At 67.4% G+C, this 230,686-nt stretch carries 208 protein-coding genes, 3 tRNA genes, 1 other RNA gene and 1 pseudogene (2 of these 213 running past the window's edge); 153 read left to right on the top strand and 60 right to left on the bottom strand.

All coding sequences use genetic code 11. The features are described 5' to 3' along the window. The 5 genes from metG to JW030_RS08860 all read left to right on the top strand — a co-directional run. Positions 1 to 1,015, top strand: the 3' portion of a protein-coding gene (metG, locus tag JW030_RS08880) for a methionine--tRNA ligase (protein WP_188044181.1). 566 nt of this gene lie to the left of the window's left edge; the window shows 1,015 of its 1,581 coding nt (coding positions 567-1,581); its start codon lies beyond the left edge, outside the window; it ends in the stop codon at positions 1,013 to 1,015. A gap of 2 nt (positions 1,016 to 1,017) precedes the next feature. After that, positions 1,018 to 1,914 (top strand): TatD family hydrolase, encoded by an 897-nt coding sequence (locus JW030_RS08875; protein ID WP_188044180.1) that lies wholly within the window; start codon positions 1,018 to 1,020, stop codon positions 1,912 to 1,914. Then, a complete protein-coding gene (gene rsmA, locus JW030_RS08870; RefSeq protein WP_241095397.1) occupies positions 1,911 to 2,807 on the top strand; it encodes a 16S rRNA (adenine(1518)-N(6)/adenine(1519)-N(6))-dimethyltransferase RsmA in 897 nt (298 codons plus the stop codon). The genes JW030_RS08875 and rsmA overlap by 4 nt, the downstream gene beginning before the upstream one ends. A 72-nt stretch (positions 2,808 to 2,879) precedes the next feature. Next, positions 2,880 to 3,809, top strand: coding sequence for a 4-(cytidine 5'-diphospho)-2-C-methyl-D-erythritol kinase (locus tag JW030_RS08865; protein WP_188044179.1), 930 nt, complete (start codon positions 2,880 to 2,882; stop codon positions 3,807 to 3,809). A 162-nt stretch (positions 3,810 to 3,971) separates the two neighbouring features. Beyond that, positions 3,972 to 4,646, top strand: coding sequence for a DsbA family oxidoreductase (locus JW030_RS08860; RefSeq protein ID WP_188044178.1), 675 nt, complete (start codon positions 3,972 to 3,974; stop codon positions 4,644 to 4,646). Positions 4,647 to 4,994: 348 nt separating this feature from the next. Here the strand turns inward: JW030_RS08860 and JW030_RS08855 are convergent, their stop codons facing one another. Continuing rightward, entirely contained in the window at positions 4,995 to 6,806 is a 1,812-nt protein-coding gene (locus JW030_RS08855) for a lipase family protein (RefSeq protein ID WP_188044177.1), read from the bottom strand. Positions 6,807 to 6,967: 161 nt separating this feature from the next. Here JW030_RS08855 and JW030_RS08850 point away from each other — a divergent pair, with 161 nt between their 5' ends. From JW030_RS08850 to JW030_RS08840, 3 genes are all read left to right on the top strand, one after another. Then, positions 6,968 to 8,824 (top strand): ABC-F family ATP-binding cassette domain-containing protein, encoded by a 1,857-nt coding sequence (locus JW030_RS08850; protein WP_188044176.1) that lies wholly within the window; start codon positions 6,968 to 6,970, stop codon positions 8,822 to 8,824. Between the two features lie 108 nt (positions 8,825 to 8,932). Continuing rightward, positions 8,933 to 10,018, top strand: a complete 1,086-nt coding sequence (locus JW030_RS08845; protein ID WP_188044175.1) for an S-(hydroxymethyl)mycothiol dehydrogenase — start codon at positions 8,933 to 8,935, stop codon at positions 10,016 to 10,018. After that, positions 10,015 to 10,644 carry an MBL fold metallo-hydrolase gene (locus JW030_RS08840; RefSeq protein ID WP_188044174.1) on the top strand — a complete coding sequence of 210 codons (630 nt, stop codon included), beginning with the start codon at positions 10,015 to 10,017 and terminating at the stop codon, positions 10,642 to 10,644. Before JW030_RS08845 ends, JW030_RS08840 begins: the two co-directional genes overlap by 4 nt. On the opposite strand, the gene JW030_RS08835 is transcribed toward JW030_RS08840, so the two are convergent. Continuing rightward, entirely contained in the window at positions 10,641 to 12,257 is a 1,617-nt protein-coding gene (locus JW030_RS08835; protein ID WP_188044173.1) for a CdaR family transcriptional regulator, read from the bottom strand. The two genes, JW030_RS08840 and JW030_RS08835, sit on opposite strands and share 4 nt — an antisense overlap. 87 nt (positions 12,258 to 12,344) lie before the next feature. Here JW030_RS08835 and lysA point away from each other — a divergent pair, with 87 nt between their 5' ends. From lysA to JW030_RS08810, 5 genes are all read left to right on the top strand, one after another. After that, the gene (gene lysA, locus JW030_RS08830) at positions 12,345 to 13,634 is read left to right on the top strand and encodes a diaminopimelate decarboxylase (protein ID WP_188044172.1); all 1,290 of its coding nucleotides are present in this window, start codon (positions 12,345 to 12,347) and stop codon (positions 13,632 to 13,634) included. A 58-nt stretch (positions 13,635 to 13,692) separates the two neighbouring features. Beyond that, on the top strand, positions 13,693 to 14,622 hold the full coding sequence (locus tag JW030_RS08825) for an ABC transporter substrate-binding protein (protein WP_188044171.1): 930 nt from the start codon (positions 13,693 to 13,695) through the stop codon (positions 14,620 to 14,622). Next, positions 14,622 to 15,593: an amino acid ABC transporter permease gene (locus JW030_RS08820; protein ID WP_188044170.1), complete on the top strand. Its 972-nt coding sequence runs from the start codon at positions 14,622 to 14,624 to the stop codon at positions 15,591 to 15,593. Before JW030_RS08825 ends, JW030_RS08820 begins: the two co-directional genes overlap by 1 nt. Next, positions 15,586 to 16,362 (top strand): amino acid ABC transporter ATP-binding protein, encoded by a 777-nt coding sequence (locus JW030_RS08815; protein ID WP_285895458.1) that lies wholly within the window; start codon positions 15,586 to 15,588, stop codon positions 16,360 to 16,362. The genes JW030_RS08820 and JW030_RS08815 overlap by 8 nt, the downstream gene beginning before the upstream one ends. Before the next feature lie 172 nt (positions 16,363 to 16,534). Beyond that, positions 16,535 to 17,464 carry an acetamidase/formamidase family protein gene (locus JW030_RS08810; RefSeq protein ID WP_188044169.1) on the top strand — a complete coding sequence of 310 codons (930 nt, stop codon included), beginning with the start codon at positions 16,535 to 16,537 and terminating at the stop codon, positions 17,462 to 17,464. Here the strand turns inward: JW030_RS08810 and JW030_RS08805 are convergent. Both JW030_RS08805 and JW030_RS08800 read right to left on the bottom strand, forming a co-directional pair. Then, a complete protein-coding gene (locus JW030_RS08805; RefSeq protein ID WP_188044168.1) occupies positions 17,461 to 18,690 on the bottom strand; it encodes an FAD-dependent oxidoreductase in 1,230 nt (409 codons plus the stop codon). The two genes, JW030_RS08810 and JW030_RS08805, sit on opposite strands and share 4 nt — an antisense overlap. Beyond that, the gene (locus tag JW030_RS08800) at positions 18,687 to 19,364 is read right to left on the bottom strand and encodes a TetR/AcrR family transcriptional regulator (RefSeq protein ID WP_241095396.1); all 678 of its coding nucleotides are present in this window, start codon (positions 19,362 to 19,364) and stop codon (positions 18,687 to 18,689) included. The genes JW030_RS08805 and JW030_RS08800 overlap by 4 nt, the downstream gene beginning before the upstream one ends. A 155-nt stretch (positions 19,365 to 19,519) precedes the next feature. On the opposite strand from JW030_RS08800, the gene JW030_RS08795 reads away from it, so the two are divergent. After that, the gene (locus JW030_RS08795; protein WP_188044167.1) at positions 19,520 to 20,746 is read left to right on the top strand and encodes an acyl-CoA dehydrogenase family protein; all 1,227 of its coding nucleotides are present in this window, start codon (positions 19,520 to 19,522) and stop codon (positions 20,744 to 20,746) included. Positions 20,747 to 20,828: 82 nt separating this feature from the next. Here JW030_RS08795 and JW030_RS08790 read toward each other — a convergent pair whose 3' ends face one another. Further along, complete coding sequence (locus JW030_RS08790; RefSeq protein WP_188044166.1) at positions 20,829 to 22,268, bottom strand: amino acid permease; 1,440 nt, start codon at positions 22,266 to 22,268, stop codon at positions 20,829 to 20,831. 61 nt (positions 22,269 to 22,329) lie between these two features. Further along, positions 22,330 to 23,847: an aminotransferase class I/II-fold pyridoxal phosphate-dependent enzyme gene (locus JW030_RS08785; protein WP_188044165.1), complete on the bottom strand. Its 1,518-nt coding sequence runs from the start codon at positions 23,845 to 23,847 to the stop codon at positions 22,330 to 22,332. A gap of 73 nt (positions 23,848 to 23,920) precedes the next feature. Between JW030_RS08785 and JW030_RS08780 the strand changes: the two genes are divergently transcribed. Then, the gene (locus JW030_RS08780; protein WP_188044164.1) at positions 23,921 to 24,817 is read left to right on the top strand and encodes a LysR family transcriptional regulator; all 897 of its coding nucleotides are present in this window, start codon (positions 23,921 to 23,923) and stop codon (positions 24,815 to 24,817) included. Positions 24,818 to 24,836: 19 nt separating this feature from the next. Here the strand turns inward: JW030_RS08780 and JW030_RS08775 are convergent, their stop codons facing one another. Both JW030_RS08775 and JW030_RS08770 read right to left on the bottom strand, forming a co-directional pair. Continuing rightward, positions 24,837 to 26,273: an amino acid permease gene (locus JW030_RS08775; RefSeq protein WP_241095395.1), complete on the bottom strand. Its 1,437-nt coding sequence runs from the start codon at positions 26,271 to 26,273 to the stop codon at positions 24,837 to 24,839. 168 nt (positions 26,274 to 26,441) lie between these two features. Then, a complete protein-coding gene (locus tag JW030_RS08770) occupies positions 26,442 to 27,002 on the bottom strand; it encodes a TetR/AcrR family transcriptional regulator (RefSeq protein WP_188044162.1) in 561 nt (186 codons plus the stop codon). A gap of 131 nt (positions 27,003 to 27,133) precedes the next feature. On the opposite strand from JW030_RS08770, the pseudogene JW030_RS08765 reads away from it, so the two are divergent. Next, positions 27,134 to 28,843, top strand: a pseudogene (locus JW030_RS08765) (amidase); the annotation flags it as partial. Positions 28,844 to 29,173: 330 nt separating this feature from the next. Here the strand turns inward: JW030_RS08765 and JW030_RS08760 are convergent. Then, positions 29,174 to 29,755 carry a MarR family winged helix-turn-helix transcriptional regulator gene (locus tag JW030_RS08760; protein WP_188044160.1) on the bottom strand — a complete coding sequence of 194 codons (582 nt, stop codon included), beginning with the start codon at positions 29,753 to 29,755 and terminating at the stop codon, positions 29,174 to 29,176. Positions 29,756 to 29,860: 105 nt separating this feature from the next. Here JW030_RS08760 and JW030_RS08755 point away from each other — a divergent pair. From JW030_RS08755 to JW030_RS08745, 3 genes are all read left to right on the top strand, one after another. Then, positions 29,861 to 29,932, top strand: a tRNA-Gln gene (locus JW030_RS08755). A 67-nt stretch (positions 29,933 to 29,999) separates the two neighbouring features. Next, positions 30,000 to 31,445 (top strand): bifunctional UDP-N-acetylglucosamine diphosphorylase/glucosamine-1-phosphate N-acetyltransferase GlmU, encoded by a 1,446-nt coding sequence (gene glmU, locus JW030_RS08750; RefSeq protein ID WP_188044159.1) that lies wholly within the window; start codon positions 30,000 to 30,002, stop codon positions 31,443 to 31,445. Continuing rightward, the gene (locus tag JW030_RS08745; RefSeq protein ID WP_188044158.1) at positions 31,442 to 32,419 is read left to right on the top strand and encodes a ribose-phosphate diphosphokinase; all 978 of its coding nucleotides are present in this window, start codon (positions 31,442 to 31,444) and stop codon (positions 32,417 to 32,419) included. The genes glmU and JW030_RS08745 overlap by 4 nt, the downstream gene beginning before the upstream one ends. Before the next feature lie 136 nt (positions 32,420 to 32,555). Here the strand turns inward: JW030_RS08745 and gndA are convergent, their stop codons facing one another. Next, a complete protein-coding gene (gene gndA / locus JW030_RS08740) occupies positions 32,556 to 34,001 on the bottom strand; it encodes an NADP-dependent phosphogluconate dehydrogenase (RefSeq protein WP_188044157.1) in 1,446 nt (481 codons plus the stop codon). Between the two features lie 349 nt (positions 34,002 to 34,350). Between gndA and JW030_RS08735 the strand changes: the two genes are divergently transcribed. The 14 genes from JW030_RS08735 to JW030_RS08670 all read left to right on the top strand — a co-directional run bounded on the left by JW030_RS08735 (position 34,351) and on the right by JW030_RS08670 (position 51,981). Next, positions 34,351 to 34,929 carry a 50S ribosomal protein L25/general stress protein Ctc gene (locus JW030_RS08735; RefSeq protein ID WP_188044156.1) on the top strand — a complete coding sequence of 193 codons (579 nt, stop codon included), beginning with the start codon at positions 34,351 to 34,353 and terminating at the stop codon, positions 34,927 to 34,929. A gap of 154 nt (positions 34,930 to 35,083) precedes the next feature. Further along, positions 35,084 to 35,674 (top strand): aminoacyl-tRNA hydrolase, encoded by a 591-nt coding sequence (gene pth, locus JW030_RS08730; protein ID WP_241095620.1) that lies wholly within the window; start codon positions 35,084 to 35,086, stop codon positions 35,672 to 35,674. Continuing rightward, a complete protein-coding gene (gene mfd, locus JW030_RS08725) occupies positions 35,671 to 39,450 on the top strand; it encodes a transcription-repair coupling factor (protein ID WP_188044154.1) in 3,780 nt (1,259 codons plus the stop codon). The genes pth and mfd overlap by 4 nt, the downstream gene beginning before the upstream one ends. A gap of 276 nt (positions 39,451 to 39,726) precedes the next feature. Continuing rightward, positions 39,727 to 40,659: an endonuclease domain-containing protein gene (locus JW030_RS08720; protein WP_188044153.1), complete on the top strand. Its 933-nt coding sequence runs from the start codon at positions 39,727 to 39,729 to the stop codon at positions 40,657 to 40,659. A 9-nt stretch (positions 40,660 to 40,668) separates the two neighbouring features. Continuing rightward, positions 40,669 to 41,376, top strand: coding sequence for a MazG nucleotide pyrophosphohydrolase domain-containing protein (locus JW030_RS08715; RefSeq protein WP_188044152.1), 708 nt, complete (start codon positions 40,669 to 40,671; stop codon positions 41,374 to 41,376). A gap of 117 nt (positions 41,377 to 41,493) precedes the next feature. Next, the gene (gene hisS / locus JW030_RS08710) at positions 41,494 to 42,786 is read left to right on the top strand and encodes a histidine--tRNA ligase (protein ID WP_188044151.1); all 1,293 of its coding nucleotides are present in this window, start codon (positions 41,494 to 41,496) and stop codon (positions 42,784 to 42,786) included. Positions 42,787 to 42,919: 133 nt separating this feature from the next. Further along, positions 42,920 to 43,339, top strand: a complete 420-nt coding sequence (locus tag JW030_RS08705; protein WP_241095394.1) for a VOC family protein — start codon at positions 42,920 to 42,922, stop codon at positions 43,337 to 43,339. A gap of 103 nt (positions 43,340 to 43,442) precedes the next feature. Further along, positions 43,443 to 44,723, top strand: a complete 1,281-nt coding sequence (gene eno / locus JW030_RS08700; protein WP_188044150.1) for a phosphopyruvate hydratase — start codon at positions 43,443 to 43,445, stop codon at positions 44,721 to 44,723. A 15-nt stretch (positions 44,724 to 44,738) separates the two neighbouring features. Continuing rightward, positions 44,739 to 45,242: a septum formation initiator family protein gene (locus JW030_RS08695; RefSeq protein WP_188044149.1), complete on the top strand. Its 504-nt coding sequence runs from the start codon at positions 44,739 to 44,741 to the stop codon at positions 45,240 to 45,242. Then, a complete protein-coding gene (locus tag JW030_RS08690) occupies positions 45,239 to 45,727 on the top strand; it encodes a DUF501 domain-containing protein (protein ID WP_188044148.1) in 489 nt (162 codons plus the stop codon). The genes JW030_RS08695 and JW030_RS08690 overlap by 4 nt, the downstream gene beginning before the upstream one ends. Before the next feature lie 200 nt (positions 45,728 to 45,927). Then, on the top strand, positions 45,928 to 47,259 hold the full coding sequence (locus JW030_RS08685; RefSeq protein WP_188044147.1) for an NAD(P)/FAD-dependent oxidoreductase: 1,332 nt from the start codon (positions 45,928 to 45,930) through the stop codon (positions 47,257 to 47,259). Positions 47,260 to 47,516: 257 nt separating this feature from the next. After that, complete coding sequence (locus JW030_RS08680; protein ID WP_188044146.1) at positions 47,517 to 48,923, top strand: APC family permease; 1,407 nt, start codon at positions 47,517 to 47,519, stop codon at positions 48,921 to 48,923. Then, positions 48,920 to 50,641, top strand: a complete 1,722-nt coding sequence (locus JW030_RS08675) for an amidohydrolase (RefSeq protein ID WP_188044145.1) — start codon at positions 48,920 to 48,922, stop codon at positions 50,639 to 50,641. Before JW030_RS08680 ends, JW030_RS08675 begins: the two co-directional genes overlap by 4 nt. A 107-nt stretch (positions 50,642 to 50,748) precedes the next feature. Continuing rightward, a complete protein-coding gene (locus tag JW030_RS08670) occupies positions 50,749 to 51,981 on the top strand; it encodes an AraC family transcriptional regulator (protein ID WP_256434446.1) in 1,233 nt (410 codons plus the stop codon). Positions 51,982 to 52,032: 51 nt separating this feature from the next. Here JW030_RS08670 and JW030_RS08665 read toward each other — a convergent pair whose 3' ends face one another. Then, entirely contained in the window at positions 52,033 to 53,502 is a 1,470-nt protein-coding gene (locus tag JW030_RS08665) for a helix-turn-helix transcriptional regulator (RefSeq protein ID WP_188044143.1), read from the bottom strand. Positions 53,503 to 53,621: 119 nt separating this feature from the next. On the opposite strand from JW030_RS08665, the gene JW030_RS08660 reads away from it, so the two are divergent. The 9 genes from JW030_RS08660 (at position 53,622) to JW030_RS08625 (ending at position 62,951) form a co-directional block, all read left to right on the top strand. Next, positions 53,622 to 55,463 carry a phosphoenolpyruvate carboxykinase (GTP) gene (locus JW030_RS08660; protein ID WP_188044142.1) on the top strand — a complete coding sequence of 614 codons (1,842 nt, stop codon included), beginning with the start codon at positions 53,622 to 53,624 and terminating at the stop codon, positions 55,461 to 55,463. A gap of 172 nt (positions 55,464 to 55,635) precedes the next feature. After that, positions 55,636 to 55,713: transfer RNA gene (locus JW030_RS08655), tRNA-Leu, on the top strand. A gap of 40 nt (positions 55,714 to 55,753) precedes the next feature. Next, entirely contained in the window at positions 55,754 to 55,876 is a 123-nt protein-coding gene (locus JW030_RS13595) for a hypothetical protein (RefSeq protein WP_255499010.1), read from the top strand. Positions 55,877 to 55,886: 10 nt separating this feature from the next. After that, positions 55,887 to 57,137, top strand: a complete 1,251-nt coding sequence (locus JW030_RS08650; protein WP_188044141.1) for an alanine racemase — start codon at positions 55,887 to 55,889, stop codon at positions 57,135 to 57,137. Then, positions 57,134 to 58,447, top strand: a complete 1,314-nt coding sequence (locus JW030_RS08645) for a D-arabinono-1,4-lactone oxidase (protein ID WP_370567008.1) — start codon at positions 57,134 to 57,136, stop codon at positions 58,445 to 58,447. The genes JW030_RS08650 and JW030_RS08645 overlap by 4 nt, the downstream gene beginning before the upstream one ends. 57 nt (positions 58,448 to 58,504) lie before the next feature. Next, on the top strand, positions 58,505 to 59,074 hold the full coding sequence (locus JW030_RS08640) for a LemA family protein (RefSeq protein ID WP_188044139.1): 570 nt from the start codon (positions 58,505 to 58,507) through the stop codon (positions 59,072 to 59,074). Between the two features lie 12 nt (positions 59,075 to 59,086). Then, positions 59,087 to 59,962: a M48 family metallopeptidase gene (locus tag JW030_RS08635; protein ID WP_188044138.1), complete on the top strand. Its 876-nt coding sequence runs from the start codon at positions 59,087 to 59,089 to the stop codon at positions 59,960 to 59,962. Positions 59,963 to 60,005: 43 nt separating this feature from the next. Next, on the top strand, positions 60,006 to 61,433 hold the full coding sequence (locus tag JW030_RS08630; RefSeq protein WP_188044137.1) for an MFS transporter: 1,428 nt from the start codon (positions 60,006 to 60,008) through the stop codon (positions 61,431 to 61,433). Between the two features lie 69 nt (positions 61,434 to 61,502). Then, positions 61,503 to 62,951: an aspartate ammonia-lyase gene (locus JW030_RS08625; protein WP_188044405.1), complete on the top strand. Its 1,449-nt coding sequence runs from the start codon at positions 61,503 to 61,505 to the stop codon at positions 62,949 to 62,951. Positions 62,952 to 63,040: 89 nt separating this feature from the next. Here JW030_RS08625 and JW030_RS08620 read toward each other — a convergent pair whose 3' ends face one another. Continuing rightward, complete coding sequence (locus JW030_RS08620) at positions 63,041 to 63,913, bottom strand: fumarylacetoacetate hydrolase family protein (protein ID WP_188044136.1); 873 nt, start codon at positions 63,911 to 63,913, stop codon at positions 63,041 to 63,043. A gap of 78 nt (positions 63,914 to 63,991) precedes the next feature. On the opposite strand from JW030_RS08620, the gene JW030_RS08615 reads away from it, so the two are divergent. The 4 genes from JW030_RS08615 (at position 63,992) to JW030_RS08600 (ending at position 68,597) form a co-directional block, all read left to right on the top strand. Continuing rightward, on the top strand, positions 63,992 to 65,443 hold the full coding sequence (locus JW030_RS08615; protein WP_188044135.1) for an FAD-binding oxidoreductase: 1,452 nt from the start codon (positions 63,992 to 63,994) through the stop codon (positions 65,441 to 65,443). Beyond that, on the top strand, positions 65,443 to 66,552 hold the full coding sequence (locus JW030_RS08610) for a PrsW family intramembrane metalloprotease (RefSeq protein WP_188044134.1): 1,110 nt from the start codon (positions 65,443 to 65,445) through the stop codon (positions 66,550 to 66,552). The genes JW030_RS08615 and JW030_RS08610 overlap by 1 nt, the downstream gene beginning before the upstream one ends. A gap of 67 nt (positions 66,553 to 66,619) precedes the next feature. Further along, positions 66,620 to 66,991, top strand: coding sequence for an FKBP-type peptidyl-prolyl cis-trans isomerase (locus JW030_RS08605; protein ID WP_188044133.1), 372 nt, complete (start codon positions 66,620 to 66,622; stop codon positions 66,989 to 66,991). Between the two features lie 163 nt (positions 66,992 to 67,154). Next, positions 67,155 to 68,597, top strand: coding sequence for an NCS2 family permease (locus tag JW030_RS08600; protein WP_241095393.1), 1,443 nt, complete (start codon positions 67,155 to 67,157; stop codon positions 68,595 to 68,597). Between the two features lie 84 nt (positions 68,598 to 68,681). Here JW030_RS08600 and JW030_RS08595 read toward each other — a convergent pair whose 3' ends face one another. Next, positions 68,682 to 69,884: a PotD/PotF family extracellular solute-binding protein gene (locus JW030_RS08595; RefSeq protein WP_188044131.1), complete on the bottom strand. Its 1,203-nt coding sequence runs from the start codon at positions 69,882 to 69,884 to the stop codon at positions 68,682 to 68,684. A gap of 166 nt (positions 69,885 to 70,050) precedes the next feature. Then, positions 70,051 to 70,875, bottom strand: a complete 825-nt coding sequence (locus JW030_RS08590) for an inositol monophosphatase family protein (protein ID WP_188044130.1) — start codon at positions 70,873 to 70,875, stop codon at positions 70,051 to 70,053. Positions 70,876 to 71,017: 142 nt separating this feature from the next. On the opposite strand from JW030_RS08590, the gene rpsO reads away from it, so the two are divergent. Then, on the top strand, positions 71,018 to 71,287 hold the full coding sequence (rpsO, locus tag JW030_RS08585) for a 30S ribosomal protein S15 (RefSeq protein WP_188044129.1): 270 nt from the start codon (positions 71,018 to 71,020) through the stop codon (positions 71,285 to 71,287). A 305-nt stretch (positions 71,288 to 71,592) separates the two neighbouring features. Further along, positions 71,593 to 72,420, top strand: a complete 828-nt coding sequence (locus JW030_RS08580) for a DUF559 domain-containing protein (protein WP_241095392.1) — start codon at positions 71,593 to 71,595, stop codon at positions 72,418 to 72,420. Positions 72,421 to 72,668: 248 nt separating this feature from the next. Here JW030_RS08580 and JW030_RS08575 read toward each other — a convergent pair whose 3' ends face one another. Together JW030_RS08575 and JW030_RS08570 are read right to left on the bottom strand one after the other, a co-directional pair. After that, on the bottom strand, positions 72,669 to 74,063 hold the full coding sequence (locus JW030_RS08575) for an aspartate aminotransferase family protein (protein WP_188044128.1): 1,395 nt from the start codon (positions 74,061 to 74,063) through the stop codon (positions 72,669 to 72,671). A 2-nt stretch (positions 74,064 to 74,065) separates the two neighbouring features. Further along, entirely contained in the window at positions 74,066 to 74,533 is a 468-nt protein-coding gene (locus JW030_RS08570) for an Lrp/AsnC family transcriptional regulator (protein ID WP_241095391.1), read from the bottom strand. A gap of 123 nt (positions 74,534 to 74,656) precedes the next feature. Here JW030_RS08570 and JW030_RS08565 point away from each other — a divergent pair, with 123 nt between their 5' ends. The 6 genes from JW030_RS08565 to JW030_RS08540 all read left to right on the top strand — a co-directional run bounded on the left by JW030_RS08565 (position 74,657) and on the right by JW030_RS08540 (position 81,925). Continuing rightward, complete coding sequence (locus tag JW030_RS08565) at positions 74,657 to 76,087, top strand: gamma-aminobutyraldehyde dehydrogenase (protein ID WP_188044126.1); 1,431 nt, start codon at positions 74,657 to 74,659, stop codon at positions 76,085 to 76,087. Positions 76,088 to 76,314: 227 nt separating this feature from the next. Further along, a complete protein-coding gene (locus tag JW030_RS08560) occupies positions 76,315 to 77,529 on the top strand; it encodes a PotD/PotF family extracellular solute-binding protein (RefSeq protein WP_188044125.1) in 1,215 nt (404 codons plus the stop codon). A gap of 5 nt (positions 77,530 to 77,534) precedes the next feature. After that, positions 77,535 to 78,707 carry an ABC transporter ATP-binding protein gene (locus JW030_RS08555; RefSeq protein WP_188044124.1) on the top strand — a complete coding sequence of 391 codons (1,173 nt, stop codon included), beginning with the start codon at positions 77,535 to 77,537 and terminating at the stop codon, positions 78,705 to 78,707. 6 nt (positions 78,708 to 78,713) lie between these two features. Continuing rightward, on the top strand, positions 78,714 to 79,571 hold the full coding sequence (locus JW030_RS08550; RefSeq protein ID WP_188044123.1) for an ABC transporter permease: 858 nt from the start codon (positions 78,714 to 78,716) through the stop codon (positions 79,569 to 79,571). Positions 79,572 to 79,624: 53 nt separating this feature from the next. Next, positions 79,625 to 80,371, top strand: a complete 747-nt coding sequence (locus JW030_RS08545) for an ABC transporter permease (protein WP_188044403.1) — start codon at positions 79,625 to 79,627, stop codon at positions 80,369 to 80,371. A 138-nt stretch (positions 80,372 to 80,509) separates the two neighbouring features. Further along, positions 80,510 to 81,925: an APC family permease gene (locus tag JW030_RS08540; RefSeq protein ID WP_241095390.1), complete on the top strand. Its 1,416-nt coding sequence runs from the start codon at positions 80,510 to 80,512 to the stop codon at positions 81,923 to 81,925. A gap of 1 nt (position 81,926) precedes the next feature. On the opposite strand, the gene JW030_RS08535 is transcribed toward JW030_RS08540, so the two are convergent. After that, the gene (locus tag JW030_RS08535) at positions 81,927 to 82,586 is read right to left on the bottom strand and encodes a YitT family protein (RefSeq protein ID WP_188044122.1); all 660 of its coding nucleotides are present in this window, start codon (positions 82,584 to 82,586) and stop codon (positions 81,927 to 81,929) included. A 62-nt stretch (positions 82,587 to 82,648) separates the two neighbouring features. Between JW030_RS08535 and JW030_RS08530 the strand changes: the two genes are divergently transcribed. From JW030_RS08530 to smpB, 5 genes are all read left to right on the top strand, one after another. Continuing rightward, complete coding sequence (locus JW030_RS08530) at positions 82,649 to 84,085, top strand: PLP-dependent aminotransferase family protein (RefSeq protein ID WP_188044121.1); 1,437 nt, start codon at positions 82,649 to 82,651, stop codon at positions 84,083 to 84,085. 33 nt (positions 84,086 to 84,118) lie between these two features. Next, positions 84,119 to 85,225 (top strand): peptide chain release factor 2, encoded by a 1,107-nt coding sequence (prfB, locus tag JW030_RS08525; protein WP_188044120.1) that lies wholly within the window; start codon positions 84,119 to 84,121, stop codon positions 85,223 to 85,225. A gap of 84 nt (positions 85,226 to 85,309) precedes the next feature. Next, positions 85,310 to 86,479, top strand: coding sequence for a cell division ATP-binding protein FtsE (ftsE, locus tag JW030_RS08520; protein WP_188044119.1), 1,170 nt, complete (start codon positions 85,310 to 85,312; stop codon positions 86,477 to 86,479). Continuing rightward, positions 86,476 to 87,390 carry a permease-like cell division protein FtsX gene (gene ftsX / locus JW030_RS08515; protein ID WP_188044118.1) on the top strand — a complete coding sequence of 305 codons (915 nt, stop codon included), beginning with the start codon at positions 86,476 to 86,478 and terminating at the stop codon, positions 87,388 to 87,390. The genes ftsE and ftsX overlap by 4 nt, the downstream gene beginning before the upstream one ends. A 79-nt stretch (positions 87,391 to 87,469) precedes the next feature. Then, a complete protein-coding gene (smpB, locus tag JW030_RS08510; protein WP_188044117.1) occupies positions 87,470 to 87,946 on the top strand; it encodes an SsrA-binding protein SmpB in 477 nt (158 codons plus the stop codon). A gap of 123 nt (positions 87,947 to 88,069) precedes the next feature. Here smpB and JW030_RS08505 read toward each other — a convergent pair whose 3' ends face one another. Next, positions 88,070 to 89,248, bottom strand: a complete 1,179-nt coding sequence (locus JW030_RS08505; RefSeq protein WP_188044116.1) for a serine hydrolase — start codon at positions 89,246 to 89,248, stop codon at positions 88,070 to 88,072. Continuing rightward, positions 89,245 to 90,705: a cytosine permease gene (locus JW030_RS08500; RefSeq protein WP_188044115.1), complete on the bottom strand. Its 1,461-nt coding sequence runs from the start codon at positions 90,703 to 90,705 to the stop codon at positions 89,245 to 89,247. Before JW030_RS08500 ends, JW030_RS08505 begins: the two co-directional genes overlap by 4 nt. Positions 90,706 to 90,821: 116 nt before the next feature. Here JW030_RS08500 and JW030_RS08495 point away from each other — a divergent pair, with 116 nt between their 5' ends. Continuing rightward, positions 90,822 to 91,493 (top strand): TetR/AcrR family transcriptional regulator, encoded by a 672-nt coding sequence (locus JW030_RS08495; protein WP_188044114.1) that lies wholly within the window; start codon positions 90,822 to 90,824, stop codon positions 91,491 to 91,493. Positions 91,494 to 91,577: 84 nt separating this feature from the next. After that, positions 91,578 to 91,949: a transfer-messenger RNA gene (ssrA, locus tag JW030_RS08490) on the top strand. 61 nt (positions 91,950 to 92,010) lie between these two features. Here ssrA and JW030_RS08485 read toward each other — a convergent pair. Continuing rightward, positions 92,011 to 93,684, bottom strand: a complete 1,674-nt coding sequence (locus JW030_RS08485) for an FAD-dependent oxidoreductase (RefSeq protein WP_223159749.1) — start codon at positions 93,682 to 93,684, stop codon at positions 92,011 to 92,013. Between the two features lie 141 nt (positions 93,685 to 93,825). After that, positions 93,826 to 94,272 (bottom strand): DUF3054 domain-containing protein, encoded by a 447-nt coding sequence (locus tag JW030_RS08480; protein WP_241095388.1) that lies wholly within the window; start codon positions 94,270 to 94,272, stop codon positions 93,826 to 93,828. 93 nt (positions 94,273 to 94,365) lie between these two features. On the opposite strand from JW030_RS08480, the gene JW030_RS08475 reads away from it, so the two are divergent. After that, positions 94,366 to 94,851, top strand: coding sequence for a MarR family winged helix-turn-helix transcriptional regulator (locus JW030_RS08475; protein ID WP_241095387.1), 486 nt, complete (start codon positions 94,366 to 94,368; stop codon positions 94,849 to 94,851). 37 nt (positions 94,852 to 94,888) lie between these two features. Here JW030_RS08475 and JW030_RS08470 read toward each other — a convergent pair whose 3' ends face one another. The 5 genes from JW030_RS08470 to JW030_RS08450 all read right to left on the bottom strand — a co-directional run bounded on the left by JW030_RS08470 (position 94,889) and on the right by JW030_RS08450 (position 97,363). Next, positions 94,889 to 95,698, bottom strand: a complete 810-nt coding sequence (locus JW030_RS08470; RefSeq protein ID WP_188044112.1) for an inositol monophosphatase family protein — start codon at positions 95,696 to 95,698, stop codon at positions 94,889 to 94,891. Positions 95,699 to 95,799: 101 nt separating this feature from the next. Further along, positions 95,800 to 96,012 carry a hypothetical protein gene (locus JW030_RS08465; RefSeq protein WP_188044111.1) on the bottom strand — a complete coding sequence of 71 codons (213 nt, stop codon included), beginning with the start codon at positions 96,010 to 96,012 and terminating at the stop codon, positions 95,800 to 95,802. A gap of 76 nt (positions 96,013 to 96,088) precedes the next feature. Next, complete coding sequence (locus JW030_RS08460; protein WP_188044110.1) at positions 96,089 to 96,469, bottom strand: hypothetical protein; 381 nt, start codon at positions 96,467 to 96,469, stop codon at positions 96,089 to 96,091. A 371-nt stretch (positions 96,470 to 96,840) separates the two neighbouring features. After that, a complete protein-coding gene (locus JW030_RS08455) occupies positions 96,841 to 97,038 on the bottom strand; it encodes a hypothetical protein (RefSeq protein ID WP_188044109.1) in 198 nt (65 codons plus the stop codon). Between the two features lie 58 nt (positions 97,039 to 97,096). Next, positions 97,097 to 97,363, bottom strand: a complete 267-nt coding sequence (locus JW030_RS08450; protein WP_188044108.1) for a GlsB/YeaQ/YmgE family stress response membrane protein — start codon at positions 97,361 to 97,363, stop codon at positions 97,097 to 97,099. A gap of 626 nt (positions 97,364 to 97,989) precedes the next feature. Between JW030_RS08450 and JW030_RS08445 the strand changes: the two genes are divergently transcribed. Both JW030_RS08445 and JW030_RS08440 read left to right on the top strand, forming a co-directional pair. Continuing rightward, positions 97,990 to 98,265: a hypothetical protein gene (locus tag JW030_RS08445; protein WP_188044430.1), complete on the top strand. Its 276-nt coding sequence runs from the start codon at positions 97,990 to 97,992 to the stop codon at positions 98,263 to 98,265. Between the two features lie 34 nt (positions 98,266 to 98,299). Beyond that, entirely contained in the window at positions 98,300 to 98,467 is a 168-nt protein-coding gene (locus JW030_RS08440; protein WP_188044107.1) for a hypothetical protein, read from the top strand. A 232-nt stretch (positions 98,468 to 98,699) separates the two neighbouring features. On the opposite strand, the gene JW030_RS08435 is transcribed toward JW030_RS08440, so the two are convergent. The 3 genes from JW030_RS08435 to JW030_RS08425 all read right to left on the bottom strand — a co-directional run bounded on the left by JW030_RS08435 (position 98,700) and on the right by JW030_RS08425 (position 100,567). After that, a tRNA-Lys gene (locus JW030_RS08435) sits at positions 98,700 to 98,772 on the bottom strand. Positions 98,773 to 98,910: 138 nt separating this feature from the next. Continuing rightward, on the bottom strand, positions 98,911 to 100,191 hold the full coding sequence (gene nhaA / locus JW030_RS08430; protein ID WP_188044093.1) for a Na+/H+ antiporter NhaA: 1,281 nt from the start codon (positions 100,189 to 100,191) through the stop codon (positions 98,911 to 98,913). A gap of 160 nt (positions 100,192 to 100,351) precedes the next feature. Next, positions 100,352 to 100,567: a hypothetical protein gene (locus JW030_RS08425; protein ID WP_188044092.1), complete on the bottom strand. Its 216-nt coding sequence runs from the start codon at positions 100,565 to 100,567 to the stop codon at positions 100,352 to 100,354. Between the two features lie 115 nt (positions 100,568 to 100,682). Here JW030_RS08425 and JW030_RS08420 point away from each other — a divergent pair, with 115 nt between their 5' ends. The 5 genes from JW030_RS08420 (at position 100,683) to ilvC (ending at position 106,194) form a co-directional block, all read left to right on the top strand. After that, the gene (locus tag JW030_RS08420; RefSeq protein WP_188044091.1) at positions 100,683 to 100,916 is read left to right on the top strand and encodes a hypothetical protein; all 234 of its coding nucleotides are present in this window, start codon (positions 100,683 to 100,685) and stop codon (positions 100,914 to 100,916) included. A gap of 110 nt (positions 100,917 to 101,026) precedes the next feature. Beyond that, the gene (ilvD, locus tag JW030_RS08415) at positions 101,027 to 102,721 is read left to right on the top strand and encodes a dihydroxy-acid dehydratase (RefSeq protein ID WP_188044090.1); all 1,695 of its coding nucleotides are present in this window, start codon (positions 101,027 to 101,029) and stop codon (positions 102,719 to 102,721) included. A gap of 42 nt (positions 102,722 to 102,763) precedes the next feature. Continuing rightward, positions 102,764 to 104,572 (top strand): acetolactate synthase large subunit, encoded by a 1,809-nt coding sequence (locus JW030_RS08410; protein WP_188044089.1) that lies wholly within the window; start codon positions 102,764 to 102,766, stop codon positions 104,570 to 104,572. 3 nt (positions 104,573 to 104,575) lie between these two features. Then, positions 104,576 to 105,085: an acetolactate synthase small subunit gene (ilvN, locus tag JW030_RS08405; RefSeq protein ID WP_188044088.1), complete on the top strand. Its 510-nt coding sequence runs from the start codon at positions 104,576 to 104,578 to the stop codon at positions 105,083 to 105,085. Positions 105,086 to 105,168: 83 nt separating this feature from the next. Continuing rightward, positions 105,169 to 106,194: a ketol-acid reductoisomerase gene (gene ilvC / locus JW030_RS08400; protein WP_188044087.1), complete on the top strand. Its 1,026-nt coding sequence runs from the start codon at positions 105,169 to 105,171 to the stop codon at positions 106,192 to 106,194. 85 nt (positions 106,195 to 106,279) lie between these two features. Here the strand turns inward: ilvC and hrpB are convergent, their stop codons facing one another. Then, positions 106,280 to 108,925, bottom strand: coding sequence for an ATP-dependent helicase HrpB (hrpB, locus tag JW030_RS08395; RefSeq protein WP_188044086.1), 2,646 nt, complete (start codon positions 108,923 to 108,925; stop codon positions 106,280 to 106,282). A gap of 46 nt (positions 108,926 to 108,971) precedes the next feature. Beyond that, a complete protein-coding gene (locus JW030_RS08390; RefSeq protein ID WP_188044085.1) occupies positions 108,972 to 109,856 on the bottom strand; it encodes a mechanosensitive ion channel family protein in 885 nt (294 codons plus the stop codon). 158 nt (positions 109,857 to 110,014) lie between these two features. On the opposite strand from JW030_RS08390, the gene JW030_RS08385 reads away from it, so the two are divergent. From JW030_RS08385 to JW030_RS08235, 31 genes are all read left to right on the top strand, one after another. Further along, the gene (locus JW030_RS08385) at positions 110,015 to 110,512 is read left to right on the top strand and encodes a hypothetical protein (protein WP_188044084.1); all 498 of its coding nucleotides are present in this window, start codon (positions 110,015 to 110,017) and stop codon (positions 110,510 to 110,512) included. Then, entirely contained in the window at positions 110,509 to 110,841 is a 333-nt protein-coding gene (locus JW030_RS08380; RefSeq protein WP_241095385.1) for a hypothetical protein, read from the top strand. The genes JW030_RS08385 and JW030_RS08380 overlap by 4 nt, the downstream gene beginning before the upstream one ends. A 116-nt stretch (positions 110,842 to 110,957) precedes the next feature. Beyond that, positions 110,958 to 112,550: a phosphoglycerate dehydrogenase gene (gene serA, locus JW030_RS08375; protein WP_188044083.1), complete on the top strand. Its 1,593-nt coding sequence runs from the start codon at positions 110,958 to 110,960 to the stop codon at positions 112,548 to 112,550. A gap of 310 nt (positions 112,551 to 112,860) precedes the next feature. Beyond that, a complete protein-coding gene (locus JW030_RS08370) occupies positions 112,861 to 115,101 on the top strand; it encodes a polyribonucleotide nucleotidyltransferase (RefSeq protein WP_188044082.1) in 2,241 nt (746 codons plus the stop codon). A 284-nt stretch (positions 115,102 to 115,385) separates the two neighbouring features. Beyond that, positions 115,386 to 116,387 carry an aldo/keto reductase gene (locus JW030_RS08365; protein ID WP_241095384.1) on the top strand — a complete coding sequence of 334 codons (1,002 nt, stop codon included), beginning with the start codon at positions 115,386 to 115,388 and terminating at the stop codon, positions 116,385 to 116,387. A 164-nt stretch (positions 116,388 to 116,551) separates the two neighbouring features. Then, the gene (locus JW030_RS08360) at positions 116,552 to 118,036 is read left to right on the top strand and encodes an HNH endonuclease signature motif containing protein (RefSeq protein WP_188044081.1); all 1,485 of its coding nucleotides are present in this window, start codon (positions 116,552 to 116,554) and stop codon (positions 118,034 to 118,036) included. A 9-nt stretch (positions 118,037 to 118,045) separates the two neighbouring features. Continuing rightward, a complete protein-coding gene (locus JW030_RS08355) occupies positions 118,046 to 119,521 on the top strand; it encodes a pitrilysin family protein (RefSeq protein ID WP_188044080.1) in 1,476 nt (491 codons plus the stop codon). Then, positions 119,518 to 121,005, top strand: coding sequence for an NAD(P)/FAD-dependent oxidoreductase (locus JW030_RS08350; protein ID WP_188044079.1), 1,488 nt, complete (start codon positions 119,518 to 119,520; stop codon positions 121,003 to 121,005). The genes JW030_RS08355 and JW030_RS08350 overlap by 4 nt, the downstream gene beginning before the upstream one ends. Before the next feature lie 137 nt (positions 121,006 to 121,142). Further along, positions 121,143 to 121,889, top strand: a complete 747-nt coding sequence (gene dapB, locus JW030_RS08345; RefSeq protein ID WP_188044104.1) for a 4-hydroxy-tetrahydrodipicolinate reductase — start codon at positions 121,143 to 121,145, stop codon at positions 121,887 to 121,889. Continuing rightward, a complete protein-coding gene (locus JW030_RS08340) occupies positions 121,886 to 122,362 on the top strand; it encodes a tetratricopeptide repeat protein (protein ID WP_188044078.1) in 477 nt (158 codons plus the stop codon). The genes dapB and JW030_RS08340 overlap by 4 nt, the downstream gene beginning before the upstream one ends. Before the next feature lie 158 nt (positions 122,363 to 122,520). Further along, positions 122,521 to 124,128, top strand: a complete 1,608-nt coding sequence (locus tag JW030_RS08335) for an APC family permease (RefSeq protein ID WP_188044077.1) — start codon at positions 122,521 to 122,523, stop codon at positions 124,126 to 124,128. Positions 124,129 to 124,226: 98 nt separating this feature from the next. Continuing rightward, positions 124,227 to 125,042 (top strand): thymidylate synthase, encoded by an 816-nt coding sequence (locus tag JW030_RS08330; RefSeq protein ID WP_188044076.1) that lies wholly within the window; start codon positions 124,227 to 124,229, stop codon positions 125,040 to 125,042. A gap of 133 nt (positions 125,043 to 125,175) precedes the next feature. Beyond that, the gene (locus JW030_RS08325) at positions 125,176 to 125,658 is read left to right on the top strand and encodes a dihydrofolate reductase (RefSeq protein WP_188044103.1); all 483 of its coding nucleotides are present in this window, start codon (positions 125,176 to 125,178) and stop codon (positions 125,656 to 125,658) included. Positions 125,659 to 125,693: 35 nt separating this feature from the next. Further along, a complete protein-coding gene (gene dapA, locus JW030_RS08320) occupies positions 125,694 to 126,671 on the top strand; it encodes a 4-hydroxy-tetrahydrodipicolinate synthase (RefSeq protein WP_188044075.1) in 978 nt (325 codons plus the stop codon). Positions 126,672 to 126,691: 20 nt separating this feature from the next. Continuing rightward, positions 126,692 to 128,368, top strand: a complete 1,677-nt coding sequence (locus JW030_RS08315) for a ribonuclease J (RefSeq protein ID WP_188044074.1) — start codon at positions 126,692 to 126,694, stop codon at positions 128,366 to 128,368. A gap of 4 nt (positions 128,369 to 128,372) precedes the next feature. Then, a complete protein-coding gene (locus JW030_RS08310; protein ID WP_188044073.1) occupies positions 128,373 to 129,437 on the top strand; it encodes a peptidoglycan bridge formation glycyltransferase FemA/FemB family protein in 1,065 nt (354 codons plus the stop codon). Positions 129,438 to 129,527: 90 nt separating this feature from the next. Continuing rightward, entirely contained in the window at positions 129,528 to 131,144 is a 1,617-nt protein-coding gene (gene murJ / locus JW030_RS08305; RefSeq protein WP_188044072.1) for a murein biosynthesis integral membrane protein MurJ, read from the top strand. Then, a complete protein-coding gene (locus JW030_RS08300) occupies positions 131,141 to 132,157 on the top strand; it encodes a peptidoglycan bridge formation glycyltransferase FemA/FemB family protein (protein WP_188044071.1) in 1,017 nt (338 codons plus the stop codon). Before murJ ends, JW030_RS08300 begins: the two co-directional genes overlap by 4 nt. Before the next feature lie 77 nt (positions 132,158 to 132,234). Continuing rightward, entirely contained in the window at positions 132,235 to 135,156 is a 2,922-nt protein-coding gene (locus JW030_RS08295; RefSeq protein ID WP_188044070.1) for a DNA translocase FtsK, read from the top strand. Positions 135,157 to 135,158: 2 nt separating this feature from the next. After that, the gene (gene pgsA, locus JW030_RS08290) at positions 135,159 to 135,761 is read left to right on the top strand and encodes a CDP-diacylglycerol--glycerol-3-phosphate 3-phosphatidyltransferase (protein ID WP_188044068.1); all 603 of its coding nucleotides are present in this window, start codon (positions 135,159 to 135,161) and stop codon (positions 135,759 to 135,761) included. After that, positions 135,758 to 136,312, top strand: coding sequence for a CinA family protein (locus JW030_RS08285; RefSeq protein ID WP_188044066.1), 555 nt, complete (start codon positions 135,758 to 135,760; stop codon positions 136,310 to 136,312). Before pgsA ends, JW030_RS08285 begins: the two co-directional genes overlap by 4 nt. 164 nt (positions 136,313 to 136,476) lie before the next feature. After that, positions 136,477 to 136,803, top strand: coding sequence for a helix-turn-helix domain-containing protein (locus JW030_RS08280; RefSeq protein WP_188044064.1), 327 nt, complete (start codon positions 136,477 to 136,479; stop codon positions 136,801 to 136,803). A gap of 3 nt (positions 136,804 to 136,806) precedes the next feature. Next, the gene (locus JW030_RS08275) at positions 136,807 to 137,028 is read left to right on the top strand and encodes a DUF3046 domain-containing protein (protein WP_188044062.1); all 222 of its coding nucleotides are present in this window, start codon (positions 136,807 to 136,809) and stop codon (positions 137,026 to 137,028) included. Positions 137,029 to 137,268: 240 nt separating this feature from the next. Next, positions 137,269 to 138,369: a recombinase RecA gene (gene recA, locus JW030_RS08270; RefSeq protein ID WP_188044060.1), complete on the top strand. Its 1,101-nt coding sequence runs from the start codon at positions 137,269 to 137,271 to the stop codon at positions 138,367 to 138,369. A gap of 6 nt (positions 138,370 to 138,375) precedes the next feature. Further along, positions 138,376 to 139,128, top strand: coding sequence for a regulatory protein RecX (locus JW030_RS08265; protein ID WP_188044059.1), 753 nt, complete (start codon positions 138,376 to 138,378; stop codon positions 139,126 to 139,128). Positions 139,129 to 139,182: 54 nt separating this feature from the next. After that, a complete protein-coding gene (gene miaB, locus JW030_RS08260; RefSeq protein ID WP_188044058.1) occupies positions 139,183 to 140,724 on the top strand; it encodes a tRNA (N6-isopentenyl adenosine(37)-C2)-methylthiotransferase MiaB in 1,542 nt (513 codons plus the stop codon). Further along, positions 140,721 to 141,677 (top strand): tRNA (adenosine(37)-N6)-dimethylallyltransferase MiaA, encoded by a 957-nt coding sequence (miaA, locus tag JW030_RS08255; RefSeq protein WP_188044057.1) that lies wholly within the window; start codon positions 140,721 to 140,723, stop codon positions 141,675 to 141,677. The genes miaB and miaA overlap by 4 nt, the downstream gene beginning before the upstream one ends. A gap of 9 nt (positions 141,678 to 141,686) precedes the next feature. Next, a complete protein-coding gene (dapF, locus tag JW030_RS08250) occupies positions 141,687 to 142,568 on the top strand; it encodes a diaminopimelate epimerase (RefSeq protein ID WP_188044055.1) in 882 nt (293 codons plus the stop codon). Positions 142,569 to 142,673: 105 nt separating this feature from the next. Continuing rightward, a complete protein-coding gene (locus tag JW030_RS08245; RefSeq protein WP_188044053.1) occupies positions 142,674 to 144,131 on the top strand; it encodes a PLP-dependent aminotransferase family protein in 1,458 nt (485 codons plus the stop codon). Between the two features lie 122 nt (positions 144,132 to 144,253). Then, positions 144,254 to 144,916: a pyridoxamine 5'-phosphate oxidase family protein gene (locus tag JW030_RS08240; RefSeq protein WP_241095383.1), complete on the top strand. Its 663-nt coding sequence runs from the start codon at positions 144,254 to 144,256 to the stop codon at positions 144,914 to 144,916. Between the two features lie 60 nt (positions 144,917 to 144,976). Beyond that, complete coding sequence (locus JW030_RS08235) at positions 144,977 to 145,342, top strand: hypothetical protein (RefSeq protein WP_188044052.1); 366 nt, start codon at positions 144,977 to 144,979, stop codon at positions 145,340 to 145,342. 15 nt (positions 145,343 to 145,357) lie between these two features. Here the strand turns inward: JW030_RS08235 and JW030_RS08230 are convergent, their stop codons facing one another. The 5 genes from JW030_RS08230 to JW030_RS08210 form a co-directional block, all read right to left on the bottom strand. Next, entirely contained in the window at positions 145,358 to 146,857 is a 1,500-nt protein-coding gene (locus tag JW030_RS08230) for an MFS transporter (protein ID WP_188044050.1), read from the bottom strand. A 22-nt stretch (positions 146,858 to 146,879) separates the two neighbouring features. Further along, positions 146,880 to 148,232, bottom strand: a complete 1,353-nt coding sequence (locus tag JW030_RS08225) for a M20/M25/M40 family metallo-hydrolase (RefSeq protein WP_188044048.1) — start codon at positions 148,230 to 148,232, stop codon at positions 146,880 to 146,882. Positions 148,233 to 148,296: 64 nt separating this feature from the next. Continuing rightward, positions 148,297 to 149,010: a DNA alkylation repair protein gene (locus JW030_RS08220; RefSeq protein ID WP_188044046.1), complete on the bottom strand. Its 714-nt coding sequence runs from the start codon at positions 149,008 to 149,010 to the stop codon at positions 148,297 to 148,299. Beyond that, positions 149,007 to 149,891 (bottom strand): DMT family transporter, encoded by an 885-nt coding sequence (locus tag JW030_RS08215; protein ID WP_241095382.1) that lies wholly within the window; start codon positions 149,889 to 149,891, stop codon positions 149,007 to 149,009. The genes JW030_RS08220 and JW030_RS08215 overlap by 4 nt, the downstream gene beginning before the upstream one ends. A gap of 6 nt (positions 149,892 to 149,897) precedes the next feature. After that, a complete protein-coding gene (locus tag JW030_RS08210) occupies positions 149,898 to 150,509 on the bottom strand; it encodes a class I SAM-dependent methyltransferase (protein WP_188044044.1) in 612 nt (203 codons plus the stop codon). Between the two features lie 108 nt (positions 150,510 to 150,617). Here JW030_RS08210 and hflX point away from each other — a divergent pair, with 108 nt between their 5' ends. The 4 genes from hflX to JW030_RS08190 all read left to right on the top strand — a co-directional run bounded on the left by hflX (position 150,618) and on the right by JW030_RS08190 (position 156,740). Continuing rightward, positions 150,618 to 152,201 carry a GTPase HflX gene (hflX, locus tag JW030_RS08205; protein WP_188044042.1) on the top strand — a complete coding sequence of 528 codons (1,584 nt, stop codon included), beginning with the start codon at positions 150,618 to 150,620 and terminating at the stop codon, positions 152,199 to 152,201. 169 nt (positions 152,202 to 152,370) lie between these two features. After that, the gene (metE, locus tag JW030_RS08200; protein WP_188044040.1) at positions 152,371 to 154,695 is read left to right on the top strand and encodes a 5-methyltetrahydropteroyltriglutamate--homocysteine S-methyltransferase; all 2,325 of its coding nucleotides are present in this window, start codon (positions 152,371 to 152,373) and stop codon (positions 154,693 to 154,695) included. Between the two features lie 12 nt (positions 154,696 to 154,707). Further along, positions 154,708 to 155,841 carry a hypothetical protein gene (locus JW030_RS08195; RefSeq protein ID WP_241095381.1) on the top strand — a complete coding sequence of 378 codons (1,134 nt, stop codon included), beginning with the start codon at positions 154,708 to 154,710 and terminating at the stop codon, positions 155,839 to 155,841. Continuing rightward, the gene (locus JW030_RS08190; protein WP_188044038.1) at positions 155,838 to 156,740 is read left to right on the top strand and encodes a methylenetetrahydrofolate reductase; all 903 of its coding nucleotides are present in this window, start codon (positions 155,838 to 155,840) and stop codon (positions 156,738 to 156,740) included. Before JW030_RS08195 ends, JW030_RS08190 begins: the two co-directional genes overlap by 4 nt. On the opposite strand, the gene lexA is transcribed toward JW030_RS08190, so the two are convergent. Then, complete coding sequence (lexA, locus tag JW030_RS08185) at positions 156,737 to 157,408, bottom strand: transcriptional repressor LexA (RefSeq protein WP_188044036.1); 672 nt, start codon at positions 157,406 to 157,408, stop codon at positions 156,737 to 156,739. The genes JW030_RS08190 and lexA overlap by 4 nt on opposite strands. Before the next feature lie 252 nt (positions 157,409 to 157,660). Here lexA and JW030_RS08180 point away from each other — a divergent pair, with 252 nt between their 5' ends. The 6 genes from JW030_RS08180 (at position 157,661) to JW030_RS08155 (ending at position 162,149) form a co-directional block, all read left to right on the top strand. Continuing rightward, complete coding sequence (locus JW030_RS08180; RefSeq protein ID WP_188044035.1) at positions 157,661 to 158,065, top strand: LysM peptidoglycan-binding domain-containing protein; 405 nt, start codon at positions 157,661 to 157,663, stop codon at positions 158,063 to 158,065. A 4-nt stretch (positions 158,066 to 158,069) separates the two neighbouring features. Next, the gene (locus tag JW030_RS08175; RefSeq protein ID WP_188044034.1) at positions 158,070 to 159,152 is read left to right on the top strand and encodes a histidinol-phosphate transaminase; all 1,083 of its coding nucleotides are present in this window, start codon (positions 158,070 to 158,072) and stop codon (positions 159,150 to 159,152) included. 31 nt (positions 159,153 to 159,183) lie between these two features. After that, positions 159,184 to 159,792: an imidazoleglycerol-phosphate dehydratase HisB gene (gene hisB, locus JW030_RS08170; RefSeq protein ID WP_188044033.1), complete on the top strand. Its 609-nt coding sequence runs from the start codon at positions 159,184 to 159,186 to the stop codon at positions 159,790 to 159,792. Further along, positions 159,789 to 160,421, top strand: a complete 633-nt coding sequence (gene hisH, locus JW030_RS08165) for an imidazole glycerol phosphate synthase subunit HisH (protein WP_188044032.1) — start codon at positions 159,789 to 159,791, stop codon at positions 160,419 to 160,421. Before hisB ends, hisH begins: the two co-directional genes overlap by 4 nt. A gap of 70 nt (positions 160,422 to 160,491) precedes the next feature. Further along, on the top strand, positions 160,492 to 161,238 hold the full coding sequence (gene priA / locus JW030_RS08160) for a bifunctional 1-(5-phosphoribosyl)-5-((5-phosphoribosylamino)methylideneamino)imidazole-4-carboxamide isomerase/phosphoribosylanthranilate isomerase PriA (protein ID WP_188044031.1): 747 nt from the start codon (positions 160,492 to 160,494) through the stop codon (positions 161,236 to 161,238). 8 nt (positions 161,239 to 161,246) lie between these two features. After that, a complete protein-coding gene (locus JW030_RS08155) occupies positions 161,247 to 162,149 on the top strand; it encodes an SseB family protein (RefSeq protein WP_188044030.1) in 903 nt (300 codons plus the stop codon). 16 nt (positions 162,150 to 162,165) lie between these two features. Here the strand turns inward: JW030_RS08155 and JW030_RS08150 are convergent, their stop codons facing one another. Genes JW030_RS08150 through JW030_RS08140 form a run of 3 tightly spaced genes read right to left on the bottom strand, consistent with a single transcriptional unit; the run spans position 162,166 to position 163,604 of the window. Further along, on the bottom strand, positions 162,166 to 162,498 hold the full coding sequence (locus JW030_RS08150) for a branched-chain amino acid transporter permease (RefSeq protein ID WP_188044029.1): 333 nt from the start codon (positions 162,496 to 162,498) through the stop codon (positions 162,166 to 162,168). Further along, complete coding sequence (locus tag JW030_RS08145) at positions 162,485 to 163,165, bottom strand: AzlC family ABC transporter permease (protein WP_251364108.1); 681 nt, start codon at positions 163,163 to 163,165, stop codon at positions 162,485 to 162,487. The genes JW030_RS08150 and JW030_RS08145 overlap by 14 nt, the downstream gene beginning before the upstream one ends. A gap of 46 nt (positions 163,166 to 163,211) precedes the next feature. Then, positions 163,212 to 163,604 carry a DUF1844 domain-containing protein gene (locus JW030_RS08140; RefSeq protein ID WP_223159727.1) on the bottom strand — a complete coding sequence of 131 codons (393 nt, stop codon included), beginning with the start codon at positions 163,602 to 163,604 and terminating at the stop codon, positions 163,212 to 163,214. A gap of 329 nt (positions 163,605 to 163,933) precedes the next feature. Here JW030_RS08140 and infC point away from each other — a divergent pair, with 329 nt between their 5' ends. The 4 genes from infC to JW030_RS08120 all read left to right on the top strand — a co-directional run bounded on the left by infC (position 163,934) and on the right by JW030_RS08120 (position 166,130). Next, complete coding sequence (gene infC / locus JW030_RS08135) at positions 163,934 to 164,551, top strand: translation initiation factor IF-3 (RefSeq protein ID WP_188044097.1); 618 nt, start codon at positions 163,934 to 163,936, stop codon at positions 164,549 to 164,551. 60 nt (positions 164,552 to 164,611) lie between these two features. Continuing rightward, positions 164,612 to 164,806 carry a 50S ribosomal protein L35 gene (gene rpmI, locus JW030_RS08130; RefSeq protein WP_188044028.1) on the top strand — a complete coding sequence of 65 codons (195 nt, stop codon included), beginning with the start codon at positions 164,612 to 164,614 and terminating at the stop codon, positions 164,804 to 164,806. 34 nt (positions 164,807 to 164,840) lie between these two features. After that, complete coding sequence (rplT, locus tag JW030_RS08125; protein ID WP_188044027.1) at positions 164,841 to 165,224, top strand: 50S ribosomal protein L20; 384 nt, start codon at positions 164,841 to 164,843, stop codon at positions 165,222 to 165,224. Between the two features lie 105 nt (positions 165,225 to 165,329). Further along, complete coding sequence (locus tag JW030_RS08120) at positions 165,330 to 166,130, top strand: RNA methyltransferase (protein WP_188044026.1); 801 nt, start codon at positions 165,330 to 165,332, stop codon at positions 166,128 to 166,130. Here the strand turns inward: JW030_RS08120 and JW030_RS08115 are convergent. The 4 genes from JW030_RS08115 to JW030_RS08100 all read right to left on the bottom strand — a co-directional run bounded on the left by JW030_RS08115 (position 166,127) and on the right by JW030_RS08100 (position 169,438). Then, positions 166,127 to 167,314: a Dyp-type peroxidase gene (locus JW030_RS08115; protein WP_241095379.1), complete on the bottom strand. Its 1,188-nt coding sequence runs from the start codon at positions 167,312 to 167,314 to the stop codon at positions 166,127 to 166,129. The genes JW030_RS08120 and JW030_RS08115 overlap by 4 nt on opposite strands. Continuing rightward, the gene (locus JW030_RS08110) at positions 167,298 to 167,879 is read right to left on the bottom strand and encodes a copper chaperone PCu(A)C (RefSeq protein ID WP_188044024.1); all 582 of its coding nucleotides are present in this window, start codon (positions 167,877 to 167,879) and stop codon (positions 167,298 to 167,300) included. The genes JW030_RS08115 and JW030_RS08110 overlap by 17 nt, the downstream gene beginning before the upstream one ends. Positions 167,880 to 167,957: 78 nt before the next feature. Then, positions 167,958 to 168,674 (bottom strand): copper resistance CopC family protein, encoded by a 717-nt coding sequence (locus tag JW030_RS08105; RefSeq protein ID WP_188044023.1) that lies wholly within the window; start codon positions 168,672 to 168,674, stop codon positions 167,958 to 167,960. Between the two features lie 119 nt (positions 168,675 to 168,793). Continuing rightward, positions 168,794 to 169,438 (bottom strand): hypothetical protein, encoded by a 645-nt coding sequence (locus JW030_RS08100; protein ID WP_188044022.1) that lies wholly within the window; start codon positions 169,436 to 169,438, stop codon positions 168,794 to 168,796. Between the two features lie 89 nt (positions 169,439 to 169,527). Here JW030_RS08100 and pheS point away from each other — a divergent pair, with 89 nt between their 5' ends. From pheS to JW030_RS07990, 22 genes are all read left to right on the top strand, one after another. Then, a complete protein-coding gene (pheS, locus tag JW030_RS08095; RefSeq protein ID WP_188044021.1) occupies positions 169,528 to 170,580 on the top strand; it encodes a phenylalanine--tRNA ligase subunit alpha in 1,053 nt (350 codons plus the stop codon). Continuing rightward, entirely contained in the window at positions 170,580 to 173,117 is a 2,538-nt protein-coding gene (pheT, locus tag JW030_RS08090) for a phenylalanine--tRNA ligase subunit beta (protein ID WP_188044020.1), read from the top strand. The genes pheS and pheT overlap by 1 nt, the downstream gene beginning before the upstream one ends. 19 nt (positions 173,118 to 173,136) lie before the next feature. Beyond that, positions 173,137 to 173,871, top strand: a complete 735-nt coding sequence (locus JW030_RS08085; protein ID WP_188044019.1) for an SDR family oxidoreductase — start codon at positions 173,137 to 173,139, stop codon at positions 173,869 to 173,871. Positions 173,872 to 174,207: 336 nt separating this feature from the next. Continuing rightward, a complete protein-coding gene (locus JW030_RS08080; RefSeq protein WP_188044018.1) occupies positions 174,208 to 175,143 on the top strand; it encodes a VOC family protein in 936 nt (311 codons plus the stop codon). A gap of 83 nt (positions 175,144 to 175,226) precedes the next feature. Further along, positions 175,227 to 176,288, top strand: a complete 1,062-nt coding sequence (gene argC / locus JW030_RS08075) for an N-acetyl-gamma-glutamyl-phosphate reductase (RefSeq protein WP_188044017.1) — start codon at positions 175,227 to 175,229, stop codon at positions 176,286 to 176,288. Then, positions 176,285 to 177,439: a bifunctional glutamate N-acetyltransferase/amino-acid acetyltransferase ArgJ gene (gene argJ / locus JW030_RS08070; RefSeq protein WP_188044016.1), complete on the top strand. Its 1,155-nt coding sequence runs from the start codon at positions 176,285 to 176,287 to the stop codon at positions 177,437 to 177,439. The genes argC and argJ overlap by 4 nt, the downstream gene beginning before the upstream one ends. Further along, positions 177,439 to 178,341: an acetylglutamate kinase gene (gene argB / locus JW030_RS08065; protein ID WP_188044015.1), complete on the top strand. Its 903-nt coding sequence runs from the start codon at positions 177,439 to 177,441 to the stop codon at positions 178,339 to 178,341. The genes argJ and argB overlap by 1 nt, the downstream gene beginning before the upstream one ends. Continuing rightward, the gene (locus JW030_RS08060) at positions 178,338 to 179,555 is read left to right on the top strand and encodes an acetylornithine transaminase (protein ID WP_256434423.1); all 1,218 of its coding nucleotides are present in this window, start codon (positions 178,338 to 178,340) and stop codon (positions 179,553 to 179,555) included. The genes argB and JW030_RS08060 overlap by 4 nt, the downstream gene beginning before the upstream one ends. A gap of 46 nt (positions 179,556 to 179,601) precedes the next feature. Beyond that, entirely contained in the window at positions 179,602 to 181,263 is a 1,662-nt protein-coding gene (locus JW030_RS08055) for a GspE/PulE family protein (RefSeq protein ID WP_188044014.1), read from the top strand. 60 nt (positions 181,264 to 181,323) lie between these two features. Beyond that, entirely contained in the window at positions 181,324 to 182,499 is a 1,176-nt protein-coding gene (locus JW030_RS08050; RefSeq protein ID WP_188044013.1) for a type IV pilus twitching motility protein PilT, read from the top strand. Positions 182,500 to 182,502: 3 nt separating this feature from the next. Next, positions 182,503 to 183,741 carry a type II secretion system F family protein gene (locus JW030_RS08045; RefSeq protein ID WP_188044012.1) on the top strand — a complete coding sequence of 413 codons (1,239 nt, stop codon included), beginning with the start codon at positions 182,503 to 182,505 and terminating at the stop codon, positions 183,739 to 183,741. A gap of 172 nt (positions 183,742 to 183,913) precedes the next feature. Beyond that, positions 183,914 to 184,303: a prepilin-type N-terminal cleavage/methylation domain-containing protein gene (locus tag JW030_RS08040; RefSeq protein WP_188044011.1), complete on the top strand. Its 390-nt coding sequence runs from the start codon at positions 183,914 to 183,916 to the stop codon at positions 184,301 to 184,303. Positions 184,304 to 184,406: 103 nt separating this feature from the next. Continuing rightward, positions 184,407 to 184,814, top strand: coding sequence for a type II secretion system protein (locus JW030_RS08035; protein WP_188044010.1), 408 nt, complete (start codon positions 184,407 to 184,409; stop codon positions 184,812 to 184,814). Next, positions 184,811 to 185,365 carry a type II secretion system protein J gene (locus JW030_RS08030; RefSeq protein WP_188044009.1) on the top strand — a complete coding sequence of 185 codons (555 nt, stop codon included), beginning with the start codon at positions 184,811 to 184,813 and terminating at the stop codon, positions 185,363 to 185,365. The genes JW030_RS08035 and JW030_RS08030 overlap by 4 nt, the downstream gene beginning before the upstream one ends. Positions 185,366 to 185,384: 19 nt before the next feature. After that, positions 185,385 to 186,836: a hypothetical protein gene (locus JW030_RS08025; protein ID WP_188044008.1), complete on the top strand. Its 1,452-nt coding sequence runs from the start codon at positions 185,385 to 185,387 to the stop codon at positions 186,834 to 186,836. Beyond that, on the top strand, positions 186,836 to 187,675 hold the full coding sequence (locus tag JW030_RS08020; protein WP_241095378.1) for an A24 family peptidase: 840 nt from the start codon (positions 186,836 to 186,838) through the stop codon (positions 187,673 to 187,675). The genes JW030_RS08025 and JW030_RS08020 overlap by 1 nt, the downstream gene beginning before the upstream one ends. A 68-nt stretch (positions 187,676 to 187,743) precedes the next feature. Continuing rightward, positions 187,744 to 188,787, top strand: a complete 1,044-nt coding sequence (pilM, locus tag JW030_RS08015) for a type IV pilus assembly protein PilM (protein ID WP_188044007.1) — start codon at positions 187,744 to 187,746, stop codon at positions 188,785 to 188,787. Beyond that, positions 188,787 to 189,491 carry a hypothetical protein gene (locus tag JW030_RS08010; RefSeq protein ID WP_188044006.1) on the top strand — a complete coding sequence of 235 codons (705 nt, stop codon included), beginning with the start codon at positions 188,787 to 188,789 and terminating at the stop codon, positions 189,489 to 189,491. The genes pilM and JW030_RS08010 overlap by 1 nt, the downstream gene beginning before the upstream one ends. Next, positions 189,491 to 190,138, top strand: a complete 648-nt coding sequence (locus JW030_RS08005) for a GspMb/PilO family protein (RefSeq protein ID WP_188044005.1) — start codon at positions 189,491 to 189,493, stop codon at positions 190,136 to 190,138. Before JW030_RS08010 ends, JW030_RS08005 begins: the two co-directional genes overlap by 1 nt. 111 nt (positions 190,139 to 190,249) lie before the next feature. After that, positions 190,250 to 190,570 (top strand): ferredoxin, encoded by a 321-nt coding sequence (fdxA, locus tag JW030_RS08000; RefSeq protein ID WP_188044004.1) that lies wholly within the window; start codon positions 190,250 to 190,252, stop codon positions 190,568 to 190,570. A 2-nt stretch (positions 190,571 to 190,572) separates the two neighbouring features. Then, positions 190,573 to 191,673, top strand: a complete 1,101-nt coding sequence (gene dapC, locus JW030_RS07995; protein WP_188044003.1) for a succinyldiaminopimelate transaminase — start codon at positions 190,573 to 190,575, stop codon at positions 191,671 to 191,673. 289 nt (positions 191,674 to 191,962) lie between these two features. Then, positions 191,963 to 193,270, top strand: coding sequence for a citrate synthase (locus JW030_RS07990; RefSeq protein WP_188044002.1), 1,308 nt, complete (start codon positions 191,963 to 191,965; stop codon positions 193,268 to 193,270). Between the two features lie 113 nt (positions 193,271 to 193,383). On the opposite strand, the gene dapD is transcribed toward JW030_RS07990, so the two are convergent. Continuing rightward, positions 193,384 to 194,343 carry a 2,3,4,5-tetrahydropyridine-2,6-dicarboxylate N-succinyltransferase gene (gene dapD, locus JW030_RS07985; protein ID WP_188044001.1) on the bottom strand — a complete coding sequence of 320 codons (960 nt, stop codon included), beginning with the start codon at positions 194,341 to 194,343 and terminating at the stop codon, positions 193,384 to 193,386. Between the two features lie 39 nt (positions 194,344 to 194,382). Here dapD and dapE point away from each other — a divergent pair, with 39 nt between their 5' ends. Continuing rightward, positions 194,383 to 195,486, top strand: coding sequence for a succinyl-diaminopimelate desuccinylase (dapE, locus tag JW030_RS07980; protein WP_241095377.1), 1,104 nt, complete (start codon positions 194,383 to 194,385; stop codon positions 195,484 to 195,486). A 144-nt stretch (positions 195,487 to 195,630) separates the two neighbouring features. After that, positions 195,631 to 195,798, top strand: a complete 168-nt coding sequence (locus JW030_RS07975) for a DUF3117 domain-containing protein (protein WP_188044000.1) — start codon at positions 195,631 to 195,633, stop codon at positions 195,796 to 195,798. A gap of 108 nt (positions 195,799 to 195,906) precedes the next feature. Here JW030_RS07975 and JW030_RS07970 read toward each other — a convergent pair whose 3' ends face one another. After that, positions 195,907 to 196,491, bottom strand: a complete 585-nt coding sequence (locus JW030_RS07970) for an O-methyltransferase (protein WP_371813456.1) — start codon at positions 196,489 to 196,491, stop codon at positions 195,907 to 195,909. 200 nt (positions 196,492 to 196,691) lie between these two features. Between JW030_RS07970 and JW030_RS13670 the strand changes: the two genes are divergently transcribed. The 3 genes from JW030_RS13670 to JW030_RS07955 all read left to right on the top strand — a co-directional run bounded on the left by JW030_RS13670 (position 196,692) and on the right by JW030_RS07955 (position 200,506). After that, on the top strand, positions 196,692 to 197,183 hold the full coding sequence (locus JW030_RS13670; RefSeq protein WP_188043998.1) for a twin-arginine translocase TatA/TatE family subunit: 492 nt from the start codon (positions 196,692 to 196,694) through the stop codon (positions 197,181 to 197,183). Next, positions 197,180 to 198,877, top strand: a complete 1,698-nt coding sequence (locus JW030_RS07960; RefSeq protein ID WP_188043997.1) for a bifunctional diguanylate cyclase/phosphodiesterase — start codon at positions 197,180 to 197,182, stop codon at positions 198,875 to 198,877. The genes JW030_RS13670 and JW030_RS07960 overlap by 4 nt, the downstream gene beginning before the upstream one ends. A 138-nt stretch (positions 198,878 to 199,015) precedes the next feature. Next, positions 199,016 to 200,506 (top strand): HNH endonuclease signature motif containing protein, encoded by a 1,491-nt coding sequence (locus JW030_RS07955; protein WP_206348541.1) that lies wholly within the window; start codon positions 199,016 to 199,018, stop codon positions 200,504 to 200,506. 110 nt (positions 200,507 to 200,616) lie between these two features. Here the strand turns inward: JW030_RS07955 and JW030_RS07950 are convergent, their stop codons facing one another. Genes JW030_RS07950 through JW030_RS07935 form a run of 4 tightly spaced genes read right to left on the bottom strand, consistent with a single transcriptional unit; the run spans position 200,617 to position 204,393 of the window. Further along, positions 200,617 to 201,423, bottom strand: a complete 807-nt coding sequence (locus JW030_RS07950) for an aspartate dehydrogenase domain-containing protein (protein WP_188046086.1) — start codon at positions 201,421 to 201,423, stop codon at positions 200,617 to 200,619. Beyond that, a complete protein-coding gene (locus JW030_RS07945; RefSeq protein WP_241095376.1) occupies positions 201,420 to 202,595 on the bottom strand; it encodes a P-loop NTPase in 1,176 nt (391 codons plus the stop codon). The genes JW030_RS07950 and JW030_RS07945 overlap by 4 nt, the downstream gene beginning before the upstream one ends. Continuing rightward, positions 202,592 to 203,122 carry a DUF1003 domain-containing protein gene (locus JW030_RS07940; RefSeq protein WP_241095375.1) on the bottom strand — a complete coding sequence of 177 codons (531 nt, stop codon included), beginning with the start codon at positions 203,120 to 203,122 and terminating at the stop codon, positions 202,592 to 202,594. Before JW030_RS07940 ends, JW030_RS07945 begins: the two co-directional genes overlap by 4 nt. After that, positions 203,119 to 204,393, bottom strand: coding sequence for a magnesium transporter MgtE N-terminal domain-containing protein (locus JW030_RS07935; protein ID WP_188046087.1), 1,275 nt, complete (start codon positions 204,391 to 204,393; stop codon positions 203,119 to 203,121). Before JW030_RS07935 ends, JW030_RS07940 begins: the two co-directional genes overlap by 4 nt. A gap of 48 nt (positions 204,394 to 204,441) precedes the next feature. Between JW030_RS07935 and JW030_RS07930 the strand changes: the two genes are divergently transcribed. Then, positions 204,442 to 204,963: a general stress protein gene (locus JW030_RS07930; RefSeq protein WP_241095374.1), complete on the top strand. Its 522-nt coding sequence runs from the start codon at positions 204,442 to 204,444 to the stop codon at positions 204,961 to 204,963. Positions 204,964 to 205,047: 84 nt separating this feature from the next. Here the strand turns inward: JW030_RS07930 and JW030_RS07925 are convergent, their stop codons facing one another. The 3 genes from JW030_RS07925 to JW030_RS07915 form a co-directional block, all read right to left on the bottom strand. Further along, entirely contained in the window at positions 205,048 to 205,392 is a 345-nt protein-coding gene (locus tag JW030_RS07925; RefSeq protein WP_188046088.1) for an Lsr2 family protein, read from the bottom strand. Between the two features lie 110 nt (positions 205,393 to 205,502). After that, complete coding sequence (locus tag JW030_RS07920; protein ID WP_241095373.1) at positions 205,503 to 206,897, bottom strand: aminopeptidase P family protein; 1,395 nt, start codon at positions 206,895 to 206,897, stop codon at positions 205,503 to 205,505. Positions 206,898 to 206,946: 49 nt separating this feature from the next. Next, on the bottom strand, positions 206,947 to 207,951 hold the full coding sequence (locus JW030_RS07915; protein WP_188046090.1) for an endonuclease/exonuclease/phosphatase family protein: 1,005 nt from the start codon (positions 207,949 to 207,951) through the stop codon (positions 206,947 to 206,949). A gap of 86 nt (positions 207,952 to 208,037) precedes the next feature. Here JW030_RS07915 and JW030_RS07910 point away from each other — a divergent pair, with 86 nt between their 5' ends. Continuing rightward, positions 208,038 to 208,889, top strand: coding sequence for a PHP domain-containing protein (locus JW030_RS07910; RefSeq protein ID WP_188046091.1), 852 nt, complete (start codon positions 208,038 to 208,040; stop codon positions 208,887 to 208,889). A gap of 44 nt (positions 208,890 to 208,933) precedes the next feature. After that, positions 208,934 to 209,596, top strand: coding sequence for a pentapeptide repeat-containing protein (locus JW030_RS07905; protein ID WP_188046092.1), 663 nt, complete (start codon positions 208,934 to 208,936; stop codon positions 209,594 to 209,596). Positions 209,597 to 209,607: 11 nt separating this feature from the next. On the opposite strand, the gene JW030_RS07900 is transcribed toward JW030_RS07905, so the two are convergent. Next, positions 209,608 to 210,300, bottom strand: a complete 693-nt coding sequence (locus JW030_RS07900) for a GntR family transcriptional regulator (protein ID WP_188046093.1) — start codon at positions 210,298 to 210,300, stop codon at positions 209,608 to 209,610. 52 nt (positions 210,301 to 210,352) lie between these two features. Between JW030_RS07900 and JW030_RS07895 the strand changes: the two genes are divergently transcribed. Then, on the top strand, positions 210,353 to 211,102 hold the full coding sequence (locus tag JW030_RS07895) for an SDR family NAD(P)-dependent oxidoreductase (protein ID WP_188046094.1): 750 nt from the start codon (positions 210,353 to 210,355) through the stop codon (positions 211,100 to 211,102). 51 nt (positions 211,103 to 211,153) lie between these two features. Here JW030_RS07895 and JW030_RS07890 read toward each other — a convergent pair whose 3' ends face one another. The 3 genes from JW030_RS07890 to JW030_RS07880 form a co-directional block, all read right to left on the bottom strand. Beyond that, entirely contained in the window at positions 211,154 to 212,434 is a 1,281-nt protein-coding gene (locus JW030_RS07890) for a TRAP transporter large permease (protein ID WP_188046095.1), read from the bottom strand. A 4-nt stretch (positions 212,435 to 212,438) separates the two neighbouring features. Next, entirely contained in the window at positions 212,439 to 212,972 is a 534-nt protein-coding gene (locus JW030_RS07885) for a TRAP transporter small permease (protein WP_188046096.1), read from the bottom strand. Between the two features lie 73 nt (positions 212,973 to 213,045). Continuing rightward, the gene (locus JW030_RS07880) at positions 213,046 to 214,092 is read right to left on the bottom strand and encodes a TRAP transporter substrate-binding protein (RefSeq protein WP_188046097.1); all 1,047 of its coding nucleotides are present in this window, start codon (positions 214,090 to 214,092) and stop codon (positions 213,046 to 213,048) included. A gap of 219 nt (positions 214,093 to 214,311) precedes the next feature. Between JW030_RS07880 and JW030_RS07875 the strand changes: the two genes are divergently transcribed. The 3 genes from JW030_RS07875 (at position 214,312) to JW030_RS07865 (ending at position 218,254) form a co-directional block, all read left to right on the top strand. Next, on the top strand, positions 214,312 to 215,370 hold the full coding sequence (locus JW030_RS07875) for an isocitrate/isopropylmalate dehydrogenase family protein (protein WP_188046098.1): 1,059 nt from the start codon (positions 214,312 to 214,314) through the stop codon (positions 215,368 to 215,370). 111 nt (positions 215,371 to 215,481) lie between these two features. Then, on the top strand, positions 215,482 to 216,726 hold the full coding sequence (locus tag JW030_RS07870; RefSeq protein ID WP_188046099.1) for an aspartate aminotransferase family protein: 1,245 nt from the start codon (positions 215,482 to 215,484) through the stop codon (positions 216,724 to 216,726). Positions 216,727 to 216,772: 46 nt separating this feature from the next. After that, positions 216,773 to 218,254: an NAD-dependent succinate-semialdehyde dehydrogenase gene (locus JW030_RS07865; RefSeq protein ID WP_206348538.1), complete on the top strand. Its 1,482-nt coding sequence runs from the start codon at positions 216,773 to 216,775 to the stop codon at positions 218,252 to 218,254. A 73-nt stretch (positions 218,255 to 218,327) separates the two neighbouring features. Here the strand turns inward: JW030_RS07865 and JW030_RS07860 are convergent, their stop codons facing one another. Beyond that, positions 218,328 to 219,911 (bottom strand): DEAD/DEAH box helicase, encoded by a 1,584-nt coding sequence (locus tag JW030_RS07860; RefSeq protein WP_188046100.1) that lies wholly within the window; start codon positions 219,909 to 219,911, stop codon positions 218,328 to 218,330. 155 nt (positions 219,912 to 220,066) lie between these two features. Here JW030_RS07860 and JW030_RS07855 point away from each other — a divergent pair, with 155 nt between their 5' ends. Both JW030_RS07855 and JW030_RS07850 read left to right on the top strand, forming a co-directional pair. Beyond that, the gene (locus JW030_RS07855) at positions 220,067 to 220,786 is read left to right on the top strand and encodes a ferritin-like fold-containing protein (protein ID WP_188046101.1); all 720 of its coding nucleotides are present in this window, start codon (positions 220,067 to 220,069) and stop codon (positions 220,784 to 220,786) included. An 8-nt stretch (positions 220,787 to 220,794) separates the two neighbouring features. Continuing rightward, complete coding sequence (locus tag JW030_RS07850; RefSeq protein ID WP_188046102.1) at positions 220,795 to 221,973, top strand: methyltransferase domain-containing protein; 1,179 nt, start codon at positions 220,795 to 220,797, stop codon at positions 221,971 to 221,973. Between the two features lie 6 nt (positions 221,974 to 221,979). Here the strand turns inward: JW030_RS07850 and JW030_RS07845 are convergent, their stop codons facing one another. Further along, positions 221,980 to 222,204, bottom strand: coding sequence for a DUF3107 domain-containing protein (locus JW030_RS07845; RefSeq protein ID WP_188046103.1), 225 nt, complete (start codon positions 222,202 to 222,204; stop codon positions 221,980 to 221,982). 165 nt (positions 222,205 to 222,369) lie between these two features. Between JW030_RS07845 and JW030_RS07840 the strand changes: the two genes are divergently transcribed. Both JW030_RS07840 and JW030_RS07835 read left to right on the top strand, forming a co-directional pair. Beyond that, positions 222,370 to 225,672 carry a UrvD/REP family ATP-dependent DNA helicase gene (locus JW030_RS07840; RefSeq protein WP_188046104.1) on the top strand — a complete coding sequence of 1,101 codons (3,303 nt, stop codon included), beginning with the start codon at positions 222,370 to 222,372 and terminating at the stop codon, positions 225,670 to 225,672. Positions 225,673 to 225,689: 17 nt separating this feature from the next. Further along, entirely contained in the window at positions 225,690 to 229,157 is a 3,468-nt protein-coding gene (locus JW030_RS07835) for an ATP-dependent DNA helicase (RefSeq protein ID WP_241095372.1), read from the top strand. A gap of 27 nt (positions 229,158 to 229,184) precedes the next feature. On the opposite strand, the gene JW030_RS07830 is transcribed toward JW030_RS07835, so the two are convergent. Further along, positions 229,185 to 230,432 carry a phosphotransferase gene (locus tag JW030_RS07830; protein WP_188046106.1) on the bottom strand — a complete coding sequence of 416 codons (1,248 nt, stop codon included), beginning with the start codon at positions 230,430 to 230,432 and terminating at the stop codon, positions 229,185 to 229,187. A gap of 65 nt (positions 230,433 to 230,497) precedes the next feature. Here JW030_RS07830 and nudC point away from each other — a divergent pair, with 65 nt between their 5' ends. Further along, on the top strand, positions 230,498 to 230,686 hold the 5' portion of the coding sequence (nudC, locus tag JW030_RS07825) for an NAD(+) diphosphatase (RefSeq protein ID WP_188046107.1). It continues 804 nt past the right edge of the window; 189 of the gene's 993 nt are visible here — the first part of the coding sequence; it begins with the start codon at positions 230,498 to 230,500; its stop codon lies off the right edge, out of view.

Here is a 230,686-nt window from a genome sequence, read left to right as displayed (position 1 = left end):
CGAGTTCATTCAGCCTGCCAGTGCCCGCAACGAGGTCATCGCGTTCGTGCAGCAGGGGCTCGAGGACCTCTCGATCTCGCGCACCTCGTTCGACTGGGGCGTGCCGCTGCCCTGGGACGAGGGGCACGTCACCTATGTCTGGTTCGACGCGCTGCTCAACTACATCACCGCCGTGGGCTACCCGCAGGATCGCGCCGAGCTCGCGCGCCGCTGGCCCGCCACGCATATTGTGGGCAAGGACATCATGCGCTTCCACGCCGTGATCTGGCCCGCCATGATGATGGCGGCCGGCCTTGAGGTGCCGAAGCAGATTTTCGCGCACGGCTGGCTGCTCGTGGGCGGCGAGAAGATGTCGAAGTCGAAGCTCACCGGCATCGCGCCGAGCGAGATCATCGACGTGTTCGGCGCTGACGCCTTCCGCTACTACTTCATGCGCGCCGTGAGCTTCGGACACGATGGCTCGTTCAGCTGGGAGGACCTGGCGGCCCGTTACCAGGCTGAGCTCGCCAACGGTTTCGGCAACCTGGCGAGCCGCGTGCTCGCCATGAACGTCAAGTACTTCGACGGCGTGGTGCCCGCCGCCGGCCCGGAGACCGAGGCGGACGCGGCGATCCGCGAGCTCGTCGCCCGCGCCGCCGCGACGGCAGACGAGAAGATCGAGGCGCTCGCGATTCACGAGGCGATCGCCGCGATCTGGGAGGTCGTCGACGCGCTGAACGGGTACATCACCGAACAGGAGCCGTGGGTCCTCTCGAAGTCCAACGAGACGCGCGAGCGCCTCGGCACGGTGCTGTACACGGCCACCGAGGGCCTGCGCGCCCTCGCGGAGCTCCTGTCGCCCGTGGTACCCGAGGCCACCGCGAAGCTGTGGCTGGCACTCGGTGCCCACGATGCGCTCGGCGAGCTGTCGGCGCAGCCCATCCGTGAGGCCGGCACCTGGGGGCGCCTGCCCGCGGGAGCCCGCCAGCAGCCGCTCGAGTCGCTCTTCCCCCGCATCGAGCAGGACCTGGCCTAACCATGGCGAAGTCCCTGCGCACGCGCGACGGGGGAGCGGGTCGCGACCTGACCCGTCCCGCCGCGCCCGAACCGCTGCCATTCGCGCTCTACGACAACCACACCCACCTCGAGTTTGAGGACGGCGTTGACCAGCTCACGCCCGAGGACTCGCTCGACGCGGCGGAGGCCGTCGGTGTGCGGGGTGTGGTCCAGGTGGGGACGGACCTCGAGACGAGTCGTTGGGGCGCCGAGCTTGCTGCGGTCGACCGGCGGGTGCTCGCCGCGGTGGCGCTGCACCCGAACGAGGCGCCGCGCCTTGCTGAGAAGGGGCTGCTCTCCGAGCACCTCTCCGAGATCAGCCGCCTCGCCGCGCAGCCGCGCGTGCGGGCCGTCGGCGAGACCGGACTCGACTTCTTCCGCACCGGGGCCGACGGCCGCGACGCACAGCAGGAGTCGTTCGAAACGCACATCGAGATCGCCAAGGCGAACGGGATTGCGCTCCAGATTCACGATCGCGACGCGCACGACGACGTTGTGCGCACCCTCCTGCGCGTCGGCGCTCCCGAGCGCACGGTGTTCCACTGCTTCTCGGGCGACGCCATGCTGGCGCGCATCTGCGCCGAGCACGGCTGGTACCTCTCCTTCGCCGGCACCGTGACGTTCAAGAACGCGCCGGTGCTGCGTGAGGCGCTCGCGGTCGCGCCGCGCGACCGGATCCTGTGTGAAACCGACGCGCCGTTTCTGACCCCCGAGCCGCTGCGTGGGCGCCCGAACGCGCCGTACCTGCTGCCGCACACCGTGCGCCGCATGGCCAGCTCGCTGGAGGTGCCGCTCGACGAGCTGTGCCGCCAGCTCGCCGAAAACACCGAGCGAGTCTATGGCTCGTGGGACACCGATGTAGTGAAGGCGGCAGCGTGAGCGCAGACGAGAATTCACCGGCGGTGCAGCACCCGACCGACGCGGCCGGACTCCTCGGCCCGGCCCAGGTGCGCGAGCTCGCCGAACGCCTCGACGTCACCCCGACGAAGAAGCTCGGACAGAACTTCGTGATCGACCCGAACACGGTCCGCAAGATCGTCCGCCTCGCTGGCGTTCGCGCGGGCGACCGCGTGATCGAGGTCGGGCCCGGCCTCGGCTCGCTCACCCTCGGCATCACCGAGGTCGGCGCCGACGTCACCGCGGTCGAGATCGATCATCGCCTTGCTGCCGAGCTGCCGCTCACTGCGCGCGCGCTGCAGCCCGAGGCGCAGCTACGGGTCATTCGCTCGGACGCGCTCGAGCTGACCGCCGAGCAGATCGCCGAGCTGCCCGCGCCGCCCGAGGTGCTCGTGGCGAACCTGCCGTACAACGTGTCGGTGCCGATCCTGATGCACCTGCTCGAGCTCATTCCGGGCCTGCGCTCGGGGCTTGTGATGGTGCAGGCCGAGGTCGGCCACCGCATCGCGGCCGTGCCCGGCAGCAAGGTCTACGGCGCGCCGAGTGCGAAGGCTGCTTGGTACGGCGACTGGTCGATCGCGGGCAACGTCAGCCGCCGCATCTTCTGGCCGGTGCCCGGGGTCGACTCCGTACTCGTCTCGTACGTCAAGCGCGCTGAGCCGCTCGGCACCGAGGAGGAGCGCCAGCGCACCTTCGCGCTCGTCAACGCCGCGTTCGCACAGCGCCGGAAAATGCTGCGCCAGTCGCTGCAGCCGTTGCTGGGCTCGACGGCAGAGGCCACTGCCATCATCGAGGCGGCCGGGGTCGACCCGCAGACCCGCGCCGAACAACTCACCATTTTCGACTTCCTCGCAATCGCACGGGTGGAGGCCTGACCCGTTGATTTCGGACGGTGTCGGCGGTGTTCCAGGCGACTCGGTGAGTGCGCTAGCGTTGAGGGTATGGGGATGAGCGACGCTGCTGCGATCACCGTGCGTGCGCCGGGGAAGATCAACGTATTCTTCCGGGTCGGCGCGCTGCAGGATGATGGCTATCACGAGGTTGCCTCGCTGTACCAGGCGGTCTCGCTGTACGAAGAGGTCACCGCAACGCACGCGGACGACTTCTCGGTGCGCTTCATCGGGCCGATCGACACCTCTGGGTTGTCGACCGACGATTCGAATCTCGCGATCCGGGCGGCCCGGCTGCTCGCGGAGCACACGGGCTACGCCGGCGGCGTCGACCTGCTGATCACCAAGCGCGTTCCGATTGCCGGTGGCATGGGCGGCGGCTCGGCGGACGCCGCGGCGACGCTCGTGGCCTGCGATGAGCTGTGGGGGACCGGGGTGGGCCGCGCGGGCCTGCACCACCTGGCCGCGGAGCTCGGCGCTGATGTGCCGTTCGCGCTCGAGGGTGGCACCGCCGTCGGCACTGGCCGCGGCGACGAACTCAGCCAGGCGCTGACGACCGGACACTTTCACTGGGTGCTCGCCCTTGACGACTCCGGGCTGAGCACGCCGGTCGTGTACCGGACGCTTGATGAGCATCGGGACCAGTATCGCGAGGCATTGCTGCCGGCTCCGGCCCAGCCCAGCGTCGACACTGCAGTGTTGCAGGCCGTGCGCCTCGGCAACGCGGCCTCGCTCGCCGAGGCCATGCACAACGACTTGCAGGTTGCCGCACTGAAACTCTCGCCCCCGCTCGCCGAGCTGCTCGAACTCGGGGAGTCGCGCGGCGCGCTCGCCGGTATCGTCTCGGGCTCTGGCCCGACGATCGCGTTCCTCGTGCCGAGCGCGGTCGAGGCCGCCGAGTTGCAGGGCGTGCTGAGCCGCAACGGCCGGCGCACCCTGATCGTGACGGGTCCCGTCACGGGCGCCCGCGTGATCGAGGGTCGCTAGGCAGGATCCTGCCCGGTCGCTTGCGTGCCGCGCGCTTCCCCGCGCGATCGAGGCGTCTCAATCTGCGGCTTGCCTTGATGCGAAGCCGCAGATGGAGACGTCTCGAGTGAGGATTTCGGCAACCCCCGGGAATACGTCGGTGCCCCCCGCGTTATCGTCCTCATGAGCTCTGCCACAATCCACGTCGACGTCTGGTCCGACATTGCCTGCCCCTGGTGCTACCTGGGATCCCGCCGCTTCGCGAAGGGCCTCGCGGCCTTCGCCGATGCCCACCCCGAGGTCGAGGTCGTGGTCGAGTCGCACAGTTACGAGCTGTCGCCCGACACCCCGGAGGACTTCGTCGGGAACGAGATTGAGTTCCTGTCCAAGCACAAGGGAATGGCCCGGGATCAGGTCGAGCAGATGCTCGGCAGCATGACCGAACTCGCCGCGAGCGAGGGCCTCGAATTCCGCTTCGACCAGCTGCAACACGTGAACACGCGCCGCGCGCACCGGATCCTGCACCTCGCGAAAGACCGCGGGATCCAGGCACAGGTACTGAGCCGCCTGTTCTCGGCCTACTTCACGGAGGGCCGCACGCTGCACGACGACGAGGTGCTTGTCGAGCTCGCGGTCGAGGCGGGTCTCGACGCGGACGAGGCGCGCGCGGCGCTCAGCGACCCCGCGCGCGGCGAGCAGGTCGACCATGACATTACCCGGGCGCGTATGCTCGGAGTGCAGGGCGTTCCGTTCACTCTGATCAATCAGAAGTACGGGGTGTCGGGCGCACAGTCGCCCGAAACATTTACCAGCGTGCTCGAGCAGGTGCTCGAGCGGGACCGAGAGGAAGCCGCATGAGCGAGAACACCACCGAGACTGTAGTGCCCGAGGGCATCGTTGACCTGCTCTCAGGCGAAGAGACTGACGCTTCGGCGGGCGGCTGCTGCGGCGGCGCCTGCTGCGCTACGAGCTAGCCGGCGCGCACGAGCGCCCCAAAACGCCGCATCCCGTTTCTGGGGTGCGGCGTTTTCGCGTTCCTCCCGGTGATCCGCCCCGAACATGCACCCCTCCGGCAGGGTGTAGACGCCAAACACCCTGCCGGAGGGGTGCATATTCTGCGGGAGCAGCGGGAGCAGCGGGAGCAGCGCGGGAGCAGCGCGGGAGCGGCGGCCCCCGCGACAGAGGGGAGCGGCAGGGGTAGGAGCCCTACGGCGACGCCCCCGCGTCCGCCTGTGCCGCGCAGTTCGGGGTGGCAGGCTTTCCCGCCCATCGGTCGAGCGACCATGAGACGAGTTGCGGATTGAGCGGCGACCCGTCCGCCACTAGCGACACATGCCCGAGCCCGGGGAAGGTGCGGAAATCGATCTCGATGCCGGCCTCGCAGCGCTCCTGCACCCAGCGCTCCTGCAGTGGCGGGAGTACGAGCTCGTCTGAGAGGCCCTGCGCGACCAGGACGGGTGCCGGGAACGGCCCGGTCGGGGAATTCGACACGAGTAGGTCGCCGAACTTCCCGTCGAACAGGCGATCCGGGAAGATCTGGTTCGGGATCTGGGTGCCGCGCAGCGCCGCCGCGAGCGCGTCCTGCTCGTTGAAGCACAAATCGACAATCTTCTCGACCCCGCGAGCCGAGCCCGGGGTGAGGTCGTTCGACAGCTTGAGCTCGGGGTAGTACGCGTTCCACGAACCGGCAATGTAGGCCGAGACGACCTTGCCCGGCACGGTCGTCTTGATCGCCTCGGCGAGCCCCTTGAGGTCGCTCGCGGGGGCGAACGCCGCAACACCGCGAACGCCGATCTCCGGGGCGTACTCGCTCGCGATCTGCCCGGTCCACAGCGAGCCCTGACCGCCCTGCGAGTGACCCCAGACCACGGTGTCCGGGCTGAGGTTGAGCTCGCCCAACTCGTGTGCCGCGCGGAAGGCGTCCAGGACGCCGCGCGCTTCACCCTCGCCGACGAGGTACGGCTGCGCGCCAGCGGTGCCGAGCCCGACGTAATCAGAGATCACCCCGACGTAGCCGTGCTGCGTCACCATCTCGACGAGCGCGGTCCCGGCGCCGTCGGCGAAGGGGGTGTTGCTGAGCGAGGGGGCGCACTTGCGGGCGATGCCCGTCGTGCCGTGGGCGACGGAGATCACCGGCGTCGTGCCCGGCTGTGCCGCGGGTGACGATTCGTCGGCGGGATCCTGCGCGGGCGCCCCGGTCACTGCCGCCGCTGGCGCGAGCACCAGCCCGCTCGAGACCGCGGGAACGCCCTCGCGCAGCGTGGTCGTGTACAGGATGCGCCAGGCGACCGCACCGTCGGGCACACCGACAGTAAAGGGTTCGGCGCGCAGCAGCGACCCGGGCTGATCCGGCACCTGCGCCGGGGGCGTGTAGAAGGCGTCCGGAGCGGTGCGCGGGTTGCCGGCGAGCAGCAAGCTGCTGCCGACGGTCAGCAGCATCGCGCCGGTCAGCGCCGCGAACGCGCCCGTCGTACGCCAGAACCTGCGCGTGCGGGAGCTGGCGGGCTGTTTCGGGTTGGCGGCAGCCTGACTGATGGCCGCCCGGCCCCGGCGGGCGAGCAGGGAAAACAGCACCTGCAGCCCGAAGAAGGCGAGCCAGACGCCCACGAAGAGGCGCAGGAACGCGAGTGACAGCAGTGGCCAGCTGAGGCTCAGTATGCCGAGAACGATCGTGGCCACCGCGAACAGCCCGTTTGAGAGACGTTCGCCCGGGATGCCGCGCAGCGCCCGCGCCACCGAGAGCGCTCCGTACGAGATGAGGGCGATCCCGAGCAGTAGCCCGAGCATGGGTACACCGAGTTCGGTCCACAGGCCGGCGACCAACCCGACGGCGATGAGCAGCGCGCCGCTCATCCAGCGCCAGAGGGCACCCCGTCCGCGGTCGAGAAGGGTCATGAGGCCAGCGACGACGAGACCGCCGCCCGTGAGACGCGCCGTCACGACCGAGCTCAGGTCGACGAGCGCGATGATGCATCCGATCGCGACCGCGGCGACCCCCAGCGCGATCTGGACCGGCATGGCTCGTCCTGCGAGGGCCTGTTTCAGCCTGGTCCCGAATCCAGCATGCGTCGTCACGGTGCCCCCCAAGCTCGTTGCGTCCGAGCGCGACGCTGGGCCTAGCGTATCGGCCCGCATGTTCGGCGGTCCAAGCACCCCGGGAAGGCACGTACTCTTAGGGAGTGGCTCATCTACTTGGCGGCGAAAGCCTGCACCTCGAATTCCCGACGCGCGTGATCTTTGAAGGCGTCTCGGTCGGCATCGAATCGGGCGACCGCATCGGCATCGTCGGTCGCAACGGCGACGGCAAGTCCTCGCTGCTCGGCATGCTCTCCGGCAGGATCGAGCCGAACGACGGTCGGGTCACCGTCCGCGGCGGCACCACGATCGGCGTGCTGGATCAGGCCGACGTGCTCGACCCCGAGCGCACGGTCCGCGAGACGGTCGTCGGCGACATGCCCGAGTACCTCTGGGCGGGCGACGCGAAGGTGCGCGACGTCCTCACCGGGCTCCTGGGCAGCATCCCCTGGGAAGCGACGGTCGGCGAGCTCTCGGGCGGCCAGCGCCGCCGCGTCGCGCTTGCGGCCCTGCTCACGGGGGACTGGGACGTCCTCATCCTCGACGAGCCCACGAACCACATGGACATTGAGGGCGTCGCCTGGCTCGCCGGGCACCTCAAGACGCGGTGGCCGAACGGCCAGGGCGGGCTGCTGGTCGTCACCCACGATCGTTGGTTCCTCGACGAGGTCGCCAACGAGACCTGGGAGGTGCACGATGGCATCGTCGACCCCTTCGAGGGCGGATACGCGGCGTACGTGCTGCAGCGGGTCGAGCGCGACCGCCAGGGATCGGTGATCGAGGCCAAGCGCCAGAACCTCATGAAGAAGGAGCTTGCCTGGCTGCGCCGCGGTGCCCCCGCGCGCACGGCGAAGCCGAAGTTCCGCATCGAAGCCGCCAACCAGCTCATCGCGGACGTGCCTCCCGTGCGCGACCCGATCCAGCTGCAGCAGCTTGCGGTGGCGCGTATCGGCAAGGAGGTCGTGAACATTGAGGAAGCGAGCGTGAGCTTCCCCGACCCGAACGGCGGCACGCGTGAGGTGCTGCGCAACATCACCTGGAAGCTTGCTCCCGGCGAGCGTACCGGGATCCTGGGGGTGAACGGCGCCGGGAAGTCGACGCTGCTCGGCCTCGTCACGGGCAAGGTGAAGCCGACGAGCGGCACCGTCAAGCACGGCCAGACCGTGAAGATTTCGACCCTCACCCAGAACTTCGAGCTGCTCGAGGGCCACATGAACGACCGCGTCAGCGACGTGGTCAAGGGCAAGCGCACCGAGTACAACGTCGGCGGCAAGGACATGACGCCGAGCCAGTTGCTCGAGCGCCTCGGGTTCTCGAATGCGCAGCTCTCGACGCCCGTGCGCGACCTCTCCGGTGGCCAGAAACGTCGCCTGCAGCTGCTCCTCGTTCTCCTCGACGGGCCGAACGTGCTCATCCTCGATGAGCCCACCAATGACATGGATACCGACATGCTCGCCGCGATCGAGGACCTCCTCGACTCCTGGCCCGGCACGCTGCTCGTCGTTTCGCACGACCGGTACCTGCTCGAGCGCGTCACCGACCAGCAGTACGCCGTGCTCGATGGCGAGTTCCGCCACCTGCCGGGCGGCGTCGACGAGTACCTGAAGATCGGCGCAGCGAACACTCGCGCCGGGGTCGATGCAGGGTCCGGCGCGGCCGCTGGCGGTGCGCCGGTGGCGGACGGCTCGGTCGCGCGCGTCACGGCAAGTGCCCCGGTGGCCGAGGCGCAGAGCGGCCCCACGGGCGCTGAGAGGCGCACCCTGGAGAAGGAAATGCAGGCGGCCGAGCGCCGACTTGCGAAGCTCGATTCCGAGATCGCCGCCGTGCACGCGAAGATGGCGGCGCACGACCCGAACGACTACGAGGGCCTGGGGGGCATTGGCGACAAGCTCGCCACGCTTCGCGCCGAGGTGACCGAGCGCGAGGAACGCTGGCTCGAGCTCTCTGAGCTCTTGGCGTAGCACCGGGCCACCGAGTCGGGGCCGCCGCCGTTCCTCGATAGCCTGGAGTGAGAACTGGCAGTCGAGCGCACCCGAGGGCGCGCTCACTGCACGACGAAGGGGTTTCAGATGGGGTATCGAGTTCAGGGTGTAGTTGTACGCGAGAAGAACGCGCCGGCAACGATCGAGACGATCCTCGTCCCGGATCCGGGCCCGGGGGAGGCGGTCGTCGACATCATCACGAGCGGCGTCTGCCACACCGACCTGCACTATCAGCAGGGTGGGATCAGCGACGAGTTCCCCTTCCTGCTCGGCCACGAGGCGACCGGCCGTGTCGCCGCGATCGGCGACGGGGTGACCGAGATCGCGGTCGGCGACCGCGTGATCCTGAACTGGCGCGCGGTCTGCGGCCAGTGCCGGGCGTGTGCAAAGGGGCAGGCGCAGTACTGCTTCAACACGCACAACGCGGCCCAGAAAATGACGCTCGAGGACGGCACCGTGCTGTCCGCGGCGCTCGGCATCGGCGCGTTCATCGAAAAGACGCTCGTCGCCGCTGGCCAGTGCACGAAGATCGACGAGGAGTCGGACGCCGCAGCAGTCGGGCTGCTCGGCTGCGGGGTTATGGCGGGCATCGGCGCGGCCATCAACACGGGTGAGGTGCAGCGCGGCGAGTCGGTCGCCGTCATCGGCTGCGGTGGAGTCGGAACGGCCGCGATCGCGGGCGCGCAGCTCGCGGGCGCCACGACGATCATCGCGGTGGACATCGACGACGCGAAGCTCGAGCAGGCGCGAAAATTCGGCGCGACGCACACCGTCAATTCGCGTGAGGTCGAGGCGGTCGAGGCGATTCGCGCCCTGACCGGCGGCTTCGGCGCCGACGTCGTCATTGATGCGGTCGGACGCCCCGAGACGTACACGCAGGCCTTCTACGCGCGCGACCTCGCTGGTCGAGTCGTGCTGGTCGGGGTGCCGACCCCGGACATGCAACTCCAGCTGCCGCTGCTCGACGTCTTCGGCCGCGGCGGCTCGCTGAAGTCCTCCTGGTATGGCGACTGCCTGCCCAGCCGGGACTTCGAGATGCTGATCGACCAGTACAAGCTCGGTCGGCTCGACCTCGACGGCTTCGTGACCGAGCGGATCGGGCTCGGCGACGTCGAGGCGGCCTTCGCCCGCATGGCGTCGGGCTCGGTTCTCCGTTCGGTGGTTGAGCTGTGAGCGCCGCCCGCGTCGAGCGTCTCGTCACGAGCGGAACGTTCTCGCTCGACGGCGGCACGTGGGACGTTGAGAACAACGTCTGGATCGTCGGGAACGACGACGAGGTCATCGTGATCGATCCTGCGCATGACGCTGCCGCGGTCGCGGAGTTCGTGGGGGAGCGCCCGGTCGTGGCCGTCCTCCTCACACACGGGCACGACGACCACATTCGCGCGGCACGCGAGACGGCCGAGCTGCTCGGCGCCGAGCTGTTCCTGCACCCTGCCGATCACGAACTCTGGTCGACGGTCTACGACGAGCTCCCGGACCGCGAGATTGCCGACGGCGATGTCTTCAGCGTCGCCGGGCTGGAGGTGACCGCGCGGCACACGCCGGGCCATTCGCCGGGGTCTACGAGTTTCGTCGCCCCCGCGCTTGCGGCTGTGTTCACCGGCGACACGCTGTTCAACGGCGGTCCGGGTGCGACGGGCCGCTCGTACAGTGATTTTCCGACCATCATCGATTCGATCTCGACGGTGTTGCTCACGCTGCCGCCCGAGACCACGGTCTACACGGGCCACGGCGACACGACGACGATCGGCGCCGAGGCGCCGCACCTCGACGAGTGGATTGCGCGCGGGCACTAGCCTCCGGCGGGCGTGCGCTCGGCGAGTCTGAGCTGCAGCCAGAGCGTCAGGATCCGGTCCGCATCGGTGAGATCGATGCCGAGGCGCGCAACGGCCTGACGGATGCGGTAGCGGACGGTCTGCTCGTGCAGGTTCAGACGCGACGCGACGCGCGCAGCATTGCCCTGTTCTTCGAACCAGGCCAGTAGCGTGCGTCGCGTCTCCGACTCTTCATCGCCCAGCAGGGCGGCGGTCTCGGGGAGGAGGAGCCCGTCGACGGTGATCGCCGACTCACACTCCCGCAGGACCAGCTGTGCCTGCACATCCGGGAGCGTGGCAACTGCGATCGATCGATCGCGCGCGCACTCCGCGATGGCCCGCGCGCGATCGATCCGGCCCGCGAGCGAGGCCTGGAGGCGCTGCGGTTCGCTCAGGCCGACGTGGCAGTGGCGTCTGATCAGACGGAACAGTTCCGGCAAGAGCCGCGTGAAGGAGCGCTCGATCTCGCTGGTTGATTTGCTGGGGATGAGGGCGCATACGGTCTGGTCGAGAACCAGGCATCCGCTTCCCGGGAAGTAGACGGAGAGGTGGCGGGCCATATGTGTGCGGATCTCGCTGAGCTCCGCGGCGCTCGCGACGCCGCCGTCGCAGACGAGCGCGGCGAGGACGACGTGCTGGGTGGGCCGTAGGCCGAGGGCCACTTGGTCTCCCTCCTGAGGGGTGCCCATCAGCAGGCGGCGGAAGGCGGCCTCGCGCCCCCGGCCGTCGCTGTGGTCGAAGCGCCACGCGTCGACCAGGTATCCGGCGGCGAGAATCGCACCCTGCTCGAGGATCTCTTGCTTTTCGACGGACAGCTCCCGCGTCAGGTCGTACCCGTCCGGGTCGATCGCCCAGATCGAGCCCAGCGAGATGTTCCCGGCACGAATGGCGATCGCCGCGCGCGGGGCCTGCGCGTCGTCCTGGGCAAACCGCGCCACCCCCTGCGCCGCGAACACCTGCCGATATCTGATCTCGTTGATCGGTTTGTCGGGGACCTTTCGATACAGGATCCCCGAAGCGCGAAAGTCATCAATCGCCTGCTCGGGCATCGCCGAGTACGCAAGGATGTTTCGCCGGTGGTCCTCGATCGCGACCGAACCGCGAAAGACTCCCGCGACGGAATTGGCGAGGGCAAAGAGTTTGTCCCCGGAGCTGGGCCCGAGCTGCAGGCCGGCACCGTGCTCGCCGAGCAGCCGACTCACGAGGGCATCAAACTGGCGCCAGCCCACAGTGTGCGTGAGTTCAAGGAGGGGGAGTCCGTGATGGGCGCAGGCGAGGACGAGGGCGGACGTGTGCTGCGACTGCACGCCGCGTGCGACAACGCCGCTTGCCCCAGAGGCGATGGCTGACGCACAGAGGAGGTCGAGTTGCTCGGCCGTGAGCGCGGAGTGCGACGTGAGGAGGATGAGCTGACCCGGAAACTGGAGCTCCGGCGTTTCGGCATCAAAAAAGGTCACCCCCTGCACGAAGGGCGAGTCGGGGAGCCGGTCGACCGGGGTCAACGTATCGCTTCCCAGCTGTTCCACGAGCGTCGAGAGCCGCAGCCCGCTCGAAAAGTCAGAGACCGCAATGATGCTCGAAATCGATGAACTCATGACGCAAGTTTATCGAGGTCGATAACGATCTCGCGCGGCGGCGCTCGTACATTCGAACCATCACTGAGAAGGATTGGAGTGTGGCGCGTGAGCGAGAGCGGTTTTTACGACCCACAGTTGGAGCGGGTCTTCCCGAAGTACGCGACCGTCGGGGACGACGGGGTGCTGTCGATCGGGGGATGTTCGGTTCCGGAACTCGCAGACGAGTTCGGCACGCCGCTGTACGTCATGGACGAGCAGGGGCTGCGGGAGCGGATGCGTCACTACCGCGAGGGGCTTGCTGCGCGCTGGCCGAATAGCCAGGTCACGTTTGCCTCGAAGTCCCTGCCCGTGATGGCGCTGTACGCGATTGCCGAGTCCGAGGGCCTCGCCATCGATGTCGCCGGGGCGGGGGAGCTCCTGTTGGCTCTCGAGGCGGGCGTCGACCCCGCGCTCATCCACCTGCACGGAAATGCCAAGAGCGACGAGGAACTCAAGCTGGCGGTCGAGGCCGGTATTGGAACGATCGTGGTTGACGGCGAGGCCGATATCGACCGGCTCGACGCGCTCCTGACCGCCCCGCAGGAGGTACTTCTGCGGGTGATTCCGGATGTGGATCCGCGCACGCACCGTTCAGTCTCGACCGGCGGCGCGAAGTCGAAGTTTGGTCTGCCGATTCCCCAGGCGCAGGCGCTCATCGAACGGTTGCGCAGCCACCCGTTCATTCGGGTCGCGGGCCTGCACCTCCACATCGGCTCTCAGGTGCTCGAGCTGGAGCCGTTCCGTCGCGCGGTGGAGGCCGTCGCCGGGCTCGGCGAGTTCGAGGTCTACAACGTCGGCGGCGGGCTCGGCGCCGACTACAACCTCGACCATGAGGCACCGTCGCTCGACGCGTACCTCGACACCCTGACGGAAGCCGCGAGGCGAGTGCTCCCAGCGGAGGCGAAACTGATTATTGAGCCGGGCCGGTCGCTGGTCGCCCGTGCCGGAGTCACGGTGTACCGCGTGAACAACGTGAAGCGCACCGGCGAGACCTTTGTGGCGGTCAACGGGGGCCTTGCCGATCAGATGAATGTGGCGCTCACAAGCACCCGATTCACCCCCATCGTTGCCGAGCGCGCGAATCAGGTGCCGGACACCACGGCACAGCTCGTCGGGCGACAGTGCGAATCGGGCGACCTCCTCGTCGACCAGGCACGTCTTGCGCAACCGGCGGCGGGAGACACGATCGTGCTCGCGGCCACCGGCGCCTACGGCTACACCCTTTCCAACAATTACAACGGCGCGCTGAAGCCCGCGGTCGTGCTTTGCAAGCAGGGCGATGCTCGCATCGCGGTGCGACGGCAGACGTACGCCGAGTTCCTGGCGCCCCACCAGCGCGAACGGACGACGGCGTAGCCCGCCCGTTCCTTTCACCATCACTACACCGAAGATTCCCCAAGGAAGAGGAAGCACTATGAAGAAAATGACCCTACTTGCCACCGCAGCTGCGATCGCCGCGGCGCTCGGGCTGAGCGCCTGCGCGACCGGTACCGAGTCGGCACCGGCCGCCGCCGCCCCCGCGTTGACCTCCGGTATTGACCAGGCCGCCGCCGACGCGGTGCCCGAGGCGTTTCGCGAGTCGGGCGTCGTGCGCGTCGCGGCGGGAATTCCCTACCCGCCCTTCATCAAGGTGAAGGACGACGGCTCCTTCGAAGGCTTCGACGTCGATATCGCCCAGGCGCTCGGCGAGAAGCTCGACCTTGAATTCAAGATCTCCCACCAGGCGTTCGAGACCGTGATCCCGTCGCTCCAGTCGCACAAGTTCGACATCATCATGGCGGGCATGAACGACACCGTCGAGCGCGAGAAGACGCTGAACTTTGTTGACTACGTCAGCGCCGGGTTCACGATCGTGGTGAAGGCGGGGAACCCCGAAAAGATCGGCACGCTGCTTGATCTCTGCGGGCACTCGGTCGCCGTGCAGAAGTCCACCGTGCAGGGTGAGATCCTGCGCGAGCTCGTCACCGAGTGCGAGGCGGAGGGTAAGCAGGGCATCGACGTGCAGGAGCTGCCCGTCGCGAACGACGCGCAGACCGCGCTGAAGGCCGGCCGGGTGCAGGCATACGTGACCGACGCCCCGGTGGCCGCGTACACGATTGCTACCGCCGGCGACGGCAAGGACTTCGAAGGCGTGGACGACCCGAAGAACCCGCAAGGGTTCAGCCCCGTGTACTCGGGCATCGGCATGCTCAAGGAGAACGGCGAGCTGACGGAAGCGATCCGCCTCGCCTTCCAGTCCATCATCGACGACGGCGTGTACCAGGAGATCCTCGAGAAGCACGGCATGGGTCACCTGGGCGTACCCGAGGCCATCGTCAACGGCGCGGGCCAGACGGCGAAGTAATGACCGTCAACGTGCAGACTGAACGCGCTGAGCCAGGGGCGGCACAGTACGATATTCAGGCACTTCCGCTTCGCCGCCCGGGTCGTTGGATCTGGGCGACCATCCTGGTGCTGTTCGTGCTCTGGCTGGGCCAGGCGCTCGCGACCAACAAGAACATCGACTATGCGGTGGTCGGGGAGTTCCTCTTCAGCCCGCGCATTATCTCCGGGGTGGGAGTCACCCTCCTAGTCACGGCGATCTCGATGGTCATTGCGACGGTCCTGGCAGTCGTGCTCGCGGCGATGCGGCTCTCCTCGAACCCGGTGATGGTGGCGTTCTCGTCGGCCTTCGTCTGGTTGTTCCGGGGTACGCCGTTGCTGGTGCAGATCGTCATCTGGGGCTACTTCGGACTGATCTTCGAGAAGATCACCTTGGGCATCCCCTTCACCGACATCGTCTTCTGGCAGATCGATACCAACGTGCTGATCTCGGCGTTCGTCGCCGGAATCCTCGCGCTGACGCTCAACGAGGCGGCCTACGCCGCCGAGATCGTTCGCTCGGGCATGCTCTCGGTCGACGAGGGGCAGAAGGAAGCCGCGGCGTCACTCGGCATGAGCCCGTTGTACACGTTCACGCAGATCCTGCTGCCGCAGGCGATGCGCGTCATCATCCCGCCGATGGGCAATGAGCTCATCTCGATGATCAAGAACACGTCACTGCTGTCGCTGATCGCGGTGAGCGAGGTCTACACCGTGGCCACGCAGATCTCGGCGCAGAACCTGCGCCAGGTCGAGCTGCTCATTGTCGTGAGTATTTGGTACCTGATTATCGTCTCGGTCCTCTCGGTGCCGCAGTACTACCTGGAGCGCCGCTTCGGGCGCGGGGCCGCTCGCAATCAGGCTGCGACTCCGCTGCAGAAGGCGCGAGAGTTCACCGGTGCGATTGCCGTGCAGCTGCAGGGGAAGAACAAGAAGGAGAAGCGCGATGTCTGAGTTGCGAGATGATGCGCTGGTGCAATTGCGCGGCGTGCGCAAGAGCTTCGGGCCGCTCGAGGTGCTCAAGGGCATCTCGATGGATGTGAATGCCGGCCAGGTGACCTGCCTGCTGGGCCCCTCGGGCTCGGGAAAATCGACCCTGCTGCGCTGCATCAACCACCTCGAATCCATCGACGGCGGGCGCATCACGGTCGACGGCGAGCTCGTCGGGTACCGCGAAAAGGGCGGCGTGCTGCGCGAGATGCACCCGCGCGAGGTGGCCAAGCAGCGCCGCTCGATCGGCATGGTGTTTCAGCGCTTCAACCTGTTCCCGCACAAGACCGCGCTCGAAAACATCATCCAGGCGCCGGTGGGCGTCGCCCACCGCAGCAAGTCGGAAGCCATCGCGGAGGGGCACGCGCTCTTGCGCCGAGTCGGCCTGGACGCGTGGGCCGATCACTACCCGGCTCAGCTGTCTGGCGGGCAGCAGCAGCGCATCGCGATCGCTCGTGCCCTCGCGATGCGGCCGAAGCTCATGCTGTTCGACGAGCCGACGAGCGCGCTCGACCCGGAGCTCGTTGGCGACGTCCTCGACGTCATGCGCGAGCTCGCCGACGAGGGCATGACGATGGTGGTGGTCACGCACGAGATCGGCTTCGCACGCTCCGCGGCCGACGAGGTCGTGTTCATGGACGGCGGGGTCGTGGTCGAGAGCGGCCCGCCCGCGCAGGTGATCGATGACCCGCAGCACGCGCGCACGCAGGGCTTCATCCAGAGCGTGCTGTAGCGCGAGCCATCCGGTACGCGATTTGAGGCCGTGCGCACCACTCGCCATCCGGCGGGCGGTGCGCACTGCTGTTCCCGGGGGTCGCGGATGGCATCATCAGAAACTTCACTAGTGTGGCTGGAGGGGTTGCCCAAAACGTTCGAGCAACGATGCGAATCAACAGGAGTTTTTCATGAGTTTCTTTCTGTCCAAGGATCAAGCCCATTCAGGATTTTCCGCCGAAGATTTGCCGGCGCTTTCTCTGGATCCGGGCACCGGGGAGCGGATCGTGTTTGAGGCCTCGGATGACGCGTATGCGGAGTACGCCGCGACCGGGAGCAGCCACAACCTCACCTCGATGGTCAACCCGATCACCGGACCGGTGTTCGTCAACGGCGCCGAGCCGGGCGACACCTTGATCGTGACCATCGTGGACATTGAGCTCGGCGAGTACGGCTGGTCCGGCTATTTCCAGGGCTCAGGCGCCCTCGCTGCGGTGATGGGCGACGAGCCCTACATGCGCCAGATCCCGATCCGGGACGGCGAAATTCATCTCACGGATACGATTCGGGTGCCGGCCCGCCCGATGGTCGGGTGTTTCGGCACCGCCCCAGCGGTTGGCCGGAACTCCTCGACCGCGCCGGTGTACGCCGAGGGCGGCAATCTGGACCTCACATACGCGACTATCGGTACCCGCCTGTACTTGCCCGTGCGGGTGGCAGGCGCCTATCTCGGGCTCGGCGACATCCACGCCGTGATGGCCGAGGGCGAGGCGTCCGACGTAGCAGTCGAGGCGGCGGGGAAGATTACGGCGACCGTCGAACTCACCCGGGAATTCTCGGTGTCGGCGCCGGTGCTGGAGACGGCAGACGAAATCATCTTCGTGGGGCTGGGAGACTCGCTCCAAGAGTCGCTCGCGCACGGCTATCAGCGCGCGTTCCGCTACCTCACCCGGGTGCATGGGTTCAGCCGCGGTGATGCGTTCACCGTCATGAGCGCCACCGTGCACTCGGCGCTGGGCGGGCCCGCAGGATCCGCCGAGGCCGCGGACGGCTCAGACGTCGCCGCAGGCGCGGTGACGACCCATCACGTGCCGAAGTTCATCCTGCCCACGCAGGGCTAGCGGGACTCCGGGCCGCGCGGCGACTCGGACGCGCGGAGACGCCGGTGCTCGGGCATCAGGGACCGCGCGTGCGCAAACGTCCGCGACCGGATCCTGCGCCCCGCGGAGAACGCCGCGGGTGCGGAGCCCGAGCCGTCGGCCAGGTCCGCGAGAATCTGGCCGACCGCCGGGGTGAACTTGAAGCCCTGCCCTGAAAACCCCGCTCCGATGACGATCGGGCCGATCCGGTCGAGAATGAAGTTCTCATCCTCGGTGCTCGTATAGGTGCAGCTGATCTCGGTGAAGACGTCGGCATCGACGCCGGGCAGCCACTGCCGCGCGTAGTCCGCGAGGGCGCGCAATTGCCTAGGCTCCGGGGCGAAGCTGCGCCGATCCGGGTCGACAATCTCCCCAGTGCCGTGCCAGCCAGCCTTGACTCCGGCGCCCGGAGTGAACATGCCGTAGACGGAGGAGTAGGCGCCCTCGAACCCGGGCGTCCCGGGGACAATCGAGTGGTTGAAGCCGGGCCAGATTGCACCCTCGTCGGCCACGGCAAAGTGCAGCGGTTGTTCCTGTGTCACGACGAGTCGGGGGAGCGTCGCGCGACCCTCGAGTGCGGGCTCGAGCAGCGCGCGCGTCCAGGCTCCCGCGGTGCAGACCACGGTCCGAGCCCGGATGGTCTCGGATCCCGCCGCGGTCTCGATCGAAATCTCGGCCAGGCCGTCGTCCACGATGCGCAGCTCGCGCACGCGCACACCGTGTCGAATCTCGGCACCGGCATCAGCGGCCACGCGCTGGAACGCCGGCAGCGCCTCGTCGGGGTTCAGCTGGCCGCCGTCGGGCAGGTGAAGCACGGGGCCCGCGAAATTGATTCCGCGCCAGCGCTCGCGGGCGGCTTCGGCGCCCAGGTGCTCGGCGCCGATCCCGACGACGGAGAGCGCCCGAGCGATCGCCTCCTGGCTGATCGGGTCGCCGAAATTCACCACACCGGTGCGGGTGATGGGGTCGATCCCTGCCTCCTCGCCCAACCGGCGCCAGAGCGCAACGGACGAGGCGAGCAGCGCGACAAAGTGCGACTCGGAGTAGCCGGGATTGAAGTTTCTGGTGGTGCCGTGGGACGCCCCGTTGGTGTGGCCCGGCGCAAACTGCTCGAGCAACGTCACACTGCGGCCGCGCCTCGCGAGCGCCCATGCCGTGGCGGAGCCCATCGCCCCGCCGCCAATAATTACCGTGTCGAGCGTGTTCACGAGGTCCGCAGAGCTGCAGCGACCTGCGCGAGCACCGACTGCGCGTCACCCGCGTCGTACACGGCGACGAGCACCTTTCCTGCCCCCGCAGGATCCGCCCGGCCGGTCCCCGCCCCGATGAAGCGGGCGGCGAGCTGACTCAGATCTCGCTCGAGGTCCGACCCTGCGGGCGTGGCAGGATCGCGCAGCCAACGTCGGAGCGTGGCGTTGTGGATCGCGACGATCGCGGCAGAGAGGGCCACCACCTCCCAGATCTCGAGGTCAGCGTGCTCGACAAGATACTTGGCGTACACCCGCTCGTAGCGGTGGCTGACGACGAGCTCGCGGTCGCGGAGCGCCGGCGACTCGCGCATGATGTCGGCGCGCAGACGAGTCGTCTCGGGCTGAGCGAGATGGTGCTCCAGTATGCGTCGGGCGCCGACGACGATCGCGGCGCTGGGCGCGAGGGGCGTCGACGAGAGCAGCTCCTCGAGCTCCTCGAGCAGGGTGTCGTGATCGGCGAAGACCGCGTCGCCGGTTGACGCGAATCGGCGAAAGAACGCGCTGCGGCTCATCCCGGCCGCCGCTGCGATTTCGTGGGCGCTCGGGACGTCGGCCCCGCGCTCGGCGAGCAGGCGCACGGCTGCGGCCGAGATCTCGGGGGGATTCAGCGGGCGTTTCTGAGGAGCGGTCACCGCCGAAATCTACCACGAACGAGAACGAAATGGGACTAGGTGCCGCGCGTTTTGTACCGTTTTTCCGGAAGATCTGCAGCAAGCCGAGCTTGACCTGGAACTGCGTCCCGGCCAGAATCGAGGCATCACGGAAGTCCCACAATCGAGGAGCCACTATGTCCGCAGCTGCACAGCCCCGCATCGCTCTTGGGACGGCCGAGCCCGAGTACGACCTCTGGGAGCCGCTTGATCCGGATCTGGCCGGAGTGTTCGAGAATCTCCCGGCCGAGGACCTCGCGTACCGCGACCGCGCCCGCGCCTTCGTGCAGGACGAGGTGCGTCCGGTCATCGACGGGTACTGGGACCGCGCGGAGTACCCGCTCCATTTGATCCCTCGCTTGGGGGAGCTCGACCTGATTCGTGACGGCCAGGACGTCCCGGGGTTCGCGCCGCAGAGCATCATGGCGGCCTGCCTCACGACGATGGAGCTCAGCCGCGGCGACGGTTCCGTCGGAACAATCGTCGGCGTGCAGGGCGCGCTCGCGCTTCGTTCGATCGCGATGTTCGGTTCGGACGAGCAGCAGACGCGCTGGCTTGAGCCGTTGGCCCGCGGTACCGAGTACGGCGCCTTCGGCCTCACCGAGCCCACCCACGGCTCGGACTCGGTAAGCCTCGAGACGACGGCCCGCTCGGTCGATGGCGGCTACGTCATCGACGGGCACAAGAAGTGGATTGGGAGCGGCAGCATCGGGGGAGTCACGGTGATCTGGGCGCGCGGCGACGACGGCCAGGTGCAGGGCTTCCTGGTGCCGCAAGAGACGCCGGGGTATCGCGGCACCACGATTGAGGGCAAGCTCTCGCTCCGTGCGATCTGGCAGGCGAACATTGAGCTCGACGGCGTGCAGTTGCCGGCCTCGGCGAAGATGCCCGGCGCGAACTCCTTCAAGAACACCTCGCAGGTGCTGCAGGCGACCCGCCTTGGGGTCGCCTGGGCCGGCCTCGGCCATGCGACCGCGGTGTACGAGACCGCGGTGCACTACGCCGCGCAGCGCGTGCAGTTTGGGCGGGTGCTCACGAAGTCCCAGATCGTGCAGCAGCGCCTGACCGAGATGCTCAGCGAGCTGACCAGCCTGCAGACGCTGCTGGTACAACTCACTCGAAGGGAGGAGGCGGGAGAACTCAGCGGCCCAGCGGCCTCTCTTGCGAAGTACACCTCAACCCGCACCGCGCGACGCCTCGCGAGCAACGCGCGCGACCTGCTCGGCGGCAACGGGATCCTGCTGCAGAACCGCGCGGCACGGCATTTCGCGGACATCGAGGCGCTGCACACCTACGAGGGCACGGAGACCGTGCAAGCCCTCATTATCGGTCGCGAGATTACGGGGTACTCGGCGTTCGCCTAAGAGGTCACTCGCCGACTACTACGCAGTACGCCGGGCCCGTCCACGTGGACGGCCCGGCGTTCTGTGCAGCTGATCGGGTCGACTAATCTTCGTCGAGCGGGTGCGGCACCGTGGGAATGGCGGCGGTCAGCGGCCGCCCGGCCTGCACGAGGCGGCGTTTGCGCAGTTGCCAGAGCACCGTGAGTATCGCAAACCACACCGGAGCTGCGAGGAACGGCAGTCGGGTATCAGCGCCGTACAGCAGGGTGCCGGCGATGAACACGAAGAACGCAAGCACGAGCCAGGGCATCACCGCGGCGAAGGGCAGCTTGAACTTCGATGCGACATGCTTTTCGGGGTAGCGGCGGCGGTACACGATGTAGCTGGCGACGATCGATCCCCAGGTGAACAGGATGAGCGTGGCGCACATCGACGAGACGAAGGTGAACGCGGCGATCACGCCGTCACCCGCGAAGAGCAGCGGGATCGCCGAGAATAAGAAGACACAGGTGAAGAACACGGCCTTGCTGGGGACGCCGCGGGAGTTTGTCCACGAGAAAGCTCGCGGTGCGTGTCCATCCTTGGACAGCCCGAAGAGCATGCGAGTGCCCGAGTACAGGCCGCCGTTGGCGCTTGAGGCCGCCGAGGTGAGCACAACAAGCTGGATCGCAAACGCGGCGAAGCCGAAGCCCGCGAGCGTAAACGTCGAGACGAAGGGGCTTGTGTCGGGGGAGATCTTGTCCCATGGGGTGACGCTCATGATGACGGCGAGTGCGCCGACGTAAAAGATGAGGATCCGCGCGACGATCGAGTTGATCGCTTTCGGCAGCGTCTTTCGGGGGTTCTCGGTCTCGGCGGCCGCGGTGCCGACCATCTCGACGCCGATGAACGAGAAGATGCCCATCTGGAAGCCGAGCACGAAGCCGCTCGCGCCCATCGGGAACATGCCGCCGTGGCTCCAGAGGTTCGAGATCGAGGCCACATCGCCCTCGGGGTTCTGGAAGCGTGTCGCGACCAAGAAGATTCCGACGCCGATCAGACCGAGAATTGCGACAATCTTGATGATCGCGAACCAGAACTCCGTCTCGCCGAAAAACTTCACGGGCTGCAGGTTGAGCAGTGTGAGGACAACCGCCGTAATGAGGGCCGGAAGCCACGCAGGAATGTCGGGGTTGAACCACTGCGCGTAGGCCGTGATCGCGACGATGTCTGCGACGCAGGCGATCACCCAGGAGAACCAATAGTTCCACGAAACGAAGAAACCAGCCCACGGCCCGAGCATGTCCTTGGCAATGTCGCCGAAGGTCTTGTAGTGCAGATTCGAGAGCAGTAGCTCGCCGAGTGCCCGCATGACGAAGAACACGAAGAAGCCGATCACCATGTACACGAAGATGATCGCCGGGCCGGTCAGGCTAATGAGCTTGCCGGAGCCGAGGAAGAGCCCGGTGCCGATCGCGCCACCAATTGCAATGAGCTGGAGGTGGCGGTTCTTGAGTCCGCGGTGCATTTCTTCTGGTGGTGCGAGGCCGGTGGCGACGGACATGGTGGACACTCCTGTGTGTGGGGCGATGTGAGGTGGGGGAGGCGCGGGGTGTCGCGCCTCGCTATTCGGCGACCACTCGGAAGGTGTCGAGGGCCGCGTCGTTGGCACCGCGAACGTACCCGGACGGGGACGTCGCCGTGCCGCGAAGGAAGGCGATAGCGCCATCGCTGAGGACCTCGCCGGGAAGTACGTTGGGCACTCCAGGCGGGTATGCAGCCAGTGAATCGGCGGAAACCCGTCCTGCGGCTGCAGAATGTGAGACTACCTCAACCTTCCCGAAAAACGCCTCGCCGAGGCCCATCGCGCGCTCGCAGGGATCGGGGAGCGCGCGCATCCGCTCGGGCTCGATATCGGCCTCAGGCAGTGCCCACAGCGAGTGCAGGAAGCGGTCTGTATCTGCCGGCGAGGTAGCGCCGACGAGGAGGAGGAGAGCTGCAGGAGTGGCGAGTTCGCAGTAGACCCGGTGATCTCGCAGCAGCTGGTACTGGGCGTCTCCGCCGGTGATCCCGGCGCCCCGGGTGTCGATCGCGATCTTGAACGGATCGTTCGCAATAGCGTCGGGGCTCGCCAGGATGTCTGGCGTGGCGTCACGGAATCGGCGATCGGCGCGAATCGCTGCGCGGATGGTCGCGGCCGAATCGAGGGCCTCGCCGATGACGTCTGTACGGGTGACCAGGTGGCGACGCGCCTCGTCGAGTGAGGCCAGAATAAGCGAGCTGCAGCTCGTCGACTGGTACGAGCGGACCACGCGGTCCACCAGGCTCTCGAGCTCCTGCGCGAGCGGACCGTGGCCCAACTGGAGCATCGCCGACTGGGCAAGGGATCCGGCCCCCTTCTGGGTGCTCGAGATCACGAGGTCCGCGCCGAGCCGGACGGAGTTCGTGGGCAGGTCCGGGTGCATGCCGAAGTGCGAGCCCCAGGCCTCATCAACGATCAGCGGCACGCCGTGGCGGTGGGCGACCTCCGCGATCGCGGCGACATCGGCAACGGCGCCGAAGTAGCTGGGCGAGACGATGTAGACCGCCGAGCTGTCCGGGTGCGCGGTGAGCGTTTCCTCAACCTCGCTCGCGGTCACCCCGTGTGCGGCCCCCAACCCGGTGTCGACTGCGCCCATGATGAAGTGCGGCACCAGGTCGAATCGTGTGATGCCGTCGATGACGCTCGAGTGCACGCTGCGCTGCACCACCAGCTCGGTGCCCAGCCCCCGCGCGACCGTCGTGGCGATGTGATTGCAACCGGATCCGCCGTTCGTGATGAACCAGGTGCGACTCGCGCCCCAGGCCTCGGCGGCGAGGTCCTGCGCGTGCATCAGCGGGGTGCGGCGTCCGGGGGTCACCAGCCGCCAGGTGTCTTGGTCGACGCCGCTGAACAGCATGGGAAAGTCCATCGCCAGCGCCTCGGGACCCACCAGGCCGGCAACGCCGGGCGCGTTCTCGGACTTGCCCTGGTGCGCCGGGACATGGAGGCGCTGCCAATCATGGCTGGCCAGCGACCGGATCGCATCCGCATACGGTGCAACCCGCTGGTGCGCGGGAGCGGTCGTGAGAGGTGTCGAGGGCAGGGTCGGGCTCGTTCGCATGGTTTCACGTTAGGGCCGCGATCAGATCGACGGAATATCAGCTATTCGCATTCTCTGTCATATCCTGTATGACGTGATCTCGCTGCAGCAGTTTCGTGTGCTTTTGGCCATTCGCGACCGGGGGAGTCTGACTCGTGCGGCCGCGGAGCTGCAGTACGGCGTCCCGACGGTGGCGCACCACCTGAGTACTCTCGAACGCCACCTGCAAATTCGGTTGGTCGACCGTGATCGCAGCGGGGCCACGCTCACGCCGCTCGGACTCGAGTTCGCGGCAGAGGTGGAGCAAATTCTTGCGCGCGTAGACCAGGCCGAGCGGCTCGTGGCCGATCGTAGGGATGCCGGGGTGGCCACGCTTCGTGTCGGCACCTTCGCCTCCATCGGTTCGCGACTGCTGCCCGCCGCCATCGGGGAGTTGCAGCGGCGCTCACCCGTGCGGGTGGAGGTGGTTGAGGCGGAACCTACCGAGGTAGTGCGTCTCCTGCGTGGCGGCGAGGTGCACGCGGGGCTGATCTACGATTTCGCGGACGATCCTGCCTTTGTATCTGAGGATCTGGCGCTGACGCCGCTGTTGCAGGAGCCCTATCGCGTGATGGTCGCGAGCGACAGTGAGTACGCGCAACGTGACGAGCTGGACTTCGCCGAGCTCTCAGAGGTCGCCTGGGTGTGCAGCCGGAACGCCGACGAGGCATCCGATCGTTTGCTTCGACGTGTGTGTCACTCGGTGGGCTACGAGGTGCGCGAGCTCATGCGCAGCGACGACCTGAACATGATTCACGGCCTCGTCGCGGCTGGGCTCGGATTCGGGCTCTCGACCGCGGCCGCGGTCGACCCGCGCTTCGGGGTCGTTCTCCTCCCCGCGGTGCAGGATCTGGGCGAGCGGCACGTCTCGTTCGCGACCAGGTTGGGGGCCGCGCCCCCTGCGGCACATTGGCTGGGCGAGATCATGCAGCGGCGAGTGCGCTCGCTCTAGTGCCGAAGCCGAGCGAGAGCTACGCGTCCTCGCCGGTCCCGGGCAGCTTGACGGCCCCGGTCAGCGGCTCACCGTGACGGAGCAGCTGGCGCTTGCGCAGCTGCCAGATTACCGCCAGCCCGGCGAACCAGACCGGCGCGACCAGGATCGGGATCCGGGTGTCCTCCCCGAGGATGAGGGTGTAGACGATGAAGACGAAGAACGCGAGCACCATCCACGGGGCGAAGCGCGACAGCGGCATCTTGAATTTCGATTCCGTGTGACGGGCGGGGAAGCGCCGGCGGTACGAAATGTAGCTCACCAGGATCATGCCCCAGATGAACAGGATGAAGACGGAAGCGACCGAGGAGACGAAGGTGAACGCCGCGATCACGCTATCGCCGGCGAGCAGGATCGGGGCCGCGCTGAAGAGGAATACCGCGGTGAAGAAGACCGCTCGGCGCGGCACACCTCGATTGTCCGTAATTGAGAATCGGTGCGGGGCGTGCCCGTCCTTGGCCAGCGCGAACATCATGCGCGTGCCCGAGTAGAAGCCTGAATTTGAGCTCGAGGCGGCGGAGGTCAGCACGACGAGATTGATAGCGAAGGCGGCCGCGCCGAAGCCAGCGTAGGCGAGCGTCGTCACGAACGGGCTCTGTTCGGGGTCGATCTCCCGCCACGGGGTGATGGCCATCACAATGGTCAGTGCGCCGATGTAGAAGATCAGGATCCGCACCACGATCGAGTTGATCGCCTTTGGCAGGTTCTTGTGGGGGTCCATCGTCTCGGCGGCCGCGGTGCCGACGAGCTCGACGCCGATGAACGAGAAAATACCGAGCTGGAAGCCGAGCAGGAAGCCGCCAACCCCGAACGGGAACATGCCGCCGTCGGACCAGAGATTCGAGAGGGCGGCCGAGGTGCCCGTGTCGGGGTTCTGGAAGCCGGAGAAGAGCAAGAAGATGCCGGTAGCGATCAGCGCGAGGATCGCCACGATCTTGATCATGGCGAACCAGAACTCGAACTCGCCGAAGAACCGGACGGGCTGCAGGTTCAAGATGGTGAGAGCGATTGCCGTCACGACCGCTGGAACCCAGCTCGGGATCGTCGGGTTGATGTAGGCGACGTAGCTGGTGATTGCGATGATGTCGGCCACGCAGATGACCACCCAGGAGAACCAGTACGACCACGACACGAAGAACCCAGCCCAGGGACCGATCAGGTCTTTCGCGATGTCGCCGAAGGTCTGATAGTTCAGATTTGAGAGCAGGATCTCGCCGAGCGCGCGCATCACGAAGAAGATCATGAAACCGATGACGCCGTAGACGAAGAGCACCGACGGTCCGGTGAGGCTGATGATCTTGCCCGACCCGAGGAAGAGGCCGGTGCCGATGGCCCCGCCGATGGCGATGAGTTGAAGGTGGCGGTTCGAGAGCCCGCGCTGCAGTGTGTCGTGCGGCGCGCTTGCGATTTCGGTCACTGCGATCACTCCTGTGTGGTGGGCTATCGGCGAAGGGTGGGTGCGAGTAGCTGCAGTTTTGCCGGAGAGTGGCATGATGGCTGGGCTCCGGCGCAGTGCCCATTCTGTTCCCGACAGGATCGGGTCTGTTGTCTCTCGCGCTGCCGTCGGCCGCGGCGCTGCGGCCGCCTAGTGTGCGACGGTCACATCGATCGCCGCATCGATCGCCGCGCGGGCCGCCTCCGCGTCGATCTGGCCCGTGAGCCAGCGGCCGGAGAGGCCCTCCACGAGGCTCGTGAGCAGGAGCGCGGTGTGCCCGGGGCGCGAATCGGCCGGATTCGCTTCGGCGATGAGCGCGGCCATCGCGTCCTGCCAGTTGGCGGTCGAACGGGTGAGCGCCGCGGCGTTCGCCGTGTCGAATACGGCGTTCGCGCGCACCTCGTTCCAGGTGATCGAGCCCTCGCGCACGCCCGGCTCATTGCCAAAGTCAGCGCGCAGCGACGCGCGCAGTCGCGCGAGGGGAGTCAACTCCTCGGGTCCGGCGGTGTGGTTCTCGCCGTTGGCAGCGACGTGGTCGAGCGCGGCCTGGAGCAGCCCCGCGCGATCGCCGAAGTGATACGAGAGGAGTCCGATCGAGACCCCCGCTTCGCGCGCGACATCCTGCATGCGAAACCGTGCGAGGCCGCCGCGGGCGATCACTCGTTCGCACGCGGCAAGGATCCGGTCGGGGGTCGCACCCGGCTCTGTCATCTGGGGCTCCTTCGGCCGGGCGAGCCGAAGACCGGCACGCCGAGAAACTCGAACTGAAAACAATTTCAGTATACGATCGCAGCAGCACGTGCGTGGCACCCCACGCACACGACTGACCAAAGGAGTTCGCCTTGGCTGCGCAGCACGACCCCTTCCATCTGCTGGAGACGAGCATCTCGGAGGTGCTCGCCGCGCTCGCCGCAGGGCGCATCACGAGCGTCGAGCTCACGGCCCGCTACCTGTCGCGCATCGGTGCCTTCGATCGGGAAGCGGCGCGGCTCTGCGCGGTCCCCGTGCTGAACCCCGAGGCGCTCGCGATGGCGGCCGAGTCCGATCGGCGTTGGCGCTCAGGTACCGCCCGCCCGCTCGAGGGCGTGCCGTTCACGGTGAAGGACTCGTACATGGTGCGGGGGTTGACGGTCGCTTCTGGCTCGCCCGCGTTCAAAGACCTCATCGCCCAGCGCGACGCGTTCTCGGTCGAGAAGCTGCGCGAGGCGGGCGCCGTACTGATCGGCAAGACGAATATGCCGCCCATGGCCGACGGCGGCATGCAGCGCGGCGTCTACGGCCGCGCCGAGAGCCCGTATAACCCCGATTTCCTCGCCGCAGCGTACGCCTCCGGTTCCTCCAACGGCTCGGCCGTGTCAACCGCCGCAAACCTCGCCGTGTTCGGCATGGGGGAGGAGACGGTGTCGTCGGGTCGCAGCCCTGCCTCAAACAACGGCCTGTGCGCCTACACGCCGTCGTGGGGCATCCTGTCGATTCGCGGCAACTGGCCGCTCTTCCCCGCGCGTGACGTCGTCGTGCCCCACACCCGATCGATGCCCGACATGCTGCGCCTGCTCGATGTCCTGGTCCAGGACGACGCCGAGACGCGCGGCGACTTCTGGCGCAACCAGAGTGTCGTTCCCACGCCCCTGCCGAGCGAGCACCGCCCCGCGTCGTACCTCGAAGTACAGCGCCCGGACGCCCTGCAGGGTGTCCGCCTCGGTGTGCCGCGGATGTATCTCGGCCAGGATCCTGCCTTCCCGATCGATGTGCGCCCCTCGGTGCTCGCCCGCTGGGAGGCGGCGCGTGCCCGACTCGAGGACCTCGGTGCCGAGGTGATCGAGGTCGACTTCCCCGTGATTGAGCAGTACGAGGCCGACGAGCCGGGAGGCGAGCAGATCGCGCGGCTCGGGGTGCTTCCCGAGGGGTGGATGGACACCGAGTTCACCGAGTTCCTGCCGTTTGGCTGGGACGACTTCCTGCGCGCCAACGGCGACCCGAACATCCCGAACCTCGCGGTCGTCGACCCTGACACGATCTTCCCGACGCCGCCAGGCGCGCTCGAGGACCGCTACACCGAGATCGACGACTACGCGAACCGCTACCGCTCGGTCGTGGAGTACGCGAAGCGCGGCATCCCCGACCCGCGCGAGCGTGCCGACTTTGCGGATGGACTGCGCGCGCTCGTGCAGTTGCGGGTCGACCTCTTCGAGAACTGGCTCGTCGAGCGCGGCATCGATGCGGTCGTGTTCCCGGCGAACGCGGACGTGGGCGCAGAAAACGCCGACATCGACCTCGCCGCCGCCGACCGCGCCTGGGCGAATGGCGTGTTCTTCTCGAACGGCAACTATGCGCTTCGCCACTTCGGGATCCCGAGCGTGACCGTGTCGATGGGTCAGATGGAGGACATCGCGATGCCGATCGGCCTGACCTTCGCCGGCGCCGCCTACACCGACCCGGCGCTGCTGGGCTACGCCGCGGCGTTCGAGGCGGGGGCCGCGAGCGGCGACGCCGAGTCCACCCGCGCGCTCCGCCCGCTGCCCGCGTTCGCCCCCGAGCTGCCCGCGGACCGCCTCCCGGCTCGCGCCGCGCAGGATCCCGCGGCCGCGCCGCCCGCGGTGACGATCGAGGCGGTACTCGACGAGCACCGGTACCACGAGGGCGCCCAGTTGCTCCTGCTCTCGGGCACCCTCAGCGGCGGCGAGCCGACCGTGACCGTGAACGGTGTCGAGGTGGTCGTTGAGGCGCAGGGCGGTCGCTGGTCCGCGAGCGCGGTGCTGCCCGCCGAAGTCACCCCACCCGTGGTCGGCGGCAACCCCCGCTTCGGTCGCGCCCTCGTTGTGGCGCTCGTGTCGGGCCCGGGCGGCGACGCCGCCGCCTTCGCCGACGTGTCGTAGGCGCGGTTAGGCGCGCGCCGGGCCCGAATCCGCGGCGCCGGGCTCGGCCGCGGCGTCTGCCGCAGGCTCGGGCTCGGCGCCCGCGAGCGCCGAGAACCGGTCGACGCTGAGCGCGAGTCGCCGCAACAGCTGCGCGAGGCGCTCGCGCTCGGCGCGGGGGACGCCCGAGAGCAAGATTTCTTCGGCGTCGGTGAGGCGCGTGATCGCGGCGTCGACGAGCGTGATGCCCTTCGCCGTCATCTCGACGAGCACCCCGCGGCCGTCGTTCGGGTCGGTGAGACGGGTCACGAGGTCGCGTTCAACCATCCGGTCGATGCGGTTCGTCATGGTGCCGCTCGAGACCATGGTCTGCCGCACGAGCACCTTCGGGCTCTGCCGATAGGGGTACCCGCCCCGCCGCAGCACGGCGAGTACGTCAAATTCCCAGGAGGTGAGTCCCGAGCGCTCGAAGGCGCGCGCGCGGGCGCGATCGAGGTGCTTTGCGATCCGCATGAGGCGCGAAAACACGTCAAGTGGGGCCAAATCGAGATCCGGTCGGGCCGCGGCCCACTCTTCGACGATCCGGTCTACGACGTCGTGTTCCTTCATGCTTCCCATTATCGGGGCTGCCCGGCGTGGGCCATGACGGGAATCGCGGGCAAAGCGACCTCCAGAATCTGGCAGACTATACGGGGCGTGTGCGAAAGCGCACGATCCGCCTTGGTGTAATGGCAGCACGACAGCCTTTGGAGCTGTTAAGTCTAGGTTCGAATCCTGGAGGCGGAGCGGACCGAGGGATCGCGGACACGCGGTCCGTGCTCGGCAGGCAGTAACGGCGGAGGGAACGCTCAGCATGACGGAGACCACCGGAAACGGCCGCGTAGCGGTTGTCATCTTGGCGGCGGGCCAGGGCACGCGCATGAAGTCGGCGCTGCCAAAGGTGCTGCACCCCATCGGCGGTCGCTCGCTGATCGCGCACGTGCTCGACACGGCGGCGGGACTGACCCCCGAGACCGTGATCGCGGTCGTGCGGCACGACCGCGACCGGGTGGCCGAGGCGATTCTGGACCACGCCCCGAACACCGTGATCGTCGATCAGGACGAGATCCCCGGCACCGGCCGCGCAGTCGAGCAAGCGCTCGCGGCACTCCCCGCCGACTTTGACGGCACCGTCGTCGTGCTCTCGGGTGACGTGCCGCTGCTCGACTCGGGCACCCTCGGGCAGCTCGTCCGTGGCCACCGCGAGGCGGACCGCTCAATGACGCTGCTCTCGGCCATCTTCGAGAACCCCACGGGCCTCGGCCGGATCCTGCGTGGCGAGAACGGTCAGATGACCGGCATCGTCGAGGAGAAGGACGCGAGCGACGACCAGCGTCGCATCACCGAGATCAACGGTGGCGTGTACGTCTTTGGTCGCGCCGCGATCGAGTCCGCGCTCGCCCTCATCGACACGAACAACGCGCAGGGCGAGAAATACCTCACTGACGCCGCGTCACGCATCCTCGAAAGCGGCGGCAGCGTCGACGCGGTGGCGACGAAGGATACCTGGCTGATCGCCGGGGTGAACGATCGCGCTCAGCTGTCCGACGCGGGGCGCGAACTGAACCGGCGCATCGTGCGGGCGCACCAGCTCGCCGGCGTGACCATTCAGGATCCTGCCACGACCTGGATCGACGCGACGGTGTCGATCGGGCCCGACAGCGTGATCCTGCCGGGGACCTTCCTGCGCGGTGCGACGACCATCGAGGGCGGCGCCGAGATCGGCCCCGACACCACCCTGGTCGACTGCGAGGTGGGGGAGGGCGCCCACGTGCGCCGCACCGAGGCCACCCTCGCGGTAATCGGCGCGGGTGCCGACGTCGGCCCCTTCGCCTACCTCCGCGCCGGCACCGAGCTGGGCGCGGGCGGCAAGATCGGCGCCTACGTCGAGACGAAGAACGCCCACATCGGCGAGGGCAGCAAGGTGCCCCATCTCAGCTACGTCGGCGACGCGACGGTCGGCACCGGCACCAATATTGGTGCGGGCACGATCTTCGCGAACTACGACGGAATCAAGAAGCACCACACCACCGTCGGTGACCAGGTGCGCATTGGTTCGAAGAACGTTCTCATCGCACCCGTTACGATTGAAGACGGCGTCTACACCGCGGCCGGAACGGTCGTGCGTAAGGACGTACCAGCTGGGTCGCTCGGCCTTACGGTCGCTCCCCAAAGAAACATCAGCGGATGGGTCGCCGAACATCGGCCCGGAACCAGCAGCGCCCAGGCGGCGCAGAAGAGCGAGGAAGACGGAGCATGAGCGCGATCGAGATGGCCGGCCAGAAGAAGCTGGTCCTGATCTCCGGGCGGGCGTACCCGGAACTCGCACAGCGCGTCGCAGAGGAACTGGGTGCTGAGCTCATTCCCACCGACGCACGCACCTTTGCCAACGGCGAGCTCTATGCCCGCTTCGACGAGAGCGTGCGCGGCTGCGACGCCTTCGTCATTCAGTCGCACAGCAACCCGATCAATGAGGCGCTCATGGAGCAGCTCATCATGGTCGACGCGCTCAAGCGAGCCTCGGCAAAGCGGATCACCGTTGTTGCCCCCTTCTACCCTTACTCGCGCCAGGACAAGAAGGGCCGCGGCCGCGAGCCGATCTCGGCCCGCCTCGTTGCGGACCTGTTCAAGGCCGCCGGCGCGAACCGCATCATGTCGGTTGACCTGCACGCTCCCCAGATTCAGGGCTTCTTCGACGGCCCCGTCGACCACCTGTTCGCGATGCCGGTGCTGCTCGCGCACTTCAAGAAGACCATCAACCGCGACGACCTCACCGTCGTCTCGCCGGACATGGGCCGCGTGCGCGTCGCCGACGTGTGGAGCGACAAGCTCAGCGCGCCGCTCGCGATTATTCACAAGCGCCGCGACCCGCTAGTGCCCAACCAGGTCTCGGTGCACAACATTGTCGGTGACGTCAAGGACCGCTGGTGCGTCGTCGTCGACGACATGATCGACACGGGCGGGACGATCGCGAAGGCCGCTCAGGCGCTCAAGGACGCGGGCGCGCGAGGCGTGACGATCGCCGCGACGCACGCGATCTTCTCGGGCAAGGCGACCGAGTACCTGTCGGCCGACTTCATCGATCAGGTCGTCGTCACTGACACCCTGCCGGTGCCGGAGGAGAAGCGATTCGAGAAGCTCACGGTGCTGTCGATCGCGCCGCTGCTCGCCCAGGCGATCCACGAGGTGTTCGAGGACGGCTCCGTGACCTCCATGTTTGAGGGCGCGGCCTAAACGCAATCGCATCACGGAGACCGAAAAGGGGCGCTGAGGAGAAATCCTCGGCGCCCCTTCCGCGTTCCCGTGCGTAACGTCGAGGAACGAAAAAGGGCGGCCCGAGGGCCGCCCTGATTCTGCCGCGAGGACCGAGCTATTCGGCGACCTGGGTCTCCGAGCGATCTCCCGACCACTCGGTGTGGAACACGCCGGGGCCGTCGACGCGGCGATAGGTGTGCGCGCCGAAGAAGTCGCGCTGCGCCTGGATGAGGGCCGCGGGCAGGCGAGCCGCCCGCAGGCCGTCGTAGTACGAGAGCGACGAGGCGAAAGCCGGGATCGGCACTCCCGCCAGCGCGGCGGTCGAGACGACCGAACGCCAAGCCTCCTGCGCGCCGCCAGCAGCCGTGGCGAAGAAGGGTGCCGCGACGAGCAGGTCGAGGTTCGCGTCCGCGCCGTACGCCTCGGCGATGTGCCCCAGGAAGCGCGCGCGAATAATGCAGCCCTCGCGCCAGATCTTCGCGAGCGCACCAGAATCGATGGCCCAGCCGTACTGGCTTGCGCCCGCGCGGATCACGTCAAAGCCCTGCGAGTACGCGATGATCTTGGACGCGTACAGCGCCTGGCGCACGTTCTCGACGAACGCCGCGCGATCGGCGATCTCGGGCTTGTTCGCGGGGCCGGCGAGGCGGGCGCCGAGCAGGCGCTGCTCGGGGTGCGAGGACAGGCCGCGTGCGAAGACCGCCTCGGCGATGCCGCTGATCGGGCTGCCGAGCGTGAGCGCCGTCTGCACGGTCCATCCGCCGGTGCCCTTCTGGCCAGCCTGGTCGAGGATGACATCGACGAAGGGGCGGCCGGTGCGCGCGTCTTCGTGGCGCAGCACCTCGGCGGTGATCTCGACGAGGTAGCTCTCGAGCTCGCCCGTGTTCCACTCCTCGAACACGTCCGCGATCTCGGTGGGGGTGAGCCCGCCCACGTGGCGCAGCAGGTCAAATGCCTCGGCGATGAGCTGCATGTCGGCGTACTCGATGCCGTTGTGCACCATCTTGACGAAGTGGCCGGATCCGTCGCTGCCCACGTGCGTGACGCACGGCTCGCCGTCCTTGGCGCGGGCCGCGATGGACTCGAAGATCGGGCCGACGACCGCGTACGCCTCTTCCGAGCCGCCAGGCATGATGCTCGGGCCGTTCAGCGCGCCCTCTTCGCCGCCGGAAATGCCGGCGCCGACGAAGTGGAGCCCCCGCAGGCGCATCTCGTGCTCACGGCGGATCGTGTCGGTGTACAGTGCGTTGCCGCCGTCGATGATGATGTCGCCGGGCTCGAACGCGTCCGCGAGCTCGCGAATGACAGAATCGGTGGCCGCGCCGGCCTGCACCATGATGATGGCGGTGCGCGGGCGGCTGAGCGAAGCCGCGAAGTCGGTGATCGACTCGGCGGCGACGAAGTTCGCTTCGGGGTGTGCCTCGACGAGCGCCCGGGTGCGTTCGGGCGAACGATTCACAACGGCAACGCGGTTTCCTTCGCGGCTGGCGAGATTGCGGGCGAGGTTTGCGCCCATCACGGCCAGTCCAACGACACCAATGTTTGCCTGCGTGTTACTCATTCGGGAGGTACTCCTTACATCTTGGATCACGTTTGACCCCCGGGTAAGGGTATCGGGTAGTGGGGCATTTACAGAGTTGGCGCGGCCCATCGGACCGGACTCGGGCGGCCGTGCGCGAAAAACTCGGTGCCGGACTGCGGTCGGATTCGTGGTCAGGACGGATGTCCAAAGACCATGTAGACTTGGCAGCTGTACTTCGGCGAGGGATGCGCAAGCATCCGTGATCGACGCGGGACCGGGCCACCTTTGCGGGCAGATTCGGATCGCCTCGACCGGCGAGAGATAGATACCAGAACCGGCGGGTCACCCCGCCCTGTCCGGGCCCGCGCGCCCGACTAGGAGAAGCACTATGAGCACCGAAATCAGCAAGCTCGTCGCGACCAACCGCGAGTCGTTCGGCAAGGGTGTGGCGCGCAAGCTCCGCGCTGCCGGATCGACCCCCGCCGTTGTCTACGGCCACGGTATGGACCCGATCCACGTCTCGGTTGACGCCCACGCGCTCAGCCTGATCGTCCGCAAGGCCAACGCCCTGATCTCGCTGGAGATCGACGGCGCCGCCCAGCTCGTCCTGGTCAAGGACGTACAGCGTGACCCCGTGCGTCAGATCATCGAGCACATCGACCTCGTCGCCCTCCAGACGGGTGAAAAGGTTGAGGTTGAGATCCCCGTGCACATGGAAGGCACCGCGTTCGCCGGCGCCAACGCACTGCAGGAGCTCAACACTGTCCGCCTCCTGGTGCTCGCAACCGCGATTCCCGAGTCGCTGACCATCAACGTCGAGGGCCTCGAGGCTGGCGTGCAGATCCACGCCGGCGAGATCGAGCTGCCCGAGGGCGCCGAGCTCCTCGACCTGGCTGAGCAGCTGGTCGTGCACATCGCGGCTCCGCGTGGTGCTGAGGATGACGACGCTGCCGAGGCTGCCGAGTAATCATCTTCACCCCGAGCCCGTCGGAACCGTCGTGAGTATTCGCGAGTGGTTCCGGCGGGCTCGACCTGTCTCTCAGGGCAGGTTTGAGAATGGGCAGGATCCTGCCGAGTTTCTCGCCCCGAATATTGAATCTGACTCTCAGGAGGAGCACGCCTTGGCGCAGGACAGCTGGTTGATCGTCGGTCTCGGAAACCCCGGGGCGAAGTACGAAAACACCCGCCACAATGTCGGCCAGATGGTGCTCGACGAGCTTGCCTCGCGCATCGGTGGCACGTTCAAGGCGCACCAGGCGAACGCCCGTGTGGTCGAGGGGCGCACGGCCCCCGGCGCTCCGAAGCTCGTGCTGGCCAAGCCGAACAGCTACATGAACCTTTCCGGCGGACCCGTCGCGAACCTCGCTCAGTACTACGGTGTACCGGTCGAGCGTCTGGTCGTCGTGCACGACGAGCTCGATCTTCCCTTTGACTCCCTGAAGCTCAAGATCGGCGGCGGCCACGGCGGCCACAACGGGCTGCGCGATATCGCCAAGGCGCTCGATACCCCCGAGTTTGTGCGGGTGCGGGTCGGCATCGGGCGGCCCCCGGGCCGGCAGGATCCCGCCGACTTCGTCCTGAAGCCGTTTGCCTCGTCTGAGCGCGACAACCTGCCCATCCTGATCGCCGACGCGGCGGATGCCGTCGAGGGGGTCGTGAGTGAGGGGCTGCTCGCCACCCAGCAGCGTTTCCATGGCAAGGCGGGCGCATGAGCCTCGCCGGTATCGAGCGAGCGCTCGAGTCGTCCGAGTCATTCGCTCGCGCGCTGGATCAGTCGGCCGGTGACGCCGACTTCTCGGTCGACGAAGGCCTGCGCGCCCCCCTGATTGCCGGCCTCATCGGCCGCCGCCGTCTTGCCGGGGATACCGGGCCACTGCTCGTGGTCGCGGCAACGAGCCGCGAGGCGGACGCCCTGCGCGAGGCGCTCGGCTCGATCTTGCCCGACGCGGCCACCGTCGAGTTCCCCGCCTGGGAGACGCTGCCGCACGAGCGGTTGAGCCCGAGCGCCGAGACCGTCGGGCGCCGCTCCGCCGCGCTCCGCATGCTGCGCGAGCATGATGGCACGGCCGCGCCGCTGCTCATGGTCGCCTCGGTCCGCGCGGTCCTGCAGCCGGTCTCGCCCCAGGTCGCGCACGATCGCCGCATCGTGCTGCGCGCCGGTGCCTCATCGATCGGCCTCGAATCGATCTCGCGCGAGCTCGTCGACCTGGCCTACACGCGCGTCGACATGGTCACGCGCCGCGGCGAGTTCGCCGTCCGCGGCGGGATCCTCGATGTGTTCTCGCCGACCGCCGAGCAGGCCGTCCGCATCGATTTCTTCGGCGATGACGTCGACGATATCCGCCGCTTCTCGGTCGGAGACCAGCGCTCAGCCGGCGACGCTGTACCCGAGATCGTGCTCCCGCCCGCCCGCGAGCTGCTGCTTACCGACGCGGTGCGTGAACGCGCGGCGGCGCTCATCCCGCAGCTCCCCACGATCGCTGGAATGCTCGAGAAGATCAGTCAGGGCATCGCGGTTGAGGGTATGGAGAGCCTGATCCCACAGCTCGTGCCCGGGCTCGCCCCGCTGACCGGTCTGCTGCCCGAGGGCGGAGCCGTCGTCGTGCTCTCTCCGGAGCGCGTCGCGATGCGTGCGGTGCACCTCGCCGAGGCGAACCGCGAGTTCCTCGAGGCCGCCTGGGGCGCCGCGACGGCGGGCGCGCAGTCGCCCATCCCGGTCGACGACAGCGGCCTACTCACCATGGCCGAGGTACGCGCCGCATCTCGTCAGCGCCCGTGGTGGACGCTCTCGAAGTTTGTGCGCGACGAAGAAGCCGACGCGCTGGCCAGCGCCGGCCCCGCCCGACAGGTCGGGGCGCAGGCCGGTAGCGCGGATCCTGCGCCTGCCGGTGTGGCCGAGGCCGACGGAGCGGCGAGCGACGCGGACAGCAATTTCGAGGGCATCACCGACGACACCGTCGCGGAGGCGCACGGCTACGTCGTGGTGCGCGGGGGAGCGGTGCCGTCGCCGCCCGCGCGGAGCGAGCCTGCGCAGGCCGCGATCGAGCACATTGCGGCGCGGCTCGCCGAGGGGTGGCGCACCGTCGTCACCGCGCAGGGCGCGGGCCTCGTCGAGCGCGCTCGCGACCTGATTGCCGAGGCGGGCCTCGCGGCGCGCATCGTTGACCGGGTACCCGAGGAGTTCGAGCCCGGCGTCGCGTACGTGACGACCGGCACCGCTTGGGTCGGGTTCGAGAGCCCCGAGGCGCGGCTGGTGCTTGCGAGCGAGGCCGAGTTCTTCGGGCGTGCCGTCAGTGGCCAGGCCGGCCGCCCCACGAAGCTCGCCAAGCGCCGCGGCCGCAACGTCGTCGACCCGCTGCAGCTGATCCCTGGTGACCACGTCGTGCACGAGGCGCACGGCATCGGCCGCTTTGTGGAACTCACGCAGCGTCTCGTGCCGAACGGCATCGGCAAGGGCGCCACCAAGTCGTTGCGCGAGTACCTCGTGATTGAGTATGCGTCGACTAAGCGCGGCATGCCCTCCGACAAGCTCTACGTGCCGACCGACCAGCTCGATCAGCTCTCGCGCTACGTGGGCGGCGAGTCCCCACCGCTATCCAAGATGGGCGGCTCGGACTGGGCCAACGCGAAGAAGAAGGCGCGCAGTGCGGTCCGCGACATCGCGGTCGAGCTCGTGAAGCTCTATTCGGCGCGCATGGCGTCTCGCGGACACGCCTTCTCGCCCGACACTCCCTGGCAGCACGAGCTCGAGGAAGCCTTCCCCTACGCCGAGACGATCGATCAGCTCACCACGATCGACGAGGTCAAGAAGGACATGGAGTCGCCCGTCCCGATGGACCGTCTCGTCTCGGGTGACGTCGGCTTCGGCAAGACGGAGATCGCGATCCGGGCCGCGTTCAAGGCGGTGCAGGACGGCAAGCAGGTCGCCGTGCTGGTGCCGACGACGCTGCTGGTGAAGCAGCACATGGAGACGTTCCAGAGTCGCTTCGCCGGGTTCCCGGTGCAGCTGCGTGCGCTCAGCCGCTTCCAGACGGAAAAGGAATCTCGCGAGACCCTCGATGGCCTCGCCGCGGGCACCGTCGACGTCGTGATCGGCACCCACCGGCTGTTGACCGACAGCGTGCGCTACCGCGATCTCGGGCTGCTGGTGGTCGACGAGGAGCAGCGCTTCGGCGTCGAGCACAAGGACTCGCTCAAGAAGCTCAAGACGAACGTCGACATCCTCGCGATGAGCGCGACGCCCATCCCGCGCACGCTGGAGATGGCGGTGACCGGCATTCGCGAAATGTCGACGCTGGCGACGGCGCCCGAGGACCGCCATCCGATCCTGACGTTTGTTGGGCCGCGCAGCGACAAGCAGATCTCGGCCGCGATCCGGCGCGAGATGCTGCGCGAGGGCCAGGTGTTCTTCGTGCACAACCGGGTGTCGTCGATCAACCGCATCGCGGCGCAGCTCGCCGAGCTCGTGCCCGATGCGCGCATCGCCGTGGCGCACGGAAAGATGAACGAGCACCAGCTCGAGCAGGTGGTCGTCGACTTCTATGAGCGCAAGTACGACGTGCTCGTGTCGACCACGATCGTCGAGACCGGCCTCGACATCGCAAACGCGAACACGATCATCATCGATCAGGCCGACCGGTACGGCCTGAGCCAGCTGCACCAGCTGCGTGGGCGCGTGGGGCGCAGCCGCGAGCGGGCATACGCCTACTTCCTGTACGACGCTGACAAGGTGCTCACCGAAACCGCCCACGAACGGCTCGAGACGATTGCGACGAACAACGAGCTTGGGGCCGGTATGCAGGTCGCGCTCAAGGACCTCGAGCTGCGCGGCGCGGGCAACCTCCTCGGCGGGCAGCAGTCGGGGCACATTGCGGGTGTTGGCTTCGACCTGTATCTGCGCATGATCGGCGAGGCCGTGAGCACGTTTAAGGGGGAGGACGTGTCGGGCTCGAACGAGCTGGTGCTCGAGCTGCCCGTCGACGCGCACATCCCCGAGCACTACGTCGAGAGCGAGCGCCTGCGCCTCGAGGCGTACCAAAAGTTCTCGGCTGCCTCGCACCCGCACGCGCCGGAGGATCACGTGTCGCTGGTGCTTGAGGAGCTGACGGACCGATACGGTGCGCCGCCCGAGGAGGTCACCCGCCTGGCTGAGGTGTCGGCACTGCGCCGTCGCGCCTCGCGCCTGGGTCTCTCCAAAGTGGTTGCCGCCGGTCCGTCGCTGCGCCTCGAGCCGGTGTCGCTTCCCGAGTCGCGGGTGATGCGCCTGTCGCGCATGTACCCGGGATCGAAGGTGGTGTCGCCCTCGGTGATTTCGATTCCGCTTCCCGCGGTGCTCGCTGGCCGTGGCCCGGGCTCGAGTCCGCTCGCCGGGGTCGGCCTGCGGCGAGGGCCGGCTTCGGCCGAGGACGGCGACGTGGTGGCCTGGGTGGGCCGGGTCTTTGAGACGATCCTGGAGGAGCCGGCTCCGGCCGCTGCCCCCACCGCCTAACGCTGCTTTTCGCGGAGAACTTGCCCTGCCCAGCTGTGGGCAAGGCGGGCGAAGCGCGCCGCGGCAGCGGTCTCGGTGTGGCTGGCTTCCGCCCCAATCGTCGACGCGTCAATATCTATCGAGTTGACGCAAAGTACGGGTGCGGTACCCCAGGACCGCAAGGATGTGACGCATCGAAACGAATTGACGCGCGACAGGAGCGCCGACGGGGTCTCGAGTTATCCACAGATTCGATTTCTCCTGCCGTGGGCGTGATGGGTGACGCACAGTTGCTGAATGACGAAGCGTTCCGCCTTCCCGCCACTCGACGGTCCCTCCTACCGAGTGCGTGACCTCCTACGGGCCGGGGTTCCCGCCCGGCGGCTCTATCTTGGGGACATCGCACGTCCTGCGCATGGAATCGTGATCCCGCCGACGAGCGAGATCGATTTGAAAACGATCGACGGACGATGCCGATCGATGCTGCCGGTGTTGTCTCCCGACCAGTTTTTCTCCCGCCGCACGGCCGCGAGCCTGTGGGGCATGCCGAGTTTTGGTGAGGAGCCAAACCTCCTGGACATTTGCTCTATCCACCCTCGCCGCGCGCCGCGGCGGCCAGAGATTGCGGGGCACTCCGTCACGGCCGGCCGCGTCCGCATCCAACAGCTCCGCGGCCTCCCCGTCGCTTCCCCCGAGGACACCTGGTGCCTGCTCGGCTCGATCCTGCCGCACGGGCAGCTCGTCGCGATCGGCGACTTCCTCGTCAGCGAGCGACACACCGGTGCCGGGTGGAAGGCGGCCGCGCCGAGCAGTTTCGGCAGGATCCGCGCGGCCATGATCCGGCACCGCGGCTCTCGCGGCATACGAAGCCTGACGCTCGCGATCCCGAAGATTCGGACCGGAGTGGACTCGCCGGCCGAGACCCAGCTGCGCCTCATCATCGTCGGCGGTGGACTGCCCGAGCCCCGCACGAACTGCCCGGTGCCAGTCAGCGGTGGCGACCTCCACGCGGACCTCGGCTATGACGCGCTGCAGATCGCGATCGAGTACGAGGGCCAATATCACTTCACTGGCGGCGAGTCTCAGGCGCGAAGAGACGTCGAACGCTGGGAGCGGATGACCGATGCCGGGTGGCGCGTGCTGCGGGTGGTCGCCCGGGACCTCCGGGATCCTGCGCCGTTTCTCGGTCGGCTCGCGCGCTCCATCGAGACTGCCAAGGGGGCGCGATAGCATGCCAATATGCGTGATGGAGCAGGCAATACCCACCAGGATCCCCTCGACCAAGTGCGCGAAACGGTGCGGAGGCTGGCGGCGCCAGACGGCTGCGCCTGGCACGGTGTGCAGACCCACGAGTCGCTCACCCCCTTCCTCGTGGAGGAGGCCGCGGAGTTCATCGACTCAATCGAACGGGACCGGCCCGCCGCCGAGGTGTCGGGCGAGCTCGGAGATGTGCTTTACCAGGTGCTGTTTCACGCGGCGATCGCCGAGCGCGACGGAGAGGGGTACTCGCTCGAGAGCGTGGCGAGCGCGCTCAACGAGAAGCTCATCGCGCGTCACCCGCACGTCTTTGGCGAGCGAGGGTACATGTCGGTCGAAGAACTCAACGCCGAGTGGGAGCGCCTCAAGGAGGACGCCGCGGGGGAGACCCGGGGCAGTCGGGGTGCGCTCGACGGGATTCCGGCGGGCATGCCGACGCTTGCGCGCGCGGCGAAGGTCGTGGAGCGGCTGAAGCGCGCGCGACTGCTCGACCCGTCCGCTGGAGCCGGGGTCGTGGGTGACCCGCTCGCGCATGCCGTGGGGCCCGACGAGCGCCGCATCGCCGAGGTGGGAATTGGCGACGCGATGCTCGCGCTCGTCTCCCGGGCGAACGCGGCAGGGGTCGACCCTGACCGCGCGCTCAGAGGCGCCGTCGACCGCATGGCCGCCCGGGTGCTGCCGGATGTGTAGCGAGCATTCCGGGTAGCGCGCGGTCAACTCCCCGTTTGGGGGACTGCGTTGTTCGTTCGGGCAACGGGTAGTCCGTTCGGACCATTCGCAGTGTCCGCTCATGGAAGAATGTTCTCCATGGCAACCCAGGTACACCCTCCCCGTGGCATGCGCGATTTCCTCCCCGCCGACAAGGCGCGGCGCGAACACGCGCTCGGCGTGATCCGCGGCGTGTACCGCGCGAACGGCTTCGACGAGATCGAGACGCCCGTGGTCGAGGATCACGCGCGCCTGCACTCCGGCCTGGGCGGGGACAACGAGAAGCTGTCCTTCTCCATCCTGAAGCGCGGGATCACGCCCGAGGCGCTCGCCGCAGCAACCGAGGCGGGCGAGGTCGAGCAGCTCGCCGACTTGGGCCTCCGCTTCGACCTCACCGTGCCGCTCGCGCGCTACTACGCGACCAACCGCGCCCAACTGCCGCCCGTCTTCCGTTCGCTGCAGATCGCCCCGGTCTGGCGCGCCGAGCGCCCGCAGAAGGGGCGCTACCGCCAGTTCGTCCAGGCTGACATCGACATCATTGGCGAGTCCGGCCTGCTGGCTGAGGTCGAGCTCGTCACCGCGACGAGCGAGGCGTTGGCGGCCCTCGGCCTCAACGGCTGCGTCATCCGCGTGAACGACCGCCGCATCCTCTTCGGCCTCCTCGAGCACTGCGGCTTCGCCGCCGACACGCACGAGCGCGCGCTCATCACGATCGACAAGCTCGACAAGATTGGCGCCGAGGGCGTGGTTGCCGAGCTCGCCGAAATCGACGCGGCGGCGGCAGCGAGCATCGGCTCCGTCCTGAACGACATCGCGCCGCGCCTCGAGGGCGACGGAATTCCGCTCACCGAGCAGGCAATTCGCGGGGTCCTGCCCGCGGGGGCAGCTGAGGAGGGCGTCGCCAGCCTCGCCGAGCTTGGCGCCGCCCTGGAAGGGGCGCTCCCAAACGGCGTGACCGTCCGCTTCGACCCGTCGCTCGTGCGCGGCATGGGCTACTACACCGGCACGATCTACGAGATCGCGCACCCGGGCTCGGGCAGCTCGGTGGGCGGCGGCGGCCGTTACGACGGCATGATCGGCCGCTTCCTCGGCGAGGACGTGCCGGCCGCCGGCTTCTCGATCGGCTTTGAGCGCGTCGTCGACCTGATCGACGTGCCGGGCGAGATCGGCCCCGAGTCGATCGCCCTCGTCTACGACGCCGACGCGGCTCCTGCCGACCTCGCGGCGATCAAGCGGGAGCTCGTGAGTCGCGGGCACCGCGTGCGTCTCGAGAAGCGCCAGAAGAATATGAAGACGCTGCTCGCGCGCATCCGGGACGCGGGTTTCACGCGCTTTGCGTCGGTGCGTGCGGGTGTGAGCGACGCGGCCGCGCTCGAGCTTCGAGAGGTCTAGCGGCAGGATCCTGCCCGGGGGAACGCGCCCCTGGGAAACCCGGCGGGATCAGCCAAACCTCTTGACCGTGGGCCACCAAGGGAGCACGATGGTGGGCATCGGCGCGGACCGCGTCGCCCGGCAAGGAGGCCACGTGACCAGTCAAGTGTTCGTCAATCTCACCACTCGTGATCTCGCGCGTTCGCAGACCTTTTACGAGGCGCTCGGCTGCACGATCAACCCGCAGTTCTCCGACGAAAACGCGATCTGTGTGATCTGGAGCGGCGAGATCTACTTCATGATGCTGCTCCCCGAGTTCTTCGACAGCTTTGGCGGAAAGCCGATCGCTGACCCCGCACAGTTCACGCAGGTGCGCACCGCGTTCAGCCGTGATTCGAAGGTGGCGGTTGACGCAATCGTCGATGCGGCGCTCTCGCACGGGGGCGCGCTGACCGGCGAGACGCAGGATCTCGGGTTCATGTATGGCCGCGCGGTCGAGGACCCGGACGGCAACATCCTCGAGTTCTTCTTCATGGACATGGAGGCGGCCGCAGCCGGCATGGAGGCCGCGTAGGCGCGCCGCGCGAGGCGAGTGTCAGTGTGCGCCCGGTACACTACCGGGGACGGCATTTTCTGCCTGAAACCCCGCATTCATTCCCCACGCTAAGGAGCGCCCGGTGGCATTTATCGACGCAGTGATCGCACGCGAGATCCTCGATTCGCGCGGCAACCCGACCGTCGAGGTCGAGGTCGGCCTGACGGACGGAACGGTAAGCCGTGCGGCGGTGCCCTCGGGCGCATCGACTGGCGCGTTCGAGGCATTTGAGCTGCGCGACGGCAATCCCGATCGCTACGCAGGCAAGGGTGTCTTGAAGGCAGTCGACGCTGTCTTTGACGTGCTCGGCCCGGCGATTGACGACTTCGCCGCTGATGACCAGCGCCTGGTCGATCAGGCGCTCATCGAGGTCGACGGCACGGACAACAAGTCGAAGCTCGGCGCGAACGCGATCCTGGGCGTCAGCCTCGCGGTGGCGAAGGCCGCTGCCGAGTCGGCCGCACTGCCCCTGTACCGCTACCTGGGTGGCCCGAACGCCCGCACGCTGCCCGTGCCGCTCATGAACATCATCAACGGTGGCGCCCACGCCGACACCGGCGTCGACATCCAGGAGTTCATGGCGGTGCCCCTCGGCGCCGAGAGCTTCTCGGAGGGCCTGCGCTGGGGCGTCGAGGTGTACCACGAGCTCAAGGCGCTGCTCAAGGAGAAGGGCCTCACTACTGCCCTCGGTGACGAGGGTGGCTTCGCCCCCGATCTGCCCCACAACGCCGCGGCCCTGGACTTGATCGTCGAGGCGATCGAGCGTGCCGGCTACGTCCCGGGTACCGACGTCGCGCTTGCGCTCGACGTCGCGTCGACCGAGTTCTACGAGGACGGCGTCTACACGTTCGAGGGCCAGAAGCGCTCGGCCGCAGATATGATCGCCTACTACGCCGACCTCATGGCAAAGTACCCGCTCGTCTCGATCGAGGATCCCCTCGCCGAGGACGACTGGGAGGGCTGGAACCAGCTGACCGCCGAACTGGGCGACAAGGTGCAGCTCGTGGGTGACGACCTCTTCGTCACGAACCCGAAGCGCCTCGCCGACGGCATCGCGCAGGGAACCGCCAACTCGATCCTGGTGAAGGTCAACCAGATCGGCACGCTGACCGAGACGCTTGACGCCGTGCAGATGGCGCAGCGCGCCGGCTACACCGCCGTCATGTCGCACCGCTCGGGCGAGACCGAAGACGTCACGATCGCCGACCTTGCCGTCGCGACCGACTGCGGCCAGATCAAGACCGGCGCCCCTGCGCGCAGCGACCGGGTCGCGAAGTACAACCAGCTGCTCCGCATCGAGGAGGAGCTGGGGAACGCCGCAGCGTATGCCGGCCGAGGTGCGTTCCCGCGCTTCACGGCCTAAGCAGCCCACGAACCGATGACACGGGAGCCGAGAGGTCGACGCGCGCGGGAGGATGTCGCCGAATGGCTGGGCAGCCTCCGCTTCAGCGGGTTTACTCTCATGCTCGTCGGGCTCACGATCGCCGGTGCGGTGATCGTGAGCCCGAGCGTGTCGACGTTCGTGCAGCAGCGCCGTGAGATTTCCGAGTTGCGCGAAAGCGTCCGGCTGCACCGCGAATCGGTCGAGACGATCGACCAAGAGCGCGTGAAATGGAAAGACCCGGCCTATATTCGCGCCCAGGCGCGGGACCGACTGTTCTACGTGCTGCCGGGCGAGACCCAGCTCAGCGTGATCGACGATGTCGTGATCCCGGACGGCTCAGATGACGTCCCGAGCGCCGAGCTCACCGCCGTTGAGCGGAACTGGGCAAAGACTTTGGTGTCGTCGGTGCTGATTGCCGGCACCACGGGCCACACTCCGGACGATGCGTCCGGTGACATACCCCCTGCTGCGTCAGGGACGAAGGAGACATCGAAATGACCAGGCTGCCCCTGCCCTTGCCCGAGCCCACCGAGGCCGACATTGCGGCCGTGAGTGAGCAGCTTGGTCGCCAGGCTCGCGGAGTCGTTGGCATCGCCGCGCGCACGCGCACCGGCGAGCCCACCGTCGTCGCGACGGCGCCCCGTCTGGACGACGGCACCCCGTTCCCCACGTTCTATTACCTGAGCCACCCGGGTGCGGTCACCGCCGCCTCGCGCCTCGAGGCCGAGGGCGTCATGGTGGAGTTCAACCAGATGCTGCAGGACGACGAGGAACTGCGCGCGAAGTATGCTGCCGCGCACTTGGCATACATCGCTGACCGTGAGACCGTCGGCGAGGTGCCCGAGCTGCACGGAGTGAGCGCCGGGGGAATGCCGACCCGCGTGAAGTGCCTGCACGCGCTCATCGGACACGCGCTCGCGGCCGGTCCCGGTGTCAATCCCATCGGTGACCTCGCGCTCGAACGTGCGGACTGGCGACCGTAGGTCCGTCTACTCGGCCGAGATCGGCGCTCCCGTCGCAGAATGTGCGGGAATGCGGCCGTGGTTCCGCGAGGTGTGCGGCTCCGTGCCTGATCGCGGATAGGATGGCTAAGTTCGGGTGCGCCTGTGCCCGACCGCGTGCGCGGTCCATGGCCGGATCGCGCGGATCCCTGTGCTGATTCGTGTTCCAAGGAGCGACTTTCGTGTCGAAGAAAATTCTGATCGTTGGCGGCGGCTACGCCGGCTTCTACACTGCGTGGAAGCTGGAGAAGTGGCTGCGTGCCGGTGAGGCCGAGGTCACGATTGTCGACCCGCTTCCCTACATGGCGTACCTGCCCTTCCTGCCCGAGGTTGCATCCGGCTCGATCGAGCCCCGCCACGCGGTGGTCGCTCGTCGCCGTCACCTCAAGAGCACCGCGAACATCGCGGGCAAGGTCACCGCGATCTCGCACGCAAACAAGTCCGTTACGATCACCCCGAACGTCGGCGAGGCATTCGACTTCGCGTATGACCACATCGTGATCGCCACCGGTTCGGTGTCGCGCACGTTCCCGATCGCCGGCATCGCAGACAACGCGATTGGCATGAAGACCATCGAGGAGGCCGTCGCAGTGCGCGATCGCCTGGTCGGCAACTTCGAGCGCGCGGCGAGCCTGCCCAAGGGGTCGGCGGAGCGCGAGCGCCTGCTCACGGTCACCGTCGTGGGTGGCGGCTTCGCCGGTATCGAGACGATCTCCGAGCTGCGCTCGTTCGCGTCGGCGCTGCTGCGCCGGTACCCGGAGCTCAGCTTTGACGAGACGAAGTTCCACCTCATCGAGGCCATGGGTCGCATCATGCCCGAGGTTTCGCTTGAGACCTCGCTTTGGGTGATCAAGGATCAGACCCGTCGCGGCGTCGAGATTCACCTCGACACGCAGCTTTCCTCCGCTGTGGACGGCAAGATTGAGCTCTCGACCGGTGAGTCGTTCGAGTCGGACCTCATTGTCTGGACCGCCGGCGTCATGCCCCGTCCGTTCCTGCGCGGCACGGACCTCCCGATTGGCCCCCGCGGCCACGTCATCGGCAGCCCGGAGCTCCGCATCACCACCGAGGCCGGCGAGGCACTCGAGGGTGCCTGGACAGTCGGCGACACGTCGCAGACCCCCGACATCTCTTCGACCCCCGGCCCCGGCGGCTTCTGCGTTCCGAACGCACAGCACGCGGTTCGCCAGGGCAAGCTGCTCGCGAAGAACATCGTCGCTGACCTGCGCGGCGAGGGCGTGGTGGAGTACAACCACAAGAACTTGGGCGCGGTCGCCGGCCTCGGCGTGAACACCGGCGTGTTCCAGTCGGGCAAGTTCGCGCTCACGGGCTACTTTGCTTGGCTCGCGCACCGCTTCTACCACGGCCTCGCGATCCCGTCGTGGGAGCGCAAGTGGCGCGTGTTCGGTGGCTGGGTCGGCCACTTCTTCCTCGGCCGCGACATCGTGAACATCGAGGCAGTGCAGCAGCCCCGCGCACTGTTCGAGGAGTTCGCCTCGCGCCCCAAGGCGTAGTCGACACCGCACGACCACAGCGCCGCGTGACCCGAAAGGGCACGCGGCGCTGTGGTGTTTTTCGGCCCAGCCTGGCCCTATTGTCGCCCACACGCGATCGAATCGGCAGATTGATCGCATGAGCATGTTGCGCCGCCCTGATCGTCATGTCCGAGGCGCCCCTCACGTCAGTACGTTGTTCACTGGCGCGGATTCACGTCGCGATTTCGAACGGTTTCGGAGCGCGCGCGGCGCCGAGACTCAAGGAGGAGGCACACATGAGTGCAGGAAAGAGCGGGCTGAAGCGAGTACTGTCGCTGAAGCACCTGGTGGCGTTCGGGTTTGCCTATCTGGCGCCCACGGTGGTGTTCAATTACTACGGCGTCGCGACCAGCCTGACCGGCGGCATGATGGCGCTCGCCTATCTCATCACCATGGGAGTGATGTTCTTCACCGCGTACGCGTACGCGCAAATGGTGCGGGCGTTTCCCGTGTCGGGTTCTGCCTACAGCTACGTGCGGCGAGCGGTGAACCCGTGGATCGGGTTCGGCACCGGATGGGTGTTGCTGCTCGACTATCTCTTGCTGCCAATGATCTGTTTCCTGCTCTTCGGTATCTACATGAACGAGTACGTGCCAGCGGTCCCCACGGTGATTTGGGTGGTGCTGGCCGCCGCGTTCGGGGTGACGATCAACATTCTGGGCGCGCGCATTTCCGGCCGGATCAACATCGTCCTCGTATCCCTGCAGGCGGTCTTTTGCATCGTGTTGATCGGACTCATTGTGGGCTTCGTGGCGAGCGGCGGGGGCAGTACATCACTGATCGTTCCTGAGGCGATCGTCGATATCGTGCGCCTCGACGGAGGAAGTCTGCTCTGGGCCAGCTCAATTCTCGCCGTGTCGTTCCTCGGCTTCGACGCGGTCACTACGCTCGCCGAAGAGACCGAGGAACCGGCAAAGACGGTGCCCCGGGCGATCATGATCGTCTGCTTTGGTGCCGGCATCGCGTTCGCGATAATCGCGTACTTCCTGCAGATCGCCTGGCCCACGGCGTACCGCGACCTGGCAGATCCAGACACGGGCATTTTTGAGCTGCTGCCCATGATTGGTGGGGAGTCGCTCTCGCTCACCTTCTTCGTCACCGATCAGCTGGCGAGTATTCTCGCGGGCACCGCGGCGATCGCAGCGGTCTCGCGCGTGCTGTACAGCATGGGGCGCGACGCGATCCTGCCGCAGCGGTTCTTCGGGCAGGTGTCTCAACGTTTCGGCACCCCGGTCAACAACATCCTGCTTACCGGGGCGCTCTCGCTCACTGCGGTCTTCTACGCCGACAACCTGCTGGGGGCGGCCTCGCTGACGAGCTTCGGCGCCATCACCGGCTTCATCTTGGTGAACTACGCGGTGATCAGCCACTACGTGATCCGAGAGGGACGACGCAGCCGGGCGGACCTGTGCAAGTTTCTCCTGCTGCCCGCGATCGGGATCCTCGTCAACCTGGTGCTGTGGTGGAACATCGACCTGCAAGCCAAAGTCCTCGGCGGCATCTGGCTCTTCGTCGGAGTGATCTATCTTGGAGTGATCAGCCGAGGGTTCCGCACGCTTCCGGGCGAGATGCGATTCGATGATGGGGATACTGAGGCGCCTGCCAACGCCGCTGCCGCACGAGTCTCGGAGCACAGCGCGTGAACCTCCTCCTCACCGGTGGCGTGATTCACACGCAGGACGCGACGAACCGCGTCGTAGACACCCTCGCGGTCGTCGACGGCAGGATCGTGTTCGCGGGGGAGCGCGACGGATTCGTCGCGATGCGCGATGCCGCCTGCGCCGCGCCGGTGCTTCGCGAGATCAACCTCGGAGGACGCGTCGTGGTTCCCGGCTTTATCGACAGCCACACTCACCCCGAGATGGTGTCGAAGAGCGCCTGGCATACCCGCTTGCCGTGGACGGACGACGTCACGGAGATCCTTGACTTCGTGCGTGACTATGCGGCCGCACATCCGAGGGAAGAAATGCCGTTTCTGTACTTTGAGTACTACCCCAGCACCCTGTTTGGCGACGGGCAGCCGACCAAGGAACTCCTGGACGCCGTGGTCTCGGACCGCCCGGTCTTGCTGCAAGACTTCAGTGAGCACGCGAGCTGGGTGAACAGCAAGGCGCTCGAATACATGGGGGTGAACCGGGACACCCCTGATCCGGTGCCGGGGCTCGAAATGTTCGTGCGCGACGAGCAGGGTGAGCCCACCGGACATCTTCTGGAGCTGGTGCAGCTGCGCTTCATGGACACGATGTATCGCAACTTGGGGTGGACTCCTCCCGAGCAGATGACGCCTGAGACGCTGGAGACATTTTTGAGTTTTCTGGCGCAGAGTGGCGTCACGGCCCTCTTTGACGCCATGCTGGCTGATGAAGACGTCGTGAAGTCGCTTGCCGAGCTCGACCGCAGGGGCGAACTCAACCTGCACTACGAGGGCGCCCTTCGCTTTCGCTCGCGTGCTGATCTCCCCGCGGCGATCGCGCGTGCGCAGCGGCTGAACGCCGAGTACGGGGGCGATCGGATCCGTGTGAACGCGCTCAAACTGTTTCTCGACGGCACCAACGAGACGGGGAACAGCGCGGTGCTCGAGCCGATGTGCGGGGGACACTCGCCCGCGGACGGGGCGGTCGACCTCGGTGAGATCCAGATGGACGTCGCCGAGTTACATGCCTGTCTCGAGCTGTGCAACCGCGAGCGCATCGACGTCCACATCCACCTCGTCGGCGACCGCGCCTTCCGGACCGCGTGCGACGCCGTCGCACTCGCCCGAGCGAGTGCCGCGGAGGCCGGCGAGTCCTGGGACACACAGGTCACCTTTGCGCACTGCGAACTCGTCGATCCCGAGGACATGCATCGTCCCGCCGAACTCGGGATCTTCATCAACTGGACCCCGCACTGGTCGGGTGGCTACTTCGGCGAGGGCGCGATCGCGCACCTCGGCGAGGACCGATGGAGCCGGATGTACCAGTTCAACCAGATGGTCGACAGCGGTGCGATGCTGACGCTGGCGAGTGATGTCACCACCCGATACGAGATGGAGCGCGCCGCCCCACTCTTCGGCATGCAAGTCGCTTCGACGCGAGTCGACCCCGACTACCCGCTCGACGGGAACCGTTACCCCGGAAGCGTGCGCCCCGCGCCGGAGGCCAGCCTCTCGCGCGAGCTGCTCCTGGCGGGGTACACGACGCACGGCGCGAAGCAGCTGCGGATTGACCATCAGGCGGGATCGCTCGAGGTGGGCAAATTGGCACATCTGGCAGTTCTCAGCGACGATCTGTTTGCGGTCGAACCGGGCGCTCTCGGCGACATCCACTGTGAGGCCGTGGTGTTTGAGGGGCGCCTGATCTCGGGCACACTCCCGGGCTGGTGACAGGCGCGGGTTAAACTGCTGTCTGTGCGAATGCGGCGGGGAGACAGTGGGATTTCCGTCGAAGCCTACGCGGTGAGAACGACTTCGGTGCACCGGCTCCCGAGGCAATCGAGCTCGTCTACGTGCTGCGCGGCGAGCTCAGCGTGCGGGTGAGCAGTGAACGGTTTGTGCTGGAGGAGGGCGACTACGCCCTGCTCAACGCGGGCGACATGCACGTCTTCGAGGGTGGCGAGGACACGCTGATCGCCGTCCTGCAACTCGAGCTTGCTGCCTTTCTGCCGGGATTCCCGCAACTACACGGCGCGATCTTCGCCTGCGAGTCGTTCGACCTGCCGCGGTACCTGGGCACCGAGACGTCCCAGCGCGAGCAACTCCTGGCGATCTTCTGCGCCGAGCCCGCGGCGCGCATCCCACTCGTTGAGCGCTTGCTCGGGGAGATGCTCGATTCGTACGGCGTCGAGCACTACTACGATCGGCGCCGCACGCTCAATCAGAGCCGCCGATCGCTCATACGCGCGGTCACTGCGTTGCTGCGCGAGCACGCGGCTGAGCGCAACGTGCTCGACCTCGTGAGCGAGCAGCTGCACTACAGCAAGAGTGCGTTGTCCCGCATCGCCCGCGAATCGACAGGGATGAGCTTTAGCGATCTCCTCACGAACGTCCGGCTGTGGAGGGCGGAGGTGTTGTTGCTCGAGACCGAAGACACGATGGTGAGTATCGCTGCCGCGTGCGGCTTCTCCGACGTGAAGTACTTCACTCGGGCATTCAGGTCTTGGTTTGCCTGCACGCCCTCGCAGTATCGCAGGGAGAACCTGGATCGCCTCCGCGGCCAGGAGAGCGTTGAGCCGCTCGCGGCGTTTCCCGTCGAGGTGTGTGCCGGACACCTGCGCGGGGAGCTGCCGAGCGGCCGACCGGTCAGGCGCAGCGTCACTCCCATCGACGTCGTCACCATTGCCGCAGAGCGCGATACCTTCGTGGAGGCCGCGAGTTCCACGACGCTCGCGAGCCTCATGCCGACGGGTGCGTCGCCCGAGGCGCCGTCCGCGCGCATGCTCCCGCACCTGCTGCCCATTCGCGCCGACGCGGAGGGATTCCGGCACGCCGACTGGCAGCACATGCTGCGGCTCGCCGACCGAGATCTCTACCGCCCCGTGCTGATCGTCTCTGCCACGCGCGCGGTGGAGGCCAGGGCGGTGGCGGAGCAACTTCGAGCGCTCGCGATCGCCGATGTTGACCTCTGGGTGTCGTATCGCTTTGGAGACGAACACCTCGCCGAACACCTCTCACGGGAGCTCGCCGATCACCACGGCGTGACCGCGGTGCCGATGTTGACGGGCTGACCCGCCGGTCCCCGCTGTGCCTCGGTGCGGACGATCCGCAGGACGCGCCTTCTACTCGGGCGCGTGACGGGTGAGGAACTCGTACATCACGGTGTCATCGACACCGGGGAACGAGCCGGTCGGCAGGGGAGCGAGCACGTGGGCGTGCATGCGCGCGCTCGGCCAGGCATGATCCTGCCAGCGGTTCAGAAGCTCCGCCTGCGGGGTGCGGCAACATGATTCGTCCGGGCAGGTCGAGACGGTGCGAATACCGGTATCGCGGCCGCGGAACCACTTCGCGTCGTCGAATGGCACGCCAAAGCTGATGGAGTATGTGCCGTTGGGCCCCGCGTCACCCGTCTGCACGCTCTCCCAGAAAGTGCCATCGGGGGTGTCGGTGTACTGGTAGAACTCGCTTGTGCGGTTCGTGCGTTCAAACGCGGTGCGTGCGGGCCACTTACGGCACAGGATCTGCCCCTCGATCGATCCGGTCGGGTCTTCGGGCAGTGGCATGCCGTCGTTCTCGTACCCGCGAGTGAGGGCCCCGTCGGCGTCGGCGCGCATGAAGTGCACACGCAGGTCGAGGTGCCGGGTAGCGAGGTTCGTGAACCGGTGCGCAGCGGCCTCGTGCGTCACGCCGAAGGCGTCGCGGAAGTCCTCGATCGCGAGATTGCGGTTCTCCTTCGCCTGCAGCAAGAACTCGGCTGCGGGGAGCTCGGGCATGAGGCAAGCCGACGCGAAGTAGTTGATCTGCAGGCGCTGAGCGAGGAACTCGGCGTAGCTGACTGGCCGGTCGTGCTGCAGCACCCGGTGGCCCATCGCCTGGAGCGCGAGCGAGCGCAGGCCGTGCCCACCAGGGATCGAAGCCGGGGGCAAATAGATGCGCCCGTTCTCAAGGTCGGTGATGCTGCGCGTGTTCGAGGGGAGGTCGTCCACGAAGATCAGGGTGAAGCCGAGGAGTTCCGCGAGCACCGCGACCATTCGGTGCGTGACGGCGCCGCCGGTGTGGCCGACACGTGCCATGAGTTCCTCAGCAGCACGTTCGATATCTGGCAAATAGTTGTTCTTTTCGCGCATCTGGTGCCGGATCGCGGTGTTTGCCCGGCGGGCCTCTTCGGGCGTCGCCGCCGCCGCGCGCGAGCGGCGGCCAAGTTCTCGGTGCAGCCCGACGATGGCCTCAAGCGAATCGTCGCCGAGTGACTTGGGGGAGCGAATCAGGGGGAGACCGAGCTGGAGGTAATTTTGGCTGGCCTGGGCGCGCTCGAGTTCGATCTCGAGCGCGCTGCGATGATCGGGAGCCTCGCTGCTGAGGAGCGCGCTGAGGTCAACGTCGAGTTCGCGCGAGATGCCCTGGAGGAGGGACAGCTTGGGCTCGCGGCGGCCGTTCTCGACGAGGGAGAGCTGACTCGCCACGACGCCCACGCGATTGCCGAGCTGCTCGAGCGTCAGGCCTGCTTGAGTGCGAAAGTGTCGAATCCTTTTGCCGAGGATCAGCCGATCGGTGGCTGCTCGAGACTGAGCTTCATGAACCTCTGGTGCCATGTCTTGACTATACGTGAATTTTCGCCAAAGTTTACAACTCGTTTGGTGCTATTTCTCGGGTACGGGCGGTCACAATAGACATAACGCGGTTTCTTGACCCCAGTAGGAGTTTCCTGAACATGACTATCGCACCTGAGACGCAGCTCCCCATTGAGCAGCGCGTCACGGCCGAAGCTACGACAGAGAATACCGAGATCTTGGCCTGGGTAACCAGTGTTGCCGAGCTCACGCAACCTGACTCTGTGTATTGGTGCAACGGCTCGCAGGACGAGTGGAACCTGATCAGCGAGGGCATGGTCGCGGCCGGCTCCTTGATCCCGCTCAACCGGGACCTTCGCCCGGGCAGTTTCCTGGCTCGTTCGCACCCTGCCGATGTGGCACGTGTCGAAGACCGCACCTTCATCTGCACCGAGAACGAATCGGATGCGGGCCCCACGAACAACTGGCGCGCCCCTGCGGACATGCAGGCCGAGCTCGAGCCCCACTTCCGCGGTTCGATGCGTGGCCGCACGATGTACGTTGTGCCGTTCTCGATGGGCCCCGTCGGCGGTCCCATCTCGCAGCTCGGCGTGCAGCTCACCGATTCGCCCTACGCAGTGCTGAACATGCGCATCATGACCCGGATGGGCCAGGAGGCGCTTGACGGCATCGTCGCGGGCAAGGAATGGGTGCGCACGGTCCACTCGGTCGGCGCTCCCCTCGAGCCTGGCCAGGACGATGTGGCGTGGCCCTGCAGCGACACGAAGTACATCACTCACTTCCCCGAGACGCTCGAGGTGTGGTCGTTCGGATCGGGATACGGCGGAAACGCGCTGCTCTCGAAGAAGTGCTTCGCCCTGCGCATCGCCAGCGTGATGGGACGCAACGAGGGCTGGCTCGCCGAGCACATGCTGTTGCTCAAGCTCAGCAACGAGGAGACGGGCAAGGCCTACCACCTCTCGGCCGCGTTCCCCTCGGCGTGTGGCAAGACGAATCTCGCAATGCTCCAGCCAACGATTCCCGGCTGGAAGGTCGAGACGATTGGTGACGACATTGCGTGGCTGCGCCCCGGCAGCGACGGACGGCTCTACGCGATCAACCCCGAGGCCGGATTCTTCGGAGTCGCGCCGGGTACCGGCGAGACCACCAACCCCGTCGCGATGGAGACCCTGTGGGGCCACACCATCTTTACGAACGTCGCACTGACCGACGACGGTGACGTGTGGTGGGAGGGCATGACCGAGGAGACGCCGGCGCACCTCGTCGACTGGCTCGGTGAGGACTGGACTCCCGAGTCCGGTCGCCCCGCCGCGCACCCCAACTCGCGCTTTACGGTGCCGATCCAGCAGACGCCGACCCTGGCCGATGACTGGTACCAGCACGACGGGGTCGCGCTCGACGCGATCCTGTTCGGCGGGCGCCGCGCGACCAACGTCCCGCTCGTTGCGCAGTCCCTCTCCTGGGAGCACGGCGTGTTCATGGGAGCGACCATTTCCTCGGAGAAGACCGCGGCCCAGGAGGGCACCGTCGGCGAGCTGCGCCGCGATCCGTTCGCGATGCTGCCGTTCTGCGGCTACAACATGGCGGACTACTGGGGCCACTGGCTCGAGATTGGCGATCAGCTCGGCGACAAGGCCCCGCAGATCTTCCAGGTCAACTGGTTCCGCAAGGGCGACGATGGGCGCTTCCTGTGGCCTGGTTTCGGTGACAACTCGCGTGTGCTCGACTGGGTGATTCGTCGCGTCGAGGGCGAGCACGCAGCGCGCGCGACCGCAATCGGTCACGTGCCCGCGCCGGGAGAGCTGAACCTCGATGGTCTCGAGCTTCCCGAAGCCGACCTCGACGAGCTGTTCTCGATCGACGCCGCGTCCTGGCTCGCCGAGTGCGACCTGACCGAGGAGTTCTTCGCCAAGTTCGGCGATCGCGTGCCTCCCCGCCTGAGCGCGGAGCTCGCCTCGCTGCGCAGCCGCCTCGGCGCATAACCCTTGCCGGGGTATCCCCGGCTCATTGACTGTGGACCTTGAGTTCTGCCCAGCTTGAGGTCCACACCCTGATACACGAAGAAGCCGGCCAGATCACCTCTGGTCGGCTTCTTCGCGTGGGGCGGGCGCCCCGGGCCGAAGTCGCGCGCAATCTCTGGCAGTATTGATCCGCGCCCCCATAGCCCAATTGGCAGAGGCAGGCGACTTAAAATCGCTTCAGGTGTGGGTTCGAGTCCCACTGGGGGTACCAAGCCGCGCCGCCGCGCGCCTGATCCCGGGGAGGATGCCCAGTGCTGATTGCCAAGCTGCTGCTCATCGTCGTTGTGGTGCTCGTCATCGTGTTCGCGATCTGGGGAAATATCCGTCGTTGGTGGGGCGCCAAAGTTCGCCGGAATGGCCGTCGCCCCCGCTAGGATCACGACCATGTCACTCACGCTTGATGATCCGGAGCTGGTGCTGCGCGCCGACGCGCAGCCGTGGTTGGAACCTGCCGCCTATTGGGAATCGCTGACCGAGGCCACCCGTGATCGTTCAGCCCCGGTGGTAGCGCTGTCGCTCGAAGCGCTGTCGTGGAACGCCCGCGACCTGACGCGGCGGGCCGGGGGCCTCCCGATCCGGGTGGCATCGAAGTCGGTGCGCGTCCGTGCCGTGCTCGACGCCGTCCTCGCGCTGCCCGGCTACCAGGGCGTATTGGCCTACACGGTTGCCGAGGCGCTGTGGCTCTCGGAGACCATCGACGACGTCGTGGTCGCGTACCCCTCCGCAGACCTGGCTGCGCTAGCCGCACTCGGCCGAGACGAGCGCGCAGCGGCGCGCGTCACCATCATGGTCGACTCGGTCGACCAACTCGATCTTGTGGACAAAGCGATTGCTCCCGGCGATCGGTCAGCCATCCGTGTGTGCCTCGACCTGGACTCGTCGTGGCGGGCGCCGGCGCTCGGCCACATCGGGGTGCTCCGCTCGCCCCTGCACGAGCCGGGCGACCTGCGCCGACTGGCCGAGCGTGTCGTTTCGAGGCCCGGGTTCACGTTGGTCGGCATCATGGCCTATGAGGCTCAGATCGCCGGTGTCGGGGACAATCCTGAGGGCAAGCCCATCGACGCCGCCCTCATGGGGTGGATCCAGCGCCGAAGCGCGGCCGAGCTCGCCGACCGCCGCCGCGAGGCCGTTGCGGCGGTTCGTCAGGTTGCCGAACTCGAGTTCGTCAACGGCGGCGGTACCGGTTCGATCGAGCGCACGGTGAGCGAGGCGGCGGTCACCGAGGTTGCCGCGGGCAGCGGCCTGTTCGGCCCGCACCTCTTTGATCACTACCGCAGCTTCCACCCGGCGCCCGCCGCCGCATTCGCCCTGGACGTCGTGCGGCGACCGGCGGCGCGGGTCGCGACGCTGCTCGGCGGCGGCTGGACCGCCTCCGGGGTGCCTGGCGCCGATCGGTCGCCGCTTCCCGTCTGGCCAGCGGGGCTCACCTTTGCCCCGCGCGAGGGCGCCGGTGAGGTCCAGACCCCGGTGCTGGGCGCCGCAGCCGACGCGCTGCGACCCGGCGACCGCGTCTGGATGCGGCACACGAAGGCCGGCGAGATCGCCGAGCACACGAACGAGGTGGTACCGGTGAGTGACGGACGCTCCCAGGATCCGGTGCCGAGCTACCGAGGAGAAGGGAAATGCTTCCTGTGACCGGAGGGAAAGCCCGCTGGCGGAACTGGGCCAGGAGCGAGTCGTCCCGTCCCGAACTCGTGATCGCGCCGCGCTCGATCGAGCAGGTGGTGCTCGCGGTCGAGCGTGCCCGCGAGACCGGCCATCCGGTGAAACCCATCGGGGGCTCGCACAGCTTCACCGGAATCGGGGCGACGGACGGGATCCGGCTCGATTTCAGTCGCATGCGCGGGCTCGTCTCGGCTGATCGTGCGCGCGGCCGCGTGACCCTCTGGGGCGGCACACACCTCTACGAGCTGCCTGCACTACTGGGTCCGCTCGGGCTTGCCCTGGAAAACATGGGAGACATCGACCGGCAGACGATCACCGGAGCAACGCAGACGGGCACGCACGGGACAGGTCTCGCTTTCGGTGGACTCTCCACGGGCATCGTCGGCGCGACACTCGTGACGGGCACAGGTGAGGTGATCACGATCGACGAGGACCACTCGCCCGAGCTGCTGCCGGCGGTTGCCCTCGGGCTGGGCGCACTCGGGGTGCTGGCGACCGTCACGCTGCAGTGCGTGTCCCAGTTTCTACTCCGCGCCGAGGAAGCGCCGGCGCCGCTCGACGAGGTGCTGAGTACCTGGGGTGAGCGAGTGCGGGCCGCGGACCACTTCGAGTTCTACTGGTTCCCGCACACGCGCGGGACCCGAACGAAGACCAACACGCGCTTGCCGATCTCGGCGGAGGCCGAACCCCTCGGACGGGTCGCAAAGTTCCTCGACGAGGAGCTCGTGAACAATCAGGCTTTGGGCGCACTCGTCGCCGCAGAGCGGCTCGTGCCGGCAATGACCCCGCGCGTCAATCAGATGATCGAGGGCCTCTCCAGCCGCCGCACCTACAGCGATCTCTCGAACCGGGTGTTTGTCACCCGGCGAGCCGTCCGCTTTCGCGAGATGGAATACGCCCTGCCGCTCGACGCCGTTCCGCAGGTGATGCGTGAGATCGGCGCGATGATCGAGCGCCAGCAATTCCGGATCTCGTTCCCCGTGGAGGTGCGCGCGGCGGCCGCGGACGACCGCTACTTGTCGACAGCTCACGGCCGCGAGAGCGGGTACATTGCGGTGCACCGCTACTGGCGGGAAGACCCCACTCGCTACTTCCGCGAGGTCGAGGCGATCTTCCAGGATCACGATGGCCGCCCGCACTGGGGCAAGATGCACACGCTGGGCGAGCAGACCCTGCGCGAGCGCTACCCGCGGTTCGACGACTTCGTCGCGGTGCGAGATCGACTCGATCCGGATCGCGTCTTCCGCAACGCTTACCTGGAACGGGTGCTCGGCGCGTAGGGCGAAATCACGGCGGAGCGACAGCACTTTACGGGGTGCAACCGATAGAGTAACCGCATGGCTGGCATCTCAATTCCTCTGATCATCGTCATTGCGCTCGTTGTCATCATTGGCATCTACTTCTGGGCGACCTACAACTCCCTCGTCACGCTGCGCGTGCGGGTCGACGAGGCGTGGAGTGACATTACGGTCCAGCTCAAGCGTCGTGCCGATCTGATCCCGACGCTCGTCGAGACGGTGAAGGGCTATGCCACGCACGAGCGTGAGGTGTTCGACTCCGTCACCCGAGCTCGCGCCGAGACGATCTCCGCGCAGGGGCCGGCCGAGGCGTCAGTCGCCGAGGGCCACATGCAGCAGGCACTGAAGAGTATCTTCGCGGTCGCCGAGGCCTATCCGCAGCTGCAGGCCAGCCAGAACTTCTTGCAGCTGCAGGGCGAGCTCGTCGATACGGAGAACAAGGTGCAGGCAGCTCGTCGCTTCTACAACGGCGGCGTTCGCGAGCTGAACACCAAGATTCAGGTGTTCCCGAACAACATGGTCGCGAAGATGTTCGGTTTCGCGCAGCGGGAGTTCTTCGAGGTCGAAGACATCGCTTCGATCTCGGAACCGCCGCGCATCCAGTTCTAGGTCGGGGGAGCGTTGTACCGCGCGATACGTCGGAATAAGGTCAATTCCGTTCTCATCATCCTGGGATTCCTGCTGCTCATCGGCGGCCTCGGCGCGCTCGCAGCGTGGATCTATCAAGACACCACGATTGTGCTGATCACGCTGGGATTTGCGACCGCGTACGCGGTCTTCCAGTACTTCATGGCCGGCCGCCAGGCGATTTCGATGACTGGGGCGCAGGAGATCGGTCCGACGGATCATCCGCGCCTCTACCGGATCGTGGAGAACCTGTCGATCACGACGGGATCGCCCATGCCGAAGGTCTACATCGTGAACGACCCGGCACCGAACGCGTTTGCCACGGGACGTGACCCAGAGCACGCCGTCGTCGCGGCGACGACCGGTCTGCTCGACATCATGACCGATCCCGAGCTTGAAGGCGTCATGGCGCACGAGCTTGGCCACGTGCGCAACTACGACATCCGCGTGTCGATGATCGTCTACGGCCTCACCGTCGCCGTTGGCATGATCGCGGACATGATGTTCCGGATGGCGTTCTTCTCGCGCGGGAACAACTCGAACGGCAACCCGATCGTCTTGGTATTTGGCCTCGCGGCGATGCTGCTGGCCCCCGTGATCGCGACGATTGTGCAGCTCGCGGTGTCGCGTCAGCGCGAGTACCTCGCCGACGCGACGGGCGCGATGACGACGCGGCACCCCGAGGCCCTCGCGAGCGCGCTGCACAAGCTGTCCGAGTACGGGCGCCCGCTGCAGAAGCAGAACTCGAGCATGGCGCACCTCTGGATCGCGAACCCGTTGAAGCCCGGCGGCCTGCAGGCCCTCTTCTCGACCCACCCTCCAATCCCTGAGCGGATCCGCCGCCTGCTCGACATGGGCGGGAAGTTCTAGCCCGCGACTGGGCCCACGGAGGTGCCCCTCAGCAATGATGCCGATGTTTCGATCGCTCTCGATCCGCAACTACCGACTCTGGTTTCTCGGCGCGCTGATTTCAAATGTGGGGGCCTGGATGCAGGCGACTGCCCAGAACTGGGTGGTGCTGACTGAGCTCACCTCGGGCGACGCGCTTGCGGTGGGCGGAACGATGGCGCTGCAGTTCGGCCCGCAGCTGTTGCTCGTTCCCGTCAGTGGACTGATCGCCGATCGCTTCGACCGGCGAAAAGTTCTGATTGCCACGCAGACCGCGCTCGGCTTGCTCGCGCTCGGCCTCGGTGCCCTCCTGATCTCGGGCGCCGCGCAGCTGTGGCACCTGTTTGGGTTTGCGCTCATGCTCGGGATCGTGAACGCCATCGACACCCCGGCGCGGCAGGCGTTCGTTTCTGACCTCGTGCCGCACGCGGGACTCGCGAACGCGGTCGCGCTGAACTCGGCTTCGTTTAACACCGCGCGGTTGATCGGACCGGCGGTGGCCGGGTTGCTGATCGCGGTGGTCGGATCGGGCTGGGTGTTCGTTATCAACGCCGGGTCCTTTGCGGCGGTGCTCCTTGCTCTTCTTGCCATCAGGATCGATCGGCCGCGAGAGAAACGCGACGCGGGACCGCGCGCCGGGCAACGGGCGCAGTTGGCGGCAGGATTCCGCTACGTGCGACGCAGGCACGACCTCGTGGTCGTCTTCGCGATCGTGTTCTTGATGGGCGCGTTCGGCATGAATTTCCCGATCGTCTCGTCGACCATGGCGGTCGAGTTCGGACGCGGGGCGGGCGAGTATGGCTTGCTCACTTCCATCCTCGCGATCGGCTCGCTCACCGGGGCATTGCTCGCGGCGCGACGGCAGGACGCGCGGCTCCGAGTCGTCATCCTCTCCGCCGGTGGATTCGGCCTCTCCTGCGTGGTCTCGGCGTTGATGCCGAGCTTTTGGTCGTTTGCGGTGTCGCTGGTGCTCATGGGCTTCATGACGGTGACCCTGCTCACCACCGCGAACGGGTTCGTGCAGACCACGACCCCGCCCCATCTGCGCGGGCGGGTCCTCGCCCTCTACCTCGCGGTGTTGATGGGAGGCACGCCCTTGGGAGCGCCCATCGTCGGCGCCGTCGCGGACGCCTTCGGGGCCCGCTGGACCCTCGGCGTCGCCGCGATCGCGGGCTTGCTTGCGTGCGCAATCGGCGTGGTCTGGCTGTTCCGTGAGCGCGAGCTGCGCTTTCATTTCGGCCCGCGGGGCAGGATCGCCGTGACCCATCTGGGTCGGCCCGGACTCGGCGATGATCCTGCGCAGCAAACCGAAACGCTGACCGCGTCGATCGAGGTGCTGCGCCGCGGGCCGCTGCTGACCGGCCCGTCCGACTCGGCCCCGCAGGACGTGCCATCGGTCGAACCGATGACCGGCCCCATCACTCGACCAGACTCGCCGAAGGAAGAGGGGTAGGCTTGGTCACGGGCGCGCCAACGGCGCCATACGGTTCGACACCAGGAGCACTGACACGTGACTGACTACATGTCCACCCAGACGCGCACGGAGACCGATTCGCTCGGTAGCGTGGAGATTCCCGCAGCTGCGTACTGGGGGGTGCACACGGCGCGTTGCCTCGAGAACTTCCCGATCGCGCGCCGGCCGATCTCGGTCTACCCCGACTTTGTGCGCGCGTTCGCGTGCGTCAAGCAGGCAGCGGCTCGGGCAAACCTTGAGATTGGCTCGCTCGACGAGCAGCGGGCGACGCTGATCGACCGCGCATGCGAGGAGATCAAGACCGGCATGCTGCTCGACCAGTTCCTGGTTGGCGTCGTGCAGGGCGGTGCGGGCACCTCGACGAACATGAATGTCAACGAGGTCATCACGAACCGTGCGCTTGAGCTCGCAGGTCACCGCAAGGGCGACTACGCGTTCATCAACCCGAACGACCACACGAACCACAGCCAGTCGACCAACGACACGTACCCGACCGCGATCAAGATCGCGCTTGCGTTCTCGCTCACGAGCCTCCTCGAGCAGCTCGAGCTCCTCGCCGAATCCTTCGCCAAGAAGGGCCGCGAGTTCTCGCACATCATCAAGGTCGGCCGCACGCAGCTGCAGGACGCCGTTCCGATGACGCTGGGCCAGGAGTTCAACGCCTTCGCCGTCACGCTGCGGGAGGACATCGAGCGCCTGGGCGAGGCCGTCACGCTGCTGCGCGAGGTCAACATGGGCGCGACCGCCATTGGCACGGGCATCAACGCCCCGCGCGGCTACAAGGAGTCGGTGGTCAAGCACCTCCGCGAGATCACGGGCCTCGAGCTCGTCACCGCGGGTGACCTGGTTGAGTCGACGAGCGACACCGGCGTGTTCATCACGTTCTCGGGTGCGCTGAAGCGCTCCGCCATCAAGCTTTCGAAGATCAGCAATGACCTGCGCCTGCTGTCGTCGGGCCCGCAGGCGGGCTTCGGCGAGATCAACCTGCCTGCCCGCCAGGCAGGCTCATCGATCATGCCGGGCAAGGTCAACCCCGTCATCCCCGAGGCGGTGTCGCAGGTGGCCTACTCGGTCGCAGGCGCCGACGTCACGGTGACCATGGCCGTCGAGGCCGGGCAGCTGCAGCTGAACGCCTTCGAGCCGATCATTGCGCACTCGCTGTTCCAGTCGATCACCTGGCTTGAGCGTGCCTGTGAGACGCTGCGCGTAAACTGCGTTGACGGCATCACGGCGAACGAAGAGCGCCTGAGCGACATGGTGGCCCGCTCGGTCACCGTGATCACGGCGCTCGCCCCGGTCATCGGGTACGCGGAGTCGGCGAAGCTCGCGAAGGAGGCCCTCGCGACGAACGCGAAGGTGTCCGAGCTGGTCGTGTCGCGCGGCCTGCTGGGCCAGGCAGAGCTCGACGAGCTGCTGCAGCCGGCGCGCCTCGCGGGCCTGATGCCCGAGACGGGCGCAATCCCGATCATTGAGGCAGAGGCTGAGCTCGAGAAGTAACCAGCTCCGCTGCAACGACCAAGGGCCGGTGAATCGCGAGATTCACCGGCCCTTGGTCGTTGCCCCGAACGGGGCAGCGCGACTGCCCGCTAGCCGGGAACGCAGTACGAGGTGAGAGAACCGAGCTTCGAGATCGAGACCGTCACCTCGGTGCCGGGAACCAAGAAGAGCTGCGGCTTGCGCGAGCGGCCAGCGCCGCCGGGTGAACCGGTCGAGATGAGCGTTCCGGGCAGCAGCGTGAGCCCCTGCGAGATCGCCGAGATCAGCTGCGCGACCGTGTTCACCATGAACTTCGTTGACGAGTCCTGCACGCGCAGACCGTCCACATCAGTCGTGATGTGCAGGTCCTGCGGATCGGGAATCTCGTCCGCGGTCACCACGAACGGGCCGACCGGGGTGAAGCCGTCGAAGGACTTGCAGCGGCTCCACTGCGGCTCGCGGAACTGCAGGTCGCGCGCGGTGATGTCGTTGATGACGGTGTACCCGAAGACCGCGTCGAGGGCCTCCTCAGGGGAGACGTCGCGCACAGCCTTGCCGATGATGACTCCGAGCTCGCCCTCGTAGTCCACCTCGGTCGAGATGTGCGTAGGGATCGGTACCTCGCGACCGTGGCCGTTGAGCGAGTTTGGGAAGAGGGAGAACAGGACCGGGCCTGAATCGTTGTCGAGTGCGAGCTCGCTCGCGTGCTCGTCGTAGTTCAGTCCGACGGCGAGCGTGATCGGCGGACGAATGACCGCGGCAGAATAGATCGCGTTCTTCAGCGGTCGCCCGGCGTCTGCCGAAAGGTGCGACGCGGCCTGGCGCACGTGATCGAGCGTCTCGGGCCCAGCCTCAATGAGCTGCTGGAGCGTGGCAAACTGCAGCGCGTCGTCGAGCTCGCGCAGCGGGACTGCGCGGTCACCCAGGACGAGCGACAGCTCTGGAGTCGAGTCGGCCGTTTCGGAAAGATGCGCAAATTTCACATTTCCCAGGCTATCCGATTCGGAGCCGCCGTGCAGCGCCCTCCCCGAGCGAAAGAGTCGTCGTGGCAGGATGGAGCCGTGACTGTCGCCGCCGATCTCGCTCGCCTGTTGGGAACTCGTTGGGTGACCGGCGATGCCGAAGTCCTCGCCATGCGCTCCGACCGCAGCGGAATCGTGCGTGAATCTCGCCCGCTGGGCATCGCAGAGGCGCTCCACACCGACGAGGTATCCGAGATTCTGCGCATCGCCCACGCACGCGGCGTCCCGGTGGTGCCGAGGGGAGCCGGAACCGGCCTGTCCGGAGGAGCGGCCGCGGGCGGCGGGGAGATCGTCCTCTCGCTCTCACGCATGAACCGCATTCTGGAGATTGACCCGGTCGACCAGGTTGCCCGGGTCGAGGCTGGCGTCCTCAACGCGGACATCAGCCATGCCGCCCTCCCGTACGGCCTGTTGTACGCACCGGATCCCGCCAGCCGAGCGATCTCGACGATCGGTGGCAACATTGCGACGAACGCGGGCGGCCTGCGCTGCGCGAAGTACGGCGTGACCCGGGAGGCAGTACTCGCGCTGACCGCAGTGCTTGCCGATGGCCGCGTCATCCACACCGGACGGCGCAGCCTCAAAGGCGTGACGGGGTACGACCTCACCGCCCTGCTGGTCGGCTCCGAGGGCACGCTCGCGGTCATCACGGAGGCGACGGTGCGCCTGGTGCCGCTCTCGAGTACCCCGCCCACCACCGTCGTGGCCGTGCTCCCGGGACTTCCCGCGGCGCTCACGCTCTGCAGCAGGATCCTGTCGGGAAGCAGCACGATCCTGTCGGATGACAGCAGTATCGCCGCGAGCGAGCGGACCGCCGCGCCGGAGCGCCCGTCGACCCTCGAGCTCCTGGATCCCTCGACCGTGACTGCGGTGGACCAGTACGTGCCCGCGAACGAGCGCGACGGGATCCTGCAAGACATCAGGCCGGGGGCCGCCGTCGTGATTGGTCAGTGGGACACTGCCGACTCGGCCGACTGGGCCGAGCGAGCGGCGGCGATGGCAGAGGCCGTAGGCGGACGTGCCGAGGTGCTGGTGGGAGAGGCGGCGGGGGAGCGCGCGCTCGACTTTCGGCGGGCGCTGAACCCGGCGCTGAGCTCGCTCGGGGACGCGCTGATCGAGGACGTCTGCGTCCCGCGCAGCAAGCTTCCGGACATGTATCGCGAGATCGCACGCATCGAGGCAGAGACGGGGCTGACGATTCCCGCGGGCGCGCACGCCGCGGACGGCAACCTGCACCCTCACTTCCTCGTGCCGGCCGCGGAGCGGGAGAGTGACGGCGGCGTGCCCCAGCTGGTGTGGGATGCCGCGGACGCCCTTTTCCGCGCGGCGCTCGCGCTCGGCGGCACGCTGACGGGTGAGCACGGAGTCGGACTCCTCAAAGCGCGGTGGCTCTCGGCGGAGTTCGGCGCGGACGAGCTGGACCTCCAGCTCGGGATCCGTGAGCTCTTTGACCCGACGCAGATATTGAACCCCGGCAAGGGGGTGATCTGATGTCAGAGACCGCCATCGCGAATCGGCTGACGCTGCCGAAGCTTCGGGGTGACCGGAGCACGGGGGAGCTGGTCGCGTTCGCGATCGCGCTCGTGGGCCTCGCCGTCATGGTGCTCGTCATCATCGCGGTGCTTGCGGCGTCCTTCGGCACGCTCGGGCTGCTCATCTGTGGTGCCGCGGCGCTGATCCCGCTCAGCATCGTGTTGCTCGGCGTGCGGTGGGTCGACCGGTGGGAGCCGGAACCGCGCTCGGCAACGGTCAGCGCGCTGCTCTGGGGAGCGAGCGCGGCGGTGATCTTGGCGCTGCTGCTCGGCCTCCCCGCCGAGCTCATGGGCGTCCGCCTGAGCGATTATTGGTTGTCGGTGGCCGTCGCTCCAGTGACGGAAGAGGCGGCGAAGGGCCTCGGCCTGCTGCTCGTGTTCCTCATCTGGCGGACGACATTTACCGGCGTCGTGGACGGCCTCGTCTATGGCATGACGATCGGCGCGGGCTTCGCCTTCACCGAGAACATCCTCTACTTCGGCGACGCGCTCTCGACGGGCGGAGCCGCCTCGCTCAGCGCCACCTTCGTCATGCGTGGCATGCTGTCGCCCTTCGCGCACGCGATGTTTACCGCAGTGCTCGGGATCGCGGTGGGGTGGGCGGTCGGCACGGGCCGCCCCGTGCACCGCTGGGCGATCGGAGGTTTGGCCGGAGCGGTGGCGCTCCACGCGCTCTGGAACCTCGCCGCCGGGGTGGACTTCTTGCTGCTGTACGTCCTGGTGCAGGTGCCCATGTTCATCATCGGCACCGTGTTTGTGACCCAGCTGCGTGCGCGCGAGCGCGCCCGCCTGCGACTGGCGCTCGAGGACTACTGCGCCGCGGGCTGGCTGCGCTCGGACGAGGTAGGCCTCATCGCGACCGCCGCCGGACGCCGGACGCTCAGGCGCTGGGCCGCGGCGCGCGGGCCCGCCTACTCGAGCGCTGCCGGGGAGTTTGTGCGGGCGAGCACGGAGTTGGCGGTGGTGCGCGAGCGAGTGCGCGCCGGATTTCCGAGCGAGCGCTCTGCCCGCAGAGAGTTCGAACTCTTGACGCATCTCACCGAGGTGCGTCGGACGCTCTTCACGTAGTCGGGATGAACTTCCCCTGAGAGCGAACGCAGGCCCGAGCGCCGCCGATTCCGGCAAGAATGGGGGCATGACTGATGCACCACTGACTAAGCCCGAGATCGAGTTCCCCGAAGGCTCTGCCCCCGCCGAGCTGCAGATTGTCGACATCACCATCGGTGCTGGCGACGAGGCTCTCGCGAGCTCGACCGTCGACGTTCACTACCTGGGCGTCGAGTTCGAGTCCGGCGAAGAGTTTGACTCCTCCTGGAGCCGTGGCGAATCCATCAACTTCCCGCTGCGCTCGCTCATCCAGGGGTGGCAGACCGGCATCCCCGGCATGAAGGTCGGCGGACGCCGCAAGCTCATCGTTCCGCCCGCTCAGGCGTACGGAACCGCTGGAGGGCACCCGCTTTCGGGCAAGACCCTGATCTTCGTGATCGACCTGCTCGGCGTGAGCTAGGCAGTGCGCTTTTCCGGTCAGCTCGCGAACGTGAGCTGACCGACCACAGTGCCCGTCGTGCTCGCACGGCGGGCACTGTTGCGTTCGCTCGGCAGGATCCTGGTAACTTCAGGTGTATTGCGCCTGGACAGGGGCGCCGAGCAATCAAGGAGCCCGGGTGTCAGTGGACGAACGGCAGCTGAAGGACGTGAAGGTCGGCGCGATCGATCGGTTCTTCGAGATCACGCAGCGAGGGTCCACGGTCGGGCGCGAGCTCCGCGGCGGCATCGTGACCTTCGTCACCATGGCGTACATCGTGATCCTCAACCCGCTCATTCTGGGCGGCGAGGCCGCCGCCGATCTCACGGGCGACTTCCTCGACCCCGCCCAAGTCGGTGCAGCGACCGGGCTCGCTGCCGGCGTCATCACGATCCTGTTCGGCATTGCCGCGCGCATGCCGTTTGCGCTCGCGGCTGGGCTCGGCATCAACTCGTTCCTCGCGGTCGCCGTCGTCGGCCAGGTGAGCTGGCCCGAGGCGATGGGCCTGGTCGTCATCAACGGTGTGATCATCGTCCTCCTCGGCGCCACCGGCGCGCGCACGGCGATCTTCCACGCCGTGCCGCAGCCGCTGAAGTCAGCGATCGCGGTCGGCATTGGCTTCTTCATCGCCTTCATCGGGCTTTTCGACTCGGGCTTCGTGAGCCGCACCCCGGGCGGCCCGCCGGTCCAGCTGGGCGATGGCGGCTCGATTGCGTCGGTGCCCACGCTCGTGTTCGTCATCGCGCTCATCACGATCGGCGTGCTCGTCGCGCTTCGCGTTCCGGGCGGGATCCTGATCGGGATGGTCGCGTCGACGCTCCTCGCGATCGTGTTGCAGGCGTTCCTAAAGCTCGGTCCCGCTGCCGTGCAGCCGGGCGGCTGGCACATGACCATCCCCGAGCTTCCGCAACAGCTCGTGACCCTTCCCGACTTCGCGCTGGTCGGCCAGTTCGATCTCTTCGGGGCGTTCAGCCGCATCGGCGGACTGGCCGCGACGATGCTCATCTTCACCCTCGTCTTCACCAACTTCTTCGACGCCATGGGCACGATGACCGGCCTCTCGAAGAACGCGGGCCTCGCCAACCGCGACGGCTCGTTCCCGCGCATCCGCTCGGCCTTCGTGGTCGAGGGCCTCGGCGCGGTCATCGGCGGCGCGACGTCCACATCGTCGAACACCGTCTACGTCGACAGCGCCTCGGGCATCGGCGAGGGCGCCCGCACGGGCCTCGCGTCGGTCACGGTCGGCGTGCTCTTTCTCGTCTCGATGTTCTTCACGCCGCTCACGCTCATCGTGCCGATCGAGGTGGGCTCAGCGGCCCTCGTGGTGGTCGGCGCCATGATGATGACGCAGATCGTCGAGATCGACTTCGCCAACTTCCGTGTGGCGCTGCCCGCGTTCCTGACCATCGCGGTGATGCCGCTCACCTACTCGATTGCAAACGGAATCGGCGTCGGGTTCATCGCGTGGGCCGTGATCCACGTCCTCTCGGGCCAGGCGCGCAAGGTCCACTGGCTACTCTGGATCGTCGCCGCCGGCTTTGCGGTGTACTTCGCGCGCGGGCCCATTGAGGCGATGATCGGCGGGTAGCTCGACGGCAGGATCCTGCCGGAAAACTGACGACGCCCCGGCCCGTGATTGCGCGGGACCGGGGCGTCGCTGTCGCTCGCGGGGCTAGTTGCCGAGCACCTTCTGGTAGGCCTGCGTGTAGCGATTGTCCTCGTCCGAGGAGAGCGAGCGCACGTCGAAGATGCGGGCGCTCATCTCCTCGTCGGGGAAGATGAGCGGGTTCTCGGCCAGTTCCGGCGCCAGCTGGGCCATTGCGTCCTGTGCGCCCTTCACGGGCGTCACGTACTGCACGTACGCGGCCACCTCCGCGGCCACCTCGGGCTCGTAGTAGTACTCGATGAGCTCCTGCACCAGGTCACGCTTCTCGGTGGCGACCGGCATGCAGAACGAGTCGACGAAGAGGGTCGCGCCTGCATCGGGCACCACGAACTTCCAGATCTCCTCGCCGGCGTCTTCGTTCAGGATCGCGACGTCGCCCGACCATGCCATTCCGGCGTGAATCACTCCCTGCTCAAGGTCCTGCGTGTACGAGTTCCCCTTGACCGTCGCGATCTGCTGTGACTGCAGCTGTGCTTTCACGACGTCGAGCGCGGCCTCGAATTCATCGTCGCCCCAGTCGCCCTCGACGTCGACGCCCTGCTCGAGCATGATGAGGCCGAGCGTGTCGTCCATCTCGCTGAGTACGCCGACCTTGCCCTTGAGTGCCGGGGCCCAGAGGTCGGAGACGTTGCGGACGCCCGCCGGGTAGAGCTGCGTGTTGTAGACGAGACCCGTCATTCCGGCCTGGTAGGGGACGGAGGAGATCCGGTCGGGGTCGAAGTTCGCGCGCTGCACAATGTCGATCATGTTCGCGTTGGTGTTCGGCATCGCCGCGCGGTCAAACTCTTGCAGTTCCTTCCGCTCGAGCAAGCGCACGACCGAGGTGTCGCTCAGGCAGAAGGTGTCGTAACCGGTGTCCTGGTGCAGCTTGAGTTGGTCTTTGATCTTGCCGATGAAGGTGTTGTTGTCCTCGATGTCCTCGTAGTAGTTGACCGTGATGTTGGTCTGCTTCATGAAATTGTCGAGAGTGGTCCAGCTGCCTGTCTCCTCGTCGAAGTCGAGATAGTAGGTCCAGTTGGCCCAGTTGATCTCACCGCCGGAGCCGTCGCCGGGCCCGGCGGCAGGCGCACATCCGGCCAAGGCTGTGGTGCCCAGAGCGGCCGCGCCAAGCGCGGTGCCGGTGAAGAGCTGCCGGCGACTCAGGCGCATGCCGCGAGCGCGGCGTACGAGTTGGCTGATCAGGGGATCCGTGGGGAGAGGTCGGGTCATGTCTCGGCACTCCTTTGTGCTTCAGGACTTGCATGACGGCCTGGGTGGCCGATGTCAATCATCCTGACATACGGACGGCCGGGGCGCATCAGGGCACACCGACCGTTATCGAGGTGAGGCCTGCGTGCTGCGCTGAGACGGCGGCTGCGGGGGAGCGGCCACCGGACTACGCGAAGTGATCCACCCGCGCGCGGAGCGCGTGCGCGAGCAGGGGCGGGCCGGCCACCAAGAGTGGGTCGCCGGGAGCGGTGCCGTCGCCGCGACCCAGGACGGCTCCGCCTGCCTCGGTGACGATCAGAGCGCCCGCCGCGTAGTCCCACGGCTGCAGGCCGCGCTCGTACAGCGCGTTGAGGCGCCCCGAGGCGAGGAGGCAGAGGTCGTACGCGGCGGAGCCGGTGCGACGGATGTCGCGAACGTCTGGCAGCAACCGGGCGACGACCGCCGCCTGCTCGGCGCGACGCTCTCGCGTATAGCCGAAACCGGTTCCGACGAGCGCGGTCTCGAGCGGGACCTCCTCAGACACGGCGATCGGCTCGCCGTTGCACCGCGCGCCACCGCCCTGCCAGGCCTCGTAGAGTTCGTCGAGCTCGGGGAGGTAGATCGCCCCGGCGATCGCGCGGCGGCCGTCGGCGAACGCGTCGACGTCGGGCACGGTGGCCGCGACGCTCACCGCGTAGAGGGGCAGCCCGTACAGGTAGTTCACGGTGCCGTCGATCGGATCCACCACCCAGGTGATGCCGCTTTCGCTCGCTCGGGTGCCGCCCTCTTCTCCGATGAGCCCGTCCTGGGGGCGCGCCACCAGGAGTGCCTCGGCGAGCATGCGCTCGGCGGCCCCGTCAGCCTCGGTCACGACGTCGTTGATGCTCGACTTCGTCGCTGCCACGTCGACGCCGATCCGGCGTCGGCGCATGATTTCCACCCCAACCTCGCGAGCTAGCGTGCCGGCAAGTTCGGCCAGGTGCTGGGAGAGGGCGGGATCGTGTGCAGTCATGCTCCCGAGCCTACTCGCGTGTGTCGCGTGTTCCGCGCGAGTGCGGTAAGCTGTACAGGTTGCCGTCTAACGGCCGCGGATAAAGAGAGCCTGGGCATTCCGCCTTCGGCGCCGCGCAACGAAGAGAAGGGGGTCCCCAACTATGGCACTCGAAGCAGATGTCAAGAAGGCGATCATCGAAGAGTACGCGACCCACCCCGGTGATACGGGTTCCCCCGAGGTTCAGATTGCGCTGCAGACGCGTCGCATCCTGGATCTCACGGAGCACCTCAAGGAGCACAAGCACGACCACCACTCGCGTCGTGGCCTGCTCCTCCTCGTCGGCCAGCGCCGTCGTCTCATCGGCTACCTCCAGAAGGTAGACATCAACCGCTACCGTACGCTCATTGGGCGTCTCGGCCTGCGCCGCTAACTCTTCGAGTAGGGTCGTTTTCGCGACTTGCTCCACAACGCCCGTCACCGAAAGGTGGCGGGCGTTTGTGCGTCCGGGGCGGCCCGGGTTCCGCTCTCGCCTCGGGCCCGCCTCGCCCGTCAAACATTTCGGAAATGGCAATCATGACGGAGGGATCCTGCCCATTGTGTGCAGCATGATTCTCATTCCCGACATGCGTGGCAGACCACGCGACGAACCCCGTTCACAGGGGGTGACGAGGCGCAGACTCAGGTGAAGTCTGTGGAAACGTGCTCAATGCCGATGAGACAACCGAGCATGGGCGTATGCACATCGCAAATGAGATTCGAAAGTGGAGCGGAGTTGTCCCGTCGCGGGCACTCATCGAAGCAGGGTTCAGCTATCGGGCCCTGAATCGCATGTGTCTATCGGGCGAGTTGCATCGGGTCAGGCAGGGCTGGCTCGCTGCGCCTGGCGCAGACGCCGAGTTGTTGATCGCGGCGCAAAGCGGTGGGGTGCTCACCTGCGTGACTCAGGCGAAGCGGCTGGGTCTCTGGGTGACTCACGTGGGGCCTCAGACGCACATCGGCCTTTCGGCAGGTGCGCGAACACCGCGGGACGACAGTCTCTGTCTGCATTGGAACGCCCCCATCATGCAGCGGGATAGGCGCCAACTCGAGGACAACTTGGTGAATGTGCTCGCAACGGTCGCACTCTGCCAGCCGACGGAGGACGCGCACGCGATCTGGGAATCAGCGCTTCGTGCGGGGCAGATTGAACTCGCCGAACTGCGCCGACTACCCTTCACGGGACGAGCGAAGGCGCTGGTCAAGGACGTGTTCCCGCACCTTGATTCAGGGCTCGAGTCCCTGGTGCTGCGGCGAATGAGGCGGTTTCGAATCCGCATCAAGCCTCAGTCGTGGGTCCTTGGGCATTACGTCGACTTCTTGATCGGGGACCGGCTGATCCTGCAAATCGACGGCGGCACTCATGTCGGGCCGCAGAGAGCCTCTGATATCGCTCACGATGCGCAACTGCTGCTCAATGGCTATCACGTGATCCGAGTGGGTTACGACCAAGTCGTTCACCACTGGCCCGAGGTTCAAGACCTCATTCTGCGTGCGATCGCGCAGGGGCTCGCAGATGCGAGCTGAGTCGCGGCTAATTGCGACGGAAATGACAATTGCGTCGGAGAACATGCCCGACTTCGGTGCAGAATGATTCGCGTTTCCGACATGTTTGGCGCGGGGTGGTCGGGCCACCGGGGCGGGGCACCGGGCCACCGGGTGCGTGGCGGCTGTCCCCAGATCGGGCCACCGGGCAGGATCCTGCGGGCGCAGCGCGCCCCGGGTACGCAAAAGGCCCGCCCTGCAACAGCAGAGCGGGCCCCAGGCTCGAAAGACTAGATCTTCGAGGACGCGTCCTTCAGGACGCTGCGCAGGATGGTTCCCATCTCAGCGAACTCGGCCGGACCAATGGTCAGCGGCGGAGCGAGCTGGATGACGGGGTCGCCACGGTCGTCGGCGCGGCAGTAGAGGCCGGCTTCCCACAGCGCGGGTGACAGGTAGTCGCGGAGCAGACGATCGGATTCCTCCGCGTTGAACGTCTCCTTCGTGGCCTTGTCCTTGACGAGCTCGATGCCGAAGAAGTAGCCCTCGCCGCGCACGTCACCGACGATGTCGATGTCGAGCAGCTTCTCGAGCTCCGCGCGGAACAGCGGGCTGTTCGTGCGCACGTTGCCGTTGAGGTCTTCTTCCTCGAAGATGTCGAGGTTGGCCAGGGCAGCAGCGGCAGCGGCCGGGTGGCCACCGAACGTGAAGCCGTGGTAGAAGGTGTTGTCCTCGGACGCGAACGCCTCCGACACCTTGTCCGCGACGAGCATGGCACCGAGCGGGACGTAGCCCGAGGTGATGCCCTTCGCCGACGTAATGATGTCGGGCTCGTAGCCGAGCGCCTTCGACGCGAAGAAATCACCGATGCGGCCGTAGGCGCAGATGACCTCGTCCGAGACGAGCAGCACGTCGTACTGGTCGCAAATCTCGCGGACGCGCTTGAAGTATCCGGGGGGCGGCGGGAAGCAGCCACCGGAGTTCTGGACCGGCTCGAGGAAGACGGCGGCAATGGTGTCGGGACCCTCGAAGAGGATGGCCTCTTCGATGCGGTTCGCGGCCCACTGTCCGAACGTCTCGACGTCGTCGCTCGGGGCGCCGTTCTCTTCTGCGCGGTAGAAGTTCGTGTTCGGGACACGGTGACCACCGGGGGTCAGCGGCTCGTACATTTCCTTCATGCCGGGGATGCCGGTGATGGCAAGGGCGCCCTGCGGGGTGCCGTGGTAAGCAACCGCGCGCGAGATGACCTTGTGCTTCATCGGCTTGTTGCGGAGCTTCCAGTAGTGCTTGGCCAGCTTGAACGCGGACTCGACTGCCTCGCCACCGCCGGTGGTGAAGAAGACCTTGTTCATCTCGCCGGGAGCGTAGCTCGCGAGACGCTCGGCGAGCTCAACCGCTGCGGGGTGTGCGTAGGACCAGAGCGGCATGAAGTCAAGCTGCTTCATCTGCTTGGCTGCAGCATCGACGATGCGGTCGCGGCCGTGGCCGGCGTTGACCACAAAGAGACCGGAGAGGCCGTCGAAGTACTTGCGACCCGCAGCATCGTAGATGTGGTGGCCCTCGGCGCGGGTGATGACGGGGATGCCGTCATTGAGTACCTTGCTCGAGGTGAAGTGCGGCCAGAGGTGGCTCTTGGCCTTGGCCTGAAGGGCAGCGGTATCGTGCGTGCCCGTGGGATCGTATGACATGTTTATCGGGTTCCCCAGTCGTACTTTTGCTTCTTGAGTTCGAGGTATACGAACGTCTCGGTGGAGGCGACCCCGTCAAGCACCCGAATGTGTGTGTTCAGGAATTCGATGAGACTCGCGTCGTCCTCGCACACGACCTCGACCATGATGTCGAACGATCCGGCGCTGAGCACCAGATACGACACCTCGGGGAGGCGGGCGAGATGATCGGCGACGACCCTGGTGTCACCGGATACGCGAATGCCGATCATGGCGCCACGGTGAAAACCAAGGCGCATCGGGTCGGTCACGGCAACAATCTGCATGACCCCGGCATCGGTGAGTTTTTGCACGCGCTGCCTGACAGCAGCCTCGCTCAGTCCAACGGCCTTCCCAATCTCGGCATACGAACGGCGGCCATCGACTTGCAACTGCTCGATGATGGCCTTCGACGTATCGTCGAGCGAGGGGGAACTCCGTGTAACGCTCACGATCCAGATTCTCGCAGCAAAAACGCAAAAACGCAAAGGAATCCGAAGCGACTGTTCGAATTCGCAGATCATTTGCACACTCTGATTGGTGACGGGCCGCCGAGAATCGCCTAGGCTTCGGGTATGCGTGTACTACAGAACTACATCAATGGGGATTTCGTTCCTGCCGAAACCAACGAGTACTTCGAAGTGCTCAATCCCGCCACGGAGGAGGTCATCGCGAGTTCGCCGGTCTCGACCGACGCCGACGTTGACCGCGCCTACGCGGCCGCTTCCGCCGCGTTCGCGGGTGAGTGGGGGGCAACCACCCCGCAGGATCGCTCCAACGCCCTCTGGCGTATCGCCGCCGAGATGGAGCGCCGCGCTGCTGATTTCGCCGATGCCGAGTCGCTTGACTGCGGCAAGCCGCGCGCGACGATCATCGCCGACGAGATCATGCAGTCGGTGGACCAGATCCGCTTCTTTGCCGGTGCCGCTCGCAACCTTGAGGGCAAGGGCGCGGGCGAGTACCTCGCCGGCCACACCTCCTATGTGCGTCGCGAGCCGATTGGCGTCGTGGGCCAGATCACCCCGTGGAACTACCCGCTGAACATGGCCGTGTGGAAAATTGGGCCCGCGCTTGCCGCTGGCAACACGATCGTGCTGAAGCCCGCGTCGACGACTCCGCTGTCGACGCTGCTGCTGGCTGAGGTCGCCGGGCAGTTCCTCCCGGCCGGCGTGCTGAACGTCGTTCTCGGGAGCCGCGTCACCGGCGCCGCCATGACGGACCACCCGACGCCCGAGCTCGTCGCCATCACCGGATCTGTCCGTGCCGGCATGGAGGTCGCGAAGTCCGCGATCGAGACGATGAAGCGCACCCACCTCGAGCTGGGCGGCAAGGCCCCCGCAGTGGTGTTCGCTGACGCCAACATCGAGCAGGCCGCAGAGGGCATCGCCTCCGCTGCCTTCTTCAACGGCGGCCAGGACTGCACCGCCGCGACCCGCGTGATCGTGCACGAGAGCGTGCACGACGAGTTCATCGCAGCGATCAAGGCACACGTCGAGGCCAACGTCACGACCGGCGCACCGGATCAGGGAGCGTTCTACGGCCCGATGAACAACGACCGCCAGTACGCCAGCGTGCTCGGCATGCTCGAGCGTCTGCCCGAGCACGCCGTCGTCGTGACGGGTGGCAAGGCGAAAGACGGCGCTGGGTACTTCATTGAGCCCACGATCGTTGACAACATGCGTCAGGACGACGAGGCGGTGCAGGAGGAGATCTTCGGGCCGGTGCTCACGGTGCAGACCTTCAGTACCGAGGCCGAGGCGCTCGCGCTCGCGAACGGCGTCCGCTACGCGCTGGCCGCGTCCGTCTGGACCACCGATCACGGCACCGCGATGCGCCAGGCGAAGATGCTCGACTTCGGCTGTGTCTGGGTGAACACCCACATCCCGTTCGTGTCGGAAATGCCCCACGGTGGCTTCAAGTACTCGGGCTACGGCAAGGACCTCTCGATGTACGGCTTTGAGGATTACACGCGCATCAAGCACGTGATGCACTTCCTCGGCGAATAGTCGCAATCAGAAGGGCGGTGTACCGGCGGATTCTCTCGCCGGTCACCGCCCTTCTTGCATGCTCTCCCGCGGATTGGTAACCGTTGCGTGAAGATTTCGCGTCAGCGGCCCTGCGTATTTTGTCTGGTACCGAATCTATGTCAGTATTCGAGACATACCCAGGCGATGGCGCTTGCAGCGCAGGTCTCTTGGGCAATTCACCGACAAAGATGTCAAGGAGTGCTCTCGTGGTTCAACGACTTCCCGAAGATCCGATGGTTCAAAGGCTGATTGCCTACGCTCGCAGCGCGCAGATGTCGCGCCGTGGCCTCATGAAGGGCGTCGGAATCGGTGCTGCCGGCGCCGGCGCGCTCGCGCTGAGTGCCTGCGCCCCCGGGGCTGGCTCACCGGATCAGGGTGACGGCTCGGCCGGCACCATCGTGTGGGGCAACTGGCCCTTCTACCTCGATTTCGACGAGGAGAGCGGCACGTACCCCTCGCTCGATGCGTTCATGAAGCAGACCAACATTCAGGTCGACTACCTCGAAGACATCGACGACAACAACACCTTCTACGGCAAGATCAAGGACCAGCTCAAGCTGGGACAGCACACGGGCTACGACGTCATCACCTTCACCGACTGGGTGAACGGTCGCCTCATCACTGACGGCCAGATCCAGGAGCTGGACAAGGCCAACATGCCGAACACCTCCCGCTTGCTGCCGACCCTCGTCGACAGCCTCGACCTCGACCCGGGCCGCAAGTTCACGATGCCCTGGCAGGCACCCGCCGCCGGTGTCGTGTGGAACACGAAGGAAGTCCCGGACGGCATCCGCACCCTCGACGACCTGCTGCGCCCGGAGCTGAAGGGCAGGGTGGGCGTGCTCTCCGAGATGCGCGACACCATGGGCATCATCATGCAGGCGCAGGGCGTCGACATTACGCAAGGCTGGGGCGACACCGAGTTCGACGCGGCGCTCGGCTGGCTTGACGACGCGCTCAAGAGTGGCCAGATCTCGAAGGTGAAGGGCAACTCCTACACGCAGGATCTCGAGAACGACGAGACGCTCGCGGCGATCGCCTGGACTGGCGACATCGCGATCCTGAACTCTGAGCAGGGCGATCGTTGGACGCTCGACGTCCCCGAGTCGGGCGGCACGATTACTGCCGACTCATTCGCGATTCCGAACGGCACCGAGGCGGCCGAGAAGAAGCTCGCGGAAGAGATGATCAACTACTACTACGAGCCCGAGGTCGCGGCCATGGTCGCCGACTACGTCTGGTTCGTGACCCCGGTTGACGGCGCGCGCGAGGCGATGGAGAAGGTCAATCCGGATCAGGTCGACAACCCGTACATCTTCCCGGACGAGGAGATGGCGAATCGCCTCAAGACCTTCCGCACGCTCACGCCGCAGGAAGACAACACGTACACCAAGCAGTTCAACAACGTCCTGGGGGTCTAAGCAGCGTGAATGACGGTACTTTCGCTGAAGCCGGTGCAGACCTCGAACTCGTGGGGATCGAAAAGCGGTTCCCCGGGTTCACTGCAATCGAGCATTTGAACCTCACCATCCCGGCAGGATCCTTCTTCGCGTTGCTCGGCCCCTCGGGCTGCGGCAAAACGACGACGCTTCGCCTGGTGGCCGGCCTCGAAGAGGCCACCCAGGGCAAGATCTTGATCGGCGGGGAAGACGTCACGTCGCTGAAGCCGCACAAGCGGCAGGTGAACACCGTATTCCAGTCGTACGCGCTCTTCCCGCACATGACCGTGCTTGAGAACGTCGCGTTCGGCCTGCGCCGCCGCAAGATGGGGGATCCGCTGGGTAAGGCACACGAGGTGCTGCGCCTCGTGGAGCTCGACCACATCTCGGACCGCAAGCCCTCGCAGCTTTCGGGTGGTCAGCAACAGCGCGTGGCCCTGGCCCGTGCCGTCGTCAACCGCCCGGCGCTGTTGCTCCTCGATGAGCCCCTGGGGGCGCTCGACCTCAAGCTGCGTCGTCAGATGCAGCAGGAGCTCAAGCAGATCCAGCAAGAGGTCGGACTGACCTTCCTGCACGTCACACACGATCAGGAGGAGGCCATGACCATGGCTGACACCGTCGCAGTGATGAATAAGGGACGGATCGAGCAGATGGGCGCGCCCGAGGAGCTGTACGAACTGCCGAAGACGGTGTTCGTCGCGAACTTCCTCGGCCAGTCCAACCTCTTTGCCGTGCAGGTGGCGGGGACGACGGACACCGCGATCCACACCAACTTCAATGGGCACCGCATCACGGTCGACCGGGCGCGCAGCGAACGCGACTCGGGCTCGATTACCGTGGGCGTTCGTCCGGAGAAGCTGCGGCTGCACATGAGCGCGCCCGCCGATACGGCCGGGATCAACGTCGTGGGCCCTGGCCGCATTACGGACGTCTCGTTTATTGGCGTGAGCACGCAGTACACGGTGAGCTCGGACGAGTTCGGCGACGTGCAGGTCTTCGCGCAGAATGTCGAGTCTGGCCCGGTGGGCAAGCGCGGCGATGAGGTCTGGTTGAGCTGGCTCGCAGAGCACACCTTCGGTTTGCTCGACGACCACCTCGAGACCGGTTCGCTGACCACCGAGGCGTCGACCAGGGCCATCGCGGCCCAGGCCGCAAAGTAGGCTCCCATGGCATTTACCGCATTTGCGAGCGGCAAGGTCGTCGAACAGGCGCCGCGGAAGGGGACCTGGGTCGCGCTGCTCTTACTGCTTCCCGGTATCGCCTACATGGTGCTGTTCTTCGTGACGCCGTTCATTCAACTGTTCCTGACCTCGCTGCAGGCTCCGGCCGCCTCTGGCGGCATCGGAGATTACGTCGCAGCGACGCAATTCAGCAACTACTGGGCGGCACTCGCTGAGTACTGGCCGCAGCTGGTGCGCTCGTTCACGTACGCGCTGATCGCCACCGTGGTCGCGCTCGTGATCGCGTATCCGCTCGCCTACATGATCGGAGTCAAGGCACGTTCGAAGCCCATGTTGCAGGGCATTCTGCTGATCCTGGTGGTCGCGCCCTTCTTTATCAGCTTCCTGCTGCGGACGCTGGCCTGGAAGCAGATCCTCCCCGGCGAGTGGATCGGCACTGACTTCTCCGTGATCTTCGGCCTGGTCTACAACTTCATTCCCTTCATGACCCTGCCGATCTTCGCCTCACTGCAGCAGCTCGACCTGCGCCTGGTAGAGGCCGGTTCAGACCTCTACGCCTCGCCGGTCACGACCTTCCGCAAGGTCACCCTGCCGCTGTCGATGACGGGAATCGTCTCGGGAACGCTCCTCACCTTTATCCCGATGTCGGGCGACTACGTGAACGCGTCCCGCGAGTTCCTGGGATCAACGAACACCCCCATGATCGGTAACGTCATCGAGGCCAACTTCTTGCAGACGCAGAACTACCCGATGGCGGCGTCACTGTCGATCCTCCTGATGATCATCATCCTGATCATCGTGGCGACGTACGTGCGCAAGAGTGGCACGGAGGACCTGCTGTGAATTCGAAGTTCAGTCTCGGAAAGGCATTCGTCCCGGTCGCGGCCATCATTGCCATGGTCTACCTGCTGCTGCCCATCCTGTACGTGTTCGTGTTCTCGTTCAACGATGCGGGACGCAACAACATCACGTGGCGCGGGTTCACTCTCGACAACTGGACGAACCCCTGTGGCGCGCCCATGGTCTGCCAGGCGTTCGGGAACAGCCTGCTGATCGGCGTCGTCTCGACGGTCTTGGCAACGGTGCTCGGCAGCGCGATCGCGATCGCCCTCGTCCGGTACCGCTTCAAGTTCCGTTCGACGATCAGCCTGTTGCTGTTCACCCCGATGGCGACCCCCGAGGTCGTCCTGGGTGCGGGCCTCGCCGCGCAGTTCCTGCTCGCCGGTGTCGAGAAGGGGATCGGCACGATCATCCTCGCGCACACAATGTTCTGTATCTCGTACGTGGTCGTGGCGGTGAAGGCACGCGTGGCGAGCCTTGACCCGGCGATCGAAGAGGCGGGGCGTGACCTGTACGCACCGCCGAGCCAGGTGTTCTGGCGGATCACGCTGCCGATGCTCATGCCGGGCATCATCGGTGCCGCACTGCTCTCGTTTGCGCTGTCGTTTGATGACTTCATCATCACGGCGTTCAACTCGGGCACGGCGACGACGTTCCCGAAGTTCATCTACACCTCGGCGCTGCGGGGGGTGCCGGCACAGGCCAATGTGCTGGCGTCAATCGTGTTCTTCGGTGCACTGATACTCGTTATCGGTGTGCAGATCGCCCGCATTAGCCGAGACAAACGGCTCGCGAAGCAGTAAGTTCGAATAGTTCAGGGGGCTGCACGGCCGTGGTTGATCGGTCGTGTAGCCCCCAATTTTTGGCCGGATCAGTGTTCCGGCCGACTGGCATCGCCGCCGCGATATGCGGTGAAGCCAGGTTCTTCAAAGGAGTAGAACATGACGGCAACCGCCACGATGCCACGCGCTGGCAGCGGAACACTCAAACGTAATCTCGGCCTCTGGGCGATTGTGGGCCTCGGCCTGGGGTACATGACCCCGACCGTTGTCTTCGACACCTTCGGCATGGTGGCGAGAGACACCAACAACGTGGTTCCGGCCGCCTACCTCGTTGCGCTCATCGTGATGGTGTTCACGGCAATCAGCTACGGCAAGATGTCTGGCGCAATTCCGAGTGCCGGATCGGCGTACACCTACGTGCGCGAGTCGATCCATCCGAACGTGGGGTTCCTGGTCGGATGGACCGCCCTCATCGATTACATGCTGCTTCCGATGGTGAATTGCCTCATCATCCGCAGCTACCTCGAGGCCATTTTCCCGGGGATCCCGGGTTGGATCTGGGTCGTCGTGTACTGCGTGTTCGTGACCACCCTCATCTACCTGACGATGCGCGGTACCTCGAACATCAACATGATCCTGCTGGTCTTTTCGATCGCCGTGATGGCGGTGTTTGTCGTGATGGTGATCGCGCAGCTCATGCGCGGCGAGGGCCAGGGCACGGTTGCCTCGATGATGCCGTTCCTGCACGACGAGGTGACTATGGCCGCGGTGCTTATGGGCGCGACGATTGTCTGCTTCTCGTTCATTGGCTTTGACGCTGTGACCATGTACGCGGAAGAGGCGAAGTCGCCGAAGATCATGCCCCGCGCGATCCTGCTCACCGTCATCATCGGGGGCGCGATCTTCCTGATCGCCGGCTACTTCACGCAGCTGCGCTTCCCGAGCTCGGACGCGTTCCCCGCGGCCGCCATCGAGGACAGCACGCTGCCCGAGATTGGACTCCAGGTGGGAGGCCCGGTATTCCAGGCAATCCTCACCTCCGCAGGGTTCGCGGCGACGCTCGCCTCCGGCCTCGCCTCGCACGCCTCGGTGTCGCGCATGCTGCTCGTGATGGGGCGCAATAACGTGCTGCCGAAGAAGTTCTTCGGCTACATCAACCCGCGCACGCACACGCCGACCTTCAATATCGTGCTGACCGGCGCGATCAGCCTCCTCGCGATGTCGTTCACGCTTGAGATGATTGCCGCCTACATTAACTACGGGGCGCTCATCGCGTTCACCTTCGTCAACATCTCGGTGATTGCCTGGTTCGCGATCCGCAAGGGCCGCCGGAAGACCGCGAAGGACATCTTCACCTTCATCGTGCTGCCGGGCATTGGCATGCTCCTCACGGGTCTGCTGTGGGCGAACCTCCACATCGACGCGCTTATCGGCGGGCTCATCTGGACCGCGATCGGGTTCATCTACCTCGTCGTGCTCACGCGGGGCTTCCGTCGCAAGGTCGCGGCGTTTGACGAGAGTCAGCCGGTGACCGGGTTCAACAAGGTGCCGGAGTTCGGCGACAACGACCGATAGTTCAGGTCGACCGCGGCGAGTGGGCTGCGGGCAGCGGCGGGGCGGGGTCTCTGGACTCTGGCTCCGCCGCTGGCGTCTCGCGGGTGCGCCAGCGTCGGTCGAAGAGCGGCAGCGTGAACGCGCAGAGCGGGCCAATGAGGACGGCGAACGCGAGGGTGCCGACGCCGACGTTTCCGCCGAGGAGCCAGCCGATCGCGACCACGGTGAGCTCGATAGCGGTCCGGCCAATCCAGATCGGGGTACCGAAGCGCAGGTGAATGCCCGTCATCAGACCATCGCGCGGGCCGGGGCCGAGGCGTGCGCCGATGTAGATGCCGCTCGCGAAGGCCAGCAATACGAGGCCAAGGGCGAAATACAGTACCCGTAGCCACAGCGCCTCGGGGACGGGCAGGATCCAGAGCCCGAGCTCGATGGCCGGTCCGACGAGCAGGATGTTGAGCACCGTGCCGATCCCGGGTTTCTGCCGAAGCGGGATCCAGAGCAGGAGGACGGCGAGCCCGATGAGGTTCGTGAGGATCCCGATGCCGAAGCCGGTGTGTACCGAGATGCCCTGGGCGAACACGGTCCAGGAGTCGACGCCGATCGCCGCGCGGATCATGAAGGCGTCGGCGATGCCGTAGAGGAGGAGTCCCGGGACCAGCTGCAGGAGTCTGTTACGCATGCTGACCAGTCCACATCAGATTGGACTGGCTCTCAAGAGGCCAATTGGCCTACAGTGGCCTCATGATTGCGCAGCGACTCACCGCACGCGGGCTTGCACGCCACCTCGGGAACTGGCGCGGCGGGGGCCTCGCATATGCCGAACTGGCCGAGAGTATCTCGTTGCTGGTGCGCGACGGCAGGATCCTGGCGGGCACCGCGCTGCCCGCCGAGCGCCCGCTCGCAGAGGAGCTCGGCGTCTCTCGCACGACGGTCGCCGCGAGCTACCACCAGCTTCGGGAGACGGGGACGGCGCAGTCGCGGCGCGGCTCCGGCACGGTCATCAGGCGTGCGCGCGTAGGGGAAGCGGAGCCGTGGGCCGAGGGGTCCGTGTCCGGGATCGATCTGACGCGCGCCTCCCCGCCGCCGTGGGCTGGCCTCGCCGAACTCGGCGCGCGTGCGCTCACGGAGCACTCCGACGCGTTCACTAGTAGCGGCTACGACACCGTCGGACACCCGGCGCTTCGCGCCGCGATCGCCGACCGATACACGCGGCGCGGTCTGCCGACCTCGGCGGAGCAGATTATGGTGACGCTCGGCGCGCAGCACGCCATCTTTCTCATCGCCCGGACGCTGCTCGGTCGTGGGGACCGCAGCCTGATCGAGTCGCCGAGCTACCCGCATGCCCGCGAGGCGCTGGTTGCGGCCGGAGCGCTCGTGGCTGAGCTGCCCGTAGGGGCGGACGGCTACGACGCGGCAAGTATCCTCGAGATCGCGAAGCGCACGTCGCCCCGGCTCGCCTATCTGATTCCCGACCACCACAACCCGACCGGGTTGAGCATGCCGCAGGAGCTGCGGGCGAGCCTCATCGCGATGCTCACCGCCCAGGGCACCGCCGTCATCGCCGACGAGACCACGGCGGAGCTGACCCTGGGCGACCCTCGTCTCGTGACCCCGTTTGCGGCCTCAGCCGAACACGCGCATCAACGCGATTTGATCCTGACGGTCGGCTCCCTGGGAAAGACGGTGTGGGGCGGGCTGCGGGTGGGCTGGATTCGCGCAGCCCCGGATCTCCTGGCCAGGCTGGAGGCCTCGCGTCGCGTGAGCGACCTCGGCACCGGGACCTGGGAGCAGGTGCTCGCGCGCCTCGCCCTCGAGCAGTACGACGAGATCCTGGCGATCCGCACCCGGCAATTGACCGCCGGGCACCGGGCGCTCGCGGATGGCGTGGCGCAACTGCTGCCCGGCTGGCGGCTTTCGGCCGCGCGGGGCGGGGTCGGGGTGTGGGCCGACCTCGGGGAGCCCAGCAGTTCGCGGCTGTGCCGGGAGAGCGAGCGCCGGGGCGTGCAGTTGGTGCCTGGGCCGAGATTTGGCAGCCCAGGCGTGTTCGAGCGCTACGTGCGGCTGCCGTTTACGGCTCCGGCTGCAGAGCTCGCGCGCGCGGTGCCGCTCCTGCGCGAGGCCTGGGCGGACCGTGGGCAGGGGATCGATGTGGCGACCCGGCGCGCGACGATCATCTAGCGGGGCCGTTTCGCGCGGTAGGCTACAGGGATCATGCTCGACCTCGATCTCACCTCCCGGATCCGCGCCGTCCGCGGTACCTTCGCCGACATCTTGCAGGTGTCCGACTTAGCCAAGCTCGAGCGGGAGGCGGCGGAGTTCGAAGAACTGGCCGCGGCGCCTGACCTCTGGGACGACCTGGCGGAGGCGCAACGCATCACGAGCGGGCTGAGCCACCGCCAGGCACAGATCGCTCGGCTGCGCGCCATCGAGAGCCGACTCGACGACCTCGACGTCTTGGTAGAGATGGCACAGGACGAAGATGACGAGGCCAGCGCCGAAGAGGCCCGCTCGGAGCTCGCCGAGATCGAGTCCGTCGTCGGGCAGCTCGAGGTGCAGACGCTGTTGGCGGGGGAGTACGACGAGTATTCGGCCGTCATGACGATTCGCGCCGGCGCCGGTGGTGTCGATGCTGCGGACTTCGCCGAGATGCTGCAGCGCATGTACCTGCGCTGGGGCGAGAAGAACGAGCACCGCGTCACCGTGATGGAGACGAGCTACGCCGAAGAGGCGGGCATCAAGTCGACGACGATTCAGTTCGAGGGGCCGTACGCGTTCGGAACCCTGTCGGTCGAGGCGGGAACGCACCGTCTCGTGCGGATGAGCCCGTTCAACTCTGCTGGCAAGCGTCAGACCAGCTTCGCCGCGGTCGAGGTGATTCCGCTGATGCCAGAGGCGGTCTCGGTTGAGATTCCCGAAGGCGACCTGCGGGTCGACGTGTACCGCTCGAGCGGGCCAGGCGGGCAATCGGTGAACACCACGGACTCCGCGGTGCGCCTTACCCACCTCCCGACGGGCACCGTTGTCTCGATGCAGAACGAGAAGAGCCAGATCCAGAACCGCGCCGCCGCCATGCGTGTGCTGCAGTCCCGCCTGCTCATCCTGCAGCGTGAGGCCGAGGCGGCGAAGAAGAAGGAGCTCGCGGGCAATATCACCGCGAGCTGGGGCGACCAGATGCGCAGCTACGTGCTCGCGCCCTACCAAATGGTCAAGGACCTCCGCACGGAGCACGAGGTGAACAACCCACAGGCCGTGTTCGACGGCGACATCGACGGATTTATCGCGGCGGGCATCCGCTGGCGCTCGCTCTCGAAGGCGTAACCCGGCGGCCAGATCCTGAAAGCTCGCGCCTTTCCAGCGAGTCGCGAGGGCGCGGGCGAGCCGGGTGCGTAGGGTCGAAGCGCCATGATCCGATTTGAGAATGTCACCAAACAGTACCGGGGTACACAAAAGCCCGCCCTTGATCGGGTGAGCCTGACGATCAACCGGGGGGAATTCGTCTTTATTGTCGGCGCCTCCGGGTCGGGAAAGTCGAGTTGCCTGCAGCTGATGCTGCGCGAAGAGCAGCCGACCTCGGGCACCGTGCACGTGCTCGGTCACGAACTCGGCAACCTGTCGACCCGCAAGGTGCCGTATTTTCGGCGCAACCTCGGCGTCGTCTTCCAAGACTTCCGTCTGCTCACCGGCAAGACGGTCTATGACAATGTTGCGTTCTCGCTCCAGGTGATCGGGAAGTCCCGCGGGTTCATCCAGGAGGCCGTGCCCGACACCCTCGAGATGGTCGGACTGGGCGGCAAGGCGAAGCGCTACCCGCACGAGCTGTCGGGTGGCGAGCAGCAGCGCGTGGCGATTGCGCGCGCCATCGTCAACAAGCCCGCGGTGCTGCTCGCCGACGAGCCCACGGGCAACCTCGACCCCGCGACCAGCCTCGGCATCATGCAGTTGCTGCGCTCGATCAACGCCGCTGGCACGACCGTGGTCATGGCGACCCACGAAGCGGCTTTCGTCGATATCATGCAGCAGCGCGTGATCGAGTTGTCGCAGGGCGTCATCGTTCGCGACGAGCAGCGCGGCGGATACGGCGAGACTGCGGCGATTTCGCTCGCCGAGATCCCCGAGGCGCAGCGCACCGCCCTGCGCACGACCGAGGACGCGGTCAAAGCCGTCCTCGCGCCCGACACCTCGATCGCCCCGATCGGCGGGCCGGCGGTGCAGGATCCTGCCGCTGCTCAGTCCGCGCAGCAGCAGCCGGCTCGCCCGGACACCCCTGCCGAGGTGGCCACCCCTGCGCCCTCCCGCTCGACCCCGTCGATTCCGGTCATCGCGCCGCGTGCCGCGGCTGAGTCCCCGGCCCCGGCCGAGCCGGTCGCGCTCCCGGACACCGTGAACGACGAGACGGTCAACGCGAAGGCGCCGCAGGCTGACGGGCAACGCAAGCTCCCGAGATTCCTTGATCCGCACGTGAGGCGGGATCCGGTGGAGCTGTCTGAGACCGGAAACCTGGCGCAGTCGCTGGGGCTCGACGGCAGCGCGGGAAACAATGATGAGCAGACTGATGTGGGGCCCGTGCGATGAGAATTGGTCTGGTACTCGGCGAGGTCTTCTCTGGCCTCCGCCGCAATGTTTCTGTGGTGATCTCGGTCATTTTGGTGACCTTTGTGTCGCTGACGTTCGTGGGCGCCGCAATCTTGATGCAGCTGCAGATCCAGCAGATGAAGACGTTCTGGTATGACCGGGCGCAGGTAGCGATCTACCTCTGTACCGACTTCGACCAGAGCGAGACCTGCGCGGGAACCGACGCGAACGAGGAGCAGATCCAGGCGGTCGAGGACGCGCTGCGTTCGGACGCCCTCGCCCCCTACGTTTCCGACTTCTTCTTCGTCGATCACGACGAGGCCTACACGGAGTTTACGAAGCAATTCGCCGACAACCCCGTGGTCGACATCACGCGGCCGGAGCAGCTCAACCAAACATTCTGGGTGAAGCTCGATGACCCGTCGCAGTCCGCGATCATCCAGGAGACGTTCTCGGGCGTCCCCGGAGTGCAAAGTGTCTCGGATCAGCGCAGCCTGCTCGACCAGATCTTCTTGCTGCTCGGGATCGCCAGCTACACGGCGATCGGCATCGCCGGGCTCATGCTGATCGCGGCAGTGTTGCTGATCTCCACGACGATCCGCCTCTCGGCGTTCTCGCGCAGGCGAGAAATCGGCATCATGCGCCTGGTGGGGGCATCGAACCGGTTCATCCAGACGCCGTTCATCCTTGAGGGAATCATCGCGGCGCTGATCGGGGCGGTGCTCGCAAGCGCGGCTTCGGTCGCGATCGTGAAGTTCTTCGTGCAGGACTTCCTGGTGGTCAACGTGCCGTTTACGAGCTACATCACGGTCGAGCAGTCGCTCATCGTGCCGCCGATCTTGATCGCAGTCGGGATTGTGCTCTCGGCCTTCGCGGCGAAGGTTGCAATCACACGCTACCTTCGCGTCTAACGGCGCTCGTCCGTTAGACTGTGCGGTCGGGGCGCTCGCTGCTGGGCGCCCGCGGTCGCGATTGTCAGGAGGGACCAGGATGCCCAAAGAAACCGGGATAAAACTCGTCGCTTCGAACAAGAAGGCGCGGCACGACTACCTCATCATCGACACCTATGAGGCGGGGATGGTGCTCACCGGCAGCGAGGTGAAGTCGCTCCGCGAGGGGCGTGCGTCGCTCGTCGACGGGTACGTGTTCATCGAGAATGGTGAGGCGTGGCTCGATGCCGCCTACATCCCTGAGTACTTGAACGGTTCGTGGACGAACCACGCGCCGCGGCGCAAGCGAAAGTTGCTGCTGCACCGCCAGGAGATCGACAAGCTCCATATGAAGACCCGCGAGGGCGGCATGACGATCGTGCCCCTGCGCCTGTACTTCTTGAACGGGCGCGCGAAGGTCGAGATCGCGCTTGCCAAGGGCAAGAAGGAGTACGACAAGCGTCAGACGCTGCGAGAGCGGCAGGATCGGCGCGAGGCCGACCGTGCCATCTCGAGCCGGAAGCACATGGGGGAGTAGCGCTATAAGAAATTGCCCATTTCTGGGTAATTTCGCGCTACTCCCCGCAGCCGTCTCGGCTGCGGCCGCGCTCAGAGAAAGCGCCCATTTCTGGGCAATTTCGCGCTACTCCCCGGTCTCTGCCTACAGTCGGTCCAGCGCGCGGCTGACGTCGAGCAGGATCCCGTCCTGTTGGCGGTCCCATTCCGAACCGGTGGGATCCGGCCAGGTGGAGAGCTTGACGATGACGGAGTCGGTCAAGGGATCGAGCCAGAGGTTCTGGCCGTGGATGCCGATGCCGCTGACGTTGCTTCGCTCGTTCCCGGTGGACCACCACTGGCGGGTGTACGAACCATTCGGGTAGAACGACGTGTAGCCCTCGTCGGTCATGGCTTTCTGGTTTCCGCCGGCGAGCACGCTCTGCGCCCATGCCTCAGAGACGACGCGGCCGCCCGGAGCGACGCCGCCGTCGAGGATCAGCCGCCCGACCCGTGCCAGGTCACGCGCGGTGCATGAGATGCCGCCGTTGGCGTAACCAAACCCGACCCGGTCGACCGTGAGAGTCGCGTCGAGATCGGCCCCCAGCTTGCTCCAGAGGCGCTCGCTCAGGGCATCGACATAGCGCTGGCCCGTTACCCGCTCGATCACCCAGGCAAGCACGTCGGTGTTCGCCGAGCAGTACTGGAACTCGCCGGTGCTGCCGTTCCCGCGTAGCGTCGTGAGGAACTCGGTATTGCTGAGCGGGTCGCCGGGCAGGGGGCTCCGCCAGCCGGCCGCCCGATCGTGGGTCTGCACCTCCGAGTTCGGGTCGGTGTACTCCTCGCGGTAGTCGATCTGGATCTCCATGTCGAGCACCTGCTGCACGGTCGGACCGTCATACACCGAGCCGGTGAGTTCAGGGACGTACTCGGTGACCCGACACCCGGGGTCGAGGAGCCCGTCGAGCACGAGGGATCCGATCACCGTGCTGCAGAGCGACTTTGACACGCTCATGAGGAGGTGGCGGTCGTCTGCGGCTACGCCGGGGCCGGAATATTCCGCAACGATCTCGTCCCCACGCAGCACGAGGAACGCGTTCGTGTAGGTCGCTGCGAGGCGCAACTCAAGGTCGGGGACCTGTGTGGTCAGCGCCTGCAGGCGGCTCTGCGTCACGTGGGCGGCCGGTCGAGCGTGTCGCGAGATCGTCGCGGACGGCACGAGCTCGCCCAGGTGGCTGAATGCCCACCGACTTTGGGGCGGATCCTGCCAGCCGTCGAGGCTCGGCTCACCAGCAGGCGCGCCGGGATAGCGTGGGGTGTGCGGCAGGCCTGAACCGCGGGTCATGCCGCAACTCGAGACGTCGTCGCGGTCAGGGCACGCATGGATCGGCGCGAGCACACGGCGTAGACGAGTGCGGAGACCGCGAGCCCCACGGGCACCGACAGGTCGATGTAGCCGATCGCCACCGCGAGCGGGCCGGTCCAGACGTCGGTGGAGAGGAAGAGGGCGGTGGCGATGCCCCCGGCCAGCGCGGCGGAGATTCCGGGGATGCCGAATCCTCCTGAATACCAGAACGGCCCGCCGGGGGATTCGTCGAACAGGTCGAATCCGTTGTAGCGGTTGCGGCGCAGGAGGATGTCCATGACGTATACGGCCATGGTCGGCACCGAGATGATCAGTAGGAACTGCAGCATGAGGTTCACCGCATCGATGAGGCTCGTGGCAAGCGCCAGCACGATGGTGAAGATCGTCCCGAGGACGCCGATCGTGATCGCGGAGGGGATGCGCTTCATGCGCACCCCGATGGACTGGAAGACCATGCTCGCCGTGTAGGTGGTCATGCCATTGAGTGCGATCGTGTTGACGATGACGCCGAGGACGAAGATGGGGCCGAGCCATACGGGCAGCATCTCGAGCAGCGGGTACTCGATGCCGAAGGCGAGGTCTTCCGGTTTCACTGCGGTGCCGAGCAGCGCACCAACTGAGGTGAAGAAGATGCCGGGGAGCGCACCGCCCAAGGCGGTCGCCGCGACGATGTGCGACGGCTTCGTCTCGCGGGGCAGGTAGCGGGCAAGGTCCGCGCTATTGGAGAACGAAAGTGGCGACGATGCGAGGATCGCGAAGCCGATGCTCACCGAGGTCCACAGTGCCACGCCCTCGAGCGGTTCCGGCTGGGTAAAGGCCCAGTCGATGTTCGGCAGGATGAAGCCGACGACGAGGACAAAGATGGCCAAGAGGACCGCCGTGACGACGGTGTACGCGCGGAGGATGAGCGCGTGACCGTAAACCGCGACGAGCACGGTGATCGTCGACACGACGACGCTGACAAGAAGAATGTTCAGGGTGTCGTTCGCCCAGCCCATGCGGCGCAGCAGCTCGGCGCCCATAAAGGCTGAGGCCACCCAGTTCAGCGCCAGGAAGACGCCGGAAATGAACCAGCCGTAGAAGGCAATGATGAACTTGTTGCCACGCACCCCATAGATCGCGCGGGTGATGACCGAACCCGAAGTTCCCGCCGAGGGTCCGCTGATGGCGACGATGCCGGGGAGCACCCAGAGCAAGGAGGCGGCGATGATGACCAGGATCGCCTGCCAGATCTCGAGTCCGAGGACGAGCGTGAGCGTCGCGCCCATCGTGAATGCCAGGACGCTCACGTTCGGTGCGGCCCAGACGGCGAACAGGTCGCGGGCGCGGCCGTGACGTTCAGCGGGCTGAATCAGCTCGATGCCACGCGTCTCAGGCTGAGTCGCTGACTCGAGCGGGCTCTGCTCGGCTAGGCCAGAGGTGGTGGGAGGTGTCACGAGGGATCCTTTCGGCGCCAGCGCGCCAGGAACCCAGTGGTCGGGAATCGAAGCGACGCTGCTATTGGTTGCAAGACCAATGTCTTATTGAGCACTTATCCAATATGATGCTGGGCATGGTGTCAAGTTCGCAGGTGACCCGGACCCGCAAGCGTCCGGAAGAGCGGCGCGCCGAGATTCTGGCCGAAGCGGCGCGCATCGCTCTCGCCGAGGGATTGGAGAAGGTCACGCTGCGCGCAGTCGCCGATCGACTGGGCGTTCGACCCGGCCTCATCAGCCATTATTTTCCGGCGGCAGAAGACCTCGTCAACGCCGCCTTCGCGCTCGCGATCGGCGAAGAGCGCGCGCACCTGTACGGGGGAGTGGGATCCGCTCTGCAGCGCATCGCCGAACTCGTGGCGCGGGTTGAGGGCGGGCGCGAATCGGGTCTTGATCGCCTCTGGCTCAACGCGCGCCACCTCTGCCGCTTCCGTCCGGCGCTTCGCGATGTGCTCGAAGAGCAAGAGGCCCTCGATCGCGATCAGCTGATGGCGATCATCGCCGACGGAGTCGCCGCGGGGGAGTTCGAACTGATCGATCCGTTCACCGCGGCCGTCGAAATTCTCATTGCGGTTGACGGCGTCGGAGCCTACGCGAACAACGACCAACCGTTTGAGCATGTATCGTTCACCCGCTACGTGCGCACTGCGACGGAACGTGCGCTCGGTCTTGCGCGTGGGGGCCTCGACCAGGCAATTGAGGCGCACGTGCGCGCCCGCGCGCTGGAATCTCACAGCGACCCGCGCTAGCATTGAGGAACCGGTGAAAGCCGGGTTGAAAACTCCACAGTGCATGATTCATTCGACCTCCCGGCGGACTTGTCCGCCACACTCGGGGCCGATCGGTTTCGACACGTCGTTGTGAAACCGTGGGAAGCGGGTCGAGGATGCGAAGTTATCTCGTAAACGCTCTTCGCAAAACATAGGTGCAAACGCTAAGCGCACCGACTTCGCTCTCGCCGCCTAAGGCAGAGTAGAAAGTCCGTCAGACCGGGTGTGCCCCTGCCCCGGATTCTGGCGTCATTAAGGGGGCTTGCTCACGCACTGTGTCTCAGGGTGTGTGGGGACTTTTTCTGTGGCTGGGCCTGTCGTCCTAGATGTTCGTGACAAAGGACGGGGCCGAGTAGAACGTTTCCACGAACTACACCCGTAGAAGACACGGAATTGCCGAAGTGGACCGGGGTTCAATTCCCCGCGGCTCCACGAGTCTTGAATGAATCATGCACTGAGGTGAGAGGGGGTGGGGCGTAAGCCCCACCCCCTCTTCTTATGCCTGCGAGCTGCGAGCGGCGCCCGTGCCCTCGCCGGCACCCTCGAGCGCTGCTGTTGCCGTCGCACGGACACCGGCCTTCCAGGTGAGGAAGCCGCCATCGAGATTCAGGGCGTCGATCCCGAGCTGTCGGAGCAAGCGAGTTGCCGTGTGTCCGCGTTGCCCCACTTGGCAGTGCACGATGACCCGGCGCCCTGCGAGCTCGCCATGGCGCTCGCGCAGATCGTCGACCGGAATGTTCGTCGCGCCAGGAATCGTCTCTCGAGCGAATTCACCCGCCGAGCGCACGTCGATCAGGAGCGCCCCGGCGGCGAGCTCGCTCTCGAGCTGATGCCACTGAACCGCAGGGCTCGACCCGTTGGCGCGCCCCTCGGCCACGTATCCGAGCTGATTCACCGGGTCCTTTGCGGATCCAAACTGGGGAGCGTAGGCGAGTTCGAGCCTCGAAAGCGCCGAGGCGGTGATGCCGCCCGCGATTGCCGTTGCGATCACATCGATGCGCCGCGCGGCGCCCTCGGTGCCTACGGCCTGCGCGCCGAGAATCTCATCGGTCTCGCTGTCCACCAGGAGCTTCAAGGTCAGGGTCGTCGCGCCAGGATAGTAGCCGGCGTGCGATGACGGGTGGATGTGCACCGCATGGTGCGCCCGACCAGCGGCGATCAGGCGCCGTTCCGACCAGCCCGTGGACGCTGCCACCAGGCCGAACAATCCGATCACGGAGGTTCCCAGCGCCGGTGCGGCGGTGGTCTCCATGCCGGCAATCGTGTCCGCGGCGGCGCGGCCATGCCGATTCGCGAGCCCAGCGAGGGTAACGATGGTTGTCTGCCCGTCGACGGCATCCACCTTCTCCGCGGCATCTCCGACGGCCAGAATTGCCGGATCGCTCGTGCGTTGCTGCGCATCAACGACGATCCCCCCGGACGGCCCAATGGCAAGTCCAGCCGCTGCCGCCACCTGGGTGTTCGGGCGAACGCCGATCGCGTTCACGACCATCGCCGGCCGGTGCGTGCTTCCGTCGCTCAGGACGACTTCCCCGGCCTCGATGCGATCGACGCGGGTACTGAGCCGCAGGTCGACCCCATTGTCGCGGAGCCGATCGGTGAGGAGCGCCGCCATCTCTGGGTCAAGTGGAGCGAGGACCTGTGGCGAACGCTGTACCAGTGTGACCGGAATTCCGCGGTGGACGAGGTTCTCGGCGACCTCGAGTCCAATGAACCCCGCCCCCGCGACGACGACTGGGGTGCCGGGTGTGGCGTCAAGCGTCGCGAGCATCGTGTCAAGCTCGGGGACGGTGTGTAGCGCGACCACGGGGACGCTGTCATCGCTCGGCAACCTCACCGGTGAGACGCCGGGGGAGAGGATGAGTGCGTCGTATGGTTCGATGCGAGTCTCGCCGCTCAAGGTATCTGCGACGAGGATCTCGTGGGCCTCGCGATCGATGCTCAGGACCTCGTGGTTTACTCGCACATCGAGGTCGAACCGTTGTGCGAGCGATTCGGGAGTCTGCAGCAGCAGTGACTGGCGTTCCTCGATAACGCCGCCGAGCGCATACGGGAGCCCGCAGTTCGCAAACGAAACGTGAGGGCCACGCTCGAAAATGACGATCTCTGCCTGCTCGTCAAGCCGGCGAAGTCGCGTTGCCGCAGACATCCCCCCTGCGACGCCACCCATGATAATTACTCGCACCAGAGTCCCTTCCGTTGGATACCTGGACTTTAGTGTATACCCCCGGGGGTATTTTTCGGAAGGGGTATCCAGGGCCAGACGGCGGTCTCGCGGGTGTGAGCGGTTCGCCTGCTGCGGGCCGTGACCTTAACGGCTGCCTGCCGAAGGCCGGCGAAGCCGGCGCGCGAGCGCGGCAATGCCCCGCCAGCCCAGCAAGAGAACCGCGAGAGTGATGGTCGCGACAATGATGAACGGGAGCGCAGCCCCTTCGCCTGTACCCAAGCGGAGCAGCATGCCGATGGCGACCGTGCCGGCCCAGAGGGCGACACCGGGCCACACGATGCCGAGCGGGCGGCGCCAGGCGCGAGTCGCGGCCCAGGTGATCACGAGCCCGACGAGGAACGGCCAGGCGGTCGCCCACACACCTGTGACGTCGAGCATCTCGGCGTGGCTCGCGCGCCCGGTGACCGCAAACACGACAACGAGTAGTGCGTCGAGCACACACGGCAGGAACGCGCCGAATCTCGCACGGATCGACGGATTCATGGGGGTCGAGGTGTCGGGAATCGGCGAAGCTGCGGGCGCGTGGGACATGCCGAAAGTCTACGCACGTGCGGCTGGGCCCCAGAGCCGGTTACTCTGAAGTGAGTGCCGGAACTCCGGCAGAGACCGCGAGAGGGAGACGCCGTGACTGACGATGCGCAGCCGAACTGGCTGAGTCCTGATGAACGTGCGCTCTGGTTGCAACTCGTCAGCCTCTCGATGCTGATGCCCAGTGCAGTCGAAGCGCAGCTCAAGCGCGAGGCTGGCATGAATCTCTTTGAGTATCACGTGCTCGCGATGCTGTCCGATGCGCCCGAGCGTGCTCGATTGATGAGCGACCTCGCCTTCCACACCAACTCGTCGCTTTCGCGGCTCTCTCACGTGGTCACACGGCTCGAGAAGCAGGGCTGGGTGCGTCGTGAGCCCTGCGCGAGCGACAAGCGCGCAACCAATGCGGTGCTCACAGACGCGGGCTTCGCTCAGCTTGCCGACTCGGCGCCCGAGCACGTCGGCGAGGTTCGCCGCCTGGTGTTTGACGCACTCGATCCGTCGAAGATCACCGAGCTGAGTGCCCTGTTGCAGCCGGTGCTCGATCAGATCGACCCCGAGCGGCGACAGATCCGCGACTAGTCGGCAGGATGGGCCATCGGCCCAGCCGAGCGCGGGCTCAGCCGTGGGCGGGCTTCGCCTCCGCGACACACTCGATCACCGCGGCGTGGAGTGCGCCGTTCGTCGCGAGTGAGCTGCCGTTCCACGCGCTCTCGTTGCCGTCGATATCGGTGAAGCGGCCGCCGGCCTCTCGAACGATGGGCACGAGGGCCGCGAGGTCGTACGGCTTGACATCGAATTCGGCCACGACGTCCACCAAGCCCTCTGCGAGCAACATGTATGACCACATGTCCCCGTACGCTCGATCGCGCCACACGGCCCGGCTGAGTGCGATGAGCGGCTCGAGGTATCCCGCGAGGTCCCACTGCTCGATGCTCTGGAAGCTGAGAGAGGCGTGCTCGAGCCCCGAGACGCCGGAGACGCGGAGTGAACGGGGTGCCTCGCCCGTCGCCTGGCCCCAGGCGCCGCTACCCGTCTCGGCCCACCAGCGGGCGCCAAACGCGGGTGCCGAGACGACCCCGACTGTCGGGTCGCCGTCGACCTCGAGCGCGATCAGCGTCGCCCAGTTGGGGACGCCGCGGAGGAAGTTCGAGGTGCCGTCGATGGGGTCCAGGATCCAGCGCCGCGTACCCTGGTCGACGCGCCCCGATTCTTCGCCGAGGAAGCCGTCGCCGGGACGATCCTGCTCGATGCGCGCGCGCAGGGCCGCCTCGACGGCGCGATCGGCGTCGGTCACAAAGGTCCGGTCGGGCTTCGTGTCGATCGCGAGGTCTGCCGAGCGGAACCGGTCGAGCGAGATCGCGTCGGCAAGGTCCGCGAGTTCGAGCGCGAAGCGCAGATCTTCCGAGGGGGCGGGGGGATGCGCCATGACGAACTCCTTCAGTAATTCACTGGGAAGTCTAGCCAGACGGCGCTCTTTGGCGGACCCGACAGGCCCTCGTTACCCGTTGTTCACCCCGAGCGGGCGGGCTAGGGTACGGCACGGTCCGCGGTCCGGAGATCGGGGTGGATTGCGACCATGCGGCGCTCGGTGGCGATCGGATGCCAGGTCATCAGGAGGAACCGTGCCTCGCCCGCGGTCGAAGTGACCCGCTGCACGATCGCCTTGGGCTGGTGTGCGCTCTCGCGCATGATCACCCAGGTGTCCGCATCGACCTGAATGGGCTCGCGTGTGTCGGCCATCGCTCTCCTCAAAAGTAACTCGAGGTGATCGTACGGTGGGGGTCCGACATGTGAGTCCAGCGGGGTAGGCGGGACGCTAGGAGGAGTTGGCCGAGAGGACTGCAGCAAGGGCCTGCTTGCCGACGGCGGGATCAGGGCCCCAGCTGAACTCGGATATCCAGATGTTCCCTCGGAAGAGGTGCGTGAGAAAGTTGGGGCCGAGCCCCTGGACGGGGCCGTTGGTGTACAGGGCCACGTCCCCCGCGAGTTGGTGTGCGAAATCAGAGTCGTTCAAGGCGGCAGTGAACGTGGCCTTCGCCGGGTCAGTGATCTCTGCGACGACGATCTGTACGAAGCCGTCCGAATTCGGGATACCCCAGACGCAGGCCTGAGATTGAATGGCGTTGCGGAGGGTCTCGGCAGCTACGGGGCCCGTGTGCGCGCTCGCGAGGTCGGAACCCTCGAGGGGAATGAGCACGTACCGATCGTCGCCCACCAGCGCACGTACGTCCTCGAGTGGGACGAGCTCGTCACAGCTCGGGATGCGAATTGGCTGCGAGTTGGGGGATGGCTCCTGTGAAGCCGTGGGCGAGGGAGTGGCCGCAGGGCCGGGAGGGGCCGCAGGCGGCTCCGGTGGGGGCGCGGCGCAGGACGCGAACCCGAGTGCGAGAGCGCAGCCGGATACGGCGACGAGGGCCAAGGACAAACGCGACGGTGCCATGCGGCCGAGAGTAGTCGACGCGAAGCCTGTCCCGGCGCAAGCTCGCAGGGAAGGGGGATCACGATTCGCGTGTGCCGGAAACACGCAGAAGGCCCGAGATCGGGATGATCTCGAGCCTTCCGTGCGACTTACTTGTCGCGAAGGTCTTCCTTCAACTCGTTCTTCAACCTGACCGAGTCGCGTTCCGCTTCAGCCTTCTTGAGGTCGGCTTCAGCATGCAGCTCATCAATCTTGTCCTTCGCTCGATCTACGCCGTCCTCGACGGATCGGCTGATCTTCTTCGCTGCCGAATCAGCGGCTTCTTTTGCATCTTCAAGAAATCCCATGGTGTCCTCCGTGTGGTGTCTCAAGCGCCGCAGAGTGTCAGTGTGACGGTCATGCACACTATGTGGTCCGTTTGCGCCCGACCGTCAATCCCCAGATGAGCAGTACGACGATCGAACCACCAATCGCGAGTGCCCACGTCTGGAGCGACCAGAACTCTTCAAGCGATGCGCCGAAGATGAGCGAGCCGAGCCAGCCACCGAGTACTGCCCCCACGACGCCCAGCACGAGCGTCGCAATCCAACCCCCACCTTGTTCGCCGGGCAGGATGGCCTTCGCGATTGCTCCAGCGATGAGGCCAAGCAAGATGAATGAAATGAATCCCATTTTTGCTCCTTTCGGGTTACCCAACATCGTGCCGAAGGCTCGACTCGGAAGCGGAAGTCTTTGTGGGGACTGCACAAATCTGCAGAAACTCGGTCTCCAAGGATGTTGCAAACCGGAGAAATTCGATCTCCTGGTTGCCCGGTCTACTCATGATCGCTACCGGGTTTTCGAACCTGGGTGCTGTCGCAATGTGCGGCGATGTGGCCCTTGACGGGGATCGGAAGCCTGCTCAATAGTGGTGGGACACCGCGAGGTCAGGAGGAAAATCGTGCATCGCAGCGACCGTTCAGCACCACACACTGTCCCCGACGAAGCAGCGAACGACGTTGCAGAGCGGCCGGGTACTACACAGGTTCCACACGAGCATGCGGACGAGCTCGCGGACGAATGGGGCGAAGATTCGTTCCCCAGCAGCGACCCCCCTGCGCACTACTAGTCTGCGCCGTCAAGCGACCGGATCCCGGTGACGGTTGGCTGTGTTGCCCCCGTCTTCCTCCGGGAGGATGGGGGCACCTTTCTGTGCATGTGGCGGTGAAGTATTCACCGGTGCCCCGGGTTCCTTCCGCAGGGCTCGCTTGCCTGGCTCGAGAGAAAGGTCGTCGCTTCGGGTGGCGTGCACGGAAACAATGGTCGTCGGCCTGCACGGTGCATATGGCCGCGAGAGGGGTCGTGAATCCTGTCGAATCCTGGCAGTCTCGTTTCTGCTCCCGTTCCAGGCGTACCGTGAAGGCATGTGGATCGTGTTGCTTGTGCTAGTGGTGGCTTGGGTGATCCTCGCCATCGTGGGGTTTGCCATCGAGGGGCTTCTGTGGCTGGGAGTGATCGGCGTCGTACTCGTGGTCGGGACGCTGCTGTTTGGCATTCTCAAACAGCGCGATTCACGGAAAAAGACTGTCGCGTAGTCGCTCAGGCGAAGCGGGAATGGAGAGAAGAGTCATGAAGACAGTCGGCGAAGGTCTCAAGCGGGCCGCTGAAGGAACGAAGAACGTTACTGATAAGACCGTCAACGCGGTGGAATCGAAAGTGAACGAGGTCACCGACATCATCGAAGACGCGGTTCACGATGTTGGCGAAAAGATCCATAAGGCCGCAAGCAAAAAGTAGCAGCAGGTTCTGCCCCCACCTCCATGGTCGGAGTCTGGGCGTCTTCTGCCGATCACCGTTCGAGACTTGCTCCGACGTGGGGCGCGGTGTGCGGCACTCGGTTCCGGTGTTTCCGCGGGATTGGTCCCGTGGGTGAGAACGATTCACTCGCAAACCGGGAATCAGTGAAGACCATCGATAACCCGGAAAAACAAAAAAGGCCCGAGATCGTGATGATCTCGGGCCTTGTCTGTGCGCCCCCCCGGACTTGAACCGGGAACCCATTGATTAAGAGTCAATTGCTCTGCCAATTGAGCTAGAGGCGCCTGTTTGGGATCTCCCCGAACAAGGTAAAACTCTATCATCGGGTCGGGCGCAAACGAAATTCGGCCACTCTTCCCGGGCGTGCCGCGGCCCTTTTCCCCGTGAAATCGGGGGAGGTGGGCCGCGGCACGCCCGATGTTCTAGGTCCGCTCGATTCGTGCGAGTTGCTTGCCGCCCGCCTTCGAGCGGCGCACGAGGAAGAGTGCGGCGACGCCGATGGAGAGCAGCGAGGCCACCATGACGGCGACCCGTGCAGTGTCCGCCTCCTGGGGCGATTCGAAGCTGAGCTCGGTGACGAGCAAGGAGACGGTGAAGCCGATTCCGGCAAGGGCCGCGACGCCGAAGAGCTCTCGCCAGCGAACCGATGGGTCAAGCTCGGCCTTGGTGAACCGGACGAGCAGCCATGTCATCAGCGCGATGCCGATGGGCTTGCCGATGATCAGGCCGGCCAAGATACCCAGCGAGATGGGGTGGAACGGGAACCCGCTCGCGTCTCCGAGCGCGACGCCCGAGGCAAAGAACGCGAAGACGGGCACGGCAAACCCGCTCGAGATGGGCCGGAAGCGGTGCTCAAACTCCTCGGCAAGCGCCGTCTCGTCGCGCCCGCGAACCGGCACGGCGAAGCCGAGCAGTACGCCGGCGATGGTGGCGTGTATGCCGGAGGCGTGTACGAGGGACCACGTGAGCAGGCCGAGGGGGAGCAGGATGACCCAGGGGGCCCAGGTGGCGCGGGCGAACCAGGGCGCGAAGCGGTGCGCGAGGAAGAAGAACAGTCCGAGGGGAATGAGGGCCGCAACCATCGGCAGCCAGGCGAGGCCGCTCGTGTAGACGATGGCGATGATGATGATCGCAATGAGGTCGTCGACCACCGCGAGCGTCAGCAGGAACATCCGCAGCGCCGCGGGGATGCGCGGCGCCAGGAGCCCGAGTACGGCGACGGCAAACGCGATGTCGGTCGCGGTGGGAATCGCCCAGCCGCGCACCTCGGGCGTACCCCAGTTGATTGCCGCGTAGATCAGGGCAGGGATAACGACCCCGCCGAATGCCGCAGCGACCGGGACGACCGCGGTGCGCACCTGGCGCAGGTCGCCCGTGACAAACTCGCGCTTCAGCTCGAGCCCGGTCAGGAAGAAGAAGATCGCGAGCAGTCCGTCAGAGGCCCACGCGCCCAGCGACAGGTTAAGGTGCAGCGCCTCGGGGCCAATCTTGAAATCTCGCAGCGCAAAGTATGGATCGGCGAGCGGGCTGTTCGCGGCGATGATCGCGAACACCGCCGCCACGAGCAGCAGGATCCCGCCAGTGGCCTCCTTGCGCAGGATCGCGGCGACCCGGCCGGACTCGTTCAGTCGCAGGCGTGAGCTCAGTCGTCGAGGGCGCCTGCCCGACGAATTCGGGGTGGGCGTCGCGGGGGGCTTCGTCATCAAGTCTCCTGAATCGTTTCGCGAGCGGGGGTCCGCTCAGCGCACGTCGACCAGACTTCCCGACACACCAGGGTCAATCCTAGCGGCCTGTGACGCACGGGCCGGGAAGCAGTTCTCGTCGCACCCGTTGCGGCAGGATCCTGCCGGTTGCCGGGAAGGGCTAAGGGAGGCGCCGCTCGCGCTGAGGCGACTCAGGCTCGTCGTCGTCGAGCATGGATACTGACGCGATGGCCAGGATCACGCCGGCGGCCCAGACGCCCCAGACGACATATCGGCGCCAATCGGTCGGCATCTGCTTGGTCTGCCGTGCGGTGCTGTAGGCCGCCGCCACCGCACCGATGACGCCGAGGTTCGTTACGTACTTTCCGATCGCCATCGACGTTGCTCCTCCGGTCGTGCTGAGCCCGGAACTTCGGGCCTGATCTACGCTACGCTAGTCGCGCACCCAGCATGCGGTGTAGAAGACTGTCAAGAAAGGTCGTCGGTTCACCATGGCGAAGCAGGACAACGTGGCACTGTTTGAAGAAAGTTCGCAAGGCGCGGTTGGGGCAACCACCGCCATCGTCTTCGTGCTGTCGCTCGTACTGACCTTTGGCGGCATGGTGCTTTCCAGCTACGCCTTTGGCGCGGCGAGCCTGCATATTGAGATCTTCTCTGCCGGTCTGGTGGCCACGATTCTGGGGATGCTGATCCCGTTCACCCTTCTTCCCGCGCTGCAGAAGTAGCGCAGAACGCCGCCGAATCCTCGTGTTCGGCAGCGCGTAGGGCCCGTTTGTAGCTTGCAGGCGGGCCCTACGTGCGTCTCGGGGACTGTCGGCATGGATAGACTGGCGCCATGGCAGAGATCGACATGAAGCCGCGCAGTCGCGACGTCACGGATGGAATCGAGAAGGCTGCGGCCCGGGGCATGCTCCGCGCAGTCGGAATGGGCGATGAAGACTGGGTAAAGCCCCAGATCGGCATCGCAAGCTCTTGGAATGAGATTACCCCGTGCAATCTCAGCCTTGACCGACTCGCCCAAGGGGCGAAGGAGGGCGTCCACGCAGGCGGTGGATACCCGATGCAGTTTGGCACGATCTCCGTGTCCGACGGCATCTCCATGGGCCACGAGGGCATGCACTTCTCGCTCGTGTCGCGTGAGGTCATCGCCGACTCGGTCGAGACCGTCATGATGGCCGAGCGCCTCGACGGGTCCGTCCTCCTCGCCGGCTGCGACAAGTCGCTGCCCGGCATGCTCATGGCTGCCGCGAGGCTCGACCTCGCATCGGTCTTCCTCTACGCGGGATCGATCGCTCCGGGCTGGGTCAAGCTGACCGACGGCACGGAGAAGGAAGTCACCATCATCGACGCCTTCGAGGCGGTCGGTGCATGCAAGGCCGGCACGATGAGCGAGGAAGACCTCAAGCGCATCGAGTGCGCGATTGCTCCCGGCGAGGGCGCCTGCGGCGGTATGTACACCGCCAACACCATGGCCTCGATCGCGGAAGCGCTCGGCATGAGCCTCCCCGGATCGGCCGCGCCGCCCAGTGCGGACCGCCGCCGCGACTACTACGCCCACCGCTCTGGCGAGGCCGTCGTCAACATGCTGCGCCTCGGCATCACGGCCCGTGACATCCTCACGAAGCCCGCGTTCGAGAACGCCATCACCCTGTTGATGGCCTACGGAGGCTCGACGAACGCGGTGCTGCATCTGCTCGCGATCGCTCGCGAGGCCGAGGTTGACCTCACACTCGAGGACTTCAACCGTATTGCCGACCGCACGCCGCACCTGGCGGACATGAAGCCGTTCGGCAAGTACGTCATGAACGACATCGACCGTCACGGCGGAGTCCCCGTCGTGCTCAAGGCGCTGCTTGATGCGGGCCTCCTGAACGGCGACGCGCTCACCGTGACCGGCAAGACGATGGCCGAGAACCTGGCCGAGCTGAACCCGGATCCGATCGACGGCGAGGTGATCCGTCACCTCGACAACCCGATCCACGCCACCGGCGGACTGAGCGTGCTGCACGGCTCGCTGGCTCCCGAGGGCGCCGTCGTCAAGACGGCCGGCTTCGACCTCGATACCTTCGAGGGTCCCGCGCGCGTCTTCCAGCGTGAGCGTGAGGCTATGGACGCGCTCACCGAGGGCAAGATCGGGAAGGGCGACATCGTCGTCATTCGCTACGAGGGTCCCAAGGGCGGCCCTGGGATGCGCGAGATGCTTGCGATCACCGGCGCCATCAAGGGCGCGGGCCTCGGCAAGGATGTACTACTATTGACGGACGGACGATTCTCGGGCGGCACAACCGGCCTATGTATCGGACATATTGCACCTGAGGCCTCGGACGGAGGTCCGATTGCCCTGGTGCGCGACGGTGACCTGATTCGGGTCGATATCGCCGCTCGAACGCTTGACCTGCTGGTGGATCCCGCAGAGTTAGCAGCCCGCCGATCCGGCTGGGCTCCGCTTCCCCCGCGGTACACGCGTGGCGTTCTCGCCAAGTACTCGAAGCTCGTACATTCTGCGTCTGAGGGCGCAATTACGGGCTAACGTCGCACGCGTCCGACACACACCTGCAACAGAAAGCCAGAGATGACTCCGGAATCAGTTTCCGCTGTTCCCACACCCGGCTCGGCACGCTCGAGCGCGCGCGGTGAACGAATGACGGGCGCGCAAGCGGTCGTCCGCAGCTTGGAAGAGCTGGGGGTGACAGACGTCTTCGGGCTTCCCGGAGGCGCGATCCTCCCGGTCTACGACCCGCTGATGGACAGCACCCGCTTGCGCCACATCCTTGTGCGTCACGAACAGGGCGCCGGCCACGCCGCCGAGGGCTATGCCTCGGCGAGCGGCAAGGTCGGGGTCTGCATCGCGACGTCCGGCCCGGGCGCGACGAACCTCGTGACGGCCATCGCCGACGCGTACATGGACTCCGTGCCCATGCTCGCCATCACGGGGCAGGTCTTCTCGACGCTCATGGGAACCGACGCGTTCCAGGAGGCGGACATCGTCGGCATCACGATGCCGATTACGAAGCACTCGATCCTGGTGAAGAACGCTGCGGAGATCCCGAAGGCGATTGCCGCGGCGTACCACATTGCCTCGACCGGTCGCCCCGGCCCCGTGCTCGTGGACATCACTAAGGACGCTCAGCAGGCTGAACTGGACTTCGTCTGGGACCCGCGGGTCGACCTTCCCGGGTATCGCCCGGTCACGAAGGCGAACAGCAAGCAGATCCAGGCCGCTGCCGATCTCATCGCCCGCGCCGAGCGCCCCGTGTTCTACGTCGGTGGTGGAATCGTGCGCGGCCGCGCGTCCGAGGAGCTCATGCAGCTCGTCGAGCTCGTCGGTGCCCCCGTGGTCACCACCCTCATGGCGCGTGGGGCGTTCCCCGACTCGCACCAGCAGCAGCTCGGGATGCCGGGCATGCACGGCACCGTTCCCGCGGTGCTTGCACTGCAGGAGGCTGACCTGCTGATCACGCTGGGCGCGCGGTTTGACGACCGCGTGACCGGGCGGGCCGAGCTGTTCGCCCCCGAGGCAAAGGTCATCCACGTCGACATCGATCCCGCGGAGATCTCGAAGATCCGTGTCGCCGATGTCCCGATCGTGGGCGACGTCCGCGACGTGATGGTGGACCTGGCGAGCGCCGTTGGCGCGATCCAGCGCGAGAGCGGACTCGCCGACCATAGCGTGTGGTGGGAACGCCTGAACGGCCTCCGCGAGGAGTTCCCGCTCGGCTTCACCCAGCCGACCGACGGTCTGCTCAGCCCACAGCACGTCATCCAGCGCATCGGCGAACTCACCGGACCCGAGGGTATTTTTGCCGCGGGCGTGGGCCAGCACCAGATGTGGTCGGCGCAGTTCATCAAGTATGAGCGCCCGAACGCCTGGCTGAACTCGGGCGGCGCCGGCACCATGGGCTACTCCGTACCCGCCGCAATGGGGGCGAAGGTTGCCGAGCCGCAGCGAGACGTGTGGGCAATCGACGGCGACGGCTGCTTCCAGATGACTAACCAGGAACTTGCGACCTGTGTGATCAATGACATCCCGATCAAGGTTGCCGTGATCAACAACTCGTCGCTCGGGATGGTGCGTCAGTGGCAGACGCTGTTCTACGACAAGCGCTACTCGAACACCGAGCTGAACACCGGTCACGGGAGCCAGCGGGTGCCCGACTTCGTGAAGCTCGGCGAGGCCTACGGTTGCCTCGCGATTCGGGTGGAGCGCGAAGACGAGATTGACGCCGCCATCAAGCTGGCGCTCGAGACGAACGATCGCCCCGTGGTGATCGACTTCGTCGTGAGCGCGGACGCGATGGTGTGGCCGATGGTCCCGCAGGGTGTTTCGAACAGTGAAGTCCAATATGCCAAAGATCACAGCCCGGAATGGGGGGATGAATAAGCCATGACTCGTCACGTATTGAGCCTCCTCGTCGAGGACAAGCCGGGTCTCTTGACCCGCGTCGCTGGCCTGTTCGCCCGCCGCAGCTTCAACATCGAGTCGCTCGCCGTCGGCCCGACCGAGATCGCGGGCCTCTCGCGCATCACGGTCGTCGTGGACGAAGCCGAGCTGCCCTTCGAACAGGTGACGAAGCAGCTGAACAAGCTCGTCAACGTCATCAAGGTCGTCGAGCTCGAAACGAGCCAGTCGGTGCAGCGCGAACACGTGCTCATCAAGGTTCGCGTTGACCACCAGACCCGCTCGCAGGTGCTCGAAGCGGTCAACCTTTTCCGCGCCCGTGTCGTCGACGTGGTCACCGATGCGCTCGTGATCGAGGTCACCGGCGATTCGGGTAAGATCGAGGCCTTTCTCAAGGTCCTCGAGCCGTTTGGTATCAAGGAGATCGTGCAGTCCGGCCTCATCGCCGTGGGCCGCGGGTCCAAGTCGATTACCGAGCGCGTCTTCAAGAACTAGTTCACTGCCGAAGGCAGACGCCTTCGGCCTCAAGCTCCGCGCCCCACCGCGCGGGTCACACCCCAACCAAGGAGAGTAATACCGTGGCAGAGATCTATTACGACGCTGACGCTGACCTGTCGATCGTTCAGGGCATGAAGGTTGCTGTTGTGGGCTACGGCTCGCAGGGCCACGCCCACGCGATGAACCTTCGCGACTCCGGCGTTGATGTCCGCATCGCGCTCAAGGCTGAGTCGAAGTCGATCCAGAAGGCGGAAGAAGCCGGCTTCACCGTCATGACGGTCGCCGCTGCTGCCGAGTGGGCTGACCTCATCATGATCCTCGCGCCGGATCAGCACCAGCGCGCGATCTACAACGACGAGATCAAGGGTCACCTGACCGCGGGCAAGGTCCTCGCGTTCGCGCACGGCTTCAACATCCGCTTCGGCTACATTGAGGCGCCCGAGGGCGTCGACGTGATCCTCGTCGCCCCGAAGGCTCCCGGCCACACGGTGCGTCGCGAGTTCGTCGCAGGCCGCGGCATCCCCGACATCATCGCGGTCGAGCGCGACGCCTCGGGCCACGCCTGGGACATCGCCAAGTCGTACGCGAAGGCAATCGGCGGCACCCGCGCCGGCGTCATCAAGACGACCTTCACCGAAGAGACCGAGACGGACCTCTTCGGCGAGCAGGCAGTGCTCTGCGGCGGCGTCTCGCAGCTCGTGCAGTACGGCTTCGAGACCCTGACCGAGGCTGGCTACCAGCCCGAGATCGCCTACTTCGAGGTGCTGCACGAGCTCAAGCTCATCGTCGACCTCATGTGGGAGGGCGGCATCGCCAAGCAGCGCTGGTCGGTCTCCGACACGGCCGAGTACGGCGACTACGTTTCGGGCCCCCGCGTGGTGGACCCCAGCGTCAAGGAGAACATGCAGGCCGTTCTCGCCGACATCCAGAATGGCGCGTTCGCTCGTCGCTTCATCGAGGACCAGGACAACGGCGGCACGGAGTTCGCGGAGCTCCGCGCCAAGGCTGAGGCTCACCCGATCGAGGCTGTTGGCCGCGAGCTGCGCGGTCTCTTCGCGTGGAAGTCGACCGACGAAGACTACGTGGACGGCTCGGCCGCACGCTAGTTTCGCAGTCTGAAAGACCCGCTCCGAGTTTCTTCGGGGCGGGTCTTTTGCGTGCGACGGCCTCCCCGATCCGCCGAGGCAACGGCTATTGGCCCAGGCGCCGCTTCGTCAGCGCTGTGGCCTGTGCGGTCCAGGGATCCTCGGGCCACGGATGCTTCGGGTAGCGGCCACGCATCTCCTTCCGAACGTCCTGATACGGGCCGTTCCAAAACGACACGAGGTCGCTCGTGACGGCAAGCGGCTTGCGTGCCGGGGAGAGCAAGTGAAACAGGATCGACACTCGACCGTCGACCAGCGTCGGAGATTCGGCGAGCCCGAAGAGTTCCTGCAGCTTCACCGCGACGACCGGGGGCGCCGCCGAGTCTTCGGCGTCGGGGTATTGAATCTGAGCCGTCGATCCCGACGGCAGCGCGAGCCGCTCGGGCGCGAGTGCGTCGAGTCTTGCGGCCTCGGGCCAGGGGAGCAGACCCCGCAGGGCGGCAGCGACGCTGATGGCGTGCAGCGATTCGCCTGCGCGAAGACCGCTGAGTGCGGGCCCGAGCCAGTCGTCGAGGTGGTGAATCAGCGACTCGTCCGTCATCGCGGGCCAGGGTGCGCCGAGCGCCCGATGAACGAGAGCGAGCCGAGCCCGTAAGGCGGTTGCAGCCTCAGACCAGCGCAGCGCAGACAGCCCGGTCGCGCGAAGCTCCGCGGCAAAGGCGGGGCCTGCGTCCTCTGCCCGCGCGGCGGTCGGTGTCGAGGAGAGCAGGATCGCGCCGAGGCGTCGTTCCTCGCGCACGCGCACGCGGCCGGCCTGGATGCTGGCGTGACGAGCTTGTGTGAGCAGCGGCCCGGCGAGGCGGAAGGCGTCGGCCTCGGCGAGGGATGCCGCGAGCCGGATCACAGCCCCGGTGCCGTCGGCTGTGCGCGCATCGCTGCGCTGCACCTCGCGCACGGCGAGCCATTCGCTTCCCAGGAGCCCGCTGCCCTCGGGCAGCGCGGCCCGTGTGCCGCTCGCCAACAAGTACGTGCGGGAATGCTCGCTGACGCGGCGCGCGATCCATTCTGGGCGGGCGAGTGCGGTGACGATCCCGGCGATCGCACCGCTGCTGGCTGGCGCGCTGCCGATGGTGGAGGTGTCCGTGCGCTCGGGCGATGGCCCGACGCTCGCTTCGGACGCGATCCCTTCAAGTCTGCGGCGCTCGCGACGCCAGCGATCCGCTCCGGGGGTGCGGCCGGTGCGGAGTTCTCTGAGGAGCGCGTGGAGGTCAGCGCCCGCGTCGCGATGGTCGTCGGAAAACGCCGCGACGACCTCCGCCGCGAGCGCGGGATCGCCGAGTTCGCGGGCTCCCGCGAGCAATGCGCGGGCCTCGCGAACGCCCACGGGCATGCGCACGACCCGGTTGCCGAGGGCCGTGACGCGCCCCGTGTCGTCCACGAGTTCGAGGGTGTGCAGCACGGTCTCGGCCTGCGCCATCGAGGCGGGCGGCGGGGGAGTGGGCAGCACGATCCCGCGCCCGCCGGGGGCGCCCCAAGCGGCCAACAGCAGCGCAGCGTCGGTGAGATCAGCGGAGGAAATCTCCGGATTCGAAGCGGCCGGCATCCGAGCGAAGTCGGTCTCTGAGTACGCGCGTACCGCGCGTCCTGGGCCCTGGCGGGCCGCGCGGCCCGCGCGCTGCTCGGCGCTGGCGCGGGAGGAACTGACCGTCACGAGCCCGGTCATGTCACGGGCCCGGTCGCGGCGCACCTCGCGCGAGAGCCCGGAGTCGACGACGAGGCGCACCCCCGGCACGGTCAGTGCGCTCTCGGCAAGCGAGGTGCTCACGACGATTCGCGCTGGCTCATCTGGGTGGGCGCGCCCCTGCACGGCGCGGTCCTGCTCGCGAGCCGGGATCCTGCCATGGAGCGGGAGGATCTCGACCGCCTGCGAGCCCGAAGCGCCCGTACGCAGGAGCCGCACGACCTCGTCGACCTCGCGGGCACCGGGCACGAATACGAGCGCGTCGGTGCCGACGGCGCGCTGCGAGGACAGCGTCACGGCGGCTAGATGCGCCAGGAACCCCCGGGTGACCCCGCGCTCGTTGAGCCGTGGTCCGTCGAACGGCGCGTGCTCGATGTCCAGCGGAAAGAGCGCCGAGGGGATCTCCACGACCTGGGCGGGGCCCGCCCCCGCTGCGGCTCCCAGCACCTCAGCGACATGTCCGGCGTCGAGGGTGGCCGACATTGCCACGACGATCAGATCATCGCGCAGCGCCCGTACCTCGGAGACGAGCCCGAGAAGCAAGTCCCCGTCGACGGAGCGCTCGTGGATCTCGTCGAGGATGACGGCGCCGACGTTCTCGAGGCTCGGGTCGGAGATGAGCCGGCGGAGCAGCACGCCGGGCGTGAGCACCTCGAGCTGTGTGTCGCGGCCGACGGTGCGCTCTCCGCGCACCGTGAACCCGACCGCGCCGCCGAGGTCGCTGCGGTCGAGCTGGGCGATTCGGCGCGCCGCTGCGCGCACCGCAACGCGGCGCGGCTGGGTGAGGAGCACCCGCGGGGGCGGCGCGTCGGCGCCCTGGCGGGCCGCGCGCTCAGCGACGAGATGTGCGACGAGGGGCGGGACGAAGGTGGTCTTGCCGGTACCGGGCGGGGCCGTCACGACCATCGCGCCGACCTGCGCCGCGCGCTCGAGTTCGGGGCGTGCCGCGGCTACGACGAGCCCGGCGCCGATCGCGTCGAGATCAAAAAAATGCCGGGCCACGAACTTCATCCTAGGAGGAGGTCCGTGGCCCGGCACGCGGTGGGCCCACGCGGGACTACTCCGCGGGTGCCTCGCTCGGGGTTTCCTCCGGGGTGGTGCCCTCGTCGGTAGGGGCGGTGTCGCCGCCCGCGAGGACGGCGTCCACCTGCTCCTGCGTGTAGCCGCAGTACTTCACTGCCTCTGACTCCCACCGCTTGGTGAGACGATCCTTGTTTGCGGCGTGAGCGTCGGCGACGGTGCCCGAGTAGATCGTGCCGTCCTGCGACTCCTTGTTGACGTCGGGCACGTCGGCGCAGACGTGGAAGACCGTGCCGGACTTAGTCCAGAACACGAGGTCCTCGCCCGTGAGCTGCTGGATCGTGTTCGACTCCGCCGAGTACTGCTCGACCGAGGGCGGGTTGATTGAGGTGCCGAGGAAGCCAGCGACGAGCAGCACGACGATGCCGAGCCCGCCCGCGAGCGCTTTCTGCTTGCCGCTCATGTCCTTGTTGAGGAAGATCAGGATGATGAGCGGCAGGAACGCGATGACTGTCACGATGGCGCCGAGCTGATTCTGCACAAAGAACCGAATCGAGTCTTCTCGCGACGCCGGGTCGAGTCGGTTCGCCTGCTTCCACAGCAGCGAGCCGGTGACGGCAAGTGTGCCAATCACGACGATGAGGAGAATGAGCAACCACATCGTGACGGGGTTCTGGCGTAGGACGCCGAAGATGGCCCAGGCCTCGAGGCCAATGGCGGCGACCCAGGCAACCCAGGCGAAGATGCGCAGGCGCGTCGCCTGCGACTTTGCCTCCGCGGTCGGCGCCCAGGTGACCCCGTTCCCGGCGCCACTCGCCCCGCCGGACTCCGTCTTCGCCGCACGCGGCGAGCCCGCAGGGGCCTCGGCCTTCGGCGCTGACTTGACGCGGACGACCTTCTTCTTCCTTGACGGCTCCGTCACGGCGGTTCCCTTCGGGTCTGTAAGTACTCACACATCTCAAGCAGGGTGGACGAACTGGTCCACCCGCTCACTGATCGAAAGACTAGTCGACAGTGGGTGCGCCCGGCAGGGGTGCCGCACCGGGCAATGGCTCAGGGACGCTTCGATAGTCTGGGAGTATGCGGAAACGGACACCACGGGAGGCGCGCGAGAGCGCTCTCGCTAGCGGCTGGACCGTCGAGGGCGACGCCCCCGAATCGGACCTGACGCCAGCGCCCACCTCACATCTGGCGGACCCAGCGCTCGGGCAGGATCCTGCCGGGGGAGAACTGGCCGACGAGGGTGCAGCCGCCGACGAGACCGACGGGCTCAGCAACGCCGCGATCGTGCTGTTGGGTGCGTTCGGCGGCATCTACTTGCTCTACTCCTGGGGTTGGTTCATCGTAGCCCAGGCATACTCCGCGGTGAACTCCTCGACAGCGGCCGGCAGCGGGATTGTCGGCGGGGTGCTGCAGCAGATCATCTTCTGGGCCGCCCCGGTGGCCCCCGCGGCATGGCTCGTTACCGCGATCCTGTTGACGCGCGGCCGCGGGACCGGCCGTCTCGCCCTCGCCCTCGTTGTCGGGGCGATCGTGCTGATCCCGCTGCCCATGCTGGTGTCGGGAGTCGTCGCGTGAGCGCGCCGAAGAAGGCCGGCTGGATCGTGTGGACGATCGGCGGCCTGGTCACCCTGATGTACGGCTACGCAGTGGTGGCGGCAGTGGGAAACCTCCTCGGTATTCCCGGCATCGCCGCGGCACTTGGACTGGGCGTCTCGGCTGCCGGCTGGGCCTGGCTCTCGCTCGGCGTCGCGCTGCCCGTACTGGTCTACGTGGTCGCCCTCGTGATCTCCCGACGGCGCCCCGGCTGGGCCAGGATCCTGCTGCTCGCGACAGGGCTCTGCGTCGTCGCGGTGCTGCAGCTCGACATCATGCACGTCATCCCGCAGTCCAGCTTCTTCGCGTAGCGCTGCCGCGCGCCCGTCACACGGCGTAGCAGCGGCATTTGGGTGCTCCGTCACGGAATATACTCAAATGGTGCCCGGGCACCCGGGACAAGTTGCCGAACCCGAAGGAATCGCCTGTGTCGAAGCCGGTCGTGCTGATCGCCGAAGTACTTTCGCCCGCAACCATCTCGGCCCTTGGCCCAGATTTCGAGGTCGTGAACGTTGACGGAACCGACCGTCCGGCGCTCCTGTCGGCCCTCGCAAACGCGGATGCGATTCTCGTCCGCTCGGCGACCCAGGTCGACGCCGAGGCGATTGCCGCCGCCCCGAAGCTCAAGGTCGTGGCCCGCGCGGGCGTCGGTCTCGACAACGTTGACATCAAGGCGGCTACGCAGGCCGGTGTCATGGTGGTCAACGCACCCACCTCGAACATCATCAGCGCCGCCGAGCTGACGGTCACCCACATCCTGGGGCTGGCCCGCCACCTGCCGCGCGCGCACCAGTCGCTGTCTGAGGGCCTCTGGAAGCGCTCGTCGTTCACCGGCATTGAGCTGTACGAGAAGACCGTCGGCATCGTCGGCCTCGGCCGCATCGGCGCGCTCGTTGCAGAGCGCCTGCGCGGTTTCGGCGTCGAGCTCATCGCGTTTGACCCCTACGTGACGGCCGCCCGCGCCCAGCAGCTCGGCGTGCACCTCGTCTCCCTGGAAGACCTCGTCGCCCGCGCCGACTTCCTCACCATCCACATGCCCCGCACTCCCGAGACGCTCGGCATGATCGGTGCCGCGGAGCTCAAGGCAATGAAGTCGACCGCCTATGTCGTGAACGTCGCCCGCGGCGGCCTCATCGACGAGGCGGCCCTCGCCGAGGCGCTGCAGGCCGGCGAGATCGCCGGTGCCGCACTCGACGTCTTCGTGCAGGAGCCCCCGGCGGACAACAGCCTCACGGGCCTGCCCAACGTCAACGTGACCCCGCACCTCGGCGCCTCGACCGACGAGGCCCAGGAAAAGGCTGGCGTCTCGGTCGCGAAGTCGGTGCGCCTGGCGCTCGCCGGCGAGCTCGTCCCGGACGCCGTGAACGTCGCCGGCGGCGCGATCGACGAGTACGTCCGCCCCGGGTTGCCCCTCACGGAAAAGCTCGGTCAGGTCTTCGCCGGCCTCGCCTCGGGCCGGATCACCTCGCTCGACGTCGTCGTGCAGGGCGAATTGCAGGAACACGACGTCAAGGTGCTGCAGTTGGCCGCGCTCAAGGGCCTGTTCGCGCAGATCGTCAGCGAGCCGGTGTCGTACGTGAACGCCCCGCTGCTCGCGGAGCAGCGCGGCGTCGCGGTGCGGCTGATCACCGAGGCCGAGGCCGAGGACTACCGCAACGTGATCTCGCTCCGCGGTGCGCTGGAGGACGGCACGCAGATTTCGGTGTCGGGCACGCTGACCGGCCCGAAGCAGATCGAGAAGATCGTCGAGGTGAACGGGTACGACCTCGAGCTCCCGTTCGCCGACCACCTCATCGTGTTCACGTACTCGGATCGCCCCGGCATCGTGGCCGCCTATGGCGGGCTGCTCGGTGAGGCTGGCGTGAACATTGCCGGCCTGCAGATCGCACGGGATGAGAAGCGCGGCACCGCGCTCAGCGTCCTCTCGGTCGACTCGCCTGTTTCGGAGGAGCTCGTGGCTCAGCTGCGCACCGCGATCGGCACCGACGAGGTGCGCGTGGTCGACCTGCTCGGCGGCTAGGTTTTCAGTTTCTTGCTCTGCCCCCGGCGCCCGCGCGCCGGGGGCAGAGCTGTTTCTGCCGAACGCGCGGTGCGGGACCGGAATCCCGGGGAATCCTGGGCGTGCGTGATACGCTGAGGAATGTGGTGTCGTGTGTCGATACCGCAATCAACGAAGCAACGAGCACGCCGGCAGGTGCGCTGGTCTTCGGTGGTGAACTCCTCTCGGATGAATTGCGCTCGAGGGTGGCTTTCTACTGTTGATCAGCAACTGCGGCGCAACACGCGTCGCGCTCTGCCCGCTGGGGTGCTCCGAGACGAATGGAGATCCCGTGGAGGGTCCTGAAATCAAGTTCGCCGAGGCAGTCCTCGACAACGGCAAGTACGGAAAGCGGACGATCCGCTTCGAGACTGGCCGTCTCGCGCAGCAGGCACAGGGTGCCGTCGCTGCGTACCTGGATGAGGAGACGATGCTCCTCTCCGCTACCAGCGCATCGAAGCAGCCGAAGGATCACTTCGACTTCTTCCCGCTGACGATTGACGTCGAAGAGCGTTCGTACGCCGCCGGCAAGATCCCCGGCTCGTTCTTCCGCCGCGAGGGCCGCCCCTCGACCGAGGCGATCCTGGTCTGCCGCCTGATCGACCGGCCGCTGCGCCCGTCGTTCGTCGCCGGCCTCCGCAACGAGGTTCAGGTTGTCATCACCGTGCTGTCGATCGCCCCGGGCGAGTTCTACGACGCACTCGCGATCAACGCCGCCTCGGCGTCGACGCAGATCTCGGGCCTGCCCTTCTCCGGCCCCATTGCCGGCGTGCGTCTCGCACTGATCGGTACCCAGTGGGTCGCGTTCCCGAACGTTGAGCAGCTCTCGGAGGCCGTCTTCGACCTCGTCGTTGCGGGCCGCGTTGTCACCGACGCCCAGGGCAACGAAGACGTCGCGATCATGATGGTCGAGGCTGAGGCCACCGAGCACAGCTGGGAGCTCATCCGCGGCGGCGCAACCAAGCCCAACGAGGCCGTCGTCGCCGAGGGCCTGGACGCGGCAAAGCCGTTCATCGCGCAGCTCGTCAAGGCTCAGTCGGAGCTCGCCGCTCAGTCGGCGAAGGAGATCGCCTTCTACCCGGTGTTCCCGCCGTACTCGGACGAGACCCTCGCCGCCGTCGACGCCCTCGCCCGCGAGGAGCTTGCCCCGATCTACCTGATCGCCGACAAGCAGGAGCGCCAGAACGCTGACGACGCCCTGAAGGCGCGCGTCAAGGAGGCCATCGCGGCCAAGGTTGAGGCTGGCGAGCTGCCGGCAGACGCCAACAACCAGGTCTCCGCTGCGTACAAGAGCGTGACCAAGGACATCGTCCGCGGCCGCGTCCTCGCAGAGGGCGTTCGCATGGACGGCCGCGGCCTGAGCGACATCCGTGCGCTTGACGCCGAGGTCCAGGTCATCCCGCGCGTGCACGGTTCGGCTATCTTCCAGCGCGGCGAGACCCAGATCCTGGGTGTCACCACGCTGAACATGCTCAAGATGGAGCAGCAGATCGATTCGCTGTCGCCCATCAAGAGCAAGCGTTACCTGCACCACTACAACTTCCCGCCCTACTCGACCGGTGAGACCGGCCGCGTGGGCAGCCCGAAGCGTCGCGAGATTGGGCACGGCTTCCTCGCCGAGCGCGCCCTCGTGCCGGTGCTCCCGTCGCGCGAGGAATTCCCGTACGCCATCCGCCAGGTCTCCGAGGCGCTGAGCTCGAACGGCTCGACCTCGATGGGCTCGGTCTGCGCGTCGACCCTCTCGCTGCTCAACGCTGGTGTGCCGCTGCGCGCACCGGTCGCGGGCATCGCGATGGGTCTCGTGTCGGATCAGCACAATGGTGAGACCCGCTACGCGGCACTCACCGACATTCTCGGTGCTGAGGACGCGCTCGGCGACATGGACTTCAAGGTCGCCGGTACGTCGGAGTTCATCACGGCCATCCAGCTCGACACGAAGCTCGACGGACTTCCGTCCGACGTGCTGAAGGGCGCGCTGGCGCAGGCTCACGAGGCGCGCCTCACGATCCTTGACGTGCTGAACCAGGCAATCGACGCACCCGACGAGATGGCACCGACCGCGCCCCGCGTGATCACTGTGAACATCCCCGTCGACAAGATCGGTGAGCTGATCGGCCCCAAGGGCAAGACGATCAACGGTATCCAGGACGAGACCGGCGCCGACATCTCGATCGACGACGACGGCACCGTCTACATCGGTGCGGTCGACGGCCCGGCGGCTGAAGCGGCTCGCGCGGCGGTCAACGCCATCGCGAACCCGCAGAACCCCGAGGTCGGCGAGCAGTACCTCGGCACCGTTGTGAAGAACGCCACGTTCGGCGCCTTCATCTCGCTGCTGCCCGGTAAGGACGGCCTGCTGCACATCTCCGAGGTCCGCAAGCTTGCCGGTGGCAAGCGCGTGGAGAACGTGGACGACGTGCTCTCGATCGGTCAGAAGATCCTCGTGGTGATCACGAAGGTTGACGATCGTGGCAAGCTCTCGCTCGCCCCCGTGTTGGAGGAGGCCGCTGCCGAAGAGGCAGCAGCCGAGTAACTCTCGCGCAACTGAAACGGGCTCCGTGCGACACGCACGGGGCCCGTTTTGCTGTCTGGGCCGTTCTGCGGTCGATACGGGAGCGGCTTGGTAACGTTTTCGGCGAGCCCGCAGGCGCTCGGCGTTCGCGGTCCTATGCTCGAAAGCAAGGCCTGGTGACGGAAGGCGGCTTTGTGGGAACCAATGGCGAGCGGCTGAACGAGCTCGCGCTGTCGTTACGGCGTGCGACTCAGGTGGCGTCTCGTCACGAAGCGTCCGGGAGGCACGCGCCCGGGGTTCCCGCCGTGACGCGCCCGGTAGAGGTGCGTCCCGGAAGTCTGGCCGATGTTCCCCGTCGTCGCATCGGTCACTCCGATATCGTGATCCCTCCCGTGGCGCTCGGGACGAGCGTGTTCGGGTGGACGATGGATCGCCCTACGAGCGTCGCGGTGCTTGACCACTACGTCGACGTCGGCGGAGAGTTCATCGACACTGCCGATAACTACGCCGCCGGGATGTCCGAGACGATGATCGGCAATTGGATGCGCGCCCGCCGCGCCCGAGACCGCGTCACCCTCGCCACCAAGGTGGGTCGGGGGAGCGAGTTCCCCGGACTGGGCCGCGCGGCCATTCACGGTGCCGTCGACGCCTCGCTCGAGCGCCTGGGCACGGATCACGTGGACGTGCTCTACTTCCACATCGAGGATCGGGCAGTGCCGCTCGAGGACTCGCTGGCTGCCGCGCATGAGCTGATCCAGGCGGGCAAGGTGCGAGTGCTCGGCGCCTCCAACTTCTCGGGCGCCCGACTGGTCGAGGCGAGGGTGCTCTCGGCGATGGGCCTGCCCCGCTTCGAAACGATTCAAGAGCACTACAACTTGATGCACCGCGAGGAATACGAGGCAGACATCTCCCTCGCGGCGGGCTCGCAGGGGCTTGGCGTGCTGCCCCACTACGCTCTGGCACACGGTTTTCTCGGCGGCGCGTATCGTCGCCGCGCAGATGGGATTGGCAATGCCCGGCGTGCCCGCGCGGGACAGTATCTCAACCGGCGCGGCCTCCGCGTGCTCTCCGTGCTCGATCGCATCTCCGCGCAACGCGGAGTGTCCACCGCCCGCATCGCGCTCGCGTGGCTGCTGGCCCGCCCTGGCGTCGTTGCCCCCGTCGTGAGCGCCGATTCGCTCGTGCATGTCGACGAGTTGGCGGCCGCGACGACCCTGCTGCTCGACCCTGAGGAGATCGCCGATCTCGACCGCGTGAGCGCGCCTGAACGACGCCGCAATCGAGAGCTGAACCGCCAGGTCGACTAGGTCGTTCGCGTTGTCGCCGTGCCCCAGCTGGGTCGGTTCGGAGTTGTAGGGTCCTCAATCAAGCTCTGGCGTCTATTTTGTTGAGTTCCGAGAAGATTCTCGGCGCATTCCGAACTGGCCGTTTTCGGGCCTGTTTTGTCGGTGGTTCAGTATGTACTGCGGGTATGGAACTCACGCCCCGAGATGACGAACAGACTCACGAGGCCGCGCCGCGGCGTCGGCCGTCACGGGTGCGTTTCGAGCCGACTGAGATTGGGTCGCGCAAGGCGCGCGAGGTCGGGACGCTGCGGGACGCCGTCATCGCGGCATCACGGCGGTGTGCGCTGGCGGAGGCTGAGCGGGCTCGCGCGTTTGCGTTGCTCCAAGAGCATGCCATCGTAAATAGCAGTTCTGATGCAGAGATCAGCCTGACCTTGCACTCGCGCGCCGCAGAATGCGCCGCCGCGATGGGCATCAGCGAACGAACGGTGCTGGGGCAGATGGCCGAAGCGCACACCCTCGTCTCCGCGTACCCGGCCGTGATTGCTGCGGTCGAGGAGGGTACGATCACGTTCCAGCACGCAAGGGTCGTCGTAGCGGAGGGCTCGAGCGTAGACCACCGGCTGCGCGAGACCTACGAAGCGCGTTGCCTCGAGATGGCGGTGCAGGTCTCGGCGGGACGCCTCCGCGCAGGGGCGACGCAGATCGTGCAAGAACTCCAGCCCCGCGGCCTCGACGAGCGCCACGCGATCGCTGCGTCCCAGCGTTGCGTCTGGGTGCGCGAGCTTCCCGACGGCATGGCCGAGCTCGGCGCGATTCTTCCCGCACCACTGGCGTACGGCATCCGCGACCGAGTGCAGAACATTGCGAAAGCCCTGAGGCGTGAGGTCGCGATCGAGGAAGCGGCGTGGGCCGGGGCTGCGGCGCCCATTCCGGAGTCTGTCGCGTTCAGCAGTCCGACGGTTGCGGAAGCGATCGGCCTCACGCTTGCGCCTCCGACGGGGCCGCGAGCGGCTCGTGCCCGCGAGGAGCGCGCTCTCGGCACCTATCGTGCCGATGTGTTTGCTGAATTGCTGCTGACCGGGGTGCTGGGCAACGCCGAGGGGACAACGACGGCGCAGCGGGTTGCGCCTCATATCCGCGCAAGTATCTCGATCATCTTCCCGGTGGGCGGAACTGCCACGCTCGAAGGCTACGGCCCGATCGATTCGACCACGGCCCGCCAGCTTGCCGCGGTCGCGCCCGGCTGGGACGCCATCACGATCGATTCCGACGGGCAGGTTCTCTCGACCGATCGGCGGCAGCCGACCGAGGCGATGAAACGAGTCTTGCGGACTCGCGACCAGCACTGCAGGTTTCCGGGCTGCGTAATCCCGACACGATCGTGCGAGATCGACCATACGATCGAGTGGGCGGCGGGTGGGCCGACTGCAGTATCGAACTTGGGACACCTGTGCCCTAAACACCACCTGCTCAAGCACCCGGACCTCGCGCATCAGATCCAGTGGCGGGTCCGGCAGGACGCGGGCGGGGTGTTCGTCTGGACGAGCCCGAGCGGGGCGGAGTACACCGACCGGCCAGACGGCGCCCTGCGAGCGCAGACCGGCGTGACGGACGCCGTGGCGGCCTCCACGACTTGCGGCCCGGAAGTTCGCCGGCGCTGGGCATAGGCTGGAGCCATGTCTGATGTCACCGCGCTGCCTCTTGATTGTCCCGAACTCTCGGCCGAGTTGGGCGGCGGTTTCATGCGCCGCACGGTGCACCCGAGCGGGCTCCGGATCCTGACCGAGCGCGTTCCCGGTGCCCGCAGCGCGAGCATCGGTTTCTGGGTCGGCGTCGGCTCGCGCGATGAGCAGGCCGAGCGCGGGGACGCGCCGGGCAGCCTGGGGTCGACCCACTTCCTCGAACACCTCCTCTTCAAGGGCACTCCCGCGCGGAGCGCGTACGAAATCGCGACGAGCTTCGACGGCATCGGGGCTGAGCACAATGCCCTTACGGCCAAGGAATACACCTGCTATTACGCGAAGGTGCGCGACGCAGACGTCGACCTTGCGGTCACCGTCCTTGCGGACATGGTGACCTCGTCCGTGATTGATGCCGACGAGTTTGAGAATGAGCGCGAGGTCATCCTCGAAGAGCTCGCCATGGCCTCAGACGACCTCTCTGACGTCGCGAACGAGCGCTTCTTCGAGGCAGTGCTGGGCGATCACCCGCTGGGGCGCCCGATCGGTGGCCTGCCCGAGATGATTCGTGCCGCGCGTCGTGACGATGTCGATCGCCACTACCGGGACCGGTACCTGCCGTCGACGCTGGTGGTCACGGTGGCGGGGGCGGTCGACCACGATCGCCTCGTCGCCCAGGTGCTCGACGCCCTCGCCGCCTCGAACGAGCCCCGCTGGCACCCAGACGCGCTCTCGGCACCCGCGCCGCGCCGCGCCCGAGTCGATACGACGAGTGACCCGGCCGACGTGCGCGTCATTGACGTGGTCGAGCGTCCGAGCGAGCAGGTGAACCTCATGATCGGCTCGCGCGGCTTTATTGGTGGCGATGATCGGCGCTTCGCCTTCGGCGTGATGAACTCCGTGCTGGGCGGGGGGATGGCAAGCCGCCTCTTCCAGGAGATCCGCGAGAAGCGAGGCCTGGCGTATACGGCCTACTCATTCGGCGCCAGCTACTCGGACGGCGGTCTGTTCGGAATGTATGCCGCCTGCGCCCCGCAGAAGGCGCTCGAAGTGGTGGACCTCTCGATCGCGGAACTCGCGAAGATGGCGCGCCACGGGATCACCGCCGAAGAGCAGCAGCGCGCGCTTGGCCAGATCGCCGGCTCTTCTGCCCTAGCCCTCGAAGACTCCGATACGCGCATGGGTCGGCTCGCGCGCGCCGAACTCGGCACGGGGGAGCTGATGGACCTCGACGCGACGCTCGCTCGATTCGCTGCGGTCACCCGCGACGACATCGTCGAGGTCGCGCAGTTCCTGGCAGAACGACCGCTGACGGTGGTCGCCGTCGGCGAGGTATCACGGTCGGGCCTGCAGGCAAGCGAGCCGCGGCACGATCCCGCGAGCCGTCCGAGCCCGGCGACCGCACTCGTTGCTGCGGAGGCTGCGCAGGATCTGGCCGGTTCCGCGCGAGTGACCGGCGGCGCGCCCGCGTGAACCAGGGGGCGGCGATTGTGGGTTCCGGCCCGAACGGGCTAGCCGCCGCAATCACGCTTGCTCGAGCCGGGGTCCCGGTCACGGTGTTCGAGTCCGCCCCGCATGTCGGCGGCGGCATGCGGACCGGGGAGCCGGTCGCGCCCGGCCTTCGCCACGACCTCTGTTCCGCGATCCACCCGATGGCGCTGGCGTCCGAGTTTTTTCGCAGATTCGAGCTCGAGCGCAGGATAGAGTTCGCGGTTCCCGAAGCGTCGTACGCGCATCCACTCGACGCAGGAGCGGGGAGCGGCGCCGGGGAGGCCGCGATCGCGTATCGTTCGCTTGCGCGGACCGCGGATGAGCTGGGCCGCGATGGTGGCGCCTTCCGGTCGTTGCTCGCGCCGCTCGTACGCCGAGTCGATCAGGTCCAGGAGTTCGCAATGGGCGGCGGGATGCTGCGCGTCCCAGACTCACCATTCACCGCGTTCGCCGTTGGTCTTCGGGCACTCGAGCAGGGCACCGGGCTCTGGAACGCTCGATTTCGGGGCGACGCGGCGCCAGCACTCTTGGCGGGCGCGTTCGCGCACGGCATGACGCGCCTTCCCTCTCTTGCGGCGGCGGGCGTGGGGCTTGTGCTCGCCACGCACGCGCACGCACGTGGCTGGCCAGTGCCGATCGGTGGTTCCCAGTCGATCGCGGATGCGATGACCGCTGACCTGCTCGCGCACGGGGGCTCGATCGTCACCGACACGACGATCGGCGACCTAGCCGAGCTGCGGGCCTACGGGGAATTTGGGACGGTGATCTGCGACACATCTGCGCGCGGACTCGCCGCTATCGGGCGTCGTCAGCTGCCGTCGTCCTATCGACGGCGGCTCGCCCGTGTGCGCCCGGGGCCCGGGGCGTGCAAGGTCGACTTCGAGCTGGACGGACCCATTCCGTGGCGGGACGAGCGCGTGGCGCTCTCGCCGACCGTGCACCTGGGCGGGACGCGGGCAGAGATTGCCGCGAGCGAACGTGACGTCACACGCGGCAAGCGGAGCGAATCGCCGTTCGTGCTGCTCGCCCAGCCGGACGCGTGGGACACGGCACGAAACCGCGCTGGTCGCGTCGCGATTTGGAGCTATACCCATGTGCCCACGGGGTGGGCGGGGGACGAGTCTGCGGCTGTGATCCGGCAGATCGAACGTTTCGCGCCGGGGTTCCGCGACCGCATCGTGGCGATCCGCACGACGAGCGCGCTCGAGTTCTCGCAGTACAACGCCAACTATCTCGGTGGTGACATTGGCGCGGGCGCCATCACCCTGCCGCAACTGCTCGCACGTCCCTCGGCCGGGCCTGCCCCCTGGCGCACCCCGGTCCCGGGGCTCTACCTCGCCTCGGCGTCGGTTGCCCCCGGCCCTGGGGTGCACGGTCTCGCGGGTTGGTACGCGGCTCGAGATGCGCTTCGGCGCGACTTCGGGCTGCCCGAGCCAGCACTCGGCGTCGACGCGGCGCGCGGGTAACTCCGCCCCTTCCCAGACGCAGTATTCTGCGACCGCGATACCCTGAGCAGGTGAACGCGAAGCACTCTGCCCCCGCAGCCATTGTCCAACCGGTCTCGGCCGGACACACGGAACCCGGATCGACACAGACCGTCGCCGTGGCCGGCGCCTCGGGCCGCCTCGGCGCGCTCGTCTGCGCGGTCGTGGAAGCGACGCCGGGCTTCGAGCTAGTGGCCCGCCTCGGCCGCGCGTCCCAGCCAGCCGAGGGCGCCGAGGCCGACATCTTGATCGACGTGACGCACCCCGAGCAGTCGCCGGCGATCGTCGCCCGCGCGCTCGGGAATGGCCAGAGCGTCATCGTCGGCACGAGCGGCTGGTCTGCTGAGCGCCTGGCGGAGCTGGAAACGTCTGTCGCTTCGGCCACGCGGCGAGGCGGCGGACCCGCTAGCGTGCTCGTCGTCCCGAACTTCTCGCTCGGCTCGGTGCTCGGAACCGTGCTCGCGCGTATCGCAGCGCCGCACTTCGACGCCGTCGAGATCATCGAGGCGCACCACCCGGGCAAGGTCGACTCGCCCTCGGGCACTGCGGTGCGCACCGCGGAGCTGATTGCGGGGGAGCGCCAGGGCCGGGCGATTGATGCCCCGTTCGCCGACCAGGAAGCGCGCGGCGAGCTCGTCGCGGGAATCCCCGTGCACAGCCTTCGCCTCGCGGGCGTGCTCGCGAAGCAGGAGGTGCGTTTCGGTGGCCCCGGTGAGGTGCTCACGATCACCCACGACACGCAGTCGGATGAGGCGTACCGGCCCGGGATCCGCGCCGCCCTGCAGGCGGCGGGCACGATTCCCGGGATGACGGTCGGACTTGATCGGGTCCTCGGCCTCGACGGGTACTTTGGGGCGCGCGCATGAGCCGCAGGGCCCGGGCGATCACGATGGTCGCCGTGATGAGCGCGCTGCTCGTCATCTATTTCGGCTTTGCCCTCACGCGCGCCTTCGCGCTCTTTGCCTCGGGTACCCCAATTGCGATCGCGATGGGGGTCGCGCTCATTGTGCTGCCACTGATCGGAGGCTGGGCGCTCTGGCGCGAGCTGGCCTTCGGCCGTGGGGCAACCCGACTCATGGACCGACTCGAAAGCGCCGGTCGACTGCCCGAAGAAGAGGTGGATACGCTGCCGTCCGGGCGGCCCGTTCGAGGGCAGGCCGACGCCGCGTTCCCACGCTACCGCGAGGCCGCCGAGGCGGATCCTGACTCGTGGGAGGCCTGGATGCGGCTCGGTATTGTGTACGACGCGTGTGGGGACCGCACACGTGCCCGTGCAGCGATTCGTCGCGCAATCTCGCTGGAACGTCAGCCTGGTGGTGGACTCTCTACTTCCGATTAGCAATTCATCTGAAGTGGATCTACAATCAGGCGTTGGTTTCGCCATTGTTGGCGCCAGCCCCCGCGGAAGTCCGCGATCAGAGTTCAGGTGCCCCCCACGATGGTCGGCACCGGCGAGATGGCGCTCACTCGGCGCCGGAAAGTGACGTGTGTATCACGATGTCTCAACAGCCGAAGGCCGATAGCCCTCCCACGCGGGCGCTCGACTCGATGACCGGAATGAGCCGCAAGGGTCTTCCCGGCGGCACGATCGGGGTACTGGGCGCCATTGTGGTTGGCCTCTCCGTCTGTGCGCCGGCGTACACGCTGACCTCGGCGATCGGCCCTGCCGCGAGCGAGGTCGGGGTACAGACGCCCGCGATCTTCCTCGTCGGTTTTGTCCCGATGCTGCTTGTGGCGTTCGGCTACCGTGCGCTGAACGATGCGATGCCCGATTCGGGCACCTCGTTCACCTGGGGCACCCGCGCATTTGGCCCGTGGGTCGGCTGGATGGCCGGCTGGGGCCTGATCGCCGCGACCGTGCTCGTGCTGTCGAACTTGGCGGGTATCGCCGTCGAGTTCCTGTTCCAATCGATCGGCGAGGTGATTGGTGATCCCAACTTCCACACCCTGGTGTCGGGCGAGGACGGCAACATCTTCCTGAATATCGCGGTCTGCCTCGGATTCCTGGCGCTCGCAGCCTTCATCTCGTACCGCGGCATGACCTCGACGAAGATCTTCCAGTACGTCACCGTCTTCTTCCAGCTCGCCGTCCTGATCTGGTTCATCATCGCGATGTTCGTGGGCGCGGCAAACCCAGCAAATACTGAGGCGCTGACTCCGCAGCTATCGTGGTTCAACCCGCTCGAGGTTGACAGCTTTAGCGCATTCGCCGCCGGCATCGCCGTCTCGATCTTCGTGTACTGGGGCTGGGACACCGTACTCACGATGGGTGAGGAGACGAAGCCGTCGAAGGGCCGCATGTCGACCGCGAGCAAGGCCGCGATGATCCTCGTGGTCATGCTCGTCGTCCTGTACGCGGGCACCGCGACCGCGACCGTCGCGTTCTCGGGCGTCGGCGACGGCCCCACGGGCCTGAGCAACAGCGCGATCCAGGAGAACGTCTTCGCCGCGATCGCGCACCCCGTGATGGGGCCGATGGCGATCTTCCTGTTCCTGGGGGTGCTGGTCAGCGCGATGGCATCGATCAACTCGACCGCTATCTCGCCCGCCCGCACCCTGCTCGCGATGGCGCACTACGGTGCCATGCCGCAGGCGCTGAAGAAGATCCACCCGAAGTACAAGTCGCCCTACGTCGCGCTGTTGGCGTCGACGATCGTGGCGGCGCTGTTCTACGCGATCATGCGCTTCGTTAGCTACAACGTGCTCTGGGACACCATTACCTCGCTCGGCATCATGGTGTGCTTCTACTACGGCCTCACGGCGCTCTCGAGTGCGTGGTACTTCCGCAAGACGGCGTTCCGCGAGGGCATCTGGCAGGGCTTCAGCAAGATCGTGCTGCCGGGTCTCGGCGGACTCTTGCTGCTCGTCGTGTTCGTGCAGACGATGATCGACAGCACCAAGCCCGACTTCGGCTCGGGCTCGAACATCGGCGGCATCGGCCTCGTGTTCGTGCTGGGCGTCAGCGTCCTACTGATCGGCGCGATCATCATGATCTGGCAGTCGCGGGTGCGCCCCGCATTCTTCCGTGGCCAGATCCTGCGCACCGGCGATGACAGCCAGGTGGTTCGCTCGGCGGACGCGGTGGAGTTCGATATCGCGGAGTAGTCGATCCGCAGAAACGCGCGGCGGACGGGTGGGGAATGTCTCACCCGGCCGCCGCGTTTTCCCCAGCAAAGAAACTTGGGCCCGGTAGATTGGACACCATGACCAGCGCGCAGCAACCGATCGCCACCCCGTACGAGGATCTCCTCCGGGAGGTGCTGGAAACGGGTACGCCGAAGTCCGACCGCACGGGCACGGGAACGCGCAGCCTGTTCGGCCGACAGATTCGTTTTAACCTGGCCGATTCGTTCCCGCTCATTACGACCAAGCGGGTGCACATGAAGTCGATCGCGGTCGAACTGCTCTGGTTCCTGCGCGGCGAGAGCAACGTCGAGTTCCTGCGCGAACACGGCGTGACGATCTGGGACGAGTGGGCAAACGAGCAGGGCGACCTGGGTCCCGTATACGGGGTGCAGTGGCGCTCGTGGCCGACGCCCGACGGTGCACACATCGACCAGATCTCGCAGGTCATCGACGAGATCACGCACAACCCGGACTCGCGACGCCTGATCGTTTCGGCCTGGAACGTGTCTGAGCTGTCGAAGATGGCGTTGGCCCCGTGCCACGCGTTCTTCCAGTTCTACGTCGCCGACGGCAAGCTTTCCTGCCAGCTGTATCAGCGCTCGGCGGACATGTTCCTCGGCGTCCCGTTCAACATTGCCTCGTACGCGCTGCTCACTCACATGGTCGCGGCGCAGACCGGGCTTGAGGTCGGCGAGTTCATTTGGACCGGCGGTGACTGCCACGTGTACGACAACCATGTCGAGCAGGTGGAGCGGCAGCTGTCTCGCGAGCCGTACGCTTACCCGAGGCTTGAGCTTGCGCCGCGCGACTCGATCTTCGACTACACCCTCGACGATATTTCAGTCATCGGGTATGAGCACCACCCCGGCATCAAAGCACCGGTCGCGGTCTAGGTCAGCGCGTTCGGCTCGTAGGAGCTGTTTCGCAGCGGAGGCGCCGAACGATCTCTGCTTGCTTCGTCGGAGGCGGCGAACGTGCGCTCGAACTGCAGTAGGAACCGAAGGAGGCTCGACCGTGACTATCGGAATGATCTGGGCAGAGGCACGCGGCGGTGCGATCGGCAAGGACGGCGTGATGCCGTGGCACCTGCCGGAGGACCTCGCGCACTTCAAGCGCGTCACGCTCGGCGCGCCCGTACTGATGGGGCGGCGCACCTGGTTTTCCCTTCCCGAGCGCTTCCGCCCGCTGCCGGGTCGGCGCAATATCGTGATCTCGCGTGATCCCGGGCTCGTCGCAGAGGGAGCCGAGACCGCGACCGGGCTGGAGGCCGCGCTGTCGACGATTGCGCCCGGAGAACCCGTCTGGGTGATTGGCGGCGGCGAGCTGTATCGCTCAGCGCTTCCGAGAGCGAGCGAGCTCGTCGTGACCAGGATCGGGCTCGACGTGCCCGATGCCGATACGTTCGCGCCCGTGATTGATGACGCCTGGGAACTCACGGATCCGGGGGAGTGGCTAGTCTCTGAGGCCGGTCTCGAGTACCGTTTTGAGCGTTACCATCGCCCAGGCTGAACGAGATGCACCGGCTGGTCGGGTAGCCTAGGGGAGTGACGACTTCCCCCAATCCTTTCGGCCAGGTGCTGGTCGCGCTCATCACCCCCTTCCACGCCGACGGCGAGGTCGACTGGGCGGCGACTGAGAAGCACATCGATGATTGCATTTCACGTGGTGCCGATGGCATCGTGGTGACCGGCACCACCGGTGAGACTTCGACGCTGACCGACCCCGAGAAACTCAAGCTGGTCGAGGTGGCGAAGTCGGTTTCCGGCGGCCGCGCAAAGGTGATTACGGGCGGCGGCTCAAACGAGACGGCGCACGCGATCGAGCTCTACAAGGCCTCAGAGAAGGCCGGCGCTGACGGTGTCATGATCGTCACGCCCTACTACAACAAGCCCACCCAGGCGGGCTTGCTCACGCACTTCCGCATGATCGCGGACGCAACGGATCTCCCCGTCATCCTGTACGACATCCCGGGTCGCACCGGTGTGCCCATCAAGTACGAGACGATCCTGCGGCTCGCGAAGCACCCGAACATCATGGCGGTGAAGGACGCAAAGGGCGACTTCAGCGAGGTCAGCCGCGTGCTGAACCAGACTGACCTGCTCTACTTCTCGGGTGACGACGCCAATGTGTTGCCGCACCTCGCGATTGGCGCCTCCGGCCTGATCGGTGTCACCGCAAACGTCACCGCGGCTCCGTACCGCACCATCGTTGACGCAGTGAATCGCGGTGACCTGGACACGGCGAAGGCCGAGCACCAGCGCCTCGAGCCACTCGTGCGTGCCGTCATGACGCACGTGCCCGGTACGGTCGCAGCCAAGTACATCCTGCACGGCCTCGGCCGTATTGGAAGCCCCCGCGTCCGCCTGCCCCTCGTGGGGCCGGAGGAGTGGGAGGCCGCAATGATCGAGGACGAACTCGCCCTCGTAGGCGCCCTTGACGGCGTCGATCTCACGAACTTCCGCCCCGACCGCAATGCCGCCGCTGGCGGCGCATTGCCCAAGGTCGCGGGCACCACCCGCTAACCACAACCACAGGAGGCCCCGTGCCAAACGACCTGTACGCTCCTCCCGCTCTCAAGCCCGGTATCCTCCGGGTGACGCCGCTCGGCGGCCTCGGTGAGATCGGGCGGAACATGACCGTCTACGAAATTGACGGAAAACTGCTCATCGTCGACTGCGGCGTACTCTTCCCCGAAGAGCACCAGCCCGGCGTTGACCTGATCCTGCCCGACATGGCCATGCTCGAGTCGCGCCTGACGGACATCGTCGCGGTCGTGCTGACCCACGGCCACGAGGACCACATCGGCGGCGTGCCGTACCTGCTCAAGCGCCGCAGCGACATCCCGCTGGTGGGCTCGAAGCTCACTCTCGCGCTGATCACGGCAAAGCTCAAGGAGCACCGGATCAAGCCCGTCGTCGAGGTGGTCGACGAGGACGACATCCTCACCTTCGGCCCGTTCGAGCTCGAGTTCATCACGGTGAACCACTCGATCCCCGACGCGCTCGCAGTCGCGATTCGCACCTCGGCCGGCCTCGTGATTGGCACGGGCGACTTCAAGATGGATCAGCTGCCGCTCGACGGCCGCCTGACCGACCTTCGCGCCTTCGCTCGCCTGGGCGAAGAGGGCGTCGACCTCTTCATGACCGACTCGACCAACGCCGACGTCCCGGGCTTCACCCAGCCCGAGAAGGACATCGGACCCGTGCTTGCGCAGGTCATGTCCCGCGCGACCGGCAAGGTCGTCGTCGCGAGCTTCTCAAGCCACGTGCACCGCGTGCAGCAGGTCCTCGACGCCGCCGTGGCGAACGGCCGTCGCGTCGTGCTGCTCGGCCGTTCCATGGTGCGCAACATGGGCATCGCTGAGGAGCTCGGCTACCTCAAGGTTCCCGCCGGTGTGCTCGTCGACCTCAAGAAGAGCGGCGACATCCCCGACGACCGCATCGTCTACATGTCGACCGGTTCGCAGGGCGAGCCGATGGCCGTGCTCGCGCGCATGGTCAACCAGGAGCACCAGATCGAGGTGGGCAAGGGCGACACCGTCATCCTCGCCTCGAGCCTGATCCCCGGCAACGAGAACGCGGTGTACCGCATTATCGACGGCCTGATCAAGCTCGGCGCCGACGTTGTCCACAAGGGCAACGCCAAGGTGCACGTCTCGGGCCACGCCTCGGCGGGCGAGCTGCTTTACTGCTACAACATCGTCAAGCCGAAGAACGTCATGCCGATCCACGGCGAGTTCCGTCACCTGGTCGCGAACGCGAAGCTCGCGATCGAGACCGGCGTGCCGGCCAACCGCACGATCATCGCCGAGAACGGCACGATCGTCGACCTCGAGGGCGGCGTCGCTCGCCAGGTCGGGCAGATCGAGATCGGCTTCATCTACGTCGACGGCTCGACCGTCGGCCAGGTGACCGAGGCGGACCTCAAGGACCGCCGCGTGCTCGCCGAGGAGGGCTTTGTCTCGGTCATCACGGTCGTGGAGAAGGCATCCGGCAAGATCATCTCCGGCCCGGACATCCAGACCAAGGGTGTTGCCGAGAGCAACCGCGTCTTCAACGAGATCAAACCCAAGCTTAAGAAGGAGCTCGAGGAAGCGATCGCGTCCGGTAAGTGGGACCAGCGGTCCCTGCAGCAGGTGATTCGTCGCACGATCGGCCGCTGGGTCGGCACCAAGCTGCGCCGCAAGGCAATGATTGTGCCCGTCGTAGTGGAGGTCTAGCAAGGTGGTGCTCGATACGGCCTCGCTGCGCATCGCCAGCGAGGCCGAGGCCGCTCGCTGGTCGGAACTCATTGCGGACACCCCCGGAGGCGGGGAAGTCTGGCAGACCCGCGAGTACGCCGCCGCCAAGGCGTTCCAGGGGTACCGGGAACGCCTGATCGTCGGGGACGATGGCTTCCCGGCCACCCTCGTGCTCGTCAAGCGCGTGCCACTGCTCGGTGAGCTCTGGTACGTGCCTGGCGGCCCCGCCGCGGAGGGTGCCGAGCGCACGATCGCGCAGTCCGCGCGGTTGGCCAAGTACGCGCGCTCGCAGGGGGCGTTCCTGCTCAAGATTGAGCCCCGCGTGCTCCGGACCGCGGAGTCGCTCGCCGCGTTCGCGCAGGCGGGATACCGCGCGAACGTGCGGATCCTGCCGAACGAGTCGACGGTGCTGCTCGACGTCTCGGGTGACGAGGCCGAGGTCATGGGCCGCTTTTCGTCAAGCACGCGCACGAAGATCCGCAAGGCCGACAAGACCGGCTTTGAGGCGCGTCGGGTCGAGACGACCGACGAGAACTGCCGCATCATGTACGCGCTGCTCGGCGAGACGGGCGACGGACGCTTCGCTCTTCGGCCTTACGAGTACTACCGCACGTTCTGGCAGACCTTCCAGGAGGCGGGTCGAGGACAGCTGGTGCTCGGCTACGCGGACGGCGTGGCGGTTGCCGGTATGTTCGGGATCGTCGCGGGCCACACGAGCTGCTACAAGGACGGCGCCTCGACGCGTGCGGGGGAGCTGCCCAACGGCGCGATGAACCGCATGCAGTGGGAGCTGATCCTGTGGGGCCGAGAGCACGGCGCGACCGTGCACGACCTCTGCGGCGCCCCGCGCAGCGACCAAATGGACGATCGGGATCACCCGCTGTACGGAGTGGGGCAATACAAGCTGCGCTTCTCGAAGGACGTCACCGACTATGTTGGGGTGTTCGACTTGCCGCTTCGCGGGATCGCGACGAAGGTGTGGGAGACGATTGGCGATCGCATCGCTCGTCGGGTCTCGCTCGCGCTCAAGCACGACTCGTACTATTAGGAGCTTCTCGTTGGGGGACGCCGGATGCGGTGCGCATACGGCCCCCGGCGGGGGTGAGCCGGTCGGCTGGTTGAGAAAGGTGGCTTTTCAGTGAGCAGCAGTATCCTGCGCGCGAGCGCCGTGATGGCGTCGGGGACGATGGTGTCTCGGATCCTCGGCCTCCTGAAGGTGATGCTGCTGGCGTACGCCATCGGCTCAACAGCCTCGGTATCCGCCGATGCGTTTGCCAACGGCAACCTCCTGCCGAACACGCTGTATGTCTTGCTCATGGGCGGCATGCTGAACGCTGTGCTCGTGCCCCAGATCGTGAAAGCCGCGCGCAACCCGGACGGAGGCAGCGGCTACATCAACAAGATCATGACCCTCGTCTCGGTCGCCCTGATCGTGGTGACCGTGATCGCGATGCTCGCCGCGCCGTTCCTGATCTCGCTGCTTGCGATGGATTGGCCGCCGGCGCAGCTCGCCCTGGCGACCGCATTCGCCTACTGGTGCTTGCCGCAGATTGTCTTCTACGGCCTGTACACCGTGCTTGGCGAGGTGCTGAATGCACGCAGCGTCTTTGGTCCGTATACCTGGGCGCCCGTCGTCAACAACATCATCGGCATCGCCGGCATTGTGGTCTTTATTGTCATGTTTGGCGCGGACGGAACGGGCGAACGCACGGCGTTGGACTGGACGCCGCTGTCGATTGGGGTGCTGGCGGGCACTGCGACGTTGGGTGTGCTGGGCCAGGCTGCGATCCTGATGTTCTCCTGGCACAAGGCCGGGATTCGCTATCGTCCAGATTTTGCCTGGAAGGGTGTGGGGCTGGGCCAGACTGCCCGTATCGCTGGCTGGAGCCTTGCCACCATCGTGGTCATGCAGCTCGGTGGCATCGTCACGAACCGCATCGTCTCGCTTGGCTCAGGTTCTGGCGTGTCCAACAGCGCCATGCAGAATGTCTGGCTGATCTTTATGATGCCGCACTCAGTAATCGCGGTGTCGCTCGCCACCGCCTACTTCACCCGGCTATCGGAGTGGGGTCAGGCAGGGCGCATGAAAGAGTTCCGCACCGATTTCTCGGCCTCTGTGCGGCAGATTTCGCTGGTGATGGTGCTCGCGGCCGCCGCAATCTTCGCGGCCGCGCCCTTCATCTCTCGGATCATCAACTTCGCTGCGACCGAGTGGCAGGTGATGCAGTTCTCGTACGCGCTGCAGGCCTACGTCATCAGCCTCGCTGCGTACAGCTTCCTGTTCGTGGTGCAGCGCGCCTTCTACGCGCTGTCCGATACGAAGACCCCGTTCTTCTTCACCACGGTGCAAATGGCGATCGTGGTGCTGCTGTCCTTGACCTTGCTTATGGCTCCACGAAATATGATCGGCATTCTGTTTGCCGCAATCTGGTCGTTTGCAACCATCGTGCAGGTGCTGCTTGCCGTCTGGCTGCTGCGCCGCCGCATTGAATCGATCGACGGGCGCCGCATTGTCCAGAGCCTCCTCAAATACGTGCTCGCCGCGATCCCGGCGCTCGGCCTCGGCCTGCTGGCGAGCTGGGGCGCGCAGACCCTCGTCCCCAACACGAACGCACTGTTCGCCATTCTTTTCGCGATACTTGTCGCCGTCATCGTGAGCGCGGTCTACCTCGTCGCGCTCCGCCTGCTGCGTTCGCCGGAGCTCGCCGAGCTCACCGCGTTCTCCGCGCGCAAACTGGGAAGGACCCGCTCGTGAGCCTCACCGTAACCCCCGTCACCGATCCTGCAGCGTGGGACGCCATCGTCAAGGAGAATGGCGGCCACCCGCTGCAGCTGTGGGGCTGGGGCGAGCTGAAGTCCGCGCACCGGTGGAGCGCGGAGCGCGTGGTGGCGCGAAACGCACAGGGCGCCGTCGCGGGTGCCGCGCAGCTGCTCACCCGCAAGCTCCCGAGCCCGTTCGGCGGCTTCGTCTACGCGCCCCGCGGTCCCGTGCTCGCTCGCGATGCCGAGGGCGTCAGGATCGACGCCGTCTCGCCAGGTGAGGTCGCGGACGCGATCGCGGAATACGTGCGCCGGACGCGCAAGGCAGTCGCGTTGTCGATCGAGCCCGATGAGGACGCTGGCACCTTCCCGCTCAACGCGGTGTGGCGCGAGGCCGCAACGCCCGTGCTGCCAGCGCGCACCCTCATTCTTGACCTCTCGCACAGCGAGGACGAGCTGCTGAGCGACATGTCCAAGAAGCATCGGCAGTACGTCCGGAAGTCCTCTCGCGAGGAGGCCCTCGAGATTCGCGCGGTCACCACCGCCGAACAGCTCGACGAGTGCCTCGAGGTGTACCGCGAGACGAGCGAGCGCGCCGACTTCGGACTGCACGAGGACTCCTACTACCACGACGCGTTCTCGCTGCTCGGCGACGACGCCCCGGTGTGGGCGAGCTATGTCGAGGGCAAGCCCGTGGCGTTCCTGTTCCTCGCGAAGAGCGGCCGCACGGCGTTCGAGCTCTATGGCGGCATGAACGAGACCGGCCAGCGCCTGCGGGCAAACTACGGGCTCAAGTGGCACGCCATCCGCGAGATGAAGCGCCTCGGCATCACCCGATACGACTTCGGCGGCCTGATCAACGACGGTGTCACGACGTTCAAGACGGGCTTCGCATCCCATGAGAACCTGCTCGCTGGTTCCTGGGATCGCCCCGGGCCCGGGTACTCCGTGTGGACGCACGGCCTGCCGCTCGTCAAAAAGGTCGTGCGCGGGCTTCGCCGGCGCTGATCCTGCCGCGCGGCCGGATATCCGACCACGCCGCGACCAAGGGGGCAGTCGTCGGTGGCGGCTTGTACCGTAGAGGTATGGCCAGCAAGACTTCGGCGCGCGGTACCGCGGGCAAATCCGGTGGTTCCGCCCGTGGCGGCACCTCCCGCTCCTCGGCATCGAAATCGACGGGGACGAAATCGACGAGATCGCCGGCGACGGCAAAGACTGTCGCGTTCGAACCTGAGCTCACCGAGTCCGGCGTCGTGCGCGCCTGGCAGGGTCTTGCGCACGCCGTCGGCGGTGTTGCCCGCGCCTTCCGCCTGGAGCCGATCGACCCTGCTGATCGCCGCGACGGGATCCCTCTTGCCCTCGTGCTGCTCGCGATCGCGGGCATGGTCGTCGAGTGGTTCTTGATCGGTAACCCCGTCGCGACCCAGCTCGACGCATGGACCTTCGGCGGGATTTTCGGGCGGGTGGCCTTCGGCCTACCGATCATCATGTTTGGCTTCGCGTTCTGGCTCTTCAACCACCCCTCGGGCGTGCATGACAACCGCCGCATCGCGATCGGCCTGAGCCTGGCGATCCTGTCGGTGTCGGGGCTCAGCCACGTCTTCGGCGGCCAGCCGAGCCCGCAGGACGGCATGCCCGCGCTTGCACAGGCCGGTGGCCTGGTCGGCTGGATGGTCGGCGCGCCTCTCGCGCTGCTCACGGTGTGGGTGGCCGCTCCGGTGCTCGCGATCATCACCGCGCTCTCGCTCCTCATCATCACCAAGACCCCACCGAGCCGGATCGGCGCCCGCATCGGTGAGGCCTACCGCTACCTGTTTGGCGCAGGGGAGCCCGTGGCGCCCGCCGAGGCTGATGCTGGGCGCCCCGGCCCCTCGACGACCCTCTTCGACATCGAGGACCAAGCGGGCGACGATGACGACGCCGGGGACGGCAAGAGCCTGCCGTGGTGGCGTCGAAACGCTTCCGGTCGCGAGGAAGATCCCGCGTACGCGGGCGATCGTGCCGCGCTCGCCGACGTGCTCGACGGCAAGGACGCCGCTGCAGACGCTGCCAGCCTGGCGCGTGCCCGCGCCTTCGACCAGGCCATCGTCGACGACGTAGACGATCAGACCCAGGCGACAGACTCCCTGGGATTCCCGGCCGGCCTGTTTGACGACCTCGCCCAGGCGGAGGCCGCCGCCGCGGGAGCGGGGCTGCACGGCTCCGGGCTCGGCGACGACGCCGTCACCGAGGTCTATGGCGACTTCGGCACAGCCGACGATGCGGCGGTCGTAGCCACCCCAGCTTCCGCCCCGGTCGCGGTTCCCGCGCCGAGTTTCTCGGCGGCCCCGGCGCATGACCCCGCCGCTGGCGAGTACCACCTGCCCGATCAGAACACGCTTGCGGCGGGCGAACCCGCGAAGGCGCGCTCGGCCGCGAACGACGAGATCATGGCTGCCATCACCGAGGTGCTCGGCCAGTTCAAGGTCGACGCGCAGGTGACCGGTTTCTCGCGAGGCCCGACGGTCACTCAGTACGAGATCGAGCTCGGCCCGGGGGTCAAGGTGGAGCGTGTCACTGCGCTCTCCAAGAACCTGTCCTACGCGGTCGCCTCGAGCGAGGTCCGCATCCTCTCGCCGATTCCCGGGAAGAGCGCCATCGGCATCGAGATCCCGAACAAGGACCGCGAAAACGTCGTGCTCGGCGACGTGCTGCGCTCTGCGAAGGCGCTGCGGAGCACCCATCCGCTGACCATCGGCGTCGGCAAAGACGTCGAGGGCGGGTTCGTGGTCGCGAACCTCGCGAAGATGCCCCACCTGCTCGTCGCCGGTTCGACCGGCTCGGGTAAGTCGAGCTTCGTGAACTCAATGATCACGAGCATCCTGATGCGCTCCACGCCGGCCGAGGTGCGCATGGTGCTCGTCGACCCGAAGCGCGTCGAACTCACGATTTACCAGGGTGTGCCCCACCTCATCACCCCCATCATCACGAACCCGAAGAAGGCAGCCGAGGCGCTGCAGTGGGTCGTGAAAGAGATGGACATGCGTTACGACGACCTGGAGAGCTTCGGTTTCCGTCACGTCGACGACTTCAACGAGGCTGTGAAGAATGGCACCCTGAAGCTGCCCGAGGGCAGCCAGCGCGTGCTCAAGCCCTACCCCTACCTGCTCGTCGTGGTGGACGAGCTCGCCGACCTGATGTTGGTCGCCCCGCGCGACGTGGAAGAGTCCATCGTCCGGATCACGCAGCTCGCGCGCGCGGCAGGCATTCACCTCGTGCTCGCGACGCAGCGCCCCTCCGTCGACGTCGTCACCGGCCTGATCAAAGCCAACGTGCCGAGCCGACTGGCCTTCGCGGTCGCCTCGGTTACCGACTCACGCGTCATCCTTGACCAGCCCGGCGCCGACAAGCTCATCGGGCAGGGAGACGGGCTCTTCCTGCCGATGGGCACCTCGCGGCCCGTCCGCGTGCAGGGCGCGTGGGTGCAGGAAGCCGAAATTCAGCGGGTCGTGGAGCACGTGAAGAAGCAGGCTCGACCCGAGTATCGTGCCGACGTCGCCCAGGTGGCCGAGAAGCGCGAGATCGACGCGGATATCGGGGACGACCTCGAGCTGCTGATGGCCGCTGCCGAGCTAGTGGTGAGCTCGCAGTTCGGCTCGACCTCGATGTTGCAGCGCAAGCTCCGCGTGGGCTTTGCCAAGGCCGGCCGCCTCATGGACCTCATGGAATCGCGTGACATCGTCGGCCCCTCCGAGGGATCGAAGGCGCGAGACGTCCTCATTACGCCCGACCAGCTCGCCGGGGTTCTCGCGGACATGCGGGGAGTGAAGCCTGCCGCACCCGCCGCTCCGGCTCCGGCGGCCGCTGCACAGCCGCTCGCGCCGCAAGGAGGATACGCTGATCCTGACCAACAGGTCACCGCAGCGTTCGATCCGTATGACGACCCGATCGCGCGACACCAGGAGGGTCTCGAGGAAGTCGAGGCTGAACCCGACGAGGACGCCTGGGGCCTCACCGGGAGAGACTAGATATGACCGCGAAGCCCTCGAACTGGAACGCGCCCAACATCATCACGGCGGCGCGGATCGTTGCCACCCCGTTCTTCATCTGGATGCTGCTGGCCGACGACGGACAGCTGGGCGCCCTGCGCTGGGCGGCCGGGGCGTTCTTCGTGATCGCCATCGCGACCGACGCGTGGGACGGCTATCTCGCCCGTAAGCACCATCTCATTACCGACCTGGGCAAGCTCCTCGACCCGATCGCGGACAAGTTCCTGACGGGGGCGGCGCTGGTCGGCCTCTCGATCCTCGCGGAACTGCCGTGGTGGGTCACCGCTATCGTGTTGATCCGCGAGATCGGAGTGACCGTGCAGCGGCTCTTCGAAGCGCACTCGGTCGTCGTGGCAGCCGCGTGGATGGGCAAGCTCAAGACGGTCGCCCAGTCGGTGGCCATCGCGTTCGCGCTGTTCCCGTTCGCCAGTCTCTTTGCTGCGGGCTCCTGGCCCGCCGTGACCTTCTGGGCCATCAACGTGGTCACCATGACGATCGCTGTCGTGCTCACCATCGCGAGCGGTATTGACTACGAGCTGGGGCGCCTGCGCGGACGAAACCCGAGCAAGTCGCCGGCTGCATGACTAAGCCCGCCGCGTCGGCCGCGATCCTGCGGGCCACCGAGCTCGGGGTGCGCCTCGCCGTCGCGGAATCGCTGACCGGTGGTCTGCTCGCCGCCGCGCTGATCGAAGTTCCGGGCGCGTCGCTTGTCGTCTCGGGTGGCGTCGTCGCGTACGACTCCGCGCTGAAAGCAACCCTGCTCGGGGTGGACCGCGAGCTGCTGGCTCGTACCGGACCAGTCGATGCAGAAGTCGCGCGTCAGATGGCCGCCGGGGTGCGCCGGGCGTGCGCGGTCCCTGGACCGAAAGGCGAGCTGCTGTCCGCGGACGTCGGACTGGCGACGACCGGGGTCGCCGGCCCCGATGCTGACCCGCAGACCGGGGCTCCGGTGGGCACGGTTTGGGTGGGAGTCAGCTCAGCGCTGGGGGAGCGTGCGGTGGAGCTTCAGCTCGACGGCTCGCGGGCGGAGATTCGCGCGGCCACGGTAGCGGCCGCGCTGGCCGCGCTGGATCACGAACTCAGGGGCCTCACGCCATTGGGAGGACCGCGCGGGGGTAAGGCTGAGCCGTTCTGACGCAGATTCAGCTCATGCTCAGGAATACCCCGGCGGATTCTGTGGTTACAGTCAGTGTCGCCCGAGGTGAAATGTCGGGTGAACCGAATAGGCTGATGGCAGGTATTCGGAGTACGGTAGAGAACCCGAACGATCCAAGATCGTTGTGAATGAGGAGGTTGCACATGGTGCTAGTGCGTCAGGAGATTGGCGATGTGCTGCGTGACTTCCGCCTGGAAAAGGGTCGCACCCTTCGTCAGGTCGCAGGTGAGGCGAGCGTTGCGCTCGGCTACCTGAGCGAAGTGGAGCGCGGCCAAAAGGAAGCTTCGAGCGAGATTCTCGCCGCGGTTGCCGACGCGCTCAATACTCCTCTTTCCGTGATCATGGGTGAGGTGAGCGGACGCCTCGCTCTGGTTGAGGGCCTGAGCGCCCAGCTGGGCGACCGTGTCCCCGATACGGTTCCTGCCGATCTCGTTTCTGGCTATGGCCGCGAGCTGATGGCGCGCCAGTAGCAGGTGAAGCTCAGTGAGTTCCGTCGCGCGATGGCGGAAGAGTTTGGCGAGGCGCACGCGGGAGTGCTCGCGCGCGACCACTGGCTCGCTCAGCTGGATGGAACGGTCGATGACGCGCTGACGCGTGGAGTCCGTCCCCGCGAAGCCTGGATTGCCCTGTGCGAGGACCTGCAAATCCCCGTCTCCCGCCGTCATGGCCGGGGCCTGGTCGACCCGCCCTCCTAACCCGTTTTTCTTGCGACACGCCGCGCGTTCTTCGAATATGTGTTCGATGGTTGCTATCGTCACTCACAGGTGAACCTGATCGCGACTTGTGCGCAGATTGCATTCTCCCGGCTCAATGTCGGTGGTGCGATCTAGCGTTACAGGCATCAGACACCAGCCTTGTTAGCACCACCTCGGTGCACGACAGTCGGTAGGCAGCAACCCGGTGGCTCAGCCGCCCGCAAGAATCGGAGACGCACAATGGCATCACCCAAGGATCGCGAGAAGTCCCTCGAATCGGCCCTCGCGCAGATCGATCGCCAGTTCGGCAAGGGCTCGGTGATGCGGCTCGGCAGCAACGAGCGGGCGCCCGTCGAGGTCATCTCCACCGGTTCGATCGCACTGGACGTCGCGCTCGGGATTGGCGGGCTGCCGCGCGGCCGTGTCGTCGAGATCTACGGGCCCGAGTCTTCGGGCAAGACGACGTTGACGCTGCACGCAATTGCGAACGCGCAGCGCGCGGGTGGCATCGCGGCTTTCATTGACGCGGAGCACGCCCTCGACCCCGCCTACGCGCAGAAGCTTGGCGTCGACATCGACGCGCTTCTCGTTTCTCAGCCGGACACCGGTGAGCAGGCGCTTGAGATCGCCGACATGCTGATTCGATCCGGATCGATCGACCTCATCGTGATTGACTCCGTCGCCGCGCTCGTGCCGAAGGCCGAGATCGAGGGCGAGATGGGCGACAGTCACGTCGGCCTCCAGGCCCGCCTCATGTCTCAGGCGCTGCGCAAGATTACGGGTGGCTTGAGCCAGACGAACACCACCATCATCTTCATTAACCAGCTGCGCGAGAAGATCGGCGTGATGTTTGGGAGCCCCGAGACGACCGCCGGTGGCAAGGCGCTGAAGTTCTATGCGTCGGTTCGCCTCGACATTCGTCGCATTCAGACGCTCAAGGACGGCACCGACGCAGTCGGTAACCGCACCCGCGTCAAGGTCGTCAAGAACAAGATGGCCCCGCCCTTCAAGCAGGCCGAGTTCGATATTCTCTACGGCACGGGCATCTCGCGCGAGGGCTCGCTGATCGACTACGGTGTCGAGCACGAGATCGTCAAGAAGAGTGGCTCGTGGTTCACCTACAACGGCGATCAGCTCGGTCAGGGCATGGAGAACGCTCGTCGTTTCCTGCTCTCGCACCCCGACACCGCGCAAGAGATCGAGGACAAGATCCTCGTCAAGCTCGGCGTCGGCCAGGTCGCCGTCGACGCGGCGAACGCCGCGGCACTTGAAGCGGCGAAGGCAGCGAAGGCCGCCAAGACCGCTGGTGCGGGGGACACCCCGGTACGGATCGGCGCGTAGCCCGCGATGGTCGTTCGGTTTCTCCCGGTGCCGGATCGGGACGCACAGGCGAACCCCGATCCGGCGCCTGAGCGCGAGGGGCTCGCGGAGGTGGTCGAGTTGCGCAGCCGGTTGCTCGGCGCCGTCGCGCGCACCGACGCCGAGCACTGGCCGGGCGACTCCGGGGGTGACGAGCCTCCGCGCAAGGAGGCCCGTCGTCGCTTGAGTGCAGTCCGGACTCCCAGCGAGCGTCAGTCCAGTCGCCCCCGAGCGGTCGCCGATGCGGGAGGCTCGGAGCAGATCTCCGCGCCGACCCGCACGGCGACCGAGGACGGGGTGCGGGTGCTCGCTCGCCGGGCTCGCTCGACCGGCGAGGTGCGGCGTGCTCTGCTCGACTTGGGGCACGACGAGTCCGAAGTGGAGGACGTTCTTGCTGAGTTCTCCCGCAGCGGCTACTTGGACGACGCAGACCTAGCGCGCGCCCTCACTTCTTCGCTCCGCGAGCGCAGCAAGGCGAGTCGTTCGCAGATTCGACGCAAGCTCATGGATCGATTGCTTCCCGACATTGAGATCGAGGCAGCACTTTCGGAGCTGGACGCCGAGGACGAGGTCGCGCTCGTGCGGGAGGCCGCACTGCAGCGGGTCGGCCGCATGCGTGATCTCGACCGAGTGACAGCTGAGCGCCGTCTGCTCGGCTTCCTCGCCCGTCGCGGTTGGTCGGGCGAGTCCGCGCGCAGTGCCGTGAACGAGGCGCTTGAGTCCGTGGGTCTGCGCCGATAGCGCAGGGGCTCCGGTGGCGAGGAACGAGCCGCGTCCGTCGATAGAATGAGGGCTATGACGACCGCAACCGCAGCGCCTCAGATCTCGCCGTCGCCAGCAGCCGTGCGGGCGGACGGGAGTGCGCGCACCTACTACGTGCGCACCTTCGGCTGCCAGATGAACGTGCACGACTCCGAGCGGCTCTCGGGTTCGCTCGAGGCCGCCGGGTATGTTGCCTCGACGGATGGCTCCGACGCCGACGTGGTGGTCATTAATACCTGCGCGGTGCGCGAGAACGCCGACAACAAGCTCTACGGCAACCTGGGCCAGCTCGCGAGCGAGAAGCGCGAACGACCCGACGGAATGCAGATCGCGGTCGGCGGATGCCTGGCCCAGAAGGACCAGGGCGTCATCCTGAAAAAGGCGCCGTGGGTCGACGTCGTCTTCGGCACCCACAACATGGGTTCCCTCCCCGCCCTGCTCGAGCGGGCCCGCCACAACGCCGAGGCCCAGATCGAGATCCTCGAGTCGCTCGAGACTTTCCCCTCGACCCTGCCGACCAAGCGGGACTCCGCTGCGAGCGGCTGGGTCTCGATCTCAGTGGGGTGCAACAACACGTGCACGTTCTGCATCGTGCCGACCCTTCGCGGCAAGGAGAAGGATCGGCGCCCGGGCGAGATTCTTGCTGAGGTGCAGGCGCTCGTCGACGACGGGGCTATCGAGGTCACGCTGCTCGGGCAGAACGTCAACAGCTACGGCGTCGAGTTCGGCGATCGCTTCGCGTTCAGCAAGCTGTTGCGCGCAGTGGGGGCGATCGAGGGCCTGGAGCGAGTGCGATTCACGAGCCCCCACCCGGCGGCGTTCACGGACGACGTCATCGACGCGATGGCGGAGACTCCCAACGTCATGCCGCAGCTCCACATGCCCCTGCAGTCGGGCTCGGACGCGCTCCTCAAAGCGATGCGTCGCTCGTATCGCAGCAAGAAGTTCCTCGGCATCCTCGACCGCGTGCGCGAGCGCATGCCCGAGGCCGCCATCAGCACCGACATCATCGTGGGTTTCCCCGGCGAAACCGAGGCGGACTTCCTCGAGACCATGCGGGTCGTCGAGGCTTCCCGGTTCGCGACGGCTTTCACTTACCAATACTCCATTCGCCCCGGCACCCCAGCGGCCACCATGGCCGACCAAGTGCCGAAGGCGGTCGTGCAGGAGCGGTATGTGCGCCTTGCTGAGCTGCAGGAGCGCATTTCGCACGAGGAGAACCAGGCCCAGATCGGCCGCGAGGTGCACGTGCTCGTGGCCGCCGGAGAGGGACGCAAAGACGAGCAGACGCATCGCCTGTCTGGGCGCGCGGAAGACTCGCGGCTCGTGCACTTCGAGGTGCCGGTCGGCGCAGAGGTGCCGCGCCCGGGTGACGTGGTCACGGTGCTGATTTCGGGCGCCGCGCCGCACTTCCTCATCGCCGACCACGCGCCGGCCGGGCCGTACGCCGTTCGGCGTACCCGTGCCGGTGACGCTTGGGACCGCCGGCAGGCCGACAGCTGCGGCGCACCCGCACCCACGGCACCCGGAGAACGGCGCCCCGTGAGCCTCGGGCTCCCGGTCCGCCGGGCATGACCGCTCGCACGCCCCCGCCGCTCATCGCGGTGGTCGGTGCGACAGGCACGGGCAAAAGCGCGCTCGCGCTGGCGCTTGCCGAGGCACTTGCCGACGCGGAGGCGCTCGGCGCTGAGGTCATCAACGCCGACGCCATGCAGCTCTACCGCGGCATGGACATCGGCACCGCGAAGCTTCCCGTGAGCGAGCGCCGGGGCATCCCGCACCACCTCTTCGACGTGCTGCAGGTGCGAGAGGAAGCGACGGTCGCCGCGTACCAGCCGGCAGCCCGCGCCGCAGCCGACGAGATCGGGGAGCGCGGAAACGTGCCGATCCTGGTGGGCGGGAGCGGCCTCTACGTGAACTCAGCCCTGTACGACTTCCGTTTTCCGGGCGCGGACCCCGTGGTGCGCGCCCGACTCGAGGCTGACCTCATCGAGCGCGGACTCCGCGCGCTGGTCGACCGCTTGCGCGCGCTCGATCCCGCTGCGGAAACGACCGTCGACCTGCAGAACTCCCGCCGCGTCGTGCGCGCGCTCGAGGTGCTGGAAGTGACCGGGCATCCGATCGCCGAATCCTTGCCCGAGGCGCCCGTGCCATTGCGGCCGAGTCTCGTGGTCGGCGTGCACGAGGAGCGCCCGGTGCTCGTCGAGCGGCTCGACCGCCGCGTCGACGCGATGTGGGCCGAGGGACTGCTCGACGAGGCGCAGGCGCTTGCCGCCGAGGGGCTCGCAGCGGGCCCGACCGCATCGCGCGCGATCGGCTATGCGCAGGCGCTCGCACAATTGAACGGTGAGCTCAGCGAGGCGGAGGCCATCGCCTCGACGCAGGCGCTCACCCGCCGCTACGCGCGTCGCCAGGTGAGCTGGTTCAAGCGGCTCCCCGACGTGCACTGGGTGTCGAGCGCCGAAAGCTCCGACCCTGAGGTGATGCGGCGGCTGCTGGAGGCGTGGGCTGAGCTCCGCGCGGCCTAGAATTGGGGGATGACTACCCTCGCGTTCACCAAGGGCCACGGCACCGGCAACGACTTCGTGCTCGTCACCGACCCAGAGGGCGAGCTGAGCCTCAGCCCCGAGCAGATCTCCTGGCTCTGCGACCGGCACTTCGGGGTGGGGGCAGACGGGTTCATTCGCGCGGTGCGCTCGCGGGCGATCCCCGAGGGCGCGGCAGTGCTGGCGGAGGAGCCGGACGCCGAGTGGTTCATGGACTATTGGAACGCGGACGGCACGGCTGCCGAAATGTGCGGCAACGGGGTGCGGGTGTACGCGCACTACCTGATCTCGGAGGGCCTGGTCGCGCCCGAGCGCCGCGACACACTGCCGATCGGCACCCGCGCGGGCGTCAAGGACGTCCTGGTGGGCGCCTCCGGCTACACGGTCGACCTTGGTCGCTGGAGGCTCGCGCCGGAGCGCCTCGTCGCCGCACGGGGCCTCGAAGTCGCCCGACCGGGCCTCGGCATCGACCTCGGCAACCCCCACGTCGTCACGGCGCTCGCACACGAGGGCGAGCTGGATGCGATTGATCTCGGCGTGGCCCCCGTGCTTGATCCGACGCCCGAGAATGGCGCGAACGTTGAATTTGTCGTCGCGGAAGAGCCGCTCGTGAGCAACGGTGTCGCGCGCATCAAGATGCGCGTGCACGAGCGCGGGGTCGGCGAGACCCTCTCGTGCGGCACGGGGACTGCGGCGGCCGCGCTTGCCTTCCGACACTGGGGCGGCGAGGGCATGCCCAACAGCTGGAGTGTCGAGATTCCCGGCGGGCGCCTCGCGGTGCGCATGTTCCCCACGGAAGAGGGGGAGCACGTCTCGCTGTCGGGCCCCGCAGAGCTCGTGTACCGCGGCGAGATTCAGCTGCCTGCGCTCTAGCGCGCGGCGGACGGGCAGCAGGATCCTGCCTGAGCGCAGTGGACCTGTGAACGTGCGAGTTTGGTAGGCTCTGGCAGACCAATTTTCCCGACGATGGGCGCCGCGATGGACACCTTTCCCCAGATCACGATCGACCGCGGCGCGGAGATCTCCCTGACGGAGCAATTGCTGCGCGGGCTGCGCTCGGCGATCGCCGCGGGGCACATGCGGCCGGGGGAGCCAGTGCCCGCCAGTCGCGCGTTTGCCGAACGGCTCGGCGTCTCACGCTCGGTCGTCGTCGGTGCCTACGAGCAGCTCGTGGGCGAGGCGTTCCTCGAGAGCCGGCAGGGGGCGGGCACCCGAGTTTCGGCGACGCTGCCGAGCTGGGTGGTGGACACAGCGCTTCCGGCTAGCCTTCCGCCCCGCGCGCCCGAGCGGGCGAGCGTGCCATCGACCCGTCCAATCGACCTGACGGCGGGCCGACCGTTCGCCCCGCTCGAAGCGCCGCGGGCGTGGGTGCGTGCGCTGTCGCGCGCCGCGCGGGTGCCCTGGAGTTCGGACTCGGTCGATCCGCTCGGCGACCCGCGCCTCCGCGAGGCATTCGCGACGCACGCTCGAGTGTCGCGGGGGCTGGCTTGCGCTGCGGACGACGTGGTCGTCACGTCCGGGACGTCCGAAGCCCTGCTGCTGGTGGGGCTCGCGATGCGCGAAGCGCGCGGCGGGGCGTCGCCCCGCATCGCCGTGGAAGATCCCGGGTATCCCGAGGGTGCCGCGGCGCTGTCGCGTGCCGGGGCGGAGCTCTTCCCGCTGCCGGTCGGGGTCGATGGCACCTCCGTGCGCGACCTCGCCGAGCTGCACCGGCGCGTCCGCCTCGACGCGGTGATGCTCACGCCGAGCCATCAGTACCCGCTGGGGGGCAGGATCCCGGCGGACGAGCGGCTGGCGCTGATCGACTGGGCGCACCGGCACGACGTCACCATCATCGAGGACGACTACGACAGCGAGTTTCGGCATGCGGGGGCGGCGCTGCCCGCCATGGCGTCGCTTGACCCGCACGGCATCACCGTCTACATCGCGACCCTCAACAAGGTGCTGTCGCCGTCGCTGCGCTGCGGAATGATTGTGCTTCCCAGGGCCTCGGGCGCGCTGCGTGAGGCGATCGCCGGCACACGCATTGTCGCGGGGGCGAGCGTGTCCGCACACACCCAGATCGCACTGGCTGACTACCTGTCGAACGGCGACTTCAAGCGCACGGTGGCGCGGAACAAGCGCGAATACCGGCACCGCCGAGACCTCGTCTTGCGCGTGCTCGGTGCCGGCGGCATTCCCGTGGCGGGCGCGGAGGGCGGGCTCCACGTCGTCGTCCCCTTGCCTCGCGAGCTTGACGCCGGAGCGCTGGTGCGCGAACTGGCGGAGCGGGGAGTGCGGCTGGAGAGTCTGGGCGGGTTCTCCTCCGGCAATCCAGGAGCGAACGGGCTTGTCATTGGGTACGGAGCGGAGTCGATCCCGCGCCTCACGGCGGGCCTCGAAGCCGTCCGCGCAGTCTGCGCGGCCAGGCTGGATCCGGTGCCGCAGCAGAGCTGAGCTGTTCGTCAGAATTGGTCCGGTGGTATCGACTCGTTCTGGCATGTTGCGGGGGACCGCCTTCGGCCACTCTGGGTGGGCAGGGCTTTCTCTGCGCGCACAGATATGAACAGGAACACGTCATGACCCAGGCACCCTCAAGCCCGAACCTGCAGCCGCAACGGATGCCGGAACTGATGAGCCGCGACCGCGGCGCGCTGGACCAGCTCCTCTCAGATACGGTGCTCGCCCACGTCGGGCTGAGCGTCGACGGGCGACCCATGGTGATGCCGACGGCGTTCGCGGTCCAGGACGACAAGCTCCTCATCCACGGCTCGACCGGCTCTCGCTGGATGCGCGCGGTCCAGGAGCAAGACGCGTGCGTTACCATCACGCGCCTCAACGGCGTGCTTGTGGCCCGTTCGATGTTCGAGTCCTCGATTCACTACCAGAGCGCGGTGTTCTTCGGCCGTTTCACGCGGGTGGAGCCCGAGCGCCTGGACGCGGCGCTCGTGCAGCTCACAGACCGGATCCTGCCCGGCCGGTCCGAAGAACTGCGCGGCAATTCGCGCAAAGAGCTCGCCGCCACGCTGCTGCTTGAAATGCCGATCACGGACTGGTCGCTGCGCATCTCGGACGGCTGGGCCGAGGACGACGATCGTGACGTCGCGGGGGACGCCTGGGGCGGGGTCATCCGGCTCGCGCCGCAGCGTGCGACGGCCGAGGCTGCGCCTGACCTGCGCGCGGGCATCGCGGTGCCGCCCTCAGTGGCGGCATTCGTCGGAAACCCGCGCGGAATCGTCTAGCGGGCCGCGCCCTCGGGGGAGCCTGGCAGAATAGGGGTGACCTCGAGGGAAAGTGCGGGCATGAGCGATCACGACATCATGGAACGATTGATTGGCGAAGCGAAGGCCGGCCGGCTGGAACTACCGGAGCTCGCCGCGGAGTTTCTGGGGCTGAGTGTCGCGCTCCCCTCGTCTACTGACCCCAGCGAGGCCGGCGTCACTCCCGTGTTCGTGGACATCGAGGGTGTGCCGTTCATGGTGGTCGCGGCATCGACCGAGGCGCTCAGGAAGACTGCGGCGCTCGCAGGGTTCGCAGTGACCAAGCGAGCCGCCGACATCGTCTCAGGCATCGCCCCGGGGCTCGGCCTCCTCGTCCACACCGTGCACGACACGATCTCGTTCGCGCCGGAGATTCTGGACGACCTGCGCGCGGGCACCTCGGCGTAGCACTTCCGGCGACCCTTACGCGGCGTCGGACGGCGAAGCCGCGCCCAACGGCAGCACCGCGTCCGCTGACTGATCCTGGAACGCGTTCTTCGGTACGAAGCACAGCAGCACCGCTGCGGCGAGCGCGGTCAGGCCACACACGAGCCACACCGTGACATAGCCCGAGAGCGAACCCGCGGTTTCTGACGCGCCCCCCGCGACTCCCTGCATGAGGGCGATGCCGAAGACGCAGGAGGCGATCGCGCCACCGACGGTCTTGACCGAGTTGGTGAGCCCGGTTGCGACGCCCGTCTGTGTCGCGGGGGCTGCGGCGGCCGCTGCGGCCGGCAGCGAGGCGACGAGTGCTCCCGAGCCGATGCCCGCGATGACCATGTTGATCGTGACCTGCAGGTAGCTGCCGTGGAACGGCACGAACAGCAGGTAGCCGACGCCGACGAGGGCGGCCGCGAAGATCAGAGTGACGCGCGGGGTCGCGAGCCGCGCAAACTTCGGGAAGAGGAGGGCGCCGACGATCATGGCCACGAGATAGAAGCCCATGATCAGCGAGGTGCTGAACCCGGTGGTGCCGAGACCGTAGCCGACCTCGGCGGGGTCGGTCCGCGCGAAGGTGGACAGGGGAGCTTGGGCGCCGAGCACGCTCACGCCGAAGAGTCCCGCGGTGAGGAACACCGGGGCGAGCGCGGGAGAGCGGAACATGCGCACGTCGATCAGCGGATCGGGGTGCTTGAGCTCCCAGCGCGCGAACGGAATAACCAGGAGCACCCCGAGCAGGGTGACACCCCACGGGACGAGGCTGCCCGGCCCCATCAGCCGCATGAGGCTGAGGCCGCCAGTGAACGCGATGAGCGCGATCGAGATGAGGCTGAGCCCGACGAGGTCGAGCTTGCCGCGGGTCTGCTCGGGCGACTCCTTCACCCCGAACAGGATCACGAAGAAGCACAGCACGACGCAGATTGCCGGGACGAGCAAAACGACGCGCAGCGGCAGCGTGTCGACGAGCTGACCGCCCAGGAGCGCGCCGGTGATGGCGCCCGCTTCGAGGGCGGCGACGAGCAGGCCGGCGGACCGGGCGGTGAGGAGAGAACGCCCCTCCCGCCCGCGGCTGCGGGACCAGATCAGCGCGATCTCGAGGGGCAGCCAGACGACGTAGAAGCCCTGGAGAGCCCACGCCACCAGGAACACCGCGAACGAATCGGTGAACGGCAGCGCGAGCGAGGCTGCGGCGGTGAGCGCGGTCGAGATAAGGAGCATCCGCTTGTGCCCATACATGTCGCCGAGCTTCGCGAAGGCGGGCACGACGAGGGCAGAGAGCATGAGCTGCGAGCCTTCGAGCCAGTTCACGTCGGCGTCGTGGATGCCGAGGTGCCTCGCGATGTCCGTAAGCATGGGCGTGTAATACCCCTGCAGGATCCCGCTCGTGAACTCAACGAAGGCGAGAAAGCCGACGACGCTGGCAAGGGTGCCCAGCGTCACCTTTGCGATATGAGTGGTGCTGGACTTAGCCGTTGTGCTCATACTGCTCCCTTGCAGTCGCTGCTCACTTTGTGTCGGGCGCGAGCCGTTCGATGAGTTCGCGATGGAAGCGTTCCCCGCGCGCGAGCTCGGCGATCGCCACCCGCTCGTCGACGCCGTGAATGGTCGCTCGGAGCTCGGAGGACATCGCGAGCGGCGCAAAGCGGTAGACGGCGGGCGTGAAACGGTGGAAGTGGCGCGAATCGGTCGCCGCCATCATCACGTACGGCACCGCCTGCGCCTCGGGGTGAGAGACCCCCACCGCGCGCGCGAGCAGCGCGAATTGCGCATTGTTCGTCGCGGACTCGGGCGAGGGCTCGCTGCCCTCGACGACCTCGACGGACACCAAGGGGTCGCGCACACGGCGCCGGATCCGCGCCGCCGTCCCAGCCACCGTCTCGCCGAGGGCGATGCGCAGGTTGATGGTGGCACTCGCCTGCGAGGGCAGCACGTTCGACGCGGTTCCTCCCGACAGCATGGTCGGGGCGACCGTCGTGCGCACGAGCGCCGCGGGCTCTCCGCCGAGGGCCGCGAAGACCACTCCCGTGAGCGGTCGCGCCGCGGCGAGGATCCGGAGGAGCGCCCGCGCGGGCCCCGGGGTGCGGTTGGAGAAGAGCTGTAGCATGCGCGAGATGGCGGCGGGGGTGCGCACCGGGAACGTGCCGGGGGTGACCCGATGCACGGCGCGGGAGACGCGGCCCACCGCGGTGATCTTGGGCGGGGCAGAGGCGTGCCCGCCGTCGCCGCGAGCCGAGAGGCGCACGGTCGCAATACCCTTCTCGCCCACACCGATCATGGCCGCGGTGCCCTGGACAAACGGGAGTGGCGCGTCGACAACCGCCCCGCCCTCGTCGAGCACCAGCCACGGCACGATGCCGCGATCCTGGAAGGTCTGCGCGATGGAAACCGCGGCGTCGCCAAAGCTCTCTTCGTTCCCGCCGAACGAGAGGTAGACGTCGCGGGCGGGGGTGAACCCTGAGGCGAGCAGGTTCTCCACCGCTTCCAGGATCACGAGCAGCGGGCCCTTGTCGTCGAGCGCGCCGCGCCCGTACACGAACTCGCCCTCGATGCGGCCAGCGAACGGCGGATAGGTCCAGGCGTCCGACTCGTCGACCGGCACGACGTCGTAGTGCGCCATCAGGACGACCGGCGCGGCCGTCCCGTCCTGCCCGGGCCAGCGAAACAGGAGGCCAAAGTCGGTGATGCGCTCGCGCGCGAGCGCCGCGTGGGTGAGCGGGTACAGCTCCTCAAGGAGCAGGACGAACGCCTCGAACGGCTCCCGCCCGCGCTCGGCCAACTCGGCGGAGACCGTGGGCAGCTGGATCATGCGCGACAGGCGCTCTGCTGATCCCTGACGTGGGGCGACGACGACACTCATGGCTGCCAGCGTAGTGGCGGAGGGAGCGCTCGCCGCAGTCGCGCGCGGTTGTTGTGGCTTCCCGCTAGACGACGCCCGCGGCGAGTGCCTTTTCCTCGTTGCGGCGCACGATCTCTTGGATCCAGGCGGGCGCAAAGGGGGAGGTGCAACCCGGAGGGGTGGGATAGTCCTTCAAGACCTCGAGCCGCTCGCCGATGTCGAGCGCGCGCGGGCGCAGCTCGGGGTGCGCGATCCCGATCTCGGCGAGGCACTGGTTCATCGCCCATTGCAGGCGCTCGGGCGCGGCCACCATCTCCGCCTCGATCGTGTCGAGGAGGGCGGGGAGGTCGAGACCTTCCGGGGCTTTGGCCGCACGCTCACTGGTGAGCGCCCAGCCGGCGCTGGCGACGACGGGGTCTGCATCATTCATCCAGAGCCTCCGGAGCTCTTCCTTGTGCGGGCCCTTCTTCACGATGTACTCGACGAGCCAGCCGTGCACCTTGGGAGCACGGGCTTCCCGCAGCATCTGATCGAGCTCGTCGGCGGTGAACAGCTTGGGGCGGCTGATGAGGATCGAGAGCAGCTGCGCCGCCGTCACGTCGGTGCGCCAGAGCTCGCGTGCGAGGTCGGGTTGTGGCTTCAGTCGCTTGGCGATGGCCCGAAGCTGGCCGAGGTTCACGCCGTGGTCGTCGCCGTGCTGTTCGTTCACGGCGCGCATCTTCGGGTTCTCGAGCGATTCGAGCTCGGCCAGCAGCTCGGCAACCTGCGTGTCATAGGTGGAATCTACTGATGTGCTCATGGCGCCTCCTCGACTGATTGTTCCAGACTACGCCGAGCCCGCACCGCGCCGATGCCGGCGAGGGTGACAAGTGCGATTCCCAGATAGGCCGCGAGGGTGAGGTGCTGCTGCAGCACGATCGCGCCGGTGAGCGCGGCGATGGCGGGGGCCAGCGCGAGCAGCACCGAGAACGTGCTCGCGGGCAGCACACGCAGCGCGCGCATCTCGAGCCCGTAGGGGATAGCCGATGAAAGCAGCGCGATCGCGATGCCGATCAGGAGCACGTTCGGCTCGAAAAGGCTCGCCCCGGTGGTCGCCGCGGCGAGCGGGGTGACGACGATCGCGCCGACCGTCATGCCGAGGGTGAACCCCGTCATGCCGCTGAAGTGTTCGGTCGTGCGCTTCGTCATCAGGATGTAGCTCGCCCACATCACCGCGGCGGCGAGCGCGAAGCCGACGCCAATGGGGTCAAGCGGTTCGGCGTTCGGCTGCCAGCTCAGCAGCATGACGCCGCCGAACGCGACGAGCGCCCACAGGAGGCTCAGCCAGCGCCGCCCCGTGATGACGCTAAGCGCGAGCGGGCCGAGCACCTCTATCGTGACCGCGGTGCCGAGTGGCAGCCGCTCAAGCGAGAGATAGAACGTGAGGTTCATCGCGGTGAGCACGAGGCCATAGCCGAGCACCGTCCGCCAGGCGGCGGGGCTCAGCCCGCGAAGTTTCGGGCGCACCAGGATCCAGAGCACGATCGCCGAGAACCACAGGCGAATGGCGACCATGCCAACCGGCCCGGCCACGGGAAAGACCAGGATCGCGAACGAGGCGCCGACCTCTTGGCAGAGCAGCGCCAGGATGACGAGCGCCGGGCCCTGGGCGCCCAGGCGCCGCATCGGACCGTTGACCACGGGCGTTTACGCCTGTGCGCAGATGATGTGGAAGCCCTTGTCGCGACCGAGGCGGTACACCTCGAGCTCGGGGAACTCCTCGGCGAGCCAGCGCTGCAGTGAGTCGGCGCCGAGGTGCTTCGCGACAACCAGGTAGGCGACGCCCCCGGGGACGAGGCGCGGCAGCCAGGTGCGCAGCAGCCCGTGCAGGACCTCCTTGCCCACACGAATCGGTGGGTTCGAGCGAATCTCGTCAAAGCGAAGATCGTCGGGAATCTCAGCAGCCGTCACGGCGCGGACGTTTTCGAGTCCGAGCGCCTGGGCGTTGCGGCGCGTCAGCTCGAGCGCGCGCTCGTTGACGTCGAGCGCCCAGACCGTCGCCTCTGGCGCCTCGAGCGCCGCAGCGAGCGCGATGGGCCCCCAGCCGCAGCCGAGGTCGAGAATCGCCCCGGCACCCTCGGCCTCGGGGATCTTGCGCAGCAGGATCTCGGTGCCCTGGTCGAGGTGCTCGGGGCTGAAGGTGCTGCCGGCGGTGGTGAGTTCGCGGGGCGCGCCCGCGAGTTCGGCCGTGATGGTGCGGGTCTTGAACTCGCCCTCCGGGGTCGCTGAGAAATAGTGCTGCTGCCCGGAATCCGTCATGTCAGCCAGTATCCCATTGAGTGGGGGCTGGCACCGGCAGGATCCTGCGCGCAGCCGCATTCTGCTCCCCGCGAAATGGGCGCGTGCGCCCCGTAGACTGGGACGAAGATGACGAAGCACGAATCGCGCGAGCGCGGAGAAACCACCGACGAGGCCGCTGCAAGCCAGGAATCGGGTACTGACAGCACGGACGCCCTGCTTGATCGCGTGATCGGTCGTGCCGCGGGGTCAGACCCGGCGCCCGTGATCCGCTCGGGCGGTGTGCTCGACGGCCGGGCCCAGGCGCTCGGCTCAGACACGCACGATCAGCTCGCAAGCGATCTCGACGCGATCCGCATGGAGCGCGAGGATCGTGCGTCGCTCAAGCGTGTGCGCAGTCTCTCGACGGAGCTCGAGGACGTCACCGAGGTTGAGAACCGCGAGTTGCGGATCGAGAACATTATCTTGATCGGCATCTACCCGCAGACCCGCGGGCTCGAGGAGGCGGAGAACTCGCTGCGCGAGCTCGCCGCGCTTGCCGAGACCGCCGGGGCGACGGTGCTGGACGGCCTGCTGCAGCGTCGACTCAAGCCAGATCCCGCGACCTTCCTCGGCAAGGGCAAGGCCGCAGATCTCGCCGAACTTGTCGCCGCGCAGAAGGCGGACACCGTGGTCGCCGACACCGAACTTGCGCCCAGCCAGCGCCGCGCGCTCGAGGACGTCGTCAAAGTGAAGGTCATCGACCGCACCGCCGTCATCCTCGACATCTTCAGCCAGCACGCGAAGAGCCGAGAGGGCAAGGCTCAGGTCGAGCTCGCCCAGCTGCAGTACCTCCTGCCGCGTCTGCGCGGCTGGGGCGAGTCGATGTCGCGCCAGGCCGGTGGCCAGGTCGGTAGTGCCGGCGCGGGCATGGGCTCACGCGGCCCCGGCGAGACGCAGATGGAGCTCGATCGCCGAAAGATCAACACGCGCATCGCCAAGCTGCGCAAGCAGATTAAGGAGATGACTCCGGCCCGCGACGCGAAGCGCGCGAATCGCAAGCGCGGCGAGGTGCCGTCAGTCGCCATCGCCGGCTACACGAACGCCGGCAAGTCGAGCCTGCTGAACCGGTTGACCGGTTCGGCCGAGCTCGTGCAGAACGAGCTGTTCGCGACCCTGGACACGGCCGTGCGCCAGTCCGAGACCGCCGACGGGCGCACCTTCACGTACAGCGACACGGTGGGCTTTGTGCGCAACCTCCCGCATCAGCTGGTCGAGGCGTTCCGCTCGACCTTCGAGGAGGTCGCTGATGCCGATGTGATCCTGCACGTCGTCGACGGCTCGCACCCCGACCCCGAAGCGCAGCTGAAAACCGTGCGCGATGTCATCGCCGAGGTAGACGCCAAGGCGATCCCCGAGATCGTGGTGGTCAACAAGGCCGACCTCATCGACGACGACCGCCGCCTGCTCATGCACGGGCTCGCCCCCGACGCCGTGTTTGTCTCCGCGCGCACAGGCGAGGGCCTCCGGGAACTCAAGGAGCGCATCGACGCGACCCTCCCCATGCCCGACATCGAGGTCACCGTCGTGGTGCCCTACGACAAGGGGGGACTCGTCGCTGAAATGCACGAGCGCAACCGGGTGGTGAACACCGAGTACGTCGAGGACGGCACGCGCGTGCACGCGTTTGTTTCTGGCGAGATGTTGGCCAAGCTTTCACCCTATATGACGTAGCGTTTCGCCGTGTTGCGTCGTGTGATGTCGCGGGACGACACATGCGTGCGTGCGCGCCGATGCGGTTGTTAGCTTGGGCCTGTCGCCAGGGATTTCACCCCGACGGCGCCGGGATCCTGTCAGGAATGTCAGCCCGGCCCACGCAGCAACTGCAGAGGACCCGCCACCGATGTCTGCCCCCTTGCTTCCCCCCGCCACCATCCTGGGTTACCCCCGCCTCGGCCGCCGTCGCGAGCTGAAGCGCGCGATCGAGTCATTCTGGAAGGGTGCCTCGACTCAGGCTGACCTCGAGGGTGTCGCCCGCTCGCTCCGTCAGACGACGCGCGCTCGCCTGACCGGCCTCGGGCTCCCCGCTGCCGGAGGGGCTATCCCTGAGAGCTTCAGCTACTACGACCAGGTGCTCGACGCGCTGGTCGCCGTTGGAGCCATTCCCGAGCGCTTCCGCGGCATCGACGGGAGCTCGCTTGAGCGTTACTTCGCGCTCGCTCGTGGCGACCGAGACCGCCAGCCGCTCGAGATGACGAAGTGGTTCGACACGAACTATCACTTCAGCGTGCCTGAGATCGACGTCGAGACGCCGTTCGCGGCGAACGCGTCGGCGCTGACGGCCCTCGTCGCCGAAGCGCGCGAGGACGGCGTCGAGTCGCGCCCGGTGCTCGTCGGCCCGGTCACCTTCCTGCTGCTCGCGAAGCCCGCAGACGGTGCGCCCGAGGGATTCCGCCCGATCGAGCGCCTCGACGAGCTCGTGCCGGTCTACGCCGAGCTGCTGCGTGAACTCGCCGCCGCCGGGGCTGCCTGGGTGCAGCTCGACGAGCCGGCGCTCGTCTCGGACTCGCTGAGCGTGTCGCGCGAAGAGATCGCTTCGCTCGTGGAGCGCGCCTACGCGCAGCTCGGCGCCGCCGAGGTGCGCACGAGCCGGCCCGCGATCCTGCTGACCGCGCCCTACGGCGACAGCTCCCGGGCGCTGGCCCGACTGGGCCGGCTCCCGGTCGAGGCGGTGCAGGCGGACCTCGTGCGCGGCACGTTGCCGGAATCAGCACTCGCCTCGGGGGAGCTCGCCGAGGCCTTCGCGGGCACTCAGCTCGTCGCCGGCGTGGTCGACGGTCGAAACGTCTGGCGCACCGACTCGCGCGCGGCGTTCGCCACCCTGACCCGGCTTGCGGATGCGGGTATCGCGGTCGTCGCGGGTACCGCCGTCAGCCTGCAACACGTCCCGCACGACGTTGACGAGGAGTCAAAGCTTGACGTCCGCCTCGCGTCCTGGCTCGCGTTCGCCGACCAGAAGGTCGAGCAGGTCGTGATCCTGGCCAAGGGACTCGCCGAGGGCGGTGACGCCATCGAGGTCGAGCTTGCCGACACCGACGCGGCACTGGCCGACCGGGCCGCGGCCCCAGGGGTGCGCGACGGCGGCGTGCGCGCCCGCGCGGCGGCAGTCGGCTTGGCCGATCGCAACCGCGCCGCGAACGCCGATCGCCACGCTGCGCAGGCGGCGCTCGGCATCCCCCAGCTCGCCACGACGACCATCGGGTCGTTCCCGCAGACCACCGAGATTCGCACCGCACGTGCGGCCTTCACCCGCGGCGAAATCGACCAGGTGGCCTACGACGGCTTCCTCCGCGAGGAGATCGCACGCGTCATCCGCCTGCAGGAGGAGATCGGTCTCGATGTCCTCGTGCACGGCGAGGCCGAGCGCAACGACATGGTGCAGTACTTCGCCGAGCACCTCGACGGCTTCGCGGTCACCGAGCACGGCTGGGTGCAGTCATATGGCACACGCGCGACGCGGCCCTCGATCCTGTGGGGCGATGTGTCGCGCCCCGCGCCGATCACGGTGGCATGGACGAGCTACGCCCAGTCCCTCACTGAGAAGCCGGTGAAGGGCATGCTGACGGGTCCCGTCACGATCCTGGCCTGGTCCTTCGTTCGCGACGACCAGCCGCTCGGTGAGACGGCGTCCCAGGTCGCGCTCGCCCTGCGCGACGAGATCGACGACCTGGCGGCGGCCGGCACCGGCATTGTCCAGGTGGACGAGCCGGCGCTGCGCGAACTCCTGCCTCTCGATGCCGACCGTCAGGCCGCGTATCTCGATTGGTCGGTGGGCGCCTTCCGTCTCGCCACGGGTTCGGCGGCCGCGGGAGTGCAGATCCACACGCACCTCTGTTACTCGGAGTTCGGTGAGATCATCGACGCGGTCGACGGCCTTGACGCCGACGTCACGAGCATCGAGGCCGCGCGCAGCCGCATGGACGTCGTCGAGCCGATCGGTCGCACGGGTTTCTCACGCGGGATCGGCCCGGGGGTCTACGACATCCATTCTCCCCGCGTGCCCAGCGTCGAGGAGCTCACCGAATTGCTCGGCATCGCCACGGCGCACGTCCCCGGTCAGCAGCTCTGGGTGAACCCCGATTGCGGCTTGAAGACCCGCGGCTATGCCGAGACCGTCGAGAGCCTGACCAACCTCGTGCGCGCGGCCCACGCCGTGCGCGGCGCCTAGGAGATCACCGTCGTGTTGCCCACTGAACCGGTCGGCTCAATCCCGCGCCCGTCGCGTCTACAGCGGACGGTGCTGGACGTTGAGGCGGGCCTCGCCGATCCTGCGCTGCTGCAAGTCGAGCAGGATCACGCCGTCGCCGATACGCTGGCCCGCTTTGCTGAGACGGGGTCGCCGCTCATCACTGACGGCGAGCAGCGTCGGCAGAGTTTCGCGAGCTATCCGCTCGGCGGTTCAGGGGCCAACGACGCTGCGGAGGCCGCGGCGAACGTGTTCGCGGTCTTCGCGGACGGGCATCACCGCGTGCTTCCTCGGCTGACGTCCGGGCCATTTCGGTACCGGGCATGGGCCGCGGACGACCTGACCCTGGCCCGGCAGCACACCGATCTGCCGCTCAAGCAGGCGGTCGTCTCGCCCGCGATGCTGTCGCTCATGTACCCCTTCGAAGGAGCGCTGCCGGACTACCCGCGCGAGCGGTTCCACGACGACCTGGTCGACGCGTGCGCGGACGACATCGGCGGGGCCTTCGCTGCGGGCGCGACCCGGGTGTCGATCGACTTCACCGAGGGCCGGCTTGCGCTGAGCCGTGACGCCCGGCAGCCGTGGGCGGGCCGCGAGCGCCTCGGTGGGTTCATCGAGCTGATCAACCGCGTGCTCGACCGGTTCTCGGCCGAGGATCGCGCCAGGATCGGCGTCCACACCTGTCCCGGAAGCGACCGGGACTCGGCGCACAGCGCCGAGGTGGACTACGCGGAACTGATCCCGGAGCTGTTCCAGATCGAGGCCGGGTACTTCCTCGTGCAGGCGGCGAGCGAGCGCGACCCCGATCGCGTTGCCGCGCTCGTGGGGCGCGAGATCACTCGCCTGGGTGAACGGGCCCCGCACGTGCGCTTGGGCGTCACAAACCCGCTCACACCGAGGCTCGAGACGGCTGAGGAGGTGCGCGACCAACTGGTGCGGGCGGCCCGGTTCGTCCCGCCCGAGCGGCTCGGCTCAACCGACGACTGCGGCTTCTCGCCGTACGTCATCGACGACAAGCCGCGTCATGGCTCGGCGGATTTTGCGCGTGAGGTGGCGTTCGCGAAGATCGCGACCCGCGTTCGGGGCACCGAGCTGGCACGCGCCGAGCTCGCGGGGGTTGCCTCGTGAACGCCCTGCTGCTCACCGGATCCCGCCCGACCCTCGCCCGATTCTCGTTCGAGGTGTTTCCCGCCCGCACGCCGTCGGCGGCGCTCGCGCTCGGCCACGCGGTGCAGCACCTCTCGGCGGCCGAGCCCGACTTCATCTCGGTGACGTACGGCGCGAACGGGACGAACCGAGACGCCACACTGGAGCTGTTGCAGTACCTGCGCCGGCACACCGACGCGTTGCCGCTCGCGCACCTCACGACCGTGGGGGACGACCGGGACGAGCTACGGCGTCAGATCAACGCTTTCATGGACTCGGGCATTCACGACTTCTTGGCGCTGCGGGGCGACCCGCCGGCGGGCCAGAGCGAGGCGGACGTTGCCTCCGCAATCTCGGCGGCCGAGCTCACCGCCCTTGTCACGCAGGTGCGTTCCGAACGCCCGGCGTTTACGAGCGTGGGGCGCACCGCCGTGGCGGCGTACCCCAACGGGCACCCGTCGACGCGGTCGCGTTCGGCCGACCTCGACTGGCTCGTCGCGAAGCAGGAGGCGGGTGCGTCGCTCGCGATCACGCAGCTGTTCTTCCATGCGGAGGAATACCTGGGCTTCGTCGACGAGGCGCGCGCGGCCGGGCTAACGATCCCGGTGCTGCCGGGGCTGATGCCGGTGTCGACGTCGGCGCAGCTGCGTCGCGTGGCTCAGCTCGCCGGACGACCGGCGCCGGCAACGCTCGAGCGTGCGCTGGAAGTGGCGGGCGGGTACGCCCCCGAGCTCGGGGTCGAGTTCACGCTCGCTCTTTCCCGCGAGCTTTTGGCGGGCGGCGCTCCCTCGATCCACCTGTACACCTTCAACCGGCACGAGCAGGTGCTCGCGGTGCTGCGAGAGCTCGGGCTGCTGACCCCTGACCCGGTGCGGGCCTAGACCGAGCGGAAGACCGCTACGACCTTGCCGAGAATGTCGGCGTGGTCGCCCAGGATGGGTTCGAACGCGCTGTTGCGCGGGAGCAGCCAGGTGTGGCCGTCGCGCTGCCGGAAGACCTTGACGGTGGCTTCCTCGTCGAGCATCGCGGCGACGATGTCGCCGTTTTCGGCGGTGTTCTGCTGGCGGATCACCACGTAGTCGCCGTCGCAGATCGCCGCATCGATCATCGAGTCTCCGACGACGCGGAGCATGAAGAGCTGACCGCCGCCGACGATTTGGCGGGGGAGCGGCACGAGCTCCTCGACCTGCTGCTCGGCCGTGATCGGAATGCCGGCGGCGATTCTGCCGACGAGGGGAACCAGGCGAGCTTCACCGGTCTCGGGGCCGTTCTCGGCCTCGCGGGCGCTGCGGCTTTCGGCGAGTTCGACCAGCACCTCGAGCGCGCGCGGTCGGTTTGGGTCGCGGCGAATGTAGCCGCCGAGCTCAAGGTTGCCGAGCTGGTGGGTCACGCTCGACAGTGACGCGAGGCCGACCGCGTCGCCGATCTCGCGCATGCTCGGCGGATAGCCGCGGCTCTCGACCGAGCGCGAGATGAACTCGAGAATCGCCCGCTGCTTCTCGGAAAGCGGCTTACCGCGGCCATTCGACCGGGTGGAGGAGCTGGCCATAGTGCAGTCCTTTCGGGCGGAACCACCGCGCAAACGTCAATGTCGGTGGTCCGTGGTTCAGTGAGCTCGTGTTCGAAACACTAGCCCCAATGTTCGAGCGAAAACAAACATCTGTTCGAGTGTCGCAAGGAATATATCGTCACGATGTTCGAATTTGAGCTTGCGGAATCGTTTGTTCGAAGATACATTCGAAACAAATGTTCGCATCGAACTGGTGTGGAGCGTCTCGAACGTACTGATCGAGGAGGAACAATGTCTGTCATCTCACTGCCCGTGTCGGGCATGTCGGCGTCATCAGCTACCGCCCGCACCCGGCTGCGGATTACCCGCCGCGGGCGCATCGTGCTTGCGGCGTTCGTATCTCTGCTCGTCCTCGGCGTCGTCGTGTTCGGCGCGGTCTTCGGCGCAGCTCAGGCCCAGGCGTCGAGCGAGTCGAGCCAGCAGGAGTTCGGCTACCTTGTCGTTCAGCCGGGCGACTCGCTCTGGCAGATTTCGAGCGGGCTCGATCCGAAGGCCGATCCGCGCGACCTGATCTCTGAGATCGTGCGCCTGAACCAGCTGGGGGGCTCCGACGTTGAGGTCGGGCAGACCCTGGCCGTACCGCTGCGGTTCTCCGACAACCCGAGCGTTGTCAAGGGGTCGGGTCTCGTAGACTAGCTGGGTGACCAGCCTGAGTGATCTTCCCCTCCGCGACAACCTGGTGGGCAAGCGCCCCTATGGGGCACCGCAAGATGCCGTGCCCGTGAGCCTGAACGTCAACGAGAACACCCATCCGCTGCCCGAAGGGGTCGTGGCGGACATTGCAGCCGCCTTGGTCGAGGCGGTGCGCGGGGTGAACCGATACCCCGATCGCGAGGCGACCGAGCTGCGCGAGGGACTCGCCGGCTATCTCGGTCACGGCCTGACCGCAGCGCAGCTGTGGGCCGCCAACGGGTCGAACGAGGTGCTGCAGCAGGTGCTGCAGGCGTTCGGTGGCCCGGGTCGTTCGCTCCTGAGCTTCACCCCGACCTACTCGATGTACCCCTTGCTCGCCGCGGGAACCGACACCGAATGGATCGGCATCGAGCGGCCCGAGGGCTACGCGCTCGACGCCGAGTTCGTCGAGGCGGCGATTCGCGAGCACGCTCCTTCGATCACGATCATCTGCACGCCGAACAACCCGACCGGCACGACGACGACGGCCGACGTCATTACGGCGGCGTACGACGCCACCGATGGGATCCTGATCGTCGACGAGGCGTATGCCGAGTTCGACGCGGAGAACCCGAGCGCGATCGCCCTGCTGCCCGGACGCCCCCGCCTGCTGGTCTCGCGCACGATGAGCAAGGCGTTCGCCTTCGCCGGCGTGCGGCTCGGCTATCTCGCCGCGGACGCCGCCGTGGTCGACGCCCTCCGCCTGGTGCGCCTGCCCTACCACCTGTCCGCGCTCACCCAGGCGGCGGCCACCACCGCCGTCCGGCACGCGGGCCCCATGCTCGCGACGGTGGCCGACATTCGCGTGCAGCGCGACCGCCTCGCCGTCGCGCTCCTGGAACTCGGCTATCGCGTCCACGACTCGGGTGCGAACTTCCTGCTCGTCGGCGGCTTCGCTGACCCGGCGGCGACGTTCACCGCGCTTCGCGAACGCGGCATCCTGATTCGCGATCTCTCGATCGAGGGCCACCTGCGGATGACGGCGGGAACCGAAGCCGAGACGACGACGCTGATCGCGGCGCTCACCGAACTGGCGCCGAACGACCGCTAGGGCGACCGGCGTTCTGGCTAGGATGGTGCACATGAGCGCAGCCCCCCGCACCGCAACGCTTGAGCGTGCGACGAGCGAGTCCCAGATCACCGTTTCCGTGAACCTCGATGGCACGGGCGAGTCGGATATCGAGACCGGCGTGCCGTTCTTCGATCACATGCTGACGGCGTTCGCCCGCCACTCGCTCACCGACCTCACGGTGCGCGCGAAGGGTGACATCCACATCGACGTGCACCACACCGTCGAGGACACCGGGATCCTGCTCGGCCAGGCCCTGCTCGAGGCGCTCGGCGATAAGAGCGGGATCTCGCGGTACGGCGATGCCCTCGTGCCGCTCGATGAGGCGCTCGCGCAGGCGGTCGTCGACATCTCGGGGCGCCCCTACCTCGTGCACAGCGGCGAGCCCGCCGGCTTCGAGTTCCACCTCATCGGCGGTCACTTCACCGGTTCAATGGTGCGTCACTTCTTCGAAGCCATCACGCTGAACGCGCGCCTGACGGTGCACGTCCGTCTCGTCGAGGGTCGCGACCCGCACCACATCGCCGAGGCGGAGTTCAAGGCGTTCGCGCGCGCTTTCCGACAGGCAAAGGAACTGGATCCGCGGGTCGCGGGGGTGCCCTCCACCAAGGGCGCACTGTGAGCCTGCCGCGCGTCGCCGTCCTCGAGTACGGTTCCGGCAATGTGCACTCTGCGGTGAAAGCGCTGGTGCGCGCCGGCGCCGAGGTCAGCCTGACCCGGGACCCCCTCGAGATCGCCGAGGCCGACGGGCTGTTGGTTCCCGGCGTCGGTGCGTTTGACGCCGTCATGCGGCAGCTCGAGAGCGTGACCGGTGACGCCATCATCGCGCGGCGGCTCGACGCCGGCAGCCCGGTGCTCGGCATCTGCGTCGGCGAGCAGATTCTGTTCTCCCGCGGCATCGAGCGCGGCGCTGAGACCGCAGGCCTCGCTCGCTGGGCGGGCACCGTTCGTGAGCTCGAGGCGCCGGTGCTGCCGCACATGGGCTGGAACACGGTCGAGGTGGCGGCAGGATCGGTGCTCTTCGACGGCATCGAGAACGAACGTTTCTACTTCGTACACTCGAACGCGGCGACCGAATGGGACACCGCCGCGGGCGCACCCGAGACGGCCCGCGTGAGCTGGGCCGAGCACGGTGAACGGTTCATCGCCGCCGTCGAGGATGGCCCGTTGTCGGCGACCCAGTTCCACCCCGAGAAGTCGGGTGAGCCCGGGATCCGGCTGCTTGAGAATTGGGTCCGCAGCCTGGGCTAGGCTGGTGTCTTGTTCCGTGCGGCCGCGAGGCCATTGGCCCGGACCTCCACGTTGCAAACAAGAAGGAACGATGAGCGAGTTCAACAAGCGCCCCAAGCTGGAGCTGCTGCCCGCGGTCGACGTCGCGGATGGGAAGGCAGTGCGCCTCACCCAGGGCGAGGCCGGAACCGAGACCAACTACGGCAACCCGGTTGACGCCGCTCTCGACTGGATCGAGCAGGGTGCCGAATGGGTGCACCTCGTCGACCTCGACGCGGCATTCGGACGCGGCAACAACGCCGCGATCCTGCGGAAGGTCATTCGTCAGTCGAAGGGCGTCAACATTGAGCTCTCGGGAGGCATTCGCGATGACGCGAGCCTCGAAGCAGCGCTCGGCCTCGGCGCCAAGCGCATCAACCTGGGCACCGCTGCCCTCGAAAACCCTGAGTGGACCCGCTCGGTGATCGCCCGGTACGGCGAGCGCATCGCGGTCGGCCTCGACGTGCGCGGCGAGACGCTGGCGGCACGCGGCTGGACCGAGGACGGCGGCAACATCTGGGACGTCATGGAGCGCCTCGAGAAGGTCGGTTGTGCACGGTACGTCGTGACCGACGTGACGAAGGACGGCACCCTCCGCGGCCCGAACCTCGAGTTGCTCACGCAGGTCCTCGAGCGCACGCACCGCCCGGTCGTCGCCTCGGGCGGCGTCTCGAGCCTGGACGACCTCGCCGCACTGCGCCAGCTCGTGCCGCTCGGCCTTGAGGGCGCGATCGTCGGCAAGGCGCTGTACGCAGGGGCCTTCACGCTCGCTGCCGCACTCGACGTCGCCGGGGACTAGCAGAGGCTATGGCCGCCAAGCAGCTTCCCTCCGAGGGATGGCCGGACGGGCAAAAGCCTGCACCCGGCCCCGCCCTGCCCGCAGGGTTGGTGCCCGGCGGCGACGTCGATTCCGCGGGATTCCCGTGGGAAGGCCGAACGTTCGACCACCACGGCACCGCGTTCGCCGGTGACGACGGCACGACTCCGGTCGCGGTGGCGGCAGCGGTGGCTCGGGTGCGTGAAGTGGGCGAGCGAAGCGCCGGGGGCGACCCGGCGGCGCTTCGCGAGCTCGCCGAGGCGCACGCTGACGCGGTCGCGGCTTTTGGTGCCGAGCGCTTTCTCGTTGCGCTGATTGCGGAGGCGGGCGAACTCGGCGAGACCCCCGAGGGGCGCATCGTCGAGAAAACCCAGGAGCTCTCGATTGTGACGGTGGCGGCACCCGACGGGCGCCGAGTGCTGCCGATCTTCAGCTCCGTCGAGACGATGCGGCGGTGGCACCCTGAGGCCCGGCCGATTCCGGTTCCGGGAGCGCAGGCGGCCCTCGCCGCGGCGCAGGAGCACACCGACCTGATCATGATTGACGCGGCGACGCCCGAGCGCGAGTACGGCGTTCGCCGCACCGCGCTCGAGGCGTTCGCGCTCGGCCAGCGGGTGCTCCCGGGCTGGGCCGAGCCCGAGGTCGTAGCCGCGTTCGCGCTGAGCATCGCCGCGGAACCGGACGTGCTCGGCATCACGCTCGAACCGGGCGACCCATTGGCCCGCCTGATTGCTCCCGAGACCCGAGTGGTGCTGACGCTTGCCCCGGGCCTCGATCGGGCCGCGCTCGACGCGCTGCTGGCGCGGATGCAGCAGCGCTGGGCTGAGAGCGCGCTGATCGCCGATCGGGTGGACTCGATGACGGTGAGCCTGCGCGCTCCCGACCAAAGCTAAGCGGAATCCGCCCCGGCTAGGCCGGAAAGAACGCGATCAGCGCGACGTAGCAGGCGGTGCCGGCGCCGACGCTGAGTACCGTGCGGCGACGCGTCGCGAGGTGCACTGCCACCGTGACAGCTGCCGCGACCGGGACGGCCCACCACGTGCCGGGGCGCTCGACGAGTACCCCCTGCAGCGTGATGATCGCGAGAATCACGAGGATTCCCGCCGGCATCCATCGACCCATGCGGGTGATGAAGCGCGACTTGCGCAGCGGCTTCAGGATGGCGAACGGGATCGCGCGGAGGGCGAATGTGATGAGCCCCGAGATGACGATCGCGGCGATCAGGTACTCAGTGCTCGGCATGGGGGAGCTCTCCCTCCTCTGGGGCGACCGGCTCGTGCTCGCGTACGAGGGCGTAGCGAAGCGCCAGGAGCGCCGCGAAGAGGATCAGCGCGACGAGCATGGCTGCGCCCGGGGTCGCGAGGAGCGCCACGGAAGCCGAGACGCCGGCGAGCAGCACCGAGGGCAACTCGCGCTTCGACCGGAAGGCGTCGAGCGTCATCACGATGAAGAGCGCGCAGAGTGCGAATTCGAACCCCTCGATCGGCGCGGGCAGCGCGCTCGCGATCGCGAGACCCACGAGCCCACCGGCCACCCAGTAGGCGTGGCACGCGACCTGCATCGTGAGCATGCGGGTGCTCGAGTTCACCTCGCGCGGCATGAGCGCCGCGGTCGCGTACGCCTCGTCGATCATCGCGTAGACGGAGTAGGCGCGGGCAAACCCTGGCCTTACGACCTCGATCGGGAACGAGAATGCGTAGAAGACGTGGCGGAAGTTCACCGCGAAGACGGCCACTGCGATCGTGGAGAGCGGCGCGACGGCCGCGAGCATGGTGGTGAGTAGCAGCTCAACGGAACCCGCGAACACCACAATCGAGAGCGCTGGCGCCACCCAGCCAGGGAGGCCGACCTGCACGACGAGGAAACCGAGCGCGATGCCGAGGGGAAATACGCCGAGCCCGACGGACAGTGAGTCCGTCAGGCCCGCTCGGACGCGCTCGCCCCTGGTCGTGAGGCTAGATGACAGAGCCGGTCCACTTCTCGCCCGGGCCCTTGCCGGGCGCGTCGGGGATTGCGGACGCCTCGCGGAAGGCGAGCTGCACTGAGCGCAGGCCGTCGCGCAGTGGGCGCGCGTGCGAGTCACTGATCTCGGGGGCACCCGCCGTGACGAGCCCGGCGAGCGCGTTGATGAGCTTGCGCGCCTCGTCGAGGTCGGTCTCTTCCTCGGGGTTGTGGGCGAGTCCGCACTTCACTGCCGCGGCGCTGAGCAGATGCACGGCGGCGGTCGTGATGACCTCGACCGCGGCGACGTCCGCGATATCGCGGGTGGCCTGCGAGACGGTTTCGCTGGAGGCGATGAGCGTCTCGTTCGTGGTGTCGAGTGGCTGCTCGTTGGGGGTCTCGCTCATGGGGTTCTACTTCTCTTTCTCGGCCAAGACCACAGCAAAAAGCTGCGGGGCCGTGTACTCGCTGCATCGGCGCTTTGGAAGGCGGCGGGTCTTCTGCTAAACTTGCTGAGGCTCTCGTTCATCCGATCGAGAACTGAAGTGGAGATTCTCCCACCCGCAACCAGTTACTAGGTTACCGGGTTGTTGACACCCCGTCGGTCAGCGTTCATCGCAGGCAGGCAGCTCTAGGGTGTAGTGTTTTGCGTGAACGCACGCCAGGCCCTGATCTTCGCCGACGTGGCACCCCAGAGTTGGGGAGCCGTCGCCCCACGAGATCAGAGGAGCCGGCGATCAGCGATCCCCGTACGAATGACAGAATCCGCGTCCCCGAGGTTCGCCTGGTAGGTCCAGGCGGCGAGCAGGTTGGTGTGGTGTCCATTGACGCAGCCCTGAAGCTTGCGGCTGATGCAGATCTCGATCTCGTCGAGGTCGCCCCGAACTCAGTACCTCCCGTCGCCAAGATCATGGACTTCGGCAAGTACAAGTACGAGGCGGCGCAGAAGGCCAAGGAAGCCCGGCGCAACCAGGCCAACACGGTCCTCAAGGAGGTCCGCTTCCGCCTGAAGATCGATACGCACGATTACGAGACCAAGGTCAAGCGCGCGATTGGCTTCCTGGGTCAGGGCGACAAGGTCAAGGCAATGATCCTGTTCCGCGGTCGCGAGCAGTCGCGTCCCGAGCAGGGCGTGCGTCTGCTGCAGAAGTTTGCGGAAGAGATTGCCGAGTACGGCACCGTCGAGTCGAACCCGATGATCGATGGCCGCAACATGGTCATGGTCGTCGCGCCGCTCAAGAACAAGTCCGAGGCGAAGGCCGAGCAGAACGCTCGCCGCGCTGAGGCAAAGGCCACCCGGCGCAACGTCTCTGATGAGACGAGCGCCGAGCAGCCCGAGACTTCGGCCGAGTAACACACTCGTCCGGCCCACACGTCGTCGCGAGAGCGACACGCACAACACAAGGAGAAATTGATGCCTAAGCAGAAGACCCACTCGGGGGCGAAGAAGCGCTTCAAGCTCACCGGTTCCGGCAAGCTCATGAAGCAGCGTGCGGGCATGCGCCACAACCTCGAGGTCAAGTCCTCGAAGCGCAAGCGCAGCCTGAACGCGGACGCGATGCTCTCGAAGGGTGACGCGAAGCAGGCCATGAAGCTGCTCGGTCACTAGGTCCCCACACTTTTTTTGAATAGGAAGAACTGAAATGGCAAGAGTAAAGCGGGCGGTAAATGCCCACAAGAAGCGTCGCGTAATCCTTGAGCGTGCAGAGGGCTACCGCGGTCAGCGGTCGCGCCTGTACCGGAAGGCCAAGGAGCAGCTGCTCCACTCCTACACCTACGCCTACAACGATCGTCGTAAGCGTAAGGGTGACTTCCGTCGCCTCTGGATCCAGCGCATCAACGCTGGCGCTCGCCTGAACGGCCTGACGTACAACCGCTTCATCCAGGGCCTGGCTATTGCCGGCGTTGAGGTTGACCGTCGCATGCTCTCGGAGCTCGCCACGAACGAGCCCGCAGCGTTCGCCTCGATCGTTGAGGTCGCGAAGAAGGCCCTGCCTGCCGATACCTCGGCGCCCAAGCAGGCCTAAGCTCTTCCCGCTTCATTCACAAAGCCCCGTCGGTCTTCCGGCGGGGCTTTGTTGTGTGTCGGCCCGTTCACCGAACGTTTTCCCGGCCGGCGATAGACTGGTGGGGTGATGGAGAACCCGCGCTCCCCAAGCGTGCGCCGTGCGGCGAAACTGGCGAAGAAGTCCGAGCGTTTGGCGACCGGGCGGTTCTTGCTCGAGGGACCGCAGGCCGTGCGCGAGGCGCTGATGTACCGACCCGACCTGGTCGACGAGATCTACGCGACCCCGAAGGCGCTTGAGAAGCACCCCGAGCTGGGGGCGCTCGCGAACGACCACGGTCGCAGGATCGACGCGGCAAGTGACATCGTCATCGCCGCGATGGCCGACACGGTCACCCCGCAGGGCGTCGTGGCCGTGGCCCGCGCCTTCCCGACCGCGCTTTCCGCCGTGTTCGCCGAGAAGCCCCGGTTGGTTGCGATCCTCAACGAGATTCGCGACCCGGGCAACGCCGGCACGATCATCCGCGCGGCGGACGCGGCCGGCGCGGACGCCGTTATTTTCGCGGGGGAGTGCATCGACCCTTTCCACCCGAAGGTCGTGCGTTCGACGACCGGATCACTCTTCCACATCCAGGTCGCGCTCGCCGGAGACCTCGCCTCGCTCCTGGAGCTCGCCCGCTCCTCAGGGCTCCGGGTGCTGGCCGCGGACGTTCGTGGGGACGACCTCACCGATGCCCGCGACGACGGTACCCTCGCTGAGCCCGCGGCCTGGCTGTTTGGCAACGAGGCGCGGGGGCTCAGCGAGGAATCGCGCGCGCTCGCAGACCGCTCGCTGAAAGTCCCGATCTACGGCGCCGCCGAGTCCATGAACCTGGCGACCGCCGCGTCGGTTTGTCTGTACCAGTCGGCGTTCGAGCAGCGCCGCTAAGCGAACAGGCTCGCGCCCAGCATGCCTCCGGGGCGCCAGCCCCCTGGGACGGCGAACACCGCCGATCCGGTGTGCGTGACCCACTCGTTGAGCAGATCGAGCTCGTCGAGGCGACGCTGAATCGGCACGAACTGTGCGAGTGGGTCGCGCTGATAGCACGCAAAGAGCAGCCCCTGCTCGGTCCCGTCGTCGTAGTTCACCGCACGGCGATAGATCCGCTCGGCCGGGTCCTCTGAGCGGGCGCGCCGAATGTGCGCGAAGTCCGGGATGACGGTGAGCCCGAGGGAGTCGGTCGCCGCGAAGTCCGGCTCGTCATGCTCTCGCGCACCGGTGAGCGGAGCCCCGTTCTTCAGCGTCCGCCCGATCGATTGTTCTCGGCCGGGCCGGTCGACCTGTTCCCAAGTGTCGAGCTCCATCCGGATGCGCCGCACCACGAGCGCGCTGCCGCCCGAGAGCCACCCCGTGTTGTGCCAGACGAGTCCCGCAAAATCCGGAGAATCGGGGGCGGGATTCACCGTTCCGTCGACCTGCCCCATGAGGTTGCGCATCGTCGTCTTCGGGTGCTCGGCCCCGCGTGCGCGCCGGAAGCCCTGCTGCACCCAGCGCGGGGTGGCGAACGAGGCGAGGCTGCGGTGCAGCATGCGGGACGCGTGGGACACCGCGATCGAGTCGTCCCCGGCGATCACGAGCAGCAGGTCCCCGCCGTCGTGGCGGCCGTCGAGCGCGTCGCGAGAGAACGCGGGCAGCGCGGCGAGCCAGGTGGGACGCTGGGCAGGATCCACCCGGTCGACGAGGCCCCCGCCAAATCCGACGGTGACGGTGAGCCCTGCCGGCACCGCGGCCAGCTCGGGCTCGCTGTCCGCGAGGGGAGCCTCGCCCGAGGTCAGCGCCTCGATATCTGCCGTCAATACCCGGAGGAGGCGGCGCACCCCGTCGCGATCGACCTCGGGGCGAAGATCATACGCGGCGTAGCGATGCTGGGCGGCCGGCGCCGAGACGATGCCGGCCTGGTGCTCCCCGTGACACGAAACGTGTTCCTGGCCGAAGCGATGCTCGACGGGCGCGGGGGCGGGTGCGCCGCCCCGCAACGCGACGGCCGTGGCCCCGGCGCCGATCAGCGCGCCGGCGCCGGCCGCGCCCCCCGTGAGGAGGGCGCGGCGGCTGAGGTTAGTGCTCGGTCGCATGGTCATCGTGCTCGCCCGGGGCGTACTCTTCGTCGGCGCCGGCGGTGTCACGCACCGGAACCACGACGTCGAGCGTCGTGCCGTCGGAGAATTGCAGGGTAACGGTGATCTCGTCGCCGGGCAGGAGCGGGGCGGTCAGGCCCATCAGCATGAGGTGCTCGCCGCCGGGGGCGAGCTCCCGCGAACCGCCGGCCGGGATGTCGAAATCGCCCGACAGTTTCCGCATGACCATGGCGCCGTCGACCATCGCCATCTCATGCAGTTCGACCGAGGACGCGGCCGTGGTTTCGGCGCCGACCAGGGTGAGGGGAGTTTCGCCGTGGTTGACGAGGGTGCCGAACGCGGCGCTCATGTCGCCGGCGCCAGACTTCGCCCAGGCCTGTTCAAGCGCGGCGCCCGCGTGCTCTGACGCGGTGCTCTCCGTCGCCGAATGTTTGGTGATGCTGGGCGACTCCGGCGCAGAGCACGCTGCGAGGCCGAACGTCGAGACGACGACGAGGGCACCAGCTGCGGCAAGGCGAGAGGTACGGGGACGGAGGGGAAGGGAGTTCAGAGAAATACGCATAGTGAAGTCAGCTTTCAGGAATTGCCGGGCGCGCGAAATCGCGCCGCCTGCGGCGGGGAAAATGAAGGAAGGGTGGCGCTATTCGGTCGGTGCGCCGGTGGTGTCCGCGCTATCCGTCGCGCCAGCTTCGCTCGCGCGCTTCTTCCGGCCAGAGGCGCGAACCGCAAACACGACGGCGCCCGCTGCGAGCACGCCCGCGATGCCTAGGCCGATCCAGGGCCACGGCGAGGCCTGGCCGGCCTCAGCATCCAAGGTGTGCATCGTTTCGTCGTGCGAGTGCTCTTCGGTCGATTCCGAGTCCTCGTGCGAGTGCTCTTCCTCGGTCTCGGGAACGGCCGGGGTCTCGTCGCCCTCGGACGCCGCGCCGATGGCGAAGCTCTGCGTGCCGCTGATGGGGTGACCGTCCTGCGACACCACCCGCCACACGACCGTGTAGCTGCCGTCGGTGAGATCGGGGTTGAGCGCCTGCACGACCTCAGTGCCGGCGACGGTCGGCTCGCCAGCTGCGACGGAGGAGCCGTCGGGGCCCGTGACGTTCACCACGGTGCCGACCTCGATGATGTTGTTGTTGAAGCTCAGCGTGAGGGACTCGGGCGGCGCCTCGACGACCTCGCCGTTCGCCGGAGTCGTGCCGACGAGCTGGTCGTGCGCGAGCGCGGGACTCGCCGGGCCGAACGCGAGGGCGAGGGCTGCGACGGCCGTGCCGAGCACAGCGCCGAGTCCGGCACGTGAACGGGACGAACGGCGTGAGTGCGCCGCCGCGGATGCGGGGGCGTGAGTGGAGATAGAACGCATCAGAAAGACTCAATTCTCCCGGATGCCGGGGCATCGAACGGGATGGGGTGCGGCCCTGCCGTTACAAAGCAGGCGCCACGAGGGATGAGTATGTAGTCGTCTTCGGGGAACGCGAAGCGTTAGGCCGAGTACGCGACCCATCCCGGAGGGCCCCGATGCGAGATGGACGCCCGGGCAGTCGCCAGCGGGCGTGCGGGAGTGTAGCCGAACGTCGAGACGCGCCCGCCGCGCGGAAGCGCGAAGGAGCGGGCGGGGAGCTTTCCGACGAGCTGAGCACCGAGGGACGCGAGTGCCTCTCGGATGCGCACCAGCGCATCCTCGCCGAAGCGCAGCATCGCAACAGTGACGAGGGCTGCGACGGCGTGCGCCGCAAGCATCAGCCAGCCGGCGCCGGAGGAATCAAGTTGCGGCACGAACTGGCCGAGCGCGCCCAGGTGCTCCGCGTGCGGCGATGCGGCGGCGGCGAAGCCGGATCCTGCAGGAACTGGGCCCTGTGTGGTGACCGCGCCGATCGAGCCGAAACTCCAGTGAAACAGGCCTTGGCTCAGCGCCACTGCGAGTGACGTCCGCCAGAGCGAGCGTTCACGTCCGGCGAGCGCGACACAGAGGGGAAGCACGACAATCGTTGTCGCGACAAGTGCGACCGGGGCCGGGGTGTTTCCGCCCACGAGCATGTGCGAAGCCGCAGCAAGGAGCGTCGCGAACGCGGCAAACCAGGCACCGCGCATGACGCGACTGCCTCGGCTCATTCGTGTGTGCTCCACGCCCAAGATCATATCGCCCTGACGGAAGCGCCCGTACCCTGAGCGCGGACGGCCGGAGAAGGCCGCCAACCCGGCTAGAATCGGGTCTCGTGTCAGACAGCAACCCGAACTCGAATCCGATCACCCCGGAGGCCGCCGAATCAGCGGTGAACGCAGCGCTCGCCGCATTCGCCGCGGCCGACAGCGTCGCCGAGCTGAAGACGGCCCGCACCGAGCACGCAGGGGAGGGTTCTGCGCTCGCGCAGCTGAACTCCCGCATGCGCGAGGTACCCAAGGACGAGAAAGCCGCGACCGGCAAGCTCATGGGCCAGGCCCGTGGCCGCGTCGAGCGCGCGTTCGCTGAGCGCGAGACCGCGCTCGCCGCAGTCGAAGCGGCCGAACGGCTCGTCGCCGAGACGGTCGACGTGACCGAGGCCCCCGCCCGCGCTCGGGTCGGCTCGCGCCACCCGCTGGCGCTCCTGCAGGATCAGATCTCCGACGTCTTCATCGGGATGGGGTGGGAAATCGAAGAGGGTCCCGAGATCGAGCACGAGTGGTTCAACTTCGACGCCCTCGGCTTCGATCCGGACCACCCGGCACGCGCGATGCAGGACACGTTCTTCATCGAGCCCGCGGACCGTCACCTGTTGCTGCGTACCCACACTTCGCCGGTGCAGATCCGCGCGCTGCTGGGCCGCGAGCTGCCCGTCTACGTGCTGGCTCCCGGCCGCGTGTACCGCACCGATGAGCTCGACGCGACGCACACTCCTGTCTTCCACCAGATCGAGGGCATCGCGATCGATCGCGGCCTGACGATGGCACACCTGCGTGGCACGCTCGAGCACTTTGCGCGCCAGATGTTCGGCCAAGAGGCGAAGATTCGCCTGCGCCCGAACTTCTTCCCGTTCACCGAGCCGTCCGCCGAGATGGACGTCTGGCAGCCGAATGCCAAGGGCGGCGCGCGCTGGGTGGAGTGGGGCGGCTGCGGCATGGTCGACCCGAACGTGCTCGCGGCGGCGGGCATTGACCCCGACGAGTTCCAGGGCTTCGCCTTCGGCATGGGCGTCGAGCGCACCCTCCAGTTCCGCCACGACATCAACGACATGCGCGACATGGTCGAGGGCGATGTCCGTTTCAACACTCAGTTCGGAGGCCTGGTCTAATGCGTATTCCGCTCAGCTGGCTCGGCGAGATCGTCGACCTTCCCGCAGATGTCACCCCCGAGTCGGTCCACGCGGATCTCGTCCGCGTCGGCTTCGAGGAAGAATCGGTGCGCCGCTTCGACGTGACCGGCCCGATCGTGGTCGGCCAGGTCCTCGAACAGATCCCCGAGCCTCAGGCGAATGGCAAGACCATCAACTGGTGCCAGGTTCGCGTGGCGCCCGAGGGTGAGCTCGCTGCCGACGGCGGCGAGGACGTCCGCGGCATTGTCTGCGGCGCCCACAACTTCACCGTGGGGGACAAGGTCGTCGTGACTCTGCCCGGCGCGGTGCTGCCCGGCGACTTCGTGATCGCCCCGCGACAGACCTACGGCCACGTGTCGGACGGCATGATCGCCTCGGCACGTGAGCTGTCACTCGGCGACGAGCACGACGGCATCATCGTGCTCTCGACCCTGGGGCTCGACCCCGAGGTCGGCACGGACGCGAAGGCCCTGCTCGGGCTGGACGACACCGCGGTCGAGATCAATGTCACTCCGGATCGCGGCTACGCCTTCTCCATGCGCGGCGTGGGCCGCGAGCTCGCCCACTCGACCGGAGCGGCCTTCACCGACCCCGCGCTCGCGGTGACGCCCGCCCCGGCGGACGGATTCGCGGTCGAGCTCAACGACGAGGCCCCGGTGCGCGGCCGCGTCGGCGCAACCGGCTTCATCGGGCGCGTGGTGCGCGGGCTGAACCCCGCAGCGCCCACCCCCGCCTGGATGATCTCCCGCCTGCAGCTTGCCGGCATCCGCTCGCTCGGCCTCGCGGTCGACGTGTCGAACTACGTCATGCTCGAAATCGGCAACCCGATGCACGCGTACGACCTGGGCAAGCTCAGCGGCGGCATCACGGTGCGCCGCGCGGCGCCGGGCGAGACGCTCGTCACCCTCGACGGCCAGGAGCGGAAGCTCCACGCCGAGGACCTCGTGATCGCGGACGAGTCAGGGGTCATCGGACTCGCGGGCGTCATGGGCGGCGAATCGACCAAGACCGACGACGCGACCACGGACGTGTTCATCGAGGCGGCGACGTTCGACCCGATCTCGATCGCGCGCACCGCCCGCCGGCACAAGCTGACGAGTGAGGCGTCCAAGCGCTTCGAGCGAGGCGTCGACCCGCTGATCGGCCGTGCCGCGGCGCAGCGCATGGTTGATCTGCTCGTCGAGCTCGGTGGCGGCACGGCCGACACCCTCGGCGTCGAGATCGTGCCCGAGTTTGTGCCCGAGCCGGTGCGCCTGTCTGCGGCGCGTCCCGCGAAGGTTATGGGCGTCGACTACACCGAGGTCGAGGTGCGCGAGGCGCTCGAGCGCATCGGCTGCGCGGTCGTCGCGGGTTCGGACAGCGAAGGCGGCACGGAGCTGCTCGTCACCGCCCCGAGCTGGCGCTCAGACCTCAGCCGCCCCGCGGACCTCGTCGAGGAAGTGGCCCGCATCGTCGGCTACGACCGGATCCCGTCGGTGCTGCCCGTCGCCCCTCCCGGGCGCGGCCTCACGCGCGAGCAGCGCCTGCGTCGCCGTGTCGCCGACTCGATGGCGGCCGCCGGCTACACCGAGGTGCAGAACTATCCCTTCGTGTCGCAGACGCAGCTCGATCGCTTCGCGGCCACGGACGAGGGCCCCGCGATCAAGCTCGCGAACCCGCTCGACGGCGAGGCGCCGTTCCTGCGTCGTTCGCTGCTCCCCGGTCTCGTGAAGGCTGCGCAGCGCAACCTGTCGCGCGGCGCGACGGATCTGGCGCTCGTCGAGTTCGGTCGTGTCTTCGAGCCGACCGGCGCGGTGCTCGGCACCGCCGAGGTGCCGCCGCTGGGCGCGCGCCCTGCCGAGTCGGTGCTCGCCGAGCTCAACGCTTCGCTGCCGAAGCAGCCCCGCCACGCGGCCGTGCTGCTCGCGGGCCTCGCGATCGCGAAGCAGCCGGGGGAGGCGCCGCGCGCCTTCGACTGGGCCGACGCGATCGACGCGGCACGCCTGCTCGCCGCCGGCGTCGATGCGCCGCTCGAGGTCCGTCAGGGCGCGCACCCGGCATTCCACCCCGGCCGTACCGCGGAGCTCGTCATCCGCACGGCCAACGGCCTCGTGCCGGTCGGTGTCGCCGGCGAGCTGAGCCCCGAGCTCGTCGCGGGCTCGCACCTGCACGGTCGCGTCTCGGCGGTCGAGCTTGACCTCGACGCGCTGATCGAGCTGGCCCCGCGGGAGCCGCGCGTCGGTGCCTTGTCAACCTACCCGGCCGCGACGCAGGACCTCACGGTCGTCGTCGACGCGGGTGTGCCGGCGGCAGAGCTGCTCGCTACCGTGCGCGAGGGTGCGGGGTCGCTGCTCGAACACGCCAGCCTCGTCGACGACTACCGCGGTACCGGCGTTGCTGAGGGGCAGAAGGCGATCACCTTCGCGCTCCGCTTCCGCGCGGACGATCGCACGCTGAAGGCGGAGGAGGCCTCCGAGGCCAAGCTCGCCGGCCTCGCGCTCGCGGCGTCCCGCTTCGGCGCGACGCTGCGCGAGTAGCGCGCCGAGAGATCATTTCATGCGCATCGCGGTAGCTGGTGGCACGGGGGCGGTCGGCAGACACGTCGTGGCGGCTGCGGAGGCCGCCGGGCACGACGTGCTCGTGCTGACGCGCTCTCGGGGCGTCGATGTGCGCACTGGCGCGGGGCTCGATCTCCATGGGGTCGACGTCGTGATCGACGTCACCTCGGTGGGCACGCAGTCGGCGCGCGCATCTCGGGCGTTCTTCGAGGCTGCAGCCGACTCGCTCGAGGCGGCCGAGACACGCGCCGGCGTGGGCCACCACATCGCGCTGTCCATCATCGGGGTCGACCGCGCCCCCTTCGGGTACTACGCCGGGAAGGTCGCACAAGAGGCGCGCGTCGAGCGCTCCCGAGTACCCTGGTCGATCCTGCGGGCTGCTCAGTTCCATGAGTTCGCCGGCCAGGTATCGACGCAGGCTCGGCTCGGGCGGCTCGTGCTGGTGCCGGTCATGCGCTCCCAGCCGCTCGCGGCGCGCGACGTGGCCGAGCGGCTCGTCGCGATCGCCGAAGCCGGCCCGAGCGGGCGCGTGCCCGATCTTGCTGGACCGCGCGAGGAATCGATGCCCGAGCTCGTGCGCCAGCAGCTGCGCGCCGACGGCGACCCCGGCCGCGTGCTCGCGCTCCCGCTTCCGGGCGGGTTCATGCGGGCGCTGCGCGACGGAACGCTATTGCCCGGGGCCGGGGCTGAGCTCACTACCCAGACCTTTGCGGAGTGGCTCGCGGTGCGCTGAGTCTCGCGGCCCGCTGAGCGTGCCCCCTAGGGGTGTGCGCATTTGGCGGCCCGCGCGCCGCTGCGTGCCGTAGTTCCCGGAGCGATCCCACGTAACGGAGCCCGATGCTCCGAAATATTGCTCCGTTACGTGTGATCGCGCCGAGAAGTCGCCCTGGATGCCTGGGATGCCATGGGGTGGCTGGGGAGGCTGGGATCGCCGGGGTGGCCGGGCGCGGCCAGGGGTAGGAGCAACCTGGACGGACCGTGCCGACCAGCCTTGTGAGTGTCGGAGGTTGGGCGGATACTGGGCGTGTTCCCGACGACCAGGGCACCGAAACAAGCGAGCGGAGCAATCGTGCAACAGATCATTCCGAACCTATGGTTTCAAGGGAACGCGGAAGAGGCGGGCAGATTCTACGCCGCCGCGTTCGGCGAGGTGGGCGGCCCCGGCTTCGCCGCGAGCACCGTTGACAGTCGCTACCCTGACGACGGGCTGCTCGACTTCCAGCAGGACTTTGCCGGGAAGGCGCTGACTGTCAGCGTGAAGATTGCCGACTCCCACCTCACGCTGATCAACGCGGGAGGCGAATTCGCGCCCAACCCGTCGATCTCGTTCATGCTGAACTTCGACCCGCTGATGTTTGGCGATGCGGCCGCGGGCGGCGACGAGGCCCAGGCGCGCGAACGCCTGTCCGATCTCTGGCACGCCCTGCTCGACGGCGGCACGGCCCTTATGCCGCTCACCGAGTACCCGTTCAGCCCGCTGTTCGGCTGGGTGCAGGACAAGTACGGCGTGAGCTGGCAGCTCATGCTCACGAACCCCGCGGGCGAACCGCGCCCGTTCCTCATGCCCGCGCTCATGTTCTGCGGCCCGGCACAGAACCGCGCGACCGAGATGGTCGACTACTACCTGTCGCTGTTTCCCGACGCGCAGCTCGGGGTGCGGTCGACCTACCCTGAACCCACGGGTCCCGCGACGACAGAGTCCGTAATGTTCAGCGACTTCCGCATCGGCGCGCAGTGGTTCGTGGCGATGGACTCGGGGGTCGAACAGCCGTTCACCTTTTCGCCCGGGGTGTCGCTCTCCGTGTCGTGCGCGGATCAGGCCGAGATCGACCGCTTGTGGGACGCGCTGTCCGCGGTGCCGGAGGCGGAGCAGTGCGGCTGGCTGGTCGACCGCGCAGGTGTCAGCTGGCAGATCGTGCCCGAGAACATGGCTGAGCTGATGAACAGGCCCGGCGCCTTTGCACACATGATGCCCATGAAGAAGCTGATCATCGCCGACTTCTGATTGGGCACATGCCCGAGTCCCTCGCTGATCAGTGCCAGAATGGCACTGGACCATTTGTCGTTGCATCAATCAGGGAGTCGAGCATGACGTTCACCGTCGCTGTCGCTGGCGCGAGCGGGTACGCGGGAGGCGAGCTGCTGCGGCTGCTCGCAGACCATCCCGAGTTCGAGATACGGACCGTCACCGGGCACTCGAGCGCAGGTCGACCGCTCGTCGAGTCGCAGCCGCACCTGCGCGGCCTCGCCGATCTCATCTTGCAGCCGACGACCCCCGAGGTGCTCGACGGGCATGACATCGTCTTCTTCGCCCTGCCGCACGGCGCCTCGGGCGAGCTCACCGCTCAACTGCGCGATGTGCGCGTCGCGATCGACTGCGGTGCCGACCACCGACTCACCGATCCCGCCGACTGGGCCGCGTTTTACGGCGGCGAGCACCACGGTGCGTGGACGTATGGGGTGCCCGAGCTGATCGTGGCCGGCGAGGGCGACGACACCTCGCGCGGGCGCGACGCACTTGTTGGCGCGAGCAGGATCGCGGCTCCGGGCTGCAACGCAAGCACCGTGGCGCTCTCGCTCGCCCCGGGCATCGCGGCGGGCGTCATCGAGCCCGGCGACCTGGTCTCCGTGCTCGCGGTCGGTCCGTCTGGCGCGGGCAAGGCTGCGCAGACGCACCTGTTGGGCGCCGAGCTCATGGGCTCGGCCAACCCCTATGCCGTCGGTGGGACCCACCGGCACATCCCCGAGATTCAGCAGGCGCTGCGCGCCGCGGGCGCTCGCGGCGACGTCACGCTGAGCCTCACGCCGGTGCTCGTTCCCATGAGCCGCGGCATTCTCGCCACCTCGACGGCGCGCATCGTGCCGGGCACGAGCGCCGCCGACGTTCGCGCCGCCTGGGAGAGTGCATATGCCGGGGAGACCTTCGTGCAGTTGCTGCCCGAGGGACGCTTCCCGCGCACCGCCGACGTGCTCGGCGCCAACACGTGTCTGATCGGGCTCGCGATCGACGAGGCCGTCGGCCGCGTCATCGTGGTCGCCGCGGTCGACAACCTCGTCAAGGGCACCGCAGGTGCCGCCATCCAATCGGCCAACATCGCGCTCGGGCTGCCCGAAGCGACCGGCCTGTCCGTCAATGGAGTTGCACCGTGACCGTCACCACCCCCGCCGGATTCCGCTCGGCCGGCATCGCCGTCGGCCTGAAGTCGACCGGCAAGCCCGACCTCGCGCTCGTCGAGAATCTTGGCCCGCGCTTTGACGCCGCCGTCGTATTCACGTCGAACCGCGCCCAGGCGCACCCGGTGATCTGGAGTCGCGCGGTCGCCCAGGGCGGCGAGGCACGAGCGATCGTCCTGAACTCGGGCGGCGCGAACTGCTTCACGGGCGACTTCGGCGCCGACACGACCCGGCTGACGGCAGAGGCCGTCGCCGACGCGCTGAGCGCGACCGCTGGCCAGATCCTCGTGTGCTCGACCGGCCTCATCGGTACGGGCGACCAGGCCTTCCGCGACAAGATCGTGCACAACGTGCCGACACTCGTGGGCGCGCTGAGCGAGGATGACACGACGGCACCGGCCGCGATCCTGACGACTGACTCGGTCGAGAAGACCGCCGTGCACGCGGGTGACGGCTGGTCGATCGGTGCGATGGCGAAAGGCGCAGGCATGCTCGCGCCGGGCCTCGCGACCATGCTCGTCGTGATCACCACCGACGCCGTGCTGCCGCAGGCCGAGCTCGACGTGGCGCTGCGCCAGGCGACGTCCGCCACGTTCGACCGCCTCGACTCGGACGGCTGCATGTCGACCAACGACACGGTAGCGCTGCTCAGCTCGGGCGCCTCGGCAGTCACCCCCGACCCGTCCGAGTTCGCGGCGGCGCTCACCGATGTCTGCGACCGGCTCGCCGCCGCGCTGCAGGCCGACGCCGAGGGCGCGAGTCACAACATTGCCATCGAGGTCATCGGCGCGGCCAGCCCCGCCGAGGCCGTCGAGGTCGGCCGCTCGGTCGCCCGGAACAACCTCTTCAAGACCGCGATCTACGGCAACGACCCGAACTGGGGTCGCGTGCTCGCGGCGATCGGAACAACGACCGCGCAGTTCGACCCGTACGAGGTCGATGTCGCGTTCAACGGCGTTCGCCTCTGCCACGCGGGCGGCCCCGATCGCCCCGTGACCGACGTCGACCTCACGCCGCGCGCGACCCATGTGCGCATTGAGCTCTTCGCGGGCGAACACGACGCGACCATTCGTACGAACGACCTCACACAGGCGTACGTCCACGAGAACAGCGCGTACTCCAGCTAATGACGAACACGACAACGGTCCTCGCCCAGAGCGAGGCAGCTGCGAAGGCCGAAGTACTCATCGAAACCCTGCCCTGGCTCAAGAAGTTCCGCGACGCCATCGTGGTTATCAAGTTCGGCGGCAACGCCATGGTCGACGACGCGCTCATCCAGGCGTTCGCCGAGGACGTCGTGTACCTGCGTCACGCCGGGATCCGGCCGGTCGTCGTGCACGGCGGGGGGCCGCAGATCTCAGAGATGCTGGGGCGCCTCGGCATTGAGAGCGAGTTCCGCGGCGGCTATCGCGTCACGACGGCCGAGGCGATGGACGTCGTGCGCATGGTGCTCACCGGCAAGGTGAACCCGGCGCTCGTTGATGAGATCAACACGCACGGCCCGCTCGCGGCAGGCACCACGGGGGAGGACGCCGGGCTCTTCGTCGGGCGCCGTCGCCCGCCCGTCGAGATCGACGGCGAGCTCGTGGACCTCGGCCACGTCGGTGACGTCGTCGACGTGCGCCCCGAGCCGATCCTCGCGCTGCTCGACGCCGGCCTCATCCCGGTCGTTTCCTCGATCGCGCCCGACGCCGATCACCCCGGCCAGTCGCTCAACATCAACGCGGACGCGGCGGCCGGCGCCCTCGCGAGCGCGCTCGGCGCAGAAAAGCTCGTCGTGCTCACCGACGTCCCGGGCCTCTACGCCAACTGGCCTGATCGCGACTCGCTCGTCTCGAGCCTCACCGCGGCCGAGCTTGAGATCATGCTGCCGTCGCTCGAGTCGGGCATGATCCCGAAGATGCGCGCCTGCCTCGACGCCGTGCGCGGCGGGGTCTCCAAGGCCGCGATCATCGACGGGCGGGTGCCGCACTCGATCCTGCTCGAGATCTTTACCTCTCGCGGGATCGGCACGGAGGTCACCCCGTGAGCGCCGCTTGGCAGGACGACTACGCCGCCCACATGATGCGCACCTTTGGCGTTCCCGAGCGCCTGCTCGTGCGCGGCCAGGGGTGCTGGGTGGAGGACTCGGCGGGGGAGCAGTTGCTCGATTTCCTCGCGGGTATCGCGGTCAACGCGCTGGGCCACGCCCACCCCGAACTCGTGCGCACCATCTCCGCGCAGGCAGGCACGCTCGTGCACGTCTCGAACTTCTTCGCGACAGAGCCGCAGCTCACGCTCGCGGCTCGCCTGCTCGCGCTCTCGGGGGCGACCGACGAGGGCCGCGTGTTCTTCGCGAACAGCGGCACCGAGGCGAACGAGGCTGCGTTCAAGCTGGCGCGGCTGCACGGCGGGCAGGATCGCCCCGTCATTCTCGCCCTCGACCTCGGCTTCCACGGCCGCACGATGGGGGCCCTGGCCCTCACCGGCAAGCCCGCGATGCGCGCGCCCTTCGAGCCGATGCCGGCCGGCGTGCAGCACATCGCCCCGACCATCGAGGCCCTCGAGGCGGCGCTGACCGGTCAGGTCGCTGCCCTCGTCGTCGAGCCCATTCAGGGCGAGGCCGGGGTGCGCCCGCTGCCCGAGGGTTTCCTTGAGCGGGCGCGCGAGCTCACCCGCGAGCACGGCGCGCTGCTGATTGTCGACGAGATTCAGACCGGCATCGCCCGCACCGGTGAGATGTTCGGGTTCCAGCACGCAGGGATCCTGCCCGACGCGATCACTCTCGCGAAGGGTCTCGGCGGCGGCGTCCCGATCGGGGCACTTGTCGCGCTCACCCCGGTGGCGGCCGACCTCTTTGCCCCGGGCATGCACGGTACGACCTTCGGTGGGAACCCGCTGGCCGCTGCCGCGGCAAACACCGTGCTCGATGTGGTGGAGCGCGACGGCCTGGTGGCCGCGGCGAACCGCGAGGGTCAGCGGATCCGCGACCTCGTGCTCGGGCTGGGTTCTTCGCTCGTGACGGGCCTCCGCGGGCAGGGCCTGCTCCTCGGCGTCGAGCTCAGTGCGCCGGTGGCCCCGGCAGTGGTGGCAGCGGCGCTCGCGGCCGGGCTGATCGTGAACGCGCCCGACGCTCACACCGTGCGGCTCGCGCCGCCGCTGATCGTTGGCGAGGCGGAGATCGCGGTGTTTGGCGAGCGGTTTGCGGCCGCGCTCGCGCGGGTCGAAGCGGAACTCGCGCGGGAAGTGCTCACGGAGGCGTAATCCACCGCTACGATGAGCGTGGGGTGCGGAGGGGGTAGATCTTTTCATGCGCAGATCTCTCGAACATTTGGTCTTGACGTCCGCTGTGCCACGCAGCACGGTCGACGCGCTGATTGCCGAAGTGGGCGAGCGTCGGGTCGAGAACGAACTCGTTGCGCGTGGCCACCTCACGAACGAACAGGTCGCGCTGGCCATCGCCGTTTCCGCTGGTCTGCCGTTCGTTGACCTCGCGAACGCCACGGTCGATCGCGACGCGGTCCTGCTGCTGGCTCCCGAGCTGTGCCGGCGCCACCAGGTCCTCGGAATCCAGGCGAACACCCGCCGCATTACCGTGGCGGTGGTCGACCCCGACGATGTCATCGCGCTCGACGACATCTCGAGCTCGATCGGCCTCGCCGTCCAGGTGGTGGTGGCGGCCCGCGACGCGATGGCGACCGCGCTTGACCGCTACGTGCGTCTGGACGACCAGATTGCCGACCTCACCACGGCGCTCGACAACGAGGCGTCAAACGCACTCACGGTGAACTCGACCGAGAGTCTCGAGGACGATGGGGATGATGCGCCCATCGTGCGCTTCGTCAACCTCATCATCTCGCAGGCGATTCAGGATCGCGCCTCGGATATCCACATCGACCCGGGTGACCGCAGCCTGCGCGTGCGCTACCGCATCGACGGCGTGCTGCACGACACGCAGGAAGCGTCCCCCGCGATCAAGGACGGCGTGATCTCGCGCCTCAAGATCATGAGCGGCATCGACATCGCCGAGAAGCGGCGCCCGCAGGACGGTCGCATTTCGGTCACGCACAACGGCCGCTCGATCGACCTCCGCGTCGCGACCCTGCCCACGGTCTGGGGCGAGAAGATCGTCATGCGGATCCTGGACAATTCCGCGGCGACTCTGTCGATCAAGGATCTCGGGATGTCCGCGCACAATCTCGACGAGTACTCGCGCTCGTTTACGCGACCGCACGGCATGATCCTGGTGACCGGGCCGACCGGCTCGGGCAAGTCGACGACGCTGTACACAACCCTGAGCGAGATCGCGCGGCCCGAGATCAACGTCATCACGATCGAAGACCCGGTCGAGTACCGCATGGAGGGCATCGCCCAGATGCAGGTGAACCCGCGGGCCGGCCTGACGTTCGCGTCCGCGCTCCGCTCCATTCTGCGCGGCGACCCCGACGTGGTGCTGGTCGGCGAGATCCGCGACGGCGAGACCGCGCAGACCTCGGTCGAAGCCGCGCTCACCGGCCACCTCGTGCTTTCGACGCTGCACACGAACGATGCGCCGAGCGCGATCACCCGCTTGATCGAGATGGGGATCGAGCCCTTCCTTGTGGCGTCGGCGATCGACTCGGTCGTCGCCCAGCGCCTCGCCCGCCGGCTGTGTGTGGAATGTCGCGTGATGAAGCCCGCCGACCCCGTGCTCCTGGGCGAGCTCGGGTTCAGCGCCCCCGAGGGCGCCCGCATCGGCGAGCCCGTCGGCTGCGCGCGCTGCGCCGGGACCGGATACCGCGGCCGTGTTGCGCTGCACGAGGTCATGGTCATCAGCGAGACGATCGAGCGGCACGCCGTGGCGCGCTCCTCGGGGCTCGAGATTCGAAAGTCGGCGCTCGCGGAGGGCATGATCCCGCTGCGCGAGGACGGCTGGCAGAAGGTGCTCAAAGGCATCACCTCGATCGAAGAGGTGCTGCGTGTTGCGGCGTAGAGGTATGTGTTTGTTCGGCCGGCCAGCGCGATTCGCGCGTCGCCCAGGGGAGGAAACCCGATGACGTTTGATCTTGACCAGGCACTGCGCACCGTCGCACAGCAGGAAGGATCTGACCTGCACCTGGCCGTGGGCTCGGTGCCGATGATGCGCCACGACGGCCACATCATGCCGCTGCCGGGGGAGCACGAGCGGTTCACGCCCGACGAGCTGCGCCGGGTGCTGAGTGGCATGCTCACGCCCGAGCAGCGCGAGGTGCTCGATCGCGAGCTTGAGCTGGACCTCGCTTACTCGGCGCCGGGCATTGCCCGCTTCCGGGTGAACCTCTACTGGCAGCGCGGCTCGATGGGCGGGGCATTCCGCCTCATCCAGAACGAGATCCGCGCCTTGGACGCACTCGGCATGCCGCCGCAGCTCAAGGACTTCGCCTATCTGCCCCGCGGCATGGTGCTGGTTACCGGCCCCACGGGCTCGGGAAAGTCGACCACCCTCGCCTCGCTGATCGACGTGGTGAACCGCGAGCGCGCGAGCCACATCATGACGGTGGAAGACCCGATCGAGTTCCTGCACCGGCACCAGAAGTCGATCGTGAATCAGCGCGAGGTTGGCAGCGACACGCACACGTTCGCCGCGGCCCTCAAGCATGTCTTGCGGCAGGATCCGGATGTCATTCTCGTCGGCGAGCTTCGCGACCTCGAGTCGATCTCGGTCGCGCTCACCGCCGCTGAAACCGGACACCTCGTTTTCGCGACGCTGCACACGGTCGACGCCGCGCAGTCGATCGACCGCATCGTCGACGTCTTCCCGCCCTACCAACAGGGGCAGATCCGCACCCAGCTCGCCGGCAGCCTGCAGGGCGTGCTGTCGCAGACGCTCTTGCGCAAGCGCGGGGGCGGCCGGGTGGTCGCGACTGAGCTCTTGAAGATGACGCCCGCGATCAGTCACCTCGTGCGCGAGGGCAAGTCTCACCAGATCTACTCGATGCTGCAGTCGGGCGGCGAGCAGGGCATGCACACGATGGACCAGTCGCTCGCGGCGCTGGTGCGCGATGGCGTGGTCGACTACAGCGAGGCGCGCGACAAGGCGAGCGACCTGGCGAGCTTTGAGTCGCTCGCGTCTCGACTCGTCGCCGAGTCCGACCCGGGTGAGCGCGCCGAGACCGATATGGGCCTCGCCTTCGACGACGGCTTCGGCGATTTCATCGCCGACGCGCCAGGCCGGCGGGGACGGGCCTAGGCCATGGCAAGTCCCGCCAGCACGCTCTATGTGTACCGTGCGCGCGGCACCGACGGCAAGGTGGTCAAGGGGCGGCTGCACGCCACGAGCGACGCCGCGGCCGTCGCTGCGGTGCGCGACCAGGGCCTCACCCCGCTGTGGGTGAAAGACAACGACAGCATGGGTCTGAACAAGGACCTGAATATCGAGGCGCTCAAGCGCAAGCCAGGGCTCAAGGACCTCGCGATCTCGTCGAAGCAGCTCTCGGTCATGATCGGTTCGGGCGTGACACTGCTGCGCGCACTCGAGATCATTTCGCAGCAGACCGACAACGAGGTGCTCGCCCAGGCGTTCACTGATGTCAAGCGCGAGGTTGAGCAGGGCTCGGCCCTGTCTGCGGCCATGGGCCGGCGTGGCAAGGTGTTCCCGCTCATCATGATCAACCTCGTGCGCGTGGGCGAGACCGGTGGTTTTCTCGACAGCGCGCTCGAATCGATCGCCAAGAACTTCGAGACCGAGCTCAAGCTGCAGCAGAAGGTCAAGGGGGCGATGGCGTACCCCATCGTCGTCATGATCGTCGCAGTGCTTGCAGTCATCGCGATGCTGCTGTTCGTCGTCCCGACGTTTGAGAGCCTGTTTGCGGGGTTCGGGAGCGAGCTACCAATTCCCACGCAGATTCTCGTGTCGGCGTCGAAGTCGGCCGTGATTTGGGTGCCGATCCTGCTTGTGCTGGTCGCCATTGCCGCCATCTGGTACTCGCGGCACGGCGCCGACGACGACGTGCGCCGAGTGGTGGACACCGCCAAAGTCAAGATGCCGATCTTTGGCTCGTTGTTTCGGAAGGTCGCGATCGCGCGGTTTAGCCGCAATCTCGCCGTGATGCTGCACTCGGGCGTGCCCATGCTGCAGGCGATCGGCCTGGTCGCAAAGGTCTCGAACAACTGGGTGGTCGAGCAGGCGCTGATGGAGGCCGAGGACTCGGTGCGGCACGGCCGGCCCTTCGCGCAGCCGCTCGCGCAGCACGAGGTGTTCCCGCCGATGGTGACTCAGATGGTCGCCGTGGGCGAGGACTCGGGTGCGCTCGACACGATGCTCACGAGCATCGCCGAGTTCTACGACCGCGAGGTCGAGACCGCGGCTGATCAGCTCACGTCGATGATCGAGCCGATCCTGCTCGTACTCGTCGGCCTCGTCATCGGCGGTATGGTCGTCGCGCTCTACCTGCCGATCTTCACGATGGTCACGGTGATCGGCCAGTCGTAGCGTTACCCACCCGTGATTTTTCGGGTGAGCGGGCCGGGTGAAAATTCGAGACGCGCGGTGCGTTATTGCCAAGCTAGGGCATGCCTGCCCCTAAGCTCGCGAATGTCGGGGGGCACGCACCGTTCCACGATCGTGAACTGTTGGTGCACATACTTACACAGGGGGAACAATCATGCTTGAGCGCATCAAAAACGCACTGCAGGAGCGCAAGCGCGACGACAAGGGCTTCTCGCTCGTCGAGCTCGCCGTCGTAATCGTCATTATCGGTATTTTGGTCGCCATTGCTGTGCCGGTGTTCTTGAACGTTCAGAAGGGCGCTGAGACGGCAAAGGTTCAAGCGGCTGCTTCAAACGGCTCGGCGATCGTCGCGGGCGAGATTGCAGCCGATGCAACTGTCACCAATGCGGATCTCCTCACTGCAGTTGGAGCACTAGACGGCGAAGGCGTCACCGTCACAGTAGATGGAAACGCGCTCTCGGGAACTGACGCATACTGCGTTTCGGCCACCACCACCAAGGATGCAACCGTGGCTACGTCCACTAAGGGCCCTGGCTGCGCGTAGGTCTCACCGGGCATGTTGGTGCCATTCTTTGCTTGAACGGACGTCCCCCTAGTGGGGCCGTCCGTTCAAGCATCACCTGGTTGTTTGAGTGAGAGGGGACGAAATGACGCGTGATCGTCAGCGTGTGTCCGCACTCAAATCGGAATTCGGCGTAAGCCTCGTGGAAGTCGCCGTCGCGATAATCGTCCTCGGCATCGTGCTCGTGGGTCTCTTCCCATTGGTCGTGAACTCGATCAGCCTTGCGGCCCAAAACGCGACGGTCGCGCAGGCGAACCGCGTCGTGTCGGCCCAGCTGGACGCCTCGCGCGGGGAGCTGCTCGACACCGACTGTGCGCTGACCACCACGAAGGTGGTCGAGCGTTTTACTGCGACACGGACAGTGTCTTCATGCCCCGCACCGCAGCGGCTCGCAACCGTCACCGTCAGCGTGGTGAAGACAACCAAGCCCGGGAAGACTATTTCGAGCGCGACCACCAAGGTGATCGTGCGCATGGTCGAGAGCACGCCGTGATCACCGCTCTCCGGCGTCGCGTTGCGGGCGACCGCGGCTTTAGCCTGGTCGAACTTGCCGTCTACATCTTGGTGTTCGGCATTCTGATGACTGTAATCACCGCGGTCATCATTACGCTTTTTCGTTCGGAGAAGACGGTGTCTGGTCTCACGAACACCGCGAACGACTCGCAGACGCTCGTGACACAGTTGAACAGGGATGTTCGTAATGCTCGGGCATTTGCGGTGCGCGACGGTGGCCACCGGGTCGTCGCGTCGGTCGCCTCGAGCGCGGCGGGGGCCATTTCCTGGCAGTGCGTGAACTGGGTAGCTACCGGCTCCGGCACGAACTACCGCATCACGCGCAACGGAGTCGCGCTGCTCGATCGCACGCAGCCGAACGGGACCGAGCCGTTCTTTTCCACCGCAGGGCCCTCCGAAATCTCGCGGGGCCAGAGCGGCACACTTACTTTTACCTTCCGCGCGGCGACGAGCGACGAAGGGCTGATTGACGTGTTCGGGTCCATCGGCAACGTCGCCCAGGGCACAATCGCTCCGCTGGAATGCCCGTGATGAGTGAGGGGAGAGCATCATGAATCTGAGTTCACGTCTGCGCGCGCTGCTGCGCAGAGACGACCGCGGGGCGGCGCTGCCGATGGTGCTGCTCGTCTTCTTCCTCGGAGTCGCGCTCATCGCGGTGTTCCTCATCAATATTGTCGGCTCGTCGCACGTGACCGTCGCGAGCAAGAACACGGTGCAGGCTCAGGCCGCAGCCGAGGCGGGCATCGCGGATGCGCTCGCGCGCTCGGTTGACCCCGCAAGCCCCATTTGTTCGCTGGCGACCGCGACGATCGCGGGCACCTCACCGACATATTCCGTCAAGGTCAGCTTCGGCGGCCCGAGCGGATGGTCGACGGCCTGCCCGACGACCACCTCGCAAATGCGCATCGTGTCAACAGGCACTTCATCAGGCACGAAACAGACGATCGAACGGATTCACGCGCTCACCGTGACGCCGGCAGTGTCGTTCGACTACGACACGATCATCTACAGCGGCAACAATTGGACTTTTAACGGCAACGGAACGTTTGGCTCGGGAGTCTCCGGGCTCCCCGCCGACATCATGATTACCACGGGCGATTTCGTCTGTGGTGGCGGCGCAACCATTCAGGGCAGCGTGTACGTGAAGAACGGCAATGCTGACCTGTCGAAAAGCAACTGTGTCATCTCGGGCAACCTCGAGGTGTCCGGCAACCTGCTTCGTGACAAGGGCAGCTCGCGCGTGCTCGGCAACGCCGTTGTGGGCGGGAAGGTCACCCTCTCGGGTGGCACGCTGCCAGTGATCGGCGGTTCGCTCACCCACGGTGGGGCGCTGTCGGTCGCATCAGGATCGCCTGCCTCTTGGGTCGGCGGCGCCATCAACCAGACGCCGGTTACGATTGCGCCTGCGCCGCCGTGGCGGACGCTCAACTACGATCGATTCATCGCCGCAGGATTCGCGGTTCTGCCCTGGGAAGGGGCGTGCGACGTGAAGTACTCGACTGCACACCCCATGCCGGCAAAGATTGCGGCGATCACTCGGCCGACCATTGTTGATGCACGCGCCTGCCCCACTCTCACGCTGAAGACGGACATCACCGTGAAGCTGGGCGACGACACCGTATTGCTCGCGCCGAAGATGAATCTCGAGGCATTTACCTTCGGTTCAACCGACGCGACTGAGCGGAACCTCTACGTGGTGTCCTCCAACAACGCCGCGAGCTGCCCGACGACTCGCATCGACATCGAAGTCTCAGGGGTGAACTTCACCGACAAGCGGGTGGCCGGGCTGCTGTATGGCGAGTGCCGGGTGACGATCAACAACTGGGGTGGCGGCTTCTGGCGTGGCTCAATCTATGCGCGAAACATTAGCAACGTCCCGCTCTTGACCTACGTTCCGGTTGCCGATCCCGATCGCGTCGGGGGCGGCGGCACTACAGTGCCTGGCGGCACCAAGATCGAGCCGACACCGCTCTCGGTGCGCAACATCAGTGCGGCCCCCTAGTGGCGACTACTCTATTCACCTTGGTCGTCGTCGGCGCGGGTGCCTTCGGCCTCCTCATCGGGTCGTTCCTCAACGTCGTCATCTGGCGCGTGCCGCGCGGCGAGTCGCTCATGCCCGCGAGCCACTGCCCGCACTGCGATGCGGCGATCCGGCCCTGGCAGAACGTGCCCGTGATCTCTTGGCTCGCGCTGCGCGGTCGCTGCGCGGGCTGCCGCGGCAAGATCAGCGCACGCTACCCGTTGGTCGAGCTGGGCACCGGCGTCGCGTTCGCGCTGGTCGCCGCCTGGCTGGTGTGGGCGACGGGGTTTCCGACAGGATCCGGCGCGGAGATCGCGTCGTGGTGGCTCGCGCTCGCCGCTCTGCTCTGGTTCGCGGGCGCGGGCATCGCGCTCGCGGCAATCGACCTCGAACATCGCCGCCTGCCCGACGCCATCGTGTTGCCGAGCCTCGGGGTGGTCACCGTGCTGCTCGCCGCCTCGGCGGTGCTGGCGGGAGACTGGCTGCGCGTCGGCCAGACCCTGGGGGGTGGTGCGGCGCTCTTTGCCGGCTACCTGCTGATCGCGATCGTGTACCCGGCGGGCATGGGCGGCGGCGACGTCAAGCTTGCCCCGCTCGTCGGCGTCGTGCTCGGCTGGGTCGGATGGAGCGCGGTCGTGGTCGGCGCGTTCGCGGGGTTCCTGCTCGGTGCGCTGTGGGGAGTGGCGCTGATGCTGCTGAGACGCGGGGGCAGAAAGACGGCGCTGCCGTTCGGTCCATTTATGCTGCTCGGCGCCTGGATTGGGATTGTCGGGGGAGGGGCCGTGGCGAGCTGGTATCTGCGTCTCGTCGGGCTAGGCTGAGCCGAGCTTCGTGGTTCTCGCCGGTACACGGCGGAGTGAATTTCGTGAAGTAACAACAAGGGGGAAACATGGCAGGGAGTGTGATCGGGCTGGATATTTCCAGCCGCGGCCTGCTCGCCGTCGAGATCGAAGATCCGAACGGACGCAAGCCAAAACTGGTGCGCGCCGCCGAGATCGCGCTCGACGAAGGCCACGCGCGCGACACCGAGGTGATCGACATCGCGGCGGTCTCCTCCGCGCTCACCCGCCTCTGGAAGGACGGCAAGTTCAAGAGCAAGCGCGTCGTGCTTGGAGCGGGAAACCAGCGCGTGCTCGTCCGCGAACACACGGCGCCCCGCATGCCGCTCGCCCAGTTGCGTCAGGCGCTGCCGTACCAGGTGCAGGACCTGCTGCCGGTGCCCGTCGCCGAGACGATCCTCGACTTCTATCCGATTGAGCCGAGTCCGCAGGCGCCCGAGACTGAGATCCGGGGACTCCTGGTTGCGGCGCTCAAAGATGCGGTGGAGACCAACGTTGCTGCCCTGAGCGACGCCGGACTGTCGGTCGTGCAGGTCGACCTTGCGCCCTTCGCGGGCATTCGCGCGATCACTCAGGCCGCGGTGCCCGCGGGCACGCACACCGTCGTCTCGATCGCGCCGCGCACCACGACCATCAGCGTCATCAAGGACGGCGTCCCGCAGTTCGTGCGCATCGTGCCGGCCGGCGGCGAGACCATCACAGACGCCGTGGCCGAGATTTTGAACGCCGATCGTTCGACCTCAGAAAAGGTCAAACGCCACCTCGGCCTGGAGCAGGGGGCGGACCCACGGCATAAGCCTGTCTCGCAGGCCATGCTCGATGCGCTCAAGGGGATCTTCGGATCCATTCGCAGCACGAACGGCTACTACCTCTCCAATTCCACGGACGACGCGGTCGACAGCGTGATCCTGCTCGGCGCGGAGACCGCGCTGCCCGGGTTTGCGCGGGCCGTCGTCGAGTACGTCGGGCTGCCGGCCTCAGTCGGTCGCCCGCTCGCGGGGATCACGGTTGGCCCGGACGTGCCGGCGGAACTCATTCAACGACGCGAACTCGACCTCGCTGTCCCGATCGGTCTCGCATTGGGGAACGCATAATGTCCGCACTCAATCGAGCTCGTTCGCGGTCGCAGGTCCTGGAGGGCGCGACCCCCAGGGTCAGCCTGTTGCCGCCCTCGCAGCGCGCCGCGCTCAAGCATGAGAAGACCCTGCCGAAGCTGCTGCTCATGATCGTGGCCAGCGCCGCGGTCGCCGCGCTCATCGCGGGGGCAGGATTTGTCACGGCGATGTTCGCACAACAGCGACTCGAGGTGCTCGACGCCGAGTCGAACGCCCTCATCACACAGCTCGCCGAGTTTGGGGAAGTGCAGCAACTGTTGAGCCGCTCGCAGACGCTCACGGCGCTTCGCCAGGAGGCGACGGGTGAAGAGGTCATGTTCATCGACCTGCGCGACGAGATCGCGCTGGGCCTGCCCGAGGGGTCGGCGCTCGTCGGGTTCTCGGCCTCGAACGGCGTCGTCGACCCCGCCGCGGCCGAAGCGCCATCGCTGTGCGGCCCCGGAGCAGCAAAGCTGACGGTCACTATTCGCAGCGCGCAGTTCGCGGCGGCGGCGGACCTGATTGACCGCATGAGTGCGGTCACTGGCTTTGAATGCGCGATGGCGACGTCGAGCACGGTGGATGCGTCCGCACCACCGGCCGAGGGCGAGGAGGCGCTGCCGAGCAGCGTCACCACCATCATCGAACTGACCGTCAATGAAGAGGCACGGTCGACGCGGTTTGCCGCAAAGGAGGCCAACTGATGAGTGCGAAGACACGCCTCTGGGTGCTCGGCGCAGGCGTCGTGAGCGCCGCGCTGATCCTGTTCGGCATTATCGGAGGGCTGCTGCCGCAGCTGGCCATTGCGTCATCGACGGACGACCTGGCCGAGTCGGCCCAGATCCGCAACGACGCGCAGGTCGTGCAGATTCAGATGCTGCAGCAGGCGGAGAAGAATCGGGCGGAGCTCGAGGCAGTGGCGACTGAGCTGAGCGGTTCGCTGCCGGCAACCGTGGCGAGCGCTGAGCTCCTGCGTGAGCTCGAGACGCTGGCGCTTCAGTCTGGGGTGCAGCTGACCTCGGTCACCGCGTCTTCACCCGTTCCGCCGGAGGTCGACCCGGAGGCTGCGGCCGCCGAGGCCGCTGCCGCTGCGGCCGCCGACACCGCCGGCGATGGCGCTGGCGCTGAGGCGGCGAATGCGGCCGAACCGGCGCCCGCACCCGCTGCAGGGCTCACCGCGATCCCGCTGAACGTCGTAGCCGCGGGCGCGCCCGAGGCGCTCGCGAACTTTGCCCGCGCCCTGCAGACCGGGCAACGCCTCATTCTGGTGAAGCAGCTTGACATCGTCGAGGGGTCCGAAGGCGCCTCGACCGCCACGCTCGACGGGCTTATCTTTATCGCCGCGAGCTAGGGCAACGGTCACGACGCGCGCGGGCGGCGCGCTTCGCCCGCGTGCCGGGGCAGCGCCCATTGCCCGAGCGGTAGACTGGGCACTCTTCGATTCGAAAGTTGGTGAGCCTGCATGACCTACGTCATCGCCCTGCCGTGTGTCGATGTAAAGGATCGTGCATGCGTTGATGAGTGCCCGGTCGACTGCATCTACGAGGGCGACCGCATGCTCTACATTCACCCCGACGAGTGCGTCGACTGCGGTGCGTGCGAGCCCGTGTGTCCCGTCGAGGCCATCTACTACGAAGACGACCTGCCCGGCGAGTGGGCCGACTATTACAAGGCCAACGTCGAGTTCTTCGACGAAATCGGTTCGCCTGGTGGTGCTGCCAAGGTCGGCGTGTACACCTTCGACCACCCGGTCGTCGCGGTGCTTCCCCCGCAGGCTGTCTAGGCATGCGCGGGCCGCTCCCCGACTACCCCTGGGACGCGATGGCGCCATTCTCGGCGCGCGCGGCGCTGCACCCGGGAGGCAAGATCGACCTCTCGATCGGCTCGCCGATCGACCCTTCACCCGACTCGGTGCGACGCGCGCTTGCTGACGCGACCGACGCGCACGCGTACCCCGCGACCGCGGGCAGCCCGCGCCTGCGCGAGGCCATCGCCGAGTGGTACCTGCGCCGTCGAGGCGTGACCGTGGCGCCCGAGGCAACCCTGCCGACGGTCGGCTCGAAAGAACTCGTCGCGCTGCTGCCGTTCCTGTTGGGCCTCGGCGCCGGAGACACCGTCGTGCACCCCGTGATCGCCTACCCAAGTTATGCCATGGGCGCGGCACTGGCCGGCGCGACCGCTCTGGCCTCGGACGACCCGGCCGAGTGGCCGGAGAGCACGAAGCTCGTCTGGATCAACTCGCCCGGCAACCCCGACGGCCGCGTGCTCGGCGTCGACGCCCTGCGCGCTGCCGTTGCGCGTGCGCGCGAGCTCGGCGCCGTCATCGCCGGCGACGAGTGCTACGCCGAGTTCGGGTGGGACGAGCCCTGGGAGAGCACTCCGATCCCGTCCATCCTTGACCCGCGCGTCGTCGGCGCCGACCACACCGATGTGCTCGGCGTGTACTCGCTGAGCAAGCAGTCCAACCTGGCCGGCTACCGCGCGGCGTTTATTGCGGGCGACCCGGCGCTCATCGAGCGGCTGCTCACGGTCCGCAAGCACGCCGGGCTGATGCTGCCCGCGCCGGTGCAGGCGGCGATGATCGCCGCGCTCGGCGACGAGGCGCACGTGGCCGAGCAACGCGAGCGCTACCGTGCGCGCCGCGCGATCCTGCGCCCCGCGCTCGAAGCTGCCGGCTATCGCATCGACGCCAGCGAAGCCGGCCTGTACCTCTGGGTGACCCGCGGCGTGGACGCGTGGGAGGACGTCGCCCACTTCGCCGATCTGGGTATCGTGGTGGGCCCGGGGACGTTCTACGGCGACGGATCGCCGCAGCACGTGCGGTTCTCGACCACTGCGACGGACGCGCACATCGCTGAGGCCGCCCGCCGCATTTCGGGGGAGTAGCGCCGGGCGGATCCTGCCCCGAGTGCGTGTGACGCGACACGCGAGATCACGAAAGTATTTCGATGTGAAGCAAAATATGTGTCCGTCGTGAGCGATTTTGCCGTTCTGTTGTGCGGTTCCCACGATGGTGGAACCGTACAGAAGCGCAGCGGCCCCGCTGTTGGGCTCCGATAATGGCTGCGTGGGTGCAGCGTGTCATCGGGACCGGATATGGTGGAGTGATGGGGCGTCTGCTGCACACAGGAGTCGCGCCTTCCCCCACTCTGTGACGACCTCGCTAGGAGACGCTGTGATCGACTCGACCAAGGGCCTGGGCCAGGCCGCCCTCGGGACCGCGAAGCTCATCGTGCCCGGCGCCACGGCAGAGTTCCCCATCTTGCCCGCCGCTGACGGCCACGCCGCCATCGACGTCAGCACGCTCACCCGCCAGACCGGGCTGACCGCGCTCGATTACGGCTTTGTGAACACCGCCTCGACGAAGTCGGCGATCACCTATATTGATGGCGACCAGGGCATCCTGCGCTACCGCGGCTACCCGATCGACGAGCTCGCGAAGGGCTCGACCTTCCTCGAGGTCGCTTACTTGCTGATCTACGGCGAGCTCCCGACGCCGACCGAGCTTGAGGCCTTTGACAGCAGGATTCGCCACCACACCCTCCTGCACGAGGATATGAAGTACTACTTCGAGGGCCTGCCGCACACCGCGCACCCCATGGCCGTGCTCTCGGGCGGCCTGCAGGCGCTGTCGACCTTCTACGAAGGCTCGCTCGACGCCGATAGCCCCGAGGGCATCGAGGAAAACACGATTCGCCTGCTCGCGAAGCTGCCGGTGATCGCTGCCTACGCGCACAAGAAGTCGATTGGGCAGGCCTTCCTGTACCCCGACAACAACCTGAGCTTCGTCGAGAACTTCCTGCGCCTGAACTTCGGCAACAAGGCCGAGAAGTACGAGCTCAGCCCCACGCTCGTGAAGGCGCTCGACCAGCTCTTGATCCTGCACGCCGACCACGAGCAGAACGCGTCGACGTCGACCGTCCGCCTCGTCGGTTCGACCGGAGCGAACATGTTCTCGTCGGTCTCGGCCGGCATCAACGCGCTCTCGGGCCCGCTGCACGGCGGCGCCAACGAGGCGGTGCTTGACATGCTCGCGCAGATTCGAGACTCGGGCCAGGGCGTACACGCGTTCGTCGAACGGGTCAAGAACAAGGAGGCGGGGGTGAAGCTCATGGGCTTCGGCCACCGCGTCTACAAGAACTACGACCCGCGTGCCCGCATCGTGAAGGACAGCGCGCACAGCGTGCTGGCCGAGCTCGGCGTCAACGACCCGCTGCTCGACCTGGCACAAGAGCTCGAGCAGATCGCCCTCAGCGACCCGTACTTCCAGGAGCGTCGTCTGTACCCAAACGTCGACTTCTACACCGGCGTGATCTACAAGGCCATGGGCTTCCCGACCCGCATGTTCACCGTGCTGTTCGCGATCGGGCGGCTGCCCGGCTGGCTCGCGCACTGGCGCGAGGCGCGAGGCGACGGCCAGACGAAGATCGGTCGACCGCAGCAGCTGTACGTCGGCGCGGGCGAGCGTCACCTGAACCGCTAGGTTTCTGCACAACGCAATTGGCCGGCCTCCGCACACGCGGGGCCGGCCAATTGCTTAGTGCACGGCGGCAGGATCCTGCTGGTGCGAGACCGGGCAGGATCCTGCCGAGGGACTTACGCGTGCAGCGCCGCGTTGAGCACGATGCCGTGGCCGGTGCGCGGGAGGGCCTCGACCGCGCCCGTGGCGGAGTTGCGGCGGAAGAGCAGCTGGGGCACGCCCGAGAGCTCGACGGCTTTGACCGCGACCGGCTCGCCGGCTGACGCGTCGGTGCCGTGGGGCAGCAGGACCTTCGTGCCGGCCGTGACATAGAGCCCAGCCTCGACGACCGAGTCGTCGCCGATCGAGATGCCGATGCCCGAGTTTGCACCGAGCAGCGCGCGCTCGCCGACCGAGATCTTCTGCGTGCCGCCGCCCGACAGGGTGCCCATGATCGAGGCGCCACCGCCGATGTCCGCGCCGTCGCCGACGACGACGCCCTGTGAAATGCGTCCCTCGACCATGGAAGCGCCGAGCGTACCGGCGTTGAAGTTCACGAAACCCTCGTGCATCACGGTCGTGCCCGGGGCGAGGTGCGCGCCGAGGCGGACGCGCGAGGCGTCGGCGATGCGGACGCCCTTCGGGATCAGGTAGTCAGTGAGGCGCGGGAACTTGTCCACTCCCATCGCGACGATGCCGGCGCGGCGAAGCAGGGGGCGCAGGCGCTCGAAGTCTCCGGGCTCGACGGGGCCGGCGTTCGTCCAGACGATGTTCGGCAGCGCGCCGAAGATCCCATCGAGGTTGATGCTGTTCGGCGCAACGAGGCAGTGCGAGAGCAGGTGCAGGCGCAGGTAAGCGTCCGAGGTGCCCGCGGGTGCGGCATCGAGGTCGATCTCGATAGTCACGACCTCGACGGTGACGCCGCGGCGCTCGTCGGGGCCGGCAAGGGCGTCGATGTCGGCGGGGAAAATCCACGGGTCGATCGCGCCGGGGCGCGCGCCCAGCTTCGGCTCGGGGTACCAGGTGTCGAGGACGGTCCCGTCGGAGGTGTGCGTGGCGAGGCCGTAGCCCCAGGCGAGGCGCTGCTGTGTCGTCATACCTTCGAGGATACCGACCCCGCGCTCTAAGCTTGATGGGTGAGCGAACCCGTAACCCCCATCCTTGATCCGTCAGCCGGCCCCGTGGCACTCACGCGGCAGCTCTGCGACATCCCCTCGGTGTCGGGCGACGAACGCCAGATCGCCGACGCCGTCGTGGCGCTGCTGGCGCACGCGCCGCACCTCACAGTTGATCGCGACGGCGACACGATCGTCGCCCGGACGAACCTCGGGCGCGCCCAGCGGGTCGCGATTGCGGGCCACCTCGACACGGTGCCGATCAACGACAACCTGCCCGTGCAGGATCGCACCGACGCCGAAACCGGCGAGGCCGTCATCTGGGGCCGCGGCACCGTCGACATGAAGGCCGGTGTCGCGGTGCAGCTGGCGCTCGCGCTCGAGCTCACCGAGCCCGCCGTAGACCTGACCTGGATTTGGTACGACCACGAGGAAGTCGCCTCCGACCTGAACGGACTGGGGCGGACCCTCCGGGCGCGCCCCGAGCTGTTCGCGGCGGACTTCGCCATCCTGGGCGAGCCGTCGAACGGCACGATCGAGGGCGGCTGCAACGGCACCCTGCGCGCCCGCGTGAGCGTGCATGGGCGGCGCGCGCACTCCGCGCGCAGCTGGATGGGCATCAACGCCATCCAGGGCGCCGCCCCGCTGCTCGCGAAGCTTGCCGCGTATGAGGCCGAGCGTGTGATGGTCGACGGCCTTGAATATCGCGAGGGTCTGAACGCGGTGCGCATTGAGGGCGGGGTTGCCGGCAACGTGATCCCTGACCGCTGCACGATCGAGGTCAACTATCGGTTCGCACCGAGCCGCAGCCCCGAGGAGGCCGTCGCGTTCGTGCGCGAGTTCTTCGCGGACGCTGATGAGGTCGAGATCGTGGACCTCGCTCCGGGCGCCCGCCCGGGCCTCGACGCGCCCCTCGCGCGCCGCTTTGTCGAAGCTGTGGGGCACGAGCCCCAGGCGAAGGTCGGCTGGACTGACGTCGCGCGCTTTTCCGAGCTCGGTATCCCCGCGGTGAACTTTGGTCCGGGTAACCCGTCGCTCGCTCACGCGGACGAGGAACAGGTGCCCGTCGCGCAGATCGAGTTCGTCGAGCGGGCGCTGCGGGCCTGGCTGAGTGGCGCGGCATAGACCGATGCCGAACGGCCGCTTCGGCCAAACCCCAGGTGAATTATTGGCACTTTGACTGTCATTCTGGGTGACCCGATTTTTGCGGGCGCGGTTTCTCCGAGATAATGGGAAGGAACGACCCGAAGATGAAGTCGAGGAGGCGTCATGGCTGCAATGAAACCGAGGACCGGCGACGGACCAATGGAAGCGGTACGCGAAGGGCGCGTGATCGTCGTCCGAGTGCCACTCGAGGGCGGCGGCCGTCTCGTGGTTTCGGTCAACGATGACGAAGCAAAAGAGCTGCGCGACGCCCTTGCTGGCGCCGTAAACTAGTCGAAACGAGCGCCGCATGGAGCCGGGCGAGACCCGGCACTCAGCGCACAACAGTTGGGCCCCCGCGAGAAATCGCGGGGGCCCAACTGCGTTTCTGCGCGCGTCGCGCTAGCCGATGCGCGTGAGCGTGAGCAGGCCGTCACCCGCGGGCGAGAGCACGGGGAGGATGGCGGGAGAGTCGACGACCGCGCTCAGCAGGGCGCGGAAGTCTGCCGTGAGACCGTCGCGTGCGGCGGGGTCGGGAACCCGCCCGCGCCACAGCGCGTTTGGGATCACGATGGTGCCGCCGAGACGCACGATCGTGAGGGCGCGCTCGAGATACTCGAGGAGCGCCTCGGGGTTCGCATCGATCAGCACGAGGTCATAGGAACCGAGGTTCATGCGGGGAAGCACCTGGGCCGCGTCGCCCGTGATGAGGCGGGTGCGTGCGGCGGGGATCCCGGCCTCCGCGAACACAGCCTTCGCCTGGCGCTGGTACTCCGCCTCGATATCGAGTGTCGTCAGCGTGGCCTCGGGGGAGTGCCGCAAAAGCGCAAGCCCGCTCGCCCCAACGCCGGTACCGATCTCGCAGATACTCTGCGCACCCGTCAGTACGGTGAGGCTGGAGAGGTGCGCGGCGACCGAGCGGCTTACGGGCTCGATCCCGAGCTCAAGCGAGAGTCGGCGCGCGCGCACCTGGGATTCGGTTTCCACGGGGAACTGCTCCGCGTATTGCCAATTGCGTTCGAGCTTGCTCACTGTGCCTCCACGTTCACCGCACGCGCGGCCCGCGAGCGTCTGTTCCAGAGTAGGGGTTCGCGGGCGAAAGACTGGCCAGGCGTGCCGCGCGCGAGGCACTCGTTCGCCGTGTGGCTCAGTGTGATCGCGCCTGTTTTGCCGGTACGCTTGACCCCGTGGGCCTGACCATCGACAAACTCCTCGTGATCCTCGTGATTGCGCTATTCGTGCTGGGCCCCGAACGACTGCCTGTCTATGCGCAAAAACTCGGCGAGCTCGTGCGCGGCCTGCGGAAGATGGCCTCGGGAGCGAAGGATCGCATGCGCGACGAGATGGGCCCCGAGTTTGACGATGTCGATTGGAAACAGCTCGACCCGCGCCAGTACGACCCGCGCCGTATTATTCGCGATGCGCTACTGGAAGACGAAAACACTCCTGAGGCGCGCCGTGCTCGTGCGGCCGCAACGTCTCGGTCGCGCCGGATTGGCGGGGAGGCGGCTGCTGGTGCTGCGGGCGCCGCCGCCGCCGGTATCGCCGGCGCTGCTGGTGCCGCTGGTGTGGCCGATCTGGCAGGATCCGGCCCCGCGGACGTGAACGCGATCGGCAGCGAAACGGGCGACGAAATGACTGAACCCAAAGCGTTCCACTTCGACGAAGAAGCGACGTGACCGAAGCGTGCTCGGACGCGCTCGCGCGTGCGGAACGGCGTATTGCCGAAGTAACCGGTGCGATTGATGCGCACGCAATCGTCGCCGAATGGTACCCCGACGGCCGCATTCGCAGCGTGAATGACCAGTTCTGCGAGGCGTTGCAGTATGCCCGCGAGGAGCTCATCGGGCGCCACTTTGGCGACTTCGTCACGGTGGCCGACCCGAGCGTCGGGGTCCAGGGCGTCGTGGAGACGCTCCGGTCGGGCGCGCCCTGGCGCGGAGAGATTCGCCTGGGCGTCCGTGACGGAAGCGAATTCTGGGCGGCGTCGACGGTCGTGGCGGTTCGTGACGATTCCGGCGCGGTCGAGTACTGCATTGGGCTGTGGAATGACATCACCGAGCTGAAGCGCGCCGAGGCCGTCGCGCACCGGCTCGCGTTTTTCGAGCCCGTGACCGGCCTGCCGAACCGGCGCGGGCTCATCGACGATGTGCTGCCGCGAGTCGCCGCCTCTGCGGTCGCCCGTGACGTCAACGAGGCGCTCGTCGTGATCGGGCTCGATAACTTTCGCGAGATCAATGACGCATTGGGGTACGAGCAGGGCGATGAGCTGCTGCGCCAGGTGAGCCAGCGGCTGTTGACTGCGCACCCCGACATTGCCGCGGTCGCCCGCACCGGAGAGCACGAGTTCTGCCTGGTCCTGAACGAACTCAGCAGCGAGGCGGGGCTTGCCGAGGCAGAGGCCGAGGTGATCATGCGCATGATTCGGCGGGAGCTGATTCGCTCGGACAATGCGAGCGAGCTCGGGGCGACCTCAGAGTTCAGTGCCGGAATCGCGATCTGTGGTCGAGCCGGCGAGGCGGCGCACCAGACGCTTGAACGCGCCGAGATCGCGATGCACCGGGCCAAAGACCACGGGATGAATCAGACTCGCGTGTTCCTCCCCGAGATTCACTCCGAGATGGTTGCCCGCCTCGAGTTGCTCGCCGACCTCCGCCAGGCGGTGCGTCGGAATGAGCTGCGGCTGTTCTTCCAGCCCATCGTTGACGAGACGGCTCTCGTCTCGGGGTACGAGTGCCTCGTTCGCTGGTTCCATCCCACGCGCGGCCTCGTCATGCCGGATCAGTTCATCCCGATTGCCGATCAGACCGGTTTAATTCACTCCATCGGTGACTGGGTGCTGCGGCGCGCCTGTGAGCAGATCGCCGAGTGGGGCAAGGATCCGGCGTTCGCGCACCTCTCGTTGTCGGTGAACGTGAGCGCGCGCCAGTTCAAAGACCAAAACTTCGCAAATCGCGTGTTCAAAATCGTGCGTCAGACGGGCGCCGATCCGCACCGGCTGCGCATCGAGCTCACGGAGAGCATGTTCCATGACGATTTAGAGGAGTCAGTGCAGCGCATCGACGGCCTTCGCCGAGCAGGGATCCGGTTCGCGCTCGATGACTTCGGCACGGGCTACTCATCGCTCGAGTACCTCAGTCGGTTGCCCGTGCAGCAACTGAAGATAGATCGTTCGTTCGTAGGGGGAATTGGTGAGGAGCCAGGCGACGCGGCGATCGTGTTGATGATTCTCGGGCTGGCGCGCACGCTCGGTCTGCAGACTGTGGCGGAGGGGATCGAGACCGAAGCCCAGTTCGATTTCTTGCGCGAACACGGGTGTAGCTCGTTCCAGGGGTACTTCTTTGGTCGGCCGGAGCAGTTGCAGGCAGCGTAGCGTTTATTCGGAATAATATTCGAGAAGATTCGCGACACTCTATCGAATATCTGTACTATTCGTGAGAGAATAGGGTATGTCCCGCAGCGCAGCCGGAACGGTTTCCGGTACCACCCTCACCCCGTCTGGGACTGCGCCGTGTTGCCGCTGAGTGCGCGGGTTGCTTCCGCGCTAGAGGGGGAGCCGCTCGGCTTGCTGGCTGATGCGGAGATCGTCGCGCTCGCGCGGGAGGCCGAGGAGTTCGGTCGGATCGCGGACGCGTTGCGGGTGCAGGTCGCGGGCGAGCTCGACGCGCGGGCCGCGGTCGACTTTGGCGAGGGATCCCTCGCGCACCGACACGGCTGCCGGAACGCGACGGAGCTGCTGCAGCGCGTGACCCAGGTGTCGGGGCGCACGGCGTCGACCCGGTTCGCGCTGGCGCGCGAGACCCGCTGCAGGATGGGGCTGGGCGGGTACGTCATGCCGCCACGGTTCCCCGCGGTCGCCGCAGCGCTCGGCGCGGGGGCGTTGGGCTGCGAGGCGGCGGCCGTCATCACGCGCGTGCTGGGTGGTTTGCCCGATGGCGCTGACCGCGAGGACGTGGTCGAGGCGGAGCGCTGCCTGGTCGCGGCCGCGTGCGGGACCGCGCTGCCGGACGGCGGGGAGGCCACGCTGCCGCTGCATGCGGACGATGTGCGGGTGGCCGCGCGAGTGTGGGCGGCGGCGATCGACCAGGACGGGGCCGAGCCGTCGTTCGAGGAACTGCAGCGGCGCCGCTCGTTCCGATTCGGGGCCGAGAAGGACGGCCTCGTCCCGGTACACGGCGCGGTGGTGCCCGAGGTCGCGGCCCTGTTCGGCCGGATGATCGATGCGATCACGTCGCCCCGGACGCGACGGGTAGACGAGGGCGACGGTGCTGGCAGTGCGGGTGGCCGCGAGTCCGGCAAGTCGGGTTCCGTCCGCTTCGTCGAGATCGACCCCGACGACTTGGCTGGCCTCTGTGGCCCGGCGAGCCTCGGCGACCCCGACCTGCTCGCGCCGCGCGACGAGCGCACCTCCGACCAGAAACGCCACGACGCGCTCGCCGTGATCGCCCAGGCCGCGGCCCTCCACGACGGCATGCCGACCCTGGGCGGGGCGCCCGTGACCGTGATGATCCAGGTCACGGCCGCCGCGCTCGAGGCCGGCCACGGCACCGCGTGGCTGACCGGCCACGACGGCGAACCCACCCCGATCCCGGTGCGCTCCGCGACGCACTCGGCCTGCGCCGGGTCCCGGCAGCACGTCGTACAAGACGAGACGGGCCGGGTCATCGCGCTCGGCACCCGTGACCGGGTGTTCAATGCGCATCAACGGCGCGCGATCGCGGTCCGCGACGGCGGCTGCATCATCCCGGGCTGCACCGTCCCCGCCGCCTGGTGCGAGATCCATCACGTCACGGAGCACGCGAACGGCGGCGCGACGCACCTCGACAACGGTGTCGCGCTGTGTTGGCATCACCACCGCACGCTCGACACGGGCGGTTGGCAGGTCCGCATGCGCGGCGGCCTCCCCGAGACCCTCGCCCCGCCATGGATCGACCCCGACACTCGCTGGCGGCCCGCGAGATCACCACTCAGACCACCGGAAAGGCGTCGTCGGCGGGAATAGTCGAACAATTGTTCAGACGAGCAATGGTCGATCAGTAGTTGGGCTGTGCAGCGGCGGATCCATGGAGCGGCCGATTGGCTGGTCATGCCGGGCCGCATGTAACCGGTGGGCTAGCGTTGTTCCGCCAGACGCAGGAGGTCAGCGACGAGTGCGCGGGCGGTGAGGCCGGAACTTGCGGGGCGCGCCGGCAGCGGCGCATTTCGGATGGTGAATACGTACTCGCCGGCCGGGCCAGACGCGGTAATGGTGTGCTCGGTCAGCGACGCGGCGGGGTCGGCGACGAGCTCCACCCGCACGAGCGAATCATCGCTGACCGCGAGGCCCACCGCGACCGCGACATTGAGTGACGCGGGGAACTGCTCGATCGCCTCGGCCGGCGTTCCCGAGAAGAGCGTCCGTGGCGCGGTCAGGGCGAAAAGCTCGCTTCGCTCGGACGTGCTCATCCAGTCCTGCGCGAGCGAGGCCGGCAGCTTGCGGCTGCGCACCAGAACCTCGTCGAGCCCGCTGGTGCGGCCAGCGGCGGCCAGCAGATCGAGCCCGCCGATCGCGCCGCTCGTGAGGTGTACGCGGCCGGTCCCTGACGCACGCAGCTGAGGCAGCGTGGAGGGGGTGGCGAACGCGCCCACCGAGGCCACGATGAGGTCGACCCCCGCGGCGATGATGCGCGGACCGTGCTCGTGCACGGCGGCGACCGACGCCGCCTCAACAATAACGTCGGGGCGCGTGGCGGGGTCGAGGGCGAACGCTTCGAGAGTCGAGGCGTCGCGCGAGACGGTGCCGACGTACTCGAGCGATGGCGTGGGGCCCGCGCGGCCGCCACGCTCGGCGACGAGCCGGAGAACCTCGGCGGCGATCGCACCGTTGCCGAGTATCGCGAAGCGGAGGGGAGCCGGAGCAGCCTCAGCGGCCGTGCTCACGACAGTCCGAGCCCGAGCGAGCGCCCGGCGAGTCCGCGACCCTGGGTCGCAATCACGCCGGCGATCCGGATGAGCTCGGCCGCGGCGGGATCCTGAGGGGAATGCACCACCGCGGGCCGACCTTCGTCGCTGGCCTCGCGGAAGGCGACGCTCAGCGGAATGCTGCCGAGCAGGGGGACCGGTAACTCGACGTCCTCGGAGAGCCGGTCAGCGACCAGCTGGCCGCCGCCCGAGCCGAAGAGGTCGAGCACGCTGCCATCGGGCTGCGCCAATCCCGCCATGTTTTCGATCACGCCGGTCACGCGCTGGCCGCTCTGGCGTGCCACCAGCCCGCTGCGCACCGCAACGTCCGATGCCGCCTCCTGTGGGGTCGTCACGACGATGACCTCGGCCTGTGGCAGCAGCTGGCCGACGCTGATCGCGACGTCTCCCGTGCCGGGCGGCAGATCGAGCAGCAGGATGTCGAGGTCGCCAAACCACACGTCGCGGAGGAACTGCTCGACCGTCCGGTGCAACATGGGGCCGCGCCACGACACCGAAGCCTTGCGGGGGTCGGTGTCGCCGAGGAACATGCCGATCGAGATCGCCTGCACGCCGTACGCCGCGGGCGGCAGGATAAGCTCGCCCACCCGGGTCGGCTGCGAGGTCACGCCGTCGCGGCTGAGCCCGAGCAGCGCCGGGATCGAGAATCCGAAGACGTCCACATCGACGATGCCGACCGAGAGCCCGCGCTCAGCGAGTGCGACGGCGAGACCGGTGGTCACCGAGGACTTGCCGACGCCGCCCTTCCCGCTCGTCACCGCGATCACGCGCGTCAGCGAGTCCGGCCCAAACTGCGTTACCCGGGCGCCCCGCTCGCCGCGCACCCGCTCGACAAACGCGGCGCGCTCGGTCGGGGTCATGACGCCGACCTCGACACGGGCTGCGGTGATGCCCGGGGCCGATGCGGCGGCTTCGTGCGTGTCTGCCTCGATCCTGCGCGCCGCCGGGCAGCCCGCGATCGTCAGCAGGATCTGTACGTCGGCGCCGCCCGCCGCATCGACGGACACTCCCGTGACCATCCCGAGCTCGGTGATGGGCTTGCGGATCTCCGGGTCAATCACCCGATCGAGCGCGCTCCAGACCCCCTGGGCGGCCGGAGAGGCGGCCTCACGGGTCATCCCGTCGCTCATCGCTTGTCCTCGGGGGCCTGCGGCTCGGTTGCCTGCGGCGCAGCCGACGACGCATCGAGTTCGGCGAGCAGCGCCCGGAGCTCGGCTCGCAACACGTCACGGTCCGGCAGCTCCTGGATGGCAAGACGCAGCGAGACGACCTCGCGGGCAAGAAACTCGGTGTCGGCGAGGGCGCGCTCGGCGCGCTGGCGATCCTGTTCGATCTGCACGCGGTCCCGGTCATCCTGGCGATTCTGTGCGAGCAGGATCATGGGCGCGGCGTAGGACGCCTGGAGCGAGAGAATCAGCGTCAGCGCGGTGAAGCCTATCGCCGCAGAATCGAAGCGGGCGCTTTCGGGCGCCATCGTGTTCCAGATCAACCAGCCGATGCAGAACAGCGACAGCGCAAGCAGGAACCAGGGGGTGCCCATGCCGCGCGCGATGCGCTCGGTCCAGCGGCCGAAGCGCTCGGAGCTCTCGCCCGCCCGTGCACTGCCGAGCGCGCCGCGAGGCGTGGCGTCCGAGCGCTCGCGCCACCGGCGCGTCACTTGCGTCCTCCCTGGCCGTGCCCGCCGAGGTGGTGATCCTCGTCACTCGCGTGCCGCCAGTCGTCGGGCAGCAGGTGATCGAGCACGTCGTCGATCGTGACGACCCCGACCAGTCTGCGTTGATCGTCGACGACGGGAAGCGAGACCAGGTTGTAGCTCGCGAGCCGCCGGCTCACCTCGGCCGCACTCGTTTGCTCGTGCACCGGCGAGATCTCGGTGTCGAGCAGCGCGCTCAGGCGCTCGTGCGGGGGAAAACGCAGCATGCGTTGGAAGTGGGCGAGGCCGAGGTACTCGCCGGTTGGCGTCTCGTACGGCGGGTGGGTCACGTAGACCGCGGCGGCCATCGCCGGGTCGTAGTCCTGGCGGCGGATCATTGCGAGCGCCTCGGCGACAGACGACTCGGCGGAGAGCACAATCGGGGAGGGGTTCATGAGGCCGCCAGCGGTGTCCGCGTCGTACTCCAGCAGCCGGCGAACGTCCTCGGCCTCCTCCGGCTCCATCAGGCCGAGCAGCTCCTGGCCAGTGTCTTGCGGCAGCGCGGCGATCAGGTCGGCCGCGTCGTCCGGTTCCATGCGGTCGAGCACGTCGGCGGCACGCACCGAGTCGAGCTTTCCCAGTACCGCGAGCTGATCGATCTCGGTCATCTCCTCGAGTGCGTCCGCCACCCGGTCATCGGGCAGCTCGCCCACTACCTCGAGCATGCGCGGCCGGGGGAGCTCAAGCAGCGCCTCCGCGAGGTCCGCGGGGCGAAGATCGAGCAGGGTCTGCAACAGCAGCTCCGAGGACTGGGCTGCGCCGGGATCCTGCGGTTCGTGCACCTCGCCCCAGGCGACGGTCTGGGCGACGCCTCGGGAGAAGCCGCTGCCAACGCGCGGGCGGCGCACGAACAGCTGGCTGACGATCCATTCGTTCGAGCGAGTGCGTTCGATCGCGACGTCCTCGATCATGGCGGGGCCGGAGCCGTCGTTGTACCGGACCTCGCGGCCGATCATCTCTGCGATCAGCCGGGTCTCGCCGGCGCGCTGCTCGAAGCGGCGTACGTTGATGAGCCCCGTGGTGATGACCTGCCCGGCGCCGATCGAGGTGACCCGGCCGATCGGCACAAACACCCGACGTTTCCCCGGAATCTCGACGATCATGCCCACGACGCGAGGCGCAAGGGCCGGGCGATACACCACGAGCAGGTCGCGCACCTTCCCGATTCGGTCGCCAACGGGATCGAACACGCCTCGGCCTGCCAAGCGGCCCACAAATACCCGAGTTTCAGTCACCTCTCTACGGTACTGCCCGAATTGAATTCAAGATGGGAGAATAAGCGCATGACCACGCCAGGAACGGCCCCTACCCGCCGCGCAATGACCGTGCCCGAGATCCCCAAGGGCGATATCGTCTCCACCTATGACAGCTATCACGACGCGCAACTCGCCGTCGATACGCTGGCACGCGCGAACTTTCCAGTCGCGCGCCTTTCTATTCTCGGCAATGATATTCGCAGCGTTGAGCGAGTCACCGGGAAGCTGACCTATGGACGCGTCGCCCTTATGGGCGCGCTTTCGGGCGCCTATCTCGGCCTGTTCTTTGGCTTGATTCTTTTCATCTTCCAGCCCGATAACACGGCGATCGCGGGGGTATTTATCGCGGCGCTCGCAATGGGTGCCGGCTTTGGAATGCTCTTTGGCGTGTTGTCCTATGCGCTCAATCGCAATCGGCGTGACTTCTCTTCCGTCATGCAGCTTGTCGCCACACGCTATGACCTCATTACCGAGCCAGAATTGATCTCGCAGGCCCGCCAGATCCTCGGTGGCGGAATTGCGAAGAATGGAATTCCCGGCGCGCAGTAGCCGACACAATGAAGAAGCCGCCTGCCGCCCGGATCATGCAATCTCGGGCGGAAGGCGGCTATGTGCTCGTCGTGCGAGCCGGCGCTAGTGCGCGGCGCGGAATTCCGCCAGCAGTGTCGCGGGGATGCGGCCGCGGTCGGAGACCTGGTGCCCATTGCCGCGCAGCCAGGTGCGTGCCGCAGCGAGCTCGCGGGGATCGTTGCCGCCCGTGCTTGCTGCTCGTCGCGGTGCCGCAGCGCCAGCCGCGGCGCGGCGGCCCTTGGCGACATAGCCGTGCAGCGCCTCGCGCAGCTCGCGCGCGTGCTCGCGAGACAGGTCAATCTCGTACGTCACACCATCAAGCGCAAAGCGGACAGTCTCGCCGGTTTCGGCGGTGAGTTCCGTCCCATCAAGGTCATCAATCAGGATCTCAGTAATCTTCTTCGCCATGGCAGTTGCCTTTCTGCAGCTATTCCCAGTGTCAGTGCATGCGTTAGCTTACTGAATACTCGGTCTATCTGTCGTGCGGCAATATTCCTTATCGAGTGAATGTGCCGAACTTAGCCGCGCAAACGACGCACCCACGCCTCGACGTCGCTGGCCGTGCGCGGAATATCCGCAGAAAGATTGATTGAGCCATCCTCGGTGACGACAATGTCGTCCTCAATGCGCACCCCAATGCCGCGGAATTCTTGAGGCACCGTGAGATCATCCGCCTGGAAATAGAGGCCGGGCTCAATAGTAAAGACCATGCCGGGCTCGAGTATTCCATCCATATAGAGTTCTCGTCGCGCAGCCGCGCAATCGTGCACGTCGAGCCCCAGGTGGTGGCTCGTGCCGTGCACCATGTACCGGCGGTAAAACGCGGTCTCTTCGCCGTCGATCGGTTCGGGAAGGAACCCCCACTCGCGGGTCGCCCGCTCGATGACCTCCATCGCGGCGGCGTGGACCTCGCGGAACCGAACGCCGGGGCGCACGACGGACCGTGCCGCGTCGGCCGCCTCGAGCACGGTCTCGTAGATCGTGCGTTGGACGGGGGAGAACGTGCCCGAAATGGGGATCGTTCTGGTGATATCCGCGGTGTACAGGCTGTCGAGCTCGATACCGGCGTCGAGCAGCAGCAGGTCGCCGTCGCGCACCGGGCCGTCATTGCGGATCCAGTGCAGCGTGCAGGCGTGCGGGCCGGCCGCGGCGATGGTCTCGTAGCCCACCGTGTTGCCGTCGATGCGCGCGCGAGCGTGAAATGCGCCCTCCACGACGCGTTCACCGCGCGGGTGAGCGGCTGCATCACCGAGCGAGGCGAGCACGTCGTCGAACCCGCGCGCGGTTGCGTCGACCGCGGCCTGCATTTCGGCCAGCTCATACGCATCCTTCACGAGACGGAGCTCTGACGCCGCCCGAGCGAGCTCGTCGTCCGCGAGCGTCACGTCGTCGGAGGTGGCGACAAACTCCGCGAGCGAACGGGCGGGAAGGCCCAGGTCCCCTGCGACCTGCGCGAGCGAGGGCCGCGCGCCGATCCAAAACTCGCCGATCTCAGCGTTCTGGAAGAATTCCTCGGTGTCGCGGCCAGCGCGTTCGCGGAAGTAGAGCGTCGCGTCATGTCCGCCGCTCGTAGGATCGAGCACGAGCACCGCGCCGGGCTCCGAGTCCGCGCCCCAACCGGTGAGATGGCTGAACGCGCTGTGCGCTCGAAACGGGAAGAAGGTGTCGTTCGAGCGCTGCTTCATGCTGCCCGCCTCGATCACGATGCGTTGACCGGGGAACTGGCTCGCGAGCGCCGCACGCCGGGCGGCAGCGAATGGGGCGGCCGCTCGTGCTGAGGGAATCTCCGCAGAGGTCTCCGCCCACTCGGACATGATGAAATCCAGAAACCTCGTGCTCGACGGGGTCGTGCTGCGGTTGCTGTTGTCGATCTCGACTTCGTGCGTGCGCGCCGCGCTTCGTTCGTCCTTCATGCGGACCATTCTGGCACCAGGCGGCAGGATCCTGCTGGGGCGCCTCGTGCTAGCGGGGCGCGAGGACCGAAACGACCGGCCGGTGATCGCTCCCGGCCTGGTCGAAGCCGCTGAGCACCGCGAAACTCTGGGCACGCCAGTTACCGCCGGCGACCACCCGGTCGAGGCCGGCGCCGAGGACAGCGGGCAGCTGAGCGGGCCACGTGCCTGCCGCACCAGCGCCGTGGGCGAGTGCGGCATCGCTGCACCGGCCGAGGCTACCGAGGTGGTCTAGGGTGGCGTTGAAGTCGCCCGCGAGAAGCGTGTTGGCGTCGCCGCATCGGGTCTGCACGAGCGCGATTCCTGCCCGCCATTCGTCCATGCTGGCGGGCAACGGTGGCGCGAGATGGACCCCGACGATGGTGGGACCGGAACCGTCAGCAGAGCGCAGCGTGAGCGTCGGGACGACGCTTCCTGAGATGTCACCGTCCCGGAGCTCGTAGCCGCCGAGGTCGGCGCGCACGAGCACGGACGTCGCCCGCGTGGGGTCTGTGGCGCTGGGATCGAGCGACGCGGTGTGCACGGCGTAGTCGGGGCCGCCGCCGGTCGAGATCGCGCGGGTGACGGCAACGGCCTGGGTTGCCGAGGTCTCGGGCAGAACGAGGACTGCGGCCCGGCGCTCAATTGCGAGGACCGCGATCGTCTCGGGTGCGACGGCGTCGCCGCTGGTGTTCCACGACAGCACGGTGATCTCTCCATCGGTCGCCGCGGCGGTGCTGTCCGCGCCGCCCAGGTCTCCTACTCCGCGCACCCACGAGAGGCCGACGTTCGCCGCGGCGACGAGCAGGAGGACGATGCAGAGCCCGCCGACGAAGCTGCGCATCGGCCGCGCGATGAGCGCGACGAGCCCGAGGAGGACGATCAGTGCGAGGGCGAGGAGCGCCAGTGCGACCCGGGAAGCGATGAGTTGCGCGAACGGCAGCGTGCGCTCGAGCTCGAGGTACTGGGGCCAGGTGATGAGGGCTCCGAGCGCAAGGAAGGCGAGTACGACGAGTCCAGCGAGAAAGCGAGCCATGACTTGACGCTATCGGATGCCGAGGCGGCCGCGTTTCAGGCGAGGCCGGGCCGCCGGGTGTCGGGCGCAGCGAATACGATGGGGGTATGCGTACAGCGTCAGTCGCCGGTCGGTACGACCTGCACACCCATTCATCGCTTTCGGATGGGACGACCTCGCCGGACGCCCTCGTGGAGGAGGCTGCAACGCTGGGTCTCGCCGGCATTGCGCTGACCGACCACGACACCACCGATGGCTGGGCGTCGGCGCGGCTCGCGGCCCGAGCACACGGCGTCGATCTCTTGCCCGGCATCGAGCTGACGACCCGCGACGGCGGCCGCTCCACCCACCTTCTCGCGTACGGGCCCGACCCGGATCACGCCGACCTCGCCGATGCAATGCACCGCGTGCGTGACGCCAGAATTTCGCGCGCCCGCAGGATGGTCACGCGCCTCTCCGCCGACTATCGCATTGAATGGGACGAGGTCGTGCTCTCGACGGACGCACGTACCGTCGGGCGCCCGCACATCGCCGACGCGCTGGTGCGGGCCGGTCACTTCGCCGACCGCAGCGCCGCGTTTCGCGAGGTGTTGCACCCCGGCAGTGTCTACTACGAATCGACGTTCGCGATCGACACGGTCGAGGCGATCGGGATCGTGCGCGCGGCGGGCGGCGTGTCCGTTCTGGCGCACCCGGCCGCTGGGCGCCAACGCGAGGCGGTCACAGAAGCCTCCCTCCGCCGCTTTGCGGACGCCGGGCTGTGGGGGATCGAGCTCGATCACCCCGAGAACCGCGAGGACTGGCTGCCAAGGCTGCGGGAACTCGCTGAACGGTTCGGCCTCGAAGTGACAGGGGCGAGCGATTACCACGGCGCCGGAAAGACAAACCGGATGGGGGAGCGCACGAGCTCCGCGGAGCTGGTGGGCCGGATCCGGGCCGAGGTCGTGAACCCGTACTAGGCTCCCGCTCCACCTCAAGCGCCGCGCAACTGAAGGACTGAACGATGGCACAGAAGACCGGCACACAGGCACCCAGACTTGACGGGGTGCACCCGGCCGATCCGACGGAGCGAGACGGCGCCGAGATTGCAGCGCACGAACGCTTCGATCGAGCGCGGTTCGTCGGCGTGGACGTGAACGGGCAGGATCTCACCGGAGTCGACTTCACCGACTGCGTGTTTGAGGACCTACTGGCGCACGAGACGAACTTTCGCGGGGCTGCGTTCATCGACACAACGCTCTCGCGGGTGAATTCGCCGAGCCTCAAGGCGCACAGGACTCGGTTTCGCAGCGTCGAGATCGACGGATCGCGTTTCGGGTCGGCCGACTTCGTGGAGGCCAACTGGCAGTCCGTGCAGATCTCGAACTCGAAGCTCGGCTACGTCAACCTGCGCGGTGCCGAGCTGCGGGACGTCCTGATCACCGATTGCTCGATCGACGAGCTTGATCTCAGCGGGGCCAAGGTGACCCGCCTCGCCTTCGCGAACACCACGGTGGGCACGCTCGAGCTCACGAATTCGAGGCTGCAGCATGCGGATTTCCGAGAGCTTGAGATGCGCCGCATCGTCGGAGTAGAGGGGCTTCGCGGGTCGACGCTCAGCTCATACCAGGCGAGCGATCTCTCCGGGATCTTCGCGCAGCACCTGGGCATCGTACTCGAGGGCTGAGCCCCCGCGACCTACTTCGCCTCGACGGCCTCGTCGTTCGCGATCAAGATCTCTTTCAGGCGCTCGAAGTTCTGCATGATGTGCTCGCGCATGAGCTTCACCGCGGTGTCGGGCTGGCGGCCGCAAATCGCGTCATAGATCTCCTGGTGCCGCGCAACGATCGGCTCCTCGGGGTTGACGAACTCTTCGTCCGCGTAGGACAGCACCGTGAAGTAGAACACCAGCTCCTTGCGGAGCTGGGCGTAGAACTCGCTGATGCGCTTGCTCCGCAGCAGGCCCACAATGGCCTGGTGGAGGTTGAGGTCGGCCGCCACGATCGGCTCCGCCTCCTGCAGCGCGACGCTGGCTTGCAGCGCCTCGAAGGCGACGCTGATGGTCTCCAACTGCTCGTCGTCCGCGGTGCACTGGGCGGCCGCGAGCTCGATGTGGAGCCTCGTGCGGTAGAGATCCTCGAGGTCGCTCACCGAGGGGGTGCTCACGACCGAACCGCGGTGAATCTCGTACTTCACGAGTCGGCTCTGCTCGAGCAGGCGAATGCCCTCGCGCAGCGAGTTTCGAGAGATGCCGAGGCGGCCAGCCAGGCTGCTCTCGCGGAGGGGTTCGCCGGCCTGCAGGGCACCGGAAACGATCATGCGCATCAGAGTGTCGGCGACGACCTCTGCGGTGCTCATGCGGTGCAGTGCGATATCTGGTTGCTCGGTCATATGTATGCGACGATAGCAGGGATTCCCCGAGATTGTTGGACAAAAGGACCAAGTGAAGAATTCAAGTGTTGCCCTCGTGACCGGCGCGACCTCCGGCATCGGCGTCGTCATCGCCCAGCGCCTCATCGACAGCGGATTTCGCGTGGCGGTGACGGGCCGATCGGCCGAGCGCGGGGCGCGGGTCGCTCAGCAGCTCGGCGAGCGAGCGGTGTTCCTGCAATCCGACATCACCATTCCCGGGGAGAGCGCCCGGCTTGCCGAGCTCGTCGTTCAGGAGCTCGGTGGGCTCGACGTGCTCGTGAACAACGCCGCCATCGACCACACCGGAGACCTGCTCGAGGTGACGGAAGCCGAGATTCGCGCGACCTTTGAGACGAACACGTTTGCCGCCATGAACCTGCTGGTCGCAGCAGCGCGTCGGATGCGGGACACCGGGGGAGGAGCCATCATCAACGTCACCTCCCGGCTCGCCAGCATCGGCGTGCCGACCATGGGTGTCTACAGCGCCAGCAAGGGGGCGATGCTCGCATTCACGAAGGCGGCCGCCGTGGATCTCGCGCGCTACAACGTGCGCGTCAACGCGGTGGCGCCCGGCATGACGCGCACGCCCCTGTACCAGGACTGGCTTGACGGCCTTCCGGATCCTGCCGGCGAAGCCGCGCGCGTGGCCGCCGCCATTCCGCTGGGGCGCATCGCTGAGCCGGGGGACGTCGCCGCCGTAGTGAACTTCCTGGCGTCGCCCGAGGCGGCGTACCTGACGGGCGTCTCGATCCCGGTCGACGGCGGGTACCTTGCAACGTAACCCCTCCGGCGCGTGCCGAAGGGGTTACGTCGCGAGCGTGTAGTCGCCGCCCTAGCCCTTGAGGAGCTCGGGCAGGAACAGGGTGATCTGCGGAACGAACGCCACCACGATGAGGAACGCGATGAGCACGGCAACGAACGGCAGGGCCGCGACGCTGACCTTCTCGATCGACAGCCCGCTGATGGCACTGGCCACGTTGAGATTGTCTCCCACCGGTGGTGTGGCAAAGCCGATCATCGACGCCAGGATCATCACGATGCCGAAGTGCACCGGGTCCATTCCCATTTCGGTAACGACCGGCACCAGGATCGGCGCGAGCAGGATGATCCCGGCCAGCGTCTCCATGAACATGCCGACGAAGAGCAGCAGCACGACGATCACGAGCAGCACGATCCAGAAGGGCACGGCGAGCGTGCTCAGGAAGTCGGCGATCAGCGTCGGCACGCGTTCCACGGTGAGGATGCGGGCGTAGGTCGAAGCCGTCGCAATGATGACCAGGATCATGCCCGAGATAAGCAGCGTCGACTTCAACATCTCCGGGATCTGGCGGAGCTTCGTCTCGCGGTAGGCGAGGGTCAGCACCACGCTGTAGGCCACCGCGATGCCCGCGGCCTCCGTGGGCGTGAAGATGCCGCCGTAGATGCCGCCGAGCACGACGATGGGCATGAGCAGGGTCCACTTGGCATCCCACAGCGCCCGCCAGCGGACGCTCCACGGTGCCTTGGGCACGTTCAGCCCGTAGCCATTCTTCTTGGCGAAATGCCGACTCACCAAGTAGAGCAGCGCCACGATGATCAGCCCGGGGACAAACCCGGCGAGGAACAGGTCACCGATGGAGGTGCTCGTGGTGATGCCGTAGACGACGAGCGGGATGCTCGGCGGAATAACGATTCCAACGCCGCCGGCGGTCGCGAGGACCGCGGCGCTGTACGGCTTGCCGTAGCCCTCGCGGATCATGGCGGGGATCATGATGCCGCCGATCGCGGCAACCGTTGCCGGGCCGGATCCGCTCAGCATGGCGAAAACCGCAGTGGCGAGCAGCGACACGGCCGCGAGGCCGCCCGTGATGTGGCCGACGAAGGCCTTCGCGACGTCGATGAGGCGTCTCGAGAGCCCGCCGTACTCCATGATGACGCCGGAGAGCACGAAGAGTGGGACCGCGAGCAACGGGTATGAGTCAACCGCGCCGAACATGGTCTGGGTGAGGTAGGTCACCGGGATGACCTCGGTGACGATGACGGTCAGCACTGCCGAGATGCCGAGCGCAAACGCGATTGGCATACCCAGCAGCAGCAGGATCAGGAAGCTAATAAAGAGAACTGCGATACCCATGTGATTAATCCACCTCTACCTGGGCCGGGGGAACAGGAACGTTCGGGTTCTTCACGATGTCCTTGAACGCGACGACCGTGTGCTGGATCACCCGGAAGGACATGAGGAACATGCCGATCGGGAGCCCCAAGTACACGAGGTACATCGGGATCTGGGAGGCCGGGGAGAGCTGTCCGGTGCCGGTCTGCTTCACCACCATCTGGATCGAAAGCCAGAGCATGAGGAGCAGGAAGGCAAGCCAGAGCAGATAGACGAAAATACGGATGATGCGCTGCGTGATCGGGGACTTGCGGCCGATCAGCTCAACGATCGAGTTGAACTTGACGTGGCGCTGGTAGCGCACGGCGTAGCTGCCGGCAATCCAGACGAACCACACCAGCGCGTAGCGGGCGAGCTCTTCCGACCAGGTCAGCGGTGCGCCGAAGACGTAGCGCATGACAACCTGCACGACCACGAGGGTCGTGAAGACGACGAGGGCGGCCGAGGCAAGGTAAGTCTCGACGTGCTCGTCGAGGTGATGATAGATGCGTGTGATCATGGGAGGGCTTTCGTTTGGCGAACCAAAAGCCTCGCCCCCGCATCGTCGCGGGAGCGAGGCTCCATGGAGGTACTTACTTGATGGCGTTCAAGTAGGTGGTGTTGCCGGCCGCCTCAAGGATGGCCTTGAGCTTCTCGGTGTCGACCTTCGGCGCGTTCTCCTGGTAGAACGGGATGGCCGAGTCGATCCACTCCTGGCGCTCTGCCTTGCTGAGGTCGGTCACGGTGCCGCCCGCCTCCTCGATGTCTGCGCGGACCTTGTCGCTGATGTCCACCTTGAGCTCGCGCAGCTCGACGATCATGTCGTCCGCCGAGGACTGCAGGATCTCCTGGTCTTCAGCCGAGAGGCCGTCGAAGAAGTCCTTGCCGATGAGAATGACCTCGGGGTCGTAGATGTGACGCGTCTCGGTGAGGTAGCTGGCCGGCTCGGTGAACTTCGCCGAGTGCAGGAGCTCGTAGGGGTTCTCCACGCCGTCGACGACGCCCTGCTGCAGTGCGGTGAAGACCTCAGCGAACGCCATGGGCGTCGGGGACGCGCCGATGCTCTCCCAGTACGCGATGTGCATGGGCACCTGCATGGTGCGCAGCTTCTGGCCCTTCATCTCGTCGGGGGTTTTAACGACGCCGTCGGTCATGGCGAGGTTACGGAAGCCGTTCTCGCCCCAACCCAGTGCCACGAGCCCGCTGTCCTCGATGCCGGCAAGCATCTCGTCGCCGATGTCGCTATCGAGTACCTCGTACGCCGTCTCGGCATCCTCGAAGATGAAGGGGAAGTCGAAGACCTGCAGCGAGTCGTCGAAGTTCGCGAGCACGCCGGCGGACGGCGCGGTCATCTCCAAATCACCGGCCTGGGTGGCCTCGACCATCTCGCGCTCGCCGCCGAGCTGGCTGTCGGGGTAGACCTCGACGGTGATGCGGCCGTCCGAGCGTTCCTTGACGAGCTCGGCGAAGACGTCGTAGGCCTGGTTTTGCGTGTCTCCTGCGGAGATCACGTTGCCGAACTTGATCGTGTACGAGTCGCCGCCGGCGGCGGAGGCGCCCGTGTCGGTGGTTCCCGAGCAGGAAGCGAGGGAGAGGGCGGCAACGGCGCCGAGGGCAATCAGGCTGAATTTGCGAATCATTGTCTGTGAGCTCCTTTGGTCAGTAACATGCGGCTCGCGATGGGCGTTCGAGGGATTGTGCACTGAGAATCAGAACGCAATTGTCGAAGTGTCCGAGTGGACCGCAGTTGAACTGTACTACAATCCTGGAAGATCTGAATCGGATCGAGAAGTCGATTTGCTAACGGTGCTGCCGGACGACCGACCGCCCGCAGTGCGCAACAAAGGAGTGAGTGCACGATGGAGAGAAACCAGTACGCGATCGCGAGCATCGCGGGTGACGGCATCGGCCCGGAGGTCGTTGCGGTCGCCCGTGTCGTGACCGACCTCGTCGCGCAGCAAGAGGGCTTTGCTATCGAGTGGCAGGATCACGACTGGGGCTCGGACTTCTATCGCAGGCACGGCCTGATGATGCCCGAGTCGGGGCTCGACGAGCTGGCGAAGACCGACGCGATCTTCTTCGGCGCGGTGGGTGACCCCGGCCTCTCTGACGCGCTCACCCTGTGGGGGCTCCTGATCCCGATCCGGCGCGCCTTCGATCAGTACGTGAACCTTCGCCCCGTGCGCCACGTCCCGGGGCTCCGCAGCCCGCTCGTCGACGCCGCGGGCATCGACCTCATGATCGTGCGCGAAAACTCCGAGGGGGAGTATTCCGAGCTCGGCGGCAGGTTCGGGCGCGGAACGCCGGGGGAGTTCGCCTCGCAGGAGGCCGTCTTTACGCGAAACGGCGTGACTCGGATTGCGGAGTACGCGGCCGATCTCGCGGCCCGGCGTAGCGGGCGAGTGACGAGCGTGACGAAGTCCAATGGCATCATCCACTCGATGACCTTCTGGGACGAGATTGTGGACGAGGTCGCCGCCCGCCACGACGGCCTCGCCTGGCGCAGCGTGCTGGTGGATGCCATGGCTGCCGAGTTGGTCTTGAAGCCCCAGCGCCACGACGTCGTCCTGTGCTCGAACCTGTTTGGCGACATCCTGTCCGACCTCGCTTCGGCGACGATCGGTTCGCTGGGCCTCGCTGCTTCGGGCAACATCAATCCCGCGCGCACTGCGCCGTCGATGTTCGAGTCGGTGCACGGCTCGGCGCCGGATATCGCGGGCAAGGGGATCGCGAACCCGCTCGCGCAGGTGGGCTCGGCTGCCATGATGCTCGAGCACCTCGGCGAGACCCGCGCCGCCGAGCGGATTATCGCGGCGATGGATGCCGTGCTTGCTTCGGGTGAGGTGACGCCGGATCTCGGCGGGACGCTCCGCACCCAGGACGTCGAGGCGGAGCTGCTGCGCCACCTGGGCGGCTAACGTCTCGCCACGCGGGCTTGCCCTGCACTCGCTTGTTCTTTTTGTAGGACAACCATACAATAATCACTATTGCATCACGCGCACGCTTGCTGCCATCAAAGGAGATCAGTCATGACCCACACCCCCGCGCTCTGGAGTGCCCAAGCGCACATTCCCTCCGTCCTCGGGCGTCAGATCGTCATCGCCGAGGGCGATGGATCGTACGTCACCACCGCGGCCGGCCAGCGCCTGTTTGACGGCACTGCCGGACTGTGGCACACGAGCATCGGCCACGGCCGCGAGGAGATGGCGCAGGTCGCGTACGACCAGATGAAGAAGCTGGAGACGTACCACGTCTTCGGGCGCTACCTCAATGATCAGGCGGTCGAGCTCTCGGAGAAGCTCGTAGAGCTTGCCCCGATTGCCGATGCCAAGGTGATCCTGAACAGCGGCGGCTCGGACTCGATCGATGTCGCTTGCAAGCTGGCCCGCCGGTACTGGACGCTGGTCGGCAAGCCCGAGAAGACGTTCATCATCAGCCGCGAGCACGCGTACCACGGCCTCCACGCCTACGGCACGAGCGTCGCGGGCCTCGATTTCAACCGCGAGGGCTTTGGTACCGAGTCGCTCGTCCCCGACACGATCCGTGTCGAGAAGCACGATCTCGCGGCCCTCGAGGCCGAGATCCTGCGCGTGGGCCCCGGCCGGATCGCGGCCTATATTGCGGAGCCCGTGATGGGCACCGGCGGCGTGCACGCACCCCAGGACGGGTACTTCGAGGGCGTGAAGCGCCTCTGCCGTGAGCACGACATCCTCTTCATCGCGGACGAGGTCATCACCGGCTTCGGGCGCACGGGCGAGATGTTTGCGTCGACCCGCTACGACCTGCAGCCCGACATCGTCACCTTCGCGAAGGGCGTGACCTCCGGCTACGCGCAGCTCGGCGGCATCTTCGTGGCGCCCAGGCTCTGGCAGCCGTTCTTCGAGGCCGGCTCGAACACCCCGATCTACCGCCACGGCACCACCTACTCGGGACACGCCACCAGCTCCGCGCTCGCGCTCAAGAACCTCGAGATCCTCGAGCAGGAGAACCTGGTGGCGCGCGCCGGCAGCCTCGAGCTCACCCTCGCAGGCCTACTGGCTGAGATCGGCACCCACGAGCACGTCGTCGAGACCCGCGTCGGCGGCTTCCTGGGGGGCATCGAGCTCGTTCCGAGCCTGAGCGCCGAGGCGATCACCGACCAGGTGCTCGAGCTGGGCTTCATCACGCGCCCGCTGCGCGCCAACACCATTCAGATCAGCCCGCCATTTATCGCCACCGAGCAGGAGCTCGGAGACCTCGTCTCCGCGATCCGCAGCGTGCTCGACGCGCACTAGCAGCTCGCCAGCCCCGTACCCGCCCGAACGCCCAAAGGATCCTGTCATGACCATGCCCACCCCGACCGCCGACCAGATCACCGCCTCGGACGCGGCGCTCGCAAGCCTGCCCGGCTTCGCGAACCACGAGCCGGGTGCGAACGAGTTCGCGGTGCTCGATCCCTCGACCGAACAGCGCATCGCGACCCTGCCGAGTTTCGACGTCGACTATGCGCTGCAGCAGGTGGCGATCGCCGACGAGGCCGGCCGCGCCTGGGCGAAGACGACGCCGCGGCACCGCTCCGACGTGCTGCACAACGTCTACGCGACACTGATTGCCAACCTGGATCGCCTCGCGTTCGTTATCAGCCGCGAGATGGGCAAGCCGCTGGCGGAAGCCAAGGGCGAGGTGCAGTACGCGTCCGACTACGTGCGCTGGTACGCCGACGAGCTGCTGCGCCCGGCCGGCGGGTATCGGGAGAACCCCGCGGGCGGCGCGACCATCCTCACCAAGCGTGCGCCGATCGGACTCGCCGTGCTCATCGCCCCGTGGAACTTCCCGATGGCGATGATCACGCGGAAGATCGCGCCGGCGCTGGCGGCGGGCTGCGCCTCCGTGATCAAGCCGGCCGGGCTCACGCCGCTGACCACGCTGCTCACGGTGGAGCTCATGGCCGAGGCCGGGGTGCCGCGCGAACTCATGCGCATCGTCACGACGACCCAGTCGGGCGCGTTCAGCGAGGCCGTGCTGGGCGACCCACGCGTGCGCAAGATCTCGTTCACCGGGTCGACCGGTGTCGGCAGCACCCTCATGGGTCTCGCCGCGAAGAATATCGTGAAGAGCTCGATGGAGCTGGGCGGCAACGCGCCGCTCCTCGTGTTCGACGACGCCGACCTCGATCGTGCGGTCGACGGCGCGATGCTGGCGAAGCTGCGCAACGGCGGCCAGTCGTGCGTCGCGGCCAACCGAATCTTCGTGCAGGACGGGATCGCGGACGCGTTCGTCGAGGCGTTCACCGAGAAGATGTCGCAGGTCGTCATGGGCCACTCGATCGCTGACGGTGTCGGCCTCGGCCCGGTTATCGACCGCCGCGCGGTCGAGCGCCTCTCGGGCCTCGTCACCGACGCGACCGCCCGCGGCGCCGAGCTGCGCACCGGCGGCAACGCCCCCGAGGGCAAGGGCTACTTCTTCGAGGGCACCGTCCTCGACCGGGTCCCCGCCGACTCGGAGATCGCGAACACCGAGATCTTCGGCCCGGTCGCGGCCATCAGCCGGTTCTCGACTCAGGAGGAGGCCGTGCACGCGGCGAACGACACCCCGTTCGGCCTCGCGGGCTATGTCTTCACCGAGAACCTGGACCGCGCGCTGAACGTCGCGGACCAACTCGAGACGGGCCTCGTGGGAATCAACCAGGGCGTCCCCTCGAACGTGGTGGCCCCGTTCGGCGGCATGAAGCAGTCGGGTCTCGGCCGCGAGGGCAGCGGCGAGGGTCTCGAGGAATACCAGGAGATCCGGTTCTACAACATCGCTCGTCGCGACACCGTCTAGATTCTGAGAATACGAAACGCCCCGCTGGTCTGACCGGCGGGGCGTTTCGTATGGGGATCGGTGGCTACTCAGCCTATTCGGTGCCTGATGCGGCGGCCGGTGCGTTCGTCTCGCCCGTCGGGCGACGACGGCGCCGGCGACGCGGGGCAATGCCCTCCGCCGCTGCCTCTGCCAGCGACACCTGCGCGGTCGGGGCGCCGGGCTCGCCGCCGCCGTCCGAGTCGTGCCCGTGCGACTCGTGACCGTGCGTCTCGTGACGCCCCTGTCCCTTGGGGTTGCCGCTCTCGGTGCGGCGGCGCTGACGCCGCGCGCCCGTGGCGGGCTCTGCCGCTGCGCCCTCGCGGCTCTCGCCGGCGCTGCGACCCTCGCCGCGTCCGCGCCCGCCGCGATCCGAGCGTTCTCCGCCGCGACCGCCGCGCTCGCCACGCCCTCCGCTCGCGCCGGCACGCGGCGCGGTGTCCTTCACCGGCGTCGCCTTCAGGCGGCCCTTGGTGCCCTCGGGGATGTTCAGGTCCGTGTAGAGGTGCGGCGAGGACGAGTAGGTCTCAAGAGGCTCGGGCATCCCGAATTCGAGGGCCTTGTTGATCAGGGCCCACTTGTGCAGGTCGTCCCAGTCGACAAACGTGACGGCGATGCCGGTGCGGCCGGCGCGGCCGGTGCGTCCCACGCGGTGCAGGTACGTCATGTCGTCGTCGGGCACGGTGTGGTTGATCACGTGCGTGACGTCGTCGACGTCGATGCCGCGGGCGGCGACGTCGGTCGCGATGAGGACGTCCTTCTTGCCGGCCTTGAACGACGCCATGGCGCGCTCGCGCTGATCCTGGTTCAGATCGCCGTGCACCGACGCGGCGTTGAAGCCACGGTCGGTCAGTTCCTCCTGCAGGCGTGCGGCGGCGCGCTTCGTGCGCGTGAAGATCACGGTCTTGCCGCGGCCCTCAGCCATCAGGATGCGGCCGATGACCTCTTCCTTATCGAGCGAGTGTGCGCGGTAGACGATGTGTTCGATGTTCGCCTGCGCGACGCCCTCGTCGGGGTCGGTCGCGCGAATGTGGATCGGCTTCGTCATGAAGCGGCGGGCGAGCGTCACGATCGAGCCGGGCATAGTCGCCGAGAACAGCATCGTGTGGCGGCCCGCGGGGGTCTGCGAGAAGAGCTTCTCGATGTCGGCAAGGAAGCCGAGGTCGAGCATCTTGTCCGCCTCGTCGAGCACCATCTCGCGCACGTTCTTGAGGTTGAGGATGCGCTGCTGCGCAAGGTCGAGCAGTCGGCCGGGGGTGCCGACGATGATCTGCGCGCCGTCCTTCAGCTGCTCGATCTGGCCCTCGTATGCCTTGCCGCCGTAGATCGGCACGACGGTCGCCTTGCGGTCCCGCGCGGCGAGCTCGAGGTCCTGGTACACCTGGACGCATAGCTCGCGGGTGGGGACGACGATGAGCGCCTGCACGCCCGGCTCGGGGTTCGCGCCGATGCGCTGCAGCAGGGGAAGCCCGAAGCCGAAGGTCTTGCCGGTACCGGTCTTGGCCTGACCGATGATGTCCTGCCCCGAGAGCGCGAGGGGAATCGTCTGCTCCTGAATGGGGAAGGCGTCGACGATGCCCTCTTGGGCAAGCACATCAACCATGTCCTGGTCGACACCGAGTTCTGCGAAAGTGGTCACGTGCGGTCCTGTTCCGTGTGGAGGTGAGGTCTACGCCCTGATTCACGTCCCAGGCGTAGCGGCGGGCGCTCCTCGGCGCTCGCGATACGAGCAGTCTACCGGCGTGGCCCCGGCGCGTTCGGCGACGCGCATAGTGTGCCGGATACACTGAAGACGTGATTTCCTGGTTCCGGCGTCTGCGTACCCCTGCCCTTCCCGCGCGGAAGATTCGTGTGCGCGGACAGGGGGATGACGCCCAGCAGGTCGAGCTCGCGGAGTTCGCTCCCGGGATCCTGCCCTTCTTGGGGCTGTCGGCCTACCTCCAGCTCGAACTCTACGAGGCGGGAACGCGCGCGGTCGTCGGCGCTCAGTCGCTCGAAGCGAAGGACGTGCTGGCGCGCGTCGCCGGCGTCGCCCTCACGAAGCAGCAGCGCTTCGCCGCCGAGATCCGGCGCCGCGGTAAAGAGCCGCACGTCGTGATGGCGCCCTACACGCCCGTCATTGATCGCTACCTCGAGCGCGTGCAGGCGAATGACTGGCACCAGCACGTGCTGTCCGTGTACCTCGTCGGCGGGCTGTTCGACGGCTTCTTCGCGAGCATCGCCGGTGGCATTCGCGACGGCTACGCCCGAGACGCCATCCAGATCTTGACGGGGGAATCGGGGCGCGACGAGCTGAAGGCGCTGCTCGCGGCCGCGATCGCCGCCGACCCGACCCTCGACGATTCCCTGGCGCTCTGGGGCCGCCGCCTCGTCGGCGACACGCTGCTCGTGGCGCGCGAAGTCTTGCTGCTCAGCGAGAACCGCAAGTTTGTGGCCAGCGAGGTCGAGCCCGTGTTCACCGAGCTCATCGCCGAGCACATCCGACGCATGGACGCCCTCGGCCTCACCGCCTAGGGACTCGCATGGAGTGCGCGTACTACGACGCGGGGCGGTGCCGATCCTGCTCCCTGCTGCCCGTTCCGTACCCTCGGCAGGTCTCGGACAAGCAGAATCGCTGCCGCGAGCTGCTCTCGGCGCACCCCGACATTCTCTGGCTCGAACCGGTCCGCGGCGACGGGCGTGCGGGGCAGGATCCGAGCCCCGGCGCCGAACGCGACTTCCGCAATAAGGCGAAGCTCGTAATCGGGGGGACCGTCGAGGCACCGACGCTCGGCATCTTGGACCCCGACCGGCGGGGGGTCGACCTGCGCGACTGCGGCATCCAGTCGCCGGGCATTCGCGCGGTGATCCCCGTGATTGGCGAGTTCCTGACGTTGACCGGGCTCGCTCCGTATGACGTGCCGACCAAGCGCGGCGAGGTGAAGTTCGTGCACGTGACCGAGGCGCCGAGCCGAGAGCTGATGTTGCGGTTCGTCGTGCGGAGCCAGCTCGCCGTGCGGCGCATCCGCGAGCTGCTGGCGGACCTCGTGCGCCTCGTCCCGCTCGCGACGGTCGTCTCCGTGAACCTGCTGCCCGAGCACCGGGCGGTGCTTGAGGGTGAGCACGAGGAGCTCCTGCTCGGCGAATCGCTGGACATGGACCTCGGCGAAGTCTCGCTGCACCTGCGCCCGCAGAGCTTCTTCCAGACGAACACCGCGGTTGCGCGGGCGCTCTACGCGCAGGCGTCGGCGTGGGTCGGTGCGGCCCAGCCCGCGTCTCTCTGGGACCTGTACTGCGGCGTCGGCGGGTTCGCGCTGCACTGTGCTCGGGCCGCGGGCGGCAGCGCCGACCGGATCGTGCTCGGTGTCGAAACGAGCGAGGCTGCGGTCGAGTCCGCGCGTCGCTCTGCGGCGGAGGCCGGGATCGACGCCCGGTTCATCGCGGCGGACGCGACGGCGTTTGCGCTGGGCGCCCGGGCGCGCGGCGAAGCGTTGCCCGAATTGCTGATCGTGAACCCGCCGCGGCGGGGGATCGGGCCTGAGCTCGCCGACTGGCTCGACGCATCGGGCGTGCCGCAGGTCATCTACTCGAGCTGTAACCCTGAGAGCCTGGCGGCCGACCTCACGCGGATGCCGCAGTACGCCGTCCGCGAGGCACGGCTATTCGACATGTTCCCCCACACGCGCCACCTTGAGGTGGCCGTGCGGCTGGAACGACGCTAGCCGAAGCTAGTTGATGAAGCCGACCTTGCGGGCGGCGACCTCACCAATCTCGATGTAGGCGATCGACGCCGCCGGGATGAGGTACTGCTTGCCCTTGCTGTCTCGCAGGGCGACGAGCTTCGCGTCGCTGGACAGGCCAGCTTCGACGATCTGCTGGACCTCGGCCTGCGTGGCGTCGCTCTCGATCGCAATTTCACGCGGGGAGTTGACGATGCCGATGCGGATTTCCACGAGATGCCTCCTGATTGTCGGGATGCTCAGAGTCTACGGGCGCGGGCCTGCTCCGATCGCGCGCGCGGGACCGCGTTCGCTGCTAGCGCAGGCCGCCTGCGGGCGGGGACTGCGCGCTCGATCACGTCGAGCCGCCGTGTGGGTGGTTCTCGCTACCATGAGCGCATGTCCGAATTCGACCCCTCGCAGCTCGCAGCGATCGCGCTTGATCCGGGCAGCCACGCCAGCGTGCTGGGGGCCCCAGGGTCGGGCAAAACGACCGTCCTGATCGAGACGTTTCTGCGTCAGGCCGACGCGCCCGGGTGGTCGCCGAACGACCTGCTGGTGCTCGCTCCCAACCGCCTCGTGGCGAAGTCCCTGCTCGCCCGTATTGAGGCAGGCTATCCGCGGCCGCTGAACGGCTCCCCGGTCCGCACCGCCGCGTCGCTTGGCTTTACCATCCTGTCCCGGGCGCGCGCCGTCGCGAACCAGCCCGCGCCGCGGCTCCTGACCGGCACCGCGCACGACGAAGCGATCGAGCGTGAGCTCGCCCGCGTCACTGACGAGCGCATCGCCGCGGCCGGGCTCACCCGCGAGCTCACCGAGACCCCCGCGTTCCGCGCGGAGCTGCGCGAGCTCTGGCGGGTGCTCGACGACGCCGGCGTCGACGTCCAGGCGCTGCGGCGCGCGCTCACCGCGGCCGATGACGCCGGGCACGGGGGCGACTCAGAGCTGCGTGCACAGTGGGAGTTCGCGGCCGAGGTGATTTCGTGCGTGCGCGCGCAGCTGGCGCAGGATCGCCCCCACGAGTTCCCGGCCAGCGGGCTCATGCGTGCGGCGCGCGACCTGCTTGCGGGCCCGAGCGAGATTCGGGTGCCGCGGCTCATCCTTGTGGACGACGCGCAGGAACTCACCGAGGGCGGCCTCGCGCTGCTGGCTGCGTGCGCGAACCGGGGCAGCCGGGTCCGCGTGTTCGGCGATCCCGACATCGCGACGAGCGCGTTCCAGGGCGGCGGCACCGCGGTGCTGTCGAGGCTCGAGTCCGAGCTCCGGCGCCGGGGGCATGCGCTGCCCGCGGCGGGGCCAGACGGCGCGAACGAGCTGGTCGTGCTCGATCGCGTGTACCGGCACGGGCCGCAGCTGCGCGAGTTTGTCGGCGGGCTCACCGGCCGCATCGGTGCGGCGGGTGCCGGGGCGCAGCGCCGGGCCGAGGCAGCCGGGGGCGCTCCAATTGCTCTTGCCGGGCCAGATCCCATCCAGTTCGCCCGGGCCGCGTCGTCCGCGGAGCAACTGGGCGCGCTTGCACACCGGCTCCGGGAACGTCGTCTCGGCCTCGGTCCTGTGGGTCTTCGCGGGGAGACCCGCACACCGGTGCCCTGGTCACAGATGGCGGTCATCTGCCGAAGCCGCGGCGAGGCGGCTCGCGCCGCCCGGCTGCTTGCCGCGCAGCAGGTGCCGACGGGCATCGCCGCCGGCGGCATCGTGCTGCGCGAGCACACGATTGTGCGTGAACTGATCCGCCTGATGCAGCACGCGCTCGACATCAATCCGCTCGCCCCAGACGAGGTGCTCGGGCTGGTCGGGGGCACCCTGGGCGGGCTCGATCCTATCGGCGTGCGCCGACTGCGCGCGGCGCTGGTGCTGCAGGAAAAGCGCGAGGCGCGCGAACGCGCGGCCGAGGTGGCGGCTGGCGACGACACTGAGGCGGATGGATCGGTGTCGGTCGCTGGCCCACGCCCGCTCGACGAAGTCGTCGCCGAGGCCTTCGCGCACCCCGGCGTCGAGCCGGTGGTAGACAGCCGGGGCGGCCGCGCCCTGCGCCGCGTCGCGCTCACCGCACTCGCCGGAGCCCGCATGCACCAGGCTGGCGGCACGGCGCGCGAGGTGTTATGGGCGCTCTGGGATGCCTCAAAGCTCGCCGTCTCGTGGGAGCGCGAGGCACTGTCTGGCAAGGGGCCGCGTTCGGCGGCGGCGAACCGCTCGCTCGACGCCACCGTTGCTCTCTTCTACGCGCTCCAGCGTCACGAAGAGCAGGACAGCGATCAGTCGGTCGCCGATCTGCTCGTCGCACTCGACACGAGCGCGCTGCCAGAGGACTCGCTCGCGGCGCGCAGCGTCCGCGACACCATCACCGTGACCACGCCGCAGGGAGCGATCGGCCGCGAGTTCGCGGTCGTCGCGATCCTGGGCCCGCAAGAGGGCGTGTGGCCCAACCTACGCGCTCGCGGCTCGATGCTCGGCTCGGCTGCGCTGGAGCGCTGGCTGCGCGGCGGCGAGGCCTCGGCGCCCGGGCGGCGCGAGACGATGCACGACGAGCTGCGGCTCTTCGCACAGAGCTGTTCGCGGGCCACGGGGGAGTTGCTCGTGCTGGCTCTCGCCGACGACGAGCAGCACCCGGGCCCCTTTTTCGGTTTCGGCCGGGCGCACGCCGTCGATGCGCTGCCGAGCAGTCGAATCACCCTCCGCGGTTCCGTCGCTGAGATGCGCCGCCGCGTTACCGCTGATCCCACCGACGAGGCGGCCCTCGCCGCCCTCGTGACCCTCGCGCGGGAGGGCGTGCCCGGCGCGGACCCCGCCGACTGGTACGGCGTCGCGCCCCCCTCAACTATGGCACCGCTCACCGACCTTGCGGGGGATCCCGAGGCGACCGTGGGGGTCAGCCCGTCGCAGCTCGAACGATCCGAGGAATGCCCGCTCGACTGGGTCATCTCGAAGTTGGGCGGCGGCGACACGAACGCCGCGGCCGGCATCGGAACCCTGCTGCATCACGCCCTCGAGACGATCCGCGAGCCCGACCCGGAACGCATTCTCGCCGCGGTGACCGCAGAGTGGGACCGGCTCCCATTCGACGCCGAGTGGGAGTCCGAGCGCCTGCTCGGCACCGCCCGCGCGATGAGCCAGGCTGTCGCCGACTACCTCCGCGAGTTCGAGGGGTCGGGCCGCGAACTCGCGGGCACTGAGGCGTCGTTCGCGCTACCCCTCGGGCGAGCGATGCTGACCGGCATCGTCGACCGCGTCGAGACCGTCGTCTCCGCGGCCGGCTCGCGCGAGACCACGGTGCTCGACCTGAAGACGGGGCGCACCAAACCCTCGGCGGCCGAGGTCACCGAGCACGCCCAGCTGCAGGCCTACCAGCTGGCCACGCTCATGGGCGCGTTCGCCGAGCAGGGTGCGTTCGCCGAGCAGGACGCGGACGCGGGCGCGGGGGAGAGCGCGGACGCTGTCGGCACCGCGGAGGCTCCTGCGAACGGTGGCGCCCGGCTGCTCTATGTCCACCCCGACGCCACGGGTCGGGGGCAGAGCTTTCGCGAGTTCGCGCAGGAGCCGCTCGACGCGGAGAAACGAGAAGCGTTTGTGCAGCGCGTGGCCGCAGCCGCCGAGGTCATGGCCGCCGGCAGATTCACGGCTCGCGTCGAGCATCACTGCACCGATGAGTACCGTCCGGGAAGCTGCCAGATCCACATTGTCCCGGCGGTGAGTGCCGGGTGACCATGCCGACCGAAGGAGTGAGCGAGATCACCACGCCGTTCAGCGCACCGCGCATCGCCCAGCTATTGGCGGGCCCGGGCGGCGAGGCCCGAGTACCCACGCCCGAACAGCAACGCGTGATCGAACACCCCATTGGGGGCAGCGCACTCGTCGTTGCCGGGGCCGGCAGCGGCAAGACCGAGACGATGGCGAACCGAGTCGTCTGGCTCGTGGCGAACGGGCTCGTGCCACCGGACGGGGTGCTCGGCCTGACCTTCACACGGAAGGCCGCGAGCGAGCTCGCCGAGCGCGTGCGGCTGCGGCTCATCACCTTCGCGGAGGAGCTCGACGCGGCGCGTGCCGGGGGCGCGCTCAGCGCATCCGAGGCGGAGCGGGCGCCCGCGCTCATCGACGCGCTCGCGGATGGCCTCGACCTTCCACAAGTGAGCACGTACAACGCGTTCGCCTCGGGAATTGTGCAGGAGTTCGGCGCGAGCGCGGGCGTGGCGGCGGACGCCGTGTTGCTCGACGACGCGAGCGCCTGGCGTCTCGCCCGCGAGGTCGTGCGCACCAGTGCCGACACGGCGCTGCCCGAGTCCGAGCTCTCGCTCGGCCGCCTCACCGAGCTCGTCCTGCAACTGGATCGCTCGGTGCACGAGCACCTCTCGTCTTTTGGTCGCGTCGACCTGGTCGGTGAGGAGTTCGCTCGAGTCCTCACACTGCCCTACAACGAAGCCGAGGTGCGAAAAGGACAGCCGAGTGGCAAGCAATACGCCGACATCGTGAAGGCGGTCGATGCGATCGGCGGAACCGCGCTGATCTCGCGCCTCGCCGCGAGCTATGCCGCAGAGAAACAGCGCCGTGGCTGGCTCGAGTTCTCGGACCAGGTCGCGCTCGCGCTCGAGGTGGTGGAGCGTTCCCCACAGGCTGCCGCGTCGATACGGCGTCGCAGCCCCGTTGTGCTGCTCGACGAGGTGCAAGACACCTCCGTCGGGCAGACCCGCCTACTCGCGAAGCTCTTCGCCGGCGAGACCGTGATGGCCGTGGGCGACCCGCACCAGTCCATCTACGGCTGGCGCGGCGCCTCGAGCGAGAACCTGCCGCAGTTTCACCGCGATTTCCGAGGCCCGGCAGGCTCGGGCGGCTCCGGCGGCTCGGACGGTCCTGGCGGCCCGGGCGGTGGCGCGGCGCAGGAGTCCGTCACCCTGAGCCTGTCGACGAGCTGGCGAAACGCCGCGGTGGTCTTGGACGCCGCGAACGTGGTAGCGGGTCCACTAGCGGCCGAGTCCCCGATCGCGGTGCCCGTTCTGTCGCCGCGTCCCGGCGCCCCCGCGGGAACCATCGAGGTGCGCTATCCCGAGACGGTGCACGACGAGCGGGCGGCGCTTGCCGTCTGGATGCGCGATGCCCGGGACGAACACCTCGCCCGCACTGGGTCCCTGCCGACGGCCGCGGTCCTGATGCGTAATCGCCGGCCCATGGCGGCGTTCTCTGCAGCGCTCACCGAGCTCGGGGTGCCAAACCAGATCGTCGGGCTCGGCGGCCTGCTCACCACCCCCGAGATCACTGACGTGGTTGCCGCGCTGCGCTGTATCTGGTCGGCCGACGCTGGTGGGCCCCTGATCAGATTGCTTGCGGGCCCGCGCTTCGGGATCGGGGTCGCCGACCTGTCGGGCCTTCGCGACACGATGCGATGGTTCTCAAGGCGCGACGCCTCGCAGCAGCAGCTGAGCGACGAGGATCTCGCGCCCGACGGGGTATTGCCCGACCCCGACCGTCGCACGACGCTGCTCGACGCGCTCGACGAGATCCCGCGGCTGCCTGATTCGCACACGGCGATGCGTTCGATCAGCGAGGTGGGACGAGAACGGCTGCGCGACGCTGGGACGATGCTTGCCGAGCTCCGGCGCGGGGTCGGCGCGGGTCTGCCCGAGCTCGTCCGCCAGATTGAGCATGCCCTCCGCCTCGACATCGAACTCGAGGCCAACGAGCGCGCGAGTCACGCCGGGTCGGCGACGGCCCGCGCGAATCTCGAGGCGTTCCACGAACTCATTGAGGGGTTCGTCTCGACCGACGAATCCGGCAGTCTGCCGGCGCTACTCGCCTGGCTCGATCGTGCAATCGGCGACGACGCGCACGCCGAACACGTCCCCGAGCCCGAACCGGGCACCGTCCAGCTGATCACGGTGCACAGTTCGAAGGGCCTCGAATGGGACCTGGTCGCGATCCCGCGCCTTGTGGCCGGCGAGTTTCCGTCGAAGCCGCGCGAGGGCACTGGTTGGTTGCGGGTCGGACAGCTCCCCGACGAGCTGCGGGGAGACGCCGCGTCGAGACCAGCACTGAACTGGCGGATTGCCGCGACGCAGCAAGAATTGAAGAACGACATCGCCGCGTACAAGGCAGAGCTCGCCGAGCGGCACGCCGCAGACGAGCGGCGACTCGCCTACGTGGCGCTCACCCGGGCACGGGATCGGCTCCTGCTCACAGGGTCGTATTGGGGCGGGCAGAAGGGCCAGCGCGGCCCGTCGATCGTGCTGAGCGAACTCGGCGAGGCAGGCATCATCACCGCGCCGCCGGAGGCTTCGCAATATGACGAGGACCCGAGCGAGCGCGCCGAGCTCACGCTGCAGTGGCCGCTCGACCCGCTGGGTCGGCGACGGGAGAAGGTGCTCGCCGCTGCCGAACGCGTGCGCGAGTCCATCGATGCGGTCGCTGGGGAAAGCGGCGCAGGCGATTCCGCCCCGCCGCTCGATCCGACGGTGCGACTGCTGCTCGCCGAGCGAGACGCGGACGCCGCCGCGGTGGCCCGCCCCGGGCGTACTGAGCTGCTACCGGGTGAGCGCATCAATGCATCGCTGTTTCACGAGATCATTGCCGACCCCGCAGCCGCCGAGCGCCGGAGGCTGCGCCCGATGCCGGAGCGCCCCTTCAGACAGACCCGCGTGGGCAACCGCTTCCACGAGTGGGTCGAGCGCCGCGCGACGACCGCGCGCGGCACCGCCCGGGCCCTCTTTGCGTGGGATGTCGATCTTGAGGACCGGCGCGCGGATGAGTTCGACGATCAGCTCGAGGCCGAGGCCGAGGCCGAGGCGTCGTTCGATGACCGGTTTGCGGACGATGCCGAGGCGCTCGCCCCGATGATCGCGCACTTCGAGGCGTCGCGGTGGGCCGAGCTGATGCCGATCGCGGTCGAGCAGGAAGTGTCAATCCCGTTCGCCGGATCGAGGCTCGTGTGCAAACTCGACGCGGTCTACCAGCAGGGGGAGGGCGACGACGCGCGCTTCGAGATTGTTGATTGGAAGGCCGGACGCGCGCCCCGCGACCAGGCGGAAAAGGCCAGCCGATTCCTGCAGCTCGACCTGTATCGCCACGCGTACGCGGCGCACACCGGGATCGACGCGGGCCGCATCGATGTCACTCTGTTCTACGTCGCCGAGGGGATCGAGCTGCAAGGCGAACACCCGCGCGGGGTCGAGGAGCTCGAGCGGCTCTGGAACGAGCGATAGCGCTCGGGCGACGTCGAGAAAGTCGGCCTAGCGGGAGTTTCCGTCCGGGCGATCTTCGAGCTCCCCAAAGTCGAACGGCTCGAGCGGAGCCGTCGCCAGCGGGTCAAACGGAGTGTCCCGCTCGGCCTCGTCGGTGACCCCGGCTTCGGAGAGCTCGTCGACCACCCCGGTCTCGTCGAGGTCGGTTTCAGCGTCGGTGCGGCGCTCGACGGGCTCGATGAAGTCGGTGTCGGCGAAGAACACGCGCTCGTCGTCGAACACGTCGGACGCCGACGTGTCGTGCACGCGCTCGTCGACGCGTGGGGTGTCGTCAAGCAGGTCGTCGACCTGTGCGACATCGAGTACGGAATGGGGGAGCAAAGGCTGCGAGAGCGACGGGAGCTGGTCGACCAGGCGATCGAGCATCGCGACCGCATCATTGACGATGCCCGTGTCGTGCTGCTCGACGCCGTGCAGCAGCCAGCGGGCGACGTCGAGCTCGTGCGCGAAGGCCGCGCGTGCGAGGAGGCGTTCGCCGTCGGCGCTGTCACCCAGCGCCGCGTAGCGGGCGACGACCGCGCTGAGCACACCGGTTTCCGCGCCGGCGAGCCAGGCGAAATCATCGGCCGGGTCGCTGATGTGGAGCTCGGACCAGCCGAGCACTCCCACGACCTGGTCGTCCGAGACGAGCAACTGCGTATCGTCGAGCGAACCGTGTACGACGGTCGGGGCGAACTCCCAGAGCTCGGCGGCCTGCAGCACCTCGGCCCACCGCGCCGCGACCGTCGACGGCAGCATGCGCGTCGCTTCGGCGCGTTCGACGAGACGTGCGCTCGCGGCGCGGGCCTCGGCGGCGGTGCGGCTCGCGAGCCCGGCCTGCTGAACGGTCGAGGGAGGGAGACGATGGATCGCGCTGATGGCCTCGGCGATCGGCTGCAGCAGCAGCGAATCGTCAGCCAGGTCCGAGACCGAGAAATGCTCACCCTCGAGGAATGTGGACACGACCGCGCGGCTCTCGCCCGCTCGGGTCAGCCCGAGGGTTTCGGGCACGGCGAATGGTAGCTGGGCGCGCGTGCCGGCGGTCAACGCCGAACGCCCGAGCAACTCGCCCGACTGCTCCGCCTCGGCGGTGGCGGTGCGCGGAACGCGCACGATCAGGCGGCCGCGATCAGACTCGAGGAGCGCAGAGAGAAAGGACCCGCTCGGCCCTGCGGCGACCCCGGAGGCTCCGTGCACGGCGAGGTCTGGGACCGCCGACGTGGCGAGCGCGGCTAGAGTGAGTGGAGTGCTGGCCATGGCGTCTAGCGTAGGCAAGAGCGCTGGACGTCGAGGGTACGCCACGCGCACGGGAGGAGGAGTCGATGAGGGACTACTCACGCATCCCGCCGCTGGCTCGCGGCGGAATCGACCGCGACGCGGCCACCCGGATGGACGATGCCGCACTTGAGCGGGCCTGGGCCGAGCCGGGTGCGCGGCTGCTCGAACTGCGCGGCACCACGCTGCCGCTGCAGGACGGCGCGCTCGCACTCCTGCCCATTGCCGGCCCGCGG

Origin of the sequence: Leucobacter sp. CX169 (genome assembly GCF_017161405.1) — a bacterium.
GTDB lineage: Bacteria > Actinomycetota > Actinomycetes > Actinomycetales > Microbacteriaceae > Cx-87.
This window is presented reverse-complemented; position numbering and strand designations above follow the sequence as displayed.

Excerpts from the sequence above, each read along its gene's own strand:
- ftsX (WP_188044118.1), top strand. The coding sequence starts at position 86,476 with ATGAGAATTGGTCTGGTACTCGGCGAGGTCTTCTCTGGCCTCCGCCGC.
- pgsA (WP_188044068.1), top strand. The coding sequence starts at position 135,159 with ATGACCGCGAAGCCCTCGAACTGGAACGCGCCCAACATCATCACGGCG.
- hrpB (WP_188044086.1), bottom strand. The coding sequence starts at position 108,925 with ATGAAGTTCGTGGCCCGGCATTTTTTTGATCTCGACGCGATCGGCGCC.
- JW030_RS08795 (WP_188044167.1), top strand. The coding sequence starts at position 19,520 with ATGTCCGCAGCTGCACAGCCCCGCATCGCTCTTGGGACGGCCGAGCCC.
- JW030_RS08295 (WP_188044070.1), top strand. The coding sequence starts at position 132,235 with ATGGCCAGCAAGACTTCGGCGCGCGGTACCGCGGGCAAATCCGGTGGT.
- JW030_RS07885 (WP_188046096.1), bottom strand. The coding sequence starts at position 212,972 with ATGATCACACGCATCTATCATCACCTCGACGAGCACGTCGAGACTTAC.
- JW030_RS08440 (WP_188044107.1), top strand. The coding sequence starts at position 98,300 with ATGAAGACAGTCGGCGAAGGTCTCAAGCGGGCCGCTGAAGGAACGAAG.
- JW030_RS08855 (WP_188044177.1), bottom strand. The coding sequence starts at position 6,806 with ATGCCGGTCCAGATCGCGCTGGGGGTCGCCGCGGTCGCGATCGGATGC.
- JW030_RS07900 (WP_188046093.1), bottom strand. The coding sequence starts at position 210,300 with ATGACCGAGCAACCAGATATCGCACTGCACCGCATGAGCACCGCAGAG.
- recA (WP_188044060.1), top strand. The coding sequence starts at position 137,269 with ATGGCATCACCCAAGGATCGCGAGAAGTCCCTCGAATCGGCCCTCGCG.
- JW030_RS08530 (WP_188044121.1), top strand. The coding sequence starts at position 82,649 with ATGATTGCGCAGCGACTCACCGCACGCGGGCTTGCACGCCACCTCGGG.
- JW030_RS08010 (WP_188044006.1), top strand. The coding sequence starts at position 188,787 with ATGTCCGCACTCAATCGAGCTCGTTCGCGGTCGCAGGTCCTGGAGGGC.
- JW030_RS08760 (WP_188044160.1), bottom strand. The coding sequence starts at position 29,755 with ATGAAGGAACACGACGTCGTAGACCGGATCGTCGAAGAGTGGGCCGCG.
- priA (WP_188044031.1), top strand. The coding sequence starts at position 160,492 with ATGAGCGAGTTCAACAAGCGCCCCAAGCTGGAGCTGCTGCCCGCGGTC.
- JW030_RS08040 (WP_188044011.1), top strand. The coding sequence starts at position 183,914 with ATGCTTGAGCGCATCAAAAACGCACTGCAGGAGCGCAAGCGCGACGAC.
- JW030_RS08210 (WP_188044044.1), bottom strand. The coding sequence starts at position 150,509 with ATGACGGATTCCGGGCAGCAGCACTATTTCTCAGCGACCCCGGAGGGC.
- JW030_RS07865 (WP_206348538.1), top strand. The coding sequence starts at position 216,773 with ATGACCATGCCCACCCCGACCGCCGACCAGATCACCGCCTCGGACGCG.
- JW030_RS08865 (WP_188044179.1), top strand. The coding sequence starts at position 2,880 with ATGAGCGACGCTGCTGCGATCACCGTGCGTGCGCCGGGGAAGATCAAC.
- JW030_RS08690 (WP_188044148.1), top strand. The coding sequence starts at position 45,239 with ATGACCAGGCTGCCCCTGCCCTTGCCCGAGCCCACCGAGGCCGACATT.
- nhaA (WP_188044093.1), bottom strand. The coding sequence starts at position 100,191 with ATGACGAAGCCCCCCGCGACGCCCACCCCGAATTCGTCGGGCAGGCGC.
- JW030_RS08875 (WP_188044180.1), top strand. The coding sequence starts at position 1,018 with ATGGCGAAGTCCCTGCGCACGCGCGACGGGGGAGCGGGTCGCGACCTG.
- JW030_RS08550 (WP_188044123.1), top strand. The coding sequence starts at position 78,714 with ATGGCATTTACCGCATTTGCGAGCGGCAAGGTCGTCGAACAGGCGCCG.
- metE (WP_188044040.1), top strand. The coding sequence starts at position 152,371 with ATGTCTGCCCCCTTGCTTCCCCCCGCCACCATCCTGGGTTACCCCCGC.
- ilvD (WP_188044090.1), top strand. The coding sequence starts at position 101,027 with ATGGCAGAGATCGACATGAAGCCGCGCAGTCGCGACGTCACGGATGGA.
- JW030_RS08595 (WP_188044131.1), bottom strand. The coding sequence starts at position 69,884 with ATGACCCGACCTCTCCCCACGGATCCCCTGATCAGCCAACTCGTACGC.
- JW030_RS08680 (WP_188044146.1), top strand. The coding sequence starts at position 47,517 with ATGAGTGCAGGAAAGAGCGGGCTGAAGCGAGTACTGTCGCTGAAGCAC.
- gndA (WP_188044157.1), bottom strand. The coding sequence starts at position 34,001 with ATGAGTAACACGCAGGCAAACATTGGTGTCGTTGGACTGGCCGTGATG.
- JW030_RS07910 (WP_188046091.1), top strand. The coding sequence starts at position 208,038 with ATGCGTACAGCGTCAGTCGCCGGTCGGTACGACCTGCACACCCATTCA.
- JW030_RS08770 (WP_188044162.1), bottom strand. The coding sequence starts at position 27,002 with ATGACAGAGCCGGGTGCGACCCCCGACCGGATCCTTGCCGCGTGCGAA.
- JW030_RS08660 (WP_188044142.1), top strand. The coding sequence starts at position 53,622 with ATGACTATCGCACCTGAGACGCAGCTCCCCATTGAGCAGCGCGTCACG.
- JW030_RS08785 (WP_188044165.1), bottom strand. The coding sequence starts at position 23,847 with ATGCGAACGAGCCCGACCCTGCCCTCGACACCTCTCACGACCGCTCCC.
- JW030_RS07870 (WP_188046099.1), top strand. The coding sequence starts at position 215,482 with ATGACCCACACCCCCGCGCTCTGGAGTGCCCAAGCGCACATTCCCTCC.
- JW030_RS08335 (WP_188044077.1), top strand. The coding sequence starts at position 122,521 with ATGTCTCAACAGCCGAAGGCCGATAGCCCTCCCACGCGGGCGCTCGAC.
- JW030_RS08565 (WP_188044126.1), top strand. The coding sequence starts at position 74,657 with ATGCGTGTACTACAGAACTACATCAATGGGGATTTCGTTCCTGCCGAA.
- JW030_RS07920 (WP_241095373.1), bottom strand. The coding sequence starts at position 206,897 with ATGAAGGACGAACGAAGCGCGGCGCGCACGCACGAAGTCGAGATCGAC.
- miaA (WP_188044057.1), top strand. The coding sequence starts at position 140,721 with ATGACCGCTCGCACGCCCCCGCCGCTCATCGCGGTGGTCGGTGCGACA.
- JW030_RS07840 (WP_188046104.1), top strand. The coding sequence starts at position 222,370 with ATGTCCGAATTCGACCCCTCGCAGCTCGCAGCGATCGCGCTTGATCCG.
- JW030_RS08640 (WP_188044139.1), top strand. The coding sequence starts at position 58,505 with ATGGCTGGCATCTCAATTCCTCTGATCATCGTCATTGCGCTCGTTGTC.
- JW030_RS08230 (WP_188044050.1), bottom strand. The coding sequence starts at position 146,857 with ATGAGCACAACGGCTAAGTCCAGCACCACTCATATCGCAAAGGTGACG.
- JW030_RS08280 (WP_188044064.1), top strand. The coding sequence starts at position 136,477 with ATGGTGCTAGTGCGTCAGGAGATTGGCGATGTGCTGCGTGACTTCCGC.
- argC (WP_188044017.1), top strand. The coding sequence starts at position 175,227 with ATGACGTTCACCGTCGCTGTCGCTGGCGCGAGCGGGTACGCGGGAGGC.
- JW030_RS08360 (WP_188044081.1), top strand. The coding sequence starts at position 116,552 with ATGGAACTCACGCCCCGAGATGACGAACAGACTCACGAGGCCGCGCCG.
- JW030_RS08155 (WP_188044030.1), top strand. The coding sequence starts at position 161,247 with ATGGCCGCCAAGCAGCTTCCCTCCGAGGGATGGCCGGACGGGCAAAAG.
- JW030_RS07875 (WP_188046098.1), top strand. The coding sequence starts at position 214,312 with ATGGAGAGAAACCAGTACGCGATCGCGAGCATCGCGGGTGACGGCATC.
- JW030_RS08505 (WP_188044116.1), bottom strand. The coding sequence starts at position 89,248 with ATGACCCGCGGTTCAGGCCTGCCGCACACCCCACGCTATCCCGGCGCG.
- JW030_RS08605 (WP_188044133.1), top strand. The coding sequence starts at position 66,620 with ATGACTGATGCACCACTGACTAAGCCCGAGATCGAGTTCCCCGAAGGC.
- JW030_RS07945 (WP_241095376.1), bottom strand. The coding sequence starts at position 202,595 with ATGAGCGACGGGATGACCCGTGAGGCCGCCTCTCCGGCCGCCCAGGGG.
- JW030_RS08240 (WP_241095383.1), top strand. The coding sequence starts at position 144,254 with ATGACCCAGGCACCCTCAAGCCCGAACCTGCAGCCGCAACGGATGCCG.
- JW030_RS08825 (WP_188044171.1), top strand. The coding sequence starts at position 13,693 with ATGAAGAAAATGACCCTACTTGCCACCGCAGCTGCGATCGCCGCGGCG.
- smpB (WP_188044117.1), top strand. The coding sequence starts at position 87,470 with ATGCCCAAAGAAACCGGGATAAAACTCGTCGCTTCGAACAAGAAGGCG.
- JW030_RS08385 (WP_188044084.1), top strand. The coding sequence starts at position 110,015 with ATGCGGAAACGGACACCACGGGAGGCGCGCGAGAGCGCTCTCGCTAGC.
- ilvN (WP_188044088.1), top strand. The coding sequence starts at position 104,576 with ATGACTCGTCACGTATTGAGCCTCCTCGTCGAGGACAAGCCGGGTCTC.
- JW030_RS08325 (WP_188044103.1), top strand. The coding sequence starts at position 125,176 with ATGATCTGGGCAGAGGCACGCGGCGGTGCGATCGGCAAGGACGGCGTG.
- JW030_RS07915 (WP_188046090.1), bottom strand. The coding sequence starts at position 207,951 with ATGGCTCGCTTTCTCGCTGGACTCGTCGTACTCGCCTTCCTTGCGCTC.
- JW030_RS08005 (WP_188044005.1), top strand. The coding sequence starts at position 189,491 with ATGAGTGCGAAGACACGCCTCTGGGTGCTCGGCGCAGGCGTCGTGAGC.
- dapD (WP_188044001.1), bottom strand. The coding sequence starts at position 194,343 with ATGACGACACAGCAGCGCCTCGCCTGGGGCTACGGCCTCGCCACGCAC.
- JW030_RS08745 (WP_188044158.1), top strand. The coding sequence starts at position 31,442 with ATGAGCGCGATCGAGATGGCCGGCCAGAAGAAGCTGGTCCTGATCTCC.
- hisS (WP_188044151.1), top strand. The coding sequence starts at position 41,494 with ATGGCAACCCAGGTACACCCTCCCCGTGGCATGCGCGATTTCCTCCCC.
- JW030_RS08285 (WP_188044066.1), top strand. The coding sequence starts at position 135,758 with ATGACTAAGCCCGCCGCGTCGGCCGCGATCCTGCGGGCCACCGAGCTC.
- JW030_RS08355 (WP_188044080.1), top strand. The coding sequence starts at position 118,046 with ATGTCTGATGTCACCGCGCTGCCTCTTGATTGTCCCGAACTCTCGGCC.
- JW030_RS08265 (WP_188044059.1), top strand. The coding sequence starts at position 138,376 with ATGGTCGTTCGGTTTCTCCCGGTGCCGGATCGGGACGCACAGGCGAAC.
- JW030_RS07880 (WP_188046097.1), bottom strand. The coding sequence starts at position 214,092 with ATGATTCGCAAATTCAGCCTGATTGCCCTCGGCGCCGTTGCCGCCCTC.
- JW030_RS08470 (WP_188044112.1), bottom strand. The coding sequence starts at position 95,698 with ATGGCGCATCCCCCCGCCCCCTCGGAAGATCTGCGCTTCGCGCTCGAA.
- JW030_RS08220 (WP_188044046.1), bottom strand. The coding sequence starts at position 149,010 with ATGAGCACATCAGTAGATTCCACCTATGACACGCAGGTTGCCGAGCTG.
- JW030_RS08340 (WP_188044078.1), top strand. The coding sequence starts at position 121,886 with ATGAGCCGCAGGGCCCGGGCGATCACGATGGTCGCCGTGATGAGCGCG.
- JW030_RS08410 (WP_188044089.1), top strand. The coding sequence starts at position 102,764 with ATGACTCCGGAATCAGTTTCCGCTGTTCCCACACCCGGCTCGGCACGC.
- pilM (WP_188044007.1), top strand. The coding sequence starts at position 187,744 with ATGGCAGGGAGTGTGATCGGGCTGGATATTTCCAGCCGCGGCCTGCTC.
- JW030_RS08245 (WP_188044053.1), top strand. The coding sequence starts at position 142,674 with ATGGACACCTTTCCCCAGATCACGATCGACCGCGGCGCGGAGATCTCC.
- JW030_RS08695 (WP_188044149.1), top strand. The coding sequence starts at position 44,739 with ATGACACGGGAGCCGAGAGGTCGACGCGCGCGGGAGGATGTCGCCGAA.
- JW030_RS08630 (WP_188044137.1), top strand. The coding sequence starts at position 60,006 with ATGTTTCGATCGCTCTCGATCCGCAACTACCGACTCTGGTTTCTCGGC.
- JW030_RS08140 (WP_223159727.1), bottom strand. The coding sequence starts at position 163,604 with ATGAGCGAGACCCCCAACGAGCAGCCACTCGACACCACGAACGAGACG.
- JW030_RS08845 (WP_188044175.1), top strand. The coding sequence starts at position 8,933 with ATGGGGTATCGAGTTCAGGGTGTAGTTGTACGCGAGAAGAACGCGCCG.
- JW030_RS08465 (WP_188044111.1), bottom strand. The coding sequence starts at position 96,012 with ATGGCCGACACACGCGAGCCCATTCAGGTCGATGCGGACACCTGGGTG.
- JW030_RS08235 (WP_188044052.1), top strand. The coding sequence starts at position 144,977 with ATGAGCGATCACGACATCATGGAACGATTGATTGGCGAAGCGAAGGCC.
- JW030_RS08055 (WP_188044014.1), top strand. The coding sequence starts at position 179,602 with ATGCGCAGATCTCTCGAACATTTGGTCTTGACGTCCGCTGTGCCACGC.
- JW030_RS08545 (WP_188044403.1), top strand. The coding sequence starts at position 79,625 with ATGGTCTACCTGCTGCTGCCCATCCTGTACGTGTTCGTGTTCTCGTTC.
- JW030_RS08610 (WP_188044134.1), top strand. The coding sequence starts at position 65,443 with ATGTCAGAGACCGCCATCGCGAATCGGCTGACGCTGCCGAAGCTTCGG.
- JW030_RS08790 (WP_188044166.1), bottom strand. The coding sequence starts at position 22,268 with ATGTCCGTCGCCACCGGCCTCGCACCACCAGAAGAAATGCACCGCGGA.
- JW030_RS08860 (WP_188044178.1), top strand. The coding sequence starts at position 3,972 with ATGAGCTCTGCCACAATCCACGTCGACGTCTGGTCCGACATTGCCTGC.
- JW030_RS08045 (WP_188044012.1), top strand. The coding sequence starts at position 182,503 with ATGGCAAGTCCCGCCAGCACGCTCTATGTGTACCGTGCGCGCGGCACC.
- lexA (WP_188044036.1), bottom strand. The coding sequence starts at position 157,408 with ATGGCCAGCTCCTCCACCCGGTCGAATGGCCGCGGTAAGCCGCTTTCC.
- JW030_RS08835 (WP_188044173.1), bottom strand. The coding sequence starts at position 12,257 with ATGAGTTCATCGATTTCGAGCATCATTGCGGTCTCTGACTTTTCGAGC.
- JW030_RS08720 (WP_188044153.1), top strand. The coding sequence starts at position 39,727 with ATGACGAAGCGTTCCGCCTTCCCGCCACTCGACGGTCCCTCCTACCGA.
- JW030_RS08540 (WP_241095390.1), top strand. The coding sequence starts at position 80,510 with ATGACGGCAACCGCCACGATGCCACGCGCTGGCAGCGGAACACTCAAA.
- glmU (WP_188044159.1), top strand. The coding sequence starts at position 30,000 with ATGACGGAGACCACCGGAAACGGCCGCGTAGCGGTTGTCATCTTGGCG.
- JW030_RS07905 (WP_188046092.1), top strand. The coding sequence starts at position 208,934 with ATGGCACAGAAGACCGGCACACAGGCACCCAGACTTGACGGGGTGCAC.
- hisB (WP_188044033.1), top strand. The coding sequence starts at position 159,184 with ATGAGCGCAGCCCCCCGCACCGCAACGCTTGAGCGTGCGACGAGCGAG.
- JW030_RS08820 (WP_188044170.1), top strand. The coding sequence starts at position 14,622 with ATGACCGTCAACGTGCAGACTGAACGCGCTGAGCCAGGGGCGGCACAG.
- JW030_RS08035 (WP_188044010.1), top strand. The coding sequence starts at position 184,407 with ATGACGCGTGATCGTCAGCGTGTGTCCGCACTCAAATCGGAATTCGGC.
- JW030_RS08735 (WP_188044156.1), top strand. The coding sequence starts at position 34,351 with ATGAGCACCGAAATCAGCAAGCTCGTCGCGACCAACCGCGAGTCGTTC.
- JW030_RS08330 (WP_188044076.1), top strand. The coding sequence starts at position 124,227 with ATGACCAGCGCGCAGCAACCGATCGCCACCCCGTACGAGGATCTCCTC.
- JW030_RS07925 (WP_188046088.1), bottom strand. The coding sequence starts at position 205,392 with ATGGCGAAGAAGATTACTGAGATCCTGATTGATGACCTTGATGGGACG.
- JW030_RS08625 (WP_188044405.1), top strand. The coding sequence starts at position 61,503 with ATGTCCACCCAGACGCGCACGGAGACCGATTCGCTCGGTAGCGTGGAG.
- JW030_RS08225 (WP_188044048.1), bottom strand. The coding sequence starts at position 148,232 with ATGAGTGTCGTCGTCGCCCCACGTCAGGGATCAGCAGAGCGCCTGTCG.
- JW030_RS07830 (WP_188046106.1), bottom strand. The coding sequence starts at position 230,432 with ATGGCCAGCACTCCACTCACTCTAGCCGCGCTCGCCACGTCGGCGGTC.
- JW030_RS08425 (WP_188044092.1), bottom strand. The coding sequence starts at position 100,567 with ATGGCGATCGGAAAGTACGTAACGAACCTCGGCGTCATCGGTGCGGTG.
- JW030_RS08420 (WP_188044091.1), top strand. The coding sequence starts at position 100,683 with ATGGCGAAGCAGGACAACGTGGCACTGTTTGAAGAAAGTTCGCAAGGC.
- JW030_RS08110 (WP_188044024.1), bottom strand. The coding sequence starts at position 167,879 with ATGCGTATTTCTCTGAACTCCCTTCCCCTCCGTCCCCGTACCTCTCGC.
- JW030_RS08480 (WP_241095388.1), bottom strand. The coding sequence starts at position 94,272 with ATGTCCCACGCGCCCGCAGCTTCGCCGATTCCCGACACCTCGACCCCC.
- JW030_RS08810 (WP_188044169.1), top strand. The coding sequence starts at position 16,535 with ATGAGTTTCTTTCTGTCCAAGGATCAAGCCCATTCAGGATTTTCCGCC.
- JW030_RS08445 (WP_188044430.1), top strand. The coding sequence starts at position 97,990 with ATGGTCGTCGGCCTGCACGGTGCATATGGCCGCGAGAGGGGTCGTGAA.
- JW030_RS08180 (WP_188044035.1), top strand. The coding sequence starts at position 157,661 with ATGTCTGTCATCTCACTGCCCGTGTCGGGCATGTCGGCGTCATCAGCT.
- JW030_RS08450 (WP_188044108.1), bottom strand. The coding sequence starts at position 97,363 with ATGGGATTCATTTCATTCATCTTGCTTGGCCTCATCGCTGGAGCAATC.
- JW030_RS07890 (WP_188046095.1), bottom strand. The coding sequence starts at position 212,434 with ATGGGTATCGCAGTTCTCTTTATTAGCTTCCTGATCCTGCTGCTGCTG.
- JW030_RS07975 (WP_188044000.1), top strand. The coding sequence starts at position 195,631 with ATGGCTGCAATGAAACCGAGGACCGGCGACGGACCAATGGAAGCGGTA.
- prfB (WP_188044120.1), top strand. The coding sequence starts at position 84,119 with ATGCTCGACCTCGATCTCACCTCCCGGATCCGCGCCGTCCGCGGTACC.
- JW030_RS08150 (WP_188044029.1), bottom strand. The coding sequence starts at position 162,498 with ATGCCGAGCACTGAGTACCTGATCGCCGCGATCGTCATCTCGGGGCTC.
- pheT (WP_188044020.1), top strand. The coding sequence starts at position 170,580 with ATGCGTATTCCGCTCAGCTGGCTCGGCGAGATCGTCGACCTTCCCGCA.
- JW030_RS08455 (WP_188044109.1), bottom strand. The coding sequence starts at position 97,038 with ATGGGATTTCTTGAAGATGCAAAAGAAGCCGCTGATTCGGCAGCGAAG.
- JW030_RS08495 (WP_188044114.1), top strand. The coding sequence starts at position 90,822 with ATGGTGTCAAGTTCGCAGGTGACCCGGACCCGCAAGCGTCCGGAAGAG.
- JW030_RS08050 (WP_188044013.1), top strand. The coding sequence starts at position 181,324 with ATGACGTTTGATCTTGACCAGGCACTGCGCACCGTCGCACAGCAGGAA.
- rplT (WP_188044027.1), top strand. The coding sequence starts at position 164,841 with ATGGCAAGAGTAAAGCGGGCGGTAAATGCCCACAAGAAGCGTCGCGTA.
- JW030_RS08115 (WP_241095379.1), bottom strand. The coding sequence starts at position 167,314 with ATGCGACCGAGCACTAACCTCAGCCGCCGCGCCCTCCTCACGGGGGGC.
- rpmI (WP_188044028.1), top strand. The coding sequence starts at position 164,612 with ATGCCTAAGCAGAAGACCCACTCGGGGGCGAAGAAGCGCTTCAAGCTC.
- JW030_RS08665 (WP_188044143.1), bottom strand. The coding sequence starts at position 53,502 with ATGGCACCAGAGGTTCATGAAGCTCAGTCTCGAGCAGCCACCGATCGG.
- fdxA (WP_188044004.1), top strand. The coding sequence starts at position 190,250 with ATGACCTACGTCATCGCCCTGCCGTGTGTCGATGTAAAGGATCGTGCA.
- argB (WP_188044015.1), top strand. The coding sequence starts at position 177,439 with ATGACGAACACGACAACGGTCCTCGCCCAGAGCGAGGCAGCTGCGAAG.
- miaB (WP_188044058.1), top strand. The coding sequence starts at position 139,183 with ATGACGACCGCAACCGCAGCGCCTCAGATCTCGCCGTCGCCAGCAGCC.
- JW030_RS08105 (WP_188044023.1), bottom strand. The coding sequence starts at position 168,674 with ATGCGTTCTATCTCCACTCACGCCCCCGCATCCGCGGCGGCGCACTCA.
- JW030_RS08575 (WP_188044128.1), bottom strand. The coding sequence starts at position 74,063 with ATGTCATACGATCCCACGGGCACGCACGATACCGCTGCCCTTCAGGCC.
- JW030_RS08535 (WP_188044122.1), bottom strand. The coding sequence starts at position 82,586 with ATGCGTAACAGACTCCTGCAGCTGGTCCCGGGACTCCTCCTCTACGGC.
- JW030_RS08590 (WP_188044130.1), bottom strand. The coding sequence starts at position 70,875 with ATGACTGCACACGATCCCGCCCTCTCCCAGCACCTGGCCGAACTTGCC.
- JW030_RS07850 (WP_188046102.1), top strand. The coding sequence starts at position 220,795 with ATGGAGTGCGCGTACTACGACGCGGGGCGGTGCCGATCCTGCTCCCTG.
- mfd (WP_188044154.1), top strand. The coding sequence starts at position 35,671 with ATGAGCCTCGCCGGTATCGAGCGAGCGCTCGAGTCGTCCGAGTCATTC.
- JW030_RS08815 (WP_285895458.1), top strand. The coding sequence starts at position 15,586 with ATGTCTGAGTTGCGAGATGATGCGCTGGTGCAATTGCGCGGCGTGCGC.
- JW030_RS08715 (WP_188044152.1), top strand. The coding sequence starts at position 40,669 with ATGCGTGATGGAGCAGGCAATACCCACCAGGATCCCCTCGACCAAGTG.
- rpsO (WP_188044129.1), top strand. The coding sequence starts at position 71,018 with ATGGCACTCGAAGCAGATGTCAAGAAGGCGATCATCGAAGAGTACGCG.
- JW030_RS08025 (WP_188044008.1), top strand. The coding sequence starts at position 185,385 with ATGAATCTGAGTTCACGTCTGCGCGCGCTGCTGCGCAGAGACGACCGC.
- JW030_RS08085 (WP_188044019.1), top strand. The coding sequence starts at position 173,137 with ATGCGCATCGCGGTAGCTGGTGGCACGGGGGCGGTCGGCAGACACGTC.
- dapC (WP_188044003.1), top strand. The coding sequence starts at position 190,573 with ATGCGCGGGCCGCTCCCCGACTACCCCTGGGACGCGATGGCGCCATTC.
- ftsE (WP_188044119.1), top strand. The coding sequence starts at position 85,310 with ATGATCCGATTTGAGAATGTCACCAAACAGTACCGGGGTACACAAAAG.
- dapF (WP_188044055.1), top strand. The coding sequence starts at position 141,687 with ATGACTACCCTCGCGTTCACCAAGGGCCACGGCACCGGCAACGACTTC.
- JW030_RS07930 (WP_241095374.1), top strand. The coding sequence starts at position 204,442 with ATGACCACGCCAGGAACGGCCCCTACCCGCCGCGCAATGACCGTGCCC.
- JW030_RS08580 (WP_241095392.1), top strand. The coding sequence starts at position 71,593 with ATGCACATCGCAAATGAGATTCGAAAGTGGAGCGGAGTTGTCCCGTCG.
- JW030_RS08650 (WP_188044141.1), top strand. The coding sequence starts at position 55,887 with ATGTCACTCACGCTTGATGATCCGGAGCTGGTGCTGCGCGCCGACGCG.
- JW030_RS08485 (WP_223159749.1), bottom strand. The coding sequence starts at position 93,684 with ATGGGTGGCGTCGCAGGGGGGATGTCTGCGGCAACGCGACTTCGCCGG.
- hflX (WP_188044042.1), top strand. The coding sequence starts at position 150,618 with ATGACGAAGCACGAATCGCGCGAGCGCGGAGAAACCACCGACGAGGCC.